This is a genomic window from Bacillus cereus group sp. BceL220, from assembly GCF_051776965.1.
GTDB lineage: Bacteria > Bacillota > Bacilli > Bacillales > Bacillaceae_G > Bacillus_A > Bacillus_A cereus.
Map to the genome: position 1 here is coordinate 346,029 of NZ_JBPWBC010000003.1, position 230,686 is coordinate 576,714.

Consider the following 230,686-nt stretch of genomic DNA (forward strand, 5'->3'; position numbering starts at 1 on the left):
TAGGGTATGTACCAGGTCGTGAAGATGGATACTTTAGTAAAGAGACAGAATCGGCGCTGAAAGCATTCCAAAATGCGAATGAGATGGAAGCGACAGGACAGCTTGATAAAAAGACAGCTGAAGCGATTCAAACTAAAATTATCGAAAAAATCCGTTCTGGAGAAAATGATTTACAATTACAGTCAGCATTAAAGTTAATGGCAAAATAAGAAGAAATACAGGCAGTTTGCTGCCTGTATTTTTTTGTGTTAAACAAACGTTTGTTTAGTTGTGATAATATAAAAAGAAAGAATGATATAAATGGTGGTGAATGAGTTCGTGGAGGCGTGGATTTTTGAAATAATGCGGGCAGTTGGACGTTTTTTCTTACACCCTGCTGTCTATATATTTGTAATAAGTAGTATCTTCGTTGGATACTTACGTATGTTAAGAGAACGAAAAGATTTTTCTTTTAAAGTTTATGATATTTGGTTTGAACTGCGAACCTCTCTATTTGCAGGGATTGGATACGGATTAGTAGTATCTATTATTACGATTGGGCTTGGACTTGTTGTTTCTAAAGCAAGCTTATGGGCCATTTTAATTTGGACATTACTATTTGGATTAACGGCTATGTATCGATATTTATCGGCAGCTTATACATTTAGCATTGCGATTGTATGTGTTCTATTATCTTCTAAGCTACCAGTTTCCTTCTTACAGCTTCGAGAAGGTGAAGAGAGTACCATCGTATCCCTTGCTATTTTACTGGGCGTTATGCTTATTGTAGAAGGCTTATTGATTTCTAAAAACGCAGTAGGATACTCTACACCGAAGATTAGGAAGGGGAAGCGTGGGCTAAAGATTGGTTTACACGAATCAAAGCGTTTATGGATCGTTCCTATTTTTATTCTTGTACCGGGTGATGCGGTAACGCAGTTTATTTCATGGTGGCCTGTCGTTTCAATAGGTTCAAATACATATTCTCTATTCCTCGTTCCATTTTTAATTGGGTTTATGAGAAAGATTAAAAGTTATGAGCCGACGGAAGCTTTATTATTTACAGGAAGACGTGTTTATGGATTAGCAGGACTTGTGCTCGTTTTAGGAATCGCAAGTTACTGGTGGCACGTACTTGCAATTATCGCGATGGGAGTCGCGATGCTTGGGCGTTTCACAATTTCGATGCAAGAGAAAATTGCCGATGAAACAAGACCAGCGTATTTTGCTGCACGCAATGATGGGCTCGTTGTACTAGATACAATTCCAAATACAATTGGAGCAGAGCTAAAATTACTGCCTGGAGAAATTATTACGAAAGTAAATGGAGTCATTCCAAAAAGCGCCGAGGAATTTTATGATGCGCTTCAAACGAAGACGACAGGAGCATTTTGTAAATTAGAAGTATTAGATACAAATGGTGAGCTTCGTCTTGCACAAACTGCATTATATGCTGGTGGACATCACGAATTAGGTATTGTATTCGTTGAACAGGAGCATGAGTGGGATTCGGAAGCGATGTAATAGAAGGAGAGGTATCACCTTGCGGTGATACCTTTTTTGTTTTTTTGGGGGGAAGGGTAGTTAGTAAATGAAATTTATATCGGCGATTTTCCGAATATATCAGCGCAACTTAAAATATATCGGCGATTTTGGAAATATATCAGCGGTTATTCGAATATATCGACTTTCCGGCAAAACACGACAACTATCGCAAAGCTTATTTTCAGTTTCATAGACGGATAACTTGAATAATTATTTGATAATGGTTATCATTTAGGGAGTCTTTTGGATTTTGGAAAATGGAGGGAAGATATGCTACGTAAATTTTTTTCTTACTATAGACCGTATAAAGGTTTATTTATACTCGACTTTTCTTGTGCAGTTATCGCAGGATTACTGGAACTTGGCTTTCCGCTTATCGTAAACCAATTTATTGATAAGTTATTGCCAGGGCAAAACTGGACGCTTATTTTATGGGCGTGTTTCGGTTTATTTGCAGTTTATATGTTAAATGCAGGCCTGCAATATGTTGTTACATATTGGGGACATATGCTTGGGGTTAACATTGAAACAGATATGAGGCAGAAATTATTTGATCATATTCAAAAGCTATCATTCAGATTTTTTGATAATAATAAAACAGGTCATTTAATTTCGCGTCTTACAAACGATTTAATGGAAATTGGGGAAATTGCTCACCATGGACCAGAAGATTTGTTTATCGCTATTATGACTTTAGTTGGGGCATTCTCATTTATGATGATGATTAACTGGAAGTTAGCGCTATTAACGTTCTTCGTCATTCCATTCTTATTATGGTTGGCGCTTTACTTCAATAAAAAAATGACAGGTACGTTCAGACGTTTATTCTCAGATGTTGCTGATTTCAATGCATGTATTGAGAACAACGTTGGTGGTATTCGCGTTGTACAAGCATTCGGAAATGAAAAGTTTGAGAAAGAGCAATTTGCTGTCAACAACGCTCGTTTCCGTACAACGAAATTAATGGCGTATAAAATTATGGCGTTAAATTCGTCGATTAGTTATATGCTCATGCGTCTCGTAACGCTCTTCGTATTAATATGCGGCACATGGTTTGTTCTGCAAGGAGAATTAACGTACGGTGGATTTATCGGATTCGTTCTATTAACGAATATTTTCTTCCGTCCAATTGAAAAAATTAACGCGGTAATCGAAAGCTATCCGAAAGGAATCGCTGGTTTTAAAAGGTATGTAGAGCTTCTTGAAACAGAGCCTGACATTGTAGACTCTAAAGATGCAATGGAAGTTAAGCAGGTACATGGTGATATTCAATATAACAACATTACGTTCGGATATGAAAATAAAGAACCGATTTTAAATGACATTAGTTTGAACATACATGCAGGTGAAACGGTTGCGTTCGTTGGACCATCAGGAGCAGGGAAAACGACGTTATGTAGCCTATTACCACGTTTTTATGAGCAATCATCTGGATCAATTCAAATTGATGGTATTGATACGAAAGATATGACATTATCTTCACTTCGTAAGCAAATTGGAATTGTGCAGCAAGATGTGTTCTTATTCTCAGGAACAATTCGTGAAAATATTGCTTACGGGAACTTAAAGGCGTCAGAAGCTGAAATTTGGCAGGCAGTAAAACGTGCGCAGTTAGAAGACTTAATTTACTCACAACCAGACGGTTTAGATACTGTTATTGGTGAGCGTGGTGTAAAACTTTCTGGTGGACAGAAGCAGCGTCTAGCAATTGCTCGTATGTTCTTGAAAAACCCGCCAATTTTAATACTAGATGAAGCTACTTCCGCACTAGATACTGAGACGGAACTTGCAATTCAAAAATCACTTGCTGAATTAGCAGCTGGTCGTACAACGTTAGTTATTGCTCACAGACTTGCAACGATTAAAAATGCAGATCGAATCGTCGTTGTAAATAAAGACGGTATTGCAGAACAAGGTTCACATGATGAATTAATTGAGCGAGGCGGAGGGTACAGTAGGTTATACGAAGCTCAGTTTAGTTCGTAAATATAATTTGTACTGAATTAGTGCACCATAAGTAGGTGAAAATCTCATATGGGAGGCTATAAAGTATGATTGTAACAACAACGTCTACAATTCAAGGAAAAGAAATTATTGAGTATATCGATATCGTCAATGGAGAAGCGATTATGGGTGCGAATATTGTTCGTGACCTCTTCGCTTCTGTCCGTGACGTTGTCGGCGGTCGTGCGGGTGCTTATGAAAGTAAATTAAAAGAAGCACGCGACATTGCAATGGAAGAGATGAAAACTTTCGCAAGACAAAAAAATGCGAATGCCATTGTTGGTATTGACGTGGACTACGAAGTCGTTCGCGAAGGGATGCTAATGGTTGCTGTGAGCGGGACTGCCGTCCGAATATAAAATAAAAAGCCGTGCTGATGCACGGCTTTTTACTTTATATGTCGAAGTTTCAATATTTCTTGGGAAATGTGTAAGGCCCCGTCGATATATAGGGAAGACATTAGAGCGCTTCTTTACATTTCCGTATTTGAACTAATAATGTTTCGTATTCTCGTTCGAGAGATGTGATGTCATCGTGATGATTTGGTATGGAAATTCGGCCGATGATTTCTGTTAATTTTGTTTGTAATCGTAACAATTCTTGTTCAGTAACGTTGACAGAATCTCCGGTGGTTCTTTTTGTATATTGCTCGTAATTACCGTGGAAGATTCTTGGTTCACTCTCATCTACTTGGAGAATATGGTCTGCAACAGAGCGAATAAAGACACGGTCATGGCTAATAAAAAGTATTGTGCCAGGATATTCTTGTAACATGGTTTCTAATTCTTCTTGCGTTGCTAAGTCTAAATAGTTTGTCAAACTTATTTCTATTTGCTATTTTTGAATTCGATATTATAAATTTGTGCTTTTGCCAGCGCCTCTGCATCGTTTTTGATTTCATCTAATCCATTCGCATCCCCAATGATATATCCTTCAAATGATGAACCAACAAAATCAAAGATATATTGGAATTGAGCAATAAGCGGTAATGCTTTTAGCTTTGGATTGTCTCCGCCAACGATGACAACATACATTTTTTTGCCTTTCATTTTTTCTTTGAAATGAAGAGATGTATCGCGCAAGCTTTGTGACCAGCGATCAACAAAGTTTTTCATATGTCCACTCATTCCGTACCAATATAATGGCGTAGCAAAGATAATCGTGTCGTGCTCTAGCATGCGTTTGATTAACTGCTTATAGTCATCATTTACAGGTTGGAATCCTTCTGCATCATGACGTTGGTCTGTAATAGGATAGACTGTGTAATCACGTAAATAAATTTGTTCTGTTTCAATTCCATCAATCATCATATGTGTTAAAGCTTCCGTATTTCCGTTTTGTCTTGAACTGCCATGTATAACAAACATGTAATCATCCCTTTTCTTTTGCTTGTTTTAGGAGTGAAACGTGTTTTTGCAAATTCGTTTGGATGTTGGAAAGTAATGTGATTTGTTTTGTTACTTCATTGAGTTTATCTTCGTAAAGCGTAAGGATACTGCTGCAAGGATTGTCGTACAGGTGCGGTTCAATTTCAAGGCAGCGCAGCATCCTTGCTGTCTCTTCTAAATTTAAGCCAATTTGTAAGTACATTTGAATAAGCTCCACTTTTTCGACGGCACTTTCATCAAAATCACGGTAGCCATTTGCAAGGCGCTTAGAAGGGAGTAATCCCTTTTCTTCGTAATGTCTTAGTGATCTTTCACTAACGCCAGTTTCTTTTGATAATTCTCCAATTCGCAATGTGTTTCACTCCTTTTACATGTATTGTAAACCTTCACACTAATGTGAAGGTCAATGCTGTTTTTTCGCAAAAGAATTTACATGATTTAAGAACACTTGAATGGCTTTAGATGGAATGAAATATTTGCCGCGCACGATGGAGAACGGACGGATTAGTTGTTCATTTGGAACCTCGACGTGGAATAGTTCTCTTGCTAGTAGCTCTTTCCGTACAGTCCAATCAGAAAGTATAGCGATGCCAAGACCGGCACTAACAGCTTCCTTTACGCTTTGGATACTACTGAATGTAAAGAATCGTTTCATTTTTAAATGGTGTTGATGAATAAAGCGGTCACTATAAGCTCGTGTACCAGAACCACTTTCTCTTAGTACCCATACTTGATCTTGGAGTGTGCTTTCATTTATTTCATTTGTGCGGAGCAATGGATGATTTGGCGGAACGACGAGCTTCATTTCATCTTGCATAAACGTTTCAACGTCAACGTCAGCGTATACGACTTGTCCTTCCACTAAGCCGATATCAATTTGATTAGAGCGAAGGCTTTGCAAAACTTCTTCTGTATTTGAGATAAAGGTATGCACTTCGACGCGTGGATTTTCATTCGCATAGTTAGCGAGTATTTTTGGAAGTAAGTATTCGCCAATTGTAAAACTAGCACCGATGCGAAGTGTTCCTGTTACAACGTTATGTAGTTCATTAATTTCTTGCTTAGCATCTTCGTAAAGAGAGAGCATTTGCTTTGCATGTATATATAATATATTTCCAGCTTCCGTGACTTGGACATGTTTCGGAGATCGCTGAATGAGTGTAGTTCCAAATTCGTTTTCTAAGTTGCGTATATGCATACTTACGCCAGGCTGTGAAAGATTTAATAATTCCGCTGCACGGGAGAAATGTTTCTGTTCAACGACAGTAACAAAAATTTTTAAAATGTCTACGTTCATTTGCAAAGCTCCTTTCGTTTTTCTTTCATCTTATCATAAGTATTTCTGATGATAGAGATTTGGTATTGGTATTAAACTTATTATAGAAACTCTCTTATAATGTAAGTAGAAAGAACATGCATGTTCCAATACGATTATTGGGGTGGTACAAAGTGGAACAAACACTTGTTATACAAAAGAAGAAGGGCTTTGGATTTTCGCAAGGAATTGGGATTACATTATTAATCGCAATTGCCGCGAAATATTTAGCAGAGCTTCCATTTTTAAATATTATGGGACAATTAGTAATTGCTATTCTAATTGGGATGGTTTGGCGCGCTGCAATTGGAGTTCCTCATGATGCGATTGCAGGAACGAACTTTGCGAGTAAGAAGTTACTGCGCTTTGGGATCATCTTACTTGGAATGCGATTAAATCTTGTTGATATTGCGAAGGCGGGACCGAAAGTATTGGTCATCGCGGCGGTTGTTATTACATTTACTATTTTCGTTGTATACGGACTAACGAAAGTATTTAAAGTAGAAAAGAAACTTGGGATTTTAACAGCATGCGGTACGGCAATTTGCGGCGCGGCCGCGGTCGTGGCAATTGCACCGCAAGTGAAAGCAAAAGATGACGAAACAGCAGTTGGAGCGGCGATCATCGCAATTTTAGGTACAATATTTACGCTTATTTGTACGTTATTATATCCAGTGCTTGGCCTATCTCCATACGGATATGGAGTGTTCTCAGGGGCGACACTGCATGAAATTGCTCACGTAATTGCGGCTGCGGCGCCAGGAGGAAGCACGGCTGTAGACATCGCAGTTATCGTGAAGCTAACGCGCGTTGCAATGCTCGTACCAGTAGCAATTTTAATTGGATTATGGTTTGGAAAGAGTGAAGGAAGCAAGGAAAAAAAATCGTGGCGCGACCTTCCAATTCCGTGGTTCATCTTCGGATTTTTAGCAATGAGTGCAGTGCATTCGCTTGGGATTATTCCAGAAGTTGTTGCGGGATACATTGTTGTCATTGCTTATATGCTAATCGCAATGGCGATGGCGGGGCTCGGTTTAAATGTAGAGTTTAAAACGTTCCGTAAATTAGGAAGCAAAGCATTCGTGGCAGGGCTGATTGGCTCGGTTTGCTTATCGGTTCTTGGATACGTTCTTGTATATGCGTTAGGATTTATGTAGTAGAGGAGAAAGCTGTTCCCGAAGGTATTTGGGGACAGCTTTTTCTTATGATTATAGTAGCGCTACGGATGTCAATATATTTGAAAAATCGCTGATATAAATTGAATTACTCTTGTACTTTGTTAGAGTAGATGTTCAATGAAACATTTTTCTAAAATTTGTAAAGATATCTTTACTTATAACTGGAAAATATTTATAATTTAAGTAAAGATATCTTTACTTTTGAAGGTGGATCCTATGGGTGTGAAAAATAAAATAAAAGAGTTAAGAAAGCAAAATCATATAACGCAAGTTGAAATGGCAAGGGCGATGCAAGTGACGCGGCAGACGATAGTGGCGATTGAAAATCATCATTACAATCCGAGTCTAGAGTTATCTTTAAAAATCGCCAAATATTTTGGAGTGAAGGTGGAGGAAATCTTTACGCTGGAGTAAGGAGAAAGAAAATAAATGATAAGCTTGAGAGATTTCAATTAGAGTAAACGTTTAAATATATAAGGATTGGTTTTGATTTATTAATTAGTATCGCATCAACGAGCGTGTTAGCAACAAGGAATAATAGATAGAAAAAGGGGAACTGGGATGGGATTACCGGTGTTATGTGTCGCTACAGCTATATTTGCGCTTCTTTGGGGAATGCAAAATTTTTCTCGTAATCCAGTGCCGAGTATTTGTATTATGATTGGTACTGTAGGCTTATCGTATTATTTATTATTATTAGCCCATTATCATAAAACGGCAACGAGTGTTGTTGTTGGAGCACTTATTTTATTTTGTGGGCGCGCCATACAAAAGGGGTTATTTCCATAAAAGCTGTTTATACACTTTGTATAAACAGCTTTTTGTATTTTTTTTACAAAACGCTTGAAAGTTACGTAACGTCATCTTTTATAATGAAAGGGAAGAGGTGATGGTAGTGATTTCAATACAAGAATTGACGAGAGAAACAGGGGTTACAGTACGTACACTACGTTATTATGATCAAATAGATTTATTAAAGCCGAGCGGAAAAACAGAGGGTGGACATCGGTTATATAGTGAAAATGACGTTATTCGTTTGCAACAAATTTTATTTTTAAAAGAAATGGGATTTTCATTAAAAGAAGTTGCGAATATGTTAGTAAAAGGTGAGCTGGATTTGAAAAAATCACTTGAAAACCAACTTCGATTTGTACAAGAAGAGCAAAAGAAGTTCAATCGAATGGAGCGTGTTTTACAAGCGGTTGTTTATTCGGTAGATGTAGAGGGAGAACTTGATTGGAAAGTTATGTTTGAACTTATTCAGCTTTCAAAACAGTCTCCTCGTATACGTGAAATATTTCAAAATGAAGTATTTTCAAAGGAAGAACAAAAGTTGCTTCATAATTTGCCAAATATGAGTGAAGAAGATCCGAATGTTTTAGAATGGGTAGATTTATTAAAGCAATTACGTATTTTTATGAAAGAGGGTAAAGAAGCCGCTAATGATGAGGTACAAAGGGTAATGAAGAGATTAATGCAGAAGTGTTTAGAAATGGCTAATGGTGACGAAGCGTTTTTAGATAAGTTATGGGAGGTTAGAAAATCAAAGGAAGATTCACAGAAAATGAGCATGTATCCAATTGAAGAAGAGTTTTTATTATATATGGATGAAGCTTTTCGTATTTATGATGAAAGGGAGAAGGATAAATGAGCATACTCGCAGAATATCGTTGGTATTTTTTAATTGGAGCAGAGATTGTATTTTGGTTATCGGCTATCGGTTTCTTTTTACTCCGTTACGGATTCCGTTTGAAGAAGGCGAGCTTTATTATGGGGATTGTACTCCTCGTAAATGAAGTGTTTATTTTAACATTAGGGGCAGTGGACTATTATCAAACAGGAAAGTTCTCTAATTTTCAAATCATTACTGTAATTATTTTATTGTATGCAGTTTTCTACGGGAAAAAGGATTTGAAGAAGCTTGATATATTTGCGCAAAAGCTAGTTGCGAAATGGCGTAATGAACCGGCGCCTATTATTGAAGAACAGGTAGAATTAACAGGTATGGCCTATGCAAAGCAGGAAATAAAAAATTGGGTATTACATCTTGTTTTATTCGTTGGTGTGCACATATTCTTTTTCTTCGCGTATGGATTTATTCCATTTGAACAATGGGGTAATTGGTTAGAATCGGGAATCGTTTTAAATAAAGCTGCAAGTCGCGTGAGCCAAGTGTGGGCAATTATATTTTTAGTTGATACAGCGATTTCATTTTCATATGTGGTTTTTCCGAAGAAGGAGAAAGGAAAAGAAAAGCTACTTTCATAGTTGAAAGTAGCTTTTGGGTATACAAATAATTTTTATAGGAGAGGATGACAATAGAAAAAAGAACCAGCTTTATATGTCTATTTCTCTTTAGTTTAGTAGCATGTGCACCATCTAACACTACAATTGATAAGAAGAACGATGTCATTGTAAAGGGAGCAGGAACTTCCAATCTAGATAAATTCGAACAGTTCGTTATGAACGTTGATCAAGGGAAAGCTGATAAAATAAGAATTGTACAGTATACCGATGAAGGTGACCCGGTTTTTCAAACGTTAGAGCATAGCGGGAAAGATATACTTTATGTGTTAGATAGTAGACAAGACAAGTTTGCTGGTGACCATAAAGGGTTACATAAAGATAGCTGTAAAAGGATTGTTAAAGAGCAGCGTGAATTAGAAAGTACTTATCGGTTAATAGATTGTATGAATGAAGCTGGGCGCAATGGATATGACTTAGTATATGTACCTCAAAAATAGAATTAGTAGAGGAAGGAAGTATTTACTCCTTCCTTTTTCTATGTGTATATTGTCGAAAACTTTACCGAATATCTGTTCGTTTTTTTAGGTTTTTTATAGGCATTCGTGGTAAAATAATAATACAGATTTTTATGAGGAGGTCGGATTATACTTGGAACATCAATTTGAAATTATATCAGCGTATTCCCCGCAAGGTGATCAGCCGGTAGCTATAGAGAAGCTTGTAGAGGGAATTAATAGTGGAAAGAAAAAGCAAGTGTTGCTTGGAGCGACAGGAACGGGTAAGACATTTACGATTTCAAATGTCATTAAAGAAGTGCAAAAGCCAACACTTGTCATGGCTCACAATAAAACATTAGCAGGACAGTTATATAGTGAGCTAAAAGACTTTTTCCCGAATAATGCAGTTGAATATTTTGTTAGTTACTACGATTATTATCAGCCAGAAGCGTATGTACCACAAACAGATACGTTTATTGAAAAGGACGCGCAGATTAATGATGAAATTGATAAATTGCGTCACTCGGCAACGTCTGCATTATTTGAACGGGACGATGTAATTATCGTTGCGAGTGTATCGTGTATATATGGTTTAGGTTCTCCTGAAGAATACCGCGAGTTAGTTGTGTCACTTCGAGTTGGTATGGAGAAGGACCGCAATCAATTGCTTCGTGAACTTGTTGATGTACAGTATGGACGTAATGATATTGATTTCAAGCGTGGTACATTCCGTGTGCGCGGAGATGTAGTTGAAATCTTCCCAGCATCACTTGATGAGCATTGTATTCGGATTGAATTTTTCGGCGATGAAATTGATCGTATTCGTGAAGTAAATGCGTTAACAGGTGAAGTATTAGCAGAACGTGATCATGTAGCAATCTTCCCAGCATCTCACTTCGTTACACGTGAAGAGAAAATGAAGGTCGCTATTGAAAATATCGAAAAAGAATTAGAAGAGCGTTTAAAGGAATTAAATGATAACGGTAAGTTGCTAGAAGCACAGCGTATAGAGCAACGTACACGTTATGATTTAGAAATGATGCGCGAGATGGGCTTTTGTTCAGGGATTGAAAACTATTCCCGTCATTTAACACTTCGTCCAGCGGGTGCAACACCGTATACATTATTGGACTATTTCCCGGAAGATTTCTTAATTGTTATGGATGAGTCGCACGTATCAGTGCCACAAGTAAGAGCGATGTATAACGGGGACCAAGCACGTAAGCAAGTGCTTGTGGATCATGGATTCCGTCTGCCGTCAGCTTTAGATAATAGACCGCTCATGTTTGATGAGTTTGAGGAGAAAACAAATCAAGTTATTTACGTTTCGGCGACTCCAGGACCGTACGAGTTAGAGCAGTCACCAGAAGTAATAGAACAAATTATTCGTCCAACAGGGCTTTTAGATCCACCAATCGATATACGACCTATTGAAGGGCAAATTGACGATTTATTAGGAGAGATTCAAGATCGTATTGCAAAAAATGAACGTGTATTAATTACGACTTTAACGAAGAAAATGTCAGAGGATTTAACGGACTACTTAAAAGATGTAGGAATTAAAGTGAACTATCTTCACTCTGAAATTAAAACGTTAGAACGTATTGAAATTATCCGCGATCTTCGCCTCGGTAAGTTTGATGTACTGGTCGGTATTAACTTATTACGAGAAGGATTAGATATTCCAGAAGTATCACTTGTAGCGATTTTAGATGCTGATAAGGAAGGGTTCTTACGTTCAGAGCGCTCATTAATTCAAACAATTGGTCGTGCCGCGCGTAATGAAAACGGCCGCGTTATTATGTACGCAGATCGTATAACAAGATCCATGGGAATTGCAATTGAAGAAACGCAGCGTCGTCGTACTATACAAGAAGCCTACAATAAAGAGCATGGTATTACGCCGAAAACGATTCAAAAAGGCGTACGTGATGTAATCCGTGCAACGACAACTGCTGAAGAGACAGAAACATACGAAGCAACTCCTGCTAAGAAAATGACGAAAAAAGAGCGTGAAAAGACAATTGCGAAGATGGAAGCAGAGATGAAAGAAGCAGCAAAAGCGTTAGACTTCGAGCGTGCAGCTGAACTAAGAGATTTACTATTAGAATTAAAAGCGGAAGGGTGAAAAGAGTGAGTAAGAGCAAGGATTTTATCGTTGTAAAAGGTGCTAGAGCACATAACTTAAAAAATATTGATGTAACCATTCCGAGAAATCAGCTTGTCGTTGTAACGGGATTGTCTGGTTCGGGGAAATCATCATTAGCATTTGATACGATTTATGCAGAAGGGCAGCGCAGATACGTAGAATCGTTATCTGCGTATGCGCGCCAGTTTTTAGGACAAATGGATAAGCCGGATGTAGATACGATTGAAGGATTGTCACCAGCGATTTCAATCGATCAAAAAACGACGAGTCGTAATCCACGTTCAACTGTCGGAACGGTAACGGAGATTTATGATTATTTACGTTTATTATTTGCGCGAATTGGTACGCCAATTTGTCCAAATCATGGGATTGAAATTACATCACAAACAGTAGAGCAGATGGTAGACCGTGTTCTTGAATATCCTGAACGTACGAAATTACAAGTGTTAGCTCCTATCGTTTCTGGGCGTAAAGGTGCACATGTGAAAGTACTTGAAGATATTAAGAAGCAAGGATATGTTCGTGTACGTGTTGATGGTGAAATGCTTGATGTGTCTGAAGAGATTACGTTAGATAAAAATAAGAAGCATTCTATTGAAGTTGTAATTGACCGGATTGTTGTAAAAGAAGGAATCGCAAGCCGTCTTGCTGATTCACTTGAAAGTGCATTAAAGCTTGGCGGAGGCCGAGTGTTAATCGATGTAATGGGAGAAGAGGAACTTCTATTTAGTGAACATCATGCTTGTCCGCATTGTGGTTTTTCAATCGGAGAATTAGAGCCGCGTATGTTCTCATTCAACAGTCCGTTTGGAGCATGTCCTTCTTGTGATGGACTTGGTTCAAAGCTAGAGGTAGATTTAGAGCTTGTTATCCCGAACTGGGATTTATCATTAAATGAACATGCGATTGCACCTTGGGAGCCGACAAGTTCACAATACTATCCACAACTTTTACAATCTGTATGTAATCACTACGGCGTTGATATGGATATGCCTGTGAAAGATATACCGAAAGATTTATTTGATAAAGTGTTGTACGGAAGCGGGGAAGAGAAGGTTTATTTCCGCTATGTAAATGAATTCGGTCAAGTAAAGGAAAATGAGATTTTATTTGAAGGTGTTATTCCAAACATTGAACGTCGTTATCGTGAAACGAGTTCTGATTACATTCGTGAGCAAATGGAAAAGTATATGGCAGAACAAGCTTGTCCGAAGTGTAAAGGCGGCCGCTTAAAACCTGAAAGCTTAGCTGTTTTTGTTGGTGATAAAACGATTGCTGACGTAACGAAGTATTCAGTTCAAGAAGTACAAGAATTTTTCTCGAATGTAGAGCTAACGGAGAAGCAACAAAAAATAGCTCATTTAATTTTAAGAGAAATTCAGGAGCGCGTTGGATTCTTAGTGAACGTTGGTTTAGATTATTTAACGCTAAGTCGTGCGGCTGGTACGTTATCAGGTGGTGAGGCGCAGCGTATTCGCTTAGCGACGCAAATTGGTTCTCGTCTAACTGGCGTACTTTATATTCTTGATGAGCCTTCAATTGGTTTACACCAGCGCGATAACGATCGTCTTATTCGTACATTGCAAGAAATGCGCGATTTAGGTAATACATTAATCGTTGTTGAGCATGATGAAGATACGATGATGGCTGCTGATTATTTACTTGATATCGGACCAGGTGCAGGTATTCACGGTGGGCAAGTTGTATCGGCAGGGACACCAGCTGAAGTGATGCAAGATGATAATTCGTTAACAGGAAAATATTTAAGCGGTAAAGAGTTTATTCCAGTTCCACTTGAAAGACGTAAAGGTGACGGACGTAAAGTGGAGATTGTCGGCGCAAAAGAGAATAACTTAAAGAATGCAAAAATGTCATTCCCACTCGGTACGTTTGTAGCGGTAACAGGTGTATCTGGATCAGGTAAAAGTACGATGATTAATGAAGTACTATATAAATCGTTAGCGCAAAAGTTATATAAAGCGAAAGCGAAGCCAGGTATTCATAAAGAGATTAAAGGTCTTGAACATTTAGATAAAGTAATTGATATTGATCAATCGCCAATTGGTCGTACACCACGTTCTAATCCAGCGACGTACACAGGTGTATTCGATGATATTCGTGATGTGTTTGCACAAACGAACGAAGCTAAAGTACGCGGATATCAAAAAGGACGTTTCAGCTTTAACGTAAAAGGTGGCCGTTGTGAAGCGTGCCGTGGTGATGGAATTATTAAAATCGAAATGCATTTCTTACCAGATGTGTATGTTCCGTGTGAAGTCTGTCACGGTAAACGATATAATCGTGAAACGTTAGAAGTGAAATATAAAGATAAGAATATTTCTGAAGTGTTAGGGATGACAATTGAAGATGGAGTAGAATTCTTCGCCAATATTCCTAAAATTAAGCGTAAACTTCAAACGCTTGTAGATGTTGGGCTTGGTTATATGAAATTAGGTCAACCAGCAACAACATTATCTGGTGGGGAAGCACAGCGTGTAAAATTAGCTTCTGAATTACACCGTCGTTCTACAGGGCGTACGTTATATATTTTAGATGAGCCAACGACTGGGTTGCATGCGCATGATATTGCACGTCTTCTAGAAGTGCTGCAACGTCTTGTTGAGAGTGGTGAGACGGTACTTGTAATTGAACATAATTTAGATGTGATTAAAACAGCTGATTATATTGTTGACCTTGGACCAGAAGGCGGGGACAAAGGTGGACAAATTGTCGCTTCGGGAACGCCAGAGCAAGTAGTAAAAGAAGAGCGCTCGTATACTGGTAAGTATTTAAAAGAGATTTTAAATCGTGATAAAGCAAGAATGAAAGAGAAAATAAAAGAAGTAGAGTTATCGCAATAAGTTTATTGATGAAAACCGAGTGGAAATGACGCTCGGTTTTTATTTTACGAGGAAAAACTGGTAAGTATGTTAGTAGGTATACAAGCATGAAAGATAGAATAAGTTGATATAAGTGTTTGTATCATACTTGCGTTTATTATCTATTAGCGTATGATGAAATATATATGTTTAAAAGGATGTGTAACGAAATGAGATGGATTGTATCACTTCTTGTAAATAGCGTTGTGTTAATCGCTGTATCGGGGCTTTTAAAAGGGATTGCACCAGATGCATTTTACGTAGCAAATATACAAACTGCAATTATTGCGAGTATTATATTGGCGGTTTTAAATGTGTTCGTAAAGCCGTTTTTAATTTTAATTACGCTACCAATTACTGTTGTAACTTTCGGCTTCTTCTTAATTGTTATTAATGCGATTACGTTAAAAATAGCAGATTCGTTATTAGGAGATGCTTTTAATATATCAGGATTTGGTGTAGCGATTGTTGCGGCAATTTGTATTTCAATTTTTAATATGATTATTGAGAAGGCAATTGTGGAACCTCTATATGAAAAAAAGAGAAAATGACAAAAAGAAAAACATTTCATTATTCGTATGAAATGTTTTTTTCTATTTATTAGAAACCGTATTTCTTGTTTCCAGAAAAAAATGGTACAATATCCGGTAGAATGGAATTTTACATCAAACGAGACTGAACCCGCAGCGGAGTGGAGGTTTATACATATGCCAAAAGTAAGGACAAAAGATTTAATTGAACAATTTCAATTGGAGTTAATAAGTGGTGAGGAAGGAATTCATCGTCCGATTGATACAAGTGATTTATCACGACCTGGAATTGAAATGGCAGGATTCTTTACATATTATCCAGCTGATCGCGTGCAGCTTCTTGGAAAAACGGAGCTTACGTTCTTTGATACGTTAACAACAGAGCAAAAACAAGAGAGAATGAAAGCGCTTTGTACCGAGGAGACGCCATGTATTATTATAACTCGTAATCAAGATGTACCAGATGAGTTATTACAAGCATCACGTGAATCAGGCATGCCTTTATTACGTTCTTCTCAAACGACAACGAGATTATCAAGTCGTTTAACTAATTATTTAGAAGGTAAGCTAGCACCAACAACTGCTGTTCATGGTGTATTAGTAGATATTTACGGTGTTGGTGTTTTAATTACAGGTCAAAGTGGTGTTGGTAAAAGTGAGACAGCTCTTGAACTTGTGAAGCGTGGTCACCGCCTTGTTGCGGATGATAGTGTAGAAATTCGCCAAGAAGATGAAGACACATTAGTAGGAAGCTCACCAGATTTAATTGAGCATTTATTAGAAATTCGTGGTCTAGGTATCATTAACGTTATGACGTTATTCGGTGCAGGGGCAGTGCGAAATTATAAGCGTATTACACTTGTTATTAATCTTGAAATTTGGGATCAAAAGAAAAACTATGATCGCTTAGGTCTTGATGAAGAGAAGATGAAAATTATTGATACAGAACTTACGAAGATTACACTTCCAGTTCGTCCTGGTCGAAACTTGGCTGTTATTATTGAAGTAGCAGCGATGAACTTCCGTTTAAAGCGTATGGGAGTCAATGCAGCACAGCAGTTCTCAGAACGATTAATGAGTGCGATTGAGTTAGGGAATCAGGAGTAAACATTGGAGAGGGAGGTCATACATATGCTGTTAGGTTCTGTACCGCAGCTTGACCGCGTAGCTGTCCAACTTGGGCCGTTTCCTGTTTATTGGTACGGGATTATTATCGGTACAGGGGTGCTATTAGGTCTTTGGCTAGCAACTCGCGAGGGAGAAAGGCTAGGTATTCCAAAAGATACATTTGTTGACCTTGTATTAATTGCAGTACCGATCGCTATTCTATTTGCGAGAATGTACTATGTTATTTTTGAATGGGAATATTACGCGCAAAACCCGAGTCAAATTATTAATATTCGTCAAGGTGGCTTGGCGATTCATGGTGGTTTAATCGGAGCGGTTATTACAGGGATTCTTTTTGCAAAGCGACGCGGGGTTTCATTCTGGAAGTTGGCGGATATTGCTGCACCAAGTATTTTATTAGGACAAGCAATTGGCCGATGGGGAAACTTTATGAACCAAGAGGCGCATGGTGATGAAGTAACGAGACAGTTTTTAGAAGGTCTTCATTTACCAGATTTCATTATTAATCAAATGTATATTGAGGGTGTGTACTATCATCCGACGTTTTTATATGAATCATTATGGAATTTTGCAGGTGTAATTTTACTACTTGCATTAAGAAAAGTGAATTTACGCCGCGGGGAATTATTCTTCACATATTTAATTTGGTATTCAGTAGGACGCTTCTTCGTAGAAGGCTTACGTACAGATAGTTTAATGCTAGGACCACTTCGTATTGCACAAGTAATGTCAATTGGACTTGTTGTTATTTCTATTATTTTCATTATTGTGAGACGAAAAATGGGGCAAGCTGATAAAAGATATTCGGAAAATTAGAGAAAAGTAGCATCTTATTATAAGATGCTGCTTCTTTCATATTCAGGAAGGCGAAAGGACTAAGGCAATGAGAATAAATACAGTGTTATTTGATTTAGATGGAACTTTAATTAATACAAACGAACTTATTATTTCTTCTTTTTTACATACTTTAAATACGTATTATCCAAATCAATATAAGCGTGAAGATGTGTTGCCATTTATCGGTCCATCTTTGCATGATACTTTCAGTAAGATTGATGAAAGTAAGGTTGAAGAGATGATTACAAGTTATCGCGAATTTAACCATGATCATCATGATGAATTAGTAGAAGAATATGAAACTGTATATGAAACAGTTCGAGAGTTGAAGAAGCAAGGTTATAAAGTTGGTATTGTTACAACGAAAGCGAGACAAACCGTTGAGATGGGATTACAGTTGTCAAAGCTTGATGAATTTTTTGATGTTGTCGTGACAATTGATGATGTAGAGCATGTGAAACCACATCCAGAGCCACTTCAAAAAGCGCTTGAATTATTAGATGCAAAACCAGAAGAGGCATTGATGGTTGGAGATAATCATCATGATATTGTCGGTGGTCAAAATGCGGGGACGAAAACAGCTGCGGTTTCATGGACGTTGAAAGGTAGAGCGTATTTAGAAGCTTACAAGCCGGACTTTATGCTAGATAAAATGAGCGATTTGCTACCGATTTTGTCTAATATGAACCGTTCATAAAGGTCCAAGTAAGTTAGTAGAGGAGCGAGCTAAGTGCGACGGACAACGCGCTATCCTGTTTCAGGAGAAAATTCATTATGGAATGTGTATAAAACAGTGTCTTTTTGGAAGGTAATGAAAAACTTTATTATTATCCAAATTGCGCGTTACACGCCAGTTTTATCTGTGAAGAATTGGTTGTACCGCACTTTTTTACGGATGAAAGTAGGAAAGAAAACATCATTTGCGCTTATGGTAATGCCGGATATTATGTTCCCGGAAAAGATAACTGTGGGAGAGAATTCGATTATTGGCTATAACACAACGCTTTTAGCACATGAATATTTAATTCGTGAATATCGACTTGGGGAAATCGTCATTGGAAATGAAGTGATGATTGGAGCGAATGTAACAATATTACCAGGTGTGAAAATTGGAGACGGTGCGATTGTCTCAGCTGGCACACTTGTTCATAGAGATGTACCGAGCGGTGCTTTCGTAGGTGGAAATCCAATGCGTATTATTTATACGAAAGAGCAAATGACCGCAAGAGAAGGTTCATGGTGAAAATGTAACATTTCTCCTCTTTTTTTATGAATAAAAAGGAAATAATTGAGTATAATATACTGTTTTGTTTTTTACGGAATCGTTTATACTTATAGATAGAAGAATGTGTGAGCGAAGAAAACAAAAAACTGGAGGATATATGGGGAAAAATCAAAGGATATATAAGGAGAACGGACAAGTTATCTCTTTTAATCAATTAGCGGACTTCTTTTATAAAAAAGGGATGAGAGCTTACAAAGGGCAAAAATTGCAAGATGCAATTAAATATTTTCGAAGAGCGGCACAAAGTGAGAAGGAGCCGTTTATTTTATGTCAATTAGCAACAGTATTATCTGAGGCTGGTGAATATCAAGAGTCGAACCAAATCTTCTTAAAGTTAGTTAGATCTAATCCAGAACTTGAACAGTGCTATTATTTTATTGCAAATAATTATGCATATATGGGGTTATTTCAACAGGCGAAGAAATATGCAGATCGTTATTTAGAAGTTGCAAAAGAGAAGGAATTCGTAGAAGATACATTAGAACTTCTTGAGATTATGGAAGAAGAAGCAATGGGTGCGGAAGAGATTGAAGATGAAGATGATTTAATTGTTATGCAGGAAGAAGCGAATCGTTATATTCGTAATGGACAATTGGAAGAAGCAATTGCTACATTAGAAATTGTTACGAAAGATTATCCGGAATTTTGGTCAGGTCATAATAATTTAGCCATTGCACATTTTCAATCGGGTAATGTAGACAAAGCACTGAAGTTAACAGAAATGATTTTAGAGAAAAATCCTGGTAATATACATGCGCTTTGTAATACGCTTATTTTTCTATATTCAATTGGAGAGCATAAACAAGTAGAAGCGTTAGCGGGACAGCTAGTTTCGGTATATCCGATTTCATTTGAACATCGTTTGAAACTGGGAACTACACTTGCAACAATTGGTTATTTCGAGCATGCATATAAATGGTTCAAACTATTAAAGCGTCAAGGATACGAAGGAGACGTTAGTTTTTATTATTGGTTTGCATATTCTGCGTATATGGTGAAAGATCAGCAACTAGCTGAAAAAATGTGGCAACATGTCGTGGAATTGCATCCTGATAAAAAGGGAAAAGAACCGTGGAATGCGCTGAATTTAGCAGATGAAGGACAAAACGTGTTATTTGAAGAATTACGAAAATCATTTCAGCAAAGTGCGACGCTAGAAGAACAAATGCTAGCTTTATATTTAATGAATGAATTGTCAACGCCGGAGAAGGTTGGATTCTTCTTTGATATAACGCAAGCGAAGAACGGTGTTCCCATCGTATCGCAACTTGCAAAGTACTTCTTTTTAATTAATAGTCATAAGAGTATTCCAGCTGATTTACAACAATTTGAGCAGTGCGCGAGAATCGCGGATGCCTTATACAATTATACGAAAAAAGATGATGAATTAATTGAAGAGTGTTTACACTTTTGGTTTTGTACGTTCATACGTTTATATACATCTGGAGACATATTTACAAATGTGTACGGCTGGTCAGCTGCGATTGAATACATTGTACGCGGCGAACAAGGAAATAAAATGACGCAGTCGGAGCTTGGAGATGTATATAATGTATCTGTAGCGACTGTCCGAAAGTATGTGCAAGCTGTTAAGCGTACGCACACATAAGATAAGCAAATCATTGGGAAAAAAATGATGCTAACAGTATAATGAGGGTAACTTAATTGTGTAGGAATGGATAGGAGTGAATAGTGTGTCAGAAGAAAAAATTTATGATGTCGTTATTATTGGTGCAGGACCAGCTGGTATGACAGCTGCAGTATATACATCTCGTGCAAATTTAAGCACATTAATGCTTGAGCGTGGTATTCCAGGTGGCCAAATGGCAAACACGGAAGATGTAGAAAACTACCCAGGTTATGAGTCTATTTTAGGACCAGACTTATCAAATAAAATGTTCGAGCATGCGAAGAAATTTGGTGCTGAATATGCATACGGTGATGTGAAAGAAGTCATCGATGGTAAAGAATACAAAACAATTATTGCTGGTAAAAAAGAATATAAAGCACGTGCAATTATCGTTGCAAGCGGTGCAGAGTATAAAAAAATTGGTGTACCGGGTGAAACAGAACTTGGCGGCCGTGGTGTATCATATTGTGCAGTATGTGATGGGGCATTCTTTAAAGGAAAAGAACTTATCGTAATTGGCGGTGGAGATTCTGCTGTTGAAGAGGGTGTGTTCTTAACACGCTTCGCATCAAAAGTAACGATCGTTCACCGTCGTGACACGCTTCGTGCACAGAAAATTTTACAAGACCGTGCTTTCCAAAACGAAAAAGTAGATTTCATTTGGAACCACACTATAAAAGAAATCAACGAAGCAAGTGGTAAAGTAGGAAGTGTAACACTTGTAGACGTAAACAGTGGAGAAGAGAAAGAAGTCAAGACTGACGGCGTATTCGTATACATCGGTATGTTACCATTATCAAAACCATTTGTTGAACTAGGTATTACAAATGAAAATGGTTACCTTGAAACGAACGAACGTATGGAAACGAAAATTCCTGGTATTTTCGCAGCTGGTGATGTTCGTGAAAAAATGCTTCGTCAAATTGTAACTGCAACAGGTGACGGTAGTATTGCAGCACAAAGTGCACAACATTACGTAGAAGAATTATTAGAGGAATTAAAAACTGTATCAGAAAAATAAGGGATAACATACCTTGTGAGAAGAAAGCTACCGACAGGAGCTTTCTTCTTTTTTTGTGTGAAAATGTCAAAGTATTGTCAAAAAATATAAGGATTATAAGCTTTCTTATTGATATACTGGACTTTACGGAAAAAATCACTATAAGAAATGAGGAATTTATTCAGTATGGAATGGCGTAATATATATCGTGGATTTTGTATGGGCGTTAGTGATTTAATTCCTGGTGTGAGCGGCGGTACAATCGCTGTTGTGTTAGGGATTTATGAACAATTGCTTGCGGCAATTAGTGGATTCTTTAGTCGTGAATGGAAAAAACATTTAGGGTTTTTAATTCCACTTGCAGCTGGTGTGGCAGCAGCGTTTTTAACGTTAAGTCATGTTATTAAATATTTACTTGCAAATCATTATGAACCGACTCAATTTTTCTTCCTCGGTTTAATTATTAGTATATTACCGATGTTAATGAGAGAAGCTGATGCAAAGTCGTCGTTTAAAGGTAAGCACATTGTTTTATTAATAGTTGCAGCAATTCTTGTTGCGATCACAGCTTTCTTTAAACCAGATAAGGCAGCAGATCCAATTACGACGTTAACAATTTTAAATGCAATTGGTTTATTTTTCGCAGGATGGATGGCTAGTATGGCTATGCTACTTCCTGGGATTAGTGGATCGTTTATTTTATTAATTATTGGTGTGTATCCAACAGCAATTAACGCTTTAACTACACTTAACTTACCTTTAATCGTGGTTATCGGTGCTGGTGTTATGGTTGGATTTGTTGTAAGTAGTAAAGGCATTAGTTTTTTATTAGATCGTTATAAAAGTATGACATTTGCGGCAATTATTGGACTAGTTATCGGTTCGATTGTAATTGTGTTCCCTGGTATTCCAACCGGCGGATTTTCAATTATAAGTTCAATTATTACCTTTATTTTAGGATTTGCGATTGTTACTTATTTCGGTAAGAAATAAGGGCTTTAATCCCCTTGGCGATAAAAATCGTTAAGGGGATTTTTCATGCTATTCATTAAAAGTCTAGGCATTTACATTGCTTGTTATGGAAAGCTTTTTTAAAATTGTTGAGTAGCGTATGCTTAGCGAAAGAGGACTGGCTCCTTCGTTGTAGCAAACTGTTTTTGATAGTATAATGAAAGAAGTATGCAGTGAGAAATTTTACTGCAAGTAGCTGAGGTGAAGAAACATGCAAAGAGTGACAAACTGTGTGTTAATTAGAGATAATGAAGTACTCTTACTCCAAAAACCTCGCCGAAATTGGTGGGTTGCACCAGGCGGGAAAATGGAGCGTGGTGAGACTGTAAGAGATTCCGTTGTTCGCGAATATCGCGAAGAAACAGGTATTTATTTGAAAAACCCAGCGTTAAAGGGGGTCTTCACCTTTGTCATCCAAGAAGGTGATAAAGTTGTTTCTGAATGGATGATGTTCTCCTTTTTAGCGACAGATTTTGCAGGAGAAAACAAACTAGAGAGCGAAGAAGGCATCATTGGTTGGCATACATTTGATAAAATTGATGATTTAGCAATGGCGCCAGGAGATTATCACATTATTGATTATTTAATTAAAGGAAATGGCATAATCTACGGTACATTTGTATATACCCCAGATTTTGAGTTGCTTTCATATCGATTAGATCCGAGTTAAACCGTCAAGGAGAGGATACGATGACAGAGAATAATGATATAAAAATGGTAATTATTACAGGGATGTCTGGAGCTGGAAAAACAGTAGCTTTACAAAGTTTTGAAGATTTAGGATATTTTTGTGTAGATAATTTACCACCGATGTTATTGCCAAAGTTTATTGAGCTTATGGCGGATTCAAAAGGGAAAATGAATAAAGTGGCACTTGGTATTGATTTACGTGGCCGCGAGTTTTTCGAGCATTTATGGGGAGCACTTGATGATTTATCAGAACGTACATGGATTATTCCTCATATTTTATTTTTAGATGCGAAAGATAGTACGCTTGTAACTCGTTATAAAGAAACGAGACGTTCGCATCCACTTGCACCAACTGGTTTGCCGTTAAAGGGAATCGAAGCAGAGCGCAATTTATTAACAGATATGAAGGCACGAGCAAATATTGTGCTTGATACATCGGATTTAAAACCGAAAGAATTACGTGAAAAAATTGTTCACTTGTTCTCAACAGAAACTGAGCAAGCATTTCGTGTAAATGTTATGTCATTTGGATTTAAGTACGGTATTCCAATTGATGCAGATTTAGTATTTGATGTTCGTTTTTTACCAAATCCATATTACATTCCACATATGAAGCCATTAACAGGACTAGATGAAGAAGTTTCTTCGTATGTACTGAAATTTAATGAGACACATAAGTTTTTAGAGAAGTTGACGGATCTGATTACTTTCATGCTGCCTCATTATAAAAGAGAAGGCAAAAGTCAACTTGTAATTGCAATTGGATGTACAGGTGGACAGCATCGTTCTGTTACGCTTACAGAATACCTTGGGAAACATTTGAAACCAGAGTATAGTGTTCATGTATCTCATCGTGATGTGGAGAAGAGAAAGGGCCATTAAGGGATGAAAAAAGAGAGAAAGCCTAAAATTGTCATCATGGGAGGCGGAACAGGACTCTCTGTTTTATTAAGAGGATTAAAGCAATATCCTGTTGATATTACAGCAGTTGTTACAATCGCTGATGATGGTGGCAGTTCGGGTCGATTACGTGATGAGCTAGAAATTCCACCTCCAGGTGACATCCGTAACGTACTTGTTGCGTTATCGGATGTAGAGCCACTGGTGGAAGCTTTATTTCAGCACCGTTTCACAACAGGAGACGGACTGAAAGGTCATGCGTTAGGAAATCTATTGTTGGCAGGTATGACCTCGATTACAGGAGACTTTTTCCATGCAATTACGGAAACAAGTAAAGTATTAAATGTCAGAGGACGTGTATTACCAGCAGCGAATCAAAGTGCGGTACTTCATGCGGAACTTGAAGATGGGGAAATTGTAACAGGTGAATCAAAGATTCCTTATTACGGAAAGAAGATTAATCGTGTCTTTTTAACTCCAGAAGATGTAGAGCCATTGCATGAAACGTTGGCTGAGATTAAACGAGCTGATTTACTTGTTTTCGGCCCAGGAAGTTTGTATACGAGTATATTACCCAACTTAGTTGTTAACAAAATTGGGGACGCTGTTCTTGCCGCAAAGGCGAAGAAGGTATATGTATGTAACGTTATGACACAAGCGGGTGAAACGATGGGATATACTGCTTTTGATCATGTGCAGGCGTTACACGATCATTTAGGGCAACCATTTATTAATACTGCAATTGTAAATAACCGTGAGATTCCTTGTGAATTACGTAAGTTATATGAGGAAGAAATGTCTACACCAGTTGTAGTGGATGAAGAACGTTTTGCTGAAAATAATATTGATGTTATTCAAGAGGGATTAGCGAAGTATGATGATCGTGTTGTAAGGCATGATACGTTAAAGTTAGCTTCGATTTTATATTCATTGTTATAAATGTGCGTTGCCTCGTTTGAGGTGGCGCTCCTCATTCATATAGGACAAGAATTTTGTTCCATAATAATCGTATAAGGAGGTGTTGACTGTGTCATTTGCATCAGAAACAAAGAAAGAGTTGACGAATCTTGAAGTGAAAGAATGCTGTGAGAAAGCAGAATTATCGGCGTTACTTCGAATGAACGGATCGCTTTCTTTTTCAAACCGTCGCTTATCTATCGATATTCAAACGGAAAATGCGGCAATTGCAAGAAGGATTTATACGCTTTTGAAAAAAGGATATGACGTGACGGTAGAATTACTTGTTCGTAAAAAAATGCGATTGAAGAAAAATAATGTATATATCGTAAGGCTTGTTGAAAAGTCTCGCGAAATATTAGCCGATCTTCATATCGTTCGAGATGACTTTTCATTTATTCGAAATATATCACAAGAATTGATTGAGAAGAAGTGTTGTAAACGATCGTATTTACGCGGTGCATTTTTAGCAGGTGGTTCAGTAAATAACCCAGAAACATCATCTTATCATTTAGAGATCTTTTCGTTATATAAGGAACATAATGATGCTATATGTGAACTGATGAACGGATTTGATTTAAATAGTAAGACGTTGGAAAGAAGAAAAGGGTACATTACGTATTTGAAAGAAGCGGAGAAAATTACGGAATTTTTAAATATTATTGGTGCTCATAATGCACTTTTAAGGTTTGAAGATATTCGAATCGTACGTGATATGCGTAATTCCGTAAATCGTTTAGTGAACTGCGAAACAGCTAATTTAAATAAAACAATTGGTGCAGCGCTAAGGCAGATTGAAAATATCCGCTATATTGATGAGACGGTTGGTCTTGATATATTGCCAGATAAACTACAAGAGATTGCGCAACTACGAAGAGATTATCAAGATGTAACATTGAAAGAGTTAGGTGAGATGGTATCCGGGGGGAAAATTAGTAAATCGGGTATTAATCATCGTTTGCGTAAAATCGATGAAATTGCAGAGAAATTACGCGCGGGGGAAACGGTAGCAAAAAAATAAGAGGGTAAAGGGGAAATGGAGCTGTGGTTCAAAAACGAGTTCAGGTTTCATTAAAAAACGGTTTACAAGCACGTCCGGCTGCGTTGTTTGTACAAGAGGCAAATCGCTTTCATGCAGATATCTTCATTGAGAAAGATGGAAAGACAGTAAATGCAAAGAGCATAATGGGGATTATGAGCTTAGCAATTGGAACTGGAAGCATGATAACAATTACAACAGAAGGTTCAGATGCAGAAGAGGCTTTAGAAGCATTAGCTGCATATGTACAATAAAGAGCTATCGCGTATATGCGATAGTTTTTTTGTTTTGTTGTTTGTGCGGATTAGCGGGGAGGGGTATTTAGCTGGTTTGTCCTTGTCGGAGATTGTCGGTAAATCGATATGTTGTGTCGAACCGTTGATATATTAAAAAAATCGTTGATATAATTTGAGTTTTGTTCGATATAATTGAAAAATCGTTGATATATTTAGAGGGATACTGGATGGGGTATGTGAGCGGGGAACAATATATAAAAGAAGCGCCCAATTATAGGGCGCTTCCACTTTTAGTTATATCTAGCTCCAGCGGCTAGAATCTCCGGTTGTTTCGCCCCTTCATTCGAGGCAAAAAGCGCCTCGGAATCAGGGGCTCCATCGCCCTGCGATTCTAAACGAGCCGCTTTCGCTTTTAAGTATTAACGATTTGTAAAGATCTTATCGATTAAACCGTATTCTAAAGCTTTTTCAGCTGTCATGAAGTTGTCGCGGTCTGTGTCGCGTTGTAGTACTTCAAGTGGTTGACCAGTGCGGTCAGCAAGAATTTGGTTTAGTTTTTCACGTAAGAATAGGATACGTTTTGCAGCGATTTCGATTTCAGTCGCTTGACCTTGTGCTCCACCAAGTGGTTGGTGAATCATTACTTCACTGTTTGGAAGTGCATAACGTTTTCCTTTTTCACCTGCTGCAAGTAAGAATGCACCCATAGATGCAGCCATACCGATACAGATTGTTGATACTTGTGGTTTAATAAACTGCATTGTATCATAGATTGCCATACCCGCTGTGATAGAACCACCAGGGCTGTTGATGTAGATGTGAATATCTTTTTCTGGATCTTGAGATTCCAAGAATAAAAGCTGGGAAACGATTGAGTTAGCTACGTTGTCATCAATTGCACTACCAAGCATAATGATGCGGTCTTTTAGTAGTCGAGAGTAAATATCGTAAGCGCGTTCTCCACGATTTGTTTGTTCAATTACTGTAGGAATTAAATTCATCTGTTATTTCCTCCTTATAAAGCTTTCTTAGTCTTATAATACAATTATGGTCAATAAAGGTCAAACGAAACCACTTTAAATCAAAAAAATATGTAGTTGTACCATGAAATATTCGCTATGTTTTCGAAATTCCCTGCTTATGTATCTTCAACATCATAACCGAATTACATAAATTTAAACGTTACGAAAACTGGAGGAAAAAGAAAAGAACGCCTTTTAACTGAAGCGTTCTTTCGATAATTAGTCTTTTAAAAGATAGGTTACTTTATTTAAAATCTTTTCGATTTGTTTCGCGTTTTTACTATACATTTCGCTTGCTGATTTCGACTTTGTTTCTAGGGAAAATAGTTCAAGATCAGCATGACATTTTTTTAAAGATGCTAATAATAAAGGTTTGTTTTGAGGAGAAGGCATTTGGAGTTTGTCATTGTAAATGTCGATAGTAAGTTGTCCGTATGAATCCACTTGACCGAGAAAGACATTTTCAATAACAACACCGAGTTTTTCTAATTCTGAATGTAGCCAAGCGCGGTTATGTCCGCTTGCTGAAAGAGGTTCATCTAGTACATTTCCATCCATAATAACAGTTTGCGGTTCTTTTTCATTTGGCACTTTTAAACCGAGATCTTTTGCTGTAAGTGGCTGAGAATCTTTCTTTAATAATACATTTAATTCTCCACTCGGTTCTAAGACAGCAAATTCGACTTCAGCTATACTGAATGCACCATTTCCTCTAAGAAGTTCAAGTAACTCATCACTTGTATATTTCTCTTTCTTTAAATTATCCTCAAGTACTTTGCCATCTTTTATTAACACTGTAGACTTCCCTTCAAAAAAATCTCTAGCCGTTTTGTTTTTTAGGGAGAGAATTCCGACAAAGAAGGGTACTGAGGCGAAAATAAGTATGGCAAAGACACCGTGGAAAAACTTTTGATCAAGCCCTGTAGCTATCTGAGCGGCGATATCGCCAATTGTCATTCCTGCTATGTATTCAAAAAAGGAAAGCTGAGAGATTTGCCTTTTTCCTAAGCACTTTGTAATAGTGAATAAAATGATTAATATGAATACAGAGCGAAGGATAACAAGTGTCCATTCCGGCAGGTGAGACATAGTCATTTCCTCCAGTCTACTTAAAACCCTTTATATTGAGGTTCTTCACGTTCTAATAATGAAACCCTATCCTGTAAATCAGCGATGATGCTGTCCATTTCTAACATACATTCATGAAATACGCGTTTTGCTTCATCGTCTGTAGAGTTTAGCGAAAGGGAACTTAAGCTTGCTTGAGCTCCCCTTACACTAGCGAGGCAAGTTTTTACGCTAGCAATAACAGTCATATAAACACCTCTTATCCTTTCGGTTTGAATAACAATGCTCCAATGAAGCCGAAAATAATAGCTGCTGATACACCGGCGCTCGTTACTTTAAACATGCCGGTAATAACGCCAACGATGCCATGTTTTGCAGCTTCTTCCATTGCGCCATGAACGAGGGCATTACCGAAGCTTGTAATAGGTACGGTTGCCCCAGCTCCAGCGAAATCAATTAATGGTTCATACAAATTGAATCCATCTAATATAGCTCCGGCAACGACGAGTGTTGCCATTGTATGAGCTGGTGTTAGTTTGCCGACATCAAACATAAGTTGGCCGATTACACATATGAGTCCGCCGATGACGAAAGCCCAGAAAAAAATCATTGCGTTGCACCTCCAAATTCAATCGAAACGGCGTGAGCGATACACGGAATCGTTTCTTCTTGTTGGAATGTAAGTGGAGATAGTAAAGCGCCTGTCGCAACGACAAGTATTTTTTTGAACTCTCCTCTTTTCATTCGGTTTAATAAATGACCGTATACGACTGTTGCGGAACATCCAGGCCCGCTAGCACCAGCTATGACAGGTTGTCCTTCTCTATAAATGATAATTCCGCAATCTTGAAACTGTTCGCTCGTTACTTTGGTTCCATGCTTATGTAGTAAATCGTAAGCAATTTCGCGACCGACATGGCCAAGATCACCAGTCACGATTAGGTCATAGTAAGAGGCATCGATTTGTCGTTCGCGTAAATGGGCTTCGATTGTATCAACTGCAGCTGGAGCCATCGCGCCCCCCATATTAAAAGGGTCTGTTAATCCCATATCAATAACTCGCCCAATCGTTGCAGAGGTTACTCTTGGACCATGTCCAGTATCGCTTAAAATGGCGGCTCCTGCTCCGGTTACTGTCCACTGTGCAGTAGGTGGCTTTTGTCCGCCGTATTCGGTAGGATAGCGGAATTGTTTTTCTACAGCTGTATTATGACTGGATGCACCAGTTAATAAATATTTTGCGCCTTTTGCATTTACGATACTTGCCCCAAGTGCTAAACCTTCCATAGAAGTAGAACAAGCCCCGAATAATCCGAGATAAGGAGTGCCAAGTGTCCGGCAAGCAAAGCTTGTTGGAGTAATTTGATTGATTAAATCTCCTGCAAGTACAAATTGAATATCATCTTTACGAAGTTCTGCTTTTTCAGTAGCACGACTACAAGCTTCTTCGAATAAAATTTTATGTGCTTTTTCATAGGAATCTTGTCCGAGCCATAAATCTTCATGAAGGATATCGAAGTCTTCTGGGATGTTCCCCTTTGCTTCAAATGGTCCACCGACAACCCCTGTTGAGATAATGACTGGTTTGTTTTCAAATACCCACGTTCGGTGTCCTTGTAACATTTATAGCCCTCCCCATTGAACGAGAATCGTTTTAATAAGTGCGATGACGAAAGCGGAAAATACACCAAATAAAATAACAGAACCAGCTAGTTTAAACATATTGCCGCCAACGCCAAGGACAAATCCTTCCGTTCGATGCTCAATACATGCGGCAATAACAGAGTTACCAAATCCAGTAACAGGTACAGCTGTACCAGCACCAGCAAACTGTCCAAAACGATCGTATATACCAAATCCAGTTAGTAACATAGAAATGAAAATAAGAGTTGCGACTGTCGGATTTCCTGCTGAGCGTTCAGTGAAATCAAAATATGTGATGTAAAAAGTAGAAATGAGTTGTCCGATGAAGCAAATAAAACCACCGACGAAAAAGGCTTTTATACAATTTTTTAAGACAGGTCGTTTCGGTTCGCGTTCTTGTTCGAATTTTTTATACTCCTGTTGTACAGGGGTTAAGTTTTTATCTTTACTAGACATTGCAATCCTTCCTTTTCTTTTAAAAAGCGTTAAGTGTTAGACTCCATTTTTTTACCAATGAATTTTAATTGTTTATTAATTTCATCTTTAGATACTTCTTTTTCCTTAATTTTTCTTTCGAGTTTTTCGAGTAACATAAAGATTTTTTTATCTGTACTGACACGAACATCGAAAGTAGGATGCTCATCACTTAGCTGCTTTTGAAGCTTTTTACGAAGAGGTTTTAATCCAAACCTTTCGTGATGCTCAGGTGTAACTGCTATGTAGAGATCTAAATTTGAATTCACTGCTGTGCTTTTTATAATTTCATCCATAGCGAGAGCTCTTTTCTTCGCTCCTTGTGATATAGATTGATTAAAGGATTCCGTACTCGTCTTTGTTAACTTTGGACCTTTTTCTTTCTCCGTTCGTTTTGCTTCTTCTTTCACTTTTTTATCTAAAGGACTATTATCACATCCGGTAAAAGAGCTAAATAGAAGTGCAAATAATGCGGTTATGAGGCCGAGTTTTCGCATAATTATCATTCCATTTCTATTGCAATATGTAATGTGATAGAAAAAGGATGACTGCATATCATCCTTTTTCTATTTCACAGCAAGACTGATTCGTTATTGCTGTGAGTATTGTGGTTCTTCTTGTTGGACTTCTTCAACGCGTGGGTTTAAAGAATCGATAATCGTTTGTGTTTGCTGCGCAGCTGTTTGGAAAAGTTGCTTAGCTTGTTGGTTATCCGTATCAAGAGCGAATCCCTCTAAGCTAGCTTGTGCACTTTTTAATCCAGAAACAGTTTGCTTTAATTTTGTAATTACAGTCATTGAATGAAGCCCCCTTTGGAATATCAATTCAAAGATTATAATTTGTGAGTTGGGGTGAATTTATGATTGGAAAATTTAGGGGTGGAATAGATTTTATATGCTTTTAGCTAAGATGCATAAGGTATTACGGGGATATTTTTATTGATTTAGATGGATTTTATTGCTATTATTATGAGAAGAAAATGAAGTGTTTTCTATAATCATGCGCCCATAGCTCAGTCGGATAGAGCGGTGGTTTCCGGTACCACGTCTGCCGGGGGTTCGAATCCCTCTGGGCGCGTCAAATACCGTGAAAGCCTTACTGTATCTATATTCCTTTGCGAAACCTTTTGGATAAACGTCATGTATTATACGTAATGATGACACGTTCTAGTCTAAAACGGAAAGGTTTATGATATTAAGTAAGTGTCACTCAATAACGTTAATAACACGTAGAAAAAATAGTAGTAAGATTAGGGAAACCCCTTGTATGTGATTAGAAATAATCGTGTACAGGGGGTTTTTTCGTTATGAAAAGAGTTAAAAGACGTGCGATTGGAAAGCGTCGTGACATCGATACAGATACCGTTCTTTTTAAGCCTTCTATTACGGTTAATAGGGCGTTAGAACGTGTTATGGATATTTATGTGTCAGAAGGATACAGAGAACGTACTATAAGCGATTATAGAATGTTTTGGTCGGAGTTCATTAATGTTATTAATCGTCAACTTATTACCGAAGTTACGAAAGAAGATATAAGGAAATATGTGAATCATTTATTGAAAATTAGAAAGTTATCGCCTGTAACGGTTAATATTCGATTGTCTGCTATTAGGGCGATTTTTAATCGTTTAGAAAAAGAAACGGTTATCGAAAACAATCCCGTGATGGGTGTTAGAAAATTAAAAGTCGATGAACAAAAGATTTATACTTTGACCGACAATCAAATAAAACGTCTATTTGCGATGGTCGATAAGACCTCTTATGCAGGATATAGGGATTATGTAGCCATGTTAGTAATGCTTAAATGTGGTTTACGTATTAACGAAATTAATGCCTTAGAAATCGACGACGTTGATTTTGATAACGGGGTTATTTTATTACCGGGTAGGAAAAACAAGAACCGAAAGAGTCGAGTAATTCCAATGTCTAAAAAAGTTCAAAATGAATTAGCCCAACTAGTAACAGAAACAGGAGAGTATTTTGAAGGACTAGGAACATCTGTATTCGTTAACTCGTTTGGTGACCCTTTGAATCCTGACCATATACGAAAAAGAATGAACTACTATGGGAAAGAAGCAAGTTTAACAAAAGAATGTAGATGTTCACCACATAGTTTACGCCACACGTTTGCAGTTAACTTTTTAAAGAATGGTGGAGACATAAGAACGTTGAGTCTTATTTTAGGTCACAGTGATTTATCGACCACACAAGTATACCTAAGTTATTCGGATACCCACGTAGTTGAACAGTATATGAAGGCTAGTGATAACGATGATTTAGAGGTTTAGCACAAAGGAAAAAGTCACCCACGGCAATGGATGACTCGAAATTGAAAATTACGTTTTAAAACTAAATAGCGGATATTTCGCATACCTAGCACTTGTATTATACCATTTTTTAAAAATGGGTAGCAAGGGGTGTAGTTTCCTATTGTCTTTTTTAGATAATTAGAAGCGTTGGTGTACGGTGATTCCGAACGTGGAATTGCCTGAAACCACGTAAATAAAAACTGATTGGATAGCCCACGTTCGTGCAGAGAGTACAAGTCATACTCTTACAAAGGGGGCAACCCGCAATGGATTCCTATTCATTCGTTGCGGGTAGGTGAGAACTACCTTTAAAGGTTCGGGTGGTAGCCATTAGCATTGCGGTGCTTGGGAACACGTTCAGCTTGTCGCACAGGGGTGGCTTTGTGTAGAGGACAAGCCTTAGGCAAAGGGCGTGTACGGTGAAAGCTGTTAAGTGAATAGGGTCTAAATGCGTACGGAATACTGACAAAGCAAGGCATGGCAAAACATAGACGCTTATCTCTCCTATTCTGTTAGATTACTTTTTGTAGTCTTTCAGCATAGGGGATAAGTCTGCCGTCAGCAGCCGTTTGCCTAACTTCGCTTCGGCATGATAAAAACCGTAAGACCTTAAAGTCAAGAGATTAAACAAAACTAACCACGGATAGTGGAATATATAAGCAACTACCACCAACGGCGATAGAGAAGAACGGGACTTATGCCAAACGTAGAGTAAGAACTATATAGGTGGAGGACGAAAAAAGGACGTTTAGTATTCAATACTAAACGCCAAAAGTGAATAGATAAATTAAGATAAGAACATAGAAGGGAGAGAGATTCCCTTACTTATTATGAGTATATCATAGAATCAGGTTATAAATAATATTAAGAATTAAAAATAAAATGATGGTGGGTTTGTTAATCGTTGGGGGAGGAAAGCCCGTAGGGACAACAAACGATAGTGCGTTAGAAGATGATTAGCAATGTAATGATACGTAAATCAAAAGATAATTGTGTCAGAATGCGTCTCTCGGTGATTCAAATTAGGGAGTTTGGTTAGACTAGGGAAGACAACAATCCCTAGCCGGATTAATGTTTGCGTTTGTAAACTTTGAGTTGAAATATTGAAAAATACTCAACTTTATATGTATAATGAAGATGCGAAATCGATTTTGATTCACTGTTGACGAACGCTTGTTTTCTAAGTAACATAGGTAGGTTCGTCTGATTATTTCTATCGGTTTTCGGATATTACTTAGGTAATATTTTAGATTAGTGTATAAAAAAGCACCTCAAGTGCAGCGAACACTGAGATGCTTTTAATAAAAAATATTTTCCACATGAGTTGATGCGACTTACTAGGATTATTTCTTTAAATTAACAATGCCTAGTACGACAGTAAAAATTGCACACAAAGCCATTACTGTTGGTAAATGCATACACTCACCTACTTTCTAAAAAGCTTTTCGTACGCCAATACGAAAGGCTTTTTTCTTTACTCTATTATTGTAGCGTAAATTACCTAGAGAAAAAAAGAACAATTTCTCAATTATATGAAAACATCCATATAAATTTATGCATCTGTAATAGAGGGTTTTATGTTGTTACTTCTTGATGTCTTCCCCTATTATATTACGTTTCAAAAACAGACCCAAGATATATGTATAAAATCTTTATTTTTTATTTTTACTTTTCGATACGACAGTCGATTTTTTTAATACAATGACTATGAAACAACATTGTAAAACTCATGTCAATAAAGTGCTTTTCAAAAAAGTCGTTAACATATTCCCCCCTATTTTTCTGTCATAAAACAGTAAATGCTGAAGAGATTTTTTTCTCTCTTACTTATCATTGTAGACAAAAAAACTAGCATTTGTACACGTCTATGTTTATTTGTTCCAGATAACTCAAATTTTGATACCTTTATAAGAACTATCTCTCAAGAATGCTGAATTGTGTTCATCCTGATATGAAACACTGTCCTTTGTTCTTGTGTGATTGATAATGTGATTTATACCGCATAGAATCAGTGTTTTATAGGGGAGGGCATCACAAACGGGAGTGTCCTATAATTTGTGATTGATAAGGGATAAAATGGAAGGATGTATTGGGAATGAGGGAATGGGAGAATTTAGGTGAAAATCCCACAAGAACAACGTGATTTTTGGATATAGTTTTAAACGTTGATATAACAACAATGAAAGCGTATGAAAAAATCTTTACAAAAACTTAACATTTATTTTCTTGTAAAGAACGGCTTTGGTTGGGGCTTGTATATAGAGAGAGTTAAACGTTATAAGTAAACGAAAATAAATAAACGTTATTAAAAACAAAATGCTTTAGCATTAAGCTTTAGCTTATAATCTTTTATCTTTAATGAATACGTGTGTCTATCTTACGATAAACCGTTATTAAAGATAAAAGATACAATTCGACCTAAAGGTCTCATTGGGGCTATCGCCCTTGTTTGTTTAAAAGAAAAAGATTAATTATCTATTTCCAACAAACTACAAGATAAATGATAAGAGTTGCCTTCTCTTTGTTGCTGAATTAATATTTCCTCCTTACCTCGTGGTGCATCCATGGGGTTCTTTTTTTATGCCCAAAAATATTTTCACAAATAATATAAAAAGTTTCATTTTTCTCTTGTATTCGGGGGCTTTAGTATGCCTATTAGTTGAGGAAGTCTTACACTACTTCCCAATCAATCATTTCCGATAGAGTTATTACTATTGGTAAAAAATCCTTCCTAAAATGGGCAGACGTAATGTAGGAGTTGCGTCTGTCCTTTTTCCTATTAGTGAAAATCAATTTGCATATAAAAACGGAGGTTACGTTATGGAACAAAAAGAACTGAAAATACCAGTTATGTTGAATCACACTACAATCGGTATTTTACGAAAAATCAAAGGTGTTACGGCTTCTCAACTGGCGGAGAGAATGTTTGTCGGTCATTCGTCTTTAAAGAAAGTAGAAAGCGGATTTACGCCAATTACGGATTTAATGAATGTGCGTTTATGGAAAGGTTTAGCGGGGCTTGGTTATTCCGTTGAAGAGATTTATGTAATAAACGAATTCGTAGACCACAAAGGGGGCGTTGTTAATTGAAGCAACGTAAATTAACACCACAACAATTAGAACTCTTAACGCAAGTATTTGAACGCCAAAGGGCGGGCGAGAGTGTTACGGCTATTGCTAAAGACATGAACCTAGACCGCCGAACCATTTACTATTGGCGTCAACGTCCAGAGTGGGTAGAACTGGAGAAGGAATTGCGAAGACGTCTTATTGAAGATGCAAACGAAGCGGTTATGGAGACACTTGCTAAAAATGCGATGGTGGGGAAGTCACCAAAATGGGTCGAGTTATACCTTAAAGCGACTGGACAACTCAAAGACGTTTCAGAGGTTCAAACACATCAACAAATCAATATCGTACAAGACGGCGTGTCAGACGATTTATTTGCCGAACTTGATGAATTATTGCGGGGGTAACTAAATGTTTAAAAAGACAGTATTAGCAGAAGCAGAACAAGTAGTAACAAAGACAGCAGCGGAACGCAATAAGCTACATATCCGTCTTATTCAATTAAACGGTGAAATAGCTTATTTACAAAGCGAGATTGCATCGGGTAACGCAAGTCTTCAAGATACGTTAAATGAACGGCTAGCGGAGAAAGCCACCGTTGAAACGGAATTGAATCGCCTTAATGGTGCGTTTCTATCTGAATTGAAGTCGATGCGTGACGACCTGTTACGTGAAAGATTAGCGGTTCTGAAATTTGGCAAAGACCGACAGGAAAGCCTTGCAAGTGAGATTAAACGACTGAAAGTGGATTACCTAAAGAAAGTCATGGCATTAAAGGAACAAGCGGACGATACGTTTGCAGATGTGAGTTCTTACGATGAAATTATGAAATTCATTGGTCAAAATCCGGTAGACGTAACGGCAACAATCGTTTATCCGTTCCCAGTAGCAGACGGAGAAGGTCGTTATCAGCCGTACGTTACAAAGCAAGAAATTGGTGCGGCGTATGAAGGGAATTTACCTTACGCTACCAGACAATACGAAATAAATTATATGAAATCGCCATATACGCGATAATTAAACTGGAGGAATTAAACTATGAATACAACACATACTGGAACATTATCGGCATACGAAATGCTATCTGTTGCGTACAATCGAGGACTTACACAATCCGAAAAGATGGAAGCTGTAACACAGCTTGAAGCACGCAAGAAGCAGCAAGCAGGGGAAACGGTACAAGGTATTAATCCATTGATGTTAAGTCAAGCGTACGGCGAATCTACGTCACGTCGCGAAGAGAAGGAACAAGCGGCGGAACTTGAAGCAAAGATGAAGAGACTAGCGGACTTAGAAGCGAAAGCACAGGCGGCCCAAGAAGCACACATACAAAAGCAACAACAGGAAGCAAGGTTAGAACGTTTAGCACACTTGGAACAAGCTGAAAAAGCTGGTTTAATTTAATAGGCGTATGGAAGAAATTCATAACAAATCTAAGCAATAGATACTAGTAGCAGAGAGGATGACATTTACATGTCGTTCTCTCCCTTTTTTTTATAGAAATGGTTCGAATTCTCGACAATAATCCATCCTATAGTTATTAATGTTATAGAAAATAATCTAAGACCCAATCTATACACATAATCTAAATCTTTAAGATAAAAGAAAGATAATATCCCTATAACAGCACCAATTATCCCAATAATCAAACCTTTATATTTTTGTAAAAACATATAGTTACCCCTTTTGTATAAATTTAATATTCCGTATATTTAATGATACATAATTTGGAAGTAAATTAAAAGAAATAATTTCCATAAAACGTACTAAGCACGTAACAGATTTCAATTTGATGTTTGTGCGAAGAAGCCGAGGAATCCGCACCATTACTGGATTTGTAGACAATCGCGAATGGCAGGAATGAAGGGAATTGTGAAAGGAATCGGGAATTATTGCAAGTCATATTTGCATACAATTGAATGACGTATTCAAAATAACTACCTATAACATTGGTTATGTAAACTAAAAGATAGTGAAATGCCCTTTTATCAAGGGATTGGTATTTTGTTGTTAGTTTTTCGTTATGCAATATTTTATACATTGTTGTTAAATCAACGTTTTCAAAGAAGGGATTCCTTAGTTTCTTCGCTACACGATGAATAAACTGAAAATTCTTTCATGGGTTATTTTCGTTCATTTAACCAATATCAATATGCAAGTTTCTTGTTATTAAAATTAAAGGGGCGGTGCATTAACAGGGGCTATGTAAAATGAACGGGTAGTATATTTCAAATGGGGTGATTTATTTAACACGCCGTACATCGTTTGTAACCCGGCATTCCAAGCGGCATGGCATTTGACACGGCAGGAGGGAATCAGGACGACTACACCTATGTATCATTACTTAACTATCACTATCGAATAACATGTAAGCAACGCTATGACGCATTGGTTATCGTATCTCATTATGGATAGCGAATCCCAGTGTCCCCGCAACACAATGATTACTAATGAATGCTATTACTATTACATATGTTTCGTACGTCCTGTGTATGGAACAGCAATGAGAGTTGTCTACTTATCATTCATTGATATTGATTTGATAATGTTTTATTTGGATTGAATCTTCATTCGAACCTTTCAATATCTTCTTTATTCGAATTGATTCATTTGATTATTAACATTCAAAATTTCATTATTTACTTCTCTTTATCTACAAACCTTCATGAAGAAGCCATTTCACAAACAAAATATACGTGTAATGAATCGAAGAATGGCGAAGACCCCCGCAATGGGTGACGCCCCCTCTTAGTTTGCCGTGTAGGGCATATCAACAATACATAATATATTTTTCATCCGAAGGCGGGAAGCCCGTTTGATTATCAGTAAAATTTAAAAATAAATGTCACGAAATCGACCGCCACGGACAAATAGAAAGTGTAAGGACAAAAAAACACTTTCGGAGGAATTTTATTATGACTACAATTATTAAAAACGAAGAAGCATTCATTATTGACGCTAATGTTCGAGAATCACACATGAACCGTGTGGACGTATTGGAAAAAGTGAAAGGTTTATTACTATTACCCAATTTAGAAATGGCGACAACACAACAAGTTGCCGATTTTTACGAAGTCCCTAAACAAGCGATACTCAGTCTTGTACATGACAACAGAAAAGAAGTTGAGGGCGACGGCTATAAGACATTAAAAGGTAAAGAGTTAGTTAATTCCTTAGAGGAATATACTACAATTTTGAAAAGAAAAGGACATTGCTTACTAGAAAGCGGCGATACGATCGCTTACGGAAATAACGGAGTTTTCCCACGCCGTGCAATCTTACGTGTTGGAATGTTGCTTCGCGATTCAGCTATTGCGAAAGAAGTTCGCACCCAACTTTTAAACATTGAAGAGAAAACGACGCAAGAAGTTAAAGTCGCGGACATTAACGAAGAACAAACGTTACAAATGGCGGTAGGGCAAGCGTTTATGTCTGGTGATATCAACGCGTTAGCACAAGCCGCAACCGGCTTAATGGCGTTCAAGAATCGACATATCGCTGAAATCGAAACGAAGTTAGAGGAACAAAAAACGGTTATCAAGGTGTTAGCTAAAGAGGAAGTGTCTTTTAAAACTCCAGAAAAGGTACTTCAAAACTTAACAGCTAGGTATGGCAAAGCAAATGGCGGGAATTATCAGATGGCGTGGAAGGACCTTCAAAATCATCTATGGTACAAAGTGACGCCAGGAATCAATTTAAAATCAAGAAAAACACGGGCTATTAGAAGTGGGAAAAAAGGTGTTACATATCCAAAGGTTATTAAGAGACATGAATTTCCTACGGTTATTTCTGCAATGATAGCTTTATGTGAAAATAAAGGAATTGATGTTGAAGATATTTTACAAGAAGTCGCGGAATAATCGTGGCTTTTATTTAAAAAGGTTTCTTTTTGTGTGTCAAGAAATCGATTGATACAGACAAATAGAAAGCGTGTGGTGCGTATGGCACTTGTAGAAGATACGGATTGTTAAATTATCTATCAGATGAAAATACGATAATGACGAGGAAGCGTGTACTCGTTATTGTAAAAAGGAAAGAAAGCGTTTATAATCGAAATATATTAGCATACATAACGTTGTATGTTCATGTCTAAAAAGATTATTTCTATATTATATATAAGGAAATACCTTGTTTTTACTGATATTTCACGTGAAAATAAACGGGTGGTTTCCGGTACCACGTCTGCCGGGGGTTCGAATCCCTCTGGGCGCGTCAGAAAGTCCTAACTTACGTTTTGTAGGTTAGGACTTTTTTATTTATCTCATTATTTGAGGGTTAAACAAAACAAACTGATGGAAGTTTCATTTTATATGTGTACTTTCAAAATGCCTTGTCTCATTGCTTCTGTTAAAGCTTCGGAGCGTGATCCTACTTTTAATTTTTTGAAGATTTTTGTTAGGTTGTATTCTACAGCTCTTGAACTCATGTACAGTTCATCAGCAATTTGTTTATTACTACTTCCTTTAGAGACGGATTCTAAGATTTCTAATTCTTTTTGTGTAAGAAGAGCGGTTTTATTTTCAAGTTGTTGAGTCGTTATATCGTCTGTACGTAGTTGACGTAATAACGAAATAGGAAGTAAAGTATATCCGTTTACAGCTGCACGAATTGCCATTAATAGCTCTTGCTGAGAAGCTGATTTACTAATAATGCCGCTGATACCAGAGTTTATTAATAAATTGAATTGGGATACGTATTCAAAACCTGTATATAAAATGATTTTTGCATCTGTTTGAATATGTAATATTTTCTGGGCGAGTTCAATACCACTACAATTGGGCATATTCATATCTAAGAGGTATACGTCAAAAGGTGTAGCGTCACTTTTTATAAGTGCTTCCTGTTCATTTAAAATATATTCTGCTTGCATATCTTCTTCTAATTCAATCATGCTCTTTGTTCCTTCGCCTACAATTTGATGATCATCTACGATTAATACTCGAATCATTATTTACCACCTCGGAACTGTAATGTTTATTTGAAGTCCTTTTTTAGCTTCGGATACTATATGTATTTCTCCACCAATTGATTGAAGCCTTCCTTTTATACCGGAAATCCCCATATGCTGCTTAGGAGAGTAGGGAGTGTCTATATCAAAACCTTTGCCGTTGTCTCGGTAGTCTAGGAAAATGCAGTTATTCTCTTCCCATAAAAAAATCGATACGATGGTTGCCTCGGAATGTTTATCTGCGTTTGTTAGTAGTTCTTGAATGATACGATATAAAGATAAAATTTTGTCAAAATCGTAATGATGTTCTTGAATTGATTCATGATCAAATTGAATATGAAACTGCACACGTAATTGTGTTTGGGCTAGCAATTCTCTTAATGCACCAATTAAACCAGCATCTGATAAAAGTGATGGACGCAATTCATTACATGTGTCGCGAATTTGTTGTATTACATCGTGCATACCGAAGTGGATTTTTTTTAGTTCATTTTTTAATTCTAGTGGAACGGATTTGTTTTTTAGTAAAGAGTCTAGTTTGCGGTACCATACGATTTGATCTTGTAATGCAGAGTCGTGTAAATCTGAAGCGAGTCGGCGCCTTTCTTGTTCAGAAATTTGAAAGAGTAGGCGTGATAAGCTTGCAGAATTTGTTTTGGATTCTAAACTCTCCTGCTCTAGAGAATGAATAATTTCATTAATGGTATACAAGTTTTCGTAAATAAGACGGACGTATGTCGTGACAGTGATGAACCATGATTTTTCATGCGTATTATATTTAATATTATTCACTTTTCTTCCAATCCAGATGTAGTGTTTTATATGTTTAGTAGAGTATAAGTAAATGCCAATGCATCCATCATCCTCTAATAAATCATTAATTAGTAATGCTGCCATACTCCATTTTTTCTTTTTAGAAAGTGTGAAATCTTTCGTTTGTCCATATCCGTTACAGAGTGTATATGTGTTGTCTTTCATATTATATTGAACAAATTGAATAAAAGAAGGTTTCAACATCGAAACGATTTCATTAGTGAATTTTTTCTCTAACTCTTCTGTTTTCATAATAGATGATAGCTGTGCGGTAAACTGTTCAATGTTTACGTATAAGTTTGTTTTAGTCCGAAAGAGGTGATTACGGAATGTAAAATCTAATCTTTCTTTTAATATGAGAAATAGAATGTTTAACGGAAAAATAATAATAAAACTTTGCAGTAGTCGAGAGAGAAAATTGTCTTTGTAATAAATGCTCCAGCTCGTAATGATTGCAATTAATAGAGTTGGAATTAGTGACAGAAATGCGTAATACCGTAAACGATCAAATACAAACTCTATATCAAAAATCTGCTTCGTCGCTACTAAATAAAAATAACCGATTGGAAGAGCGATTAGGAACATAGCGCCAATATCTGCTGAGAGAATCGGTGTTCTGAATATTGCATCTGGAAGAGCATAGAGTGTAACGAACGGAAAGAAGGCAATGGAATGAATCGTGAGCATTAATTTTAAAAATGGTTTATGTACTGTACTGTGATATTTGATATAGGCACGGATTAAAAAATATATACAAAAGATAATATTTATTGAAAGGTAAATTAGTTCTAATCCATCGGTATTAACTATTGGAAATGGAATGAACATCGTTAAATTAGAGAGTAATAGTAAAATAATGCCGATTGTAATATCGATTTTTAGAAATCTCATAGAAATAACGTATAGTTGCTTTTTCTTGAATAATTCATTCAACAATAAAATGAGAGACATAGGTGTACCTTGAAATACAATACTTAAAATAATGAGAGCGATAAAATCACCTTTACCAGATTCAACTGCGATTAGAAGACTTGAGGAAGTCATGAATAGAAACGTGATCAAAAAGAATGTTTCCCGGTTCAAAGGCTTCTTTGTATAAAGAAAAATAGATAACCCTAGACAAATAAAAGCGAGTAGGAAGGGAAAGTATACAGAAATAATTTTGTCACGAGAATCAATAAAATGTTGTGTTCCTTTATAAGTTTGGGTGATACCGTCTTTTTTAACTTGTATTTCAGATGCATTTAGTGATTGGTTTTGATATCCAGGAAGTATTCCTAAATGAGGCTTTTCTTTATTTATCGAATAGATTATATCTCCTTCTTTTAAGTCCGTATGAAAAGCCCAACCGGAGGATTTAATTTTTGCTATTGTGTATGTAGTTGAGTCTGTTTTAGAAATAAGAACTCCACTATATGGTTGGTTTATTTTATATAAGATATAGCCTTGTAAACAAAAATACAGGATAGTTACACATAAAATGAAAACGAAGTTACGTTGTATCTGCAACGGTTTAGACACCTCTCTTTGTAGGTATATCGTTTAATTTCTGAATATTTTTATAATAACATTTAAGAAGTTTTCATACAATCAATGTCATCTGTTGAAATTGCGGTGAACCACATAAGAGTGGTTCGCCTTTTTTACGGTAAATACAGTACGGATTGCGGACAATAGCATCAGAAAGAAGTCTATGATAAAGATACAACTTAACAAGTAAATGAAGGAGGCAATAGTGATGAAAAAGTTTTTGTTGATGATAGGCGGGATTGCATTAGGAATGGCGGTTATTTATTTCGTAAAAAGCTAAAAGGGGATGTTATATATGGCATTTGAAATTCAAGGATTAAATAAAACATTTGGTGAATATAAAGCCGTTAATGATTTAAATATACGTGTAGAAGAAGGTGGAATTTTAGGGATGCTGGGCCGAAATGGTGCTGGTAAGACGACAACGATTCGTATGATCTTAGATTTAATCAAACCGGATAGCGGTCAAATTCTATGGAATAATCGCCCTTTTTCAAAGAAAGACCTATCTATTGGCTATTTACCAGAAGAGCGTGGATTATACCCGAAAATGAATGTAGTGGAGCAATTGGTGTATTTCGGCAAGTTAGAAGGAATGCCAGCTAATCTTGCAAAAAGGCATGCGTTACAGTGGCTAGAAAAATTAGAAATGACACCACATTTAAAGAAGAAAACAGAGGAATTGTCAAAGGGAAATCAACAAAAAATTCAATTGATTTCAGCGATATTGCATAATCCGGAATTCATCATACTAGATGAACCATTTAGTGGATTGGATCCTGTAAATGCAGAGATGTTAAAAAATGTTGTGCTCGAGTTAATCGCGCAAAGAAAAACGATTATCTTCTGTAGTCATCAAATGGACAGTGTAGAAACGTTCTGTGAGGAAATTTGTATTATGAAAAATGGTCAACTTGTATTATCGGGTGCCTTGTCAGATATTAAGAAAAGTTATCAATACAAATATATGACGTTGCAAACGGAAGGGGATATTGAACCTATTCTTAAGAAGAAAAATTTCAATTTTGAAAAAGTTAATCGTACGTTCATGATTAAAGTTAATGATGGAGAGGATGCATTTTCGCTGCTTGAAGACATTAAAACTAAACAATATATCCGAGATGTTTCTATTAAAGAACCTTCTTTACATCAAATCTTTGTTGAAAAGGCGGGTGCATAAGTAATGAGGAATTTCTGGATTGTTTTAGGGCAAACGTATTGGGATCGTGTGAGGACGAAAATATTTATTGGGATGACATTGTTATTAATAGGGGGAGGGATATTCTTATTCTCCTTTCCAACTTTAGTACAAAAGTTTTCTGGAGAGAAAGAAAAAACAAAAGTTGTATTTATTTCCGAAGCACCTAATGTTACTTTGGATCAATCTAATCTTAGTAAAGCTCTTCCAGAATGGGATTGGTCTTTAGGTGATAAAACAAAATTAAATCAATATAAGCAAGATTTGTTAGATAAGAAAGTCGAAGCGCTCTTTATATTAAAAGAGGGTGCGGGTGCTGAACCAGTATTAGATTACTTTATGAAGGTGGATAATCCTAAGTTGATTCAAAGTGCGCAGGTATTTGTACAAAATCAGTATTTTCAAAGTGCGGTAGTTAAACAACAGTTATCAGAAGAGGCTGTGAAATCACTGACGATGAACGTGCAAGCGAAAAAGCAAAACTTAAATAACGAAGAAACAAGCTCATTCTTACTGGTGTATTTATTAGTAGCGATTATGTACTTAGCAATTACTTCGTATGGAAATGCGATTGCTACAGCGGTAGCGTCAGAGAAGGCGTCGCGTGTTATGGAAGTGATGGTAACGAAGGTGTCGCCTGTTCACATGGTCTTTGGGAAGATATTAGGAGTCGGTCTTGCTAGTTTGACACAGTTATTTATTTTCTTCCTTAGTATGGCGCTATATATTAAATCTGGAATTTTTAAGGTATCGGATTCGTTTTTTGGAGTGAATATTGATGTAAATATGATTACAGGTGAGCATGCTGCATATTTCTTGTTATATTTTGTTCTCGGTTACTTCGTTTATGCGGCACTTTTCGCAGTGTTTGGTTCTATGGTAAGCAGGCCAGAAGAATTATCCGGAACAACGATGCCGATTACTCTTATATTGATGGGAAGCTTAGTGGTGGAGTTATTAGTAGTACTTGATAACCCTGAAGGACTAGTATCAAGGGTGACATCATATGTTCCGTTTACAGCTCCAATTAGTATGGTAGTTAGGATTATTAATGGATCCGTTGGGAGTTTAGAAATTATTACATCTATGGTTGTATTACTGGCTAGCATTAGCTTAATTGCTATGTTTGCAGCGAAGGTCTATCCGAAAGGTGTATTAAGAAGTGGTAAGAGCCTTAAATTCATTCAATTGTTAAAAAATAATTAATTGCAGGGGGGAATAAATTATGGGATTTTTTTCGAAAAGAAAACAAAAAATGATGGATAGTAATAACGAGAGAAGCGTGAAAAAAATAGTTGAGTTGTCTGTGGAAGAGATGAGAGGAATTCAAGGAGCGTCTAGTGAATCGAACGATTATCTCTATGATTCCTATGTAATTAGGAATCAAAGTTCCTTAGCTTTAAATAAGAGGTTTCTTTCTTAATTAAGAATCGTAAAAGAGTAGTTAGGCATAGTGAAGTGTCACTATACCTAAACTGCTCTTTTTATTTTGGAATTGAACAGAGATAAATTTAATGTTGTTATATATAAAATTAAGGGTTACTATTAGTATGTGGTAACAAAAAATTGAGTTTATTATTTTCTTTCAATATTATTCAAATTTAGGTTGTAAGTTGTAAATCTCATTAATACATATAAATTAATAATATTTTGGAATGGGTGTCTGTGATAGCATTCTCCTTTTACCAAACTTATTGTACAATAGAAACAAGGGGGAGATTAGTTTGAAGGCAAGTCTTTTACAAGAACAAAGCTTACGTTTGGCAATGACACAAGAGTTAAGGCAAGCGATTACAATGCTCCAGTATAATGTACAAGAATTATCGGAGTTTTTGTATGAGCAATCGTTAGAGAATCCCCTTATTGAGTTAGGTGGTTTTGAGAGGGAGAAGAAAAAGAGCTCTAACAACAGTAAAAGTACCAGCAAACAAGTCGAGAATCAGATGGAGATCTACAGTGTGGATTCTACAACGATTCAGCAACATTTATTAAATCAAATACAGTATTATAAAATAGATGAAGAAGAGCGAAAAGTAGCTTCTTTCATTATTATGAACATGGATGGAAATGGATATTTACAAGAAACGAATGAAGAGTTAGCAGAGCTCCTTTCTGCGCATATTCATGTAGTCGACCGCTCTGTAGAGCTTGTCCAATCACTGGAACCAGCAGGGGTAGGGGCGCGTAATATTCAGGAATGTTTAACCTTGCAATTGAAGCGCTTACAAAGACGGAATGGATTAGCAGAAGAGGTTGTAGAAGATCATTTCGCTTATTTTGTGAAGAAAGATTGGCGAAAGCTCGTTCAAGTGTTGAAATGTAGTAATGAGGAATTACAGAGTGCGGTAAATTGTATAACGTCATTACAACCAAAACCAGGTCTTGCGTTTTCTTCAGATAAACCACTTTATATTGTGCCTGATATGGCGGTGAAAAAAGATGGCGATCGCCTCGTTTTACAAATGAATGAGAGAAATATGCCGAGAATTGAAATTCATTCTGAATATAGTGCGCTTCTTAATAATAGTGAAAGTGAAGTAGCATCTTACGTATCAGAAAAGTATCAGCATGTGCAGTGGATTATGCGCAGTTTGAAGCAGAGAAAACAGACGCTGCTGCAAGTGATGAATATTATTATGGAAAAACAACGTGATTTCTTCTGGAAAGGTCCAGAGTATTTAAGACCTCTCGCTTTAAAAGAGGTAGCGGAAGAGTTAAGTGTGCATGAATCAACAATTAGTCGTGCGACGCGAAATAAATATGTGCAAACACCACACGGTTTATTTGAGATGAAATCGTTCTTTAGCAATGCCGTTTCGACGACTGAAGATGAAGCAGTTTCTACAAAACGTGTAAAACAATTTATTCAAACGCTAATTGGGGCAGAGGATAAGAAAAAGCCACTTTCAGATCAAAAGATTTCAAAATTATTAGAAGAAGAGCATGAAATTGTTATTTCTCGAAGAACAGTGGCGAAGTATAGAGAACAAATGCATATCCCAGCTTCGTCATTACGAAAAACGATCGGATAGGTGAAGAAGATGAAAGTTGTACTGTATACTAAAAAAGATTGTGGCCTTTGCGTGAAGGCGAAACAAGTTTTACAGGAAGTACAATGTGAATATTCTTTTCAAATCGAGGAAATAGATATATATGAAGATAATGACCTTTTAGAAAAATATCACTTAATGATTCCGGTTGTAGAAATGGACGGAAAACAAGTAGAATATGGTAACATTCACAAAGGTGTCATAATAAACTATATAAAGAATGCAGTTAAGAGTTGAATAAGTTTCTATCTCCTGTTACAATAATACACGTAGCAGGGATTATTTTTTTAACCTATGTGGGACACAAAATGTCACTACGGGACGTAAAGTGACCACAAAGGAAAATGAACCGATGTAGTGAGGAGAAAAGATATGCGCTCATGGATTCAGAATACAAAAAAATTATTACCTGATCTGCTACCTGTTATGCAAACGAGAATGCAAATTCTTCAATACATTAGGCTCATGCAGCCGATTGGAAGAAGAAACTTATCAGCAAGTCTCGGTATGACAGAACGAGTATTGCGAAGTGAAGTTCAAGTTTTGAAAGAACAAAACTTAGTTCACGTCGCTTCTTCTGGAATGACTTTGACAGAAGAAGGAACAGCTTTAGTTCTTGCTTTGGAAGACTTTATGAAAGAAATTTCCGGGTTAAAGGTTTTAGAAAAGCAACTTAAGGAAACATTAGACTTGGATGAAGTTTTCGTTGTCCCTGGCGATAGTGATGAATCACCTTGGGTCAAACTGGAGATGGGCCGTGCTTGTGTGACTTGTATAAAAGACCGTCTGACAGCGAATAATATCGTTGCTGTGGCTGGAGGAACTACGCTAGCTGCTGCTGCGGACATGATGCAACTTGATTGCAAAGATTTACATATGCTATTTGTCCCAGCACGTGGTGGAATTGGAGAAGGTGTTGAATTAGAAGCCAATACCATTTGTGCCAAGATGGCGCAAAATACGATGAGTAATTATCGCTTATTGTATGTTCCAGACCATGTTAGTAGCGAAGCATATGCGTCTATTGTGACAGAGCCTTCCGTGAAAGAAGTTCTTGAGTTGATTCGATCTTCCAATATCGTCATTCATGGAATAGGTGATGCGTTAACAATGGCACGTCGCAGAAGTACTTCAGAAGCAGATTGGTTAAAGATTCAGGCAAGCGAAGCAGTTGGCGAAGCTTTCGGTTACTACTTTAATGAAGAAGGAAATGTTGTTCATAAAGTAAGAACAGTTGGTATGCAACTAGAGGACTTACAAAATGTATCTCACGTTGTTGCAGTCGCTGGAGGTTCTTCAAAGGCAAAAGCAATACAGGCTGTAATTAAACAAGGGCACACTTCAATTCTAATTACAGATGAAGGTGCAGCAAAACAGTTAACAAAGGGTTTTACCCTTTAATATAATCCCCCAAGGAGGAAATTCAAATGACTAAAATTGGTATTAATGGATTTGGACGTATCGGACGTAACGTATTCCGCGCAGCTCTTAACAACTCTGAGGTAGAAGTAGTAGCAATCAACGACTTAACAGATGCTAAAACATTAGCTCACCTTTTAAAATATGATACAGTTCACGGAACTTTAAATGCAGAAGTATCTGCTAACGAAAACAGCATCGTTGTTAACGGTAAAGAAATTAAAGTTATCGCTGAGCGTGACCCAGCTCAATTACCATGGAGCGACTACGGAGTAGAAGTAGTAGTAGAATCTACTGGCCGTTTCACTAAAAAATCAGACGCTGAAAAACACTTAGGTGGATCAGTTAAGAAAGTTATCATCTCAGCTCCAGCTTCTGACGAAGATATCACTGTAGTTATGGGTGTTAACCATGAACAATACGATGCAGCTAACCACAACGTAGTATCTAACGCTTCTTGTACTACAAACTGTCTAGCTCCATTCGCTAAAGTATTAAACGAAAAATTCGGCGTAAAACGCGGAATGATGACAACAATTCACTCTTACACTAACGACCAACAAATCTTAGACTTACCACACAAAGATTTACGTCGTGCTCGTGCAGCAGCTGAAAACATGATCCCAACATCTACTGGTGCAGCTAAAGCTGTAGCATTAGTATTACCAGAACTTAAAGGTAAATTAAACGGTGGCGCTGTACGTGTTCCAACTGCTAACGTTTCTCTTGTTGACTTAGTTGTTGAACTTGACAAAGAAGTAACAGTTGAAGATGTAAACGCAGCATTCAAAGCAGCAGCTGAAGGCGAATTAAAAGGTATCCTTGGATACAGCGAAGAGCCATTAGTATCTATCGACTATAACGGATGTACAGCTTCTTCTACAATCGATGCATTATCTACAATGGTAATGGAAGGTAACATGGTTAAAGTACTTTCTTGGTACGATAACGAAACTGGTTACTCTAACCGCGTAGTAGACTTAGCAGCTTACATGACTTCAAAAGGTCTTTAATTCTTAATTATATAAGTTATCAATGACAAAACGAGGGAGAGGGTTTGTTCCCTCTCTCTCTTCTTTCGTTTTAAAAGCAAATGTGTTAAGCTTTTGAATGGGTTTTGTCAATCCTAACTAGTAGTCGGAGGGAAATCCAATGAACAAAAAATCAATTCGTGACGTAGATTTAAAAGGTAAGCGTGTATTTTGCCGCGTTGATTTCAACGTACCTATGAAAGAAGGCAAAATTACAGATGAAACTCGTATCCGTGCAGCTCTTCCTACAATTCAATATTTAGTAGAGCAAGGTGCGAAAGTTATTTTAGCAAGCCACTTAGGCCGTCCAAAAGGTCAAGCAGTAGAAGAATTACGTCTTACTCCAGTAGCAGCACGTTTAGGCGAGCTTCTTGGTAAAGATGTTAAAAAAGCGGACGAAGCATTCGGACCAGTTGCACAAGAAATGGTTGCAGCAATGAACGAAGGCGACGTATTAGTTCTTGAAAACGTACGTTTCTATGCGGGCGAAGAAAAGAACGATGCAGAACTTGCGAAAGAATTTGCAGCACTTGCTGACATCTTCGTAAACGATGCATTCGGTGCAGCTCACCGTGCTCATGCTTCTACAGCAGGTATCGCAGACTACCTACCAGCAGTATCTGGTCTATTAATGGAAAAAGAGTTAGATGTACTTGGTAAAGCACTTTCTAACCCAGAACGTCCATTTACAGCTATCATCGGTGGTGCGAAAGTAAAAGATAAAATCGGTGTAATTCGTCATCTATTAGACAAAGTAGATAACTTAATCATCGGTGGCGGACTTGCTTACACATTCGTTAAAGCTTTAGGTCATGAAATTGGTCTATCTCTATGTGAAGACGACAAGATTGAACTAGCTAAAGAATTTATGCAACTTGCAAAAGAAAAAGGCGTAAACTTCTACATGCCAGTTGATGTTGTAATCACTGAGGAATTCTCTGAAACTGCAACAACTAAAATTGTTGGTATCGACTCTATCCCTTCTAACTGGGAAGGCGTGGACATCGGTCCTAAAACACGTGAAATTTATGCAGATGTAATTAAAAATTCTAAGCTTGTTGTATGGAATGGACCAATGGGTGTATTCGAAATGACTCCATTCGCAGAAGGTACAAAAGCAGTAGGACAAGCATTAGCAGATGCAGAAGATACATACTCTGTTATCGGCGGTGGTGACTCTGCAGCAGCTGTTGAAAAATTCGGTATGGCTGATAAAATGAGCCACATTTCTACTGGCGGCGGTGCGTCATTAGAATTCATGGAAGGTAAAGAGCTTCCAGGTGTAGTTTGTCTTAACGACAAATAAGTAGCAGCCAAAGAAAAAGGACGGTGCAAAGCATGCGTAAACCAATTATCGCAGGTAACTGGAAAATGAATAAAACTCTATCTGAAGCAGTTAGCTTCGTAGAGGAAGTTAAAGGTCAAATCCCAGCAGCTTCAGCTGTTGATGCAGTAGTTTGCTCTCCAGCTCTATTCTTAGAGCGCCTTGTAGCAGCAACTGAAGGAACTGACTTACAAGTAGGTGCACAAAACATGCACTTCGAAAAAAATGGTGCATTCACTGGCGAAATTAGCCCAGTAGCACTTAGCGACTTAAAAGTTGGCTATGTAGTACTTGGCCACTCTGAGCGTCGTGAAATGTTTGCTGAAACAGACGAATCAGTAAACAAAAAGACTATCGCAGCATTTGAACATGGTTTAACACCAATCGTATGTTGTGGTGAGACTTTAGAAGAGCGCGAAAGCGGAAAAACATTTGATCTAGTAGCAGGTCAAGTGACAAAAGCACTTGCAGGTTTAACAGAAGAGCAAGTTAAAGCAACTGTTATCGCTTATGAGCCAATCTGGGCTATCGGTACAGGTAAATCTTCTTCTTCTGCAGATGCAAACGAAGTATGTGCGCACATCCGTAAAGTTGTTGCAGAAGCTGTTTCTCCAGAAGCTGCAGAAGCTGTTCGTATCCAATACGGCGGTAGCGTAAAACCAGAAAACATTAAAGAGTATATGGCACAATCTGACATCGACGGCGCTTTAGTTGGCGGTGCTAGCTTAGAGCCTGCTTCGTTCTTAGGTCTTCTGGGGGCGGTAAAATGAGAAAGCCAACAGCTTTAATCATTCTTGACGGTTTCGGACTTCGTGAAGAAACTTACGGGAATGCTGTAGCACAAGCTAAGAAACCTAATTTTGATGGTTACTGGAACAAATTCCCTCATACAACGCTTACAGCTTGTGGTGAGGCGGTAGGTCTTCCAGAAGGTCAAATGGGTAACTCTGAGGTTGGTCACTTAAATATCGGTGCTGGCCGCGTAGTATATCAAAGCTTAACACGCGTTAACGTTGCAATTCGTGAAGGTGAGTTCGATAAGAACGAAACTTTCCAAAATGCAATTAAAAGCGTAAAAGAAAAAGGTACTGCACTTCATTTATTCGGTTTACTTTCTGACGGTGGTGTGCACAGTCACATGAACCATATGTTTGCTCTTCTTCGCTTAGCAGCAAAAGAAGGCGTGGAGAAAGTTTATATCCATGCATTCTTAGACGGCCGCGATGTTGGACCACAAACAGCAAAAGGTTATATCGATGCAACGAATGAAGTAATTAAAGAAACAGGAGTAGGACAATTCGCGACTATCTCTGGTCGTTATTACTCTATGGACCGTGACAAGCGTTGGGATCGCGTAGAAAAATGTTACAGTGCTATGGTGAATGGTGAAGGCCCTACTTATAAATCAGCAGAAGAGTGTGTAGAAGACTCTTATGCGAACGGTATCTATGATGAATTCGTATTGCCGTCTGTAATTGTTAACGAAGATAACACGCCAGTTGCAACAATCAATGATGATGATGCAGTTATCTTCTATAACTTCCGTCCAGACCGTGCAATTCAAATTGCTCGTGTATTTACAAACGAAGACTTCCGTGAGTTCGATCGTGGTGAAAAAGTACCTCACATTCCAGAATTCGTATGTATGACACACTTCAGTGAAACTGTAGATGGTTACGTGGCATTCAAGCCAATGAACCTTGATAACACTTTAGGTGAAGTTGTTGCGCAAGCGGGATTAAAGCAACTTCGCATCGCGGAAACTGAAAAGTATCCGCACGTTACATTCTTCTTTAGCGGTGGTCGTGAGGCTGAATTCCCAGGAGAAGAGCGTATCTTAATTAACTCACCAAAGGTTGCAACGTATGACTTGAAACCTGAAATGAGCATTTACGAAGTAACGGACGCTTTAGTAAATGAAATCGAAAATGATAAACATGATGTTATCATTCTTAACTTTGCGAACTGTGATATGGTTGGCCATTCTGGGATGATGGAACCAACAATTAAAGCAGTAGAAGCAACTGACGAATGTTTAGGAAAAGTTGTAGAAGCGATTCTTGCAAAAGATGGTGTAGCACTTATTACTGCTGACCATGGTAATGCTGATCAGGAGTTAACTGCTGATGGCGGTCCTATGACAGCTCATACAACTAACCCGGTTCCTTTCATCGTTACAAAAAATGATGTAGAGCTTCGTGAAGGTGGTATTTTAGGAGATATCGCTCCAACAATGCTTACACTTTTAAATGTGGAACAACCGAAAGAAATGACAGGTAAAACAATTATTAAATAATTTGCTTATATAAAAAGGAGAGAATTTATTATGTCAACAATTATTGATGTTTATGCTCGCGAAGTCCTTGACTCTCGTGGTAACCCAACTGTAGAAGTAGAAGTTTACACAGAAAGCGGCGCTTTCGGACGCGCTATCGTACCAAGTGGTGCATCTACTGGTGAGCACGAAGCAGTAGAATTACGTGACGGTGACAAATCTCGTTACCTTGGTAAAGGTGTTGTTAACGCAGTAAACAACGTTAACGAAATTATCGCTCCAGAAATCGCTGGTTTCGATGTAACTGACCAAGCTGGTATCGACCGTGCTATGATCGAATTAGATGGCACTCCAAACAAAGGTAAACTAGGCGCTAACGCTATCCTTGGTGTATCTATGGCAGTAGCTCACGCAGCAGCTGACTTCGTAGGTCTTCCATTATACCGTTACCTTGGTGGATTCAATGCAAAACAATTACCAACTCCAATGATGAACATCATCAACGGTGGTTCTCACGCTGATAACAACGTTGACTTCCAAGAGTTCATGATCTTACCAGTTGGTGCTCCAACATTCAAAGAATCAATCCGTATGGGTGCTGAAGTATTCCATGCACTTAAAGCTGTATTACATGACAAAGGTCTTAACACTGCAGTAGGTGACGAAGGTGGATTCGCTCCAAACCTTGGTTCTAACCGTGAAGCTCTAGAAGTAATCATCGAAGCTATCGAAAAAGCTGGTTACAAAGCTGGCGAGAACGTATTCTTAGGAATGGACGTTGCTTCTTCTGAGTTCTACAACAAAGAAACTGGTAAATATGACCTTGCAGGCGAAGGCCGTACTGGCTTAACTTCTGCAGAAATGGTTGATTTCTACGAAGAGCTTTGCAAAGACTTCCCAATCATCTCTATCGAAGATGGTTTAGACGAAAACGACTGGGATGGTCACAAATTATTAACTGAGCGTATCGGTGATAAAGTACAATTAGTTGGTGACGATTTATTCGTAACTAACACTCAAAAACTTGCTGAAGGTATCGAAAAAGGTATCTCTAACTCAATCTTAATTAAAGTTAACCAAATCGGTACTTTAACTGAGACTTTCGAAGCTATCGAAATGGCTAAACGTGCTGGTTACACAGCAGTTGTATCTCACCGTTCTGGTGAAACTGAAGATGCTACAATCGCTGACATCGCAGTTGCAACTAACGCTGGCCAAATCAAAACTGGTTCTATGAGCCGTACTGACCGTATTGCTAAGTACAACCAATTATTACGCATCGAAGACGAACTAGGCGAAATCGCTGTTTACGATGGTATCAAATCTTTCTATAACATCAAACGATAATTGTAGAAAATAAACGACAGACCGTGAGAAATCACGGTCTGTTTTTTTATGTTAAAATTGTTCACCTGTCATAAGTGACATGAAATGTTTGAAGAAGCGGTTATAATCAAAATCAATTGCTATTTGATGACTCGGCCAATCAATAAATGGTTTAGGTTCTCCTAAAGAGCGAAATTCTCCAATGCTTGCCCCCTGTGCATAAGATCCTGTCATGACAACGATAGGTGATTTGTGATAGGTAAACATAGAGTTATCAAGTAAAGCGAGTATTGGCATTGTGTCATGGAAGGGGCTGCCCTTTAAATGTGGTAGGGCTTCTTTATAATATCCGTAGTAATAATGATCGAATAACGGTTTGACAAGTGGGGCTTTTCCTTTTGCCTCAATGTATTCGGCCATTTCTGGTGTAATGACGGAATATTGGGTGACGTTTAATGGGTATATGTACATGTTAGCTGCGGATTGAAGGACTATATTAGCTGCAGTAGGGTCGCCATAAAAGTTTGCTTCGGAAATAGGGGTAACATTACCAGGATGTAAAAAGGCACCGCCCATTACGTAGTAAGATTTAACTTGCTCCATTAATTGTTTACATACGATAAATAAAATTGCTAGGGAGGTAAGTCTTCCTAAGCTCACAATAATTAATTCATCTTTATACTGTTCAATAAGAGGAATAACTTCAAAAAAATTCTCCATTTCTTCGTTAGTTACATTCACCTTTGGAATAATTGGCCCGAGCCCTTGTTTCCCGTGTACATCTGTAAAAAAAGCAGGAGGAGCACCAGTAATTGGACGTTCTGATCCACCAAAGATTTTGATATTTCTACCCTTTACTTCGCTTGTAAGAAAATGAGCATTTTCTACGGCCATTTTTTTGGAACATTGCCATAATCAGCAACGATACCGACGATTTCTATTTCATTGATAAAGAATGCTAAGAGGAGAGCCATCGTATCATCAATCCCAGGATCACAAAAAATGAGAACTTTTTTGGGCATATGTTCACCACCTATCTTGTTTATCCCGTACAAACCCGCTTGGTGAGGAATGATCAATGGGGATGAGGAAACCCTCAATGATTAAAGTTTCACTTTATATATATGTAAGTTTAAGGATAAAAAGATTATTTTATTGAAATAACAGTCTTATAAATTCAGAAAATAAAAACTTTTTATATTAGGTCAAGGTTTTTGACGTAATTTTTGTTTGAAAATGCAGTCATATCAAGGTTGTAAGCGTGTAACATAGGCTGTTTTTGCTGTCAAGTTGATAAATTGCAGCTTTTTACAATTTATACTATGATAAAGATATTAACAGAAGATCGTATAAACATGAGGGATGATGAACATGAAATTTACAAAGATTCTTGTCCAAATTGCTGCTCTTTACGTGTTTTATATGGTTGGAACTTGGGTGCAAGAAATGTTAAACATTCCAATTCCAGGAAGTTTGATAGGGATGTTCCTCTTACTTGTTTTACTTAGCCTAAAAGTTCTTCCAGTGAAATGGTTCGATTTAGGAGCAGAAACACTCGTTGCTATTATGCCGTTTTTATTAATTCCGCCAACGCTTGGCCTAATGAATTACGGTGCTTTTTTTATGAGTAAAGGAATTTCTCTTTTCATTACAGTTGTAGCGAGTACATTTTTAATTATTATTGTCGCAGGACATACAGGACAATATCTTGCGAATAGGAAGGAAAGAGAGTCGCGATGAGCCAAATATTAATCGGAATCGGTTGGGTTCTTTTTACGGTGCTATTATATCAATTATCTAAAAAAATCTATAAATTATTTCCAACACCATTCACCATTCCAATGCTTGTAGCAACAGGATTAATGGCTTTCCTATTTATCGTGCTTGATATACCATATCAACATTATATGGAAAGTGGTGGTGGCTGGATTGCAAAGCTACTTGGACCCGGTGTTGTAGCATTTGCAATTCCTCTTTATAAACAACGTCATGTTCTGCAAAAATATGTTGTACCGATTGCTGGCGGGGTATTAGTAGGTACAACAGTCGCAATTGCTAGTGATTTTGCTATTGCTTCACTTATGGGAACAGATAAAAGCTTAATCTTATCGTCTTTACCAAAATCGGTAACAATGCCAGTTGCGATGAGCGTTTCTGAACAAGTTGGTGGTGTACCTTCCTTAACAGCAGCTTTCGTTGTTATCGCAGGTATTACTGGAACAATTACAGGACCTCTCTTATTAAAATGGAGCCGTGTTACAAACTCAGTTGGTAAAGGTATCGGATTTGGATGTGCTTCTCATATTATGGGTGTTATGAGAGCAATGAAAAATAACGAGCATGAAGGTGTTATTGGATCGGTAACAATGACATTAACAGCAATTTTGACATGTTTGCTTGGACCGTTATTTGCAATGATGTTTATGTAATAGAAGAAAAGCGAGGGCAACTCTATAGCTCTCGCTTTTCTATAGGATTTATGCTACAGTTACAATAACTGAATCTTTGTAGGAGGTACGCCAAGTGCATACGTTATTATCCGTTTTACTTATTACTGTATCGATTTTAATGATTGTTATGGTACTTATGCAGTCTAGTAATAGCTCAGGCCTTTCAGGTGCAATTTCAGGCGGTGCAGAGCAATTATTTGGTAAGCAAAAAGCACGTGGAATTGAAGCAGTATTAAACCGTATTACAATTGTTTTAGCTGTATTGTTCTTTGTATTAACAATTGCTGTTACGTACTTAAACTTATAGAATTGAAAGAAGAAGCGTTAGTAAGATGTACTAATGGTTCTTCTTTTTTGTTTTGCCATTTGAAAGATGTTTCTAATTAGATTATAGAAATGTAAATATGGTACACTAGATATAGAAAGAATACGACTAGATTACAGAAGAGAAAGAGGAGAAGTACATGATGAAATTAGCATCTCCGAAACCATTTACATTTGAGGGTGGAGACCGCGCTGTTTTATTACTACATGGATTCACAGGGAACTCAGCTGATGTACGTATGTTAGGGCGTTTCTTAGAAAAGAAAGGCTATACTTGTCATGCGCCAATTTATAAAGGGCACGGTGTACCACCAGAAGAGCTTGTTCATACAGGCCCTACAGATTGGTGGCAAGATGTAACGGAGGCATATCAGCTTTTAAAAGATAAAGGTTTTGAGAAAATTGCTGTTGTTGGATTGTCACTTGGCGGCGTATTTTCTTTAAAATTAGGTTATACAGTACCGGTTTTAGGTGTAGTACCAATGTGTGCACCGATGTATATTAAGAGCGAAGAAACGATGTACCAAGGTATATTGGCATATGCCCGCGAATATAAAAAACGTGAGCAAAAATCACCAGAACAAATTGAACAAGAAATGTTGGAATTCCAAAAGACACCGATGAATACATTAAAAGCATTACAACAATTAATTGCTGACGTACGTAACAATGTGGATATGATTTATGCACCAACATTTGTTGTACAAGCACGTCATGACGAAATGATTAATACAGATAGTGCTAACATTATTTATAACGGTGTAGAATCTACGTTAAAAGACATTAAATGGTATGAAGACTCTACGCATGTCATTACACTTGATAAACAACGTGACGAGCTACATGAGGATGTATATAACTTCTTGGAGCAACTAGATTGGTAAGATCTAGTTGCCTCTTTTTTTCATAAGGAATTTTTTGTGAAAACTGTAAAAATCATAAGGGGAGTATTGAAGTTTCGCTTTATACATCCCCTATCTTTCGGATACACTAAATAATATAAGGTTTTAAAGGAGGTATTTTTGCTTGGAAGAAATCACACAAGAACATATTGATAAGTTGTTATTATTTATGAGAGAAGAAGCGTATAAACCGCTAACGATACAAGAGTTAGAAGAGGCATTTGGAATTGAAGGTTCTGAGGGCTTTAAAGACTTTGTAAAGGCACTTGTAATGATGGAAGAGAAGGGACTTGTTATTCGCACACGTAGCAACCGTTACGGTCTTCCTGAAAAGATGAATTTAGTAAGAGGTAAGTTAATTGGACATGCACGTGGCTTTGCATTCGTTGTACCAGACGAGAAGAAAACGGGAGACGATGATCTTTTCATCCCTCCTACAGAATTAAACGGTGCACTTCATGGCGATACAGTATTAGCACGACTTAGTTCTCAATCGAGCGGTTCACGTCAAGAAGGTTCAATTGTACGCATTTTAGAGCGTGGAACGAAAGAACTTGTTGGTACATATACAGAATCGAAAAACTTTGGCTTTGTTATACCTGACAATAAGCGCTGGACGAGTGATATCTTTATCTTGAAAAGTGCATCAATGGGTGCTGTAGAAGGTCATAAGGTAGTTGTGAAAATTACGAGCTACCCAGAAAACCGTTTAAGTGCAGAAGGTGAAGTTATTCAAATTCTAGGTCATAAAAATGATCCAGGAGTAGATATTTTATCTGTCATTCATAAACATCATTTACCTTTAGCATTCCCTGAAGAAGTGATGGAGCATGCAAACAGTGTACCAGAAACGATTTCAGAAGAAGATTTAAAAGATCGCCGTGATTTACGTGATCAAATGATCGTAACGATTGATGGTGCAGATGCGAAAGATTTAGATGACGCTGTTACAGTAACGAAGCTTGAGAACGGCAATTACAAGCTAGGCGTTCACATTGCGGATGTAAGTCATTACGTTCAAGAAGGTTCTCCAATTGATGTAGAAGCAGCGGAAAGAGCGACAAGTGTGTATCTTGTTGACCGTGTAATTCCAATGATTCCACATCGTCTATCTAACGGTATTTGCTCATTAAATCCGAAAGTAGACCGTCTGACATTATCTTGTGAAATGGAAATCAACAACTTAGGTGATGTTGTTAAACACGAGATTTTCCAAAGTGTGATTAAAACGACAGAGCGTATGACGTATGCTGACGTAAGAAGCATTTTAGAAGATGAGGACGAAGAGTTAATTAAGCGTTATGAGCCATTAGTACCGATGTTTAAAGAGATGGGGCAATTGGCACAAATTCTACGTGAAAAACGTATGCGCCGTGGTGCAATTGACTTTGACTTTAAAGAAGCGAAAGTATTAGTAGATGAAGAAGGAAAACCGACTGATGTTGTTATGCGCGATCGCTCTGTATCAGAGAAGTTAATTGAAGAATTTATGCTTGTTGCGAATGAAACAGTAGCAGAGCACTTCCACTGGATGAACGTACCGTTTATGTACCGTGTCCATGAAGATCCGAAAGAAGATAAGCTTGAGCGTTTCTTCGAGTTTGTAACGAACTTCGGATATGCGGTAAAAGGACGTGCGAATGAAGTGCATCCTCGTGCGCTGCAACAAATTCTTGAAATGGTTCAAGGACAGCCAGAAGAAGTAGTTATTTCAACAGTTATGCTTCGTTCTATGAAGCAAGCTCGTTACGATGCGGATAGTTTAGGACATTTCGGTTTATCAACTGAGTTCTACACACATTTCACATCACCAATTCGTCGTTACCCAGATACAATTGTTCATAGATTAATTCGTGAATACATTATTAATGGTAAAGTCGACAATGAAACGCAAGCAAAATGGCGTGAAAAATTACCTGAGATTGCAGAGCACTCTTCTAATATGGAACGCCGTGCTGTTGAAGCAGAGCGTGAAACAGATGAGATGAAAAAAGCAGAGTATATGGTTGATAAGATCGGTGAAGAGTATGACGGTATGATTAGCTCTGTAACAAACTTCGGTTTATTCGTAGAGCTTCCAAATACAATTGAAGGTCTTGTACACGTTAGTTATTTAACGGATGATTACTACCGTTATGACGAGCAACATTTCGCTATGATCGGAGAACGTACAGGAAACGTATTCCGCATCGGTGATGAAATTACAATTCGCGTTATTAACGTAAATAAAGACGAGCGTGCAATCGACTTTGAAATCGTTGGCATGAAAGGTACGCCTCGTCGTAAGTTCAAAGATCGTCCAGTCGTTATCGAGCAGCCAAGAACAGGCAGAAAGAAACGCGGTGGACGTAGCGAGCGCAGTAATGAGCGCGGCGGTGAACGTGGCACAGGTAGAAAATTTGACCGTGGTGGCAAAGGAAAAGGAAGAGGATCCGCATCTGCATCCACATCCGCATCCGCAAGTCAGCCAGGGAAAAAAGATGGTAACGGCAAGAAGAAAAAAGGATTTTTCGAAAACGTACCAGGATTCAAGAAGAAAAAGAAAAAGCGTAAGTAAGAAAAGAGTGGCTTCGCTTTGATGAAAAGCGGGGCCGTTTTCTTTTTTCTTCGTGGCTTGAGAGCGAGCCACTTTCGCTTTTTATCGGAATCCAGCTACAGTGGCTAGAATGTTTGGCGGCTTCGCTTCTTCCCCAGAGGCAAAGAGCGCCTCAAGGTCAGAAGCTCCATCCACCTCACATTCTGAACGAGCCACTTTCGCTTTTTATTAACATTTGTTACAATAGTAAAAATAGAGGAGGGACGTTATATGCCAAAAGGTACAGGTAAGGTTATTGCACAAAATAAAAAAGCGTTTCATGATTATTTCATCGAAGAAACATACGAAGCAGGGCTTGTCCTTCAAGGAACGGAAATTAAGTCGATTCGCGCTGGTCGCGTGAACTTGAAAGATGCGTTTGCACGTATACATAATGGTGAAGTATGGGTTCATAATATGCACATTAATACATACGAACAAGGGAATCGTTTCAACCATGATCCACTTCGTACGAGAAAATTACTTCTTCATAAAAAAGAAATTGATAAGCTAGCGGGCGCTGCAAAAGAAACAGGTTACGCATTAGTTCCACTTAGAATCTATTTGAAAAATGGATTTGCAAAAATGGCACTTGGTTTAGCAAAAGGTAAGAAACAATATGATAAACGTCACGATTTAAAAGAGAAAGAAGCGAAACGTGAAATTGCACGCGTGTTCCGTGATCGCCAAAAGATGTAATACAGATATTTACATTTGTAAAACGGCGCGCGTATGATATAATAACTTATGTAAGGTTGTTGCACATTGAAAAACAGCTCTTAGTAGCTATCACGATATTTTCTTCGTATGCTCCATTTTTATCATGGGGACGTTACGGATTCGACAGGGATAGTTCGAGCTTAGGTTGCGAGTCGAGGGGATCGGCCTCGTTAAAACGTCAAAGCCTATAATTGGCAAACAAAACAATCTTTCTTTAGCTGCTTAATTGCACTAAAGGTTCCTCCCTCCATCGTCCATGTGGTAGGGTAAGGGACTCAAACTAAGTGGACTACGCCGGAGTTCGCCGTCTGAGGGCGAAGGAAGAGAACAATCAGACTAGCAACTTGGAAGCCTGTCGATAGGCCGAAGAGTTCGCGAAATGCTAATATATCGACTACACTCGTAGAAGCTTAAGTGCCGATATTTTTGGACGTGGGTTCGACTCCCACCGTCTCCACCAATACATATTTGGTGGTTTTTTATTTTGTATGATATGAACCATAATTTTGCCAGGTTGGCGAGGTTATGGTTCTTTTTGTTTGTGGCAAAGTTATGGTTCTAAAAATAGAATGTATCTAATTTCTTGGTTCTTTCAATTACATCATCAATGCATCTTGTGTGTTATCCCTTAACTATCACAATTTTATCCAGTAAAAGCCTGATTGGTGAGGACTCATAAGCAGTGGGGGATGAACATCTCTATTTAATTAACACTTCGCTTTATTTGAATCTTCATATGTTTTGTGTTTTTATCCATACCTATTGTAAGATTATATAGAGTTCTCCTAATAAACTGTTTTAATGGATTATTTAGGGGTTTTAAATTTATAAATCTTAAATTGTTTTTTGGGGATAATTTTTTATCTAAATAAGTTATATTGAAGTAGAGGTGAACCATCGGTGAAGCAGGTGTTGGTGATTAAAAATGAACGGTCTTCAGCAAAGAAAATCGTAAGCGGTCTAACGCAAGAAGGCTATTTCATTTTAAAACTTCACAATGAAAACGAAGGTTTAAATATAATATATGAACAAGATTGGGATATTATCATATTGGATTGGGATTCATTAAGTATATCCGGACCAGAAATTTGTAGACAAATACGATTAGTTAAAACGACACCGATCATTATTGTGACCGACAATGTTTCTAGCAAGGATTGCGTAGCAGGGTTACAAGCAGGAGCAGATGATTATATCAGAAAACCATTTGCGAAAGAAGAATTAGTAGCAAGGGTTCAAGCAATTTTAAGGAGAAGTGATTGTAACCAGCAAAAGGAGATAAACTTTTTTCAGTTTAAAGATCTCTTTGTTGATGCATCTAGCAATATTGTGAAAAAAGGTGGCGAAAACCTGTCGCTTACTAAGCGAGAGTACGATTTACTTGTATTTTTAATCAAGAATAAAAACACAATATTGAGCCGTGAAATGCTTTTGAATCAAGTATGGGGATATAACGTAGTAGTAAATCCAAATGTAGTAGACTTATATATTGGGTATGTAAGAAAAAAGTTAAAGTGCGAGAAGAAAGACAGATATATTCAAACGATACATGGCAGAGGCTATTCAATGATTGACTGATAAAAATAAGATAATAAAAAATGAGTAAAACTATTTCATTCGGTTTTACTCATTTTTTTTATTAAATGTGATAATTAAATAGTTCCTGAGAAGTATTAAAAGATGAAAAAAGAATATTTCTATCAGGCAATGGATTATGAAAACATTAGCTATTAATGAGCATTTTCTGCAGGGGAAATTATGGTTTATAAGGTGCTCATCTTTTGGGTGGTGTGGAGGGGATGATTCTAACGTGCATTAGTTGAGACCGGATCTAATGAAAGTGTCTACTCGAAAAAAAACGACACGCTCTGAAGAATAAAGGTTAATCAAAACGCCTGACTTCACATATTACTTTTTATGCCTGATTTTATGAATTCACACCATTCACAAGATTTTCACAGAATTAATGACTATACTAATTAACAGGATGTTCAAATGAAAATGATTATCAATAGCGATTCAATTGAATAAAAGTTACCTTCTAATTCAATCTATGGATGTCATCATTTTCGAAATAAATCACACTATAAGGAGTATACATATGAAAAAATCTATGCTTTTAAAATTAGTGAGTATTCTAGCAGTTTTCACTTTAATGTTAGTAGCTTGCTCAGATTCAAGTAAAGAAACTTCGAAGGCTAATAATAAAGATAATGGTAGTGATAAGCCAAAAACGGTTGAAATCACTGATGCTCATGGAACTGTTAAAGTCCCTGTAAACCCAAAGAATGTAGTTGCTTTGGATAACAGAACTTTTGAAACTTTATCTGATTGGGGAATTAAATTAGCGGCTGCTCCAAAGGATATCATGCCTGCTGATTCAGCATATAAAAAGGATGAAAAAGTTCAAAATATTGGGAATCACCGTGAACCAAATCTAGAAATTATTGCAGCGGCAAATCCTGAACTTGTAATTGTTGGTCAAAGATTTGCTGACCATTACGAAGAAATCAAAAAATTAGTACCAAATGCAGCAGTTATTGATCTTAATTTTGATGTTTCTGAGAAAGCTACTAAGCCTGGCGAAAACTTAGTAAAAGGACTTAAAGATTCTACAGTTACTTTAGGAAAAATCTTTAATAAAGATAAAGAAGCTAAACAATTAGTAGCTGATTTTGATAAATCTATTGAAAAAGCAAAATCTGCTTATAACGGAAAAGATAAAGTTATGAGTGTTATCGTTACTGGTGGTAATATTGGTTTTGCTGCTCCACATTCTGGTCGTGTTTGGGGACCAATGTATGACATTTTCGGTTGGACTCCAGCGTTAGAAGTTTCAAATTCTACTGCAGGTCATAAAGGTGATGACGTTTCTGTTGAAGCTATTGCACAAACAAATCCTGATTGGATTTTCGTATTAGATCGTGATGCTGCAACATCTGATGCAGCTAAGTCAACACCTGCTAAGGATGTTATTTCTAAATCACCTGCTCTTCAAAACACAACTGCTGTTTCTAAAAAACAAGTTATTTATGCACCAGAAGATACTTACACAAATGAATCAATTCAAACTTATATAGAGTTATTTGGAAATATGGCAAAAACTTTAGCTAAGTAGTGTAAAGGAGTACGAAACAGTGTCAAAAAATATAATTTCTAGGGTTGAGAATATTTCTCAACCCCAGTTTTATAATCACAATAAATTATGGACAAAACCTTTTATAATAGCGATTATAGTTGTTATAATTTTAGGGATTATATCACTGTTTACTGGAGTTTATGATATACGTGGACAAGAGGACGGGACAGAGATGTTTTTCATAACTCGTGTTCCGAGAACAGCTGCATTAATGCTTACTGGAGCTGCGATGGCGATGGCAGGGCTCGTAATGCAACTCATTACACAGAATCGCTTTGTTGAACCTACTACAACGGGGACTATTGAATGGTCAGGCTTAGGCCTGCTTTTTGTGTATTTATTATTTCCTGCCCCGACTTTAGTTCAAAGAATGACTGGTGCAATCATTTTTTCTTTTATAGGAACTATGATTTTCTTTCTATTTTTAAGAAGAGTTAAGCTTCGTTCGTCTTTAATTGTTCCGATTATTGGATTGATGCTTGGAGCAGTAATTTCTGCAGTGTCTACTTTTTTAGGACTCCTTTTTCAAAAGACGCAAAGTATTGAAACTTGGTTTGTAGGTTCATTTGCTAACATTCAGGTGGGAAGATATGAATATTTATGGCTGATTGTTATCATTACTTTTCTTATTTTTATGTATGCTAATAGATTGACTTTAGCTGGACTAGGAGAAGATGTCGCAACAAGTCTTGGAGTTAATTACAATAGAATTGTTCTTTTTGGGACTGCTCTTATCTCTGTTGCAGTTGGAATTGTTGCAGCTGTTATTGGACACTTACCTTTCTTAGGATTAATTGTGCCAAATATCGTTTCAATGTTTAGAGGTGATGATCTTAGGAGTAATTTACCTTGGGTTTGTGTGATCGGAATGGGATCAATAACTGCCTGTGACATCATTTCTCGAACAATTATACAGCCTTTTGAATTACCTGTTTCTTTAATACTTGCAACAGTGGGAGCAGTCGTGTTTATTACTATTTTATTGAGACAAAGAAAACCAAGGAGGCTACGATGATCACATTAGAATATAGAAAAAAAGAAAATGTCGAAATCGATTCTAGCCTTCATAATGAAAGTAGATCAGCTAGCGCTTTTCGGTCTAAGAAGGAAGCAAGACGTTATTGGATTTTACTGATAACATTGATTGCTTTAGGTCTTCTTTCTTCATATGGACTTTTAGTTTATAACAATCCAGTTCCGATAGATTCACCTTCTTTTATCCCAGTCGTTAAGAGAAGGATAGTAGCTATTGTTGCAATGATTATTGCTGCGGTTTGCCATAGCTTGTCGACAGTTGCTTTCCAATCTATTACGAATAATAAAATTATTACTCCTTCACTTTTAGGTTTCGAATCACTTTATTCAGCAATTCAAACGAGTACAGTATTCTTCTTTGGTGCTAGTGCGTTAATAAATTTTAATGGAATTGGATCATTTTTATTCCAAGTTGTTGTTATGGTCTTCATGAGTTTGATACTTTATGGATGGTTACTTTCCGGTAAATACGGGAATTTACAACTTATGCTTTTAGTTGGAATTATTATTGGTACCGGGCTAAATTCTGTGTCAACTTTCATGAGAAAACTACTTGCGCCTTCAGAATTTGATATCTTACAAGCAAGATTATTTGGTTCTGTTAATCATGCAGATCCTGCATATTTTCCTATTGTAATTCCTATGATCATAATTGTAGCGGTATTAATTTTTGCTCATTCTAAGAATTTGAATGTTTTGTCACTAGGAAAAGATGTTGCTACTTCTTTTGGAGTTAAATACCAACCTAGTGTAATTTATACGCTTGTATTAGTAGCTATTTTAATGTCCATTTCAACAGCTCTAATTGGGCCACTTACTTTCTACGGCTTTTTAGTGGCAACTTTGAGTTATCAGGCAGCGTCAACTTATGATCATAGATATATTTTTCCGATGGCTTTTGCTATAGGATTTTTAATAATGACGAGCGCATACTTTTTAATGTATCATGTATTCCATGCTCAAGGTGTAGTTTCAGTTATTATTGAATTATTTGGTGGAATCATATTCTTAACTATAGTTTTAAGGAAGAGGGCTTTATGATAAAAATTGATAATGTTAAAAAGTTCTATACTGATAAGGTAAAAATAGGACCTTTGGATATTGAAATACCAAAAGCAGGATTTACTTCTTTAATTGGACCAAATGGTGCTGGAAAGTCAACAACACTTTTGATGATTGGCAGACTTTTAGATATGGATGAAGGCCAAATTCAGGTAGCAAATATGGATGTTTCTGAATCCAAATCAAAAGACTTAGCAAAAGTTTTGACTATATTGCGACAAGAAAATCATTTTGTAACTAGGCTTACTGTGAGACAATTAGTTGGATTTGGGCGCTTTCCTTATTCAAAGGGAAGATTGACTAAAGAAGATGAGGCTATCATCTCTAAATATATCGATTTCTTAGATTTAACTAGTTTAGAGAATAGATATTTAGATGAGCTTTCTGGTGGTCAAAGACAAAGGGCATATGTAGCGATGGTATTGTGCCAAGAGACGGAATATGTACTTTTGGACGAACCTCTGAACAACCTTGATGTTGCTCGTTCTGTTCAAATGATGGAGCATTTAAGACGTGCAGCTAATGAATTTGGAAGAACAATTTTGACTGTTATGCATGACATAAATTTTGCAGCTAAATACTCGGATAAAATTTGTGCTATGAAAGATGGACAAATTGCTGCTTTCGGAACAGTAGAAGAGGTTATGGACTCAACACTTTTGACAGATATTTTTGAAACAAAAATAGAAATTATTAATGGTCCTTATGGGCCGATCGCAGTTTATTAGTTATAAAATGCCTTGCGTAGATTATGCAAGACACTCTAGTTGAAGTTGCTGTCTGTATTTTATAGGCAGCAGCTTTTTTTATGTGATTACTCATAAAATGCAAAAGAATGCTTCACCTTTTCAAGTATGTACCAAGTGGAAAAAATATCTCTGTATAATTTTTCAAAAGAATTCAGCTTATTTTTTTATATGTAATATTGCATATCAGAGTGTATTGATAAAAGTGTAAGGGGTCACTATAATGAGGGCATAAAGATAAATCATATTTTCGTAGCAATAAAAAGGAGGAAATAATATGGAAATCGCAATGGCAGTTTTAAAATTTGTAGGTGGCGTAATCCCGTTAATTCAAGAACTTTTAAAAGCATTTATGTAAATTTATTAGTTAGCTATCATTTATCAATTATTATCATATTTTACTAAAAAAAGAACGGGGTGATTTTTCTGAATATTAAGAAAAACACTAAAAGAAGAAAGTTCCTTGCATGTTTATTAGTTAGTCTATGCACTATTAATTATTCATCTATTTCCTTCGCAGAAACACAAGCAAGTAATATAACTGATGTAACCAAAAATGCTAGTGGCATTGATACTGGTATAGCAAATCTTAAATATAATAATCAAGAGGTTTTAGCTGTAAATGGTGATAAGGTAGAGAGTTTTGTTCCGAAAGAAAGTATCAATTCAAATGGTAAATTTGTAGTAGTGGAACGCGAGAAAAAATCACTTACAACGTCACCAGTCGATATTTCAATTATTGATTCTGTAGTGAATCGTACGTATCCAGGAGCTGTACAACTTGCAAATAAAGCTTTTGCAGACAATCAACCGAGTTTATTAGTGGCTAAGAGAAAGCCTTTGAATATTAGTATAGACTTACCGGGCATGAGAAAAGAAAATACAATCACTGTCCAAAATCCGACATATGGTAATGTAGCTGGAGCAGTAGACGATTTAGTATCTACTTGGAATGAAAAGTATTCTACAACACATACGTTACCTGCAAGAATGCAGTATACGGAATCTATGGTTTATAGTAAATCACAAATTGCAAGTGCTCTTAATGTTAACGCTAAATATCTTGATAACAGTCTAAATATTGATTTTAATGCGGTTGCAAATGGAGAGAAAAAAGTGATGGTTGCCGCATATAAGCAAATATTTTATACGGTAAGTGCTGAACTACCTAACAATCCATCCGACCTTTTTGATAATAGTGTTACTTTTGATGAGTTAACTCGAAAAGGCGTAAGTAATTCGGCTCCACCTGTTATGGTTTCAAATGTAGCTTATGGTAGAACGATTTATGTAAAATTAGAAACAACATCTAAGAGCAAAGATGTACAAGCTGCTTTTAAAGCCTTACTTAAGAATAACAGCGTTGAAACAAGTGGACAGTATAAAGATATTTTTGAAGAAAGTACCTTTACTGCTGTAGTATTAGGCGGAGATGCGAAAGAGCATAACAAGGTTGTTACTAAAGATTTCAATGAAATCCGAAATATCATTAAAGATAATGCTGAATTAAGTCTTAAAAATCCAGCATACCCAATTTCATATACAAGCACTTTCTTAAAAGATAATGCAACTGCTGCTGTTCATAACAATACAGATTATATTGAGACGACAACTACAGAATATTCAAGTGCTAAAATGACACTTGATCATTACGGTGCTTACGTTGCTCAATTTGATGTATCTTGGGATGAATTCACATTTGACCAAAAGGGTAACGAAGTACTAACACATAAAACGTGGGATGGTAGCGGAAAAGACAAAACGGCTCATTACTCTACAGTTATCCCTCTTCCACCGAACTCAAAAAATATAAAAATTGTAGCAAGAGAATGTACTGGTCTTGCATGGGAATGGTGGAGAACAATTATTAATGAACAAAATGTTCCATTAACAAATGAAATAAAAGTTTCAATTGGAGGAACAACATTATACCCAACAGCTAGTATTAGTCATTAGTTATAAAAAAAGCGCCCTATAAGTAGGGCGCTTTTTACTCTTTCCAAAATTGTTCTAATAGAATGACAAGCATGGTACCCACAAGTAAGCCATTACTTAAAACATATTGTAAGGAAGAAGGAATTCCGCTAAATGCACTTTCTGGAAGAAACAATATTCCTAAACTGATTAATAATGAAATTCCTAATATAGTTAATCGGCGTTGATTTACTGCTTCACGTAAAATGGATTGAAATGAAATGCCTATTACTTGGACAAATGTTGCTAAAAGTGTAGCATTAGCAATAGGTCCTGGTAGCAAGGATATAAAGTTTACAATTGAGGGAATAAAAGAAATTCCTGCTAATATAAGACTTGCTATAAGGAACGACTTCACTTTTCTTTGTCCTGTTAGTTGGATAAATCCTGCTGATGCAGGTAATGGTACAATTCCAATTGTAGAGAACAACGACGAGATAATATGTGATATACCTCCGACCCATACACCACGGTTCAGTGTTTGCTTTTCATTTTCTTTAGATAATGGAGCCACTTGTTTTACAGCCGAAATAGCAGCGATTGTATTTGCAACTAAAAGAAATGTAAATAAAGTTGCAGTTAGAGTCATTCCAATATCGAATCTAGGTGTGCCCCAAGCAAATATCTCTGGTAACTTAACTAGCGTTGTGTGCGAAGGGATATGAGATGATTTTCCTAATACTGCATACAAAAGCCAACCGCATGAGATTCCAAGTAATACAGCGTAACTTTTCATCCATCCTTTCCCTTTAATTGATAAGAAAGTAATAAGGGCAAAAACAAAGAGAGCAATAGTAGCTGTTGTATAGTCAGGATGGGTTGCAGATCCTTGTAATCCTATCATTCCTTTTAGTAACACACCACTAAGCTGAAGTGCTAAGATTAAAAGAAAAGTTCCTGTAACTAAAGGGGTAAATAAACGTAAGATTCGATGAACAAGTCCTGTTATACCAAGGATGAAGAGTAATATACCTGCAATAATTAACCCGCCTTCTAAAAGTTGCAACACGTCTTTTGCACTTTGTCCCTGATGCATAGCGATTTGTCCCAATATGACAAATATACTTACCCATGAACCGGCTGGCCCGTCCGCAATGGGGTAACGATGCCCAAACCACGCTTGTAGAAACGAACTTACTCCCACGACTAAAAAAGTCCGCTGCATTAATGTTGAGACATCCTCTATTGGTAAATGGAATATGCCACCAATAATTATAGGTAATGCAATTGCATTTGCTAATAGAAACACAAACCATTGTAGAATATTAAAGCTCGTATCAAAGCATTTTTTATTCATATTATTCTCCTTTGCCGAAAAAGAATCTCATATTAAAAATCCATCCTTTCTACACAGTTAGATTAAAAAGGATGGATTTTGTAAATCTATAAAATCAATTTAATTGTATAGGTAGATTTTTAATTAATTACCATGCACGGAATGGTAAGAATTTACCGTTAAGTGTAATCACGATACGAGGATCGCCACCTTTTGGATCTTCTTGTGTATCCACACCCAAGTTGAAGTTAATTGCACTCATTACACCTTCGCCGGCTTTTTCTAAGATTAATTCTCTAATAGTTGGTGCATATTGTAACATCATTTCATATAAACGATATGCAATCGGGTCCGCAGGAGGCATTTCCATTACTTGGCCGCGAAGTGGAACTACTGTTAATGCTTGAACTACTTCTTCATCTAATTCTAATAGTTTACCAATTTTTTCTGCTTCTGGACGTGTCATTGTAGCTTGTCCTAATAACGCTGTTACAACCCAAGTCTCAGAGTGTTCACTTACTTTTGCAATTTCTTCCCAAGTTAACCCTTTTTTAATTTTTGCCGCTAAAATTTTTTGCGTAGCTTCTTGTCTATTCATATCTAATACTTGTTTTTTCATATCTCATAACTTCCCTTCATATACGTGATAATTATTATTTTGTTTTACTATTTAACGCTTTATATCCATCAACCACTACATCTAATTTACCTGTGTGAGGGTCAATAACTAAACCATGTACAGGAACATCTTTTGGGATAAGTGGATGATTTCTTACTAAATCAACATTAGCTTGCGTTGAGTCGCAAACATCATCGAATCCGAATAACCATTTTTCAAGGTCAATACCAGCATATTCAATCGCTGATAAAATTTCTGATGAAGCTACTCCGCGATCTAATATTTTTTGAAGTGTTCCTTTTGGATTCGTTTGGCTCGCGCCACATCTATGGTGTCCAATAAGGAAGATTTCATCTGCATTTAAATCGTATACTGACGCTACAACACTTTGCATAACACTATCGAAAGCAGAAGCAATTTTACCACCTGCATTTCTGATAACTTTTGCATCACCATCGTGTATATCTAAAGCTTTTGGAAGTAGCTCAATTAAACGAGCATCCATGCAAGAAACAACAACCATACGTTTTTTAGGCATTTTTGTCGCTTCACGAGGAGCGTATTCCTTATTTTCTACAAAATGTTCATTGAACGATAGAATTTCTTGTAATAACATATTTGTAACCTCCTTTAAATCTAGATGTATTTTTTTGTTGTGTCCTCTGTGTTACAAGTAAATATAGCTGATAAATAATGTGATGTAAGAGGATAAACTAAGTATAGTGAATTGTATCGATAAGCAGAATAAGTTGGCGAAACACTTTCGGGCTTTCTACTTTCACGGTGAAAGGATTGGTTTATATCATTGATCAAACAGATTTTGAGATACTGAAATTATTAGGAGAAAACTCAAGAATACAATGGAAAGAACTTGGCCAAAAAATACATATGACGGGGCAAGCTGTAGGAAATCGAATTCGAAGATTAGAGGATTTAGGGATTATTGAACAGTATACAATTGCAATAAACCGAATCAAATTAGGACAAGTAGTGACTGCATTTGTTACTTTGTTCGTAACAACAGCTAATCACCAAGAGTTTATGAATTTCTTTCAAGGAGAAGAAGGGATTTCTGAAGTACACCGTATAAGTGGTGAGGGGTGTTATTTATTAAAAACACATTTTGCTTCCAACGAAGACTTAGATAACTTTCTAGGACGACTATTAAAATATGGGAACTATCGTGTTAACTTATCAATAGGAAAGTTGAAATAAGGTTTCTTTTCTTTGGAGGAGATAGTAACATTATTTGCTAAACTTTATTTGTATAGAGATAATGAAGTCGTTTAATGTTTATCTTAAATAGTCAGAGCCTTACTACAATTTATGTGTAGTAAGGCTTTTTAAAGTTGTTATATTCAACAATTAAGCTGAAGAGTTGTGGGTGGATATGAGAAGATTTCTTTCAAGAGAATCATAAATGATTTTGTCTTAAGAAAGATCCTGCAACTCAGTACAGGATCTTTAATCAAACGTTTTTAAAAACTAAATTGTGGTTTCATATCACCTTTATAAGGTTCATGTTCAACGAATATAGTTATATCCTTACCAGTTTGGTCTTTACCAGTTCTTTTATACGTAAATTTATTCTTATTTAGTTCAGTAAGCTCAAGAGCAGCACCGTATTTATTATTTCCAATTGAAACATGGGCTCTTATTTTATTTTCGTGTACAACATCGAAGTAGCCATAATCACCGCGGCTTTGACCTGTTTCGCTATTGAAGAACTCATATTTATTAGATTTGTCATCAAATTTTGCTAAACTTATAAAATTCGAATTAAACTGTGTTACATCGTTACCAGCTTCGTCTAATACCTTTGTTCCGTGCCAAAGGGTACCGCCCAAAATTTTATCTCCATCAACGTTTTTAACAATATCTCCTGTAGTCGTGTTCAGCTGCTTGTCCGGATCAGTGAAAGAAAGTTCTTTTTCTTTATATGGGACATGTTCAACGAAAACTTCTACATCTTTACCGTTAGCGTCTTTCCCCATTCGTTTATAAGTAAATACATTTTTGTTTAGTTTTGTCATGTCAACGACAGCTTGATACTTCATTGATTCTGAAATTAATATTCTCTTCTTCCCATCATTTGTGACAAAGAAGGTTCCTTTATCGCCACGACTTGCACCTGTTTTAGCATCAAAAAATTCATATCTGCCTGACTTCGCATCATATTTTGCAAGACCAATGAAGTTTGCATTCTCTTTTGTTAAGTCATTCTTATCTTTGTCATACACTCGTGTACCTTGCCAATTTGTCTCGCTAAGAATATTAGCCATTTTTTGCCCTTTAGTTAATTTATTTTCCTTTTTTGTTTCTTTAGCAACTTGTTCTTGTTTTTGTTTCCCATGATTTTCTTCAGCTTTAGTACCAGCACACCCTGTTAATGCTAATGTGAATCCGAGCAATACGGATGATAGTGCTTTTGCTTTTTTGTTCATGTTTTATCGTCTCCTTATTTTATGATTTCAAGTAGTACGGTTAGCGATTATAGTAGCAGTGCGTCATATATGAACTTAGTTGCTACGTTTCTTATGTTAATACCCGACTATAAACTGCCTCTAAATAAAACATTAAAAAAAGATAAACTAATTCCTAAAATTTGTTCATATTTATAAAAAATTGCTAGCTTGCTGTAGTACCTACGAGTAATCCAAAAAATACATTGTAAAGAAGAAGGAAAGCCACTAACAATAATGTAATTGCTAATAGAGCTAATCGATTGTAGTGCAAAACTTTTGAGAAAAACTGTAGGAGAAATGAAGATTTTATAGAATTCGTTTCGTATAGGAAGGGGATGCCCATGTTTGATTCAACAGATTTTAAGATTATACAATTACTACAAGGAAACGCTAGAATGAACTGGAAGGAAATTGGGGAGATAGTACATTTGACTGGTCAGGCTGTTGGGAAGCGAATTAATAAATTAGAAGAGGCAGGTGTCATTCAAAAATATACGATAAATATTGACAGGGCTAAGCTAGAAGGATCTATTATGACCTTTGTTACACTATTTTTGCATGCACCGCATTATCATAATCAAATTCAAAATTTTTTTGAAAAAACGGACGTAATTACTGAAATGTATCGTATAAGCGGCGATGGTTGCTATGTCATGACTCTTCACACATCTTCGCATCAGCAATTAGAAGAGACTCTTGCAGATGTTTTACATTATGGTGATTATCGTATAAATACTGTCATTAAGACGATGGAAAAAAAGAAAGAATAAGATACTTATCCTTTCTTTTTTCATATGGAACTGTAATTCTTTATTTGCTTTTGGTTATAAAACAGTTTGCTGACATGACTGTTGCATAAATATCACCAAACTCTAATGCACTCATGAACGATTGATGAGCGTGTACTGCGGGGATTAGATTTCTTTGGAATTCTAAATCTTTTGTTGTACAAGCATCTTCAATTACAATACATTGAAATCCGAAGTCACTGGCAGCGCGTACTGTTGCATCAATACATACATGAGTCATCATACCGCAAATGACTAGTTGGTCTATTTTTTCTGTCTTTAATGTTTCTAATAAATTTGTTCTTAAAAAACTGTTGGGGTGATGTTTTTGTAGGACTCTTTCGTTAACAATCGGTTGTACATCATCATGAATTTGAACACCTACTGTATCAGGTAAGAAGAAAGTAGCTCCTTCATTGTTCGCGATATGTTGTACGTGAATAACTGTTTTCTGTTTTTCGCGAAATACTTTCAAAACTTCTTTCGCTTTTTGTGCGGCTTTTTCAGGTTGATGTAATTCCATATTGCCGCCTTCAAAGTAATCATTTTGTATGTCTACTAATAGTAACGCTTCGTTCATCGTTATTCCCCCATACTTAGTGATTCAGCACGTTATTTGTACTGTACCGTTATTATATAAATTGTAGCTATGCGGAAGTAATAACGGTATGAAACGATTTTAACGGATATAGTTTCAGTGTGAAAAAAGTGAAAGTTGGTATAAGTACAAATGGATTTTGTGGAATTCACAGCAAGGTTATAGATAGAGTGGCATCGCAGGGTTAAAAATCATACCTTTGCTGGAGGAGCGGGTTATGTTTTTTTATGAGGAAATGCGATTTTAAGTTTTTGCTGAAGATGTTTTTCTAGGATATGCTGTGAGTGATTGGAGTGAGGTAGTGTCAGATATTGTCGACCAATCGATATATTGGAAAAATCGTTGATATATTGTGAGTTGTGATAGATATATTGAAAAAATCGTTGATATATTTGTAAAGGGGTGTTTGAGGTGATTGTGAAAGAGAGAAAAATGCCGATTTATATAAGACAGTTAGAAGCACTTCTTAGAAGGTTACCTGTACATCATCCGAAACGAAATTTAATTGGAGAAAACTTGGCAAAACACATGGCGGGGTATAAAGGAGAGCAAGCGATTGATTATCCGCTTAGTTTTATTTCTGAGAAAGAGTATAGTGTTTTACATGATGTTCGCTTATGTAATTATGATAAATACTTTCAAATTGATACTATTATCCTTTCCACAAAGTTTCTTCTTTTTCTTGAGATAAAAAATATAGCAGGTACATTAATGTTTGATGCAAAGTTTAATCAACTTATCCGAATAACAGAAGGAAATTCAGAGGGATTTCCAGATCCGGTTTTACAAATAAAAAGGCAAGAAATACAACTAAAGAAATGGTTAAACTCACATGGATTTTCCTCTAGTCTTCCAATTGAGTCCCTCGTTGTTATTAGCTCGCCTCGTACCATTATAAAATCTTCAGATGACAATCTTCTTCATACAATTATTCATAGTGCCAATTTACCTCATAAAATAAAGTGGTTTGAAAGTAAATATAAGAGAAAAGTTATAGATAATGTAGATAGGCTCATTCATCAAATAATAGCGGAGCATTCTCCACTTCAACAAAATATACTTGAGCAATATAAAATAGAAAAAGAGGAGTTGCTAAATGGAGTACAATGTGAGAAATGCTTAGTTATTCCAATGGTTAAAGTTAAGAAGGGTTGGCGTTGTACAAGTTGTAAAGATTTTTCAAAAGTGGCACATGTGGATGCTATACGAGATTATGCATTGCTCATTAGTAAGACATGTACGAATGGTAATTTGAAAGAGTTTCTCAATGTTTCGTCGGGTATGGTTGTAAACAGAATTCTCCACACACTAAATCTTCCCTACACTGGAAACAACAAAGGACGAATATATGATTTAACTTCTTTCCAATCGTAATTTTGCTATAATAAATAAGTACTTATACGAAGGGGAGTCTAAAGAGAAAATGAAGTCATTTAATATCGATCATGTTATAGCTAGTGTTTTGCAATGGATATTAAATATAGCTTTAATTATATTATCCATTGTGTTATCAATTTTCTTAGTGAATGAGACGATCACGTTTGTGCAGTATATTTTTTCGTCAAAAGAGTATACGTCTTATAAATTGGTTGAAAGTATCATCGTCTATTTCTTATACTTCGAGTTCATTGCATTAATTATTAAGTATTTTAAATCGAATTATCATTTCCCGTTACGTTATTTTATTTATATCGGAATTACGGCTTTAATTCGATTAATTATTGTGTCTCATGAGGAACCGATGGAGACGTTATTATACGCAGGAGCAATTCTTGTTTTAGTTATTGCTTTATACATATCGAATATGAGAGATTTGAGAAAAGAGTAGTAGTGCAGACGTAAGTTTGCACTACTTTTTTCATCTTGACCTTCAAGTTGCTTGAAAGTTTACAATGAAATTAGGGCGTTTGAAATCGAAAAAAATTGAGAAATTAAGTGAAGAGGTTTCTTTTACTTGGAGGTTATAGGAATGAATCAGGAATTGAAGTTACGTCCATTAGAGCGAGAAGATTTAAAGTTTGTACACGAACTTAATAATAATGCACATATTATGTCTTATTGGTTTGAAGAGCCTTATGAGGCATTTGTGGAGCTGCAAGACTTATATGATAAACATATACATGATCAAAGTGAACGCCGATTTATCGTTGAGAAAGACAATGAAATGGTTGGATTAGTTGAGTTAGTAGAAATCGATTATATTCACCGTAGAACAGAATTCCAAATTATTATTGATCCGAATTATCAAGGATATGGTTATGCAGTGGATGCGACGCGTTTAGCAATGGATTACGCTTTTTCCGTACTAAATATGCATAAGATTTATTTAGTTGTAGATAAGGAAAATGAAAAAGCAGTACATGTTTATAAAAAAGTTGGGTTTATGATAGAAGGTGAGCTTATCGATGAGTTTTTCGTTGATGGTAACTATCATAATGCAATAAGAATGTGTATGTTCCAAAAGGCATACTTTGGCACAAAATAACCGATTGGAAGAGCTATAGATAAAATATTATCTGTAGCTTTTTTGTGATGTGAAAAACATTTTTTATTGTAAAACGATAAATAATTGTTGATTTTTAATAATTTCAGGCGTATTATGATGGTAATAAGATCAGTGAGAATTAAAGGAGAGCATATGATGAAAAATAAATACGTAGTAGCTATTTCTTTAATGATTTTAGCGATTATTTCTTTAACTATACATGCTTCAAACAGTAAAGTAGGAGCGGATGGATTCCTTGAAGAACCTTTCTTTTTCCTAGTACCGATAAGTTATATATTGTTCCTTAGTGGTATAGGTGTATTATTATTTGGATTTATTACTTCCAAGCTAAAAAAGGGCAATAGATAGGGGCAACCCATAGGGACAAAACACTTACTATGAAATAGAAACATACCATATGGAAGAAAAAGAATAAGTGAGATGAATCATGATGAATCATCATTTTTATAATGGAAGACAAGTAGGAGCAGCTATTACACTGGCTGGGGCACAGGGGACAATTCATGCTATGAATCAAGCTATTCAAATGCAACAACAAGCATATTTTGCACAAATGATGCAAAGTCAGTATATGCCGTATTCACAGTTTCCGATGCAAATTGTACATTACGATGTACATCCAGCTGGTTTATTTTCCATTCCATATGGCGGGACATATTTCTTATGAAAGAAAGCGACTGGTTAGAGTCGCTTTCTTTTTTTATCCCGCTATGGGCGGCCTGATTAAAGTTTCATTTTATATTCCACCTAGCTTCATCCCAAGGAATGCGAAGAGGATACCAATTATGTAAGTAGCACTTAAATATAAAAGGAAGATGTATAGTTTTTTACGATTGAGAAGCTGAACAGATTCTAATTTAAACGTAGAAAATGTAGTGAATGCGCCCATAAATCCAGTACCTAATAATAGTTGCCAGCCTGTAGTGACTCCGTTGCCAATTATATATCCAAGTAAAAACGCCCCTGTTATATTAATAAGGAATGTAGCAATTGGAAATTGTATTTTATTTCTTTTCTTAAACCAATTGCTAATTGCAAATCGTGTAATCGCACCGAAAAATCCTCCTGTTGCGACTAATAAAGCTTCTATCATGAGTAATCACCTTCCGTAAGAGATTTCTTAATTAAGAAATCTCCAAGTGTATAGCCAAGGCCAGACATAATGAGGCCACCAAGTATGCTGCATGATACATATAAGAAGGCTATGCTCCACTCAGAATGATTGATCAATTGCACAGTTTCTACACTAAATGTTGAAAAAGTCGTAAAGGAACCGATGAATCCAGTTCCGATGCCTGTGATAACCTCTGAAGGTAAGATGTTTAGCCGAGCGATATAAGTAGTTAGCCACGCTAAGAAAAAGCAACCGATTAAGTTAATGAGTAATGTTGCCAATGGAAATGAATGATGCCAAAATGTGTTGATATTAAGACCTAAATAATAACGAGAAAGAGCTCCTAATATACCAGCAATGCCAACGATAATATAAATCAATTTTCTCACCTCTTTAAATAGCTTGCTCAAAAAAATAGACTCCTACCAGTATCCATACTGGTAGGAGTCATTAGCTAAGCAGCGTTTATGGCGAACTCCATCGCCTATGATTATTACATATAGTGTACTAAATATACCGTTTAATTTCCAGTGAGGAGAAGGGTGTAACGTTTCTTTTTTTGATGTCTGAAGGCTTTTTAAGTAATTAAAATGGGATAGATTACTTATCAACTAAATATAGTGATATAAGGTTTTAATTATGATAAAATGTTTCTTATGTGTGTCGTTTTATTTCATTTGACTGAAAATAAAGAAAAATAAATTCACGTGAAAAGGAGTCATTTATTTGAAGAAATTTTTAAAAATCATATTTATATGTGTTTTAGTAGTAGCAGGCATTGTAGGAGGATTTCTAGCGTATATGACACTTACTAAAGAACAGCCTGCTGATGTTACAAGCTTGAAGGTGGAGAATAATAAGGAGCGCGTATTAGCGACTGGAAATGAATTTAAAGTTACAACATTTAATATTGGATATGCTGGGTTAGATAAGGATCAAGATTTCTTTATGGATGGTGGAAAGGGATCTGGTTCAAGTAGTAAAGAGCAAACGGAAACTAATTTAAAGAATATGCTTTCGTTTTTACAAAATGAGAATAGTGATTTTGCACTATTACAAGAAGTTGATATAAAGTCACTTCGTTCATTTGATGTAAATGAACATGAATTTTTGAAAAAAGGATTACCTGATTATGTTTCATCATTTGGCAAGAACTACGATACGAAATGGGTTCCAGTGCCAATAACAAATCCAATGGGCTATGCGGAGGCTGGATTAAGTACGTTTTCTAAATACACTGTTCAAGAAGCGAAGAGGTTCCAGCTTCCTGGAATGGAGCCTTGGCCAAAGCGTTTGTTTGATTTAGATCGAGCAATTGTGGAATATAAAATTCCTGTTAATAATGGGAAACATGTTAGACTCGTAAATTTACATTTGTCTGCTTATGATGAAGGCGGGAAAATTAGAAAACAGCAAGTAGAGTATTTAAAAGAATATATGAACAAGCATTATGAAAATGGTGATTACGTAATAATGGGCGGAGATTGGAATCAATTAGTTTCGAACGCTCAATTAAGTGATCCGAAGTTCGTGAAAGAGCGCCCTGAGTGGTTAGTAGAGTTACCGAAGGACTTTACGGATGGTGGCTTTAAGTGGGCTGTAGATCCGTCTGTTATGACTGTGAGAGATGATGTAAAGAAATATGTAGAAGGTGAAAATTTCGTCACTATTATTGATGGCTTTATCGTTTCACCGAATGTAGAGATTGTAAATGTACAAGGGAAAGATTTAAAGTTTGAAAATAGCGATCATAACCCAGTGAGTGCAGTATTTAAACTGAAGTAATTGATATGTATAAGTAGAAGGTGGGGCTTCATATGGAGTGGTTAAAGAGGACTTGTTTTTCTAACCTTGAGAAAGAATCACAGAAAAATCATTTATTACTGTTTATAACGATTTGTAGTTTCTTCCTTGGGATAATCGCGATTGGGTATTATGGATATATTTTTACAGAGAGAGCAATAGCGTTTTGGATTTGTGGTATTTCTGTCGTTGTATTTGGAACGCTTTTTACTTTTATAAAAAGTATGGAATCAGCGTATAAATATATCATGACATTTATGTTGCTTACAATGTCTTACATTATGGTACAAGCTTTTAATGAAAGCCCGGCTGTATTTCAAATGGTCTATTTTACATTAGCTGTTTCACTTATTTACTTAAGTGAGCGCCTCATTTTAATTCTTGGCGGGGTAGCTGTTGTGATCACATTTATCCTTTGTAGCTATTGGCCGGAGCAATTTTTTGCTTATACAGCCTCATCTGAAGCTGCTAATTTCGCAAGTTTGTTAGCGATTGTAACAATCGCTATGTGGGGCGTCACGAAAATCGGTTCTAATCTGCTCCTTCGTTTAAGTGATGAGAAGCAAGAAGTAATGAGAAAAGCTCAGGAGTTAGAAGAGACGCAAAGACTTATTGAAGAAACAGTTGTGAAACTAGATAGTAATTTCAATCATTTAAGACAAAATATGAACACGTCGATGGAATCGATGAGTGAAATTAATTTTGCCTTTGAAGAGGTAGCAGTTGGTACGCAATCACAATCAGAAATGATGTATCGTTCGGTAGAAGTATTGAATGATATGGAGGGAAATATTGAACAAATCATCTCTCAAGTAAGAACTGCATCGGCTCGTGTGGATGAAAGTTTAGAAATTTCAAAGGGTAGCGTACATACTTTAAGAAATTTTGAAGCTAACATGAGAAGTTTAAATGATGTTGTTTCACAGTCTGGAATTATATTTAGAGATTTAATGATGCAATCGAAACAAATTAATGAAATTGTAGATGTAATAACGAATATTTCAAGTCAGACGAGTTTGCTAGCTTTAAATGCAAATATTGAAGCTGCGAGGGCAGGCGAGCATGGAAAAGGTTTTGCTATTGTAGCGAGTGAAGTGTTAAAGCTTGCTGAAGAATCAAATCGTTCTGCGGGAAGAATTCAAGGGATTTTGAAGGAGTTTAGTAATCAAGCAAGTAAGGTAGAAGTGCAGGTAGAGAAGTCAGAAAGAGTACAAGAAGAATGTAACGAGATGTTAGCAAGCGTTTTAACAAACGTAACTGATTTAGGGAAGTTTATTGATACGATTAATGAAGTAATGCGAGAGGTTGTTGTTCATCAAGAAAGTTTCCACGTTAAAACGACGAATATCGTAAAGGATGTTACGCATGCTTCTAACGTAATTCAGCAAACTTCTACAGCTACAGAAGAAGTGCTAGCGAGTGTGGAAGAAGAAAAACATCGAAATGATACGTCAGTGAAGACGTTACAAACTGTTAGCGAGCAAGTGAAGTTGTTAGAAGATATTTTAGAAAAGTAATATTGCTTGGAAAGAGCACAAATGATGTGCTCTTTTTTCATTGAAATGAATACTTGATAGGAATTTAATTGCTTTTCTGCGCGTTTTCTGCCAAGCTTAAGGAGATAAAGTGAGACTAGTACATACTGATTATTAGCCCTCACTAATCAAGCTATCCGCAAATAGCGGAATAAAATACTTCAAAGAAAGAATTATATAGGTGACGCATATGATCGAAGTTAAGACTTCTGAACTTAGTGATGGAGAATTTAATAGAGGTGTATTTGCAACTCGTGATATTAAAAAGGGTGAGTTGATACACGCAGCACCAGTTATCTCTTATCCAAATGAACAGCATGAACATATTGAGAAAACGTTACTTGCTGACTACGCATTTGAGTATGGGATCAATCATACGGCAATCCTTTTAGGATACGGTATGTTATTTAATCATTCATATAAACCGAATGCAACGTATGATATTGTCTTCGAGAACCATACGTTTAACTTCTTTGCTTATAAGGATATAAAAGCAGGAGAAGAAATTTTAATCAATTATAATGGTGAAGTTGATAACGATGAGCTGTTATGGTTTGATAAAGAAAAAGAAGAGAACGAAAAGTAATATAAAGAGTATAGAAAGAGCACATTCTGTCGGATGTGCTTTTTTTATTGATGTAAATAAAGTAAAAAGTACAAAAAAATACCACTTTCTTTTTGTATGGTATAGTAAGATACTGAGGGATAGTGTTTTGAAAAAGTCACATATTTTACAAATTGTTGTCTTTCTGATGACATGTCAAGTTTAGTAGTCCATTTGGGTTGCTTTATTATGCAATATATATTTTAATATGAGTGGCACCTCTTATAAATTAAGAGGTTTATAGGTGTCTCGAATTGATTTTGGGTACACTGTATCCACCACTTTAGGTTCTTTCATGTACGTGGGGATATTATGGGCCCGTATAACGGGATAAAATGAATATAGAAATAGAGGAATCGTAAAATGAATATGCAAGAGGTTTATAAATATTTAAGTACGGTATTGCCTGAAGGACATGTTAAACAAGATGAAATGTTAAAGAATCATACGCATATTAAAGTTGGTGGAAAAGCAGATGTTTTTGTTGCGCCTACAAATTATGATGAAATTCAAGAAGTTATCAAATATGCGAACGAATATAATATTCCAGTTACGTTTTTAGGAAATGGATCGAATGTCATTATTAAAGATGGTGGAATTCGCGGGATTACAGTAAGTTTAATTCATATTACAGGTGTTACTGTAACAGGAACGACGATTGTAGCACAGTGTGGTGCAGCAATTATTGACGTATCACGTATTGCTTTAGACCATAACTTAACGGGTCTTGAGTTTGCTTGTGGTATTCCAGGTTCAGTTGGCGGAGCGTTATATATGAATGCAGGTGCATACGGCGGTGAAATTTCGTTTGTATTAACAGAAGCTGTCGTAATGACAGGTGATGGAGAGCTACGTACTTTGACGAAAGAAGCATTTGAATTTGGATATCGTAAGAGTGTATTTGCGAACAACCATTACATTATTCTTGAAGCGAGATTTGAACTTGAAGAAGGTGTACATGAAGAAATTAAAGCTAAAATGGATGATTTAACGTTTAAACGTGAGTCAAAACAGCCTCTAGAATATCCTTCATGTGGTAGCGTATTTAAGCGTCCACCAAATAACTTTGCTGGTAAGTTAATTCAAGACTCAGGACTACAAGGTAAGCGAATTGGTGGAGTGGAAGTTTCTTTAAAACACGCTGGATTTATGGTGAATGTTGATAACGGAACAGCACAAGATTACATCGATTTAATTCACTTCGTACAAAAGACAGTTGAAGAGAAATTTGGCGTGAAGTTAGAGCGAGAAGTAAGGATTATTGGAGAAGATAAGGAATAACGAAATACGTATGAAGATATGAATTATTTTAAAATAATATTTGGATATTGTTGACAATTTGTTTTCAATTCAATATAATGCTAATAATTTAACAAATAACATACGTTGAAAGAGCCCAGTAGCAGTTTGTCACTGTTAACGAGAGAGCTAGGGGTTGCTGGAACCTAGCACAAACAAACTTGCGAATTACACTCTGGAGTATCTTAGGTAATGCTAAGCGGACTAGCAATCGATATTATTGCTAAGAGTGGTATGAGTAGCTATGCTATTTATGCAAACTGGGTGGTAACACGGTGAATAATCGTCCCTATGTCTATCGTAGACATAGGGGCTTTTTTGTTTTTAAAAAATAAAGGGGATGACAAAAGATGAATATTATTGATGAATTAGAATGGCGCGGCGCCGTTAATCAGCAGACTGACGAAGAAGGCTTACGTAAGCTAGTAGAAGAGAAAAAGATTTCACTATACTGCGGAGTTGATCCGACTGGTGATAGTATGCATATCGGACATTTGATTCCGTTTATGATGATGAAGAGATTCCAATTAGCTGGTCATCATCCTGTTATTTTAATTGGCGGGGCAACAGGAACAATTGGTGATCCGAGTGGACGACAATCAGAGCGTCAACTTCAAACGTTAGAAGTGGTTCAACATAATGTAGATGCGTTAACAGCACAAATGAAAAAGCTATTTGATTTTGGTGGAAATAGCGAAGTGAAGATGGTAAATAACTATGATTGGACACATGAAATAAATATTATTGAGTTTTTACGTGATTACGGGAAAAACTTTAGCATCAATAGCATGTTAGCGAAGGATATTGTAGCAAGCCGTTTGGATACAGGTATTTCTTTCACGGAATTCACGTACCAAATTTTGCAAGCAATGGATTTCCATCATTTATACACGAAAGAGGATGTTCAACTTCAAATTGGTGGTAGTGACCAATGGGGAAATATTACGAGTGGTTTAGATTTAATTCGTAAGTTAGAAGGTCATGAGGCGAAAGTATTCGGATTAACGATTCCGTTATTATTAAAATCGGACGGTACGAAGTTTGGTAAATCAGCGGGTGGTGCGGTTTGGCTTGATCCTGAAAAAACGACACCGTTTGAATTTTACCAGTTCTGGGTAAATACAGATGACCGTGACGTAATTAAATACTTGAAATACTTTACGTTCTTAACGAAAGAGCGTATTGATGAATTAGCAGCGAAGGTAGAAACAGAGCCTCATAAACGTGAAGCGCAAAAAGTATTAGCAGAAGAAATGACGAAATTCGTTCATGGAGAAGAGGCGTTATTACAAGCTGAGAAAATTACAGCAGCGTTATTTAGCGGAGATATTAAATCGTTAACAGCTGATGAAATTGAACAAGGCTTTAAAGAGATGCCGACATTCCAGTCTTCAAAAGAGACGAAAAATATTGTAGAGTGGCTAGTTGATTTAGGAATTGAACCATCTAGACGACAAGCGCGTGAGGATATTAATAATAGAGCTATATCTATGAATGGCGAGAAAGTAACAGATGTGGGTATAGATGTTACTGTAGAAAACTCGTTTGATGGAAGATTTATTATTATCCGTAAAGGAAAGAAGAACTATAGCTTAGTGAAATTGGGATAATAGTTTTTGTGGAAGAGTGGAAGGAAAGAAGATGCTTTCACTCTTTTCATATACACAATTTAGACATAAAATAATCAGTAAATTTAGATAATTAAAAGGGTTATATTATTCTTTTGCCGAATAAATAAATTAGAGAAAATTACGGATAAAAAATAGCCCGAACCATGCAGGGAATGATTCGGGCTTATATTCAGATTAGTAAGCTAAGCTGAATAGACCTTTAATGTGTGATAAGTAACGAACGTTACTTGCTTCTTTCATTAATGATGCTGGTAGACCTTTAAGTGGAGTATTGCTTGCTCCGATTGTAGCAACAGCATCTTTACGTCCTAGACTAGCAAGTGTTCCAGAGTTTACAGGTGCGAACTCTTCGAATGCTTTGCCTTCTAGTGCTGCGTATAAGTTGTATCCAATTAACTCACCCATTTGCCAAGCGATTTGTGCAGTTGGTGGGTATGGACGACCGTCTGGAGAGAAGACAACAGCGCTGTCTCCAGCAACGAATACGTCTTTGTGAGAAGTAGATTGTAGGTATGCATCAACTGTTGCACGTCCACGGTTAACTTCAAGACCTGATTCACCGATTAATGGGTTACCTTGAACGCCACCTGTCCAAACGAATGTGTTAGCAACAAGTTTTTGACCGTCTTTTAAGTCGATTTCATTGCCAGCAACGTTTGTTACAGGAAGACCAGTTAAGAATGTAACGCCGCGTGCTTCTAGGCTAGTAGTTGCACGTTCGATTAAGTGGTCTGGTAATACTGGAAGGATTTTTGGACCTGCTTCAACAAGAAGAAGTTTAACTTCTTTTGGATTTACGCCGTGGCTTTTTGCAAGTTTAGGCATAATGTCAGCAAGCTCACCAACTAGCTCAACGCCAGTTAATCCGCCACCACCGATTACGATTGTAGCATCAGCTTCGTTTTTCGTTTTCGCGTATTCACGAATACGGTCTTCAACGTGTTTGTAGATTTTGTTTGCATCAGCAGCAGATTTTAATACCATGCTGTTTTCTTCTAGTCCTGGAATACCGAAGTAAGCAGTTTTACTTCCTAAAGCAACTACAAGCGCATCGTAAGATAAAGTAGTGCCGCCAGCTAGTTTGATTTCTTTGCTATCAACTGAGAATGACTCAACTGTTGCAATTTTAAGATCGATATCTTTACCTTTGAAAAGCTTTGTAAGTGGCATTGCAATTGCTTGCTCAGACACGTTACCAGCTGCAAGGCGGTGTAATTCAGTGATGATTTGGTGTGTTGGGTATTGGTTAATCACTGTAACTTGTGCTTCTGATTTGCTGTAATATTTACGTACGTTTAAAGCGGCAAGAAGACCGCCATAACCAGCGCCTAAGATGACAATTTGTTTTGACATAGTATGATATCCCCCGTCTTTACTAATTGTTGTTATAAGTTAAATTATTTATTGTTACGTTCTGCACTAATTTGAAGATATGCGTTCACAAAGCGGAACATTTTTTGTGCTTGTGGATCTTTTAGTAATTTTAACAGACCGAATAGGCCGATAACTTCGTTGCTTTCGTCAGCACGATCTTTCGCTTCGATTGCAGTTGCAGCCATGCTTTTCACTGTATCTTTTACAGGTTCTACAAGCTCTGTAATTGCACCAACAGTGTCGCTTTTTAATACTTCATCAGTAGCAACAGTTTGAGCGAAGTCATAAGACTTAGTTAAAATGTTAACAAGCTCAGTTAATTTTGGAAGCTGTTCTACTAGTGTTGTTAATGATTCTTGTACCTCAGGTTTTAACAATTGATCAAGTACATCAAGTTGTCCTTGGCTAGCAGAAATTTGTACAGTTTCTTGTTCTGGCTTTGTTTGAGTCATAGTTTCTGGCATCTCCAATTCTCCTTTACGATAGCAATACTCTTATTTTTTTATAAGTAAGATAGTAAACGTTTACGAAACTTTATGCAAAGTTTCACAAAACACAATAAAATGCCTTTAAATTTATGACAGCAAGTAAGCTGCAAACATAAATCTAAAACCATAACGTCTTACTTATTATTTATGAACTGTCCGATATATGGCTTGTCCGCATAATGGAAAAGCTCCGTTACCGGAAAGTGTATATAATATATATCCTATATTATATACTATATACACCTATGTTAACATAAAAATGATTCCTAATTATTTGATATTGAGTGTATAACGTAGTGCTGACAAGGTATGAAAGCGTATAAAATATTTTGTTTCAGTTAGAAATGTACATATATATATAGAAAAAAAGGAAAAAACGAACAAATTCATGTTCGTTTTTTCCTTTTTCCTATTATTCACCTTCCGCAATTAGCATCGATGTGTTACCTTCTTTTTCAAGATGGCATTCACCCCAAGAACAAAGAGAATCAAGAATGGATTCTAAAGACCAACCGTAGTCGGTAAGAGAATATTCTACTTTCGGTGGGACTTGGTTGTATACTTTTCTTTGAATAACACCGTCGTCTTCTAATTCACGTAATTGCTGCGTTAACATTTTTTGTGTAATACCAGGCATTGAGCGTTTTAATTCACTCGTTCTCTTTGTACCTTTCGTTAAGTGACAAAGAATAACAACTTTCCATTTGCCGCCGATAACTTCTAAAGTCGCCTCTACAGGAATATTGTATTTCTTCATATGAAACCCTCCCTTTTTGAGTAAAGTAAGTTTAATAATACAAATGTTACTTTTTAGTACCTATAGCACTTTAAAGTACGTACTTTTTATTATGTTAAATATGTTTCATAATAGCACATGTAAGAGGCAAATGAGTAGTACGGTACCGAAAAGTGACTATGTTACTTTTTAGTGCCTATCGTACTTTAAAGTGCGTTCTTCAAAAAAGGAATGAAACCATTCATAATAGCATTTGTAAGTATGAAATATATTTTTTAGAAGATAAAAGGGCCTTTTTATCACACTATTATGATTGGATTTCTTGTAATAAGGAGGAATTCAATTGAGTTCATATACAGTACCATCTTCGGAAGCTCAGACGAGTCGAAGAAGTATGTTTGCTTTATTAGCACTAGCAATTAGTGCATTTGGGATTGGTACGACCGAGTTTATTAGTGTCGGTTTACTACCATCTATTTCAAAAGATTTAAATGTGTCGGTTACAACAGCTGGTTTAACGGTTTCCTTATATGCGTTAGGAGCGGCAGTAGGAGCTCCTGTTTTAACAGCGTTAACGGCTAGTATGTCGCGAAAGACATTATTAATGTGGATTATGGTTATTTTCATTATTGGTAATGGCATTGCGGCTGTTGCAACAAGCTTCACTGTATTAATTATCGCAAGGATTGTAGCTGCATTTGCACACGGTGTGTTTATGTCGATAGGATCTACAATTGCGGCTGCAATCGTACCAGAAAATAAACGTGCTAGCGCAATTGCGATTATGTTTACTGGATTAACAGTTGCGACTATTACTGGTGTGCCAATTGGAACATTTATCGGTCAAGAGTTTGGCTGGAGAGCGTCATTTATGGCGATTGTTGTAATTGGAATTATTGCTTTCATCGCAAACAGTATATTGGTCCCATCTAATTTAAAAAATGGTGTACCTGTATCGTTTCGTGATCAATTTAAACTAATTAAAAATGGAAGACTGTTACTTGTTTTCATTATTACTGCACTTGGATACGGTGGTACATTCGTAACATTTACTTATTTATCACCCCTATTACAAGAAGTAACAGGATTTGAAGCAAGTACCGTTACCATCATTTTATTAGTGTATGGAATTGCCATTGCGATAGGGAATATGGTCGGCGGAAAATTATCGAATCATAATCCGATCCGAGCGCTATTTTACATGTTCCTTATTCAAGCGATTATATTATTTGTTTTAACATTTACAGCGCCATTTAAAGTAGCTGGATTAATCACAATTATTTTCATGGGACTATTCGCATTTATGAATGTTCCGGGGCTACAAGTATATGTAGTTATATTGGCAGAGCGCTTTGTTCCAAGTGCGGTTGATGTTGCTTCAGCAATTAATATTGCCGCATTTAACGGAGGAATCGCTTTAGGTTCTTATATAGGTGGCCTTGTAACGAATTCGTTAGGATTAATCCATACTGCTTGGGTAGGCGGTCTTATGGTAGTAGGTGCTGTGATTTTAACAGCATGGAGCATGACATTAGAAAAAAGAGATCAAGTAAAATAAAAGGAGAGAAAATAAAATGAAAAACTTACAAAGTAAAACAGTATTAAATAATGGTGTAGAAATGCCTTGGTTCGGTTTAGGTGTATTTAAAGTAGAAGAAGGACCAGAACTTGTAGAAGCTGTAAAATCAGCGATTAAAGCAGGATACCGTAGCATCGATACAGCTGCAATTTACGGAAATGAAAAAGCTGTAGGTGAAGGAATCCGTGCAGGTATTGAAGCGACTGGTATTTCAAGAGAAGAATTATTCATCACTTCAAAAGTATGGAACGCAGATCAAGGATATGAAACAACAATCGCTGCATACGAAGAGAGTCTAAAAAAATTAGGACTAGATTATTTAGATTTATATCTTGTTCACTGGCCTTCAGAAGGAAAATATAAAGATACATGGAGAGCGCTAGAAACACTTTATAAAGAAAAGCGCGTACGTGCAATTGGTGTAAGTAACTTCCAAATCCATCACTTACAAGATGTAATGAAAGATGCAGAAATTAAACCAATGATTAACCAAGTAGAATACCACCCTCGTTTAACACAAAAAGAACTACAAGCTTTCTGTAAAGAACAAGGTATTCAAATGGAAGCATGGTCACCACTAATGCAAGGTCAATTATTAGATAACGAAACATTACAAGAGATTGCTGAGAAACACGGTAAAACAACAGCTCAAGTTATTTTACGTTGGGATCTTCAAAACGGAGTAATTACAATTCCAAAATCAACGAAAGAACACCGTATTATTGCAAATGCTGATGTATTTAACTTTGAATTAACAAAAGAAGACATGGAAAAAATCGATGCGTTAAACCAAAATCACCGCGTTGGTCCAGATCCTGATAACTTCGATTTCTAAGATTAAAGTAAGAAAGAAAAAAGAGTGCTTTTATGCGCTCTTTTTTTTGCATAAAAATATTTTCTAATTAAATACTACTTAGTATTAAGTTTGTTATTAAGGGGCTGTAAACATGAATATAAAGCAATCGTTCAAACTTTTAGCTATGTTTTTAAGTGTCTTATTTGTATTATTCCCACTTCAAAAAGCATTCGCAGAAGTTATGGATCATACAAAGTATGAAATGAATTGGAGTTATAGTAAGTCAAAGAAGAAACCAATTCGAACAGAACTTATTAAAACGGCAGATGGAAAAATTGCATTTTGCTTAAATGTAGATTTAAAATCTCCGAGTGGTCAAGATTTACCAGAAATGGGTAAAGTGGATATTAATGTGTACCGTGTACTGTTGAATGGATATCCACAAAAGAGCCCACAAGAATTAGGAGTATCTGATTGGAGAGAGGCGCATTATGCAACGCAGCTTGCAGTATGGAATGCGTTAAAACAAATTGATGTTAATGATTTAGATTTCCGAAATAAAAATGTAGAGAAAGTAACAAAAGATATCGTTGCAAAAGCAAACGCTAGCGAAGAGCTACAAGAAATTACGATGAGTGTAACTCCTACAGAAGAACAAGAAGCAGTATTAAAAAATGATTTCTTTGAAACAGGTTTATATACGGTAGAAACAAATGCAAAAAGCGGAACGTATAAAGTGCAAGCAACAGGTGCACCAGCGGGCGTGAAATTTGCAAATGAAAAAGGCGAAACAAAAACAGAATTTAATGTAGGAGAGAAGTTCCGCATTTTAATTCCGAAACAAACGCCAGCTGGTGGATTTAGCTTTAAAGTATCAGGAAATTTAACGAAACTACAAGGAATTGCGCATAAAGGTACACCGACTATTCAAAATGCAGTAGTATTACTTGAGCGTAGTGAAGAAAAAACAAGTCCAGAGTTAGCGGTAAGTTGGAAGAAACCAGAAGGGCCACAGACGCCAAATAAACCGTATACTCCAAATGAGCCACATAAACCGAATCAAAAAAGATAATGAAAAAGCATTGGCGTGTGCCAATGCTTTTTCATTATGGATTCTTTAAAGATATACCAAGATAATAATTAATCAAGTGAAACACTATTTCAACGTTTTAAAAAGTATTTTAAAATAATAAAATATAACAAAATCTAAACGTTACAATTAACGGATTTTATTCACAAAATTGTAACATTATTCTAATTGGAGAGGCTATCAAACAAAGTGTAAAGCGTGTACAATTCAGTTGGAAAAACTACCTATAGATGGTCATATATGAAGAAAATGTAAGATTCTATTACTATTTTTACTTTTAGATGTATAGATGACAATACTAAAGTGTATCTTTTACTATTCTCTTTTTATGTACGAAGAGAACTCATCACAAATAGAGAGAAGTGAGGAGGGCATATTACATAAAAATTTTACAATGTAAGAAAGCGAATACATAGGGAGGAATGCGGTAGTAATTGATACAGGTGCGCGAGGTGTTAGTCTATTCATTAAATGTTTTTATAAAAATAATAGGATTTCTTATTAAATGGATATATAGGATAGTTTCTCTAAATAAAGGAACAGGGGACACAGATTATGTCGAAGAAAAAGACGAGTAGGGTATTAGTAGCTGGTGTTTGTTTAGCTACGTTATTAACGCCATATGGACTTGAATTACCTAAGGTGTATGCAGAGATGACGATTGAAGATAAAGAGAAACAGCAAGAAGAGCGAGTGTATCAATTACTGCCAAAAGGTGATGTAGAAGGGATGCGTGAGTTGCATCAGCGTCGAATGAGTTTTTCTCCTTATGAGCCAACGGGCATTTATGTAAAGCCAGGTGAAGAAGTAGTTATTCAAGTAGAAGGGACTCAACAGATTAAAGCTTATATTGGTACATATTCTTATGAAAAAGAAGAACCTAAACAATTCAATTTAAATCCTGGTGAGAATAAAATTTCTTCTTCAAATGGGGGACTATTATACTTTTACAATTATCACAACACAGCAGAAGTAGTCGCTAAAGTGAAAAAAGGTGGTACACCAAACCCTTTATTTATTTTAGGAAAGCATACGACAAAAGATTGGAAGCGTATGTTGGCAGAAAACCCTGATCCATATGCAATAGAAATGAAGGGAGAAAATAGTTTATTAACTATGCATCCTGAAACTGTGGCGGAACATTTGAAGCAAGAAGATCCAGCTGCGCTATTAAAGAAGCACGATGAAATAATTAATATAGAACATAAGATATCAGGTTTATCAAAAGATGGTGCGGGTGTTGCGAATCAAGGTAAACATTCCATTCATTTTGTTGAAGACTGGTATACAGACGATTATATGTATGCGACTTATTATCGAACAGCTTATAGTAAAGGCAATTTAGAGTCAGTACTAAATCTAGAAGAGTTAACCAATGATGGATGGGGGCCTTGGCATGAAGTTGGACATCAACATCAACAAGACACTTGGTTATGGGATGGACTTGGAGAAGTAACCGTTAATATTTATTCTTTGGCAGTTCAAACTACATTCGGGCATAAAACAAGGTTAGAGCAAGAGGGGCGCTATGAAGCTGCATTTGCTTATTTAGGTAAACCGGATGCACAAGAAAAGATGAATGAATTTGAGAAATTAGTTATGTTTTGGCAGTTGCATTTAGCCTATGGGGATCAATTCTATCCAAATTTACATCAAATGTATCGTTTGTTACATGATACAGAACTGCCTAAATCTGATGAAGAGAAAAAGCAGATGTTTATTTATATGACGTCAAAAGTGGCAGGACAAAATTTAATTCCTTTCTTTGATAAATGGGGATTAATTGCAAATGATGCTACAAGAGAAAAGATTGAAAAATTAAATTTACCAAAATTAGAAAAAGAAATATGGTTATCTACAGATAGCAATCCAATTCGTGAAAAACAAACTGAGTTATATGAAGTTCCATATGGCGAGCCAAATAATGAAAAAATACAAAATGTGGTAATCGGTACTACATATGATGAGGAAAAAGCAAAGGAACTTGTACAGAATTTAGGAGAAGGTGTAAAGACAACAGGTGTGATTATGCAAGATAAGCCTGAAGTTGGAGAAAAAACTGTAAAAGTAGAAATTATAGATGAAAAAGGTAATAAGAATTTAATTCCTGTTGTGGTGAATGTCGGTTATGAAAATGGTATAGTCTTCCAAGGTGATGGGAATAAGATACGTTCTATCGTAACGGCTAATTATAATACGAAAAAGCTACAGGCAACATTTACGGACTCTAAAGTTCATTATCGTTTTGAAAACGAAAAATATATGGGAATAACGATATATGATCGAAGTGGAAATGTAAAGAAAAGCATTTCAGTAGAAGGGCAAGAGAGTTCGAAAAACTTTGCAAATCAATTAAATGGCTTAGATTTCGCATATGGTGATGTTGTCGAAGTATATCATGCGGAATCAGATCGATTAAACTGGTATCAAAATAACGAATTTGTAGGCAAGGGGAAAGGGAAAGCGGAACAAAAGTTTTACTTTAAAATAACGGAGCAAGGTTTCGAGAGAGTCGAAGCTCAGCAACAAGTAACAGCAGTACCGCAAAAGGTAGTAATTGGAATAGACACTGAAAAATTAAATGCAAAAGACTTTGTTCAAGTAAAAGATGGAGAAGTAATCGGATTTGTAGAAAAACCAAATACAACAAAAATCGGTGAACAAAAAGTAAAAGTAGAAACGAAAGATCGTTTTGGAAATAAGCAAGTAACAGAAGTGCCAGTAGAAGTGGTTTATGGAGATAGTATTGCATATGCAGGATATGGCGATGATATTGCTTCAATCGTAACTTTAAAGCACGAAGAGAAGAGATTCCATGCAACTGATATGGATAGCGAAATTCATGAGTATTTTAATAAAGAGCTATACATGGGAATCACGTTATATGATGGAGCAGGAAAAGAGAAGAAACATGTAACAGCAGAGGGACAAGAAACATCAGAGAACTTTGCGAAGCAAGTGAATGGTATGCAGTTCGAGTATGGAGATGTAGTGAAAGTATTCCACGCAGAACCGGTTCGTTTGAAATGGTATCAAAATAATACACTTACTGGTCAAGGTGAGAAAAAAGGGGCAAAAGAACTATTCTTCAAAGTGACAGAAAAAGGCTTTGAGAGAATGGATATGTTGCAAGAAGTAACAGTGAAGCCTCAACAAGTAATAGTTGGAACGGATGTAGAAAAGTTAGATGCGAAAAACTTTGTTGAAATAAAAGACGGAGAAGTAGTAGGTTTTGTAGAAAAGCCAAATACAACAAAAATTGGTGAACAAAAAGTAAAAGTAGAAACGAAAGATCGCTTTGGAAATAAAACGGTGACGGAAGTTCCGGTGGAAGTGATTTACGGAGATAGTATTATGTTCTTTGGTACAAGTTATGGAGGAACAAATATTAAATCAGTTGTAACGTTAAATCATGAAGAAAAGAAATTCAGTACAACGGGTGCAGAAGGTGCAGCGCATACGTCATTTAAAGACGAAAAGTATATGGGAATGACTGTATACGATAAAGATGGAAAAGAAAAGAAAGAAGCATCAGTAAAAGGATCTGAAAATACAAAAGGGTTCGCAGAACAATTTAATGGCATGGCCTTTGAATATGGGGATATGGTAAAGATATACCAAAAAGAGTTTGATAGATTTAAAGTATATAAAAAGAATGAACTAGTGGATACGGAATACGGTGTTCATGAAGTGATGTTTAAAGTTACAGAAAAAGGCTTTGAGAAAATGGAAGCTCAGCAAGAAGTAACACTGGTACCGCAAAAAGTAGTAATTGGAACAGACGCTGAAAAATTAGAAGCAAAAAACTTTGTTCAAGTGAAAGACGGAGAAGTAGTAGGGTTTGTAGAAAAGCCAAATACAACAAAAATCGGTGAACAAAAAGTAAAAGTGGAAACGAAAGATCGCTTTGGTAATAAAAAGGTGACAGAAGTTCCATTAGAAGTGATTTACGGTGATAGTATTATGTTCTTCGGTACAAGTTATGGAGGAACAAATATTAAATCGGTTGTCACGTTAAATCATGAAGAAAAGAAATTCAGTACAACAGATTCAGAAGGTCCAATGCATACTTCATTTGCAGATGAGAAGTATATGGCGATGACTGTATACGATAAAGATGGAAAAGAGAAGAAAACTCTATCAGTAAAAGCATCTGAAAATACAAAAGGATTTGCGGAACAATTCAACGAAATGACGTTTGAATATGGAGATATAGTAAAAGTATATCAAAAAGAGTTTGATAGATTTAAAGTATATAAAAAGAATGAACTAGTGGATACACAGTATGGTGTTCATGAAGTGATCTTTAAAGTGACAGAGCAAGGTTTCGAGAGAATGGAAGCTCAACAAGAAGTAACGGTAGTACCGCAAAAAGTAGTAATTGGGACAGAAGTTGAAAAATTAAATGCAAAAGATTTTGTTCAAGTAAAAGATGGAGAAGTAATTGGATTTGTAGAAAAACCAATTACGACAAAAATCGGTGAACAAAAAGTAAAAGTGGAAACGAAAGATCGCTTTGGAAATAAGCAAGTGACGGAAGTTCTCCTGGAAGTAACATATGGAGATAGCTTACTTGTATATGGGTTAAGCTATGGTGGTGACGATATGAAATCAATTGTAACGTTACATCATGATGCGAAAAAAATGAGTGCGACGGATACGAGTAATTTGATTCATGATTATTTTGGAGATGAGAAGTATTTTGCATTCACTCTGTACAACAGAGAGGGAAAAGAGAAGAAAAATATAGAGGTAAAAGGGCTGGAGAGTACAGAAGCTTTTGCTAAGGAAATAAACGGACTAGCGTTTGAATATGGAGATGTGGTGAAAGTGTATCATGCTGAATCTTCACGCTTACACTGGTACAAAAAAGATGTATATGCGGGAGAAGGAAAGAATAAAGAGATAAAGGAACTAGTCTTCAAAATTACTGAAAACGGCTTTGAAAGAATGGAAGCTAAGCAAGAAGTAACAACTGTACCGCAAAAAGTAGTAATCGGAACAAACGCTGATAAATTAGATGCCAAAAACTTTGTTCAAGTAAAAGACGGAGAAGTAATTGGTTTTGTAGAAAAACCGAATACAACAAAAATTGGTGAACAAAAAGTAAAAGTAGAAACGAAAGATCGCTTTGGAAATAAGAAAGTGACGGAAGTTTCATTAGAAGTAACATATGGAGATAGTATAGTATATCAAGGTGTAGCTAATGTAACACGTTCAATCGTTACGTTAAATAATGAAGAAAAGAAATTACATGCGACATTTACCGATGATGAAATACATTATCGTTTTGTAAATGAACAGTATATAGGACTTACGATTTATGATAAAAATGGAAAAGAGAAGAAGCATGTAACGGCAGAAGGACAAGAGACTTCAAAGAATTTTGCTGGGCAAGTAAATGGAACGGCATTTGAGTATGGAGATGTACTGAAAGTATACCATGCGGAACCGAGTCGTTTGAATTGGTACAAAAAGAATGAGTTAGTTAAAAAAGAGGATGCGATGAAGGGGCAAGAAATATCCTTTAAGATTACTCAAAATGGATTAGAGCAAGTGCAATAATAAGAAAAAGCTCGTAAAACATAATGTTTTACGAGCTTTTTTTATTATTCAGCTTCAGAAACTACTGTGAAGCGTTCATTTACGTGTTTTGGGTTTTCTATTTCATCAAGTGCTGCAACTGCGAAGTCTTCGTAACTTACGTAGCTATCACCTTTTGAGTTAACAAGGAGATTGTCTTTGCCAGCTTTGTAAGAACCAGTGCGTTTTCCTAATGCGAATAGTGCAGAAGGGCTGATGAATGTCCAAGTGATATCATTTGTTTGTTGTAAGATTTCTAGGTTTTTACCTTGGTTTTGAGCTGTTGCAAGGTATTCGCCTGGGAAACCTGATGTCTCAAATACACGTGTTGTTTTCTCTTCGTCTACAAATAAGCTTCCAGCGCCACCAACTACAAGTAATTTTGTATTAGGTGCACCTTTCATAGCTTCAATTAGTACGTTTCCTGCATCTACGTGAAGGTGTTCTTGTCCTGCTGGAGCGCCAAATGCATTTACAACTACGTCGAATGCTTGTAGGTCGTTAGATGTAAGAGAAAATACGTCTTTTTCTAAAACTTTTACGTTTTCTTCTGTAATTTTTGCAGCGTTTCTTACGATTGCAGTTACTTCATGTCCACGATCTAATGCTTCTTTTAAAATACGACTTCCTGCTTTACCAGTTGCTCCGATAATTCCGATTTTCATAATAAATCCCTCCAAAGTGTTTTGTTAAATTGTATATCTGAAAGTGAATGAATATATTGTAATTAAGTTTGTTACAACCTGTTGTAATCATTATAGTTACAGGTTGGTGTTTTTGTCAATGGGGTAGTTTGTAGATTTATTTTTTGTTTTAGTATGCACAGTTAGAGGGAGGAGAGTCATAAAGATATTGTTACTTCGCGCTTGGCTAATATTTGGAAATTGCAAATTGTCGAAAAATGTTGATTTTTGAATGTTTTTTAAATATAATTCGTTTTATGGAGAAAAGGAGGGGTTAATTGTATGAATATTTTGGAACAATTCGTTTCGTCAACGAATACGATTCTTTGGTCATATATTCTTATTGCAATGTTAATTGGTTTAGGGCTTTATTTTTCTATTAAATTAAAATTCGTACAACTTACTCATTTAGGGGAAATGATTCGTTTAATGAGTGATGGACTAACTGGCAAGACACGTAAAAAGGGCAGCGTATCATCGTTCCAAGCATTTTGTATGAGTTCTGCAGCTCGTATTGGTATCGGGAACTTAGCTGGTGTAGCGTTAGCTATTTCTATGGGAGGACCTGGGGCTGTATTTTGGATGTGGGTTATTGCGATTATCGGTGCGTCTTCAAGTTTCGTAGAAAGTACGCTTGCGCAAATTTATAAAATAAAAGATGGCAGTGGCTTCCGTGGTGGTCCTGCTTATTATATGGAAAAAGGTTTAAATAAACGTTGGATGGGGATTTGGTTCTCTATTCTGATTACAATTAGTTACGGTTTAATTTTCAACTCAGTACAAGCAAATACAGTAACATTAGCGTTTGAAAATGCATTTGGCTTAGAGCGTTATATTGTTGGTATTGTATTAGCTGCATTAGTTGGGGTTATTATTTTTGGTGGTGTAAAAAGTATTGCACGTATGTCGGAAATGATTGTTCCGCCAATGGCACTTATTTATATTGCAGTAGCTATTTTTGTTGTCATTAAAAACTTCTATTTAATACCAGATGTGTTTACGGAAATCTTTAAAGGTGCATTCGGTTTAGATTCAGCTGTAGGTGGTGGTATCGGTGCTGCGATGAAATATGGTATCCAGCGCGGATTATTTGCGAACGAAGCAGGTATGGGTAGTGCGCCGAACGCGGCAGCAACAGCTGATGTAACGCATCCAGCAAAACAAGGTTTTATTCAAACGATTGGAGTATTAGTAGATACATTCTTAGTGTGTACATCAACAGCATTTATCGTACTATGTTCTGGTGCGTATAAAGCAACGAATTTAGAAGGTATTGAATTAACACAAAATGCATTAAGTTCACAAATTGGCCCATGGGCGAGCAGTTTCTTAGCGATTATTATTTTCTTATTTGCATTTAGTTCACTTCTAGGAAACTACTATTATGGTGAAACAAATATTGAATTCATTAAGCAAAGCAAAACGTGGTTAACAATTTACCGTATTGCGGTAGTTGGAATGGTATTATTCGGTTCTGTTGCGACGCTTCAAGTTGTGTGGAATATGGCAGACTTATTTATGGGTCTAATGGTAATCACGAACTTAATTGCGATTACACTTCTTGGCCGATTTGCGTATGCAGCATTAGCAGACTATGTAAGGCAAAAGAAACAAGGGAAAGATCCAGTCTTCAGTGCAGATTCTATTCCTGGTTTAACGAATACAGAGTGTTGGGATAAGTCAGCGGTAACAGATAAAGAAAAAGCAGTGTAAATGAAAAGGCGAGCATCGAGGTGAATTCGATGCTCGCCTTTTTTGTTGTAGTAAATGATGAAAAGGGTGAGAGGTAGTTATTAATATAACTTTTTTTATTTGTTCCTCTCGTTATTTTTGGGGAACGTGCTGTTTTAAAAGTATGACTGGTTGAAGAGGATAAGTGATTGAGTATTGGATAAATGCATGTAATAGCTATATTTTTATGAAAAAAAACACGTATGTTAAGATAGTTAACATACTAATGTCATAAAACCTTACATAAAGTTCTTGATTACTTAAAGTTTTTAGAATATAATTTTCTTATTGTTAGGAAGAGGGGGCAATACAAATATGGATTTTTTAGCTAGGGTAATTGGGGATGTAAATAATATCCTTTGGTCATATGTCATTATTGCGATGTTAATTGGGTTAGGGCTCTATTTTTCATTTCGTGTGAAATTTGTCCAAGTTCGTTACTTCGGTGAAATGATTCGTTTGCTTGGGGATGGAGCAAGCTCGAAAACGAGAAAAGCGCAAAAAGAGAAGAGCGGCGTATCATCATTCCAAGCGTTTTGTATGAGTACAGCTTCTCGTGTAGGTACTGGTAACTTAGCAGGTGTAGCTATTGCGATCTCAGCAGGTGGTCCAGGAGCAGTATTTTGGATGTGGTTAATTGCGGTAATTGGGGGTGCTTCTGCATTTGTAGAGAGCACATTAGCGCAAATTTATAAAGTAAAAGATGGGAATGCATTCCGTGGGGGCCCAGCGTATTATATGGAAAAGGGTTTAAAGAAACGCTGGTTAGGTGTTGTGTTCTCTGTTCTAATAACAGTAAGTTTCGGATTGATTTTTAACGCTGTACAGTCTAATACTGTAGCAGCTGCCTTTGATGGTGCATTTAAAACAGATAGCAGATTAGTAGGTCTTGTTATGGCTGGTTTACTTGCAGTTATTATTTTCGGCGGAGTAAAACGAATTGCTCGCGCGGTTGAAATGATTGTTCCAGTAATGGCAATTATTTATGTAGCAGTAGCATTATTCGTTGTTGTAACAAACATTACGGCAATTCCATATGTATTTAAAGAAATTTTCTTACATGCTTTCGGAATTAAAGAAGTAGTAGGCGGAGGATTAGGAGCTGCGATTTTATTAGGGGTAAAACGTGGATTATTCTCAAATGAAGCAGGTATGGGTAGTGCGCCAAACGCAGCAGCGACTGCAAACGTAACGCACCCAGTTAAACAAGGTTTCATTCAAACTTTAGGGGTATTTACAGATACATTATTAATTTGTAGTTGTACAGCATTTATCATTCTTTTATCAGACGTGCATAATGCAGCTGATTTAAATGGAATTCAATTAACGCAGCAGGCGTTAAGTCAACATATCGGTCCATGGGCTTCTATATTTGTAGCAGTTGCAATCTTCTTGTTTGCATTCAGTTCATTAGTAGGTAACTACTACTATGGTGAAACAAATATTGAATTCTTAAATGGAAGTAAAGTGCTATTAAATGCATACCGCATTGCTGTACTTGGTATGGTTATGCTAGGATCTGTAGCGACAATTCAAATCGTTTGGGATTTAGCAGATTTATTTATGGGAATTATGGCTGTTATTAACTTAGTAGCAATTGTATTCCTTTCTAAGTACGCTTTCGCAGCGTTATCAGATTATATTAAGCAAAAGAAACAAGGGAAAGATCCAGTCTTTTATGCGGAGTCTATTCCAGGTTTGAACAATACAGAGTGTTGGGATAAGCCAGCGGTAGCTGATAAAGAAAAAGCAGTATAATGAGGTGAGCATCAAGTGAAACTTGATGCTCATTTTTTGTTGGTTCAGCTATTTGTGTGAAGTGAAACTCCTGATCATTAAAGTTTCGCTTTATAATGAAAAAGACGAACATTCATGAATGTTTCATAATAAAATGTATTTTTTTAAGAAAAGTGCGGATATGAGTTGTGATTTATGTTAGAATGGAAAATGCCTTTGAAATAAGAGGTTTTATGATCTTTCCTATCCGATTGAAGATTTTGGAGGAGAAATGGAAAGTTCGGATTATTTCTTGTTTTGAATGGTCAGACGTTCAACGTTAATGAAGAGTTAAATGGAGGATTTTATTAATGAAGTTTGTTATGTTCCTTGTAGGATTACTCGTTGTATTTGTACTCGGTTTTCTTATAAGTGCCGATCGAAAGAAGATTAAGTATAAACCAATCGCAATTATGCTTATTATTCAGCTAGCATTATCTTATTTCTTATTAAATACGCAAGTTGGTTATATTTTAGTAAAAGGAATTTCAGATGGATTTGGCGCACTTCTTGGATATGCGGAAGCTGGAATCGTTTTCGTATTTGGTGGTCTTGTTAATAAAGGAGAGGTTTCATTCTTCTTAACAGCGTTATTACCAATCGTATTCTTTGCGGTTTTAATCGGAATTCTGCAACACTTTAAAATTTTACCGATATTTATTCGTGCTATTGGTACGTTGTTAAGTAAAGTGAATGGTCTAGGAAAACTAGAATCATATAACGCAGTAGCAGCTGCCATTGTTGGACAAGCAGAAGTATTTATTACAGTAAAAGATCAATTAAGTAAAATCCCAAAACATCGTTTATATACATTATGTGCATCTTCTATGTCGACAGTGTCGATGTCAATCGTTGGTTCTTATATGAAAATGATCGAACCGAAATATGTAGTAACAGCACTTGTATTAAATTTATTTAGTGGTTTCATTATCATTCATATTATTAACCCGTACGATATTACAGAAGAAGAAGATACACTGAAATTAGAAAATAAGAAAAAACAATCATTCTTTGAAATGCTGAGCGAGTACATTATGCTTGGTTTCACGATTGCGATTACAGTAGCAGCTATGTTACTCGGTTTCGTAGCATTAATTACAGCAATCAATAGCTTGTTTGATACAATGTTCGGTATTACATTCCAAGCTATTTTAGGATATATTTTCTCACCATTAGCATTCGTAATGGGCATCCCGCAAGCAGAAATGGTAACAGCGGGACAAATTATGGCAACAAAATTAGTATCAAACGAGTTTGTTGCGATGCTTGACCTTGGAAAAGTAGCTGGTGATTTATCGGCTCGTACGGTTGGTATTCTTTCTGTATTCCTTGTATCATTTGCGAACTTCTCATCTATCGGAATTATCGCAGGTGCAACGAAAGGTATCGATGAAAATCAATCAAATGTTGTATCATCATTCGGTTTACGCCTTGTGTACGGTGCGACGTTAGTAAGTATTCTATCAGCGATTATCGTTGGTGTTATGTTATAAAAAAAGGATGGCTCTAGCTCATAGCTAGGGCTATTTTTTTTATGGTAAATTTGCATGAAAAAACCAATTAATTAGGAATATATTAACATATAAAAATCTTTTAAAATTTATATTGCATTTCACCTAGATAACGCTTACAATTTGATTTGTAGGTGGTATCAATTTCAGGCTTTCAAGTATGGTAGGAGAGAAGAAGCTACCTTTTATAAATTGCAATTTATGTAAACGCTTACTGATTTTAGATGACAGTTGAATAGTTTTAGGGGTTTTAAATTTTTTTAACAACAATGGTCAGACGTCATTCGTTATACGTTATACGACCAATAACTCGTGGGAGAAGTGGAGGATTCACATATGAAGTTCGTAATGTTTCTAGTCGGTTTACTTGTAGTGTTTGTACTAGGTTTCCTTATCAGTTCAGATCGTAAGAAGATTAAATATAAACCAATTGCACTTATGCTCGTCATTCAATTGGTACTTGCGTATTTCTTACTAAATACAAAGGTCGGATTTGTATTAGTAAAAGGGATCGCAGATGGATTTGGTTCTATTTTAAAATTTGCGGAAGCTGGGGTTAATTTCGTATTTGGTGGTCTAGCAAACGATGGACAAGCACCATTCTTCTTAACAGTATTATTACCGATTATTTTCTTAGCAGTATTAATCGGGATCCTGCAACATATTAAAGTTTTACCGATTATCATTCGTGCAGTCGGTTTCCTATTAAGTAAAGTTAACGGTTTAGGAAAACTAGAATCATATAATGCGGTAGCAGCTGCAATCGTTGGTCAAGGGGAAGTATTCATTACAGTAAAAGATCAACTAAGCAAATTACCGAAAAATCGTTTATACACACTTTGTGCATCTTCAATGTCTACAGTATCGATGTCAATTGTCGGTTCTTATATGAAAATGATTGATCCAAAATATGTAGTAACAGCACTTGTATTAAACTTATTCAGTGGATTCATTATCGTTCATATCATTAATCCATATGAAGTAAAAGAAGAAGACGATATTTTAGAATTACAAGAAGACAAGAAACAAACATTCTTTGAAATGTTAGGCGAATATATTATGCTTGGTTTCTCAATCGCTGTAACAGTAGCGGCGATGTTAATCGGTTTCGTGGCATTAATTACAGCAATTAATGGTGTATTCGATTCAATTTTCGGAATCACATTCCAAAGCATTTTAGGATATATCTTCTCACCATTAGCATTCGTAATGGGTATTCCAACATCAGAGATGTTACAAGCAGGACAAATTATGGCAACAAAATTAGTAACGAACGAATTCGTTGCAATGCTTGACCTTGGAAAAGTAGCGGGCGATTTATCAGCTCGTACAGTAGGTATTCTATCTATCTTCCTTGTATCATTTGCGAACTTCTCATCTATCGGAATTATCGCAGGTGCAACGAAGAGTATCGATGGCAAACAAGCAAACGTTGTATCATCATTCGGTTTAAAACTTGTATACGGTGCAACGTTAGTAAGTATATTATCAGCGATTATCGTTGGGGTTATGCTTTAATAAATTAAGAAAAGCAATGAGCGTAGGCTCATTGCTTTTTTTTTTAACTTGCTTTATCCAAGTCTCTTTTAAAATGTGGTTTCTCTAAATAAGTTCCCAGTCTCCAGACATATTCCACTAGCCCCATTCGGTATTTCTGGAGCCAATAGGTGCTAACGAATAATTGAATCGTATAAATTCCGATGGTTAAAAGAATACCGAAGAAATAGCCGATTTTCCCGTATAAGCCAAATCCATATGCGTAAAAAATGGTTGTTGCGATAATAGATTGCGCTAAGTAATTACTAACGGACATTTTCCCCATGTTCGCCATGTATGTTAGTAGACGGGTTGCTTTTTTGTAATGGAATAATAAAATGATTGTGCTTCCGTAAAAGAAGGTCATAGTTACTGGTGTAAGGCCATCTTGTAACATAATTAAAACCGGGTGTTTTATGAACATAGCTAAGATTTTAATTGTAAAAGAGAAGAGACCGGTGGCAAACCATATTTTTTTGACAGCAGGTATATGTTTACTGACCTCAAATAGCCAGCCTTTTTTCCCTACATACATTCCGAGTAGGAACAGTGGAGACATAAAAATTATTGCGAAAACTGATATGAAAAATAATCCGAATGCACCGTCAATTCCCATGTAATCAAAAGGATTTTCAGTCAATCTAAAGTTGACGTGATCCATATAGCTTCCAGTTTGATGGACTTTATGTTCTTTTTCAGTATAAGGTGCGAAATCATTTATATTTGTAGATGGATCAGTTTGATAAGACATAAGTGTAATAAGTGCGAGTAGAATAATCGCCCAAATAAGCAAAGTTTTCGGTTTTCGATTGATGAATATCATTAAAAAAATCCCGATTATTCCGTATGCAAATAAAATATCTCCCTCCCAAACAAAAGTGCCATGAATGTAGCCGAGTAGTAAAAGAATGATAATACGTCTTATGTATGTGGGGAAGAATTTTTTTCCTTTTGCGATAATACTTTTTTGTAACAAAATAATGCTAAGCCCAAATAGAAAAGAAAATAGGGATATAAAGTTATGTGTGCCGAAAAATTGAATAAACCAATTAGCACCTTTATCAAGATCGCCAAATAGATAAGTTGGTTTTTCACTGGTGAAGAACCCAAATTGAATTAATGTCATATTGACTAGTAAAATGCCAAACAAAGCGAAACCACGAATTGCATCAACAGCTTCTACACGTTGATTCATTTTTCCTCTCCTCGTATATTCGTTTTTATATTGAAAATAATACCATTTTATATCTGGCACTATGTCAAATATGAGGAAATTTAAGGTGATTTTAAGATAGAGAGCAAACAAAAAAATCACCTTAATACATGTATTAAGGTGATTGAAATATTACTCAGCTGGAGGCGTAAATGTACGTTTCTCTAATTCAGCATCTAGCATAAACAGTGCGTTTGAATCGCTTGTAATACGTTTTAGTTTTTGGATGATGCTATCGAATGAAGCTTCTTCTTCAACTTGTTCGTCAACGAACCATTTTAAGAATGTAATTGTTGCATGTTCACGCTCATCCCAAGCGATATCAGATAAGTTGTAAATACGTTTCGTTACTTCACGCTCGTGCTCAAGTGCGACTTCAAAAGCGTTTAATACAGATTCGTATTCGTTATTCGGATTATCAAATCCAGTAATAATAGCGCGCTCTCCGCGGTCATTAATATAGTTGTAAAGCTTCATTGCGTGGAAACGTTCTTCTTCAGCTTGTACAAGGAAAAAGTTAGCGAATCCATCATAGCTCTCAGCTGTACAGTAAGCAGCCATTGCCATATAAGCATGGGCAGAGTAAAATTCAAAGTTCATTTGTTCATTTAATGCGTCGTGCAATTTTTTTGATAACATAAAATCCCCCTTAGTATTGTGACAAGAATATTATACCATAATTGATAATATTCTCATTTAGATACTTCGAACCTTTTCGAAAGCTTTGTGACGTGTGCGTCCATAATGTCTTGTAAGTCTAAATCATATTTTTGCGAAAGAATAATAAGGTTAGATAGTACATCGCCAAGTTCTTCTTTTAGTTCTTGTTTTAGCTCTTCTTCTGTTTTCGCATCTTCATCAGGGCGATCGCGGCCGATTTCAATAGCACGAACGACTCGTGAAACTTCCCCAACTTCCTCGGTTAAGAAATTTAAGCGAATAAAGGCATTATACTGTGACCAGCTTCGTTTTTCGTAAAATTCCTCAACCCATCTTTGAAATGCAACGATATCCATTTCTTCCTCATCTCCTCAATATGTTGTACAATGTCAATTGTATCATAACAATATATAGTTTCGGGGTGTAGGAATGAGAAAGATTTGTGTGTTTGCAGGTTCTAATTTAGGGGAGAGACCAGAATTCAAAGAGCAGGCAATTCAGTTAGGTAAAATGTTTGTTGAGAACGAGTATGAGCTCGTATACGGTGGTTCATGCGTTGGATTAATGGGAGAAGTAGCAAACGAAGTTCTTCGTTTAGGTGGACGTGTAACAGGTGTTATGCCACGCGGTCTATTCCGAGGAGAAATTGTGCATACAGGATTAACAGAATTAATTGAAGTAGAGACGATGCATGAACGTAAAGCGAAAATGGCAGAGCTTGCAGATGCTTTTATTGCGCTTCCAGGCGGATACGGAACGTTTGAAGAACTATTTGAAGTTGTATGTTGGTCACAAATTGGTATACATAATAAGCCGGTTGGTTTATTAAACATAAAATGTTTTTACGGGCCAATTCTGCAAATGGTTGAACGTGCAGCAGAAGAAGGATTTATGAATCCATCAAATAAAGAATTGATCGTTTCAGCTGAGACGGCAGATAAACTAATTCATGCAATCCAAAATTATGAGCGTCCTGTTTTGGGAACGAAGTGGAAGCAACTATCATAGCAAATACGGAAACACATGTCGTTTTAATTTAAGATGGCATGTGTTTTTAATTTGGTTAAATATGTTAATGTTGAGATATGATGTTTTTTGGAAAAGGAGAAATTGATGGAGGAGTTTGTGTATTTACGTCCTGTTTTTAAAAGTATTTTAGCAGCGTCTATTCTTGTTATGCTAATCGTTTCAACACAGAAGAAAGAGCTAATTAATGAATTTTCGCTTTGGTTTATTTCGATATTGTGTATCGGTGTTTCGGCGATAACACTCTTTATGATTGGCTTTATTGTTGATGAGTATAATTTGGCTGGAGATCCACAATCGTTTTGTATGTTTATTGCGATTGGTTGTATTAGTGGTCTGAATTTCATTATTTATTACAGAAGGCAATAAAAGAGGCATTCCATATTACTTTGGAATGCCTTTATCATTTTGATTGCTTTGTTTTTTATAGATGTCTTTGGAAACACATGAAAGTTTATTTTAAAAAAGCATGTGTTTTTAATTTGGTTCAATATATTGATAGTGAGATGTGGAAGCGTTTGAAGAGGGGAAGTAGATGGAGGGATGTTTTGATGAATTAAAAAAGAACATCTGAATAAAGGGTGAGTAAGGAATTATTGAGTGACATATAATTGTTCCGTTAAAGGGTCAGATTGTGGAAGATACCGAATGTTTTTATGAAGTTAGTAGAGGTTTTTTTAATCGAAATGAGAATAAATTTTATAGATGTAATCCTTTGGAAATTTTTAATCAGCTATGTATCATAATCTAATCATTAAAATGAAAATTGGAGGAGAGATGAGCATGGGGCGTTCTGTATTAAAAATGTATAACTACCACTTATGGGCAAATGAAGTTATTTTAAATCGCTTAAAAGAACTACCGCAAGACATTTTCCATAAGGAAGTTAAGAGTGGTTTTTCTTCGGTGGCAAAAGTAATGTCTCACATATACCTCACAGATTTAGCCTGGTTTGAGATTATTTCTGGTAAAAGCATGAGTGATGCAATGGTACACACAGACCAATTGAAAGAGCAGCTGGAAACAAAAAATATTGAGGAAATGAAAACTAGTTTTTATGAATTATCTAAACGATATAAAGTACTTTTAAGTAGTCAACAAGATTATGAAAAAGTGGTTGAGGTTGATAATCCATATGCTGGGCACCTAGATACGACGGTTTCTGAAACAATACTACACGTCGTCACCCACGGAGCATATCACCGTGGGAATATAGCCACAATGTTGCGGCAAATGGGTTATACCTCTGTTATGCAAGATTTTGGACTGTTTCTATATTCAAAATGAATTCTTTTTATTTACCATAGAATATGGGTTTTTATGATATTTTTTGGGGACTGCTTTTATTATTGGTTTAAGTTTAATTATGTAATATAGAATAAAGGCATTCCATATTATTTCGGAATGCCTTTATTGTTATTTTTATTTTGTTTTTTATACAGGTACCAGCCACCCCAGCCGCCACCAATTGCTACGACAACGAGGAAAGCATAGTCCTTAACCTCGACACGTATATTGAAAATATTAGCTATAAGTAAGAGAATCCCAACTGTTATTAACGCAAAAAATGCTCTAATTAAGTAGTCTTTCAACTGAACCACTCCCGTCATTTAAGTAGTAAATGATGAATTTGGAAAAGCTAAAGGGTGTTTCCTATATTTTAACATAGATGAGATTGTAATATATTGATAAAAGTAGGGGGAGAGGGGCGCTGATATTGTCGTGATTTGTCGGCAAATTGATATCCTTTGTCAAATCGTTGATATATTGCGGGTAATGATCGATATAATGAAAAAATCGTTGATATATTGCGAGTTATGATCGATATATTTGAAAAATCGTTGATATAATTTCGTGTACCGTTAAGTGCGACCATTACATAAAAAAGCGACTCTAAACGAGCCGCTTCCGCTTTTAAGTATTATTGATTCAAGAACGCACGTAGCATCCAAGCGTGTTTTTCTAGTTCTGTGTAGATGCCTAGTAGTAGGTCAGATGTCATTTCATCGTCAGAGTCTTGAGCAATTTCCATGCCTTTTTTCAGTTCGACTAGCATCATTTGGTAGTCTTTCATGATTGCTTCGACCATCCCTTCTGCAGTTTCTCCGTAAGCTGCTTCTTGAATAGAAGATATTTCTAGGTATTCTTTCATTGTTGCTACTGGTTTACCACCAATTGCTAAAATACGTTCTGCAATTTCGTCGATGTGAGTAGCTGATTCTGTGTAAAGTTCTTCGAATTTCTCGTGTAATGTGAAGAATTGAGGTCCTTTTACGTACCAATGGAAGTTGTGAAGTTTTGTGAATAAAACGCTCCAGTCTGCTACTTGTTTGTTTAATACTTCGATTACTTGTTTGTTCATTATGATCAATCTCCTTTTGAGTTGTTATGTGATATCAATTACTAATTTATAATTATTATAATCTAGTAATCTCTATAAATCAACCCTTTTGCTGGAATTAATTTGAACAAATTATGAACTGTTGTAAATAAAAGGCCCTATTACGATGAAGTAATAGGGCCTTTGTTTGAGATATGGCTCTTGTTCTAAACGAGCCGCTTGTGCTTTTAGTGATATCCAGCTCCGGTGACTAGACCAGTCGGTCATTTCGCGCCTTCCTGTGAGGCAAAGAACGCCTCTTCGTCAGGAGCTCCAATGCCCTCCTGTTCTGAGCAAGTCACCTCCGCTTTTATTTGTTAAACAGCCTTTTGTTTTTCTTCTACATCCTGTCCATCCCAGCACTCTGTATTCTTTAAGCCAGGGATAGAGTTTGCAACGAAGACAGGATCTTTGCCTTGTTTCTTTTGCTTCAAATAGTCTACTAATGCAGCGTAAGCAAATTTGCTAAGGAATGAGATGGCAATTAAGTTTGTGAATACCATTAGTCCCATGAATAAATCAGCTAAACTCCAAACTGTTTTAAGAGCAGCGATTGATCCGAAGAATACCATTCCGACAACTGCAACACGATAAATCATTAACCATGTTTTGCTTTCTTTAATGAATGCGATATTTGTTTCACCATAATAGTAGTTTCCTAGAAGTGAACTGAAAGCGAATAGGAAAATAATAATCGCTAAGAAAGTGCTTGCCCACGGTCCAATTTGTGAACTTAATGCGTTTTGTGTTAATTCGATGCCTTCTAAATTTGATCCTTTGTAAAGTCCAGAACATAATACGATAAATGCTGTTGATGTACATACTAAGAATGTATCTACGAAAACGCCTAATGCTTGAACAAGCCCTTGTTTTACAGGGTGAGATACATCAGATGTTGCGGCTGCATTAGGAGAACTACCCATTCCTGCTTCTGTAGCGAATAAACCGCGCTGAATACCGAACTTGATTGCTGCTCCAATACCACCAGCGATGGCTTGGTCTAAACCGAATGCACCGTTAAAGATTTCCATGAAAATGCTTGGTAACATACTGAAGTTGTTAATAACGACAAAAATAGCCACGCCGATATAAACGATTGCCATTGGCGGAACAATCATTTCTGTAATACGTGAAATGCTCTTAATACCACCAAAAATAATAACTGCAACTAATAAGGCTAATAGAGCTCCTACGATCGTTCGCTCTAGTCCAAAAGCATTTTCAAACGCTATTGTTACTGTATTCGCTTGAACTGAATTGAAAATTAATCCGTACGCAACTGTAATAAGAAGTGAAAACCAGACGCCCATCCAGCGTTTGTTTAACCCTTTTTCCATGTAATATGCTGGTCCACCACGGAACCTACTTCCATCTTTTACTTTATAAATTTGCGCAAGTGTACATTCTACGAAACTAGTAGCTGCTCCGATAATCGCGATAAACCACATCCAAAATATTGCGCCAGGTCCACCCATTGAAATTGCTAATGCTACGCCAGCTAAGTTCCCAATACCGATACGTGCTGCTGCACTTAAGCAAAATGCTTGGAATGGGGAGATGCTATCTTTCTTTTTTTCTTTTCGATTAAACCCTTTACTAATTAAGCTGACCATCTCACTGAAATGAGTAATTTGGACAAATTTTAATTTAAAAGAGAAGTAAAGACCGAAGCCGATTAGCATTGCAATAAGAATATATGACCATAAAATATTATTCGTTACCTCAAGGAATCTGCTAAAGATATCAACCATATAATACACTTCCTTTTTTTCGTAATAAGAAAATTATATGCAAAAAATATACGAGAATCAATTTTTCTAAAAAATTATGTTACTTAAATCATTTTTGTGTTATGATTATGTTACATCGTAATATTTTTAGAATTATTTACATTTTAAAAAACTAAATTTAAAGTGAGAAGGTGGGGATAATTTGAAAGAAGATTCTTTATGGAAAGTAAGCCTTGAGAGTTTGAAAATGAGAAGTAATATATTTTTTATCATTACATCTTTAAGTATCTTTTTAGGGTCCACTTATTATTACAATAAAAGATTTCCAAATCACAAATATCCTGAGTGGTTAGAATTTCTAAAGCTGATTGGATGAATAAAAGACAGAAAAACAGAAAATTAAAATAAATAAGTTATGGAGGAGCTAAAAATGAATATTAGAGAAAGTGAACTTCCGGGTATTGGTTATAAGTTTCAAATCGTTACAAAAGGTAATGAAAAGATGGTAATTGTCATTCATGATGATGGTCGTAGAGAAATGTATCATTTTGATTCAGACCATGAAGAAAGCATCTCAAGTATTTCACTACGTGACTCAGAGGCAAGACAAATCGCGGCAATATTAGGTGGAATGGTATATAAGCCTAGGGCGTTAGAAAATGTTGAGATGGTTTTTGAAGGTTTAGCGATTGAGTGGTTCAAAGTGGAGAATACAGCTCCAGCAATCGGAAAAACAATTGGCGATCTTGAAATAAGAAAAACATATAGCGTAACGATAATCGCAGTTATGAAGAAGAACATGAAGAAGCTATTTAATCCAGGACCAGAAACAGTAATTGAAGAAGGAGATATGCTTGTAGTTTCAGGTGAGAGAGAAGAAATTAAAAAAATCATTAATGAATTACTTTCAAATAGGGGGGACTGATTAGATGGATACGTTAATTTTTGAAGTTGGTACAGCTTTAGTTTTAGTGGCAATTGCAGCAGTAATTGCTGGAAAATTTAAATTCTCAGTAATTCCTTTTCTAATCGTTCTTGGAATGTTAGTAGGACCGCATGCACCGACAATAGGTGTTATCGATCTCAAATTTATTGAAAGTGCAAGTGTAATTTCCTTCCTTGGACGAATTGGGGTTCTATTCCTTCTATTCTATCTAGGATTAGAATTTTCAATGAAAAAACTAATTAAATCTGGACGCTCTATTGCGATTGGTGGAACGATTTATATTTTAATTAACTTTTCACTTGGTTTGTTATACGGATTTATAATGGGATTCCCATTACTAGAAATCTTAATTATTGCGGGTATTATTACGATTTCTTCTAGCGCTATCGTTGCTAAAGTGTTAGTGGACTTAAGAAGAACTGGTAATAATGAAACCGAATTAATTTTAGGAATTATTATGTTTGAAGATATATTCCTTGCTGTATATCTATCAGTTGTTTCTGGTTTAGTACTTGGAGATCACGCTTCCTTCTTAGGTGCCCTTACTTCAATTGGAATTGCTTTAGGATATATGCTTCTATTCTTTATAGTAGCTAGAAAGGCTACGCCGTTATTAAATAAATTGCTCAACATTAGCTCAGATGAAATCTTTATTATTGTAGTATTTGCTTCGTTATTCTTCATTGCTGGTTTTTCAGAAACAATTCACGTTGCAGAAGCAATTGGAGCACTTCTTCTAGGATTAGTTTTCTCTGAGACAGAGCATAGTGATCGAATTGAACATCTTGTTGTTCCATTTAGAGACTTTTTCGGAGCTATTTTCTTCTTCAGCTTCGGGTTAAGTATTGATCCGTTCTCATTAGGCGGAGCAATATGGTTAACGTTAGGCGCTGTCCTTCTTACGATAATCGGTAACTTTGTAGCAGGAATGATCGCAGGAAGACAAGCTGGATTATCTCATAAAGCATCAACAAATATCGGATTAACAATCGTTTCAAGAGGAGAGTTCTCCATCATTATGGCTAATATCGGTATCGCCGGTGGTTTAATGTCAGTACTGAAACCATTCTCAGCACTATACGTGCTTATACTATCCATTTTAGGCCCACTTTTGACAAAAGAGTCGAAGAATGTATATAAATTCTTAAATAAAATCTTTAAGTGGGATACGAAGACTAACTAAATTAAAAAAATCAAAGTACAAGATATTTCCTGCTTGTACTTTGATTTTTGTAATGAAAACAGTAAAGAGAGGTAAATGATGTTAGGAGAGTTGATTCATTCGGTTTTAGTTTTTTTAGAAGGACTTGGTTATTGGGGAATTATGCTTGGATTAATGCTAGAGGTTATTCCAAGTGAAATCGTATTGTCTTATGCAGGTTATTTAGTATCAACAGGAAGCATTACATTTTGGGGCGCTGTCGCGTTCGGTACAATTGGTGGTGTAATTGCACAACTATTCATTTATTGGATTGGTCGATATGGAGGAAGACCTGTTCTTGAGCGATATGGAAAATATATTTTAATTCAGAAGAAACATATTGATTATGCTGAAGATTGGTTTAATCGTTATGGAACTGGCGTTATCTTTACCGCACGTTTTATTCCGGTTGTGCGTCATGCTATTTCGATACCAGCAGGTATTGCAAAAATGTCACATGCTAAGTTTATTACGCTAACTACATTAGCTGTTATTCCGTGGTCAATTGTGTTTGTATATTTAGGTTTTAAATTAGGAACAGAGTGGGAAAGTATTAATAAAGTTGCGGGGCCATATGTGAAATACTTTGCACTTGCTGCTATTGTTTGTGCAATTGGTTATTTTGTATTAAAAAAAATGATGAAAAAAAAGTGATTACAGAAAAGGAATCTATGTCGACGTAGATTCTTTTTTATTGGCATTTTTTCAAGGATGAAAGAATACGTTTAATATTTACCATATTGTGGCATACATATAGAAAAAGGGTGCTTGGAAAGGGGAATAAAGAGAAATGGAACTCCAGTTTCAAAATGTATATCAACAGGTAGAGAATTGGTATGTGTTGGATTCGGAGCTTCCTTGGGATGTCAAAAAGTTGAGAGAGGATTTGTTTTCTCTTATTGAAGTATGTAAAACGCCCGTTATTTTTTGTGATACGTGTGATGCAAACGATGTGCTTCTATCATTAGGAGAAGAGGAAGAAGAGTTCCTATTCCCAGTAGGTGGTTTTTATCATAAAGAAAAGCAATTAATTTTCGTTTGTATATGGGAAGAGTATGAGCAAGTTCTCAAAACGCTACTGCATGAATTCCGCCATGCGATGCAGCATAAGAGAGATATATTGTATGTGGGAAGTGAACGGTACGAAGAGCGGTGGATTGAAAAAGATGCGAGGAAGTTCGCGGAGAGGAAATTGGATGAATATAAGAGTAGAAGGTTAATGTAAAGCATAGTGGAGAAATAGCGCTGTGCTTTCTTTGTACTTATTAAAAATAAGTATTTGACTTTTATAAAGTTTAGTTCTAAACTAATGATATGAAACGAGCGAGGTGATGAAATGAAAACAGAAGATAGACTAGGGTTACTATTATGGTTTCGTTTATCACGTTTTTATAATAAGAGTATTCGTGAGACGAATCAGCATTTGAAAAAATGGAATGTATCTGCCGCCCAGTTTGATGTGTTAGCTCAAGTTGGAGGACATAATCGTTTAACGCAGCAAGAACTTGGAAATAAGCTATTTGTTACGAAAGGAAATGTAACGCAGCTTTTAAATAAAATGGAGCAGCTTGAGTGGATTTCGCGTGAACAAGAGGGTACTACGAAATATATTTCTTTAACAGAAAAGGGAAGAGCTTTATATGAGGAAATCGTCCCACCTCAAGAAACGTTCCAAGCAGAGAAGTTTCATAATTTAAATATAGAGGAACAAAAGCAATTATTAACACTACTAAAAAAGTTACAGTAAGAAAAAATTTTAAAATAAATCTCGAATTCGAGATAGTATGAGGTGAAGGATATGTTTAGAAAAGTTGATCATAAAAATATGGGCAGAGCAAATCATGGCTGGTTAAATACACATTTTCATTTTTCTTTTGCTAATTACTATAACCCAAATAACATGAACTTCGGAGCGTTACGTGTTATTAATGATGATCTAGTAGCGGCACAAACTGGTTTTGATATGCATCCGCACCGTGATATGGAGATTATTTCTTACGTTGTAGATGGTGCTTTAACACACGAAGACAGCATGGGAAATCGCGGAACGATTGAGCGTGGACATGTTCAATATATGAGTGCTGGCACGGGTGTATTTCATAGCGAGCATAATTTAGGCAATGAAACGCTGCGGTTATTACAAATTTGGATTTTACCAGACCGTGCGGATCATAAACCAAACTATGGTGAGTTTAAATTTGATTGGAGCAAGCGCGAAAATGAATGGTTTCATATGGTATCTTCAGTAGAAGGAAATGCACCAATTCAAATTCACCAAGATGCGAATTTATACTCCTTATCATTAGAGGCTGGAAAAGAAATTCATTTTCCAGTGAAAGAAGGCCGTCAATTGTACCTTGTACAAATTGAAGGAAGCAGTGTAATCAATGGTGAAAATCTTGTTATGCGTGATGCAGCAGAAGCGGTAGAAGAAGATATTCACATTCAAGCGAAAGAGCAATCACACTATTTAGCAATTGAATTGAAAAAACAATAAAATGCGTAAAAAAAAGAGGACATCCGATAGGATGTCCTCTTTTTTTGATTGGAATTGTCTGAAAAATGTTTCTCAAATTTTGGGTAGAGGTATCAGCTGTAAAAATCAGAATTGTATAAAAGTGTCAAAAATCTTTATGGGAATGGGGAATGTTATAGTGAAAAAGCAAGTCATTTCATCAGCATTAGCGTTAACTGTTATCGCCGGGGGATTTGGAGCGTTTGGGGCAACGACAACGAAAGCGGAAGAACAAAAAATTCAATATCATCAAGAATTTAAAACACCTGCATACATAGGTGAAGAATGGAAAGCACCGGAAGGGCTAGATAAAAAAGAGACGGTCTTTCAATACTTAGAGAGTAAGAAAGATATGTTTAAATTAGCAGGAAATATTGAAAAGCATTTTAATATCGTTGGGGAAGAAAAAGACGCTGAATCTGATACGACACATGTGAAGCTAGTTGAGAAACATAATAACATTCCTGTGTACGGTTCTGATCAAACTGTTACACTTGATAAAGAGAATAATGTAAAAGCATTCTTCGGACAAGTTATTCCGAATTTAGATGATAAAAATATTCCTGCAGCTGCAAGCATTACTGCGGAACAAGCAGAAACAATTGCAAAGGCAGATATTGAGAAAGAAATTGGTAAAGTAAAGAGTTATGACGGTGTGAAAAAAGATTTATTTGTATATGAAAAGGACGGTAATTACTACCTTGCATACTTAGTTAAGGCATCGATTTCAAAACCAGCTCCAGGATATTGGCATTATTTTGTTGATGCAACGAATGGAAATGTTATTGAGAAATATAACGCTGTAGATAACATTACTGGATTTGGTTACGGAGTATTAGGTGCTAGACAATCATTTGAAATTGCTCAAGATACGAAAACAGGACAATTCAACTTATTTGATGGTAAACGAGGACAAGGTGTTCATACATTTGATGCAGAAAATATGGACGAGAACTGGTTTAATTTATTCTCACAATGGCTTGGATATACAGGAGAAGAAGTTGAAAGTAAATCTAAGTTCTTCGAAGATAAAGCTGCAGTTGATGCGCATGTAAATGCAGGAAAAGTATATGATTACTACAAAAAGACATTTAATCGTAACTCTTTCGATGATAAAGGTGCGAAGCTTATTTCTACTGTTCACGTAGGTACAGCTTGGAATAACGCGGCTTGGAATGGTGTGCAAATGATGTATGGTGATGGCGATGGAAAAACATTCATTCCATTATCTGCTGGACTTGATGTTATCGGTCACGAATTAACGCATGCTGTAACTGAACATACAGCAAACCTTGTTTACAAAAATGAGTCAGGGGCGTTAAATGAATCGTTATCTGACATTATGGGTGTTATGGTTGAGAAGAAGAGCTGGGATTTAGGTGCTGACATTTATACACCTGATAAACCAGGCGATGCACTTCGTTCACTAAAAGATCCAGCATCTATTCCAAACCCATTAAAACCAAGTGAAGGTTACCCAGATCACTATAGTAAACGTTATACTGGAACAGCTGATAATGGCGGCGTTCATATTAACAGTAGTATTAATAATAAAGCTGCTTATTTAGTATCTGAAGGCGGAGATCACTACGGCGTGAAAGTAACTGGAGTGGGCCGTGAAGCGACAGAAAAAATTTACTACCGTGCGCTTACGAAATATTTAACTGCAAACTCTGACTTCAAAATGATGCGTCAAGCTGCACTTCAGTCAGCTGAAGATTTATATGGTAAAAACTCTAAAGCTGTACAAGCTGTAACGAAAGCTTATGATGCAGTAGGCGTAAAATAATAAGAGAAAAAAACCTGACTAGAGTGTCAGGTTTTTTTTCTTTATCCCGCTAGTCGCGAATGCCTAATGCGATTTTCGCCATACGTGACATACGTTCTTTCGACCACGGTGGATTCCAAACGACATTTACTTCTATTTCATTAACTTCAGGTACGTTCGTTGATAATACTTTTTTAACGTCTGATACGATTTGCCCAGCCATTGGACAACCGATAGAAGTCATCGTCATCGTAATGACAGCATTATTATTTTCATCTGCTGTAACATCATACACTAATCCAAGATTAACGATATCAACACCTAGTTCAGGGTCAATAACAGCTTCTAAATTGGCAAATAATTTATTTTCAAATGCTTCTTGTGACATAAGCAGCCCCTCCTACAATTTAATGATATCGATTCTCATTATAACGGAAATGAGCATAATGTGCAGGAAATGAGCTCAAAAAAATATCCCTCTTTAAAAGAGGGATATTTTTTTGAAAATCTATTCTGTTTTAAAATGAGATACGAGTTGATCTAACTCTTCAACTGTTTGTTTCATTTTTCCAGCAGTTACTGCCATTTCATTCATAACGATAACTTTTTTTTCAGCAGATTGTGCCGTTGCGGCAGTTTCGCTGGATACTTCAGTCGAGATAGAAGCGATGTTATTAAGTGAAGCGTTCATTTCTTCAGCACTTGCAGCCATCTCTTCAGCAGTTGCTGATATATCTTGCATTTGAGTAGATACTTTATTTACTTGTTCTACAATTGTTGAGAAAGAAGTACCAGCTTCACGAATAACATTAATGCCTTCAAATGCTTCAGAACGGCCTTGAGACATCATAGAGCTAGCAGTCTCTGTATCATTTTGAATTTGATGTAGTAATTGATTAATGTCTGTTGCAGCTGTTTTAGATTGTTCAGCAAGTTTTCGAACTTCGTCAGCTACGACAGCAAATCCTTTTCCTTGCTCGCCAGCACGAGCTGCCTCAATAGAAGCATTTAAAGCAAGTAAGTTTGTTTGCTCAGCAATATTAGAAATAGATTGTACAGCAGTATCAATATATTTCGTATGAGTGATTAGACGTTCAACCACTTCTGACGTAGCATTTACAGCTTCGTGTATCGTTGTCATTTGTGAAACAGATTTTTGGATAACGGTACTTCCATCGCTAGCATGTTCAGATGTGGCAACAGCAAGTTCCGCTACAGATGAAGCAGATTCAGCAATACGCTGAACACTTACTGCCATATCGTCCATTGCAGTTGAACTTTCTTCCATACTAGAAGTTTGTGATTGAATACTTGCATTTAAGTTAGACATCGAGCTTTGGACTCTTACTGTCGCCTCACGTGATGTATTCGTTTTTTCTAGCATATTTTCAGAAGCAGTTTGTACTTCCACTGATGTTTTTTGAACACGATTAATGATATGTTGTAGGTTTTCTAACATTTTATTAAATGATGTTGCGATAGCACCGATTTCATCGTTGCTATTTACTTGTAGACGTGCCGTTAAGTCACCTTCTTGAGAGGCTAATTCTTTTAGCTTCGTGTCAATTTGTTGAATTGGTTTCACAAGTTTACCAGAGAACCACCATGCAAGAATAATTGCAGCGACAATACAAATAACGAGTGATAAGAAAATAACATATTCGATTAAGAGTGCAGATTGGTCAATTTTTTCAATAGATTGTTCACGTAATTTAGCTTGTTCATTACTGTAATTTGTGAAGTCACCAATTACTTTATAGACAGTTCCGTTCTCTGAAGAAGCTACTTGTAAAGCTTCTTCCCATTTTTGTTCTTTTGCAAGAGTGAATACTTTTTCCTCAACGAACTTTCTCCAAGTAGACCCTAATTCCATTGTGCTTTTTACGGACGAAGAAGCATTTGGATTAGAAAGAAGTTTATCTTTTGAATCCTCAAGACGTTTACTCATCTCATTAAACTTGTCTAATTCGACTTGATCATGTTGTAGTAAATAACCTCTTAGAGCAGAGAGCTGTACTTGATAAGCGTCTCCACGCTCTTTTAATTCTGTTGCCAGTGGAGAAATTTCTTTTTGTAATGTTTCAGCTTTACGAGATTGGTCAATAGCAAAAAATAAAATAAATGCTAAGGCGATACCGAATAAAGCGCAAATCGTTCCCATCATGAACATAAGTTTTTTTCTGATACTTACAAAATTCATATGATAAAAAGCCTCCTTTGTGAAATCTTAGTATTAGAATTAATAAATGTAAAAAAATTGAAAGAAAGCTTTACTCCAGTTGGAATAAAGCTTTCTTATTTCCTTTAGGAATTATAGCAGACGGAATGAGAGATAGAAAGAGATATTTTAAAGTGAAAAAAGAGAGACTGTAAAACTTGCTTTCCTATACCTTTGAGTTCGTGTCATTTTCACTTTAAGCGTTTGTTTTGAAATGAGAAACGAGAACTTCAAGTTCTTGTACAATTGTTTTCATTTCAGATGATTTGTTAGCCACGATACTCATTTTGTTTACTTGATCACCAGCCGAATGTGCTGTTTGTGATGTTTCTGCAGCAACTTCGTTTGAAATAGAAGCGATATTATTTAAAGCTGCATTCATTTCTTCAGAGCTTGCAGCCATCTCTTCAGCAGTTGCAGACATTTCTTGCATTTGCGTAGAGACTTTGTTAATGTGGTTAACAATTTCTGAGAATGAAGATCCGGCGGTACGAATAACCGTAATTCCTTCAGAAGCCTCTGCTTGACCTTGTGTCATCATGTCATTTGCTATTTTTGTATCGGTTTGAATTTGATGCAGTAAATGGTTAATATCAGTTGCGGCTAGTTGAGATTGTTCAGCAAGTTTTCTAACTTCATCGGCAACAACAGCGAATCCTTTGCCGTGTTCACCAGCACGAGCTGCTTCAATAGAAGCATTTAAAGCAAGTAAATTTGTTTGCTCGGCGATATTCGAAATAGATTGAAGTGCAGTATCGATATGATTTGTATGTGTAATGAGTCGCTCAACTACTTGTGATGTGGCGTTAACAGCTTCGTTAATTGTATGCATTTGTGTAATAGATTTCTCAATGACTTTATTCCCATCATCTGCTTTTTCTGCAGTTGTGACAGCTAAACTAGTAACAGAAGAGGCGGACTCAGCGATACGCTGAACACTCGTTGCCATGTCATCCATTGCGGTTGAACTTTCTTCAATGCTAGAAACTTGTGAACGAATATTGTGTTCAAGAGCATTCATAGTTTCTTGGGTCCTTGCGGTATTTTCCATAGAAGCGGTTGTTTCGATAAATACATTTTCGGAAGCTTCTTTTACACTTGTTGATGTTTGTTGAACTTGTTTTATTATATGCTGTAAGTTAGTGAGCATTTGATTAAAGGAATTTGCAATGTCACCAATTTCATCTTTACTCGTTACGTGTAATCTAGCCGTTAAATCTCCATCTTGAGAAGCTAATTCTTTTAACTTCTCATCAATTTGTCGAATTGGTTTAACGAGTTTACCAGAGAACCACCATGCTAATAAAATAGACGTTAATGTACATGTAATGAGTGAGAAGAAAATAATATATTGAATAAGTGATGAAGAAGACTCGACATCAGCAATTAATGCGTCACGTTTCTCATTTTCTTCATTTGTATATTTATTAAAACGACCTAAAAGATCATTTACATAATCTGTTTGTGCTAAAGCAATTCTAGATGCTTCGTCCCATTTTCCTTCACGCGCAAGAGGGAGTACCTCATTATCTATGACGCTACGCCATTTTCCTCCCATTAAAATGGCTTCTTTCATTCCTTCTGGGAGCTTTTTGTCACTTGTTACTTTCTCTCTAGTATCAGCTAATTTTTTCCCTTCTCGGTTGAACTTATCTAATCCTTTTTGATCATGTGATAGCAAATATTCTTGTAAACCAGCAACTTGTCCTTGGAACCAATCGCCACGTTCTTTTAAAATCGTCGCTCTTTTCGATACATCATTTTTTAACGTTTCGATTTCACTTGCTTGATTCATGGCGAATGAAAGAATAACAATAAGAGCAATGCTAAATAAAGAAGAAATGCTTAAGAGTGTGAACAGTAGTTTTTTTCGAATACTAACATATTTCATCGTTACCCCTACCCTCATTTAAACTGTTTATTATGATTTATAGATATTTAGAACGAAATTAATAAAAACATTATTATGAAGTTATTAATCTGTTCAATAAAAATTATAGCAGATAATGGAAGGAGTCAGATTGGTATTAGAAAAAGTTCTTAAAATGTATACATTTGCATATCATAAAATTCATAAATAAATATTAGAAATGCTATTGAAATTTGAAATGACATCATGTATACTTCTAATTAGTTGATAACGATTATCAGTATCAACTAAAAACATTACTCTTCGTTATGTTGGTCATACCCCTTTTTGACGACGTAAGTCAGAGACGAAATGTTGAAATATCTTGTGTCCTATTCTACAGAATTATGGTAATCTCCAACCTCAACTTATATGCGTGAGCATGCAAAAAGGATCCTATCCGTGAAGGGATCCTTTTTTGCATGCTGTCGCAATTATTGTATATAGACCAGGGATACGTTCTTCGATTCCTTCTGGTGCAGTAGAAGGGAAGACCCATCTTTGATGAGATCCATGTTCTTCAACTAGTTTTTCAATTTTAAAACGTTCTTCCGCAAGTGTTGTAATGATTTCTCCTAGCGTCCAGCGACGGATGGTTGTTTTAGGTAGCGATTCTTTCTGTGCTTCTGTAAGAAGGATGCTATAAGCAACATCATCTTCAATTAATTCTTCATCGAAATAATTTCCATTGGCCTGAAATGATGGGTGGTCGACTCCTAATAATTTCGTGTAAACAGGATGATAGTCACGAAGGATAAGCATTCCATCTTGCTTAAGTAAAGTAGCAATTTTTTGAAAGAGTGGTTTTAAATCTAGAAAGTAATGGAGTACACCAAGCTCCAGTAATACGATATCAAATGATTTTGAGAGATTTACATTTAGTACATCAGAAACGATGTAATGAATAGAAACGCCTGCGGCATATGCAAGTTCATTTGCATATTTTGCATTACTCGCTGAAATATCAACAACTGTTACATCAGAGCCTAAAAGGGCGAGAGCAACAGCTTTATTTCCTTTTGAGCCGAGTAAATTAATAATACATTTTCCTTTTGGAGATTGTATGTAAGGTAAATAATGTGCTACTTCGCGTGTGGGATCTTCCATGATTTTTTTCGCATAATCAGCTGGTGCCCCGTGGCGATTCGTCCAAGCTTCATAAGCAGCTGTATTCCAGCTTTTTTCATTTATAGTGCTTAGTTGTTTTTGGTTCAATGTTATCACTCCTTTTGTGAACGTATAGGTATTCGGCGGGAGGATGGGATTTCCTTTTCGTTCTGGATAAAAGTTTGATTTTTCTGTGATTAAGTCGTAAAATACTTGTTATACGTAAAAGCGTTGAAAAGGAAAAGTAGGATGAACACATTCTTTCCAGAGAGCTTCGGTAGCTGAGAAGAAGCAAGAATATTCATTTGAACAATGGCCTTTGAGCTTCGTCCTGAACTTATCAAATGATAATAGTAGGCGGCGACGAGAGTTGGTACTCGTTATCAAAACCACAGTATAAGAGCATAGAGCTCCGTACTTGTTAAGGCTAATTATGTGAGTGATTGGCGAAATAAGGTGGTACCGCGACTGTTTATACAGCCCCGCCCTTATCTTTTTTAAGATAGGGGCGGGGCTTTTTATATTTTAAAGGAGGAATATAAGATGAGTATTTTTATTGGAGGCGCTTGGCCGTATGCAAATGGTTCGTTACACCTTGGCCATATTGCGAGTTTATTACCTGGAGATATTTTAGCGCGTTATTACAGGACAAAAGGTGAGAATGTGCTGTATGTTTCAGGGAGTGACTGCAATGGAACACCGATTGCAATTAGAGCAAAACAAGAAGGTGTGACAGCAAAAGAAATTGCTAATAAGTATCATGAAGAATTTCAGCGATGTTTTCGTGATCTCGGTTTTACGTATGATTGCTATACACGTACCGATAGCGAGCATCATCATGAAACTGTTCAAAAAGTTTTTTTACGTTTATTAGAAGAAGGCTATATTTATAAAAAAACAGTGGAACAAGCGTATTGTGAAACGTGTACGCAGTTTTTACCGGATCGTTATGTTGAAGGAATATGTCCATATTGCCATGAAGCAGCAAGAGGAGATCAATGCGATGCTTGTTCTGCTATTTTAGATCCTCTTGATTTGTTAGAAAAGAAATGTAAGTTATGTGGTAGTACGCCATCTGTAGAGGAAACAGAGCATTTCTATTTTGCATTGCATACATTTCAGGAGCAAATTAAAAAAGTTGTAGAAATCGCAAAAGAAAAAGGAACATGGCGTGATAATGCAATTCAATTAACGGAAAGATACGTAAAGGAAGGGTTACAAGATAGGGCTGTATCAAGAGATTTACCAATCGGGGTATCAATTCCAGTGAAAGGGTATGAAGATAAAAAAATTTACGTATGGATTGAAGCAGTGGCAGGATATTATTCAGCGAGTAAACATTGGGCTGAAGAAACAGGAAAAGATGATCAAGAGTTTTGGAATAGCGATGCGCAAACATATTATGTACACGGCAAGGATAATATTCCATTTCACTCCGTCATTTGGCCAGCGGTATTACTTGGAATAGGGGAAGAAGCAATCCCGCGTCATATCGTTTCGAATGAATATTTAACAGTTGAAAAAAGAAAATTATCTACAAGTAAAAACTGGGCAGTATGGGTACCTGACATATTAGAACGCTATGATCCAGATTCTATCCGTTACTTCTTAACAGTAAATGCACCAGAAAATCGTGACACTGATTTTTCATGGCGTGAATTTATTTACAGTCATAATAGTGAATTGTTAGGAGCATATGGAAACTTCGTGAACCGCACATTAAAGTTTATTGAAAAATATTATGATGGCACTGTACCAAAGGGGACTATTGATATAGAGCTGAAAGATAAAGTAGAAGGATTATATAAAAATGTAGGAGAGGAGATTGAGCAAACTAAATTTAAGGTGGCGTTAGAGACAATATTTGATGCAGTACGTTTTGCAAATAAATATTTTGATGAAAAGCAGCCTTGGAAACAAAGAGAAGATGATCCAGTTTCGTGTGAAGAAACGATTTATAACTGTGTGTATCTTATCGCTAATTTTGCAAATCTCCTTGAACCGTTTTTACCATTTTCAAGTGAAAGAGTTAGAAGCACATTGTCGATTATTAAACGAAATTGGGAACCGCAAAATACGTTGCCAAGTAGAATTTATAGCGTGCAGCCACTATTTGAGCGAATCGATGTAAAACAAATTGAGCATGAGGTAGGGAAGCTATATGGAGCGGTAAAGTGAAATATAGAAAAAGACCTTTCAAGTAAATGAAAGGTCTTTTGTTATGCAGTATGATTCTCTTTCTTATCTTTCAAAAAGAAAAGTACGGCAAGGATTACAAGAATAATAGCTGCGATATCATACGTTATTTTAAATGTAGTATTAAAGTTTAAGTATTCTACGAAAGGAGTTTTCACTGCTCCTGCATATATACAAACGGGAATGAGAAGTAAATCGTAAAATTTCTTTTCTTTCATATATCTTATTAGGAAGAAGATACACATAATAGCAAAAAATACGATGCTTAAAATAGTCATTTATACCTCCAGATAAATTTACTTATTTTAATTGCAGTTATATCTTTTATATAAATTCTGTATTTTTTCAAGCGCTATGCACGCGATTGTGTTTCCTTTCTTTCCTAGCTGTAAGCAGCTGAGGAGTGAAAATCCCAACCAATATAAAAATAATACCAATCCACTGCATGAATGTTACGACTTCATGTACAAGTGTAATAGAAGCGATAATAGCAGTTGGTAATTCAGCTGCACCTAGTATTGTACCAAGTCCGGTTCCTACTTTCGGTACGCCAATTGAAAAACAAATGACAGGTACAACAACGCCGAATAATCCGAGGAAGAAAGCATATTTCCATAGACCGGCTTGGAGGGCACCATCTGTTAAAAAGGTTGGTGGGAAGAATAGACATACGATAAGAGTCGCACTTGTTGTCATGAGAAAGCTTTTCGTATAAGGGGGAACATCTGTAGCAACGCGTCCGCTTGCAAAAACATAGAATGAAAAAGAGACTGCAGCTAATAGTCCAAAGATAATCCCTTTCGTAGAAAAACTTTGTCCGAGGCCTTCAAATACACCACCTGCAAACAATGTACCAGCAAATAAAATAAGGATAGATATGATCTTATCGCGGCTTGGAAAGGTTCGATTTGCAATCGCTTCGATAATGACACCAATCCAAGTGAACTGAAAGAGTAGGACGACAGCGATAGATGCGGGTAGTTCTTCTACAGAAATAGCGTAGAAAATCCCAGTCATACTCATTGTTGTTCCGACGGTTAGTAATGAAAAGAATTGTTTTTTTGTTACCTTATGACGTGAAAAGAAAAGAACGAGTAGAAATAGTCCAATCCATCCGAAGACATATTGTCCCCCTAATAGTTGATGTGCTGAAAATCCATTTATGAATCCGAGTTTGAAAATAGTTGAAAGTATGCCGTAGCTGCAAGCACCGAATAAAACGAGCAATGAATATTTAAACTTATCCATAAAAAATCCTCCTTTTAAGTAATAAAAAACGCCCGCTATCCAAATAAGGATAACGGGCGAACGAAACAGAGTAAGACACTCTACAAAATTCCGCCACTCACACATGAAGTATGAGTTTGGGGTATGTAATTATAGTGAATGTTACATTGCTTTTGGGAATACAATGGAGCATTTTACACCTTGAGCTGTGTTTTGTATCCCGTAAGGAAACTGATGTTTATCTAATATTTGTTTCACGATATATAATCCAAGACCACTACCTTGTACTAAACCGTGTTTATCAGGGTTTGCGCGATAGAAAGGCTCAAATAAATGAGCAAGTTTATCTTCATCAATTTGTGAACCTGTATTCAATACTTCTAATGCGTAACCGTTTGGTTTTTCATAAAGCTTTATATATACGTGCTGATGGTCAATTGTATAATGAATTGCATTTGAAATAATGTTAAAAATAGCAGTTTGAATAAATTTAGGATCAGCTAAAATTTGTACGTCGTGTTTAATATTAGATTGTACATTTAATTGTTTTACAGATACAAAGTAATCTACTTTCTTCATAACATCCTCAATAATATTAGATAAAGAAATGACTTCTAAATTCGGTTTAAATTGAGGGTTTTGTATTTTGGATAATTCCGACATTTTTTCCGTTAATATGTTAATGTCTTGCATCATCTCGTAGGAACGTTTCAAATACTTATCTCTATCTTTATAAGCTCCAATTCCGTGAATCATGCCATCTAGTTGTCCCATGACGGCTGCGATTGGTGTTTTTAATTCATGGGATACCATAGACATAAATTCTTTACGAGATTGTTCTAATTGTTGTTCTTTCTTGAGCTCATTTCTTAAATCTTGATTGCTTTCATGTAAATTCTTCACAATATTTGGTACTTGTGAAGCAGCTACTGACAAATTAAAATCTGTTTGATCTGTATTTTTGTTAAGTAGCTTTTTATCTGAGAAATCAAGATTCATAATATCTTTTAAAGCATCGCTCATATATTGAAAAGGTTTAGCAATTAGTTTTGCGTACATTAAAGATCCGAGTAGAGATAATGCAAGCATTGTCGCGCCAACCTGTGGAGCTAACTGCTGCAACGCATCTGCTAACTTTGGATTATCATTTGTATCATTTGTTTTACTTGCTGCATTTTGTGTATGTAAGGCATCATTATTAGCGGCTTTCTTTTCTGCTTCTGTAAGCTGATTAGAAGTGCTATTTTCCCCCGAAAGGTTTTGTGTATGTTCTTTTGCCTTTGCAGTTTGGCTAGGCTGCAAAAGGTGATTGATAGCTGTAGAAAGAGATTTATAATCTACAATAGAAGATTGGAAATTAGAAATGTTTCCCTCTGACACAGCTTTATTTTGATTCGTTTTACTTTGATCGTTTTGCTTATCTAAATCCGCCTGTTCTGTAGTCGGCGTTCCATTTTCTTTCACAAAACGTTCTTTATCGTAGTTTGAAGCTAGAAAGTAAATGATTTGATAAAGACAAAGTGATAAAAGAATACAAAATAATAAGGTTTTGATGAAAATATTTTTGGTGATGTTGTCTTTGCTACGATTCGATTTTGTAGCCAATGCCTTTCACCGTTTTAATATAAGGAATTCCTAATTTTTTTCTTAAGTTTTTAATATGTGTATCTATAACTCTTACATCACCATAATGTTCATAGCCCCATACCTTATTCAACAAATCACTTCTTGATAATACTTTTCCTCGATTTTGCAGTAAAGTATAAATAATTTCAAATTCTTTTGTTGTCAATTCAATTTGATTACCATGAACATAAGCTGCATATGCTGTAGAATTTAACATCAATTCATGGAATTGTAGTATAGTTGCAGCTTCTGCTTCCTTTGTTGCTGCCCTTCTTAATACAGCCTCTACACGCTTAATAAATACGGTGTAATGGAACGGTTTCGTAATATAGTCATCAATACCTAACTCAAATCCTTTAATTTCACTTTCTTCATTATGTAAGCCAGTTAACATAATGATTGGTACATCAGATTGTCCTCGCATAATTTTACAAATACTATAGCCATCTATATCTGGTAACATTACATCGAGGAGGACAAGATCGTATGAATTTTTTTGGAAAAGAAGAATACCTTCTGTTCCAGCACCAACTACATCAACAGTAAAGTTTTGTGCCATTAGAAATTCACGAATAAGTTCTTGTATATCTGGGTTGTCTTCAATCACCAGTATATGCGTCATAGTAACACCTCCTAAATAACGCTTTTTACTGCAATATTCGAATTCATCATTTTTCGAGTGACTCAGATTGTTTATACATATAATAAGCCCCCGCTATAAAATAATAATAAAAGTAGCAAGGGGAATAGTTTAGTGTTACTGATTAGTTCAGAATTACAGTAGTTCTATTATAGTATGTATTATAAAATTTATAAAACATTATAACTGTATAATTTTAATATCTACGTTTATCAATGTTTGGATATTAGCTAATCAAATCTATTCCTATTATATATGTAAATACAGTTGTTTTGCTACTGTAAATGAATAAATAAAATAAGCCAAGACATAAAATTCTTGGCTACACATAAATCTTGTTTTTAGGCTATTTTACAGTGACAGTAGCTTGCTGCTGAACGCGCTCAAATAACCAGTGTATATCATTATTATACATACGAATACAACCAAGTGTTGTCCATTTGCCGATTGCTTGATTATTGTTAGTTCCGTGAATCGCATAAGTTGTTCCGTAAGTTCCTGCCATATTTAATCCAAGCCAACGGTCACCAAGTGGATTACGTGGATCGCCGCCTTTAATTTTGCCTGTATAATAAGGGCGGTTTTTAATTTTATTTACGATTTGAAAAGTACCTTTAGGTGTAGGCGTTGCAGCTTTTCCAGTAGCGACAGTAAAACTTTTTATAAATTTTCCATCCTGATAATAATCCATTTTATTTAACTGAGTGTCTATGATTAATTGATCTTTCGTTGTAGCGGCCTCTGCGCTAGCGAATGGAAGAGTTAAAAATCCTAATGATAATAGTGCGCTTAATAATAATTTTTTCATTGTTATTCTCCTTTTACGATCGTAATAGTCTTACATACAATGAAGTTGTAATCCTCGTAATGCTTTATTTACATTTTCATCTAATGTTTCAAAGAATGTAGTGATTTTGCTGTTGTGTTTGTTGTTTTTATCAATAAGTAATCTTTCGTTTAATAAAAGCTCGCCACGTAGTCCAAAACTTTGAACTTGAATATTTAGCTCATCTTCATTTTCAGAAATAATTGGTAAGAAATAGTGAAAAGCTTTCGTTGGAATGATGTAGCTTTTGCCAATCATGCTTTCTTGGTTTGAGTTAGTCCATTTTTTCGTGACAATTTTAATATTCTTTTTTGAAACGATAAAAGATAGTGTTGTAGATTTTGTTAAACTTACGTCAAATTCACTTGTTTCACATATGTGTAAATTAAAAACGGTTTCATTTTGATGAGATTCAACATTTGTATTAATAAAATCGTGCATTTTATATGCTTCCATTTCGTATTCACCCTTTTTTCAATTTCGAAAAACGACTTATATTTATTCAAATTAATGCTTAGTCATATATTAGTTAAATTTTTCAACAAATTCCGATATAATCTTACAATACGTATATGAAGCTAATATGAAGTTAGCATGAGTTTGTGGTGGTTTTTTATTGAGAACAAAATAAGAAAGGTTTTTCAGTGTTAAAAAATGGATAAAATTTGCATATTATTAATGCGTCTTTTTGTTATTTCGACTTAAAAAATGCTTTTAGCTACTTAATAAAGAACGGAAATCATTAGTGTGACCCTTACAAAAATGTAATAAAAATGTAAGCTATTGTGATAGTTATTTCGACAATTTTTTTATACAATAATAGTAAGAAGTTGTACGTGATTGAAAGGAGAGATGACATGGAATGGATTCATGAATTATTTCAGCAATACGGGTACTATGTTGTACTTGTAGGTTTGCTATTAGAATATATTGCACTTCCGTTTCCGGGAGAGCCAACGTTAGCATATGCGGGATTTTTAGCACATAAGGGTGATTTAAGTTTACCGATTTTAATTATTCTATCCTTTATTGGGACAAGTGTAGGAATGACGATTCAATACTTTTTAGGAAATAAATTAGGTATGCCTTTCATTCAAAAGTATGGGAAATACGTATTTTTAACACAAAGAAAAATTGACTTAACGAGAATGTGGTTTGATAAGTATGGGTACTTCCTAATTTTTATTGGTTTCTTTATTCCTGGTGTACGTCATTTCACAGGATACTTTGCAGGAATTATTAATTTACCATTCCGTCGTTTTGCCATTACAATTTATTCAGGCGCTCTATTTTGGGTATCATTCTTCTTAATCGGTGGTTACTGGTTAGGTGGAAACTTACATGATATCTTTGGAGTGCTAGAAGGTCATATCGGTAAAATCATTTTTGGAGTTATTGTGATTGTAGCGGTTACGTTAGGTATTCGTTTCCGTAAGCAGTTAAAACGAGTATTACTACAAAACGCAAGCTAATATGAAATCCATTCTATGTCAGAATTTAGGAAGGCAGTGCAAAAGCACTGCCTTTTTTATTTTATTGTTAAGACTATGTTTAATGTACATTTTACATTCTTTATAGGAATTTGATACAGGATAAGAAATAAGTATCTTGTCAATTATTATAGTCGTAATGACAATTATAATTGACAAAAATAAGGATATTATTTACAATTTTAATTAAATAAATGAAAAAGAGGGAAGACATGAAGCTTCAAAATCGAGTGAGGGAATTGCGAGCAAAGCATCGTTTATCACAAGGGGATTTAGGAAAAGTGATTGGATCATCACGGCAAACGATTAGTTTAATTGAACGTGGGGATTATGCACCATCTATTGTATTGTCGTTAAAAATCGCACAAATTTTCAATGTACCAGTGGAGGAAATATTTACGTTAGTAGAGGAGGAAGAGGACGATGAAGAGTAAGCGAAAAAAACAATTTGATTCTGTGGGGAAAATAGCAGTAAGTATGATGGGTGGCTTTTTAACGTCTTATATAGCTTTAAATTTACTCTCGGATGAACCGAGAAAATTATCATCTAATACATTTATAGGTATATGTACTATTTTTGGAATCTTAATGATGTACTATACTTGGAAGAATACACGTATGTTAGCAGAGGCACGCGATGAAGAAGAGAGCGTACAAGGTAGGAAATTAGGCATTATAAGTATATATTTACGTGTAGGTGATATAGTTACGCAGGCATGGTTTGTATATGCAGTTATTACATGTAGACGTGCATTGTTGCAGGATACAAATGTTTCATTTGCGGTGTGGAATTTAGTAGTTTCTATTCTTTGTTTAACTACTGTAGTAATTATCGGACTCATAACAAAAAATCGTTATAACAAGCTATATCCTGAACAAGGTGTAACGTATATGGAATCTATGAAAATGTGGACGAAAAATGCAGATGAAGGATTAAAGCACATTGTGCATGAGGCTGGATATAAAGCGTATGAATTTACGAATACAATATTGGCATATGTATGGTGGGCTGCCGTTATATATACAGCTGCTAGTGATATTGATTTTGTGTTAATTGGTTTAATCTCATTTATTTGGATATTGCATCTCGGGAAGTTCATGTACGAAATGCAGAGAAAAATGATTTATTAAGGGGAGAAAAAGGTGGATATTTTAAGAAGGCCAGCTGGCTCAATGACAGTGGCGCTAATTCTGTCCATTTTATACGGAGTAATCCGAACTGGGAAATTAGAAGTAATTTTGAACCTATGGGCAATAGTTGGAATTTCATTGTTAGTGTTAGCCATTCATGAGCTAGGACATGTAGTATTTGGTGTAATAGGTGGTTTAACATTTAAATTTATGACAGTAGGACCCATTACTATTCAAAAAGAAAAGGGAAAATTACGTATTCGAGAAAATAAATTATGGGCGTACTTTGGAGGCGTTGCAACACTAGTACCACCTTCTATAGAGACACCGAATCTTTCGAAAAAGTGGGCGTGGCTCACTTTAGGTGGACCGATTACGAGTTTACTATTTGGTATTACTTCCGGTTACATATACATGGTGAGTTATTATCAATATCTTTTATATTTTTCCTTTTTCCATTTTGCAATCTTTGCGGTTACAATTGTGCCAATAAAAGGAATGCTTATGAGTGATGGGATGCAATTTCTTATTTTAATTAAAGATGATGAAAGAGCTAGAAATCACTTATATGAGATTCAAATATCGAGTGAGTTATTTAGTTATAAAAGACCGAAAGATTGGGATGAAAGATTAGTAGAATTGAGTGAGGAGAAAATAAAAGAGAATAAAGGGATAAGAGAGATAATGAGTAGACTTATGCTCGTCTTTTTTGCTCGTGCAGATCAAGAGGGAATGGAAAGAGCGATACCGTATATAGAACGAATTGTTCAACTACCTGTAACGAAAGAAAATAAGTTTTTCGTTAGTAGTTTTCATAGTTGGTACCTTTTATATAAAGCTCTTTATCAGATGGATAGTCTTTCGTTGCAAGAAGCAAAGGAACATGCAAAGGCTATTACAAAAATGGACCTAAGTGGATATTACCGTACACAAGGAATTATTAAATATGTAGAGGGCAATATGGAAGCGTCCCGTACTTATATGAAGAAAGCTGATCAAGAATTAAAGAGCGCCGAGAAGAGTGAAATGGGATATTTACAATTAGAAAGAGAATGGTTTAAGCAGCTGAAAGAGAGGGTATCTTACGATGGGTGAGGTATCCTCTTTTTTATATGTCATCTTATGCCGTTCCATAAACAGCCTAGGGCGAGTAAAATGAGATAAGAAGAGCAAAGCTTGGAGGAAGTAAATATGGAAATTTTATCAATTATTTTAATAGTCTTGCTCATTTATGTTGTTTTTAAAGTAGCATATGTAGCATTAAAGATACTCGCGATCCTATTAATTATCTTTTTAATCGTAGAGTTCGGCAGTAAGTTGCTTGGGGGATAGGGTATGTTGTGCGTTTTGAGTGTCGAAGGTTGTCGGTAAATCGATATCCTACGTCGAATCGTTGATATAAGTGGAGAAACGATCGATATATTTGAAAAATCGTTGATATATTTTAGTGAATACGAAGTGGGGTATGTGGAAAAGAAGTTGCCGTGAGGGTAACTTCTTTTTATCGTGATGCGGGGATATGCAAACCAACATAAAAAAGCTGGAAGAGTATCTTCCAGCTTAAGAGTTACTTTCAATTTGGCGGCCGCTATCTTCTTCATTGTCTTGTAATAGGTTGAATACGTCTGCTAGGCAGAATGCAATGAACCAAGTCCATAGACCGTGGAAGAAAGCTGAGCTTAATTGAAGTGGTAATGTATAGTTTGTCATTGAGTAGGAAATACATCCACCAACGATTCCGATCATTGTTAATAACATTGTTTTTTGAGCATTTTCTTCTGGATTAAAGAGGAAGTAAATGTATCCGCCTAAAATTGAAGCGCTTACAAGTGTTTCGATTCCATTAAAAATGATATTCTCTCCAAGCTGTGTGTTTGTCCAGAAGCAGATTGTTCCGCCGATAATAGCAAACAGGACAGCTATTGTATATCGTATATATTGATTCATATGTTCATCTCCTTATGTAATAAGATGATTTGGAAGTCAAAAAGGTAGGTATAGTATATTGAAGTGAGTTTTAATTGTACGTATCTTTTTATAAAAAGATCATTGAAGAGTAACTAAGATGATCGGTTGTTTAAACCGTTACGTGTATGGTGTCTGAAATATACCCGACTGCTCGTTTCTTTTTGCTTGTAAAATAAGAGAAACTTCCAAGTCTATATACTCTTTTTTTGTGAGTCTGCTTTCATTATAACACATTTAGAGACATAATAATAGAATTATCTGATTTTGTAATAAGTGTAAAAAATAAAAAGCGCAAGGAAATACCATTAACGGTGCAGTTTAGTGGAAGAAGGATTTTAATTTATTATGATGAAATATGTAATCAAGGTGAGATCTAAGAAGGAGGCTTAAATACTATAAAAAATGTTTTATAGTATGAATGTAAGGGAGGAGAGCTAACTTGGAGTTCACAACAGAAAGATTAATAATTAGACCTTTTAAGAGTACTGATTTACAGGATGTATTTGTTATTTATAATAGTGATGATACATGTAAGTTCCTATTACATAATAAGTGGACTCATGAAGACATGCAGAAAAGATTTAATAAGAAGTTAGCAAATAATGTACTTACTAAAGAATCAATATTAAGTTTGGCAGTTATATACAAAACTAAAGTAGTTGGTGATTTATCCGTATGGTACACAAATATGAAAGACACTGTTGAGATTGGTTATAGTTTTTCAAATGAAGTAGCTGGGATAGGTTTGGCGACAGAAGCAGTAAGTAGTTTGGTATTGAAATTATTTAATGAATTTAATGTACATCGTATACAGGCTAATCTTGATGCACGTAATACAGCTTCACAAAAATTGTGTGAACGAATAGGCATGAGAAAGGAAGCCCATTTCATACAAGATTTTTGGAATAAAGATGAATGGACAGATAGTATTGTATATGGGATGCTATCCTCCGATTTGTAGTAATAAACTTAGTGATTTTATTATGCTAAAAGGTACGTGAGTTGAATAACAAAGGGCATAACATATTATATATGACTAATATGTTATGCCCTTTAATTTATTAACCTTTTTTATATGCGTTTGAAACGGCCGACAATTTCAACTGTTTCAGTAATGTTCATAAATGCTTTGTTATCCACTTGACGGATAATACGTTTCATTTCGCCTAACTCATAGCGAGTCACGACAGTGTAAATCATTTTTTTCTTATGGTTTGTATAGCCGCCGACAGCGTCTACCATTGTCACCCCGCGTATGCCGTGATGTAGTAGTGCGCTTTTTATTTCCTCACCTTTTTCTGTAACTGTCATTATCGTTAATTTAATATGTTTCGTATGCACAGCATCGATAACTTTGCTGACTACAAACCGGCTAATTAACGTATAAAGTGTAATATCCCATCCGAAAATAAAACCTGCTGCAACAAGTAAGACTAAGTTGAATACAAAGATGATTGCTCCAATTGAAATATCTCGATGTTTCGCTACAATCAATCCAACAACATCAAAGCCACCTGTTGAAGAAGCAAATCGGAATATGATTCCGGAAGCTGCTCCGCAGATTACACCACCGAATACAGAAGATAGTAAAATATCGTCTGAAACCTGGTGTACAGGGATAATGTTCATCGCTAACGATGATACAGCTACAAAGTAAGCTGTTAAAAAGGTTGTCTTCTTGCCTAAGTAAAAGTGACTTAAAATAAGAAGAGGAATGTTTAGTAAAAAGATAAGTGCACCGATATTGTAGTGCATTAAATAACCGATAATCATCCCTACACCAGCGAATCCACCGCTAATCATGTTATGCGGGATAAAAAACATATTCATAGAAATTGCATACAAAATAGAAGCTATAAAAATAACAACCAACTGTATCATAAATTCTAAGTGAAATGTTTTAGCTGCTGGGAAGGATAAAAAGGCGGTGTCGGGAACGTAATCGGCGTCTCCTAGTTGACCCATAGTATGTTTCATCTCCATATTCATTTTTGATTACAAGAAGAGAATAAAGGTTTTTTCAAAAACTGGCAATAGTTTTATTATAATGCAAAAATTTTATAAATTTCTAATAAATCAAGCCTATTCATTGAGGTGCGTGAATATACTAAAGAAAGCGAATACAACGTTTCTTAATTATTATTTTCTTGAGAAAATATGCAAAATACTTTTTTTGAAAATAAAAGGAAATAGAGAATGTTTGCCTAATGTGCTAAAATGACCTTATTAAGGATGTGAAGCGATGGAATTTTTATTGCAGGATGCAATTCTATATATATCGTTTGTAACGACGGCACTTTGTTTATTAGAAGTTTTCTTCCTTGCTAATGTTTCTCGCTTTGTGCGTCAACAAGCATCAAGCGGTAGACAAAGAGCTTTTGCGCTAGTTGATACATGTGAAGATAGTGCGGGAAATGTACCGCTATTTTCTATTTTTTATAAATATGGAATGATTCGTTCTGTACGCAGACAAGAATCAAGTGAAGAGAATGACGAGGTCGGTCCGTATACACCAATGTTTCGCTAAATAATTACGAAACATTGGAGGAATGAACATGTTAAAATCATACCGAGCTGTGCTCGTTAGTTTATCATTATTATTTGTTTTTGTTTTATCTGGTTGCAGTAATGCAGCCCCAATTGATGCACATAGTACTGGGATTTGGGATCATTATTTTGTATATCCAATCTCGTTTATGATTCAATTTGTCGCTCATCATATACCTGGAGCTAGCTTTGGGATTGCTATCATTATTATGACGCTCGTTATTCGTTCAGCAATGATTCCATTAGCTGTTTCGCAATATCGCAGCCAAGCGAAAATGAAGAAAATGCAACCTGAATTGCAGAAGTTAAAGAAAAAGTACGGTGATGTAAGCAAAGACCTTGAAAAACAAAAGCAGTATCAAAAAGAAATGTCAGAACTAATGAAATCAGGCGGTTGGAATCCACTTGCTGGTTGCTGGCCATTATTAATACAAATGCCGATTTTCTCTGCTTTGTATTATGCGATTAGCAGAACGGAAGAGATTCGCACATCTTCGTTTTTATGGGTGAACCTAGGACATGCAGATCCATATCATATATTACCGATTATTGCAGCGTTAACGACATTTATTCAGATGAAAGTTTTCCAATCGAATATTACACCTGGAGAACAAGTACAGATGCTAAAGATGCAGCAAATTATGATGCCGGCAATGATTCTATTTATGGGGTTTGCGGCGCCATCAGGACTTGTGTTGTACTGGATAACAGGTAACTTATTTACAATGACACAAACAATTGTATTAAGAAAAATAATGGAACGTGAAGAGTTACAATTACAAAAAGCATAGAGAAACACCGCTCATTACGAGCGGTGTTTTTTTGTTAAGTCGTTAAGGAAATGTTAAGAAACCGACATTACTATAGGCATTGTATACGAAAGTGTACATGCATTAGAAATATGAAGGAGGAAATTTCCTATGAAGAAGAAAACAGTTGGGTATTTAGCGATTGCAGGTGCGTTATCATTCGGAATCATTGGAGGAGTCGGCATTCCGGCATTCGCGGCAACGAATACTCCAGCAGTGGATCAGCCTGCAAAAACGGCGAAAAAGGATTTGGATGACGCTACAAAACAAAAAGTAAAAACAATTATGGACGATACAAAGAAACAGTTAGAGAAACTAGGTGTAAAGCTTCCAGAGAAAGAGAAGCGTAAAGACATGTTTGCAGGATTAGATGAACAGGCGAAAGAAAAAGCGAAGTCCATTTTAGAGCAAGAGAAATCCGGAAAACTAACACGTGAACAAGCAAAAGAGGAATTAACAAAGCTAGGCGTGAAAATGCCGGAGAAAGGTAAGCATGGAGACATGTTTGCTAACTTAGATGAACAGGCGAAGGAGAAAGCGAAGTCGATTTTAGAGCAAAAGAAATCTGGAAAATTAACGCATGAGCAAGCAAAAGAGGAATTAACAAAGCTAGGCGTGAAAATGCCGGAGAAAGATAAACATGGAGACATGTTTGCTAACTTAGATGAACAGGCAAAAGAGAAAGCAAAGTCAATTTTAGAGCAAAAGAAATCTGGAAAATTAACGCATGAGCAAGCAAAAGAAGAATTAACAAAATTAGGTGTGAAACTTCCAGAGAAAGAGAAGCGTGAAGATATCTTTGCGGGATTAGATGAAGCAACAAAAGAAAAAGCAAAAGCGATTTTAGACAATGAAAAGAAACAATTAGAGGCATTGAATGTTGATTTACCGCACCATAAGTTTTTTATGAAAAAAGAAGATAAATAATTGAATGAAGTCGTATCTTTCGTGTGGGCAACCGGAAGGTACGTGCAAGGGCCGATTTCTATAAGTAGAAATCGGTCCCTTTTAATGAGGCATTGAAATTCTTTTTATTGTTAGTATGTATCCGAAGACGCAGTAGAAGATTGCAAAACCGATAAACACTTCCGTATATTGATATTTACCCAATACGTAGAAGGAAACAGCTGGTATAATAGCTACCGCTAAAATGCTATAACCAGGATACTTGTTTCGATACATGATAGCGAATAGAACAGAGAGAAACGTAGCGATGATACAAAAGACAGCGATCATTATTGGTACACCTCCTAAATGAATTATACCATTTTTAGGGAATTAGAGAAGTTTTGTATCTTCTGTTATAATATAAGAAGAGAAATATTTCCTATGTTATATAAAAAAATATTGATTTTTTCTAACAATTCAATATAATGAACAATAACTACAAAATTCGACATCAAGAAGTGATGATGAGGACACGATCAATTTTTTACGATTCTCAGAGAGGGAAGCCTTTGGCTGTGAGCTTCCTAATACGGAAAAATGGATTACCACCTCTGAACTGCAGCAGTGAACGAACACCTAGTAATTGCTTGCCGGCAAAAACCGTTATTTAGACTTGAGAAATTGGTGAAGTATGTTACTTTACGAATTGAAACAAGGGTGGAACCACGAATACAACACTCGTCCCTTTTTTAGGGAGGAGTGTTTTTTTATTTCATTTTTGCATCACACTAGGATTGGAAGGAGGATACGCAGCATGCATCATGATGAGAAGAACAAAATTGGTTTAACAGTAGCACTTTCTATCGTAGTAGGAACGATTATTGGATCTGGTGTGTTTATGAAACCAGGGAGCGTATTAGATTACTCGGGGAGTTCTAATATGGCCATTCTTGCTTGGGTAATTGGTGGTCTGTTGACGTTAGCGAGTGGTTTAACAGTAGCTGAAATTGGAGCGCAAATCCCGAAAAATGGTGGGTTGTATACGTATTTAGAGGAGATTTACGGAAGTTTTTGGGGATATTTATCAGGCTGGATGCAAACAATTGTTTATGGACCAGCTATTATCGGAACATTAGGTTTATACTTTAGTTCTTTAATGATTAATTTTTTCTATTTAGATAAAGTATGGAACTTACCAATCGCAATCGGAACAGTTGTGTTCCTTGGCTTTGTAAATAGTATGGGAACAAAATACGGAGGTATCGTTCAAACAATCACGACAATTGGGAAAATGATTCCGATTGTATTAATTGTCGTGTTAGGTTTCTGGAAAGGGAATAGCGATATCTTTAACGTAGTTGTGCCGATATCAGAAAATCAAAGTATCGGTATGGCAATTTTAGCAACGTTATTTGCTTATGACGGATGGATTTTACTTGCTTCGATTGGCGGAGAAATGAAGAATCCAACAAAGTTATTACCGAAAGCAATGACAGTTGGGATTTTAATTGTAACAGCTGCATACGTATTAATTAACTTGGCGTTATTAAATGTATTACCAGCAGCGAAAATTGTAGACCTTGGAGAAAATGCGACAGCGACAGCTGCGGGTATGTTACTTGGAGAATATGGCGGGAAAATTATTAGTATCGGTATTATCGTTTCTATTTTCGGCTGTTTAAATGGAAAGATTTTAACATTCCCACGTATTCCAATGTCTATGGCGGAACGTGGACAACTTCCATTTTCTAAGTTTATTGCAAAGGAAAGTCCGAGATTTAAAACACCAGCAAATGCGATTACTGTTGAAATCATTTTAGGGATTATTTTAATGATTATTAGTGATCCAAATAAGCTATCTGAGATTTCCGTATTCATTATTTATATTTTCTATGTAATGACGTTTATTGGTGTCTTCATTTTAAGAAAACGTAATAAGAATAAAGAGCGTGCATATAGTGTGCCGTTATTCCCAATCGTACCAATCATAGCGATTTTAGGTTCGCTCTTTGTAATTGGTAGTGCAATTATCAATGATCCGGTAAGTTGTTTCTTATCAATTGGAATTGTCTTTACGGGACTTCCGGTGTATTGGTATTTAAATAAGAAGAAAGAAACAGAATGATGGAAGGGTAGGCGTATAATACGCCTACCTTTTTTACTGTAAAAAAATTATACTTGCGTCCACTTTCTATTTTGGTTACTATAGTCGTAGTAACCAAAATAGAAAGCGTGGGGAAAGACTTGAATTTTCGTGTTTATATTTTAGCTATCGCGGCTTTCGTAGTCGGAACGGTTGAGTTAATTATAGGAGGAACGCTCGATTTAGTTGCCAATGATTTAGGAGTATCTATTAGCGCAGCTGGTCAGCTTATAACAATATTTTCGGTAGTATTTGCTTTGTCAGGTCCAGTTTTATTAGCTGTGACAGGGAAGTTTGAAAGAAAAACATTGTATGTTGGAGCACTATCGATTTTCTTAATCGGAAATATTATTTCCGCATTTAGTGTGAATTATGGAATGCTAATGTTCTCAAGGGTTATTTGTGCGGCGAGTGGTTCATTAATTATTGCACTATCGGTAACACTTGCGTCTAGTGTAGTAGAACCGCATTTTCGTGCGCGTGCAATTGGAATCATTTTTATGGGAATTAGTGGATCACTTGTACTTGGAGTACCGCTTGGTCTTGTACTCGGAAATGCATACGGATGGCGTGCACCATTTGTATTGATTTCTGTATTAACAGTTATGGCAATAGCTTGTATTTCATTGTTCTTAACGAAAGTACCACCGACATCGGTATTATCAATAAAAGAACAACTTGCTACTTTAAAAGATAAAAAAATTGTAAGTGCACAGTTAACATCATTTTTGTTTTTAACGGGGCATTTAACATTGTATGCATATTTAACACCGTTTTTAAAAGATGTCATGCATGTTGAAGCAAACTGGATTAGTGTGTTTTACTTTATTTTCGGAATCGCAGCAGTAATCGGCGGCGGATTCGGTGGATGGCTTGCTGATAAATGGGGATCGAAGAAAAGTATTATCTCGATTATTATCGTATTTGCATGTGCAATCTTCATGTTGCCATTAATGACATTCTCATTCCCGCTCTTCATCATTATGATGGGACTTTGGAGTATGCTGAGCTGGGCGATTTCACCAGCACAGCAAAATTATTTAATTGAAATTGCACCGGAATCAGCTGGTATTCAGCAAGGTTTAAATAACTCTGCGCTTCATTTAGGAATTGCACTCGGTTCAACAGTAGGCGGAGTTGTTATTGAAAAATCATCTGTTATATATAATGCTTGGGTAGGCGGTGGCTTTATTATATTAGCACTGCTTTGCGCGATTTTCTCGATTACGAGAGGACGCTCTACTCAGTTCGTGAAAGAAGAATCTATCGTTTGATAGGTTCTTTTTTATTTGTAAAAAATTGCAGGTTTTAGTAGGTAAATGGAGAAAAGGGTATATAGCGAGGTGAGGTATATGTATACGAATTTTTCAATTATTGGTCTTCTAATTTCAATGCTCCCTTTGTTTCTTATTATTCTTGCACTTAGATGGGTCCGTTTCATCTATAAAAATTCTGAGAAACAGGTAGAGCAAAATGAGAAAATCATTGAGCTGTTGATGGAGATAAAGGAACAAAATAAAAAGGAGTCTAAGTGAAAAACTAGACTCCTTTTTATTATTTAATTAGTATCTTAATTTCATTAACAAACTCTTAATTTCCTCATCTTCCATAAAGAGATCGTGGTGCTTCTGGGTGATCTTTGCAAGTGCAACGTCGTGATAGAAAAATTCTGTAAAGAACTTTACGAAAGGTTGTGACATTGTTTTCATCGCTTGCCATGACTCTTGTTCTACGCCAGCAAATAAAATTTCACGATCGTCAACGATGAGTAGCAAGTAGCGCTCTAATGCATTAGGTTCTTCAGCTGGGATTAGAAAATGCATGTTTTCTAAGTCTGTTTCTACTTCTCCAACAATAAGGGCTTCAATTTGAACACCTTGTTTTGCTTTTTGTTCTAGTAAAGGGAGATATTCTAAAAGAGTATCATTCCAAGCTGAAATACGGATTGATTCTTGTGCACTTTCAATGAGTTCTTTACTTTGAACTCGAATAGAAGATTGCATTTTTAAGCTCCACACACGGTCATCTGTAAATGATTTTTTTGATATATTTGTTTCCAGTTCTTTAATATTTGATTGGAATTCTGTCGTTAATTTTTCAATTGCTAGCTTTAGTGGTAATGCTGTATACAATTTTTTCTTTTCTGAAACAGAATCCATTACCATTCCTTTATCGATTAGGCGTGCTAGTACTTCATATATTTTTGCTTTTGGAACACCTGAATGCTTCACAATTGTTGTAGCATCTAATGGTTCATTGCTTGATACGACAACTTCATAAGCTTGGCTTTCATATTGTGAGAAACCGAATTTTTGTAACATAGTTCCCTCCGAACGAATGAGATTATATTTTAAGGATAATGAACTATTTGTTTTTGCACAAGTGGTAGTCCGTTTTCTAATTGTATTAAGGTGAGAATTAATTTCAATTTTTTAATTTTATCTATTATACTTAATATAATGATTAATAAGATTTTAATTTAATACGAAGGGGATGCTTGGGGGAAAATGTTAAGAAGTTTACGTTTAAAAATTGCGGTAGTGTTTTCGGTACTTATTTCTATGATGTTCGTAATATTGGGTACAGCTGTGTATCAATTACAGAAAGAAAAGGAAGTGCGTTCCTTAGACGAGTATTCTCAAAATGCGATGGATCTTGTGACAGAGCAACTTACGACATTTGTTCAAAGAACGGATGAAGATATGGGGTATTACGCGAACAGTGAGATGATTCGTAATATGCTTCAAGGTGGGGTTACTCCGGAAGAGGAAGCGTTTTTAACGAAAGAGTTTGCGGAGTATAAAAAGAATCATCCTGGTATTTTAGATTTATATATTGGTACGAAAGATAAAAAAACATTAAGTGCCAATCTTGCTGAAGGTGGGCAAGTGCCAGAAGGATACGATCCAACGACAAGACCATGGTATAAAGGTTCAGAGGCTGATGTAAAAAAGGTCCATTGGGGACAACCTTCTTATGAAATTGCAACAGGCAAGTTAAGTGTAGGTGTTTCTAAAGCAATTACAGCTCAAGATGGGTCTGTATTAGGCGTTGTTGCGATGGATGTATCGCTTGGGACGATTCAGAAGTTGCTTCACAATATTCAATACAATAATGACGGAGAAATGTTTATTATAAATGATAAAAATATGGCTCTTGTTTATCCAGAAAAGATAGGGAAAGATGTTTCTAAAGAGCCGCTTATAAAGAGTTTAAATAAAGAGGTAACAAAATATGCGGTCACTACAATAAAAGGTGAAGATGTAGTTGTTTATAGTCAATCATTTGATACGATGAAATGGACGATAGGAATCTTTTATCCGAAAGAAACGATCGATGGGCTATTAAATAGTACGAGAAATACAGTTATTATAATGGCATGTATTAGTTTATTAGTTGGAATCGTAGCTTCCTACTTATTCTCAAGAAGATTAGCAAGACCACTGCAACTATTAAAGAATCACGTTCAAAAAGTAGCAGAAGGCGATTTAACGCTGCGAATGAAAGTGACAAGTAAAGATGAAGTTGGAGAGTTGACGAAGCACTTTAATGATATGGTTGAACAAATGAATGAAATGGTAAGTAAAATTAAAAACAGCGTATCAACGGTGCAACAATCAACGAATAGTTTACATTATTTAACGAACGAAACAGTGGCGGCTAGTAGAGAAGTTTCAGGAGCAATGGATGATGTGAGCGGAGGAGCTTCTACTCTTGCGAATAGTGTGGATGAAGTTTCTGCTCAGCTCGAAAATATGGCGGAGTCAGTGGAACAAATGAATAGCTCTGTTGATGAAATAAAAGGAGTGGCTGGCAAAGCGGAAGAGGCATCTAAGCAAGGATTAAATACAATGAGGAATTTAATCCGTACGAGGGGACAATCATCTTCGATTGTTGTTCATACAGAAGAAGCATCGGATAAGTTAGAACAAAGAGTTGGATCGATTCAAAATGTTGTTGAGCTTATAAAAGGCATTTCGGATCAAACAAATTTACTTGCTTTAAATGCTTCGATTGAAGCTGCCCGTGCAGGTGAGCAAGGTAAGGGATTTGCGGTTGTTGCTGAAGAGGTTCGGAAATTAGCGGAACAATCAAAAGAGGCTACCGGAGAAATCACAACGATGATTGGTGATGTGCAAGTAGAAGTAAAAAGAGTTGTAGAAGTTGTAAGTAAATTGAAAGACATTGCAGATGTGCAAAATAAAGTGACGACAGAGGCAGAAATGGAGTTCCGCACAATTATGTCAGTTGTAAATACGATTAGTACTTCAGTTGAAAAAATTGTAGAAGAGGTACATAACATAGGTTACGAGCAAGGAGAAATTACAGCGGTAATGCACACAATTGCTGGTACGAGTCAAGAAAGTGCAGCTGTTTCCGAAGAGGTACATGCTGCAACGGAATCACAGGTGAATCATTTAGAAAAGGTAGCTCACACGATGGAAAGTTTGACAGAACATATGAGAGATTTAGAAAGATTAGTTGAGCAGTTTAAAGTGGAAGAGTAACATATTAGTAAAATGATGAGGATTTCGGTAAAATAGACAATGGATATATAAGAAGCGATTATAGGAGGAAGACTACTATGGCAATTGTTGATGTATCGATTATTCCGGTAGGAACAGGTAATCCAAGTGTTAGTGAATATGTAGCAGAAGTACAAAAGGTGCTAGAGAAAAATGCGGATCGCGTGAAGTATCAATTAACGCCGATGAATACAATTATTGAAGGAGATCTTCCTGTCATTCTAGAAGTAATTCAACAAATGCATGAAGTTCCGTATACGAAAGGTGCACAGCGTGTTGCAACAACAATTCGTATTGATGATCGTCGTGATAAAGTAAGCACAATGGAGAAAAAATTAAACTCTGTTCGATCAAAATTATAAGAAAAAGCAGCGATTTTCGCTGCTTTTTTCATATAGGAGGTAAATAAGATGAGTGAAAAGTTTAATGAACAATTTGACGGGTTGTTAGAGAAATACACGGAATTATTACTTGGAGAGAGCAATGAAGAGAGAAAAGAGCAGGTGCAGAAGTGGGCACTTTATTCTTACATAGCGAAGACGATGCCAGCTTTAGTGAAGCATTGGAATGAGACATATCCAGATGCGAAAGAAGAGATGGTGCAGTTAATTACGGATATTAAAAGGCTGAATGAAGAGAAGCGAAATGAGCAGTGAGAAAACTTGAGGTGAATGCTACCTCAAGTTTTCTTTATTAATATCCTTATATAATTTACATGGAATATTAAGGGTTTTATAGGCATGTCGAATATTTTCGGTATGCCTATTTTTGCCCTAGTAAACCCGTTTTTTCTAAATGTCGAAAAATATTCCCTTCATATTTACATGCGAGAATATAGGTTTTTAAATGTTTTTATAGTATTTTGTAAATTATCTAAATAATTATTTGTATCCAATAATTTTAAACAATGATATAATTTTGAAGAGGGGTAAAAAACAGATAAATTACAGTCATAGGGGTGAATTACATGGAACAATTAATGCGAAATTCGTTTCTTTTCTTATCTAAAAATAAAGCGCTAACAAAACTGGCTAAAAAGTACGGTTTACGCTTTGGTGCAGGTCGCTTCGTCGCAGGGGAGACGATTGAATTAGCGACAGCTGCCATTCAGGCATTAAATAAGCAAGGACTTTGTGTAACAATCGATTATTTAGGTGAATTCGTTGATAATGAAGCGGAAGCAAATGAAATGGCTAACCAATCGATTGAAGCGATCCGTGCAATTGGAAGAGAAGGTCTTGATTCGCAGCTTTCTTTAAAGATGACTTCTATGGGATTAGATATCTCTGATGAAATCGTAATGAACAATATGCGCCGTATTTTAGAAGCTGCAAAAGAAAATGGTGTGTTCGTTACAATTGATATGGAAGACTATACACGCTGCGGGAAAACAATTGATATCTTTAAACAATTAAAATCTGAATACGATAATATTGGTACTGTTATTCAAGCTTACCTATATCGTACAGAAAAAGATATTGAAGACTTAAACGCTTATAATCCTAATTTACGTCTTGTAAAAGGGGCTTATAAAGAACCTGAAGAAGTGGCGTTCCCGGACAAGAAAGATGTAGATGACAATTATAAAAAAATTATTAAAATGCACTTATTAAATGGGAATTATACTGCAATTGCTTCACATGACGAAGCGATTATTGAATATACAAAAAAACTTGCCGAAGAACACAACATTCCAAGGGATCAATTTGAATTCCAAATGCTATATGGTATTCGTAATGAGCGTCAACTTGAGCTAGTAAAAGAAGGTTACAAAATGCGTGTTTACGTACCTTATGGAAACGACTGGTATGGCTACTTCATGCGTCGTCTAGCAGAGCGTCCAGCAAACGTTGCGTTCGTATTAAAAGGTATGGTTAAAAAATAACCAAGGAGAAAATACTCCTTGGTTATTTTAATTGCTGAAATGCGTAATGCGCCATTTTTTTCGTATCAGGATATAGTTGCGCGCGAGTAGAAGATAATACGACGTTAATGACGCGTTTACCGTCTTTTTCATCCACTGTTACGACTGTATATTTGCCGAGTGCTGATAGACCGCTTTTACTTCCAATCGCATATGGATCGTCATATAGTTCTTCTCGTCCATAGTTTGCGATGTTTGGAGAGCGTTCTGAAGTATGTAGAGTTGTACGTGTTGAATTCATATATTCTAAAACAACTGGATACTTTAATGCTTCTTTCGTAATAATAGCAATGTCATATGGTGATACTTTATTCCCAATTGCATCAGCACCACTTGCGTTCTTGAAAGTTGCATGCTTTGTACCAAGTTCCTTTGCTCTAGCATTCATCATTTTCACAAATTCATTTTTTGATCCTGCGATATGTTCTGCAATTGATTCAGCTATTGGATCTGCACTAATGATAAGCATAAGTTTTAATGCCTCATCACGCTTTAATTTTTCTCCAGCACGAAGTTTAATTTTCTTGCTTTGACTTTCTGTTTTAATTGCATTTTCTGTAACCGTAATTTCTTCATCTTCTTTTACATTCTCTAGTAAAAGAAGGGTTGTCATCATTTTGGCTATACTAGCCGGGTAAGAACGTTCGTCTTCGCGTTTCCCATACAAAATTTCACCTGTTTTTGCATCGATTGTAACTCCATATTGCCCAGTAATATTAGGTTGATCAGCTCTTACAGCTTGTTGCCTTTGTGCATAAGAGAAGAAAATCATTCCTGTAAATAGTGTAGCAATCATTACAATCATAACTATTGTTCGTTTCATCATCGTTCCCTCTTTTGTTTTCCATATGTACAAATAAATTGGGCAGAAAAAGCAGCCATTAATCATTATGCCACGTTCTCTGCCCAAAAATATAGCGTTATTTTTCGCCCATATTATGCTTCTTATATTGTTGGTTATTACCTTGGCGTCCTTTTTCAACACCTTGATTATGTGGACCTGCGTTTCCAGTTACACTAGCTGCACTAATTCCAGCCTTTGAAGGGTTCTTCTTAAGTTTTGCCATATATATTCCTCCAGTTTCGTCAGATTATAAAAAGGAAAAGTGCATTTAAACAAAGAAAATACACATGTATAGCATAACCAAATGAAAGAAAAATATTTATTTCAGAAAATTTTATCAATAAATATATTGCGAAAATTTAAACAGTATCATATATTTATTAGTAGAGGCTCACTCATTGATTGCGACTTATGTCGAAAAATTGAATGAGCATTCATTCAAGAATAGGGGGAGAATTGGATGTTCCAAATTAAAAAGGCTGCTGTTCTAGGTTCAGGCGTAATGGGTTCGGGAATTGCGGCACACTTAGCTAATATTGGTATTCCGACATTATTGCTTGATATTGTACCACCTGCGCTTACGAAAGAAGAGGAAGCGAAGGGACTTACATTAGAACATAAAAGTGTGAGAAATCGTTTTAGTAATACGGCTGTACAGAAACTATTGAAGCAAAAACCAGCTCCTCTGACAGTGAAAGGAAATCTAGCACTGATTGAAGCGGGTAACTTAGAAGATGATCTTGAGCTTCTTGCTGATGTAGATTGGATTATTGAAGTAGTAGTTGAAAACTTAGATATTAAAAAGAAATTATTTGAAAAAGTAGACGCTGTTCGTAAACCAGGTTCTATTGTAAGCTCGAATACGTCAGGTATTTCAGTTGAAAAAATGGCAGAAGGTCGTTCAGACGACTTCCAGAAACACTTCTTAGGCACACACTTTTTTAACCCACCACGATATTTAAAACTTCTAGAGGTAATACCGACGAAAGAAACAGATCCACAAGTATTAAGCTTCATGAAACTATTTGGCGAAGACGTTCTTGGAAAAGGCGTTGTTATCGCAAAAGACACACCAAACTTTATTGGAAACCGCATCGGTACGTACGGTTTATTAGTAACTCTTCAAGAGATGATAAAACGCGGCTACAGCATTGGGGAAGTTGATTCTGTAACAGGTCCATTAATTGGTCGTCCGAAGAGTGCAACGTTCCGTACATTAGATGTTGTCGGTTTAGATACATTCGTACACGTTGCAAATAACGTATATGAAAACGTACAAGAAGAAGAGCGTGATGTATTTAAAGTACCAGCTTTCATGCATGACATGCTTGATAAAAAATGGCTTGGAAGCAAAACAGGTCAAGGCTTCTTCTTAAAACAAGGAAAAGAAATTTTAGAACTAAATCCTGAAACGATGGAATATGAAGCGCGTAAAAAATTAAAAGCTGCATCCGTAGAGTTAAGTAAACAAGAAAAAGGATTAGCGAATAAATTGAAAGCGCTTGTATACGCAAAAGACCGCGCAGGAGAGTTATTATGGAACATCATTACACCAACTCTTTTATACTCTGCAAAACTTCATAAAGAAATTGCTGACGATATCGTTGCAATTGACCAAGCGATGAAGTGGGGCTTCGGCTGGGAGCAAGGACCGTTTGAAGTTTGGGACGCAATCGGCGTTGAAAAATCTGTTCAAAAGATGGAAGAAAACGGCGTAGTCGTTCCTACTTGGGTGAAAGAAATGTTAGAGAAAGGTTTCACTACTTTCTATAAACATGATAACGGCGATAGCTACTATTACGATAATGGCGAATATAAGCTAATCGAGCGTAATAAAAAAGCAATTTCTCTTAAGCAATTAAAAGCGAAAAATGGTGTATTAAAGAAAAATAGCGGAGCGAGCTTAATTGATTTAGGCGACGGCATCCTTTGCTTAGAGTTCCATTCGAAGAGCAATGCAATCGGTATGGATATTACGCAAATGATTAACTACGCTGTTGATGAAGTAGAAAAGAATTATAAAGGTCTTGTTATCGGTAACCAATCGAAGAACTTCTGCGTTGGTGCGAATCTAGCAATGATCTTAATGGAAGCACAAGACGACAATTACTTTGAAATTGAGTTGGTTGTGAAAAACTTCCAAGATGCAATGACGAAAATTAAGTACTCTTCTAAGCCAGTTGTAGCAGCACCATACGGTATGACGCTTGGCGGAGGTACAGAAGTTTGCTTACCAGCAGCTAGCATTCAAGCTTCTAGTGAAACGTATATGGGCTTAGTAGAAGTTGGTGTTGGCTTAATCCCTGGCGGAGGCGGTAATAAAGAGCTATACATTAAACACTTAAATAAAATGCCAAACGGTGTAGAGTTTGATCTGCAAAAAGTTGCGAATAAAGTGTTCGAATCTGTAGCGATGGCGAAAGTTTCTACATCAGCACAAGAAGCTGTATCGAACAACTTCTTAGGCGATAAAGACGGTATTAGTGTGAATGGTGATCACTTACTATATGATGCGAAACAGAAAGCACTTGCTTTATATGAAGCTGGCTATAAAGCACCGATTCGTAAAAAGATACCAGTTGTTGGTGAAACAGGATATGCAACTCTTGTACTTGGTGCAGAAGCAATGCATTTATCAGGTTACATTTCTGAACATGATCTTCACATTGCGAAGAAACTTGCATATGTCATTGCGGGCGGAAAAGTGCCGTACGGAACAGAAGTTGATGAGCAGTATTTATTAGATGTAGAACGTGAAGCATTTATTAGCTTAGTAAGTGAGATGAAATCACAAGCAAGAATGCAGCACATGCTTGTAAAAGGAAAGCCATTACGTAACTAATAACGAGGGGAGATATCGTTCATGAGAGAAGCTGTCATTGTTGCGGGAGCAAGAACACCAATTGGAAAAGCAAAGAGGGGTTCATTAAAAACAGTTCGTCCTGACGATCTAGGGGCGTTAGTAGTAAAGGAAACGTTAAAGCGTGCAAATTATGAAGGACCAATCGATGATTTAATTTTCGGTTGTGCGATGCCAGAAGCAGAACAAGGTTTAAATATGGCTCGTAATATCGGCGGATTAGCAGGACTTTCTTACGATGTTCCAGCTATTACAATTAACCGTTACTGTTCTTCTGGTTTACAAAGTATCGCTTACGGAGCAGAGCGCATTATGCTTGGTCACTCTGAAGCTGTATTATCAGGCGGAGCGGAATCAATGAGTTTAGTTCCAATGATGGGACACGTTGTTCGTCCGAATAGTCGCCTTGTAGAAGCGGCTCCGGAATATTATATGGGTATGGGACATACAGCAGAGCAAGTTGCTGTGAAATATGGAATTTCTCGTGAAGAGCAAGATGCATTTGCAGTAAGAAGTCATCAACGTGCTGCCAAAGCATTAGCGGCAGGAAACTTTGCTGATGAAACAGTATCTGTAGATGTGACGTTACGCTCGGTTGGCTCAAACAATAAACTGCAAGAAGAAACAATCATTTTCGCACAAGATGAAGGTGTAAGAGCAGAGACGACGCTAGACATTTTAGGTAAATTACGCCCAGCATTTAACGTTCGCGGTTCTGTAACAGCTGGTAACTCTTCACAAATGAGTGACGGTGCAGCATCTGTACTATTAATGGATCGTGAAAAAGCAGTGAGCGATGGCATGAAGCCACTTGCGAAATTCCGTTCATTTGCAGTAGCTGGCGTACCACCAGAAGTAATGGGAATCGGCCCAATCGCTGCAATTCCAAAAGCGTTAAAACTAGCTGGCTTAGAGCTATCTGATATTGGCTTATTCGAACTAAACGAAGCATTTGCTTCTCAATCGATCCAAGTTATTCGTGAACTTGGTTTAGATGAAGAAAAAGTAAACGTAAACGGTGGTGCAATCGCACTTGGACATCCACTTGGCTGTACAGGAGCAAAACTAACACTATCTCTTATTCACGAAATGAAACGCCGCAACGAACAATTCGGTATCGTAACAATGTGTATTGGCGGCGGAATGGGAGCAGCGGGAGTATTTGAATTACTATAAAAAAGTGGAAGCGGCTTGTTCAGAACGAGACGACGCTAAAGCAAAGAATGGAAGCAACAAAGGTTTATAAAAAATAAACGGGAGAGCCAGCTTCTTTCAAAAAGAGAGAAGCTGCTCATGAAAATATGAAGGAGGAAATTTTCATGGAAAAAACAGTAGGAAATGCGGTTAAAGGCGGTAGCTTTTTAGTTGATGAGATTACGATTGATCAAGTGTTTACGCCAGAAGATTTTTCATCTGAGCATAAAATGATTGCAAAAACGACAGAGGACTTTATCGTAAATGAAGTTCTTCCAGAGCTTGAATATTTAGAGCAACATGAATTTGATCGTTCAGTTCGTCTTTTAAAAGAAGCTGGGGAGCTTGGTTTATTAGGCGCTGACGTACCAGAAGAGTACGGTGGGATTGGTCTTGATAAAGTAAGCTCAGCGTTAATCGCAGAGAAATTCTCTCGCGCTGGCGGCTTTGCAATCACTCACGGTGCTCACGTAGGTATCGGATCTTTACCAATCGTATTATTCGGTAACGAAGAGCAAAAGAAAAAGTATTTACCATTACTTGCAACTGGTGAAAAATTAGCTGCATACGCATTAACTGAGCCAGGTTCAGGATCTGACGCATTAGGCGCAAAAACAACTGCACGTTTAAATGCAGAAGGTACACATTATGTATTAAACGGTGAAAAACAGTGGATTACAAACTCTGCATTCGCTGACGTATTTGTTGTATATGCAAAAATTGATGGAGAGCATTTCTCAGCATTTATCGTAGAGAAAGAATACGCTGGTGTATCTACAAGCCCTGAAGAGAAGAAAATGGGTATTAAATGTTCTTCAACTCGTACGTTAATTTTAGAAGATGCGTTAGTGCCGAAAGAAAACTTACTTGGTGAAATCGGTAAAGGTCATATTATCGCATTCAACATTTTAAATATCGGTCGTTATAAACTAGGTGTTGGTACAGTTGGATCTGCAAAACGTGCAGTAGAAATTTCAGCACAATATGCAAACCAACGTCAACAGTTCAAGCAACCAATCGCTCGCTTCCCATTAATTCAAGAGAAACTTGCGAATATGGCAGCAAAAACATATGCAGCTGAAAGTTCTGTATATCGTACAGTAGGTTTATTCGAAAGCCGCATGAGCACATTATCTGAAGAAGAAGTAAAAGACGGTAAAGCAGTAGCAGCTTCTATCGCTGAATATGCAATCGAGTGCTCTTTAAACAAAGTATTCGGTTCTGAAGTATTAGACTATACAGTAGATGAAGGTGTTCAAATTCACGGTGGTTACGGATTCATGGCAGAATACGAGATTGAAAGAATGTACCGCGATTCTCGTATTAACCGTATTTTCGAAGGAACGAACGAAATTAACCGCCTAATCGTACCAGGTACGTTCTTACGTAAAGCGATGAAAGGTGAATTACCACTTCTTCAAAAAGCACAAAAATTACAAGAAGAGTTAATGATGATGATGCCAGAAGAAGTAGGCGATGAGCCATTAGCACTTCAAAAGTATTTAGTAACTAATGCGAAGAAAATCGGCTTAATGGTAGCTGGATTAGCGGCTCAAAAATACGGTAAAGCATTAGATAAAGAGCAAGAAATTCTTGTAAATATCGCTGACATCGTAAGCAACCTATACGCAATGGAGTCAGCTGTTCTTCGTACAGAAAAAGCAATTAAAACAACTGGTCTTGAAAAGAATAAACAAAAAGTGTTATACACTGAAGTATTCTGCCAAGAAGCATTCAACGAAATCGAAGCAGACGCGAAAGAAACACTTATCGCAGTTGAAAACGGCGACATGCTGCGCATGATGTTATCATCATTACGTAAATTAACTCGCCACACACCACTTAACGTAATTCCGAAGAAACGTGAAATCGCTGCGAAAATTTTAGAAGATGAGCGTTACACAGTTTAATATCTTTAAAGAACAGTAGTCGTTTATACGGCTACTGTTCTTTTTTTTTGAAAAAAAGAAATTTTTAGTGACATAAAACTAATACCATTAGTATAATAAAACTAATGGTATTAGTTTTTGTGAAAAGGGAGATGGGACTATGAGGATGATACATGAAAAAACGTTATATCAATTGTCATTTTTGCCAAGAGCGTTTCCTGTAAATTGTTACTTTGTAGAGGAAGATGATGGTTTAACTTTAATTGACGCGGCTTTGCCATATAGCGCAAAAGGTATTTTACAGGCGGCTGAGAAAATAGGAAAACCAATTACTAAGATTGTATTAACACATGCGCATGATGATCACATCGGTGCATTAGATGCATTAAAGGAAGTACTTCCTCATGTTCCAGTCCATATTTCTAAGCGGGATGCAAAGCTGTTAGAAGGAGATACGATGTTACAAAAGGATGAACCGAATATACCGATAAAAGGCGGTGTACCTAAAAAAGTAAAAACGGTACCTGATGTTTTATTAGAAGATGGCGACCGAGTTGGATCGCTTCTTGCAATTATGACACCGGGACATACACCAGGATCCATGTCGTTTCTTGATGTACGAAATAAAGCTCTTATTGTTGGGGATGCATTTCAAACAAGAGGAGGTATGGCTGTTTCGGGACAAATGAAATTTTGGTTTCCGTTTCCAGCGATGGCAACGTGGAGCAAAGAAATATCATTACAAAGTGCACAGAAGCTAAGCGAATATGAACCTTCCTTGCTTGCGGCAGGGCACGGAAAAATGATAAAGAATCCAGGGGCCGTCATAGAGCTTTCTATTAAGGAAGCGAAGCGGAATATAGAAAGTAAGAAAGAGGGGTAATTTATGTCACCGAGAATCGGACTTACATTACAGAAAATTGTAGAAACAGCTGCAGAAATTGCAGATACAAATGGAATACACGAAGTAACATTAGCTTCATTAGCGCAAAGGTTAGGGATACGTTCGCCCTCACTATATAATCATGTAAAAGGGTTACAAGATGTAAGGAAAAATCTTGGTATTTACGGAATAAAACAGCTGCATAACAAACTGGAAGAAGCGGCCGAGGATAAACGTATGGATGAAGCAATTCATGCATTAGGAGAAGCGTATGTAGCATTTGTCCGAAAACATCCTGGACTATATGAAGCAACTTTTTTACGAGATGAAGAAGTAAGAAAAGCAGGTGACGAAATTGTAAAGCTTTGTCTTCGAGTTTTACAACAGTATAGCTTAGAAGGAGAGAATGCACTTCATGCGACACGCGGATTCAGAAGTATTTGTCATGGATTTGCTTCGATTGAACAGCAAGGCGGATTTGGTTTGCCGTTAGATCTGGATATAAGTTTACATGTATTATTGGAAACGTTTATTAAAGGATTACGTGAATAAGAAGCGAGGCAAACAAAAACCTTAGAAGTGATTCTAAGGTTTTTTAGTGCATATGATTCAAAAAGAACGGTAGGCTTTTTCTCATTACATGATATTATTTAGCAGGTTTGAAAAATGTGTATATAGCTACGGAAAGGCAAACGAAAATAAAAGCAATAGGATCTTGATATGGACTAGGCTCAGAGCCCTTCTGGATTCCTGTAAGGAAGTCATGTGTTTTCATGTTCATTGCTCCTTTAACTAATAAAATTTATATGATGCGAGGGTTATGGTGGATAGATAAGAAATTTTTGGAATTTCATCTAATAATTATTCTATAGTAATCTAATTCCAAAAACTATATAATACAAAGCTTTCATGATATGTAAAATTGCATATTATTCTTTTTGAAAAATTTGTTATATTATCTATATATTTGTATTAAAGGGTTTTTGTTAAGGTAATGAAAACAAATGGAGGAATAGTATGAGAAAAACAGTATTAGACGCGTATAATGCAGAAAGAGAAGTAGATAACATAACATATAAAAATCTAGTTGTAACGATTGCAAGCATTCTAGGGTTCTCACTCTTAGGGGGATTATTCCTTGCTTTAGCCCTTGGAATTTTTGGAGAAGAGGTATTACGTGCTAATTTAGAGGGATATTATTTACTTCTATTTGATGCAGCTGTTGTTACTATTGTTTTATTTGCGTATAAACCAGTGCTTCATTTTATTAAGAACATATGGGATGTATCTATTTTAAAAAATGGGAAAACCTACTTGTATTTATTAATAGGTTTTATCATCATTGCATTAACTCAGTATGTAATGTTAGAGTTGTTTAGCTTTGAAAGTGCAGAGCAGCAACGAGATCAATTAGGGAGCTTAGGACTTCAAAATAGTCTACAAAGTATTATATATGTGTTAAGTGTTGCTATAATTACACCAATTAAAGAAGAAATTTTATATAGAGGTATTTTGTATCGATTTTTTGAAAAGAAATATAGTTTTCTAGTTGGTATCATTATTTCTTCCTTTATCTTTGGGATTCTTCATGGTGGTTTTCCGGTTACGGCAATGATTATGGGGATTGTATTTGCTATGTTATATAAGAAAACACAATCTATTTTACCTAGCATCATTTTACATATTGTATGGAACCTACTTGTGAGTATAAGTATGATTGTTTCTTTATAAAATTGAATGAATATTTAGCATAAAAGATGAATGGCCTAGCTATTCATCTTTTATTTTGTTTATATGTGGGAAAAGTTGATGAATACAATCCAAAAAGAACCAAATACTAATGATGAATGAACAAAGAAAGGCGGGTATGTTATATGCAAAACTTAACAGAGCTTGAAGTAGAAAATTTACGTCATTTGATTGGTGGACACGCTACCATTATTAACAAGTTGGAGCAGTATGCACAGACGTGTACAGATCCACAACTGAAACAAATGCTACAAAAAGATGCGCAAGATGCACGAAATACGAAACAGCAATTAATGACTTTCCTAGGATAGGAGGAAGAGAAAGATGAATGAAAAAGATATGGTAAATGATTATTTAGCAGGATTGAATGCAAGTTTAACAAGCTATGCAAATTATATTGCTCAGTCTGATAATGAACAGTTACATCAAACGTTAATCCAAATTCGTAATCAAGATGAGGCGCGCCAACGTAATATGTATGAGTACGCAAAGCAAAAGAGTTATTACAAACCGGCAGCACCTGCTAATCCGATGATCGTGCAGCAATTAAAAAGTCAGTTAAGTGCAGAATAATTGGATGAAAAAACGGGCGAAAATAGATTCGCTCGTTTTATTTTTTTGTATGTCAATAAATACATAATAAATATTTTTCCAGTTGTAACAAATATGACGAAAATGGAATATAACAATTCACAAAAAGGACAAACACTTTGTTCAATATTTCACAAAGTATCCATGGTTTCTATCGTGAGAACCTCTATAATTAAGAGTGTAAAGAACAAAAGAAATAGATTATATGATCACTTAGGAGAGATTGCTATGAAAAGACATACAAGAAAAATTGCAATTATCGGTACTGGATTAGTTGGATCAAGTTGTGCGTATTCCATTGTAAATCAAGGGATTTGCGAAGAGCTATTATTAATTGATATAAATCATGAACGTGCAGTTGGGGAAGCAATGGATTTATCACATTGCATTAACTTTACAAATACAAGAACAAAAGTATATGCAGGAAGCTATGAAGACTGCAAAGATATGGACATCGTTATTATTACAGCAGGTCCAGCACCAAAACCAGGGCAAAGTCGCTTAGATACTTTAGGAGCGAGTGCGAAGATTATGGAAAGTGTTGTTGGTGGCGTAATGGAAAGTGGATTTGATGGTATTTTCTTACTTGCATCGAACCCAGTTGATATTATTACATATCAAGTTTGGAAATTATCTGGATTACCTAGAAATCGCGTAATCGGTACTGGTACATCACTAGATTCTTCTCGCTTAAGAACAATTTTATCTGAAATGCTACATGTAGACCCTCGTAGTATTCATGGGTATTCATTAGGAGAACATGGTGATTCTCAAATGGTTGCTTGGTCTCATGTAACTGTTGGTGGAAAGCCAATTCTGCAAATTTTAGAAGAACAAAAAGAACGATTTGGTGAAATAGATTTAGATGAAATCGTTGAGAAGACTGCAAAAGCCGGATGGGAAATTTATAAACGTAAAGGAACTACTTATTACGGAATCGGAAATTCTCTAGCATATATTGCAAGCTCAATCTTTAATGATGATCATCGTGTCATTGCTGTATCAGCCATTTTAGATGGTGAGTACGGTGAATACGATATTTGTACAGGAGTACCAGCTATTATTACTAGAGACGGTATAAGAGAAGTTGTAGAACTCAATTTAACAGAGGATGAAGAATCTCGATTCGCAAAATCAAACGATATTTTACGTGATTATATGAAAACAATTGGTTACTAACTTATAGAAGAAGGTGAAACAAATGAAGGAATATATAATGTCTCGTGTATTTAAAGCATCTGCTGGAATCGCACAAGGTATTTTCGTATCCCTCGGAATTGGTTTACTAATCGAAAATATAGGAAGAATTGTTGATATTCCGTTGCTTATTACAATCGGAGTTGTTGCAAAATCACTTATGGCACCGGCCATTGGTGCTGGAATTGCTTTTATGCTCGGTGCAAATGGTCTTGTAATCTTCTCGGCTATGGTAGCTGGAGCGATTGGTGCCGGATCCATTTCAATTACTGAAGCTGGTCTAATTATTAAAACAGGTGAGCCAATCGGTGCGTTATTAACAGCAACTTTAGCTGTATATATTGGTAAACGTTTAAGCGGAAAAACTGCTTTAGATATGATGCTCGTTCCATTTGCGGCCATATTAGGTTCTGGTTTAGTTGGTATTTGGTTATCTCATAATATTACTCCTGTTTTAAATGCAGTTGGAGCGTTTATTAAAGATAGCTCAGCTGGTAGCCCGTTTATCGCTTCTATCGTCATTGCAGTAGTTTGGGGACTATTACTTATCTCTCCAGCTTCATCAGCTGCGTTAGCGATCGCACTTAGCTTAGACGGTGTTGCAGGTGGTGCAGCTCTTGCCGGATGCGTCGCTCAGTTTATCGGATTCTCTGTCATCTCAGCAAAAGAAAACAATTTAGGTGGCATATTAGCTCAAGCTCTTTGTACTCCGAAAGTACAGTTGCCAAATATCACTAAAAATCCAATGATTCTCGTCCCAACTGTCGTCGCCAGTGCTATAGTCGGTCCGGTATCCGCATTAATTTTCCAACTGGAAGCAGGAAAAGAAATTGCAGGTCTTGGATTAAGTTCTCTTATCGCACCAATTAATTTAATTTCCAGCGAAGGATGGGAAGTTCTCCCGGCGATGGTAATTACTTATATCGTCATTCCAGTAGCTGTTTCTTATATACTTTACATTGTTCTTAAAAAAGCAGGTCGTATTCATTCTGGTGATATGACTGTACCACAATCTTAAATTGAAAATCTCCTTAATAATAGATAAAAGCAGACTGAGAAGCCACAGTCTGCTTTTTTGTCATGTTACATTCTATGATTTTGTTTTACTGGAACTCTTATTGGTTCTTTGGCCAATAAGAGTTGAACGCCGAAGTATAGTATGCTTGCGAGTGTCATTCCAGAAACGGCATCTACAAAGGCATGTTGCTTCGTAAATAGCGTTGATAAAATAATAAGTGTACCGAAGAAAGTAAGGATGTAATATTCAAAAGCATGTTGCTCTCTACGCTTAAAGGCAGCTAACATAATTACAAATGTAGTAAGAACGTGAATGCTAGGGAAACAGTTTACCGGTTGATCGATACTATAAATATAGCGAACTAGTTCAGAAAATACATCTGTTCCAACGACAGTCGGACGCGGTACAGTTGTTTGCCAAAAATAATAAATAGAAAAACAAGCAAGCTTTCCAAAAATAACACTACTTAAAGTGACATAATATTGCTTTCGGTCAGCGAAGCAGTAATAAATAAGTGCGCCGTATAAGTATGGAAACCAAAGTAAATAAGGAATAATAAATGCTTTTACAAATGGAATCCAATCATCTACTACAGTTGTAACGTCTACTGCGTGAACAGTCGATTTATTTAATACGTCGTAAAGGGGACTTACGAGTACGAGTAGAAGTATATAACTTAACGGAAGAAAAGATGAAAGTTTAAATTTCTTCATGTTGATCTCCTATGTTTAGTAATGTAAGTAAATTCAATTGATTATAATATAGAAACGTGAATTGGGCTATCGATTTTACTTACATTTTCTTGAATTAACCTTACGTTTTTGTCACTTGACTAAAAAGAAGGGGGAGGGTGCTAAATGAAGCGTTTATCATATTTTTTAGTTTTTATATTGTTATGCCTAGTAGGTGCTGGGTGTGCAAAGAATAACGAAGGAGAAAAATTAGAATATAACGGAAGAGCACTCGTAATTGGAGTTGTTGGAGAAAAGCCGAAAGATACGTTTAGGAATGTAAAGTTTGAAAGTATAAAGTTAGAAGAAATGCAGGAGAAATCAGCAAAAGTTGATGGTTTTTTCGTTATGAAAGAATACTTTAAAGAGGCATCAAAGGAGCAGTATACGGACTTATTTTTATCGTTAAAGAAGCCGGTATTTTTTATTGGTTTGCAAGATAGACCGTATTTAATTTTTACTAACAAGGATTTAGATTATGATAATACCCCAAAGGATAAAACGATGACGTATACGCAAGGGTTTGTAAATATGGGGAACCCTGAAGGTCAATATTGGGGTATGGGATTATATAATGATACTGTTTCCGATCGAAATATTCATAATATGTATATAGTAGTATTTCAAACCATTTCGGATTACTTAAGTCGATGATGAAGGAGCCTGTAAACGAGGCTTCTTATTTTTTTATGTAGAAGCTAGTTTAAGTATGGGGAATACAGAAGTTGCTGATAAAATAGATAAAAATGGTTTTGAACTTGGGGAGGAGGCCTCTTTAGCAAAATATGAAGTGGGTATAGATATACCTATACCATTTACAAATCATGATTTACATATCGGGGTTCACCCTCACTTGGACAAACGGGTGGTTCTTTTAAGGTAAGTTCAAGTGGATTTAAAGTAAATTTCCCTTGGGGGCCTGGAGCTAGTCCTGTGGGTACAGGTGTTGAAGTAAAGATAAAATAAAAAGGATTATTTTTTATGACTTTAGAAAGTTTGAAAAAAATTTTAATAATTCTTTTTGTTATTTGTTTTTTTGGTACTATTATTTTTACAATGTTTGATGTTACATATAATTTAAAAGAAAAATAATCTTTTCATTGATATATTTAATTACAGTTCCTATTAGTTTTTTAATTTTATATAAAATAGGTAAATTTTTCATTAAATAAAGAGGTGAATTAAAATGGAGAAAGTAGAGAAAGATACATTACTTCCGATTGGTTCAGCTGTGAAATTTAAAACATGGGAACAACCATTGATGATATATGATAGAAAACAAGAAGATTCAAAAACTAAGAAAACTTGGGATTATGTAGCTTGTTATTATCCTATCGGAAATATTTCAACCGAATATAATATGTTTTTTAATCATGAACATATATCAGAGGTGATTTTTACTGGATATGTAAATGGAGTTGCGTGAAGAGTTAAAATAATATTATAGATGCTATAGTTTTTTTGAATGGAAATAGGGGGTATTTATTGTGAGAATAAGGGGGAATGATGTTGAAAACTATTAAAAATACATTATTATTTGTTCTATGTTTGGTGGTTCTTAGTGGTTGTTTTACAAGAGAGGGAACGATTGTTGGTGGTAAGGTTCATGGAGGTTCAAATAGTATAGATGGAAAGTATAAAAGTTTCACAGGTTTTGCAACTCAAGATATGGATGTAAAAAAAGGTGAAAGTTGGATATTTACTTTTGATGATAAAACTAAGCAAGGAACCATAAAGGCTTATGTTTTAGATTCAGATGATAATACAATACTGGAAGTTAATAGTGGAAAAGGCGAAAATAATATTAAAGTGTCTAAAGATGATACATATAAAGTTAAAATTATAACAGAAGAACATGGTGGAGAATTTGAAATATCATGGAAAAAAGAAAAGTAGTTAAGTTAATGAGTATTGGGCTATTATTATGTTCTTAGGATTCGAATACCTTCCAAAGAGATGGGGAAAAAGGAAAGTTTCAGAAAAGTTTCTGCAAGCAAAATTTGCTGATGAAGGAAAAGGGATTTTGATTATTACTTATGCAATAGATTTATATGTAATATCTATTCCTTTAAAAGTAAAGAAATATAATTCACTTTAATTTGTATTGAATATAGAAGTGATTATGCTATGAAAGTCATGTTTATTCATGGCTTTTCTTTGTAGTAATTTCTTAATCATCATGGAATTCTCTCACTATTACGGCCAAAATCGTTAGTTCCTTTTATCTGTACGCCTTTGTCATGTGAATTGTTTCCAGGTTTTGTGACTATAGGAAGAAACCGATGCAGCCCAAGGGTTAGTAAAGAAAAATAGGGAGTTAATCAAACGTTTGTTTAAGCTGTATGTTCGGTAGGAAGAAACCGATGCAGCTCAAAGGTTAACAAAGAAAAATGGAGAATTAATCAAACGTTTGTTTAAGCTGTATGTTCGGTAGAAAGAAACTCATGTAGTTCAAAGGTCAACAAAGAAAAATGAAGAATTAATCAAACGCTTGTTTAAGATATATGTTTGGTGCAGAATTTAAAAAATTTTATATATTTATTTTTTTCTTAACAAATGGCGGAAAAATAAGAAAAATTCGCAGGATTATTAAAAATTATCACGAAATAAGTAAAAGTTTAGCGAATAATGGTTTGAAATAATAAAACGTTTTCTATATGATAAAGGTAAAGGTTAGTAAAAAAGTAGGTGAATTTATGACAGTAACATTTTATTCATATCCAAAGTGTGGCACATGTCAAAAGGCAAAGAAATGGTTTGAGGCAAACGATGTAGCATATGAGATGATTCATATTGTTGAAAATCCACCATCAAAAGAAGATTTACGTAATTTACATGAAAAAAGTGAATTACCATTAAAAAAATTCTTTAATACAAGTGGAATGCGTTACCGTGAACTTGGTCTAAAAGATAAGTTGAAAGATGCAAGCGAAGACGAAATGTATGAGCTTTTAGCATCTGATGGCATGTTGATCAAACGTCCAATTGTAACAGATGGAACGAATGTAACACTTGGTTTTAACGAAGAGCAGTTTGAAAGTGTGTGGAAAAAGTACCAATAAGGTATTTTTACATAATTAATACATTCACTGGAGGTACAGTCATGAGCATTCCAAATAATTTACGTTACTCTGAAGAACACGAATGGGTAAAAACTGAAGGTAATGAAGTTGTTATCGGTATCACTCACTTTGCACAAGGTGAGCTAGGCGATATCGTATTCGTTGAACTTCCTGAAGTAGGTGCAACAATCGAAGCTGACGAGCCATTCGGAAGCGTAGAATCTGTTAAAACAGTTTCTGAGTTATACGCACCTGTAAGCGGTAAAGTTGTAGCAGTAAACGAAGAATTAAGTGACCAACCAGAACTTGTTAACGAATCTCCATACGAGGGTGCATGGATGGTTAAAGTTGAACTTTCTGATGCAAGCCAAGTTGAGAAGTTATTAACTGCAGAAAAATACGCAGAAATGACAAACCAAGACTAATTATAGTCGACTAAAGGACAGCCTTTGTGCTGTCCTTTTTTATTTTGTGTAAAATAATGAATGTAGAATCATATACTAATTATCGTGTAGGAGAACGTTTTTTGAAAAAAACTTTTTCGTTTAATCTTTATGCAGGTCTAGCCGCTTTTGCTTTTCGTTGTCTAGCTTTTCACGTCTAAGAATCTTCTGCACAAGAAGACAAAAAAGCGTTTTCTGTGCGAAATAACTTTAGCCAAAAGGAATAAAAAGTTGGGCATTTCACTCCTTCACTTGAGGCGAAAAGAGCCTTGAGTGAAGGAGTTCGGGTGCATTCCTGTTCTAAACGAGCCGCTTCCGCTTTTCTTTTGCAAAAATAAACAGGAAACAACATGAAAATAACGAATATACTATATACTAAGTTCAAGGTTGTATAGTATATGGTGATCGGGTGATGACATATGATTTATGTGGAAAAAGTCATTATTGTAGAAGGTACATCAGATAGAAGAAAGATTGAATCTATTATTCGTGAACCAGTGGAAATTGTTTGTACAAATGGTACAATTGGTTTGTCGAAAATGGATGAGCTCGTTGATCAGTTTTTTGATAAGGAAGTGTATGTGCTAGTAGATGCTGATGATGCTGGAGAAAAGTTAAGGAAACAATTTCGAAAAGAATTTCCGCAAGCCGAGCATATCTATATTGATCGCTCGTACCGAGAAGTGGCAACTGCGCCATCTACACACTTAGCAAATGTATTATGGGGAGCCGACATTGACGTTTATACAGAATATTTACGGTAAGGAATGATAGAAGTGATCGATTGGACAGGAGCCGAAGCTACAGCCCTAATAGAGAATGAAGAAAAAACAGTGTTATATGTATATACTCCAATGTGTGGAACATGCCAATTAGCAAAAAAGATGTTAACAGTCGTTGAGATGACAATTGAAGGCCTCAAAATTGGGATGTTAGATTTAAATTATGCTCCGCATTTAGCGAAAGAGTATGGGATTGAAAGTGTACCTTGTTTACTTGTTTTTGAAAATGGGACACTGATGAAGAAGATATATGCATTTCATTCGGTTGAATATTTATATACGGAATTAAAGTAGGCGGCAAAATTTTTGCCGCCTCGACATATTTCTTGGGAAATATGTCGAGATGCAGGATGGATACAGTATTTGTCGAGCGAAAATAACAGGATTGCTCTTTATTGAGAGGGAATGGTATGTAATAGAAAGTGATATGAAGGATGTGATTTAGGGTGAAATTATATTCTTTGCTTCAATCATTTGTAAATTACGCTAATGGTCAATATCATTTAGAGCCGCTTTTAAGACGAGAGGAGAAAACTGTTAATTTCCGCTTTAGAGATGAAAGTTGTTCGTTACAAATTTCAAGAGATTATATAGAGCTGCTACAAGAGGAAAGAGGAACGGAACAAATCATTTGCTTAGATGAAAAAGATATAGAGCAATTGGTGAATGGAAATGTACGATTGCAAATGTTAATGAACGATGGGCGTGTACAATATTCGGGAACGTACCAAACGATGTTATTAGTTGAATCAATGTTTCATATATGTAAACCGATGTCAGTAGGTGCTTAAAATTCTGAAGTTTCATTTTTTGCGAAAATTTCTGTTGACATGGTAAGTGTATATTGATACAATTCAAGTCATAAAATATAGACAATTTCATAAATTTCAAATCAGACGAAAATTGAATCTGATTTCTCTTATCAAGAGAGGTGGAGGGACTGTGCCCTGTGAAGCCCGGCAACCGTCAACTTATGTTGAAATGGTGCCAATTCCTGCAAAGCGAATGCTTTGAGAGATGAGAGAGAGGGATAATGTTGTTATATACGCATATAAACCTTTCTGCTTCTCTAAAGCAGAAAGGTTTTTTTATTGTTTGAATGTGGAGGACATTCAAATAATAAAAGTAATGATAACAGTGGACTACACGCATTAAAAATAAAAAATTGCGGAGTCGACCTAAACAAAAAAGGGGTGAACATCATGATTCTATTAGAGAATGTAAGGAAAATATATAAGGCGAAAAGCGGTGATGTCACTGCTGTAGATAACGCCAATTTAAAAATAGAAAAAGGCGAAATATTTGGTGTTATCGGATATAGCGGCGCTGGGAAAAGTTCTTTAATCAGATTGTTTAATCAGTTAGAGAAACCGACTTCTGGCCAAATTACAATTGCGAATCGTGTTATATCAGCAATTACAGGAAGTGAACTTCGTAAGGCAAGGCAAGAAATCGGAATGATTTTTCAGCACTTCAACTTACTTTGGTCACGAACTGTACGTGAAAATATAGAGTTTCCACTTGAAATTGCAGGTGTTGATAAAACGAAGAGAAGAAAACGTGTTGATGAATTAATTCATCTTGTTGGATTAGAAGGAAGAGGAGACGCGTACCCATCTCAGCTGAGCGGGGGACAAAAACAACGCGTTGGGATTGCAAGAGCATTAGCTAACAACCCACAAGTACTTTTATGTGATGAAGCAACGTCAGCTCTTGATCCAGAAACGACAGATCAAATTTTGGATTTACTATTAGACATTAATAAGCGCCTTGGTTTAACAATTGTACTCATTACACATGAGATGCACGTAATTCGAAAGATTTGTAATCGAGTGGCGGTAATGGAGAGAGGAAAGATTGTAGAAACGGGTCCAGTACTTGATGTATTCCGTAATCCGAAGCAAGATATTACGAAACGATTTGTACAGCAGTTAACAGATTCTGAAGATACAAATGAAACGATTGAAAGTTTAATTGAAAAATATCCAGATGGAAAAGTGATTCGTTTGCAGTTTATCGGTGAGGCTGTAGAAAGACCAGTGCTTCAACGATTGATGCAACGCAGTGATATAGAAGTTAGCATTTTGCAAGGAAATATCGCACAAACGAATAACGGTTCTTACGGTAGTTTAGTTGTTCATTTAAATGGTGAGGAAACAGCGATCCAGCAAGCAATAGAAGGAATTCATCAAGATCAAGTAGAGCTGGAGGTGATTGCACATGGATAAGTTACTCGCAAATGTTGATTGGAATCAAATGTTAGAAGCAACTGGTGAAACGTTATATATGACGGCAATCGCAGCTCTTGCGACATTTGTTTTAGGACTAATTTTAGGATTGTTACTCTTCATGACAGCGAAAGATAATTTATGGGAAAATAAATCAATTAATACGGTGATTGGAGCATTCGTAAATATATTCCGTTCTATACCGTTCATCATTTTAATTATTTTATTAATCCCATTCACAAAGATTCTTCTTGGAACAATTCTTGGAGCAAGTGCAGCACTACCGGCTTTAATTATTGGAGCGGCACCATTCTACGCGAGAATGGTTGAAATCGCACTTCGCGAAATTGATAAAGGTGTAATTGAAGCTTCAAAAGCAATGGGAGCAAAAACAAGCACAATTATTTTAAAAGTATTGATTCCAGAATCGTTACCAGCATTAGTATCTGGTATTACGGTTACGACAATTGCTTTAGTAGGCTATACAGCAATGGCGGGAGTTGTTGGTGCTGGTGGTCTTGGAACACTTGCTTACTTAGAAGGATTCCAGAGAGGGAATAACGATGTAACAATCGTTGCGACAATTTGTGTATTACTAGTTGTATTTTTAATTCAGTGGATTGGTGATAGTTTAACGACTCGAATAGATAAACGATAATAAAAAACGGGAGGATGTTTCAAATGAAAAAATTATTACTTACGGCACTTATTTCAACTTCAATTTTTGGTTTAGCTGCTTGTGGCGGGAAAGATAAAGATGAAAAGAAACTTGTTGTTGGTGCTTCTAACGTACCGCACGCTGAAATTTTAGAAAAGGCAAAACCGTTACTTGAGAAAAAAGGAATCGAGTTAGAAATTAAAAAATTCCAAGACTACGTATTACCAAATAAATCGTTAGCGGATAAGGATTTAGATGCAAACTACTTCCAGCACATTCCGTATTTAGAAAAAGAAATTAAAGATAAAAAGTATGACTTTGAAGTAGCAGGAAAAATTCATTTAGAGCCAATTGGTGTATATTCTCAAAAATATAAGAGCTTAAAAGAACTTCCGGACGGAGCAACAATCATTATGAGTAATTCTGTGGCTGACCATGGACGTGGTTTAGCAATTTTACAAAAAGAAGGCATTTTAAAAATTAAAGATGGGGTAGATCCAGTTAAAGCAACTCCAAAAGATATTGCAGATAATCCGAAAAATCTAAAATTCAAAACGGATATCGAGCCTGGTTTATTGCCACAAGTGTATAACAATAAAGAAGGCGATGCTGTTTTAATTAACTCTAACTATGCAATTGATGCAAAGTTAAATCCAGAAAAAGATGCCATTGCAATTGAAGGAAATGATTCACCGTACGCAAACATAGTAGCTGTTCGTAAAGGCGATAAAGATAAGAAAGAGATTAAAGCTCTTGTAGAAGTATTACATTCTAAAGAAATTGAAGACTTCATTAATAAAGAATATAAAGGGGCAGTTGTTCCTGTAAAAGAATAATTGCTGAAAAGGGCTGGTCTGATGCCAGCTCTTTTTCATAACTACATAACTATTGGGGAGAAGGGGACATCATATGAAAAAGATTCTATTGTCAGTTGTTACAGCGCTGTCTGTATTTACATTAGCTGCTTGCGGAGGGAAAGATGAGAATAAGCTTGTTGTTGGAGCTTCTAACGTGCCACACGCTGTTATTTTAGAAAAGGCACAGCCGATATTAGAGAAAAAGGGTATTAAATTAGAAATTAAAAAATTCCAAGATTATGTGTTGCCAAATAAAGCGTTAGCGGATAAGGAAATTGATGCGAACTACTTCCAACACATTCCTTACTTAGATAAAGAAATCCAAGAAAAAGGATATAAAATTGTAAACGCAGGAAAAATCCATTTAGAGCCAATGGGCATTTATTCTAAGAAATATAAAAGCTTAAAAGACTTACCAGATGGCGGGACAGTGATTATGAGTAATAACGTAGCGGAGCGTGGCCGTATGTTAGCATTGTTACAAAAAGGCGGCGTGATTAAGCTTAAAGATGGTGTAGATGTGGTTAAGGCGACAGTAAAAGATGTAGTCGAAAATCCGAAAAACTTAAAATTTAAAACAGATGTTGAACCTGGACTTTCACCGAAGTTGTATGAAAATAATGAGGGAGATGCTTTATTCATTAATTCGAACTATGCAATTGATGCAAAATTAAATCCAACGAAGGATGCAATTGCGATTGAAGGAGCAGACTCTCCGTATGCAAACATCATTGCAGTTCGTAAAGGTGATGAGAAGAAAAAAGAAATTAAAGAGCTAGTAGAAGTGTTACATTCAAAAGAAATTCAAGATTTTATTAATAAAGAATATAAAGGTGCTGTACTTCCGGTAAGTGAATAAATATAAGGAAAGGACTGGGAAATTACCAGTCCTTTTTTCTTTATATAAATAAGAAGAAAGGTGTATCATAGAAAGATGTAAAGGAAATACTTATATACATTTGTGAAAAAACGGTTACTTTTTTTCGTCGTTTGCGATATCATTTTATTTGATATAAAATTAGAATGAGAATAAAATGAGAATATGAACGTTTTAGGAATTTTTAAAATGTATATATAGGATTAATGGAGGTATTGAGATGGCTGGTTCTACATTAACGGTTAAAGACTTACACGTATCAATTGACGGCAAAGAAATTTTAAAGGGTGTAAACCTTGAAGTAAAAGGTGGAGAAATCCACGCAATTATGGGACCTAACGGAACAGGTAAATCAACTTTATCTTCTGCAATTATGGGTCACCCAAAGTATGAAGTAACAGAAGGTAGCATCATCATTGACGGTGAAGATGTATTAGAAATGGAAGTAGACGAGCGCGCACAAGCGGGTCTATTCCTAGCAATGCAATATCCAAGTGAAATTAGCGGAGTAACAAACGCTGACTTCTTACGTTCTGCAATTAACGCACGTCGTGAAGAAGGCGATGAAATTTCTCTTATGAAATTTATCCGTACATTAGATAAAAACATGGAATTCCTAGAAATGGATCCAGAAATGGCACAACGTTACTTAAACGAAGGTTTCTCTGGTGGAGAGAAAAAGCGTAACGAAATTCTTCAATTAATGATGATTGAGCCAAAAATCGCAATCTTAGATGAAATCGACTCAGGTCTTGATATCGATGCATTAAAAGTTGTATCTAAAGGTATTAACCAAATGCGCGGCGAAGAGTTCGGTTGCCTAATGATTACGCATTACCAACGCTTATTAAACTACATCACTCCAGACTTCGTTCACGTTATGATGAACGGTCGTATCGTTAAATCTGGTGGCCCTGAGCTTGCACAACGTCTAGAAGCTGAAGGTTACGACTGGATTAAAAAAGAATTAGGTATTGAAGACGAAACAACAGAGCAAGAAGCGTAAGAGAGGAGCATAAACATGACAATCGGTACATTACCTTTCGATCAAGAAACAATCCGTCAACGCGCAAGCGAAGTAAACGAAGCTGCTTGGTTGACTGAGTTCCGCTTACAAGCTCTTGCACAAGCAACAGAACTTCCAATGCCAACGCCTGATAAAACGAAAATTGAAAAATGGGACTTTATCGGAAAAGGCGACGCTGCTAAGCAAGAGCCTGTAAGTTCTTTAACAGAGCTTCCAGAAGCAGTGAAAAACTTAATCGATGAAAATAACAGCGTATTAGTGCAACGTACTGGTACAACTGCGTTCGTTTCTTTAGCAGACGAAGCAAAAGACAAAGGTGTTATTTTCACAGATATCGTAACAGCTGCAACAGAGCATGCTGAATTACTACAAAAGTATTTAATGAAAGACGGAGTGAAAGTAGACGAGCATCGTCTAACTGCACTTCATGCTGCATTAATCAACGGCGGTGCATTCGTATATGTTCCGAAAAACGTTGTTCTTGAAACTCCACTTCAAGCTGTATTCTTAGTAGACGGCGAAGAAGCTAACGTATATAACCACGTATTATTCGTAGCTGATGCGAACAGTACTGCAACTTATGTAGAAAACTATGTTGCAAATGAAAATGCTAAAGGTATTGCAAATATCGTAGCAGAAGTAATTGTGGAACAAGGCGCACAAGTGAAATTCGGTGCGGTTGATCTATTAGCAAAAGACGTAACAACTTACGTTAACCGCCGCGGTGTTGTTGGACGCGACGGCCGCATTGATTGGGCTCTAGGCCTTATGAATGATGGAAACACAATTTCAGAGAACGTTACGAACTTAATGGGCGACGGTTCATATGCTGATACGAAAACAGTAACAATTGGCCGTGGTAACCAAACACAAAACTTTACAACTAAAGTTGTTCACTTCGGTAAACACTCTGAAGGTTGGATTTTAAAACACGGTGTACAAAAAGATAGTGCAACATCTATCTTTAATGGAATTGGTAAGATTGAACACGGTGCATCTAAATCAAATGCACAACAATCTTCTCGCGTTCTTATGCTAGACGAAAAAGCTCGCGGTGATGCGAACCCAATTCTTTTAATTGATGAAGATGATGTTATGGCAGGTCACGCAGCTTCAGTAGGCCGCGTAGATCCGTACCAATTATACTACTTGATGAGCCGTGGTATTCCAAAACGCGAAGCAGAACGTTTAGTCATCCATGGATTCTTAGCACCTGTAGTAAATGAGCTTCCAATTGAAGGAGTAAAAGCACAGCTTGTTGAGGTAATTGAAAGGAAAGTTCGCTAATGAATATTCATGAAATACGCAAACAGTTTCCAATTCTTGATCAAAAAGTGAACGGCAAACAACTTGTTTATTTCGATAGTGCAGCAACTTCTCAAAAACCAATTCAAGTCATTGAAACGTTAGAACGTTACTATAAAGAATATAATTCTAACGTGCATCGCGGTGTTCATACGCTCGGTACGAAAGCTACCGACGCGTATGAAGGTGCACGTGAGAAAGTTCGCAAGTTTATTAACGCGAAATCAATGGAAGAGATTATTTTCACGCGCGGAACGACAACTGCATTAAATACAGTAGCGGCTAGCTATGGCCTTGAAAATGTAAAAGAAGGCGATGAAATCGTTATTTCTTACATGGAACACCATAGTAACATCATTCCGTGGCAACAAGTTGCGAAGAAAACTGGCGCAACTTTGAAATACCTTCCGCTTCAACCAGACGGTACAATTTCTTTAGAAGATGTTCGTCAAACTGTTACACCGAATACAAAAATCGTTTCTATTATGCAAGTATCAAACGTACTTGGAACGATTAACCCTGTAAAAGAAATCGGAGCAATCGCACACGAAAACGGAGCAATTATGGTCGTTGATGGTGCACAAAGTACACCTCACATGAAAGTGGATGTACAAGATTTAAACTGTGATTTCTACGCATTATCTGCTCATAAGATGTGCGGACCTACAGGTATCGGCGTATTATATGGTAAGAAAGAATTGCTAAACAATATGGAGCCAATTGAATTTGGTGGTGAAATGATTGATTTCGTAGATTTACAAGAATCTACTTGGAAAGAGCTTCCGTGGAAGTTTGAAGCGGGTACACCGATTATCGGTAATGCAATCGGACTTGGTGCGGCAATTGATTTCCTAGAAGAAATCGGTCTTGATAATATTGAAAAGCATGAGCATGAATTAGCGCAATACGCTTTAGAAAGACTATCAGAAGTAGATGGCGTTACAATTTATGGTCCAAAGCATCGCGCTGGTCTTGTTACATTTAATATTGAAGACGTACATCCTCACGATGTAGCGACTGTATTAGATGTAGAAGGCATTGCAGTTCGCGCAGGACATCACTGTGCACAACCGCTTATGAAGTGGCTAAAAGCTTCTTCAACAGCACGTGCGAGCTTCTATTTATATAATACAAAAGAAGAAATTGATACATTTGTTGAATCGCTAATCAAGACAAAGGAGTATTTCACAAATGTCATTTAATAATTTAGATACGTTATATCGTCAAGTTATTATGGATCATTACAAAAATCCTCGTAACCATGGCGTGTTAGAAGATAGTGTTACCGTTAACTTGAACAATCCAACTTGCGGCGATCGTATTCAACTTACGATGAAAGTAGAAGAAGGTATTGTGCAAGAGGCGAAGTTTGAAGGCGAAGGATGTTCAATCTCAATGTCTTCAGCTTCAATGATGACACAAGCAGTAAAAGGTAAGAAAATTGAAGAAGCACTTCAGCTTTCGAAAATTTTCTCTGACATGATGCTAGGAAAAGAGTACGATGACAGCATCGATTTAGGAGATATTGAAGCATTACAAGGCGTATGCAAGTTCCCTGCACGTATTAAATGTGCAACATTAGCGTGGAAAGCGTTAGAAAAGGGCTTAAACGAAGATAAGTAATGTTAAAGGTTCCTAAAAATGAGGTTATCTAAGGAGGGACACACCAACATGGCGAAGCAACTGCCAGATATCGGCGATTACAAATATGGTTTCAAAGACAAAGACGTTTCGATTTTCCGTGCTGGACGCGGTTTAACAAAAGAGATCGTTGAAGAGATTTCACGTATGAAAGAAGAACCACAGTGGATGTTAGACTTCCGTTTAAAATCACTGGATAAGTTCTATGAAATGCCAATGCCACAATGGGGCGGCGACTTAAACGACTTAGATTTCGATGAAATTACGTACTACGTAAAACCATCTGAGAAATCTGAGAAGTCTTGGGATGAAGTACCTGATGAAATTAAAGCAACATTTGATAAATTAGGTATTCCAGAAGCTGAGCAAAAATATTTAGCTGGTGTATCTGCACAGTACGAATCTGAAGTTGTATACCACAACATGAAAGAAGACCTAGAAGCTCTAGGAATCGTCTTCAAAGATACAGATAGCGCATTAAAAGAGAACGAAGATATTTTCCGTGAGCATTTCGGAAAAGTAATTCCACCAACAGACAACAAATTCTCTGCATTAAACTCTGCAGTTTGGTCTGGTGGATCATTCATCTACGTTCCAAAAGGTATTAAAGTTGATACACCACTTCAAGCGTATTTCCGTATTAACTCTGAAAATATGGGACAATTCGAGCGTACGCTTATCATCGTAGACGAAGGCGCACACGTACACTACGTAGAAGGTTGTACAGCACCTGTTTACACTACTAACTCACTTCACAGTGCGGTAGTAGAAATCATCATTAAAAAAGATGCGTATTGCCGTTATACAACAATCCAAAACTGGGCGAACAACGTATACAACCTAGTTACAAAACGTGCGGTTTGTGAAGAAAACGCAACGATGGAATGGATTGATGGTAACATCGGTTCTAAATTAACGATGAAATACCCAGCAGTTATCTTAAAAGGCGAAGGCGCTCGTGGTTTAACATTATCAATCGCGATTGCTGGTAAAGGCCAACACCAAGATGCTGGTGCGAAAATGATTCACTTAGCACCAAACACGTCTTCAACAATCGTTTCTAAATCGATTGCGAAGCATGGTGGTAAAGTAACTTACCGTGGTATCGTACACTTCGGACCAAAAGCGAAAAACTCTCGCTCTAACATCGAGTGTGACACGTTAATCATGGATAACCAATCTACATCTGATACAATTCCTTACAACGAAATCAAAAACGATTACGTTTCACTTGAGCACGAAGCGAAAGTATCGAAAGTATCAGAAGAACAATTATTCTACCTAATGAGCCGCGGTATTTCTGAGCAAGAAGCTACAGAAATGATCGTAATGGGCTTCATCGAGCCATTCACTCGCGAACTTCCAATGGAATACGCAGTTGAAATGAACCGTCTAATCAAGTTTGAGATGGAAGGTTCTATTGGTTAATAGATAAAGTAGAAGCGCCCTGCTGTGCAGGGCGCTTTTTTGTTTTGCGGATTTGTCTTGGCTTGGGAGAGGATACCCGGGTGGGTGTTCAGCTAAATATATCAACGATTTTTCAAATATATCGATCATAAATGGGAATATATCAACGTTTCGACAAGGAATATCGATTTGTCGACAAGATAAGACAAAAGAAAATCCTCACATACCCCAAACATTTTATAAGAACAGAGAACGACTAGGTTTAAGACAAAGATACTGACAAATCCACTTGAACAACCACTCACTGAATTCTCTATTAAACTTTTTGACAAATCCCCCCCTCCCTCCACTATCTGGAATTCTTTCCTGCATTAGCAAAAGTTTCTCATATGAAAAGGACAATCTTTTGCTTTTTCTCACAATGCGAGTACAATGTAAAATAGCAAGAAAAGACGAAAAGTATTTACAGGATTATTGTGTGCGCATAGCGTAAATGGCAGTAAGGAACTGAGAGGAGGTTTTTTCTCTGAATACAAATAAAGAAACAATCATCCACCTTTATCATACAAACGATATACATAGTCATTTTGAAAATTGGCCGCAAATTTCTCGGTTTGTTCTAGGGGAGAAAAAGCGAAGACAGGAAGCGGGAGAGACTGTTTTGACGGTTGATATCGGTGATCATGTAGATCGTTTTCATAGTATTTCGGAAGCGACAAATGGCCTTGGGAATACGAAGCTTTTAAATGAGGCGTTATATGATTATGTAACGATCGGAAATAATGAAGGCATTACGTTAGCGAAGGAGCATTTGAATCGTCTATATGATGATGCTGGATTTGAAGTGCTTGTCGCAAATTTATTTGAAAAAGAAGGGGTACGTCCAGCGTGGGCGAAGCCTTATAAATTACATACGACGACAGATGGGATTATCATTGCTTTTATCGGATTAACGGTAGCTTATCCAGAGTTTTATCATATGCTCGATTGGCATATTGAAGATCCGCTTATCCATTTAGAGTCTATTTTAGAAGAAGTGAAAGATGAGGCGCATATTACCGTTGTCCTATCTCACCTTGGAAAAAGTATGGATGAGTATATGGCAGAGCATTATGATATAGATGTTATTTTAGGTGCACATACGCATCATTTATTTGAGCGTGGTGTTCTACTGAACAATACTTTACTTTGCTGTTGTGAAAAGTGGGGACGTTACGTTGGCCACGTTCAGCTTACTGTGGATAAAGAGACGAAGAAGCTGTTGAAAAAAGACGGTAGAGCGATTAAGACGGAACGGTTAGGTGCTTATAGCGAGCCGTTATCCACAATTGAAATACTGCAGGAAGAAAGTAAGCATATAATGGCAGAGCCTGTCGTTCATTTAAAAGAGTCATTACCGGTTGATTGGTTTCAGGAGACGCCGTTTTCTCATATGTTAGCAAGTGCGCTGAAAACATGGTGCGATGCAGAGATTGGCATGGTGAACGCCGGTGTACTTCTTGAAGGGCTAGAAGAGGGTGTTGTAACGCGCGGAGATATTCACAGAATTTGTCCACATCCAATTAATCCGTGTGCTTTGAAAGTTCCAGGAAAGATATTAAGAGAAGTTATTTTGAAAGCAAGTAAACCGAACATGGAGAATCTTGAGGTGAAAGGATTCGGATTTCGGGGGAAAGTGATGGGGAAAATGATTTATGCTGGTGTAGAAGTCATTCCAGATACGATTCCTGGCAATAAAATTTTATTAGAAGATGTATTGATTAACGGCGAATCGCTGGAGTTAGACCGTATATATACGGTAGGAACAATCGATATGTTTACGTTTGGATACTTATACCCAGAGCTATCCACACTTTCTAGCAAACAATATTATATGCCAGAACTACTTAGAGATGTGTTAACGGATATGTTAATAACTCATACAACTTCCGTTAAACTATAGGCTAGTTAACTTGTAACACTCATTTTTCTCTTGTCATACAGATAAGAAAGAGAGGAGTGTGAACTATGGTTAATGTGGAGCCAATTATAATTGATAATTATACGTTTATTGCGGTTAGCGTGAAACTTCCAAAGACGAATTTGCTAGCTGTAATGAGCGATAAAGGATATATTATGTGTGGTGCATTAGATGTAGGTCTTTTAAATGAGAAATTAGGTGATCGAGGAATTATTGCTGGCCGTGCGGTTGGTGTAAGAACGATTGAACAACTTCTTGAAGCGCCACTAGAATCGGTAACGACTGGAGCTGAAGCGTTAGGCATTCCAGTAGGAACGATTGGAAAAGAAGCATTATTAAAAATGAGATAAGCATATATCGTCCCTCCTTCTTGCATAGAAATGATATAAGAAGGAGGTTTTTTTATGAGTATATTTCGCTCGAAAAACTCGCGGTTTCGAAGGGGACCTATTGCCTTTCGGTATATACTGCTTATGTCGTTTATTCTTTTTGTTATATTACTTACGCAAGGGTTGTGGATTGTGAATAATAGTATTCAGCCGACCTTAATTAAATATGGGGAAGTAGAGACACATAAAATGGCGACAGCAATTATGACGAAGGCGGTAAAGGATAGAATTAATGAAGGATTCGATGTCGATTCATTAATGAAAGTACAGAATGATAAAAACGGAAAAGTATCCACAATTAATTTAAATACGAAGCAAGTAAATGAAATCGTAACGTCAACGACCACGTACATAGAAAAATATTTGCAACAAGTAGAACAAGGGAAGTTGAAGGAGCTAGGTATTTCTGAAAAAAATGGGGCGACTATGGCAGTTCCTTTTGGACGTGTAACTGATAATGCACTTCTTGGTAATATAGGACCAGATATTCCGATTCATTTCACGCCAATTGGGCATGTGAATACAGATATTAAACAAAAAATTGAGCCGCATGGAATTAATACTACAGCGATTCAAATTGTTATGGAAATGGAAGTAACATTGCAAGTAATTATTCCATTTCATACGAAAGAGATAACTGTGAAACAAAATGTTCCGATTGCGACGCGTATCGTTCAAGGGGAAGTGCCTACGTATTATGGAAGCGGAAGTGTTGCTGTACCTGATAAAAAGAAAACAGATAGTTAGTTGCATATAAAGTGAAACTCGGCTGAGCCGGGCTGTTACTGGATAAAAAATAACCGTAGCAATGCAGCTACGGTTATCTTTTTGTATTTGCTCGTTCTTTGCGTTCCCAAAGGCTTAAATGCATGTATGGATCGAAGGCCCATTCTGTATAGCCATTGTCTTTATATATGCCAAAATGTAAGTGGGGTGGGAATTTTCCGGCTGTACCAGGAGGTCCATAACCAGTGCTACCAACAAATCCAATTACTTTTCCTGGCTCAACAATGTGTCCAAGCTGTATTTCTTTTGAGAACCCGCCTAAATGAGCGTAATAATGGTAATTGTTATGAAGGTCACGAATACCAATGCGCCATCCACCAAGGCGGTTCCAGCCTTTTGTTTCAATAATGCCATAGCAAGTCGATCTTACTGGCACGCCATATCCGGCGAAAATATCGGTTCCTTCATGAATTCGTCTTCCGCCAAAACTTCTTCCAGCGCCGAAAGTACTACGGTAGCTATGGTCACTACGAATCGGAAGAGGAAAAGCATTTCCTTCTAAATTAATACGTCCATAATGTTTATAAATTTGGGCGTACTCGCTAATTAAATCAACTGTTTTTGCACGTCTATAATATTCCCAAAGCATAATTTTAATACGGTCTTCTGACGTTCCTTGTTTCCTTAAAATAGTCGCTGCAGTATGCAGAAGATCACGGTCGCTATTTGCATTTGCAAATCCATCTTTGTCACCATCTAAACCTATTCCGCCAAATAGAGAAATTGTATGGGGGAGAGTATCGTTACTATTAACAGGTCCAGCCCATATTTCTGGTTTGAAATAAAGGGAAATGATGGCATCTGGTTTTTTTGGAATATCTTTTCTTACGCTCCGTATATTTCTTTCATATTGATCCATTGCAGCTAAGTAATACCATGGAATGCCTGAAGATTGCTCGGTTTCTTTATATAGTGCCATGCGCTTTTCGTATATGCTTTGCTGATTATCTTCACCGTAAGCGATGTTTTGGTGGAGAAGAAAACAAATAGAAAGCAAAAGAGAAATTTTTCGAAGCATGAAATAGACTCCTTTCACAACATCACTCTTTTTAGTGTGGGATATACGGAGTATTTCATTATAGGGAACGATTGGAAAAAATCTTAGAATCTTCATTTGAGCAAATCGCTTTCATACGTTAGAATAGATATGTTACATTGAAAGAAGCGAACACGGTAAACTATTTCATATTGTGCGGAGTTGATAACCATGACAAAACAAACAGAATATAAGCGCAAGCCCGAATGGTTGAAAATTAAGTTAAACACGAATGAAAACTATACAGGCTTAAAGAAAATGATGCGTTCTAAGAATCTTCATACCGTTTGTGAAGAGGCAAAATGTCCGAATATTCATGAATGCTGGGCTGTAAGAAAAACAGCAACATTTATGATTTTAGGTGCGGTTTGTACACGTGCTTGTCGTTTTTGTGCGGTTAAAACAGGCTTACCAACTGAGCTTGATTTACAAGAACCAGAACGCGTAGCAGATTCAGTAGTACAAATGGGCTTAAAGCACGTTGTTATAACAGCGGTTGCACGTGATGATTTAAAGGACGGCGGAGCAGCTGTTTTTGCTGAAACAGTACGAGCAGTACGTCGTAAAAACCCATTCACGTCTATCGAAGTATTACCATCTGATATGGCTGGGGTAGAAGAAAACTTAAAAATGTTAATGGATGCAAAACCAGATATTTTAAACCATAACATTGAAACAGTACGTCGATTATCTAACCGAGTTCGCGCTAGAGCAAAGTATGACCGTTCATTAGAGTTTTTACGTCGAGCAAAAGAAATGCAGCCTGATATTCCAACTAAATCGAGCATTATGGTCGGCTTAGGTGAAACAAGAGAAGATTTAATTGAAGCAATGGATGACTTACGTGCAAACAATGTGGATATTTTAACTCTTGGACAATATTTACAACCATCTAAGAAGCATTTACCAGTTATTAAATATTATCCACCAGCAGAATTTGCAGAGCTTAAAGAAATTGCACTTAGCAAAGGATTTAGCCACTGTGAAGCTGGCCCACTTGTGCGTTCTTCTTACCATGCGGACGAGCAAGTACGTTCTGCAAAAGAAAAAACAGCAGAAGCTAAATAATGAAAAAAGAGAGCTAACGATCAGCTCTCTTTTTGTTTGTACTCTAAAACGGTATTTGTACATGTTAATAAAATCTTTTTTAATTCTTCTGTGGATAATTCAATTGTAAATTCAGGTACACCAGGTGTAATTAAAATTTTATCGTACGTATAAATAGCGTTATCCACAATAATTGTTACATCGTGTGAATATCCGAAAGGAGCCACACATCCCGGCGTACAACCAGTTTTGTCTCGCAGTTCATCAGGAGAACAGAGAGATAAGCGTTCTCCTGTTAGTTCTTTCATCTCTCCCCGGTTGAGCCTTGTGCCCTCTAACGTAAAAAATACGTAATAATCTCCAGACTTTGATTTTAAAAATAAGCTTTTACTTGGAGTGCCTTGTAAGCCAAGTCTCTCGCGTACGATCCGATCCGTCTCATAATCGAGTACTGGTTCGTGTTCGAATTTTTCATAAGAAACATTTGTTTTATGTAGTAAAGCAAGTACGTCTTCGTACATATGAAATGATACCCCTTTCTATTGTTAGAACAGTCTCTTCTCGTGGCGTCAACTGAATGTTTTGGAAAGGGATATTACTTGGACGATGCTTCCCATAAGCGTGTTATGATACATTGTTCGTCGATTGTAATTTCGTAAATATCAGGATTCGTTAAAGTTCTCCATTCATTAAAGCCAATCGTATGATCAAAATGCTTTAAAATGAGCGTAAGTAAATTGCCATGTGTAACAAGTAGTGTTGTCGTATGGTTTAATTGTAAAACGTCTTGAATAAGCGATATGGCACGGTCTGTTGCTTGTTTTGTTGACTCTCCGCCTGAAAAGGCAATATCTATATTCGTAAAAGTGGATTCTAGTTTTTGCATCCAATCATCCATTGGAACGTTGCTCAATATGCGTTCAGTTAATCGTTCATCTTCTTGGATAGATAAGTTAGCTTGGAGTGCATAGGGCCGAATGGAATCGATAGCTCGGACAAATGGGCTTGAAATAATATGATCGATTTGTAGAGTATTTTCTAAGAGGAATGTAGCAAGGGTATTTGCTTGGTCTTTTCCATCGGTCGTTAATTCAGCATCACATTCTTGCCCAGTTGCTGAACAATGTCGTATTAAAATAATTTTCTTCATAATTCATCCCCATCTTTCAAGTTGACGCTATATACTTCGACAAATGTGGAAATAATTCCTTTTTATTGGAAACAGCATATGGATTTAAATATGTGGAAAAGTAATGTGGATAATAAAAAATTGAGGTGCAATGATGAAAAAAATGATATGTATCGTATTCATTATTTGTTTTCTTGCGCAATTGTCCACAACATATGCAGAATCCAACCGAAAACTAAATTATCCAAGCAATCAAAATAAGTCATTTGTGAGTGGGGATGTTTTTTATAAACAGTTAGATAAGAAAATTTATAAAGAGTACAAAAATGCAGCATATAGTGTTCGTAAAAAAATTTCATTTAAAGAAGTGGCTGATGAGGAATTTTCTTTCCTGCAAAAAACAGCTGTCGGTTGTCGAAGTAGAGTGGTGCTTCAAGATTTTTTTGTTCACCCTGATCGCCAAGTTTATTTTTTCGCTTCTTTTACTCAAAATGAAGTAGAAGCGTTTCATAAGTACATCGTTATAGATGCAGAAACAAAGAGGGAGCTGCAAGAGGGCAAAAGTTATCATCCATATAAAAAATAAACCACCAATTTTGGTGGTTTATTTTTTACTCCGGTACACTCATTAATTTCTCTTTCATTTTGCGAATAAGAACGACAGCGCCAATTGTACACAGAAGTGTAATTCCTTCGGCAACGAAGATGTTGATTGTTTTTGTTTGGTAAAGTGCCGCGAAAAAGTCTACAAATGCGTGGAATAGTATAGCGTATACTAGGAAGATGTATTTCTTCTGTTTTACTGCGTATAAAACAAGCATTGTAAAGGCGATTTGAAGCACGAGTGCCATAATTCTTTCTAAGCTACCAAGGAAGTATAAGTAGGCAGGTTGCTGAATTAACATGTCCTGTAAAATACTGAGCTCGGGTTTTTGTTCAATCAGTCGAGAGAAGCTACCATCGTTAATAGAATTAGCAAAAATTAATGCTTGTAATGCAGAAAAACCGCCAATTAAAATAGATTCAATTCCGCCGTGACCAATTCCATAAGCGAAGCCATCTTTATATTCTAGATATTTTTTTAGTAAGAAGAAGAAGGCAACGAAGCGTCCTAATTCTTCAAAAATACCAGCAGTCAATCCGCCATAAATTGCGAAGACAAACGGATTTTCTAAAAATGGAGCGATTGTTGGATTACCGCGCATAAATAGGTGGAATGGTGTTTCAAGAATTTGGGTGAATCCGATAAAGATAAGAACACCAACGCCGACTACTTTCCAATTAATATTATATTTTTTACGGAAATAAACGAGTACGATAATTGGGACCAGAATCGAGACAATGAGTTGAAAAATGATGCTGGCAATTACAGTATTTGAAACCATACTTTCACCGCTTTCTAATATATGTACATATCTATTATGCATGAAATAGGGGAGAGATGAAACTTTTAGAAAGAAAATGAATTTACTTATTGACTCTAACGTTGCGTCATACTTTATCGTATGTACTAAGGGGGAGATACAAATGACAATGAGAGTAAAAGAAGTAGCTGATTTAGTTGGAATTAGTGTGCGCACACTGCATCATTACGATGAAATTGGGTTGTTAACCCCAGACGAGACGACAGAGTCTGGATATCGTCTGTATTCCAATGAGAATTTAGAGACATTGCAGCAAATTTTGTTTTTTAAAGAGCTTGGCTTCCCTTTGAAGAAAATTAAAGAGATTATCATGAGTCCATCATTTGATCGCGAAGAGGCACTACAGCTTCATAAGAAGATGCTTCTTGAAAAGCGTGCCAGATTAGATAAGGTGATTGCGACGATTGATAAAACAATTCAGCATACAAAAGGAGAGATTGAAATGACGAATAAAGAGAAATTTGAAGGATTCGATTTCAGCCATAACCCATATGAAGAAGAAGCACGTGAAAAATGGGGAGATGCAGCTGTAGATAAAGCGAACGAATATGCAAAAGGTATGTCAAAAGAGAACCAAGAGGAGTTTAATGCTATTTATAGAAATTTAGCAACGCTTAGACACGATGCACCAGATTCTAAAGAGGCGCAGGCAGCTATCAAAGTATGGTACGATTACTTGCAAAACTTTAGTCACTATTCATTAGACGCTTTTAAGGGACTCGGTCAAATGTACGTCGCTGATGAGCGCTTCACGAAAAATATCGATAAGTTTGGCGAGGGGTTAGCGCAGTTTATGTGTGATGCGATGGAGATTTATGCGGATCGTAATAAAAAATAAAAAGTAAAACAGGTGGAGGTTCTCTCCACCTGTTTTACTTTTTAATCATATTATTTAAAGTCTGATCCCCCGTATTGTTCAAATGAGGATTTTTACTCATTTCACGTTTTAGCATATCGAGGCTTTGCGTATATTCTGTATCATTTAATGCGCCAGATTGAAGACCTTGAATTTGGGAAATCAACTTTTGGTCTGTTGATACATATGCTTTATAATAGCGAGGGACGATGGACAAAGCAGCTCTATATACTTGATCCGCTACGAGTTTTGGATCCGTTGTGTTTGCACGATATACAACGAACACTTCATCATCGGTAACGAGTGTAGCAGCGTTTGTAACGTCAGGAAGTTTGACTGTCATGCTTGTAATCATTTCAGCGACTTTCTCGCGATTAATGGCCCCTACTTGTTTGTTAGATACTTCATGCTTTTGTTTAGAAGAATAACCGACTCTTGTGAGTCTTGTATTTGTATTTTCCGTATGATACATGTCGTTTTTATTGGAAACAAGAACACGGCTTCCTTCTTCACGTTCCATTTCAGCTTTGTTCGCTGATTGGCAGCCTGCAAATAAGGAAAGAGTGAGAAGGGAAAGTAAAATTTGTTTTTTCACGATGTATCACCTCCTTCTCCATAGCATGTACTAATTTGCAATTTTTTGTATTTGAAATTGTTGGTTGTTATGCTTTGTGATACGATAAAAAGAAGAATGCTTAGAGAGGAAGTTAATGATGGAGCAAAAGCAAGAGCAAGAGATTCATGCTACGGTGAGCATTAATAATGTTCAGTACGAAGTAATTAAAAACTTTCGTGACGGTTTTAGTGAAGAAGCATTTAAAGAGCGCTATGCAGAAATTTTAAATAAATATGATTATATCGTTGGAGACTGGGGATATGAGCAACTTAGACTGCGAGGATTCTTTGATGATAGTAACCAACGTGCGACATATGATACGAAAATTAGTACGTTAACGGAGTATTTATACGAGTACTGTAACTTCGGTTGTGCACACTTCGTATTACGAAAAGTGAAGAAATAAAAAAATCCTCTTACAATTGTAAGAGGATTTTTTCATAGCAGTTATACCAATTGTGAGGAGGCTGTTTACTTGAAAAGTAAACAGCACCTCGGCAAATATAATGATTCTTTTCATACAAACGTAATGAAACAGGATTGCCAGTGAAAGCATCTAATCGTATGCCGGTATAGTTTTTTCGTTTCGCTTCACTTTCCAAAAAGGATAAAAGTACTTTGCTATATCCTTTTCCTTGGGCGAAAGGATGGATGACGAAAGAGTGGACGATAAGAAAACATCCATCTGTTTCTGACCAATCAATAAGCGCGTATTCGGGAGATTGCCATTCGTTCAATACAACAGCACCAACAAGCGAATCATGCTCAAATAGGCAATAGAGTTCACCTTGTTCTAAGTGATAGGAAATATGTTCTCGAGTCGGATATGAATCATCCCATTGATAAATTTTCTTTTGTAAGAGTGCTTTTTTACATTCTGTATACATTGCATCTAATTCGTCTAATAAATTCATCGTACCTTTTCTCACATTTAGCATGAAACTCCCCCTTATAAACAAATTGAAATAGAATCGCCTTCAGAAAGTATTGCATTTGGTTTCATTTGTTGTCCATTTAATTGAATATCCCCATTTTTAATTTTATCCACAATGCGTGTACGGCTCCAGTCGGAAATATATGTGGATAAGGCTTTATCAATGCGGTGGGAACCGAAAATGAGGTCTAATACGATCGTGATTTCAGCTACTCCACTTTCTTTATGTTGCGTAATAGAAATAGTAGTACTTGTTTCCGTTTGATCTTGCTGAGTCATATCGATCGTTTCAACGTGATCAGTAAATGATTTATAAATACGCAGTTTTTGATTCCACGTATGATCTTTCGGACATTTATAAATGGCAAAGCGGTATATATTTTTTCCATTGGCGTTATGCCTACGAATATTCGTATCAGTAAATAGGGTAGTACGTCCGCAATTTTTACAATATTTTTCGATTGTGTGTTGCTGATTTTCATATAAACTCCAAGAAAGTTGTACTTTCTGCATTTTCCTTCACCTCTTATAGTAGTGGCAAAGAAACGTAATACAGCTATTTGGATGTCTTGTAGTATGAAGACATGAGAAAAAGACAAAAATAAAAGGAGGTTCCCCAAAGAGGAACCTCCGTAAACATCATACTACAGATGCAATACGTTCCTTTGTAATGGGAATGGGCAGACTACTCCCTTGAAAAAGCGTGGTGCTTTTTTGAGAGTAATGCTATCCAATTGCTGGTCCATTACAAAGTAAATGTTGGCATACGTAGATAACGTCCTTTCTATCCAAATAGATTTATTCTTCATTATAACATATAATACTGAAAATTCAAAATAATAAAGGCGAAAAAACACCAGCTAAAATAGCTGGTGCATACGATAAATTATATAAGTTCAAATAAAAATGAGCGTAATTCTTCTGCAATTTCTTCAGTCATAGAAAATGCGTGCTCTAAGTAGCCTGGTTCGTTTAAATCGTCAGCACCGATAATTGCAAATTTATTACTTTGCATATCAAGTACAATTGTTTTACCGTAATGACGATCGGAGTATAAAAGCGCTAAATCATGACGCTCATTTTCTCCCATAAAGCTAACGAAACGAGTTTTTGTAGCGACAGTGTCGTCGTACAGAAAGAAACGTTCTTCCATACACATGGCTCCTTTATTAAATATCTAAGTTTAAGTGTGGTTTATGATCTAAATGGTGATGCGTTTTAATGAATCGTACTGTTCTTGTTTTGTAACGCATTACGATAGAGTATGTTTCAGCTAAATCGCCGCCAAGGAATTTAACACCGTCTAATAACTCACCAGCAGATACACCAGTTGCTGAGAAGATTGCATCATCCCCAGATACTAAGTCATCTAACATAAGAAGTTGACGAGGGTCTTCTAATCCCATTTCACGACAACGAGCTTCTTCTTCTTCGTTCATTGGAACTAAGCGAGCTTGCATTTCACCTTCAAGGCACTTTAATGCTGCTGCAGAAATAACACCTTCTGGAGCTCCGCCAATACCTACGAATAAGTCGATACCCGTTCCAGGTAGTGCTGTTGCGATTGACGCACCAACATCACCGTCACCAAATAATTTTACGCGTGCACCTTTTGCACGAACACGGTCAATAATATCTTGATGACGTTCACGTTCTTGAACGATAACCGTTAGGTCACGAATCTTTTTATTGTTAGCTTCTGCTACAATTTCAATTGTTTTTTCAATTGGATCATCTAAGCTAATTTTACCAGCTGCTTTTGGACCAACCGCGATTTTTTCCATGTACATATCAGGAGCATGAAGAAGGTTCCCTTTGTCTGCGATTGCAATAACTGCCATTGCATTTGCAAGACCTTTTGCAACGATGTTTGTACCTTCTAATGGATCAACGGCGATGTCTACTTCCGGACCGTTACCTGTTCCTAGTTCTTCACCAATATACAACATCGGTGCTTCATCAAGTTCTCCTTCACCAATTACAACTGTACCTGCCATGTTTACTGAATCGAACATATCACGCATTGCTGTAGTTGCTGCATCATCTGCTTCATTTTTCTTTCCGCGGCCCATCCACTGTGCGGATGCTAAGGCTGCTGCTTCTGTTACACGGACAATTTCTAGTGCGAGTTCACGTTCCAAGATTCCATTCCTCCAATTTCAAAAATCATACAAATATAACTATAACAAATAACGGAGAAAAGGTGAATTCGAAAAATTGTCGATTTTTTCAGAAGAAAGCGTTACAATTAAAATGTAAATGCTTTAATTTCCAGGTAGGTGACATTCATGTATTTTGTAGACAGAAAGAAAATAGAACAAATGCTAGTATGTTTAGAACGAGCAACAAGTACATTTCAAGAGAAAAAGATATATGAAACCGAGTTTGAATTTTACGCATTAGAGCGCATAGCCCATCTTATTATTGATACTGTATTAGATGTAGGAAATGCGATGATCGATGGATTTATTATGCGCGATCCAGGAAGCTATGAAGATATTATTGATATTTTAATGGACGAGCGAGTGATAAGTGAAGAAGATGGCCAAGGGATGAAAGAAATTATCCTTCTTCGAAAAATGCTTACGCAAGATTATATTCAAATGAATCATGATGAATTATATAAGACGATTCAAAAACATATTGCAGTGGTGGAAAAGTACCCAGCAAATATTCGCAGTTATTTAGAAAAGGAATTAGGACCTGTATCTGCATTTGTACCAGAATAATTATGCTTATAAGATCCCCAGAGAATACCTTTTGGGGATCTTATATTGTATGTGAGAAAGAAAAGGGAGAAGGGTGAAGTATGGGGGAAGCACGTACTACGAAAGACGAGATTGTACAATTGTTGAAAGTAAAGGGAGAGCACACAGTAGCTGAACTAGCTGACGTTTTAGAGATTACAGAAATGGCAATCAGAAGACATTTAAGTAATCTTGAGAAAGACGGACTCATTTATTCTAAGATGGTAAGGCAACATGTCGGAAGACCAACTTATTTGTATGGATTAAGTGAAAAGGGAGAAGATACATTCCCGAAAGAGTATAAGCAATTTGCGATTGATATGCTAGAAGATTTAGCTCGAATGGGCGATGAAAAAATACTTCGTTACGTTTTAAAAGAGAGAACGAAGCGAATGGAAGAACAGTTGCAAAAGAGAGTAAGTAATCAAAAGAATTTAGCATATAAAGTGCAAGAGATAGCAGCTATGCAAGAGAAAAATGGTTATATGGTTCAAATAAAGAGAGATGGAGAGAACTCTTTCGTAATTGAAAAACAAAACTGTCCGTTAAAAGAAATTGCAGAGAGATTCCCACAAGTATGTGAAGATGAAAAAGAGATGTATAAGCGTTTATTTACGAACGCAGATGTGAAAACGCTAGCAAACATGTGCGAGGGCGATTGTAGTTGTTCTTACCAAATAAAAGAGAAAAAATGAACGTTATGGGGCGCTTTAAGGTAAAGCGTTTTTTTCTTTGGAAAAAGCGGGTAATATAAGAGTGGTATGATAGGTGAGAACGTTAGCATAGAAGGAGAGACATAATGATGTATAAAGGTTACTTAATTGACTTAGACGGTACGATGTATCGCGGAGAAGAACAAATTGAAGAAGCGAGCGACTTCGTAAAAGTTTTAGGAGAGCGCGGCATTCCTTATTTATTCGTTACGAATAACTCAACGCGTAAACCAGAACAAGTGGCAGAAAAACTTGTTCGTTTCGATATTCCAGCGAAAGCAGAGCAAGTATTCACAACGAGTATGGCGACTGCGAACTTCATTTATGAACGTAAACAAGATGCAACTGTATATATGATTGGTGAAGAAGGCTTACACGATGCACTTGTGGAAAAAGGATTTGAACTTGTGGATGAAAATCCTGATTTCGTTGTTGTTGGTTTAGATCGTGACATCACATATGAAAAGTTAGCAAAAGCGTGTCTTGCTGTGCGTAACGGTGCAACGTTTATTTCCACAAATGGGGACATTGCCATCCCAACTGAGCGCGGGTTATTACCAGGTAACGGTTCATTAACATCGGTTGTAGCAGTATCGACAGGTGTGGATCCAATCTTTATCGGAAAACCAGAATCAATCATTATGGAACAAGCTTTAAAAGTTCTTGGTATAGGAAAAGATGAAGCATTAATGGTTGGGGATAACTATGATACAGACATTTTAGCAGGAGTAAATGCTGGTATGCATACGCTTCTTGTCCACACTGGAGTCACAACTGTGGAGAAGTTAACAGAATACGAAGTTCAACCGACGCAAGTTGTGCATAACTTGACGGAGTGGATTGAGAAGATGTAATGAAAAAAGCTGTTCCAAACTTTGGAACAGCTTTTTTTATTTCGTTGTGACTAGTGTCGATTTTTGTCGGTAAGTCGATATATTTGAAAAATCGCCGATATAATCTGAGTTACGCCGATATATTTAGAAAATCGCTGATATAATCTGAGTTGCGCTGATATATTAAAAAAATCGCTGATATAATTTTATTAGAATGCACGATTCACAACGTCTTTTACTTCTTCAAGATATTGTTTACGCACATCATTATCCACAGAAGGGACACTTGTATAGAATGTATGCTCAAGTGTTTCAATACCTGTGAATTCAAAAATACCAACATCCGCTGTTTTCTTCATTGCATCAAACATGCCGCCTGCTGTGTATGCCTCTTTCGTATTGCCCATTGTAGATAATAACAATCCTTTTTTACCGCTTAATAACTTTTCAATGCCGTTTTCAACGTAAGCATAAGCAAATCCATGGCTAAACACACGGTCAACGTATCCTTTTAAAATAGCAGGAAGTCCCGCCCACCACACTGGATAAATGAATGTAATGCTATCAGCCCAAGAGATATGCTCTTGTTCTTCTTTAATATCTTCGGGTGTGTTTCCTTGAGAAAATGAGATGAAATCGGAAGCGCCTAATACTGGATTGAAGTTTAATTCGTATAGATCGCGAACGCGTACTTCATGACCTTTTTCTTCTAATTCACGTTTTACCGTTTCTAAAATCGCATGGTTGAAGCTTTCTGTATTTGGGTGTGCATAAACGATTACATGTTTCATTGTTCTTCCTCCTATTTGTGGATATGTGAATAGCTATTTGTATATCTGTAACTATTATGGTTACTGCTTTTATAGAAGTCAAGTAATACATATGTATGTATAAAAAGACGCTCGAAAATCGCCTTTTTATACCCCGCTCATACAAAGTACAAAGAAGACGAATAAAATGATAACAATACCAATGCCAAAGTTAAATACGAGAGTACTATCCATATATGTAGCCTCCTTGTTTGAAAGTAAAAAGCACTCTAGTTAAGAGTGCTTTTTTTATTTTGAATCTACTTTATAACTTTTAGAAAGTGATTCATGCGTGTAATGATTTACATTATTTTATGTATTTATACTTTGAAATGAGTAAGTCCTTGTTGGATATAGAAAAAAAGACACTCGTTCGAGTGTCTTTTAAGATGACAAAATGTGCCAATTGCTTGAGGTTGATAAGACGCTAATTTCCGTGTTAACGCCTTTTCTTTAATCAAGAAGTGTAGCAACAGCGATTCAAATAAATTGTACCATCTGTTTAATCGCGGTGCGTATGCAATTGTGCATATTATGATCATGAGGTAGGTAATGAACTGTGAATAATTTGAAGTGATTTATTTACGATTTCTTCTGCGGCATATATGCCGATTGCGTCTGTTTTTAAAATATGGGGTTGTAAGTTATCATGCATTGCCCCTAACTCACCATGAAGTGGTGCGAAGGCATGGTTCGCCTTTTCAAGCATGCATAAATCAAGTAAAGAATCCCCAGCTGTAATAATCGTATCTATTTGCAAAATTTCTTTTATATATTGCACGGCGTCCCATTTATTAATTGGTTTTGGTACAAAGTATAGCTTTCTACCTTGAAGTGAATGATTCCAGCCTTGTTTGTCTAACCAGGAAGTGAAGGATGATAATTCATCATAAGGAATGTTCTCCCGTTTAATAATGCAATAATGGAATAGATCATCAGCTGTTTTTTGTGATATAACCCAATCTTTATGAGCTATTTGTCCAAATTCCTTTAGTATGTCGTTTCTCTCTATACATTCAACCGATAGTCTTTCTTTTACTGTCCTGTTCCAAGTACCATCTTGTTTACCGTTATGAAGGATATTGCCGCCGTTACTTGTAATGGCGTATTCGGGAATGATTTCGTTTTGGAATAAAGCAATACGCTGAAACTGCTCAATAGTTCTTGTTGTAACTGGGATGAAATGTGAGTGCAGTTGTAATTTTTTTAGTAGTGAAATGGTTTTATGTGATATGAAAGAAATTTCTTTTCCATCTAAAGTTTCAATGAGTTGAATTGATTCATCTTCTATAGGGGCACGAAACGATTTCCGGGAATAAATAAGCGTTTGATCAAGATCACTGGCGAAAATCATATTGTTTCCTTCCTAAGAAGCTTAATGAGCCCGCAACATGAATAAGCCATATTCTCATAGGTTTCAATTGGGACATTCTTTTCTTTAGCAAGAAGTAAAATATGCTTTAAATCGGGATTATTTTGCTTACGTATTAAAATTTTCCACGGTATTCTCCGGAGTAATACACGAGTTGTTTCACCGACTCCTGGCTTAATTAAGTTAATATCGTCAATTTTAAAGTGATTTTGGATAGACTGTATATCTTTTAATCCTTGCCAAGATGGATCAGTGTAAGTTGAAGTAATATAACGTAATTGATTATCTATATGAGAATGAACAGAAGGGAATAAATCTGTTACCTCATCAACGAAGAAATTTGATAAGTCTTCTTGTTCTAGCTCTTTATAATATTTAACACCATGAAAATCATTTGGACCGATATAGGTGTCATTTAGTACAGTGCGGCTAATTAGTCCAGAGACTGTTGCATTTAAGCAAGCGCTAGGAATAAGAAAATCTTCACGTGTACCGTAAATTGAAGTACAGTAACCGGGATCAGCAAGCACAGCCATACAATGAGAAATGTGTGTATTATTTCGTTCGTTAAATGTGTGTACTGCATATTCTAATTCTTTTTTTATTGCACCTTTCCCAGTCCATCCATCAATGAATTGAATTGTTTCTTTAGGGTGATGTTCTAAAATATAATGGAGTGCATTTTCATCAATACCGCGTCCGCGAACAATTGAAATACAATAGTGAGGTACATCAAGGTTGTATTGATAGCGTATGTAGCGTTTGATAAGAATGCCAATAGGTGTACCAGCACGAGCTAATGAAACGAGGACAAGGTTAGTTCCTTTAGTTTGTATAATCTGTTCGGCGACAACTCCAACAGCGATGGCTAGTTTGTGTTTGTATTGTTGCAGGGAAGAAAAGAATAAATCCATATACGCTTTAGATGGTTTATATTCCATTGGTAACATTTCGGAATAATGTGTGCCAGCTTGAATTGCTTGTTCTCTAGTTTCCGTGGAACTTTCTTTCATTAAATCACTAATATCTTTTAATAGAAAAATAGCATCATTTGGATTGTAACTACTAATATGAGAATTTACTTTTACCATAATTATCAACCTTCCTTTTCTATACTATTTGAAAATGAGACGATATGAATAAAGGGAATAACTGTTTGTAACTGCTGTAGAAGAGGAAACAGGGCTTTTTCTCCTAAATCACGCTCAATAAAAACAAATACTTCATCGTAATCATGAGGTGAAATATTATAAAAGTAATTTGTAATAGTAGAATCTTCAGGACTTGGATATGAGAAATGATTATGAATGGCATAGTTCACATCATTTGAAACAGGATGGATAGGGCTTCTTGTTGTAGATTGATATAAAATATTTTCACCCATTTCAGCAGCAATTTTCATTGGGATATACATAAATTCACCCGTTCCGAGACAGAGTGTTCGTTTTCCAACTCTTTCTCTTTTTAAAGCTTTTCCTGCTTCTTGAGCGAAAGAATGAATGTGCTTTTGTTCATATGCTGAAATGCTAAATCGCCCAGTATATTTTATATAATTTGATGTATAGGGTGATTTTGGGCAGGTAAGGGTATGTTTTTTGAAATCAGGTTTTGTTTCTTTAATTTGAATATCTGTTTTTGCAATATTTAATGGTTGGCCAGTTGTATGAATACTGCCTTCTAATAAAGAAATAACATGAATCTTAATTTGAAGTTCTTCTTCTAATTGTTTAAATTGTTTTCTATCAGTATGAGAACGCCAGTCTAATAAAGAAGCAATTATATATTCTTCTCGTGGGAATTTATTTTGAATAGATCTAATAATATTTAATGCTGTTTTTCCTGTTGTCATCTCATCATCTACGAGAACAATTGGATTGTTGTTTTGAAAAAAGCTTTCATCTACATAACAACGGTGCGATGTTGCATGAGAATGTTCTTCCTCAAATGTAATGACAGATTCTAGGTGGGGTATCGATTCCCTAGTTGTATGCACATACTTTGCATTTTGAAAGCATTGAAACATAGAATGACCAAGTGCTGTCGCTGTTTCAGCGAATCCGATGAACAAAACTTCTTCTTGCAGAGGATATTGATAACGAAATACTTCCTCTGGGATTTCATCAATTTCTAATGAAATGAGATTTAAAATTTCTTTTTGAAATGGATGAGAAATATTATGTAGTATTTCCATATATCTTGCAGCGAGAGCAACTCCACTTGATAGGGAGACTGCAGGTTTAATAGGAAGATGCTTTCCAAGGATTGTACTCACAAATAAAAAACTACGTTTCTTATTTATTCTCGCAGCCATTTGAAAAAGCTTGTCTAGCGCTAAATTATATGGATTATCACGTACTTCTACATGGACTTGTATATTATTTAAAACGTTATACGTGTTGCTTTGCGTTTGTAATAAGGAGATCGGTGAATTGTTTGTTTTCATGTAGCACCCCGTAAATATTAGATTTTAAAATGGTTTTGCGAGCCCAGCCATAATGAGGTTTTACTTCATTCATTTTGTTAGAAAAACTGCTTTTTAGCACTCCATTATACGTATCTGCATTTTGTAAAATTGATCTCGCATCTAAATAATCTTCCATTGTGACAATGTGCATTGCCTGTACAACTTTAATATGAGATGGGTGAATAACTGTCTTTCCGATTAATCCATTTGCATGGTCGAGTGATACCTCTTGGATGAGCCCTTCTTCATAATCATTAGAAAAATATTCCCATACACATCCTGAAATAATATATTCATTTGTTGCCCTTGAGAAAACGTTAATAATGTCCGAAATACAATCACGAACAACAGTAATATGATAGATAGGTGTGTATTTATTACGCCGAATACTAAATATACTTGAAAAGTCAGTAGCACCAATACGTACATTTAAGATGTGATCACGATAGGAATCTAGTAAATCCTTTATTTGTAATAATGATTCTATCCGTGTTTCTTTATACATAATTTCTGGTGATTCTAAAATCGGCATGCCATATAGCGATAATGAGTATACCTCGTTTATATATGCAAGCTGATTGATATAAGCCTTTCCATTAATCGGTGTGAATTTTGGAAAGACAAAACCACATAAACAATGAACAGCACTACCTAATTCAGTAACAATTGTCTTCATTTGACTTGGCTGTCGAACTCTAATAAAAAGAAGTGGGATGTCTGCTTGATTTAGTATGTTGGCACTGACTAAGTTAGCGATTTGCTGTATTTGAACGACGATGTTTTGCTCTGCAAGTTTTACTTCTTCATCGCTGATAGCGTCCTCTAGACAAAGAATAATTGAGGTAGCATCCACATGTTTCTTTCTAATTATATCTTCCGCAATCGTTTCTTTCGTGCCAGGAGTATATAGTGTAGCGCCTAGTGCGTAAGCTAGTTGTTCTTTCCCTATATTTTTTGAAAAACTAAGAGGTTCTTTATAGAAAAAATTTTGCCGTTCTTCTAAGGAGAGGTAAGAAAAGTAATTCACATTGTCACCACCTTATTCGTAATGATTCTGTTTAATCGTAACATAATAAGAAAAATCTTCCATTAAAATGAAGCGATAAATAAAAAAAACATATTGAGAAAGATGAATTATAAGATGAATATCGAATATTGTTAATAGAAATATAATAGGGGGAAAGAGAAAGTGGATATACATAAGTTAACAGAGGAAGAAGCAAATGAGATAAATACGTGGACGTACGAGGAACCATATAGTTTATATAGTTTTTCAGGCGAGAAAGAAGTAATAGAAGAGCTATTAGATGGAACGTATTATGGCTGTTGTGATGATCAAGGAGAGTTCATCGGCTATTTTTGTTTTGGAGAAAATGCACAAGTACCAGGTGGCAGAGATGCTAATGTATATGGTGGAGAAGAAGCGATTGATATCGGACTTGGTATGAAGCCGGCGTTAACTGGGAAAGGAATGGGGAAAGAATTTTTCCAAGCTGGAATAGCGTTTGCCACGAAAGAGTTTAACGCAAACATGTTTCGATTAAGTGTAGCAACATTTAATACAAGAGCGATTACGTTATATAAAAATATCGGATTTAAGCAAGGGCTTATTTTTTTGAGCCGCGGAAGAGAATTTATGCTTATGGAATACGAAAGACCGTCAGCATGAAACTGACGGCCTAGAAAACATTATTATTCTGAGTGCTCAGCTCGGTGCGCTAAACGACTTGATGCAGCGGCAGCGATTCCGCCAACGATATCATCAAGGAACGTGTGCACCTTTCCAGTTGATTTATCATTTAAGTATTCTAAAATACCAGGTTTTAATTTATCAATATATCCAAAGTTTGTGAAACCGATAGAGCCGTACACGTTCACGATAGAAAGTGCGATAACTTCATCAATTCCGTATAAGCCTTCATCACGTTTTACAATATCTTGTAACGGTTCACTTAGCATTCCCTTTTCAGCAAGGACATCAAGTTCGATACCTGTAATCAGTGCGTTTTGTACTTCACGTTTTGATAGTACACGTTCTACATTGTAACGGCATTCTGACATCTCTAAATTTGGATGGTATTTTTTTTGAAGAAAATGAACAAGTTCAGCAATATCGTCAATTGTTACACCGCGTTCTTGTAATAGTTGTAATGCTCTTTCTTGTAGTTGATTTGATTCTTTCATGTTTATCACCTTTTTTTCTTTTTAGTATTTGTATACGTTTCGTTGCTTTATCATGTGCATAGGAATGAAAGGCGAGCACAAGCTCATATATATAAAGAAAAACCATAGGTGGCGACTGCGATGATTCAGCATATTTATGAGCATTATCACATGCATGTTAAAGAATTAATCCCCCTTGGCCCCTATAAAAGCTTTTGGATTCGCAACAAAATTTATGTACTTGTTCCAATTGGAGAAATGGAGGAAGAAGTACTTGTAGAGATGAAAAAGCTCAGTGATTATATGAACCAGCAAGGGGATATAACTGTAGCGACTTTCGTTCCGACTATACACGGCTACTATGTAAGTGAGATAGAAGAACAAAATTATTGCTTATTAAAAGGTATGCGCACGTTAGAACGACATGCTATGTCATTAGGAAATGAACTTTCTATATTCCATAAACGAGGTGCATTCTTTCCAGAAGAAATCGAGCAATTAAGCCGCATTGGTGAATGGAAAGCGTTATGGGAAAAGAGACTCGATCAGTTAGAAAAGTTTTGGCAATCGCAAGTGATGAACCACCCTACAGACGTATTCGATCAATTGTTTATTGAATCCTTCCCGTATTACTTAGGAGTTGCAGAAAATGCCATTCAATATGTTGTTGATACAGAAATGGATGATACGCCGCAACTAACGGATGCAGCGACAATTTGCCAAGAACGATTCACACCTTTATTATGGCATCAAACGAAGCGTCTCAAACTCCCTTTTGATTGGGTGTATGATCACCCAACTCGAGATATAGCAGAATGGATTCGCTATATGATGATTGAAAAAAAGAAAGACTGGGATCAAACAATCGTTCAATTTGTTACAGATTATGAACGAAATTACTCGCTGTCCTCATTTGGTTGGCGCTTATTATTTGCAAGGCTCCTGTTCCCGCTTCACTATTTTGAAACGGTCGAACGATATTACCAAACTGGAAACGAAGAACAAAAAAGCATATATAGAGATCGCTTAGAAGCCATTTTACACGATGTGAACCGCTCAGAGCAATTTATGAAGCATTTTTATGGCTCACTTCGTTTACCAGTAGATAAGCTCGGGATTAGAAAATTAGATTGGCTATCTTAAAAATATAAAAAAGAGACCGAGTGAGGTCTCTTTTTTATATACCACAATTTTATGTAATACATTATGCCCCTACCTGCTGATCTGTACATATATTTAAAACGAATTGATGCCTTTCGAGCTTTTCATTTACTTTACCTAATAATTCTTGCTGGATTTCTTTAAATAAAAATTGATAGCTTGTATTCCATGTTGGTATAACGGATGAAAGGCCTAATAAATACTCTTTTTTCTTTTCTAGTTCTTGAATTGTTACAAAAGTGTTCCCCATTTTTGGCATTTGTCGTCCCCCTATGTTTTTTTACTGTATATGTGTGAACGATTCACTATATAGTATTAATTATCGCATTTTTTGAGAGGGATTTCCAATTTTGTTTTATGATGTTAACGGATAAATGTGATTTGAATAAAAAAAGGAGACCAAATTTGGTCTCCTTTTAGAAGGCGATTCTGAACGAGCCGCTTCCGCTTTTAGATTAATATCTAGCTCCAGCGGCTAGAACAGTCGGCCATTTCGCGCCTTCCTGTGAGGCAAAAAGCGCCTCTTCGTCAGGAGCTCCAATGACCTCCTGTTCTGAACGAGCCGCTTCCGCTTTTAATTAAAATACTTGTTCTACTTCGATAACGCCTGGTACTTCTTCAAGTAACGCGCGCTCGATACCAGCTTTTAGTGTGATTGTAGAACTTGGGCAGCTTCCGCATGCACCCATAAGGCGTAGTTTTACGATACCTTCTTCAATGTCTACTAATTCAACGTCTCCGCCATCGCGAAGTAAGAATGGACGTAATTTATCTAATACTTCTAATACTTGTTCTTGCATATGTGGGTTTTCCATTTTTATCGACTCCTTTCATCAGTTTTATTATAATCAAGATAGAGGGGAAAATCTATTTTTTCTCTTCTTGTTTTATTGTCGAAATATTGTATCGTGTTTTTTCAGTATAGGGGTATGGGATAAGATTGTAAAATGATGTGCTTATGTAATAAGACATCTGAATATACTGTTGGAACAAGAAGTGGGGGAGAAGAAATGGTTAATGTTCAAGTGTATGGGACGAAAGTAATTTGTGCGAGCTGCGTCGGAATGCCATCTTCAACAGAAACGTTTGAATGGTTACAAGCGGCAATTGGTCGTAAATATGAAGGACAAGAAAATAAATTTAATTTCGAGTATATTGATTTCCAAGAAGAACAAGAAGATGCAGATAAAAAAGCATTCGCAGAGCGCGTAGTGGAAGAAGATTTATTTTATCCGGTCGTTCTTGTAAATGGAGAAATTGTTGGAGAAGGAAATCCTCGTTTGAAGGATGTTTATGAAGAAATCGAGAAATATTTATAAAACAAGAAGTCTTTGCGAATTTGCAAAGGCTTTTTTTATTGGAGGGATAGATATGAAAAATGGAGTGAAGCATGCGTTACCAACGGAAGTACAACAGTTAATGGAGCGGTACACAGTAGAATTAAAAGAAATTTTTTTAGATGAAAAAATAGTAGGGGTATATATTTACGGCTCCATCGCACTTGGTGCATTTTATGCAGAAACGAGCGATGTTGATTTTGTTACAGTGATAAGTGATTCCGTGAATGAAGCCGAAAAACAGCAGCTTGTGGAACTACATAAGAAACTTAGTGATAATACGCTAGGTAAAAGAATGGACGGTATGTATATTCCGCTTGCTGACTTAGGGAAATACAATGATGAAATGAACGAGTACGTGTATTGTGCAGATGGTAAAGCTAATGTTGGTCATTGGGACATTAATGCGGTCACATGGTGGACGTTGAAAAATCAAGGCATTACAGTTACAGGAAAAGAAGCAGAAGATCTTCCGCTGCAAATACAATGGAATGATGTAGTAAATACGATGAAATACAACGTAGAACAGTACTGGAGTGAAAAGGTGAAGAAGCCATATTTATTTTTTATAGAAGAGTGGGTAGAATCAGCTGTCGTTACGATGGGACGCATTTTATATACACTAGATTATAAAACAATCGTTTCAAAAGATAGAGGATTGCAATACTTGTCAGAACGTTCAGCGGAAGAATGGGAGCTCTTATTAAAAGAAGTAGCGAGAATACGGCACAATCCAAAAGAAAAGCGAATGCTCTCAAGGTGGAGAAGAGCAGATATGACGAAGAGGTACTTACTGTATTTAATTGAGACGTGTAGAGAGAAATGGTAGGGAAGAAAATGGACAATACAGTGGGGTGTATTGTCTTTTTTTATGTTGAATTTGGTATATAATGGTTTAAAAGGTTTAATTATACTGGAGGGGATAGGATGAATATAGAATTAGCTACATATGAAGAAAAGAATGAACAAATGAGTATGCGCCAAGTAATTAGCATTCTAGTAATTATTTTTGGGGTCATGCATGGAATTGGTTTTTTGAACCTTTTATATGATTCTTCCTTATATCCATGGTATGTAGATCATCTTATTCCACCTTTCACGTTTTGTATGATTATCGTAATGTATGCACCGGCAAGAAATTGCTGCTTACATTTAATAAAATCATTACAATTCAATAATTTTAAACACTATGTAATGATAGTAATGACAGCGATTGTAATGCTTATATATCTTGCAATATTAAATTTAGTTTTACCACATGGGATTGGTGTGGACGAGTCTAGTATAGTAATAAAGCCTACTAAAAGTGAAATCATTTTATACGTAGTTGTGCTCACCATTTTTGCACCGATTTGGGAAGAACTTTTATTTCGGGGGATGTTTTTTACGAAATTATCCCAGCGCTTTTCTGCACTTACTAGTGCCGTTATAAGTGCTTTCATATTTACTTTTGGCCATCCCCTTACAGTAGGTAGTATTTTATATATTTTTGGTATGGGTATATGTTTAGCATACACATATAAGAAAACGAAGAATTTACTCGTTCCAATTGGGATTCATTTATTAAATAATTCGTTTTATTTATTATTGAATTTTCAACTATAAAAAGACGCCTTTTTGAAAAGGGCGTCTTTCGTATTTTGTAGTAAGTAGAAAGGGCTTTACACTCATTGTGTAGAGGCAAGGTAATACAAAATATAAATAGTTTCATGTGAAACATTTTTATTATCAAATATACAAAATGATTAACTTAGTGTATTAAACGTATCATTCATAAGTATTCTAATATATTTAAAAGTAAAATGAAATAAGAAACGGATAATTGTCGGAATATATTCGATTTCCGTTCATTTTTATGAAATATGTGTACTTTTTGTTAGATTCCTTTATTTTGTGCATATACAATAAATGTATATAGAAATAAGAAAAGGATGATGTACGTGAAGGACACTGTTTTACAAGAAACGATTTCTCCACAAGAATTACATAAAGTTGTTCAAAAGAATACAGCTTATTATGATTTTAAGTGGGGTAAAGTAGAAAACCCTGCGCAAGGGAATACGTGGAATTGGGTAGCCTTTTTCTTCCCAACCTTTTGGTTAGCTTATCGTAAAATGTATAAGTTATTTATTATATTTGCGTTATTGGCTATACCTAGTATAGTTATAACCCCTTTTATAGATATTCCAGAGGGGATTTATGTAACATTTAGTTTAGCTCTTCAATTAGGAATGATGATATTTACTGGATGGCAAGGAAACCGTTTATATTATAAGCATGCTGTTCGTGTTTTTCGTAAGGGAGAAGATGCGTCTGATCATGAGAAGGCGTATTTCTTACAATCAAAGGGCGGCGTTAGTGTAGCTGGTATGATTGGTTTACAAGTTATAGTCGGGATTGTGTTTGGCGGAGCTATGCTCGGACTTTCTCTTTTACCAACTGAGCCGAATATTAAAAACGTTGTTCGTTCAACTGGTGAAGGGGTTACTTTAGAGATTATGACTGATAATCCAACCTGGAAGTTTGTGAAGAAAGAAAAAGATTATGATGTAGTAGAGTTTACTGGTTATGATTATACAGAGAAGAAAAACGTGAAAATTAAATTTGCTGTTTATTTCGATGAAGATTATTTCGAGTGGCAAGAGGTATATGAAAATAATAAGAAGTTAAGTGAAGAAGAAGTAGAAGAATATCAAATTTACATTGAAGAAAATAATTGGGGTTTCTAGAGGGAACTCGTTCATTTTGAAAAGAAGAATCTTGTGAAGGTTCTTCTTTTATTTATTAGGGGAAGAGAAATAATTTCAGCATTAATAGAAGCTCTAATAGGATCTATTAGTTTAAGTACGGGTTTACACACGAAAAAGATTGATGCTAACATACTTTACTTGCAGCAGTATGAATGGTTTCGAATCATATATGAAGACGAAAAGTATCGAAATTTATTTATTACGAACTACAAAGTTCGCTCATATTTACAAAGTAAGTTAAGAGTTCGATTGCTCGTAAAAAGTAAAAATGCACAACGAAGATTTTTAAAATTAGTAGAAGAACAAATAGAAAAAAGGCATACGAATTGAAATTTTGTAAAATACAATAAAAAATGAGAATTTGAGGTAGGCTTGTCAATAACGTGAGACTATGGCACTATAAAGAAATGCTATACAAATTTTATTTATCGAGATGTAAACATCAATTTTGATTTTTACGTATAAATAATGAACGGAGGAAATGAATTTATGGCTACTTTACCAAATTGTCCAAAATGTAATTCAGAATATACGTATGAGGATGGCGTTCTTTTCGTATGTCCAGAATGTGCTCATGAGTGGGGCCAAGACGCAGAAGCTGAAAATAATGATGGTGCAAAAGTTGTAAAAGATGCGAACGGAAACGTTCTTCAAGATGGCGATGCAGTTACTGTTATTAAAGACTTAAAAGTAAAAGGAACTTCTTCAGTTGTGAAGATCGGTACGAAAGTAAAAAGTATCCGTCTAGTTGATGGCGATCACGATATCGATTGCAAAATCGACGGTTTCGGAGCTATGAAGTTAAAATCACAGTTCGTTAAGAAGGCGTAAGACAATAAAAAGAGGGGGCGAATAGCCTCCTCTTTTTATTATGTCACTTTTTGTCGGTAAATCGATATTTCGTACAAAATCGTTGATATATTCTGAGTTATGATAGATATATTTGAAAAATCGTTGATATATTGCAAGTTATGATAGATATATTGAAAAAATCGTTAATATAATTTCATTCATCGTGAACTACGCACGATTCACCGTGCACCATAGTCAATTTCTTTCAACTGACATCGCTTATTAAAGAATGTTTTATATCCAAGCTGTAAAAAGATAATGACAGCAAAGGCAGTACTTCCAGAAATACCGAGTATGATGGCGATTTGATATTGAATGGCTGTGAATGGTGATACACCGGATAATATTTGACCAGTCATCATGCCTGGTAAGCTTATAATTCCCATTCCGACCATAGAATTAATTGTTGGTAAAATAGCAGAGTCAAAAGCGTCTCGAATGAGCGGAGAAGCAGCTTCTTTCGGTGTTGCGCCGAGCATAAGTGCACCTTCAATTTGACCTCTTTGCGACTTCATATTGTTTAAGAACGTATTTGCGCCGAGAGAAACACCAGTCATGGCATTCCCAACTAACATTCCTGTAATAGGGACGATATATTGCGGAGCATACCAAGGGTCATGACCGATAATAACGAAGATGAATAGAAGAAGTGGCCCAATTGATCCGGCGACCATGGAAAGGGCGGCTACTCGTTTTAATTCTTTAGACATCGGGATGTTAACTCGTTTATAAATATTAAAAATTGCAAAGGTAGTAATAGAAGTAATGAGAGCAATTGTATAAAATGGATTACTGTTTTCAAATACGTATGTAAGGACATATGCAACAAGTACGAGCTGAATGGTCATACGGAATGTTGCGAGCGCGATTTGTTTTTCGCGAGGTATTCCTTTTAATTTTACAAGTCCAATTAAAATAAGAATAAAAATATAGGCAGCTGCAAGTTGCCAAATTTGGAGTTCAATAACGCCCTTCAACAGAGAGCACTTCCTTTCTAGTTGCACCGTTTGCTTTACTAATCTCAATAATGTCGTCTGCAATTTCTTCTGGAAGTTGTTGTGAGTGTGTGATGAAGATAATTGTTTTTTTCTTTTTTCGTGCTAGTTCAGTAAATTGTTTCATAACGCGGCGTTCTGTATCACTGTCTAATGCTGAAGTTGGTTCATCTAATAAATAGACAGGCGGATCCATAAGTACGATACGTGCAAAGGCAAGTCTTTGTTTTTCACCGCCGGATAATGAGGAGGCGATATCTTTTAATTGCTTGTCTAAGCTAACGGTTTGTAGTGCGCTCCGCAGGGCATCATCATTTGGAAATGGTTTTTCAGAAAGACGAAGTCCCATTAATAGATTTTCTTTAACGGTTCCATCAAAAAGAGGTGGAGTTTGCCCAAGCATAACTACGTCACGACGTAATTGAATAGGCGGATAATCAGAAATTAACTTTCCGTTATATTCAATTGTGCCAGATGTTGGAGATTGTAAATCGTTTAACATGCGAAGCAATGTGCTTTTTCCGCTTCCGCTTTCACCGATAATGCAAGTGATCTTTTCTTTTTGAATCTGTAAATAAGGAATGTGTAGTATATCTTTATATATAACCTCTTTTAATATAAACATAAATCGCTCCTTTCTGATTCTAGTTATATCGTATCAAAAAAAGAGGGAGAAATGGTTATAACGAACAACGTTTTTTCTTCGTCTTGAGTTTTATTAATAAGTTAAGTAAACGATCTAATTCTTGGCTGAAAGAAATCACTTTATCATGAGTGAATCCGTATCGTTCAACGAGATAGATTAACTCTTTCTTTTTCGCTTCTATTCGATTGTTTAGTTTCGATAAGTTCATAAGTGGAATGTAATGCCTCCTACAAAAGTATTTATAACATAAAAAATAAGACCGAACGAATTCGGTCTTCAAGGAAATAATAAAACAACTTACAAATAGCATACACTGTTTATCAATAGTTTTTAATATAAAAATGAAAAATAAATCATTATACATATTGAGAAAGATGTGTCTGATAATTTTTAAAAACTGATGCAAAGAAGCTGCCTACATAGTAGACAGCCTGTAAAGTATTAACCTTTATGATATTTGTACATCCAAAGAAGGCCGGATTTTAATAATCTTGGTACACGTCCCATTAACGGTTGATTTGCGAGTAAACCGAATCCATGCTTCTTACCAAGAGATCCTAGAACACCTTTTAATTTAATAACAGGTAGTTCATCAGGGAGTGGTTCATTATTCCAACGTTTTAATAATATTTGGACAATTTGTTCTCCTTGACCTTCAGCAAGTTGGGCAGATGGTGCATGTGGAAGTGCTGCGCAATCTCCTACAACGTAAACGTGCTCGTTGTTTGGAATATTGTGATATTTCGTTAAGACAACCCGTCCGCTACCATCTTGTTCAACTGGAAGGTTTCGAACAACTTCATTTGCTTGAATACCAGCTGTCCAGACGATTGCATCACATTCAAGTGGTTCATCGTGGTTATACACAATATTTGGTTCCACTTTTGTAATGTTAGAGTTTCTTATAATATTAACTTTATGTTTTACGAACCATTCTTCTACATATCTACTTAATTTCTCTGGATACGGGAATAAAATTCTATCTTTTCGATCAAATAAATAGATTTTTAAATCAGAACGGCTTTCGCGAAGTTCACTTGCAACTTCTACACCACTTAAGCCAGCACCAACGACAGCTACTGTTGCATTTGGTTCTAGACTATTTAATTGTTCATATGTTTTACGTGTTTGTTCAATTGATTGTAGACTATGTGTATATTCCTTCGCCCCAGGAACGTTATGATATTTATCTTCACAGCCAAGTCCGATAATTAAATCATCATATTGGATTGCTTCGCCGCCATCGAGATGAACCGCTTTTTCTTCGAGATCAATATTTGTTATTGTGCCGTATTGAATATTGAGGCGTGGGTGCTCAGGAAATGGTATACGAATATGCGTTTCTGAAATAGTACCCGCAACTAATGCATAATATTCAGTTTTGAAGCAATGATATGGTACTTTGTCGATTAATGTCACTTGTACATCATCTGGAAGTTGGTTGCTTGGAAGTAGCCTTTGTAGAATTCTCATTCCACCGTAGCCGCCACCTAGTATTACGAGGTGTTTCATGATGGATTACCCCTTTTCTGTTGAAATATCCCCTAATCATAAAATTTTATATTAATAAAATATTTTGACTTTACTCAATCAAATTATATCGAATTTGTGAACAAATAACAATGCATGAATGAATACTCTGTTGTACAATAAGAAGAAAAGTAAAGTAAACTGTTTTGCCTTTTTAGTTACTATTTCATTGCAAGTAGCATGTTATATAAAATAAAATCATCTACTTTGAAGTGAAATAGTGAAGTAACTAAATAGTTTAGGATATATAACGAAAATAACAAGAGACAGCTTAGTTTTCTTCTTATAGATGAAGTCAGAAGGTAATTTGTTTTGTAGTACAGGGGGGAGAATTTTGATTAAACCATTAATTGAATTTTGTGTAGGTAACCTTGCAAGTGGTTCACAAGCAGCTCTAGAAAAGTTAGAAAAAGATCCAAATTTAGATGTAATGGAGTATGGTTGTTTAGGATATTGTGGTATTTGTTTTGAAGGACCGTTTGCACTTGTAAATGGTGAAGTTGTACAAGGTGCAACAGTAGAAGAGCTTGTTAATAATGTATATGAGTATTTGGATGAAAATCCAATGTTTTAAGGTGTTGCGAATGAGCAACGCCTTTTTCATTTTATTTTAGATAAAACGTTATTTTGGAGGGTAGTTTAATACTATAGATAAATAAAAAAAGGCCCTTTTTAGAAGGGCTTTTTTCTTACACAATTTGTGTAAGAGTGGCTCATCGCCAAACGTTGTTAAATATGAGAAACGGGGGACATTCATATTGTGTTCTAAAAGCATGCATTCTATACTTAAAATAACAAATTATTTTTGGAGTGAATACAAATGAGCCAATTTTCTTTTACAAAAATGCATGGTCTTGGCAATAGTTATATATATGTAAATATGTTTGAAGAGCAAATTCCTGAAGAAGATTTAGCTCTTGTGGCGGAAAAGGTTTCAAATATTAATACTGGTATTGGAGCAGACGGAATGATTTTAATTTGTCCGTCTGATGTAGCTCCGGTGAAAATGCGTATGTTTAATAATGACGGATCAGAAGGAAAGAGCTGTGGTAATGGTTTGCGCTGCGTAGCGAAATATGCGTATGAGCATAAACTAGTAGAAGAAACAGTTTTCACAATTGAAACGTTAGCTGGTATTGTAACGGCTGAAGTAACAGTAGAAGATGGTTTCGTGACATTAGCGAAAATTGATATGGGAGCACCGCGTCTAACACGTGCAGAAATACCGATGCTCGGTGAAGGTGAAACACCATTTATTCGTGAAAACTTCTTATATAATAATCATCGTTATGCATTTACGGCTGTTTCAATGGGGAACCCGCACGCGGTTATTTTTGTTGAGGATGTAGAGAAGGCACCTCTTACAACACTTGGTCCAGTTCTTGAGACACATGAAATGTTCCCAGAGCGAGTGAATGTTGAATTTATCGAGATTTTAAACGATGAAGAAATGAATTTCCGCGTTTGGGAACGTGGTTCAGGTGTAACGCAAGCTTGCGGAACAGGGGCATGCGCTGCCGTTGTAGCTGCTATTTTGAATGGGAAGATGGAACGTGGTAAAGAAATTACCGTTCATTTAGCTGGCGGCGATTTAATGATTGCGTGGACAGAAGAAGGAAACGTGTTAATGAAAGGACCTGCGGAAGTAATTTGCCGCGGAGTGTATGAGTACAAGATAGAAGCGTAAAGATGTATAATAGAATGAGAACAGAAAGGATGGTGTATTTCATGATTGAAGTAACAGAACAAGCAGCTTTTCAAATTAAAGATATGTTAAAAGATGCTGAAGATGGAGAGAAGTACGTGCGCCTTGCTGTACATGGCGGCGGATGTACTGGCCTTTCTTACGGCTTAGGATTTGAAGTAGAACCAAAAGAAGACGACACAGTTCTTGAGTTTTTCGGTGTTGAATTTGTTATCGATACAGAAAGTGCTCCAATTGTTAAAGGAGTAAAAATTGATTATAAACAATCTATGCTTGGTGGCGGATTCACAATCGACAATCCAAACGCAATCGCATCATGCGGATGTGGATCATCTTTCCGTACAGCGACGAATGCTGGTAAGCCAGAAGAGTGCTAAGTTTTTAGCCGAAATAGAAAAAGACCTTTTTAGCGATGGAATAAAATCGTTAAGGAGGTCTTTTCTTTTGCCGTAAAAGCCCGATTACCAAGGCTAATCAATATTTCACTTTATTTTTGCATAGATGCAAGTATCAGTTAGTTGTTTGCCGTCAGCTGAAAAATCTTCATTACGTAATATCCCTTCAAGTTCAAAGCCTAGTTTTTCAGGGAGTGCACGACTTTTCGTGTTATTACATTCACATCGTATTTCAATCCTTCTAAATTTGAATAACTGAAATCCAAGGTTTGTTAACGCACTTACTGTTTCTGTCATATATCCACTGCCACTAAATTGCGTGTTAATCCAGTATCCAATTTCACATTTAGAAACCTTCCAATCAATTCGATGAAGGCTAGCTGTTCCAACAAAATCATTCGTCTCTTTATGATAGATAAGATAGCGAAAGCTTTCTCTTTTCAAAAAATCTATATGTGCATTTCTCAGAAGAATTTCCGTTTCTTCAACAGTAGGAATGGACTGAAATAAAGACAACCATTGCTTTAATTCATTAATGGAATCTTTAATAGCTTGTTGTACTATATCCCCTTCACCAGCTTGAAGTGGTGCTCGAAGAATGAGTCTGTCTGTTTCTATTTGTAACGGAACATCTAATAAAATAGAGTTCATATCATTTCTCCTCTCGAAAACTTTAAATTAGGACAGAATGAAACTTATATCATAAAAAACTTTCACCCAAAAGAAATAATTCTGGAGGACGAGAGTTGCAATTTATAATAAATGAATTGAAAAATACTTTATCTCACTAATAGAAAATCACGTCACAGCATCACTATTAGTTATTATAGAACTGTGCGAAGTACAGGAATATAGTAAGGCTTATCTCTCATAAAGGAACCTCTCAAAAACGAGTAAACAATAAATATATATTCAATTCATCATTTAGAAATCCCTTTTCACATATTGAAAACTAAACTATCATTTGGTACAGCAGCATTAGGCTGTTAAACTAATGCATATGTTAATTGAATAAGGAATTATTATTTTTTAACCTGCTTTAAATTGAACGCATAATTCACGATTGATTATTTAAACGCAATCGCATCATGCAGATTTGGATCATTTTTCCGTACAGCGACGAATGCTGGTAAGCCAGAAGAGTACTAAGTTTTTAGCCAAAATAGGAAAGACCTTTTTAACGATAGAATAAAATCGTTAGAAAGGTCTTTTCTTTTGGCGTTAAAACAGAAAATACATGCAAAGTGACTTTTAAATTAATTTTTAATATTATAATATATGTAATTAATGATAAGTATTGTTAATTCGAGTTTAATATTGTTCGTTTCGGACAATATTATGCAACAAAAATGTAAATGAATAGAAGAAATATACTATTTATTAGTTATATTTAATGTTAATATTTGTAACGAAGATAATTGGTGAGGGCTGATTAAAGTTTCACTTTATATAAAAAAGGTGCATGAGAGAGAAGGCTATAGCAAATTGTATAGAACTGAATAGTTCCGTATTAATTAAAATACGTTGATTACTAGATATTAAAAAATACCGGGGGGGATTAGAGTGAAGTCATTTAAGAGAGTACTTATAGTAGGGATGGCGTTGACTACAGTATCGATTTTGGGAGCTTGTTCTAGCGATACAGACGTATTAACAAAAGTAGGAGCAAAGCAACCAGCGAAGGCGGAAGGTGACGTACTAAAAGATCAGAAGAAAACACCTATGACTACGAGTAAACGTGAAAGTATTAAAAATGAGGACGCTTCATCATCACAGAAGCGTTATATTTCTCATGATGAATCTCAAAAAATTGAGGAAGGTATGACGTATACGGATATTCTTAATACGATTGACTACGGTGGTGAGAACATAAAATATTATAATAACAATGAAAAACGCGTATTTTATACTGAAAAAGATACGGATGGTACATATGAAATTATGGTTGAATTAAATACATATGGTTACGTTGTTAATATTGAACGTACTGCTATAAAGGATACAGATAAAGATAAAGGTAAGGAGAATCGGGTATCTACGAAACGTATTGAAGAGCCTGTAAAGGAATATGAAGAAAAAAACGATCGTGTACCGTGGTATAAAGATGTAAATAACAATTCGGCAGCAGTAAGTTACAATCAATATTTGAAAATAAAAAAAGGTATGCCCGCGAATCAGGTAAAAGCTACAATTGGACAGCCACATGTGATTGAGAAATATAAATCTTATTCGGTATATGACTATACTGGTTATGGTGGAGAAGGATCATTACGTGTAATCTTTGAACGGAATGGAACTGTTACGGATGTAGTGGAAGACGGTTTACCACGATAATAAATTAGTTACGGGAAGAGTTGTAGTAAAGTTGTCTTTGATTTTATAAAGTTTTTGGGAGCACCCCCAAATATAGATGAAAAAATAATTCTCTTAGCCATGTTATAGTATTAGTATTTACCGAAGTTTCTTCCAAATTCAATAGCGTTATTGTGGATGTTGTTGTCGTATTATTTTTGTTGATATATACCGCAGTAGGGCAGCAATTGTAATTGGACGTAAAAGGACGCGGAGGAGTAGCAGTTTCCTTTTTGAAAAAAGGAGGGAAATATGGTGGAGGATATTCTTGAATTCATAAGGAGATACGTAATTAAACCTATTATTAATTTAGTAAGATATCTTGTAATAGAGATTATAATTGAGGGCATAATAGAAGGCGTAATAAACGGTATAAGGAAATTACGTGATAAGTGGCGAAATTGGCGTGAAAGACGTTATTGGCGGTAGTGTAGCTGATGAGAGTGTGAAACAAAAACGTTATACAGAAGTTATGAAGAAGTTTAATGAAATGATAGCAAACCACCCGCATTTAGAATCTGTACTCGTTCCAATTGGTGATGGAATGACAATTTCTAAAGTGAAGAAATAATTATTATCTTACAAAAGTGTAATGTTCATGTCATGTTTTTGAATTTCTTCTTTAAGCTCTGGGCTTTAAGATAAGAATATAAGAAAAAACATATGAGGTGAAGGAAATGAAAAGATACATTGCACTATTTAGTATTTTAGTTGTATTCGCAAGCTTGTTAGTTGGTTGTGATTTAAACCGTATGGGTAAAGATGAGTACTACGTTCAAATTACAGTAGATGGAAAAGAAGTTCATAGTAAAGCTGATAATGGTCAAAAATTTAAAGATTATGAATATAAGTTGACTGGCTTTGATAAAGACGGTAAAGAGAAAGAATTAGAATTTACAGCTCAAAAAAATCTTCGTAAAGAAGCATTCCTACGCGTATATCACTCAGATAAAAAAGGTGTATCAGCTTGGGAAGAAGTAAAGAAAGACGAGCTTCCAGCGAAAGTGAAAGAAAAATTAGGCGTGAAATAAGACAGATAGAAAAGGAATTGACGAACAGGGTCAATTCCTTTTTTTGCTTTCAAATTCTTCTTCTGAAATGACTTTAAATCCGTGTCTTTTAAATAAAGCAGTAGTTACCCCGTAACCAGTTTGCTTATTGCCATTAAATTCACCAGTGTAAATCGTAGAACTGCCACAAGATGGACTACGTTCCTTTAAAATAATATATTCTGGGTGTAAATTTTTAATTTGTTCTAATGCTTTATAAGCACCATTTACGAAAGCTTCTGTGACATCTTCACCATCTTTTGTCATCACTTTCGCTTTTCCGTCCAAAACGTCGTCGCCATTCCCGCCAATAATTTCAGCAGAAGGACGAGGTGTTGGCAGTCCTCCTAATACTTCAGGACAAATGAGGACTGTATCTTCTTTTTGTAGTAGCTCCTCTATTTTTGAAACGAGATTGTCATTTCCGTCATATCGACAAGCTATACCACCTAAACAAGCGCTAATTACGATCATATTTTCATCTCCATTAAAAAAATATTAAATTCCACGCCAAATTCTCTTCCTGCCTCTTACTTATAAATGAGGTGATATAAATGGGAAGCTTATATAATTTAATGAAACCATACAGTGAATTTCGAAGTAAAGAAGAGTTTAATACATATCAAAAACAAGTTTTGAAGTGCTATCGATTTCAATTGAATAAAACGGATGCTACCATTATTCATTTTTTAGGAAAGTATGCGGTGAATGAGAAACAAAAAACAGTAGGAGTCGCCTGTCCGTTAATGGAGACGATTGCGAAGAATGTTGGAAAGAGTATTCGTACAGTACGCCGTTCAATTGCAAAGTTAGAGGAACTAGGAATTATAAAGCGTGTTGCAACAAAAGAAAGACATAAGCGCGGCGGGTATAGTGCGAACTTATATATTTTTCTTATATCTGCAATTGACCGCATGGATGACCGTATGAAAATGTCCGCATGTGAAAGTGAGGATTATACAGCTGGCTGTAGCGGAAAGGAGCAAAAAAGCGAAAGGGAAACAATTCTTTCTAAAAACATTCCACAAATAAAAGAGAAAAGAAAAATAACGTACGAGCTTGATGAGACATATTGCCGTCATGATATACCGAAGCCTTTTATATACGCACTGGTACCGATGACGAGTAATCCGCAGAAAATTAATATATTTTGGAGTAAGGTCGAGCTTGCGTATAAAAAGAGCGGGTTACTAGAACAAGGTGTTTTACTAGAGCAAATATTAGCTGATGAAGAAGTGTATGGAAATTTCATTTGGCGAGTGAAGAGTGTTGTGAGAGCTTATAAATATGGGGAAATCCGTAAAAATGTGAAGGCACTTTTATATAGTACAGTGCGAGATCTATTTTTAGAGGTTGGATTAGAGTGGGGAGCTGCATTAAGGAGAAGTAAGGGGATAGTGCTGTTTGACCCATTTAAAAAAGAGCCATGCGTATAATACATGACTCCAAGTAGCTAGTCGAACTTTCTTACAACTGGAACACGAATCGCTACAAATAGTACGAAGACGATAACAGCAATTGCACCGCTTTTCATAACGGTTACGATTGGAATTCCCATTGCAAGTGCGATTGATGTGAATGCATAAGAGAGCGGGATAAAGCCCATTGATGATAGCATAAGTAAGCTCATTACGCGTCCCATCATTTCCTCTTTTACTGTCGATTGAATCATCGCCATAAGCGGAACGATAGCCATTGCGATTGTAATACCGTAAAACATGCCGGCTAATAATGCTTGCCAAAGTACGGTGCTAAAGTTGATGGATAAGAAGAATACACCAGACAGTAGCATCATGATAATGCAAAATAGTCCGCGTCTACGATTAATATTTTTTAAACCGACAATGACAGCGCCTATTGCCATTCCGCCGCCTACAGATGCTTCTAAGTAACTGAAATGGAGCGAGTCACCGTGCAGAACATTTTTAACGAAAAGCGGGAAACCGACTTGCATCGGACCAATTAAAAATAAATTTAAAAAGGCGCTACAAAGAAGGAAAGTTGAAAGGAATGGCGATTCCTTTACATATAAGATTCCTTCTTTAATGGAAGTGAACATACCTTTATCTGTATCTTTTAGTTCTGGCATCGTAAATTGTATTTTTTGAACGAGTATGGCTGCGACAATCAGTAATAAAATTGTAATAGAAAATATTGTCTCGTAGTTTGTAAATTTGATCAGAATTCCGCCAAGTACAGGGCCTAAGATGACCGATGCTTGGTTCGTCATTTGTGTAAGTGAATTCGCTTGTGTTAACCGGCTTTTTTCTACCAATTCAGGTAAGATAGATCCATCTGCTGACCAGAAGAAAGCATCAGCAAGTCCAAAGAATAAAGCGAATAAAGCAAATGTATATAGTGTTACATCACCAACGATAAACCATGTGAGAATGGTTGCGACAAGAATCGCTCGAATAATATTGGAGTAAAACATAATGTTTTTTTTCGGGAATTTATCAGCTACAGCGCCGCCGATAATCATAAAAATAAGCCTTGGAACACTAAGGGCTACGAAAACAACACCGAGTGAAGCTTCAAGGTTTAATGTTTTTGCTATGTACCACGTTTGTGAAAAAGTAAAAAAGGCTAAAGCAAAACTTGAAAAAAGAGTAGCTGCCCAAAGAAAAAGGAAATTCGCATTTTTTAATAACGGTTTTCCGCTTCCTTCTAAAGCAGATTTATTTTGTTGTAGTTCCTCCATATTGCTTCCTTTCTATGTAAAAAATTTAAACTGAAAAACCTGTTAACAATCGTTTTATCCCGCGTTCACGGGCAGTAAAACTCCTACCTCAAAATTTGGCTCGGGCAAAGAAGTTAGGTGGGAGACCAACTGCCCGTAAATCCCCACTGAGTATAGTTTCACTTTATACAGTTTCTAATATTTCTATACTGCACTTTCTCATTGTAGACAATAATAATGAATTTGCCCAGTAGCTATTTAACGACAAAAAAAGATGCCGAACGGGCATCTTTTTTTAGGCTAACGCAATATAAATATCCAATTGTGCATGATTTGGGTCTAACGCTCTTTCGTCGTAAAGCTCAAAGTCTGTTGTGAAGGCACGTTTATTTTCTTTCGACCATTGCCAAATATATTCCCAAGCTTCACAAACGACTTCAGCAACTGGTCCCTTTCTCGTTGTAAATACCGCATATGTAGCGGCAGGTATTGTTAAAATTGTCATATTTTCAGGAACGTCTTTTAATGAAGAAACGGACATACCGATCGTAAATGTATATGCACCAGTTTCATCTGACTCGTAGTTGGAATAGAAAGCGAATGTTTCTTTCGTTTGTTGATTTGGGATGTGATGCATTATTTGTTCTTGGAAGTAGTGGTTCCAAAGTTGTGGAATGTTCCCTTCAGTAGATGCCTCTCTTTCATTAGTCGTCGTAACCGAAACGCCAATAGCTTGGAAAGTTTCTTTTTTTACGATGATTGGTTCTTTCATTAAAAAATCCTCCTTTATCAAACAGAAACGTATGTTCTTATTTATTGTAACATATTTTGGAAGTGGGGAGTGTTTTTTCTTACAGAAGGTAGTTGTGAAGAAAGAGAGGTAATTTGCATTAGAACACTTTATAACAAAAGAACTCCTTTCATGTAAAAGGAGTTCTTTTCGTTTTTATATTAAAACATACTTGAGCTATGCATCGGTTGAAGTTTTGCATTTGGATCGAAGTAAGCTTTTGCATTGTTTACTGCTGTCGGTGCTTCGCCAAATCCACAAGCGATAAGTTTTACTTTTCCTTCATATGTACAAATGTCACCAGCAGCGTAAATGCCAGGAATATTTGTTTCCATTTTTGAATTCACAAGGATGCTATTTTTTTGTATATCTAAGCCCCAGTTTTTAATTGGGCCAAGAGAGGAAACGAAGCCGTAGTTTACAATTACATCATCAACATCGATGATAACTTTTTCTTCAGTTTTTACGTGCTGAAGAACGACTTGTTCAATTTTGTCATCACCAACGAGTTCAACTGGAACATACGGTGTACTTACTTCTGCACGAGAATTCATTAAGTTTTCAACGCTATGTTCATGTGCACGGAATTTATCACGGCGATGAACGATTGTAACTTTGTCAGCGATTGGTTCTAACATCATCGTCCAGTCTACTGCTGAGTCGCCACCGCCAAATACTACGACGCGCTTGCCAGCAAATTTATTCATATCATCAACGAAATAATGTAAGTTTTTCTTTTCGTATTTTGCTGTACCTTCTAATTCTAAGCGGCGTGGTTGGAAAGCACCATTGCCGGCAGTAATAATGACTGATTTAGAATAGTGAGTTTGTTTATTCGTAACAAGTTTAAATATACCATCAGCTTGTCTTTCAAGCGTATCAACCGCTTCTTCTAAGCAAACGGTTGGATCAAATTTCTTCATTTGCTCTTTTAAGTTATCAACTAACTCTTGTGCACGCACTTTCGGGAAACCAGCTACATCATAAATGTATTTTTCAGGGTAGAGTGCTGATAATTGTCCTCCAAGTTGAGGTAGGCTTTCAATGATTTTTACACTTGCTTGTCTCATACCACCATAAAATGCTGTGAACAGTCCCGTTGGACCACCACCAATAATTGTTATGTCGTAAACTTTTTGATTTTCTGCCACTTTCATTCCCCCTATAGATGGAATTTTGATATTGATTTCATATATTGTTCATATGTACACGAAAATCCTGCAAATGATGACACTTTCAAAATAAATGATAGCATATTTGGGTTCATAATACTCCTGAAAACGACTGAATTGTGTGTAAGTTTTCGCATAGGTGCTTTTTATATTGTATAAAATATACAGAAAGGAAAATACATGAAAAAAAGGCTGAAAAACCCTTGAAAACGCTATGTTATTTTAAAATATTGATAATTCGCCAGATGCTTGAATTCTGGAATAAAACCGACTAATATAGGGAAGTATTATGTTAAATTTCTATGACAAAATTCGTACGATTTTTTGACTGCGTTTTGTTATGATATAGAATGTGATAAATTCCACATTCTTGACAAATAGAGTTTTTAGTACTTGGTATTATTTTTCATTACTATTATATAAAGAAAAGGGTTGTGATTTGGTGAAGACTCCAAAAATCGTAGTTTTAGGTGCAGGTTATGGCGGGATGATTACGACTGTTCGTCTGCAAAAAGCATTATCTGTAAATGAAGCTGAAATTACGTTAGTAAACAACAACAGCTATCACTACCAAGCGACTTGGTTACACGAGAGCGCAGCTGGTACATTACAAGATGAAAAAATCTGTCTAGATATTCAAGACGTTATTGATACAAATAAAGTGAACTTTGTACAAGACACAGTAGTAGAAATTAAAGCTGCTGAAAAACGTATTATCTTAAAAGACGGCGAGTTAGAGTATGACTACTTAGTAATCGGTCTTGGTTTCGAATCAGAAACATTCGGAATTACAGGATTAAAAGAGCATGCATTCTCAATCGCTAACATTAATGCAACTCGTGAAATTCGTGAGCATATGGAAGCTAGTTTCGCTAAATATGCAGATGAAAAACGCGATGAGTTAGTAACAATCGTTGTTGGTGGTGCTGGATTTACTGGTATCGAGTACGTAGGTGAGCTTGCAAACCGTGTTCCTGAACTTTGCAAACAGTACAATGTACCACGTGAAAAAGCACGTATCATCTGTGTAGAAGCTGCTCCAACAGCACTTCCAGGTTTCGATCCAGCATTAGTAGAATATGCTGTAAAACAACTTGAGAAAAAAGGCGTAGAATTCCGCATCGGTACAGCAATTAAAGAAGCAACTGAAGAAGGTATTATTGTTGCAAATGGTGATGATACTGAATTAATTAAGTCTGAAACAGTAGTTTGGGCTGCAGGTGTTCGTGGTAATGGTATTGTGGAAGAGTCTGGCTTTGAAGCAATGCGCGGACGTGTAAAAGTTGATGAGTACATGCACGCTCCAGGATACGAAGAGGTATTCATGGTTGGTGATGCAGCGTTAATCATTAACGAAGAAATTAACCGTCCTTACCCACCAACAGCACAAATTGCAATTCAACAAGGTTACAATATTGCACACAACTTAACTGTATTAGTTCGTGGCAAGGGCGAAATGAAAAAATTCGCATTCGATAATAAAGGATCTGTATGTTCTTTAGGTCATGACGATGCAATGGGCGTTGTTATGGGTAAAAAGTTAACAGGTTGGAAAGCTTCCTTCATGAAGAAAGTAATCGATAACCGCTACTTATTCTTATTAGGTGGACCTTTATTAGTTCTTAAAAAAGGTAAATTAAAGTTCTTTTAATATATAGTAGAAAAAGCAGAAACGGCTAAGCGCCGTTTCTGCTTTTTTTTCATATAATACATGTTTTCGATATAACAATAGAAAGATGGGAGAAATGTTTTATTTTCTTCATAATTACATTTCTGCATCTTGATATTTTTTTGTTAACAGTATATCGACAAAATGGGTTTTTTCACTTTTTGAAAAAAGGAAATTTCACAGCGAATTAAAAAGTATAGTATAATATATAGAAAAGAAAGAATATTCTGTCCGTTCGGATGGAGGAGGATGCATCATGGGGAAGCGCGGGAAAGTATGGTTAGCTGTTAGTGGCTTAGTAGCTACAAAAGATGGCAGGTGGCTATTCGTTAAGAAGAAATACAGTGGATTAAAAGGGAAATGGTCTTTACCGGCTGGTTTTGTAAATGAAGGTGAGACAGTTGATGAAGCTGTGAAACGCGAAGTGTTAGAAGAGACAGGCATTGTCGCTCATGTGAAGGGGATCATTGGTGTTCGATCGGGTGTTATTCGTGATGAAATTAGTGATAATATGATTATTTTCCTTTTGGAGCCTGAAGGAGAAAATATTATTGTACAGGAGAAAGAATTGTCTGAAGTGGCGTTCTTACATCCAGATAAGATTGCGGACGATCCGAATACGTCTGTACTTATTAAATATTTGTTAGAAGGAAGATCAGAACTACATCTTGAAGTGGACAAAACATTAAATCCAGGAGAACCATTTGGTTATACAGCCTATCACGTATTTACGGCACGTGCGAAGGAGAGGGAGAAAGAGTGAGTATACCGGTACTACTTATTTCAATGATGTTATTTTTTATTTTGTTCTTTGGAATTGGATTTTTACTCAACATGATTTTGCGAGCTACTTGGGTAATGGTTATTGTGTATCCGATTGTTTGTATGCTTATTATTAATAAAGCGAGTATGTGGGATTATTTTTCAAAACCGAAAGAAACATTTTCTTCATTTGGGACAAGTGTATCGCACTTAGGACAAGCAGACGTGTTTATTCTATCTACTGGATTAGTAGGGGCTGCTTTAGCAGGAGTCGTAATCAAGAAACTTCGGAAAAGCGGATATCAAATGTTTTAATCTCCAACTAAGTTGGAGATTATTTTTTGCATATTCCTTCATCGTATAGGGAATGATTAACGATGAAGGAGTGTGGAATATAAAAATGTTAAAACGATATTGTATTCGCATTATGATGACTTGTTTACTTGCATTTGCATTATGCGTAACATGGAAGGCTTTCACTGGAGTTTCTTTATTAGAGATTGTAAAGACATATGAAGGAATGAGTGCAAAAGAAGTACATGCAGCAGAAGTTAAGAGAAATGTTGCTCCGAGTAAAGAAGTGATAAATGCTTTAGAGCAGGCAAACGACTGGTCTAAATATCGTTCAATTGAAATGACTGCAACAGGTTATACATCGGGGATTGAGTCAACAGGTAAGAGGCCAGGGCATCCAGAGTATGGTATTACATATTCAGGTGTTAAAGTGAAAAGGGATTTATATTCCACAATTGCTGCGGACTTACGCGTATTCCCGATTGGAACGATTCTCTTCGTGCCAGGTTACGGGTATGGTGTAGTAGCTGATAAGGGCGGAGCAATAAAAGGAAACCGTCTTGATTTATATTATGATACGGTGAAAGATGTTTATAGCCAATGGGGTAAGAAAAAAGTAAATGTGTATGTAGTAAAAGTAGGAAAAGGTAAGTTTACAGAAGAAGAGTTAACGATGTTAAATCAAGACGAAACGATGCAAGTGTTTCGTGGTCAATATTTAAAGCAAAGATAGTCTAGTCGTAATTACGCTAGACTTTTTTTCTTGGCTTATTTCATAATAGAGGAGATTTTACACGTCATATAACTGTAGTTAGAATTGTCGCATTTTATCGAAAATAAAGTTATAATGGTGGTAGAGAAATTTAGGGGGTCTGAACATGTTTCAAGTACAAAAAGAATTAGCAGGTCACGAAGCAGTAATTGTCGCTTTATTTGAAGAAGAGAAAATGAGTAGTTTTGTACAAGAACTGGACAAAGCGTTTGAAGGACAATTACAAGTTTTACTAGAAGAGAAAGAATTATCTACGAAGAAAAAGGCCATTTCGAAAGTACATAGCTTAGGAAAAACAAATGTGAAACGGTATTACTTTGTTGGTTTAGGCAAGAAAGAGTCTTATACGACAGAAACGTTACGTGTGGCTCTTGGAAAAACGTTTAAAACACTACAAGCAGCAAAAGTACAAGATGCAGCAATCTTACTTGATTCTTTCGTAACAGAGAAATTAGACGCGATTGATGTCGCTCATATTGCAGCAGAGGTACAAGGCCTTGGTACATATGAATTAAAAACGTATAAATCAGATAAAAAGGATCGTGTAGAGTTAGAGAAGTTCACGGCTATTACAGCGGAAGATGCACAAGAAATTGAAGCCGCATTAACAGTTGGCTACGTACATGGACGTGCAACAAATTCAGCTCGTACACTTGTAAATATGCCGCCAAACGTATTAACAGCGACAAAGCTTGCTGAGTATGCTGTTGAGTTAGCGGAGAAGTATGATATGGACTATAAAGTTCTTGAAAAAGAAGAGATGGAAGATCTTGGTATGGGTGCGTTACTTGCAGTAAACCAAGGTAGTACAGAGCCACCCAAAATGATTGCTCTTATTTATAAAGGAAAAGAAGAGTGGACAGATGTCATTGGATTCGTTGGAAAAGGTATTACATACGATACAGGTGGTTATTCTTTAAAACCACGTGAAGGCATGGTTGGTATGAAAGGTGATATGGGCGGTGCAGCTGCTGTATTAGGTGCGATGGAAATTATCGGAGAACTGCGCCCAGAACAAAATGTGATCGCTGTTATTCCTTCAACTGATAACGTTGTAAGTGGTACGGCATTTAAGCCAGACGATGTAATCACATCTATGAGTGGAAAAACAATTGAAGTATTAAATACGGATGCAGAAGGTCGTCTAGCTTTAGCTGATGGTATTACGTATGCGAAAAAACTTGGCGCAAACTACCTTGTTGATGTTGCAACATTAACAGGCGGTGTAATTGTTGCACTTGGAAACCATACGACAGGCGCAATGACAAATAATGAAGAGTTGTTTGAGCAAGTACTAGAGGCCTCTATGGAAACAGATGAACCAATTTGGCAACTACCGATTTTTGATCGTGATAAAGAACGTGTGAGAAACAGTAAGTTTGCTGATTTAAATAACTCACCAGGCCGTGAAGGACATGCGGTTATGGCAGGTACATTCCTAGGCGAATTCGCTGAAGATACACCGTGGGTACACTTAGATATCGCTGGAACATCAGAAACAAAAGGCGCGCACGACTTAGGTCCAGCTGGAGCAACTGGTGCAATGGTACGTACACTTGCAACACTTGTGGAGCGTTTTGGAGAAGAATAATTTTTTGAAGAAAAGGCTGTCTCAAATTTTTGAGGCAGCCTTTTTTATTGGTATTTAATAGTTGATTTTCAATGTTATACTTATGTGATATAATCTTTCCTGTATTAGAAGTAAATAACAATTGAATAGGGAGGGAAAGAAGAGAGTGACAAAAATAGAAGCACTCTTATTATTATGAGGGAAGGAACTTTATCTCAACAAAATATAGTTGTATTGTTTTTTAAACAGTTACGCCCGAAACAGTGGACTAAAAACTTGCTTGTATTTGCAGCGTTAGTCTTTTCAATAAAACAAGTATCTTTAACTATGGTGGCACAAGCTGCAATTTGTTTTGCGCTATTTTGTGCAATATCTGGCTGTGTCTATATTTTAAATGATTTTATGGATATTGAGGCAGATCGACAACACCCTGTTAAGCGATATCGACCGATGGCATCGGGGGCATTAAATCCGTACTTTGCTATTACGGCAGGTTGTGTTATTTTAGTAGCGTCTTTAGTAGTTTCATATATATTAAATCCGTTGTTGTGCTTAGTATTAGCAGTCTATTTTATTTTAAATGTAGCGTATTCAATTCGTTTAAAACACGTTGTAATCATTGATATTTTAATTATTGCAGCTGGATTTGTTTTACGAGCATTGGCCGGTGGATTAGTTATTCAAGTGCCATTTACACCGTGGTTTTTATTATGTACATTATTACTGTCACTATTCTTGGCTATTAATAAAAGAAGACATGAATTAGTATTGTTACAGAATAATAAAGGTTCTCATAGAAAAGTATTAGAAAGTTATTCTCCTGCTTTGTTAGACCAATTAAGTACAATTGTTACATCGGCAACTATTGTAACTTATGCTATCTTTACTTTTAATGCAGGGAAAAGTATCTATTTAATGTGGACAATCCCATTTGTAATTTACGGGATTTTTCGTTATTTATATTTAGTTCACATGGAAGATAAAGGTGGAGAACCAGATAAAGTTTTATTAGAGGATCAGCATATTTTAATAACAGTGTTGTTATATGCGATAACAGTTATTATTATACTATTGAACTTTTAATTACTCTATTCGGGTTTGTTAAAACGTTTAAGAGGAGTGTCTTAAACGTTTTTTATTTGGAATAAAACATTTTTTGAATATAAACAGTTAAGGAGTATAGAGATGCAACAATTTTTAATGATTATTTTATCAGTTGGTATGGGAGTTGTAGGGCAAATTTTATTAAAATTTGGTGCAATGAAATCACAAAGTTCAGCGGCTGTAGGTATTATGAATTTCATTAACGTACCGAACTTTTTCGGACTAGCTTTTTACGGTTTAAGTGCATTATTATGGATGATTGTGCTGAGAAAGGTTGATTTAAGTTATGCATACCCAATGGTGAGTTTCGGATATGTATTTGTTATTATTGCGTCAGCATTATTATTTGGTGAAACAATCAATTTCATGAAAATTGCTGGAATGGTATGTATAGTAGCTGGCATCTTATTTATTGCAAAATCATAGGAGGTAAAGCAATGGGAACATATTTATATTGTATACTTCCATTTATAGCTTGGGTAGCTTCGGGAGTATTGAAATTTTTAGTGAATTATCTTCGTTCTGGAAAAGATGCTTTTCGTTTAGTTGGAAATGGTGGATTTCCTAGTACGCATACAACGATTTTATCAAGTATGGTCATGACAATAGGGTTTCATGAAGGGTTTAATACACCGATGTTTGGAATCGGGATGGCAATTTTAACAATTGTTATCATTGATGCCACAGGACTTCGCCGTACAGTTGGTAAACATGCAAGAATGTTGAATAAACATATAAGTTCGGAAGAAGAAAAATTAAGAGAGCGTCAAGGACATCATTGGCATGAGATTTTTGGTGGACTTGTGTTAGGAACAGTTATTGGGTACGTGGCACATCTAATTATGTTATTTCTACCGTAGAGAGGAGAAGAAGTATTGAATATTTGGAATGGTTATAAAGGAAAGGGGATATTAGCCCTTGTCCTTTTCATTTTTTATTGGTCATTTTATTTTTTTATCGGTTGGAAAATGGATACTCACTCTAAGCTTCTTAATGAAGCGTGGGTGGTTGATACCTATTTTTCTTTTGATCAAGGGTATTATATCATCTCCTTTTTTCTTGAAAAAGTAGATATAGCAGCGGCGACCTGGTTCCGACATCCATTCCTTTATTATTTTATTCAACAATTCATGTGGATGCTGGAGACAGTAAAAGTAGGGAATATTGTACATGGTATTATATTCATTCAAACGTTTTTAAGTGCGCTCAGTGTAGTGATGATTTATACATTATGCTGTAAAATTTGTAAGAATACGATTGTTTCTTTTTTACTAGCGGTCATGTATGGATTTTCAGCTACTATGTTAGTTATTACGTGGACACCAGAATCTTTTAGCTATGCAAATTTCACATTGGTACTTATGTGCTTTGTATGCTATCCATTTATTACAGGGGAAAAAGAAGCGAAAATAGGATTTAGTATTGCGAATGTATTGTTGGCAATAGGAATAACAGGGGTTACATTAACCAATTCGTTTATGTGGTTTTTAGGTAGTGTGATGAGTTATAAGAAACTACGGAAAAAAATTATTTGGACTGGTATTTCGATTGTTATTGTCGTGGTCCTGTTTGTATTAGTAATGAACGCAAATAATGTAGTTCTTATCGAAGGATTAAAGGGTAGTATGGACTTTGCTGCGCAAGGACAGAATTTTTCACCAGAATACGTTAAGCCATCAGGTATATTAGTATTTCATCTATTATTAGGATCTTCATTCATCTTTGGACCATTCTCGGAAGTTACTTTAAGACAAGGTGAGCAATTCGCACAATTAAATATGCTTCCATCGCATACTATGATCGGGTGGATTGTGATTGTATCTGTGTATGCTTTTATAATAGTAGCTGTATGGAAAAACTTTAGAACAGAGCCTTTCGTAAGGTTTTTAAGTTTCTGTTTACTATTTAATATTGTTTTACATGGAATTGTTGGTTTTGGGGCATCTGAAGCATTTATTTATGGCGCACATATGCTGTTTACAATACCGTTATTATTGGCATATGGTTTTAAAGTGATGAGACGTGTAAAAGTAGTTGCTTTATGTTTAATATTAATATTAATAATTATAAATAACTTTGAAAGTATGCTATATTTTTATCATTTTGCAGTCTCCAATTATTCTTTATAATAAAATAGATTTTTAATAAAAGGGTACTTTAGATAGGATTTCTAAAGTACCCTTTTTTACTATTTCTTAAAAATAGATAAAAAATAATAGCTGGAAGTGAAGCATTTTAGAAAAAATATAGTTGCTATGAAAGAGGTCTAAACATGTTTTGAGTACAACAAGAGTAGCAAACCATGAAGAGATAATTATTGTACTTAGACATCCCTGTGAGCGCATAATTTAAGGTCAGCTCGAGCAATGGTGTAGGTAATTCGTATACTTTTCGAGCATTTTGTAGAAGAATAATTTTTTGAAGAAAAAGCTGTCTCAAATTTTGGAGACAGCCTTTTTTATTGATGTGGTAGGTGTATTTGTTGGTAATTCGATATAACTTCATTTACTACCGCGCTGTTCAAAAAAGTGCTAAAAAGTGTTTATAAAGAAATCGTATACAAAATCCCATTTAAAGCAAAAGAAGTACGGCCCGTTTCTTCAGAGACAACTAATATAAGTGCATCACTCTTTTCTGATAAGCCTATTGCAGCTCTGTGACGTGTTCCTAGCTCAGGATCAACTTCTGTACTTTTCGTTAAAGGAAGAATATTAGCAGCTGAGACTATATGATTATTTTTTACGAGAACGGCACCGTCATGAAGAGGGTTACCTGGGTAAAATATTGATTCGAGTAATGGCGCAGTTAAATGAGCGTTTAATGTCGTTCCAGTTTGAATGAAAGCTTCAAGCGTCTCATTTCGTTCCACAACGATAAGAGCACCATGTTTTCTAGCGCTTAAATGTTGGATAGCTGTCGTAATAAAAGATGAACTTTCCGTATAAGGTGATAAATATGCCTGAATATAGTATGTAGCTGCCAATGTTTGTACATTTGCTAACATATGATGAATATCTTCCATTTTGCATAAAATACATTCGTCTTCTTTATCGATTGCGTTTCTCATAATCGATAGTTCTTTTTCAGCAATTTCAATCATTTGCTTTGTTTGTATTTTGAGCTCTTCTGACAAGCCCCATTCGTGCATAATCCTCATTCCCTTTAGTGGAGTATTTAACCATAGTGTATACAAATATTCCTAGTAAAATCCTGCTAGATTTTATAAAATATTGAGATACAGCATGTTTTTTTCATATAATAAAGGTATGACGAGCGAGAGGAGAGAGAAGAATGAATTGGAAACAAGAATTTAGTCGCTGGCTTTCTTACGCACAATTAGATGCAGAATTAAAAGAACAGCTAGAAAATATGAAGCAAGATGAGAAGAAAATCGAGGATAGCTTTTATAAAAATCTAGAGTTTGGCACAGGTGGTATGCGTGGTGAACTTGGTGCTGGTACGAACCGTTTAAACGTATATACAGTTCGTAAAGCAACAAAAGGATTAGCAAGCTTTATTGAAAAATTAGGTGAGGAAGCGAAAAAACGCGGTGTTGTTGTAGCCTATGATTCTCGTCATAAATCACCTGAGTTCGCAATGGAAGTTGCTGCTACACTTGGGGCACGCGGTATTACAACATATGTGTTTGAAAGCTTACGTCCAACGCCAGTACTTTCTTTCGCAGTTCGTCATTTATATACAGTAAGTGGAATCGTTCTTACGGCAAGCCATAATCCACCTGAATATAACGGATACAAAGTATACGGTGAAGATGGTGGACAGTTACCTCCAAAAGAAGCAGATGAGTTAATTAGCTACGTAAATGCAGTAGAAGATGAATTAACAGTTGAAGTCGCTGATGTAGAGCAATTAAAAGCTGACGGTTTATTACATATTATTGGACAAGAAGTAGATGATGCATATGCTGCAGAATTGAACAATGTCATCATTAATAAAGAAATGGTGCAAAAGGTCGGCAAAGACTTAAAAATCGTCTTTACACCATTACACGGAACATCAAATATTTCTGTACGCCGTGGTTTAAAAGAAGTTGGGTTTACAGATGTGACAGTTGTAAAAGAGCAAGAGTTACCAGATCCCAACTTCTCTACAGTAAAATCACCGAACCCAGAAGAGCACGCAGCGTTTGAGTATGCCATTCGTGATGGTGAAAAGGTAGGCGCAGATGTATTAATCGCAACTGATCCTGACGCAGATCGTCTAGGTGTAGCAGTGCGTAATCATAATGGTGAGTTCCAAGTATTAACAGGAAACCAAACAGGTGCATTAATGCTTGATTACTTACTATCTCAAAAGAAAGAAAACGGAACGCTTCCGGAGAACGGTGTCGTATTAAAAACAATCGTAACGTCTGAGATTGGTCGTACAATTGCGAAAGCATACGGTTTAGATACAGTTGATACGTTAACTGGATTTAAATTTATCGGTGAGAAAATTAGGCAGTATGAAGAAAGCGGACAATATGAATTCCAATTCGGTTATGAGGAAAGCTATGGTTATTTAATCCGCCCATTCTGCCGTGATAAAGATGCAGTACAATCTGTCCTATTTGCATGTGAAGTAGCTGCATACTACAAATCACAAGGGAAAACGTTATATGACGGTCTATTAGAAGTATTTGAGAAGTACGGTTTCTTCCGTGAAGACCTTGTATCGTTAACGTTAAAAGGAAAAGATGGAGCTGAAAAAATCCAAGAGATGATGGCAACGTTCCGTGAGAATCCTCCGAAAGAAGTAGCGGGCTTAACAGTCGTAGCAGTGGAAGACTATAAAGCAAGCATCGTTACATCTTTACAAGATGGACATAAAGAAGAGATTCACTTACCGAAATCAAATGTGTTAAAATATCAATTAGAGGATGGTTCATGGTTCTGCCTACGTCCATCTGGAACTGAGCCGAAGATTAAGTTTTACTTTGGTGTAAAAGATAGTTCTTTACAAAATAGTGAACAAAAGTTACTTACTATTAAAGAAGACATTATGAATCGTTTATAATACAAAGTAATTTTAAGTAGTAAGGAACAAAAGGGAGCGAAATCTCCCTTTTGTTTTATGTAGGAAATAATTGCTATTGATTCCGACAGGAGAGAGGGTATTTTGTGATGAAAAAAGTAAGAAAAGCGATAATCCCAGCAGCTGGATTAGGAACACGTTTTTTACCAGCAACGAAAGCAATGCCGAAAGAAATGTTACCAATAGTAGATAAACCAACGATCCAATACATTGTAGAAGAAGCAGTGAAATCGGGTATCGAAGATATTATTATCGTTACTGGTAAAACAAAGCGTTCTATTGAAGATCATTTTGATAATGCATTTGAACTAGAACAAAACTTATTAGAGAAGAAAAAATATGAGTTGCTTGAAAAAGTACAAGCCTCTTCAAAAATGGTAGATATTCATTATATCCGTCAAAAAGAGCCGAAGGGACTAGGACATGCTGTTTGGTGTGCGCGTAAATTCATTGGTGATGAGCCGTTTGCAGTGTTACTAGGTGATGATATTGTCCAAGCTGAGAAACCGTGTTTACGTCAATTAATGGATGAGTATGAAAAAACACTTTCTTCTGTTATTGGTGTACAAACTGTTCCAGAGTCGGAAACACATCGCTATGGAATTATCGATCCATTAGAACAAGAAGGTCGTCGTTACCAAGTTCGCAATTTCGTTGAGAAACCAGCACAAGGTACAGCTCCTTCAAACTTAGCAATTATGGGCCGTTACATTTTAACGCCTGAAATCTTTATGTTCTTAGAACAGCAACATGTCGGTGCTGGTGGTGAAATTCAATTAACAGATGCAATCCAAAGCTTAAATGAAATCCAACGTGTATTTGCTTACGATTTCGAAGGAAAGCGCTACGACGTAGGTGAAAAGCTAGGATTCGTTCAAACGACAATTGAAATGGCCCTGCAACACCCAGAATTACGTGATGACATGGTTGTAATGATGAAGAAAATTTTAGAAGAACAAGTGAATCAAGAGTCTTAATTTATAGGTAAAGTCCCTTTTGGATGTACAGTAGAGATATGTAATTTACTGTGCAATCTAAAGGGGACTTTTTATGAAAAAAAGACACTCTAGAGAGAGTGTCTTTAATTAGAACTTAAGTTTTTATCGGTCGGCTTCAATTCATTAGCTTTTGATTTAATTTCATTAGAAATAGCGATATTAATATTTCCGGCAGATTTTTTGTATTCTTGAATTAATGTATTAACATTTTGATTAAATGTAATTAAACTACCGCTTGGAGATTGAGATTGTTCATTAAGTGCAGTCACAATACCATACATTTTTTTATATTCTTCATAGGTTTCTTTGTACTTACTTGGCTGTTCTTTTGCAGCCTCAGAGACCAACCTTAAATCTCTTCCCATGCCGTTATAAAATACATCTACAGCTACAACCATATGATCAATTTCTTTTTTCTTAGATCTAAGAGCAGTATTGAAATCACTTCGGTTATTTATTGCGTTTGACCATGTAGTTGAATACTCGGACAATACATATGATGCAGAGTATTCGAAAGTTTCTATGGTGTTATAAAAAGATGCTGCAGCCTTTAAGTAATCAGCTTCTTTTTTCTTTTGAACTTGAATAGCCTGATATTCTTCCTCTATATTCGTTACTTTTGATATAGTGAAGAGGAAAATAAGGATTGATATAACTGATGTAAGAAATAGTATTATAGATGTTATAAAAACTTTTTTTGCTGCTACTTTTCGTATTTTCTTAATTAATCCGATGATAATAAAGATTACAGCCGCGCATAAACTAATTATAGTAAGAAATAGCAAGAAGAATGCTATACCGTTTCCAAGCATATAGTTCATTCCTAACTCGCCGTTTCCATATAATGTATAACTTCTGTATATACATAGCATGAAAAGTAAAGATAGTACGCCTACACCTATTTTAATAAGTGTGTTTTTTGATAGTTTCACTGACTTTCCTCCAGAACATTGTTTTAATTAAATGTACAAAATATAAGATTTTCTGGACTATCATAACAAAATTTATTTTTAATATGTGTCGTATATTGTCGAAAATAAAAAATGAGTTATTTCAGTATACTGAAATAACTCATTTTTTTTATTATGAAATCGTCGAATGAGAATGCTGATAAGCAGAACGACGCACAGCATAGTATATGCGAGGGGCGATAATAGCACCGATAATTGTAAATGCAATATCTTTTACTGCAAACCACATCATAATCATCCAAGCAGCTTTATAGCTCATATTACCGCCCATAAAGAGATTGACTGCCCCGTACATGTAAGTAGTACCGATTATATAAGTTAAAATAATTCCTGTGAAAGAGGCAATCGCAAATGTAATGAATGTTGGTCTTTCTTTTTGTTCTACTAATTTTCCTGATACGTAAGCAACGATAATAAATGCGATAATAAAACCACCAGTAGGATCTAAAAGTGCTCCAAATCCAGCTTTGAAGTTAGCGAAAATTGGTGCGCCGGCTAAGCCAACGAGCATATATACAGTCATGGATAAGGCACCAAGTCTACTTCCAAGAAGAAGACCTGCTAAAATTGCGAAAAATGGTTGCATAGATAATGGGATGCCTGCTACTTGTAAGAAAGGTGCCCAAGATACAATATTTGCACCGATGGCCATAAGAGCAACGAACATGGCAGCTAATGCTAAATCTAAAACATGTAATCTTCTCATAATGTTAACCTCCTGTTGTTTTTAGGTTAACATTATCGTAGCTAAAATATTTACTTGTTGTCAATCAAAATATTTTGATAAGAAGGCTTTAAATAGTCTCTTAACAACGTATATGGAATACGAAATTGCGGAATTCCACTTGAATACGGAGCAATCTCATATAAAGGGAAATAAATGACGAGATTGTCTGGCTCTAAAAAGAAGTGAAACTTTTTCATACTCATTACCTTTTCAGTTGCATCAGGAAAATAAATACTTTCATTTTGTTTAATTTGTCTTACAATCTCTGCACGGATTACATCTTTATATTTATCTTTTTGTTGAAATAAATCGTCTAAGTGCAGTAGCTTTTTTTCTTTTAAATCAAATGTATTTGCCTTCCACGTATAAAGACCGTGTGCTCCGCCAGTATATTGATAGTAATTCACATATAGGCTAAGAAAAGGTGGTTTGTTTAAAGAGACTTTATAATCAACATTTGCTACGTACGGATGAAATGGTGTACTAGATCCTTCTGTCTCTTTATAGTATTTTTTTGCTTCTTTTTCTAATTTGTTTTTAAATTTGTCAGTGGATTTTTTGTAGTATAAATTGAGCTTATTTTGAAATGTAGAGTCAGAAAAGTTGTGAAAAGAAGGCCTATTTATTTGATATTCTATATAAGGTTTCTTACCTTTTTGCGTTACAGTCTTAACATCGATTGTCAGGTTAGATGCTTTGGCTGTTATTGCACAATTTGGTACAATAGTCAGCAAGGAGAACATAAGCAGTAATATACAAAATTTCTGTTTCATTTAGGTGAAGCCTCCTTATATAAGTGTTATAAGTAGTTTGAAAATAAATAGGTAAAATTATACATTTAATTAAAGCAAGAGAAGGAGGAAGCGATATGGCAAAAACTTTAATGGATTCACTTGGAATTGAGTTGTTAGAGATGACAGAAGATAAGGTGGTTGCTACGATGCCTGTTGATGAGCGTACGCATCAGCCATTTGGATTTTTACATGGCGGTGCATCGGTTGCATTAGCAGAAACAGTGGCAAGTGTTGGTTCATACAATTTAATTGATCAAGAAAAATGTATTTGTTTCGGATTAGAAATTAATGCAAACCACATTCGCTCAAAGAAAGATGGAATTGTAACAGCGATCGGAACACCGATACATAGAGGACAATCGACAATGGTTTGGGATGTTCGTATTATTGATGAAAATGATGATTTACTATGTATATCAAGATGTACAGTAGCAATTAAAGAAAAACGTGAAAAGTAAAAAAGAGGCGCTC

The 230,686-nt window shown here is 36.1% G+C and carries 244 protein-coding genes, 1 tRNA gene, 1 other RNA gene, 4 pseudogenes, 2 riboswitches and 3 other annotated features (1 of these 255 running past the window's edge); of the genes and pseudogenes, 170 read left to right on the forward strand and 80 right to left on the reverse strand.

Annotated elements, in window-relative coordinates; translation table 11 throughout:
• The 4 genes from ACS2FK_RS10740 to ACS2FK_RS10755 form a co-directional block, all read left to right on the forward strand.
• Positions 1 to 209: the end of a S41 family peptidase gene (locus tag ACS2FK_RS10740; RefSeq protein WP_000830318.1), read on the forward strand. Its footprint begins 1,228 nt before the window's first position; the window shows 209 of its 1,437 coding nt (coding positions 1,229-1,437); its start codon lies off the left edge, out of view; it ends in the stop codon at positions 207 to 209.
• A 91-nt stretch (positions 210 to 300) separates the two neighbouring features.
• A complete protein-coding gene (locus tag ACS2FK_RS10745; protein ID WP_063549043.1) occupies positions 301 to 1,503 on the forward strand; it encodes a PDZ domain-containing protein in 1,203 nt (400 codons plus the stop codon).
• Positions 1,504 to 1,794: 291 nt separating this feature from the next.
• Positions 1,795 to 3,510, forward strand: coding sequence for an ABC transporter ATP-binding protein (locus ACS2FK_RS10750; protein WP_063549041.1), 1,716 nt, complete (start codon positions 1,795 to 1,797; stop codon positions 3,508 to 3,510).
• Positions 3,511 to 3,575: 65 nt separating this feature from the next.
• Positions 3,576 to 3,887, forward strand: coding sequence for a heavy metal-binding domain-containing protein (locus tag ACS2FK_RS10755; RefSeq protein WP_000637523.1), 312 nt, complete (start codon positions 3,576 to 3,578; stop codon positions 3,885 to 3,887).
• 100 nt (positions 3,888 to 3,987) lie between these two features.
• Here ACS2FK_RS10755 and ACS2FK_RS10760 read toward each other — a convergent pair whose 3' ends face one another.
• The 4 genes from ACS2FK_RS10760 to ACS2FK_RS10775 are packed head-to-tail and all read right to left on the reverse strand — an operon-like array spanning position 3,988 to position 6,213.
• Complete coding sequence (locus ACS2FK_RS10760; RefSeq protein WP_063549039.1) at positions 3,988 to 4,347, reverse strand: hypothetical protein; 360 nt, start codon at positions 4,345 to 4,347, stop codon at positions 3,988 to 3,990.
• A gap of 8 nt (positions 4,348 to 4,355) precedes the next feature.
• Positions 4,356 to 4,895, reverse strand: coding sequence for a flavodoxin family protein (locus tag ACS2FK_RS10765; RefSeq protein WP_063549037.1), 540 nt, complete (start codon positions 4,893 to 4,895; stop codon positions 4,356 to 4,358).
• Positions 4,896 to 4,899: 4 nt separating this feature from the next.
• On the reverse strand, positions 4,900 to 5,268 hold the full coding sequence (locus ACS2FK_RS10770; RefSeq protein ID WP_001219212.1) for a MerR family transcriptional regulator: 369 nt from the start codon (positions 5,266 to 5,268) through the stop codon (positions 4,900 to 4,902).
• A gap of 51 nt (positions 5,269 to 5,319) precedes the next feature.
• Positions 5,320 to 6,213 (reverse strand): LysR family transcriptional regulator, encoded by an 894-nt coding sequence (locus ACS2FK_RS10775; RefSeq protein ID WP_063549035.1) that lies wholly within the window; start codon positions 6,211 to 6,213, stop codon positions 5,320 to 5,322.
• Positions 6,214 to 6,365: 152 nt separating this feature from the next.
• On the opposite strand from ACS2FK_RS10775, the gene ACS2FK_RS10780 reads away from it, so the two are divergent.
• The 21 genes from ACS2FK_RS10780 (at position 6,366) to ACS2FK_RS10880 (ending at position 26,442) form a co-directional block, all read left to right on the forward strand.
• Positions 6,366 to 7,388 (forward strand): YeiH family protein, encoded by a 1,023-nt coding sequence (locus ACS2FK_RS10780; RefSeq protein WP_063549033.1) that lies wholly within the window; start codon positions 6,366 to 6,368, stop codon positions 7,386 to 7,388.
• 237 nt (positions 7,389 to 7,625) lie between these two features.
• A complete protein-coding gene (locus ACS2FK_RS10785; protein WP_063549031.1) occupies positions 7,626 to 7,823 on the forward strand; it encodes a helix-turn-helix transcriptional regulator in 198 nt (65 codons plus the stop codon).
• Positions 7,824 to 7,970: 147 nt separating this feature from the next.
• The gene (locus ACS2FK_RS10790; protein WP_000524131.1) at positions 7,971 to 8,198 is read left to right on the forward strand and encodes a hypothetical protein; all 228 of its coding nucleotides are present in this window, start codon (positions 7,971 to 7,973) and stop codon (positions 8,196 to 8,198) included.
• Between the two features lie 100 nt (positions 8,199 to 8,298).
• A complete protein-coding gene (locus ACS2FK_RS10795) occupies positions 8,299 to 9,060 on the forward strand; it encodes a MerR family transcriptional regulator (RefSeq protein WP_063549029.1) in 762 nt (253 codons plus the stop codon).
• The gene (locus ACS2FK_RS10800; RefSeq protein WP_000025200.1) at positions 9,057 to 9,677 is read left to right on the forward strand and encodes a hypothetical protein; all 621 of its coding nucleotides are present in this window, start codon (positions 9,057 to 9,059) and stop codon (positions 9,675 to 9,677) included. Before ACS2FK_RS10795 ends, ACS2FK_RS10800 begins: the two co-directional genes overlap by 4 nt.
• A 44-nt stretch (positions 9,678 to 9,721) precedes the next feature.
• Positions 9,722 to 10,153 carry a DUF4362 domain-containing protein gene (locus tag ACS2FK_RS10805; RefSeq protein ID WP_063549027.1) on the forward strand — a complete coding sequence of 144 codons (432 nt, stop codon included), beginning with the start codon at positions 9,722 to 9,724 and terminating at the stop codon, positions 10,151 to 10,153.
• A gap of 151 nt (positions 10,154 to 10,304) precedes the next feature.
• Positions 10,305 to 12,281: an excinuclease ABC subunit B gene (uvrB, locus tag ACS2FK_RS10810; RefSeq protein ID WP_000400989.1), complete on the forward strand. Its 1,977-nt coding sequence runs from the start codon at positions 10,305 to 10,307 to the stop codon at positions 12,279 to 12,281.
• Positions 12,282 to 12,286: 5 nt separating this feature from the next.
• Positions 12,287 to 15,163 (forward strand): excinuclease ABC subunit UvrA, encoded by a 2,877-nt coding sequence (gene uvrA, locus ACS2FK_RS10815; protein ID WP_063549025.1) that lies wholly within the window; start codon positions 12,287 to 12,289, stop codon positions 15,161 to 15,163.
• 188 nt (positions 15,164 to 15,351) lie between these two features.
• Entirely contained in the window at positions 15,352 to 15,732 is a 381-nt protein-coding gene (locus tag ACS2FK_RS10820; RefSeq protein WP_001267308.1) for a phage holin family protein, read from the forward strand.
• Positions 15,733 to 15,888: 156 nt separating this feature from the next.
• Entirely contained in the window at positions 15,889 to 16,818 is a 930-nt protein-coding gene (gene hprK / locus ACS2FK_RS10825; protein ID WP_001127251.1) for an HPr(Ser) kinase/phosphatase, read from the forward strand.
• Between the two features lie 24 nt (positions 16,819 to 16,842).
• Entirely contained in the window at positions 16,843 to 17,655 is an 813-nt protein-coding gene (gene lgt, locus ACS2FK_RS10830) for a prolipoprotein diacylglyceryl transferase (protein ID WP_000924240.1), read from the forward strand.
• A 67-nt stretch (positions 17,656 to 17,722) separates the two neighbouring features.
• Positions 17,723 to 18,373 (forward strand): pyrophosphatase PpaX, encoded by a 651-nt coding sequence (gene ppaX / locus ACS2FK_RS10835; protein WP_001222403.1) that lies wholly within the window; start codon positions 17,723 to 17,725, stop codon positions 18,371 to 18,373.
• 33 nt (positions 18,374 to 18,406) lie between these two features.
• Positions 18,407 to 18,919 carry an acyltransferase gene (locus ACS2FK_RS10840; RefSeq protein WP_001255077.1) on the forward strand — a complete coding sequence of 171 codons (513 nt, stop codon included), beginning with the start codon at positions 18,407 to 18,409 and terminating at the stop codon, positions 18,917 to 18,919.
• Between the two features lie 139 nt (positions 18,920 to 19,058).
• Entirely contained in the window at positions 19,059 to 20,570 is a 1,512-nt protein-coding gene (locus ACS2FK_RS10845; RefSeq protein WP_063549023.1) for a tetratricopeptide repeat protein, read from the forward strand.
• 85 nt (positions 20,571 to 20,655) lie between these two features.
• Entirely contained in the window at positions 20,656 to 21,612 is a 957-nt protein-coding gene (gene trxB / locus ACS2FK_RS10850; protein WP_001288078.1) for a thioredoxin-disulfide reductase, read from the forward strand.
• A gap of 165 nt (positions 21,613 to 21,777) precedes the next feature.
• Entirely contained in the window at positions 21,778 to 22,584 is an 807-nt protein-coding gene (locus ACS2FK_RS10855) for a DUF368 domain-containing protein (RefSeq protein ID WP_000455196.1), read from the forward strand.
• 229 nt (positions 22,585 to 22,813) lie between these two features.
• Positions 22,814 to 23,272, forward strand: coding sequence for an NUDIX hydrolase (locus ACS2FK_RS10860; protein WP_001190080.1), 459 nt, complete (start codon positions 22,814 to 22,816; stop codon positions 23,270 to 23,272).
• A gap of 20 nt (positions 23,273 to 23,292) precedes the next feature.
• A complete protein-coding gene (rapZ, locus tag ACS2FK_RS10865; RefSeq protein WP_000138459.1) occupies positions 23,293 to 24,174 on the forward strand; it encodes an RNase adapter RapZ in 882 nt (293 codons plus the stop codon).
• A 3-nt stretch (positions 24,175 to 24,177) separates the two neighbouring features.
• Entirely contained in the window at positions 24,178 to 25,131 is a 954-nt protein-coding gene (locus ACS2FK_RS10870) for a gluconeogenesis factor YvcK family protein (protein ID WP_000712187.1), read from the forward strand.
• Between the two features lie 88 nt (positions 25,132 to 25,219).
• Positions 25,220 to 26,170: a DNA-binding protein WhiA gene (gene whiA, locus ACS2FK_RS10875; protein ID WP_000006566.1), complete on the forward strand. Its 951-nt coding sequence runs from the start codon at positions 25,220 to 25,222 to the stop codon at positions 26,168 to 26,170.
• Between the two features lie 23 nt (positions 26,171 to 26,193).
• Entirely contained in the window at positions 26,194 to 26,442 is a 249-nt protein-coding gene (locus tag ACS2FK_RS10880) for an HPr family phosphocarrier protein (protein WP_000250307.1), read from the forward strand.
• A gap of 401 nt (positions 26,443 to 26,843) precedes the next feature.
• Here the strand turns inward: ACS2FK_RS10880 and clpP are convergent, their stop codons facing one another.
• From clpP to ACS2FK_RS10920, 8 genes are all read right to left on the reverse strand, one after another.
• On the reverse strand, positions 26,844 to 27,425 hold the full coding sequence (gene clpP / locus ACS2FK_RS10885) for an ATP-dependent Clp endopeptidase proteolytic subunit ClpP (RefSeq protein WP_001049162.1): 582 nt from the start codon (positions 27,423 to 27,425) through the stop codon (positions 26,844 to 26,846).
• 240 nt (positions 27,426 to 27,665) lie between these two features.
• The gene (locus ACS2FK_RS10890) at positions 27,666 to 28,535 is read right to left on the reverse strand and encodes a DUF421 domain-containing protein (protein ID WP_063549021.1); all 870 of its coding nucleotides are present in this window, start codon (positions 28,533 to 28,535) and stop codon (positions 27,666 to 27,668) included.
• Positions 28,536 to 28,555: 20 nt separating this feature from the next.
• Entirely contained in the window at positions 28,556 to 28,762 is a 207-nt protein-coding gene (locus tag ACS2FK_RS10895; protein ID WP_000215913.1) for a DUF1657 domain-containing protein, read from the reverse strand.
• 11 nt (positions 28,763 to 28,773) lie between these two features.
• The gene (gene spoVAE, locus ACS2FK_RS10900; protein ID WP_000575919.1) at positions 28,774 to 29,124 is read right to left on the reverse strand and encodes a stage V sporulation protein AE; all 351 of its coding nucleotides are present in this window, start codon (positions 29,122 to 29,124) and stop codon (positions 28,774 to 28,776) included.
• Positions 29,121 to 30,137, reverse strand: coding sequence for a stage V sporulation protein AD (spoVAD, locus tag ACS2FK_RS10905; RefSeq protein WP_000938970.1), 1,017 nt, complete (start codon positions 30,135 to 30,137; stop codon positions 29,121 to 29,123). The genes spoVAE and spoVAD overlap by 4 nt, the downstream gene beginning before the upstream one ends.
• On the reverse strand, positions 30,138 to 30,614 hold the full coding sequence (gene spoVAC, locus ACS2FK_RS10910) for a stage V sporulation protein AC (RefSeq protein ID WP_000095399.1): 477 nt from the start codon (positions 30,612 to 30,614) through the stop codon (positions 30,138 to 30,140).
• 29 nt (positions 30,615 to 30,643) lie between these two features.
• A complete protein-coding gene (locus ACS2FK_RS10915) occupies positions 30,644 to 31,129 on the reverse strand; it encodes a YhcN/YlaJ family sporulation lipoprotein (RefSeq protein WP_001228545.1) in 486 nt (161 codons plus the stop codon).
• A gap of 93 nt (positions 31,130 to 31,222) precedes the next feature.
• The gene (locus tag ACS2FK_RS10920) at positions 31,223 to 31,429 is read right to left on the reverse strand and encodes a DUF1657 domain-containing protein (RefSeq protein WP_000216166.1); all 207 of its coding nucleotides are present in this window, start codon (positions 31,427 to 31,429) and stop codon (positions 31,223 to 31,225) included.
• 204 nt (positions 31,430 to 31,633) lie between these two features.
• Between ACS2FK_RS10920 and ACS2FK_RS10925 the strand changes: the two genes are divergently transcribed.
• The 6 genes from ACS2FK_RS10925 (at position 31,634) to ACS2FK_RS10950 (ending at position 37,413) form a co-directional block, all read left to right on the forward strand.
• Positions 31,634 to 31,709 (forward strand) — tRNA-Arg (locus ACS2FK_RS10925).
• A gap of 229 nt (positions 31,710 to 31,938) precedes the next feature.
• Positions 31,939 to 32,919 (forward strand): tyrosine-type recombinase/integrase, encoded by a 981-nt coding sequence (locus ACS2FK_RS10930; protein ID WP_063549019.1) that lies wholly within the window; start codon positions 31,939 to 31,941, stop codon positions 32,917 to 32,919.
• A gap of 2,841 nt (positions 32,920 to 35,760) precedes the next feature.
• Complete coding sequence (locus ACS2FK_RS10935; RefSeq protein WP_063549017.1) at positions 35,761 to 36,030, forward strand: helix-turn-helix domain-containing protein; 270 nt, start codon at positions 35,761 to 35,763, stop codon at positions 36,028 to 36,030.
• Complete coding sequence (locus ACS2FK_RS10940; protein WP_063549015.1) at positions 36,027 to 36,416, forward strand: phBC6A51 family helix-turn-helix protein; 390 nt, start codon at positions 36,027 to 36,029, stop codon at positions 36,414 to 36,416. The genes ACS2FK_RS10935 and ACS2FK_RS10940 overlap by 4 nt, the downstream gene beginning before the upstream one ends.
• Before the next feature lie 4 nt (positions 36,417 to 36,420).
• Positions 36,421 to 37,026 carry a hypothetical protein gene (locus ACS2FK_RS10945; protein WP_063549013.1) on the forward strand — a complete coding sequence of 202 codons (606 nt, stop codon included), beginning with the start codon at positions 36,421 to 36,423 and terminating at the stop codon, positions 37,024 to 37,026.
• Between the two features lie 21 nt (positions 37,027 to 37,047).
• Positions 37,048 to 37,413 (forward strand): hypothetical protein, encoded by a 366-nt coding sequence (locus tag ACS2FK_RS10950; protein WP_063549011.1) that lies wholly within the window; start codon positions 37,048 to 37,050, stop codon positions 37,411 to 37,413.
• A 65-nt stretch (positions 37,414 to 37,478) separates the two neighbouring features.
• Here ACS2FK_RS10950 and ACS2FK_RS10955 read toward each other — a convergent pair whose 3' ends face one another.
• Entirely contained in the window at positions 37,479 to 37,682 is a 204-nt protein-coding gene (locus ACS2FK_RS10955) for a hypothetical protein (RefSeq protein WP_063549009.1), read from the reverse strand.
• A gap of 1,242 nt (positions 37,683 to 38,924) precedes the next feature.
• Between ACS2FK_RS10955 and ACS2FK_RS10960 the strand changes: the two genes are divergently transcribed.
• Positions 38,925 to 39,869: a hypothetical protein gene (locus ACS2FK_RS10960; RefSeq protein ID WP_063549007.1), complete on the forward strand. Its 945-nt coding sequence runs from the start codon at positions 38,925 to 38,927 to the stop codon at positions 39,867 to 39,869.
• A 446-nt stretch (positions 39,870 to 40,315) separates the two neighbouring features.
• Here ACS2FK_RS10960 and ACS2FK_RS10965 read toward each other — a convergent pair whose 3' ends face one another.
• Positions 40,316 to 40,957, reverse strand: coding sequence for a response regulator (locus ACS2FK_RS10965; RefSeq protein ID WP_000621765.1), 642 nt, complete (start codon positions 40,955 to 40,957; stop codon positions 40,316 to 40,318).
• A 3-nt stretch (positions 40,958 to 40,960) separates the two neighbouring features.
• Positions 40,961 to 43,279 carry a sensor histidine kinase gene (locus ACS2FK_RS10970; protein WP_063549005.1) on the reverse strand — a complete coding sequence of 773 codons (2,319 nt, stop codon included), beginning with the start codon at positions 43,277 to 43,279 and terminating at the stop codon, positions 40,961 to 40,963.
• 316 nt (positions 43,280 to 43,595) lie between these two features.
• Between ACS2FK_RS10970 and ACS2FK_RS10975 the strand changes: the two genes are divergently transcribed.
• The 11 genes from ACS2FK_RS10975 (at position 43,596) to eno (ending at position 54,944) form a co-directional block, all read left to right on the forward strand.
• The gene (locus tag ACS2FK_RS10975; RefSeq protein ID WP_000863493.1) at positions 43,596 to 44,480 is read left to right on the forward strand and encodes an ABC transporter ATP-binding protein; all 885 of its coding nucleotides are present in this window, start codon (positions 43,596 to 43,598) and stop codon (positions 44,478 to 44,480) included.
• Between the two features lie 3 nt (positions 44,481 to 44,483).
• Positions 44,484 to 45,704, forward strand: coding sequence for an ABC transporter permease (locus tag ACS2FK_RS10980; RefSeq protein WP_063549003.1), 1,221 nt, complete (start codon positions 44,484 to 44,486; stop codon positions 45,702 to 45,704).
• Between the two features lie 19 nt (positions 45,705 to 45,723).
• Positions 45,724 to 45,921: a hypothetical protein gene (locus tag ACS2FK_RS10985; RefSeq protein WP_000505575.1), complete on the forward strand. Its 198-nt coding sequence runs from the start codon at positions 45,724 to 45,726 to the stop codon at positions 45,919 to 45,921.
• A gap of 301 nt (positions 45,922 to 46,222) precedes the next feature.
• Complete coding sequence (gene rpoN, locus ACS2FK_RS10990; RefSeq protein WP_000647953.1) at positions 46,223 to 47,530, forward strand: RNA polymerase factor sigma-54; 1,308 nt, start codon at positions 46,223 to 46,225, stop codon at positions 47,528 to 47,530.
• A gap of 9 nt (positions 47,531 to 47,539) precedes the next feature.
• Complete coding sequence (locus tag ACS2FK_RS10995) at positions 47,540 to 47,785, forward strand: glutaredoxin family protein (protein WP_000869730.1); 246 nt, start codon at positions 47,540 to 47,542, stop codon at positions 47,783 to 47,785.
• Between the two features lie 135 nt (positions 47,786 to 47,920).
• Positions 47,921 to 48,949, forward strand: a complete 1,029-nt coding sequence (gene cggR, locus ACS2FK_RS11000; protein ID WP_001258185.1) for a gapA transcriptional regulator CggR — start codon at positions 47,921 to 47,923, stop codon at positions 48,947 to 48,949.
• A 26-nt stretch (positions 48,950 to 48,975) separates the two neighbouring features.
• On the forward strand, positions 48,976 to 49,980 hold the full coding sequence (gene gap / locus ACS2FK_RS11005; protein ID WP_000161234.1) for a type I glyceraldehyde-3-phosphate dehydrogenase: 1,005 nt from the start codon (positions 48,976 to 48,978) through the stop codon (positions 49,978 to 49,980).
• 139 nt (positions 49,981 to 50,119) lie between these two features.
• Entirely contained in the window at positions 50,120 to 51,304 is a 1,185-nt protein-coding gene (locus tag ACS2FK_RS11010) for a phosphoglycerate kinase (protein WP_001036331.1), read from the forward strand.
• A gap of 32 nt (positions 51,305 to 51,336) precedes the next feature.
• Entirely contained in the window at positions 51,337 to 52,092 is a 756-nt protein-coding gene (tpiA, locus tag ACS2FK_RS11015; protein WP_001231038.1) for a triose-phosphate isomerase, read from the forward strand.
• Positions 52,089 to 53,618: a 2,3-bisphosphoglycerate-independent phosphoglycerate mutase gene (gpmI, locus tag ACS2FK_RS11020; protein WP_001231158.1), complete on the forward strand. Its 1,530-nt coding sequence runs from the start codon at positions 52,089 to 52,091 to the stop codon at positions 53,616 to 53,618. Before tpiA ends, gpmI begins: the two co-directional genes overlap by 4 nt.
• Before the next feature lie 30 nt (positions 53,619 to 53,648).
• Positions 53,649 to 54,944 (forward strand): phosphopyruvate hydratase, encoded by a 1,296-nt coding sequence (gene eno / locus ACS2FK_RS11025; protein WP_000103951.1) that lies wholly within the window; start codon positions 53,649 to 53,651, stop codon positions 54,942 to 54,944.
• A gap of 51 nt (positions 54,945 to 54,995) precedes the next feature.
• Here the strand turns inward: eno and ACS2FK_RS11030 are convergent.
• Positions 54,996 to 55,945: pseudogene (locus ACS2FK_RS11030) on the reverse strand (nucleoside hydrolase).
• Between the two features lie 349 nt (positions 55,946 to 56,294).
• On the opposite strand from ACS2FK_RS11030, the gene ACS2FK_RS11035 reads away from it, so the two are divergent.
• From ACS2FK_RS11035 to alo, 13 genes are all read left to right on the forward strand, one after another.
• Positions 56,295 to 56,663, forward strand: a complete 369-nt coding sequence (locus ACS2FK_RS11035; protein WP_000673222.1) for a CidA/LrgA family holin-like protein — start codon at positions 56,295 to 56,297, stop codon at positions 56,661 to 56,663.
• Positions 56,660 to 57,352 carry an LrgB family protein gene (locus ACS2FK_RS11040; protein ID WP_000078304.1) on the forward strand — a complete coding sequence of 231 codons (693 nt, stop codon included), beginning with the start codon at positions 56,660 to 56,662 and terminating at the stop codon, positions 57,350 to 57,352. The genes ACS2FK_RS11035 and ACS2FK_RS11040 overlap by 4 nt, the downstream gene beginning before the upstream one ends.
• A 94-nt stretch (positions 57,353 to 57,446) precedes the next feature.
• Entirely contained in the window at positions 57,447 to 57,680 is a 234-nt protein-coding gene (secG, locus tag ACS2FK_RS11045; protein WP_000557266.1) for a preprotein translocase subunit SecG, read from the forward strand.
• Positions 57,681 to 57,840: 160 nt separating this feature from the next.
• Positions 57,841 to 58,581 carry a carboxylesterase gene (gene estA / locus ACS2FK_RS11050; protein ID WP_000761986.1) on the forward strand — a complete coding sequence of 247 codons (741 nt, stop codon included), beginning with the start codon at positions 57,841 to 57,843 and terminating at the stop codon, positions 58,579 to 58,581.
• Positions 58,582 to 58,723: 142 nt separating this feature from the next.
• Positions 58,724 to 61,156, forward strand: coding sequence for a ribonuclease R (gene rnr, locus ACS2FK_RS11055; protein WP_063538040.1), 2,433 nt, complete (start codon positions 58,724 to 58,726; stop codon positions 61,154 to 61,156).
• A 249-nt stretch (positions 61,157 to 61,405) separates the two neighbouring features.
• On the forward strand, positions 61,406 to 61,873 hold the full coding sequence (gene smpB / locus ACS2FK_RS11060) for an SsrA-binding protein (RefSeq protein ID WP_001123917.1): 468 nt from the start codon (positions 61,406 to 61,408) through the stop codon (positions 61,871 to 61,873).
• Between the two features lie 126 nt (positions 61,874 to 61,999).
• Positions 62,000 to 62,354: a transfer-messenger RNA gene (gene ssrA, locus ACS2FK_RS11065) on the forward strand.
• A 440-nt stretch (positions 62,355 to 62,794) separates the two neighbouring features.
• Positions 62,795 to 63,472: a response regulator transcription factor gene (locus tag ACS2FK_RS11070; RefSeq protein ID WP_063548999.1), complete on the forward strand. Its 678-nt coding sequence runs from the start codon at positions 62,795 to 62,797 to the stop codon at positions 63,470 to 63,472.
• 523 nt (positions 63,473 to 63,995) lie between these two features.
• Positions 63,996 to 65,012, forward strand: coding sequence for a siderophore ABC transporter substrate-binding protein (locus ACS2FK_RS11075; protein WP_063548997.1), 1,017 nt, complete (start codon positions 63,996 to 63,998; stop codon positions 65,010 to 65,012).
• A gap of 19 nt (positions 65,013 to 65,031) precedes the next feature.
• On the forward strand, positions 65,032 to 66,048 hold the full coding sequence (locus tag ACS2FK_RS11080) for an ABC transporter permease (protein WP_000041820.1): 1,017 nt from the start codon (positions 65,032 to 65,034) through the stop codon (positions 66,046 to 66,048).
• On the forward strand, positions 66,045 to 67,109 hold the full coding sequence (locus ACS2FK_RS11085; protein WP_000631245.1) for an iron chelate uptake ABC transporter family permease subunit: 1,065 nt from the start codon (positions 66,045 to 66,047) through the stop codon (positions 67,107 to 67,109). Before ACS2FK_RS11080 ends, ACS2FK_RS11085 begins: the two co-directional genes overlap by 4 nt.
• The gene (locus tag ACS2FK_RS11090; protein WP_063548995.1) at positions 67,106 to 67,858 is read left to right on the forward strand and encodes an iron ABC transporter ATP-binding protein; all 753 of its coding nucleotides are present in this window, start codon (positions 67,106 to 67,108) and stop codon (positions 67,856 to 67,858) included. Before ACS2FK_RS11085 ends, ACS2FK_RS11090 begins: the two co-directional genes overlap by 4 nt.
• A gap of 435 nt (positions 67,859 to 68,293) precedes the next feature.
• Complete coding sequence (gene alo / locus ACS2FK_RS11095; protein WP_063548993.1) at positions 68,294 to 69,832, forward strand: anthrolysin O/cereolysin O family cholesterol-dependent cytolysin Alo; 1,539 nt, start codon at positions 68,294 to 68,296, stop codon at positions 69,830 to 69,832.
• Positions 69,833 to 69,866: 34 nt separating this feature from the next.
• Here the strand turns inward: alo and ACS2FK_RS11100 are convergent, their stop codons facing one another.
• From ACS2FK_RS11100 to ACS2FK_RS11110, 3 genes are all read right to left on the reverse strand, one after another.
• On the reverse strand, positions 69,867 to 71,147 hold the full coding sequence (locus ACS2FK_RS11100; protein ID WP_063548991.1) for a purine/pyrimidine permease: 1,281 nt from the start codon (positions 71,145 to 71,147) through the stop codon (positions 69,867 to 69,869).
• Between the two features lie 127 nt (positions 71,148 to 71,274).
• Entirely contained in the window at positions 71,275 to 71,724 is a 450-nt protein-coding gene (cynS, locus tag ACS2FK_RS11105) for a cyanase (protein WP_063549382.1), read from the reverse strand.
• Between the two features lie 55 nt (positions 71,725 to 71,779).
• Positions 71,780 to 72,361, reverse strand: coding sequence for a beta-class carbonic anhydrase (locus ACS2FK_RS11110; protein ID WP_000926482.1), 582 nt, complete (start codon positions 72,359 to 72,361; stop codon positions 71,780 to 71,782).
• Positions 72,362 to 72,528: 167 nt separating this feature from the next.
• Here ACS2FK_RS11110 and ACS2FK_RS11115 point away from each other — a divergent pair, with 167 nt between their 5' ends.
• The gene (locus ACS2FK_RS11115; protein ID WP_002008929.1) at positions 72,529 to 72,960 is read left to right on the forward strand and encodes an Lrp/AsnC family transcriptional regulator; all 432 of its coding nucleotides are present in this window, start codon (positions 72,529 to 72,531) and stop codon (positions 72,958 to 72,960) included.
• A gap of 263 nt (positions 72,961 to 73,223) precedes the next feature.
• Here ACS2FK_RS11115 and ACS2FK_RS11120 read toward each other — a convergent pair whose 3' ends face one another.
• Positions 73,224 to 74,189, reverse strand: a complete 966-nt coding sequence (locus ACS2FK_RS11120) for a DUF4822 domain-containing protein (RefSeq protein ID WP_001034144.1) — start codon at positions 74,187 to 74,189, stop codon at positions 73,224 to 73,226.
• A gap of 362 nt (positions 74,190 to 74,551) precedes the next feature.
• Between ACS2FK_RS11120 and ACS2FK_RS11125 the strand changes: the two genes are divergently transcribed.
• The gene (locus ACS2FK_RS11125) at positions 74,552 to 74,980 is read left to right on the forward strand and encodes an Lrp/AsnC family transcriptional regulator (protein WP_000460485.1); all 429 of its coding nucleotides are present in this window, start codon (positions 74,552 to 74,554) and stop codon (positions 74,978 to 74,980) included.
• Positions 74,981 to 75,020: 40 nt separating this feature from the next.
• On the opposite strand, the gene ACS2FK_RS11130 is transcribed toward ACS2FK_RS11125, so the two are convergent.
• Complete coding sequence (locus ACS2FK_RS11130; protein WP_001001091.1) at positions 75,021 to 75,578, reverse strand: cysteine hydrolase family protein; 558 nt, start codon at positions 75,576 to 75,578, stop codon at positions 75,021 to 75,023.
• Positions 75,579 to 76,013: 435 nt separating this feature from the next.
• Between ACS2FK_RS11130 and ACS2FK_RS11135 the strand changes: the two genes are divergently transcribed.
• The 5 genes from ACS2FK_RS11135 to ACS2FK_RS11155 all read left to right on the forward strand — a co-directional run bounded on the left by ACS2FK_RS11135 (position 76,014) and on the right by ACS2FK_RS11155 (position 78,769).
• Entirely contained in the window at positions 76,014 to 76,970 is a 957-nt protein-coding gene (locus ACS2FK_RS11135) for a nuclease-related domain-containing protein (protein WP_016079776.1), read from the forward strand.
• A gap of 49 nt (positions 76,971 to 77,019) precedes the next feature.
• On the forward strand, positions 77,020 to 77,424 hold the full coding sequence (gene psiE, locus ACS2FK_RS11140) for a phosphate-starvation-inducible protein PsiE (RefSeq protein WP_000834709.1): 405 nt from the start codon (positions 77,020 to 77,022) through the stop codon (positions 77,422 to 77,424).
• A 141-nt stretch (positions 77,425 to 77,565) separates the two neighbouring features.
• On the forward strand, positions 77,566 to 78,081 hold the full coding sequence (gene speG, locus ACS2FK_RS11145; protein ID WP_001071090.1) for a spermidine N1-acetyltransferase: 516 nt from the start codon (positions 77,566 to 77,568) through the stop codon (positions 78,079 to 78,081).
• Between the two features lie 153 nt (positions 78,082 to 78,234).
• Positions 78,235 to 78,450, forward strand: coding sequence for a DUF3955 domain-containing protein (locus ACS2FK_RS11150; protein WP_223617937.1), 216 nt, complete (start codon positions 78,235 to 78,237; stop codon positions 78,448 to 78,450).
• Between the two features lie 79 nt (positions 78,451 to 78,529).
• Positions 78,530 to 78,769, forward strand: a complete 240-nt coding sequence (locus tag ACS2FK_RS11155; protein WP_023523378.1) for a DUF3947 family protein — start codon at positions 78,530 to 78,532, stop codon at positions 78,767 to 78,769.
• 69 nt (positions 78,770 to 78,838) lie between these two features.
• On the opposite strand, the gene crcB (ACS2FK_RS11160) is transcribed toward ACS2FK_RS11155, so the two are convergent.
• Complete coding sequence (gene crcB, locus ACS2FK_RS11160) at positions 78,839 to 79,195, reverse strand: fluoride efflux transporter CrcB (RefSeq protein ID WP_063548989.1); 357 nt, start codon at positions 79,193 to 79,195, stop codon at positions 78,839 to 78,841.
• Positions 79,192 to 79,596: a fluoride efflux transporter CrcB gene (gene crcB, locus ACS2FK_RS11165; protein ID WP_000639312.1), complete on the reverse strand. Its 405-nt coding sequence runs from the start codon at positions 79,594 to 79,596 to the stop codon at positions 79,192 to 79,194. Before crcB (ACS2FK_RS11165) ends, crcB (ACS2FK_RS11160) begins: the two co-directional genes overlap by 4 nt.
• A 54-nt stretch (positions 79,597 to 79,650) precedes the next feature.
• A riboswitch (Fluoride riboswitch) is annotated at positions 79,651 to 79,710 on the reverse strand.
• 232 nt (positions 79,711 to 79,942) lie between these two features.
• On the opposite strand from crcB (ACS2FK_RS11165), the gene ACS2FK_RS11170 reads away from it, so the two are divergent.
• From ACS2FK_RS11170 to tyrS, 5 genes are all read left to right on the forward strand, one after another.
• Positions 79,943 to 81,001: an endonuclease/exonuclease/phosphatase family protein gene (locus ACS2FK_RS11170; RefSeq protein ID WP_063548987.1), complete on the forward strand. Its 1,059-nt coding sequence runs from the start codon at positions 79,943 to 79,945 to the stop codon at positions 80,999 to 81,001.
• A 32-nt stretch (positions 81,002 to 81,033) separates the two neighbouring features.
• Complete coding sequence (locus ACS2FK_RS11175) at positions 81,034 to 82,536, forward strand: DUF4077 domain-containing protein (RefSeq protein ID WP_063548985.1); 1,503 nt, start codon at positions 81,034 to 81,036, stop codon at positions 82,534 to 82,536.
• 208 nt (positions 82,537 to 82,744) lie between these two features.
• Positions 82,745 to 83,140 carry an SET domain-containing protein gene (locus tag ACS2FK_RS11180; RefSeq protein ID WP_000573647.1) on the forward strand — a complete coding sequence of 132 codons (396 nt, stop codon included), beginning with the start codon at positions 82,745 to 82,747 and terminating at the stop codon, positions 83,138 to 83,140.
• 381 nt (positions 83,141 to 83,521) lie between these two features.
• Positions 83,522 to 84,439 carry a UDP-N-acetylmuramate dehydrogenase gene (gene murB / locus ACS2FK_RS11185; RefSeq protein ID WP_001057102.1) on the forward strand — a complete coding sequence of 306 codons (918 nt, stop codon included), beginning with the start codon at positions 83,522 to 83,524 and terminating at the stop codon, positions 84,437 to 84,439.
• A 96-nt stretch (positions 84,440 to 84,535) separates the two neighbouring features.
• Positions 84,536 to 84,751 (forward strand) — a binding site (T-box leader).
• 56 nt (positions 84,752 to 84,807) lie between these two features.
• Positions 84,808 to 86,067 carry a tyrosine--tRNA ligase gene (gene tyrS / locus ACS2FK_RS11190; protein WP_063548983.1) on the forward strand — a complete coding sequence of 420 codons (1,260 nt, stop codon included), beginning with the start codon at positions 84,808 to 84,810 and terminating at the stop codon, positions 86,065 to 86,067.
• A gap of 195 nt (positions 86,068 to 86,262) precedes the next feature.
• On the opposite strand, the gene ACS2FK_RS11195 is transcribed toward tyrS, so the two are convergent.
• The 3 genes from ACS2FK_RS11195 to ACS2FK_RS11205 all read right to left on the reverse strand — a co-directional run bounded on the left by ACS2FK_RS11195 (position 86,263) and on the right by ACS2FK_RS11205 (position 88,707).
• Positions 86,263 to 87,441 (reverse strand): NAD(P)/FAD-dependent oxidoreductase, encoded by a 1,179-nt coding sequence (locus ACS2FK_RS11195; protein WP_000043199.1) that lies wholly within the window; start codon positions 87,439 to 87,441, stop codon positions 86,263 to 86,265.
• Positions 87,442 to 87,485: 44 nt separating this feature from the next.
• Positions 87,486 to 87,926: a DUF1641 domain-containing protein gene (locus ACS2FK_RS11200; RefSeq protein WP_001115309.1), complete on the reverse strand. Its 441-nt coding sequence runs from the start codon at positions 87,924 to 87,926 to the stop codon at positions 87,486 to 87,488.
• A gap of 436 nt (positions 87,927 to 88,362) precedes the next feature.
• The gene (locus tag ACS2FK_RS11205) at positions 88,363 to 88,707 is read right to left on the reverse strand and encodes a winged helix-turn-helix transcriptional regulator (protein ID WP_000760481.1); all 345 of its coding nucleotides are present in this window, start codon (positions 88,705 to 88,707) and stop codon (positions 88,363 to 88,365) included.
• 373 nt (positions 88,708 to 89,080) lie between these two features.
• On the opposite strand from ACS2FK_RS11205, the gene ACS2FK_RS11210 reads away from it, so the two are divergent.
• The 4 genes from ACS2FK_RS11210 to ACS2FK_RS11225 all read left to right on the forward strand — a co-directional run bounded on the left by ACS2FK_RS11210 (position 89,081) and on the right by ACS2FK_RS11225 (position 97,716).
• Positions 89,081 to 90,244 (forward strand): MFS transporter, encoded by a 1,164-nt coding sequence (locus ACS2FK_RS11210; protein ID WP_003272282.1) that lies wholly within the window; start codon positions 89,081 to 89,083, stop codon positions 90,242 to 90,244.
• 16 nt (positions 90,245 to 90,260) lie between these two features.
• Positions 90,261 to 91,100 carry an aldo/keto reductase gene (locus ACS2FK_RS11215; protein ID WP_000793561.1) on the forward strand — a complete coding sequence of 280 codons (840 nt, stop codon included), beginning with the start codon at positions 90,261 to 90,263 and terminating at the stop codon, positions 91,098 to 91,100.
• Positions 91,101 to 91,212: 112 nt separating this feature from the next.
• Positions 91,213 to 92,133, forward strand: coding sequence for a thioester domain-containing protein (locus tag ACS2FK_RS11220; protein ID WP_001022535.1), 921 nt, complete (start codon positions 91,213 to 91,215; stop codon positions 92,131 to 92,133).
• A gap of 573 nt (positions 92,134 to 92,706) precedes the next feature.
• Positions 92,707 to 97,716 (forward strand): putative mucin/carbohydrate-binding domain-containing protein, encoded by a 5,010-nt coding sequence (locus ACS2FK_RS11225; protein ID WP_063548981.1) that lies wholly within the window; start codon positions 92,707 to 92,709, stop codon positions 97,714 to 97,716.
• A gap of 44 nt (positions 97,717 to 97,760) precedes the next feature.
• Here the strand turns inward: ACS2FK_RS11225 and ACS2FK_RS11230 are convergent, their stop codons facing one another.
• A complete protein-coding gene (locus ACS2FK_RS11230) occupies positions 97,761 to 98,399 on the reverse strand; it encodes an NAD(P)-dependent oxidoreductase (protein ID WP_049107568.1) in 639 nt (212 codons plus the stop codon).
• Between the two features lie 300 nt (positions 98,400 to 98,699).
• Between ACS2FK_RS11230 and ACS2FK_RS11235 the strand changes: the two genes are divergently transcribed.
• From ACS2FK_RS11235 to ACS2FK_RS11250, 4 genes are all read left to right on the forward strand, one after another.
• Complete coding sequence (locus ACS2FK_RS11235) at positions 98,700 to 100,130, forward strand: alanine/glycine:cation symporter family protein (RefSeq protein WP_016079792.1); 1,431 nt, start codon at positions 98,700 to 98,702, stop codon at positions 100,128 to 100,130.
• Between the two features lie 333 nt (positions 100,131 to 100,463).
• Positions 100,464 to 101,906, forward strand: coding sequence for an alanine/glycine:cation symporter family protein (locus ACS2FK_RS11240; RefSeq protein ID WP_000346409.1), 1,443 nt, complete (start codon positions 100,464 to 100,466; stop codon positions 101,904 to 101,906).
• A gap of 329 nt (positions 101,907 to 102,235) precedes the next feature.
• Positions 102,236 to 103,417 (forward strand): NupC/NupG family nucleoside CNT transporter, encoded by a 1,182-nt coding sequence (locus ACS2FK_RS11245; protein WP_000673841.1) that lies wholly within the window; start codon positions 102,236 to 102,238, stop codon positions 103,415 to 103,417.
• 354 nt (positions 103,418 to 103,771) lie between these two features.
• On the forward strand, positions 103,772 to 104,953 hold the full coding sequence (locus tag ACS2FK_RS11250) for a NupC/NupG family nucleoside CNT transporter (protein ID WP_053563400.1): 1,182 nt from the start codon (positions 103,772 to 103,774) through the stop codon (positions 104,951 to 104,953).
• 43 nt (positions 104,954 to 104,996) lie between these two features.
• Here the strand turns inward: ACS2FK_RS11250 and ACS2FK_RS11255 are convergent, their stop codons facing one another.
• The 3 genes from ACS2FK_RS11255 to ACS2FK_RS11265 form a co-directional block, all read right to left on the reverse strand.
• A complete protein-coding gene (locus ACS2FK_RS11255; RefSeq protein WP_063548979.1) occupies positions 104,997 to 106,166 on the reverse strand; it encodes a DUF418 domain-containing protein in 1,170 nt (389 codons plus the stop codon).
• 150 nt (positions 106,167 to 106,316) lie between these two features.
• Positions 106,317 to 106,823 carry a ferritin gene (locus ACS2FK_RS11260; protein WP_000949403.1) on the reverse strand — a complete coding sequence of 169 codons (507 nt, stop codon included), beginning with the start codon at positions 106,821 to 106,823 and terminating at the stop codon, positions 106,317 to 106,319.
• Positions 106,824 to 106,876: 53 nt separating this feature from the next.
• A complete protein-coding gene (locus ACS2FK_RS11265) occupies positions 106,877 to 107,200 on the reverse strand; it encodes a MazG nucleotide pyrophosphohydrolase domain-containing protein (protein WP_000355749.1) in 324 nt (107 codons plus the stop codon).
• 88 nt (positions 107,201 to 107,288) lie between these two features.
• Between ACS2FK_RS11265 and ACS2FK_RS11270 the strand changes: the two genes are divergently transcribed.
• From ACS2FK_RS11270 to ACS2FK_RS11280, 3 genes are all read left to right on the forward strand, one after another.
• Entirely contained in the window at positions 107,289 to 107,852 is a 564-nt protein-coding gene (locus ACS2FK_RS11270) for a TIGR00730 family Rossman fold protein (RefSeq protein WP_176328707.1), read from the forward strand.
• 105 nt (positions 107,853 to 107,957) lie between these two features.
• A complete protein-coding gene (locus tag ACS2FK_RS11275; protein WP_000390916.1) occupies positions 107,958 to 108,239 on the forward strand; it encodes a hypothetical protein in 282 nt (93 codons plus the stop codon).
• A 414-nt stretch (positions 108,240 to 108,653) separates the two neighbouring features.
• On the forward strand, positions 108,654 to 109,157 hold the full coding sequence (locus ACS2FK_RS11280) for a DinB family protein (RefSeq protein WP_000533785.1): 504 nt from the start codon (positions 108,654 to 108,656) through the stop codon (positions 109,155 to 109,157).
• A 107-nt stretch (positions 109,158 to 109,264) separates the two neighbouring features.
• Here ACS2FK_RS11280 and ACS2FK_RS11285 read toward each other — a convergent pair whose 3' ends face one another.
• From ACS2FK_RS11285 to ACS2FK_RS11295, 3 genes are all read right to left on the reverse strand, one after another.
• The gene (locus ACS2FK_RS11285; RefSeq protein WP_000656311.1) at positions 109,265 to 109,462 is read right to left on the reverse strand and encodes a hypothetical protein; all 198 of its coding nucleotides are present in this window, start codon (positions 109,460 to 109,462) and stop codon (positions 109,265 to 109,267) included.
• 329 nt (positions 109,463 to 109,791) lie between these two features.
• Positions 109,792 to 110,232, reverse strand: a complete 441-nt coding sequence (locus ACS2FK_RS11290) for a Dps family protein (protein WP_001041891.1) — start codon at positions 110,230 to 110,232, stop codon at positions 109,792 to 109,794.
• A gap of 335 nt (positions 110,233 to 110,567) precedes the next feature.
• Entirely contained in the window at positions 110,568 to 112,001 is a 1,434-nt protein-coding gene (locus ACS2FK_RS11295) for an alanine/glycine:cation symporter family protein (protein ID WP_000227591.1), read from the reverse strand.
• A gap of 409 nt (positions 112,002 to 112,410) precedes the next feature.
• Between ACS2FK_RS11295 and ACS2FK_RS11300 the strand changes: the two genes are divergently transcribed.
• The 7 genes from ACS2FK_RS11300 (at position 112,411) to ACS2FK_RS11330 (ending at position 118,431) form a co-directional block, all read left to right on the forward strand.
• Positions 112,411 to 112,905, forward strand: coding sequence for a cation:proton antiporter regulatory subunit (locus ACS2FK_RS11300; RefSeq protein WP_001026075.1), 495 nt, complete (start codon positions 112,411 to 112,413; stop codon positions 112,903 to 112,905).
• Between the two features lie 4 nt (positions 112,906 to 112,909).
• Positions 112,910 to 114,109, forward strand: a complete 1,200-nt coding sequence (locus ACS2FK_RS11305; protein WP_000380223.1) for a cation:proton antiporter — start codon at positions 112,910 to 112,912, stop codon at positions 114,107 to 114,109.
• A 78-nt stretch (positions 114,110 to 114,187) separates the two neighbouring features.
• Positions 114,188 to 114,781: a DedA family protein gene (locus ACS2FK_RS11310; protein WP_000900214.1), complete on the forward strand. Its 594-nt coding sequence runs from the start codon at positions 114,188 to 114,190 to the stop codon at positions 114,779 to 114,781.
• 136 nt (positions 114,782 to 114,917) lie between these two features.
• A complete protein-coding gene (locus tag ACS2FK_RS11315) occupies positions 114,918 to 115,352 on the forward strand; it encodes a DUF3920 family protein (protein WP_063548975.1) in 435 nt (144 codons plus the stop codon).
• A gap of 111 nt (positions 115,353 to 115,463) precedes the next feature.
• The gene (locus ACS2FK_RS11320; RefSeq protein WP_063548973.1) at positions 115,464 to 115,874 is read left to right on the forward strand and encodes a MarR family winged helix-turn-helix transcriptional regulator; all 411 of its coding nucleotides are present in this window, start codon (positions 115,464 to 115,466) and stop codon (positions 115,872 to 115,874) included.
• Between the two features lie 51 nt (positions 115,875 to 115,925).
• Entirely contained in the window at positions 115,926 to 116,624 is a 699-nt protein-coding gene (locus ACS2FK_RS11325) for a pirin family protein (RefSeq protein WP_063548971.1), read from the forward strand.
• 157 nt (positions 116,625 to 116,781) lie between these two features.
• Positions 116,782 to 118,431 (forward strand): M4 family metallopeptidase, encoded by a 1,650-nt coding sequence (locus ACS2FK_RS11330; RefSeq protein ID WP_033685825.1) that lies wholly within the window; start codon positions 116,782 to 116,784, stop codon positions 118,429 to 118,431.
• A gap of 49 nt (positions 118,432 to 118,480) precedes the next feature.
• Here ACS2FK_RS11330 and ACS2FK_RS11335 read toward each other — a convergent pair whose 3' ends face one another.
• The 4 genes from ACS2FK_RS11335 to ACS2FK_RS11350 all read right to left on the reverse strand — a co-directional run bounded on the left by ACS2FK_RS11335 (position 118,481) and on the right by ACS2FK_RS11350 (position 123,752).
• Complete coding sequence (locus ACS2FK_RS11335; RefSeq protein ID WP_000076418.1) at positions 118,481 to 118,798, reverse strand: metal-sulfur cluster assembly factor; 318 nt, start codon at positions 118,796 to 118,798, stop codon at positions 118,481 to 118,483.
• A gap of 120 nt (positions 118,799 to 118,918) precedes the next feature.
• Complete coding sequence (locus ACS2FK_RS11340; protein WP_001012193.1) at positions 118,919 to 120,610, reverse strand: methyl-accepting chemotaxis protein; 1,692 nt, start codon at positions 120,608 to 120,610, stop codon at positions 118,919 to 118,921.
• 214 nt (positions 120,611 to 120,824) lie between these two features.
• Positions 120,825 to 122,519, reverse strand: coding sequence for a methyl-accepting chemotaxis protein (locus ACS2FK_RS11345; protein ID WP_063548969.1), 1,695 nt, complete (start codon positions 122,517 to 122,519; stop codon positions 120,825 to 120,827).
• 414 nt (positions 122,520 to 122,933) lie between these two features.
• Entirely contained in the window at positions 122,934 to 123,752 is an 819-nt protein-coding gene (locus tag ACS2FK_RS11350; protein ID WP_063548967.1) for a class I SAM-dependent methyltransferase, read from the reverse strand.
• 114 nt (positions 123,753 to 123,866) lie between these two features.
• Positions 123,867 to 124,137: a binding site (T-box leader), on the forward strand.
• Between the two features lie 50 nt (positions 124,138 to 124,187).
• On the opposite strand from ACS2FK_RS11350, the gene metG reads away from it, so the two are divergent.
• Positions 124,188 to 125,822, forward strand: a complete 1,635-nt coding sequence (gene metG, locus ACS2FK_RS11355) for a methionine--tRNA ligase (RefSeq protein ID WP_063548965.1) — start codon at positions 124,188 to 124,190, stop codon at positions 125,820 to 125,822.
• A 41-nt stretch (positions 125,823 to 125,863) separates the two neighbouring features.
• Here metG and ACS2FK_RS11360 read toward each other — a convergent pair whose 3' ends face one another.
• The 6 genes from ACS2FK_RS11360 to ACS2FK_RS11385 form a co-directional block, all read right to left on the reverse strand.
• On the reverse strand, positions 125,864 to 126,118 hold the full coding sequence (locus ACS2FK_RS11360; RefSeq protein ID WP_000154129.1) for a hypothetical protein: 255 nt from the start codon (positions 126,116 to 126,118) through the stop codon (positions 125,864 to 125,866).
• 67 nt (positions 126,119 to 126,185) lie between these two features.
• The gene (locus ACS2FK_RS11365) at positions 126,186 to 127,088 is read right to left on the reverse strand and encodes an EamA family transporter (protein WP_000357148.1); all 903 of its coding nucleotides are present in this window, start codon (positions 127,086 to 127,088) and stop codon (positions 126,186 to 126,188) included.
• Positions 127,089 to 127,229: 141 nt separating this feature from the next.
• A complete protein-coding gene (locus tag ACS2FK_RS11370) occupies positions 127,230 to 128,672 on the reverse strand; it encodes a sensor histidine kinase (protein WP_023523365.1) in 1,443 nt (480 codons plus the stop codon).
• Positions 128,650 to 129,315, reverse strand: a complete 666-nt coding sequence (locus ACS2FK_RS11375) for a response regulator transcription factor (RefSeq protein ID WP_000148833.1) — start codon at positions 129,313 to 129,315, stop codon at positions 128,650 to 128,652. Before ACS2FK_RS11375 ends, ACS2FK_RS11370 begins: the two co-directional genes overlap by 23 nt.
• A gap of 364 nt (positions 129,316 to 129,679) precedes the next feature.
• Positions 129,680 to 130,141, reverse strand: a complete 462-nt coding sequence (locus tag ACS2FK_RS11380) for a L,D-transpeptidase (protein ID WP_063548963.1) — start codon at positions 130,139 to 130,141, stop codon at positions 129,680 to 129,682.
• Positions 130,142 to 130,171: 30 nt separating this feature from the next.
• Positions 130,172 to 130,615 carry a DUF3978 family protein gene (locus ACS2FK_RS11385; protein WP_000388762.1) on the reverse strand — a complete coding sequence of 148 codons (444 nt, stop codon included), beginning with the start codon at positions 130,613 to 130,615 and terminating at the stop codon, positions 130,172 to 130,174.
• Positions 130,616 to 131,016: 401 nt separating this feature from the next.
• Between ACS2FK_RS11385 and ACS2FK_RS11390 the strand changes: the two genes are divergently transcribed.
• The 5 genes from ACS2FK_RS11390 (at position 131,017) to ACS2FK_RS11410 (ending at position 134,112) form a co-directional block, all read left to right on the forward strand.
• Complete coding sequence (locus ACS2FK_RS11390) at positions 131,017 to 131,631, forward strand: DedA family protein (protein ID WP_000454754.1); 615 nt, start codon at positions 131,017 to 131,019, stop codon at positions 131,629 to 131,631.
• A gap of 230 nt (positions 131,632 to 131,861) precedes the next feature.
• Complete coding sequence (locus tag ACS2FK_RS11395; RefSeq protein WP_000776172.1) at positions 131,862 to 132,083, forward strand: helix-turn-helix transcriptional regulator; 222 nt, start codon at positions 131,862 to 131,864, stop codon at positions 132,081 to 132,083.
• Complete coding sequence (locus tag ACS2FK_RS11400; RefSeq protein WP_000837722.1) at positions 132,073 to 132,780, forward strand: DUF3169 family protein; 708 nt, start codon at positions 132,073 to 132,075, stop codon at positions 132,778 to 132,780. The genes ACS2FK_RS11395 and ACS2FK_RS11400 overlap by 11 nt, the downstream gene beginning before the upstream one ends.
• 42 nt (positions 132,781 to 132,822) lie before the next feature.
• A complete protein-coding gene (locus ACS2FK_RS11405) occupies positions 132,823 to 133,875 on the forward strand; it encodes a hypothetical protein (protein WP_002083694.1) in 1,053 nt (350 codons plus the stop codon).
• A 96-nt stretch (positions 133,876 to 133,971) separates the two neighbouring features.
• Entirely contained in the window at positions 133,972 to 134,112 is a 141-nt protein-coding gene (locus tag ACS2FK_RS11410) for a DUF3985 family protein (protein ID WP_000404758.1), read from the forward strand.
• 228 nt (positions 134,113 to 134,340) lie between these two features.
• Here ACS2FK_RS11410 and ACS2FK_RS11415 read toward each other — a convergent pair whose 3' ends face one another.
• On the reverse strand, positions 134,341 to 134,727 hold the full coding sequence (locus ACS2FK_RS11415) for a DUF3938 domain-containing protein (RefSeq protein WP_001077773.1): 387 nt from the start codon (positions 134,725 to 134,727) through the stop codon (positions 134,341 to 134,343).
• A 460-nt stretch (positions 134,728 to 135,187) separates the two neighbouring features.
• On the opposite strand from ACS2FK_RS11415, the gene ACS2FK_RS11420 reads away from it, so the two are divergent.
• Complete coding sequence (locus ACS2FK_RS11420; protein WP_063548961.1) at positions 135,188 to 135,709, forward strand: GNAT family N-acetyltransferase; 522 nt, start codon at positions 135,188 to 135,190, stop codon at positions 135,707 to 135,709.
• A gap of 110 nt (positions 135,710 to 135,819) precedes the next feature.
• Here the strand turns inward: ACS2FK_RS11420 and ACS2FK_RS11425 are convergent, their stop codons facing one another.
• A complete protein-coding gene (locus ACS2FK_RS11425; RefSeq protein ID WP_000530043.1) occupies positions 135,820 to 136,713 on the reverse strand; it encodes a YitT family protein in 894 nt (297 codons plus the stop codon).
• Between the two features lie 277 nt (positions 136,714 to 136,990).
• On the opposite strand from ACS2FK_RS11425, the gene ACS2FK_RS11430 reads away from it, so the two are divergent.
• The 3 genes from ACS2FK_RS11430 to ACS2FK_RS11440 all read left to right on the forward strand — a co-directional run bounded on the left by ACS2FK_RS11430 (position 136,991) and on the right by ACS2FK_RS11440 (position 139,031).
• The gene (locus ACS2FK_RS11430; RefSeq protein WP_000394930.1) at positions 136,991 to 137,275 is read left to right on the forward strand and encodes a hypothetical protein; all 285 of its coding nucleotides are present in this window, start codon (positions 136,991 to 136,993) and stop codon (positions 137,273 to 137,275) included.
• Positions 137,276 to 137,303: 28 nt separating this feature from the next.
• Complete coding sequence (gene yidC, locus ACS2FK_RS11435; RefSeq protein ID WP_000920524.1) at positions 137,304 to 138,086, forward strand: membrane protein insertase YidC; 783 nt, start codon at positions 137,304 to 137,306, stop codon at positions 138,084 to 138,086.
• A gap of 129 nt (positions 138,087 to 138,215) precedes the next feature.
• A complete protein-coding gene (locus ACS2FK_RS11440) occupies positions 138,216 to 139,031 on the forward strand; it encodes a hypothetical protein (protein ID WP_063548959.1) in 816 nt (271 codons plus the stop codon).
• An 81-nt stretch (positions 139,032 to 139,112) separates the two neighbouring features.
• Here ACS2FK_RS11440 and ACS2FK_RS11445 read toward each other — a convergent pair whose 3' ends face one another.
• On the reverse strand, positions 139,113 to 139,340 hold the full coding sequence (locus tag ACS2FK_RS11445; protein ID WP_053563416.1) for a hypothetical protein: 228 nt from the start codon (positions 139,338 to 139,340) through the stop codon (positions 139,113 to 139,115).
• A gap of 164 nt (positions 139,341 to 139,504) precedes the next feature.
• Positions 139,505 to 139,741 (forward strand) — a binding site (T-box leader).
• Between the two features lie 65 nt (positions 139,742 to 139,806).
• On the opposite strand from ACS2FK_RS11445, the gene ACS2FK_RS11450 reads away from it, so the two are divergent.
• From ACS2FK_RS11450 to ACS2FK_RS11460, 3 genes are all read left to right on the forward strand, one after another.
• Positions 139,807 to 141,117 (forward strand): APC family permease, encoded by a 1,311-nt coding sequence (locus ACS2FK_RS11450; RefSeq protein WP_000546307.1) that lies wholly within the window; start codon positions 139,807 to 139,809, stop codon positions 141,115 to 141,117.
• Positions 141,118 to 141,170: 53 nt separating this feature from the next.
• Positions 141,171 to 142,409: an MFS transporter gene (locus tag ACS2FK_RS11455; protein WP_105559664.1), complete on the forward strand. Its 1,239-nt coding sequence runs from the start codon at positions 141,171 to 141,173 to the stop codon at positions 142,407 to 142,409.
• Between the two features lie 78 nt (positions 142,410 to 142,487).
• Positions 142,488 to 142,670, forward strand: coding sequence for a hypothetical protein (locus tag ACS2FK_RS11460; RefSeq protein WP_000288474.1), 183 nt, complete (start codon positions 142,488 to 142,490; stop codon positions 142,668 to 142,670).
• A 27-nt stretch (positions 142,671 to 142,697) separates the two neighbouring features.
• On the opposite strand, the gene ACS2FK_RS11465 is transcribed toward ACS2FK_RS11460, so the two are convergent.
• Positions 142,698 to 143,456, reverse strand: coding sequence for a TrmB family transcriptional regulator (locus ACS2FK_RS11465; RefSeq protein WP_063548957.1), 759 nt, complete (start codon positions 143,454 to 143,456; stop codon positions 142,698 to 142,700).
• A gap of 186 nt (positions 143,457 to 143,642) precedes the next feature.
• Here ACS2FK_RS11465 and ACS2FK_RS11470 point away from each other — a divergent pair, with 186 nt between their 5' ends.
• The 4 genes from ACS2FK_RS11470 (at position 143,643) to ACS2FK_RS11485 (ending at position 147,546) form a co-directional block, all read left to right on the forward strand.
• Positions 143,643 to 145,643 (forward strand): methyl-accepting chemotaxis protein, encoded by a 2,001-nt coding sequence (locus tag ACS2FK_RS11470; protein WP_063548955.1) that lies wholly within the window; start codon positions 143,643 to 143,645, stop codon positions 145,641 to 145,643.
• A 77-nt stretch (positions 145,644 to 145,720) separates the two neighbouring features.
• Positions 145,721 to 146,023, forward strand: a complete 303-nt coding sequence (locus tag ACS2FK_RS11475) for an MTH1187 family thiamine-binding protein (protein ID WP_001018860.1) — start codon at positions 145,721 to 145,723, stop codon at positions 146,021 to 146,023.
• 48 nt (positions 146,024 to 146,071) lie between these two features.
• A complete protein-coding gene (locus tag ACS2FK_RS11480; RefSeq protein WP_001290594.1) occupies positions 146,072 to 146,317 on the forward strand; it encodes a YusU family protein in 246 nt (81 codons plus the stop codon).
• Between the two features lie 311 nt (positions 146,318 to 146,628).
• Complete coding sequence (locus ACS2FK_RS11485) at positions 146,629 to 147,546, forward strand: proline dehydrogenase family protein (RefSeq protein WP_000436780.1); 918 nt, start codon at positions 146,629 to 146,631, stop codon at positions 147,544 to 147,546.
• Positions 147,547 to 147,568: 22 nt separating this feature from the next.
• Here ACS2FK_RS11485 and ACS2FK_RS11490 read toward each other — a convergent pair whose 3' ends face one another.
• Both ACS2FK_RS11490 and ACS2FK_RS11495 read right to left on the reverse strand, forming a co-directional pair.
• Positions 147,569 to 148,408, reverse strand: a complete 840-nt coding sequence (locus ACS2FK_RS11490; RefSeq protein WP_000831465.1) for a D-alanyl-D-alanine carboxypeptidase family protein — start codon at positions 148,406 to 148,408, stop codon at positions 147,569 to 147,571.
• A 97-nt stretch (positions 148,409 to 148,505) separates the two neighbouring features.
• Complete coding sequence (locus tag ACS2FK_RS11495) at positions 148,506 to 148,652, reverse strand: YuzL family protein (RefSeq protein WP_001096346.1); 147 nt, start codon at positions 148,650 to 148,652, stop codon at positions 148,506 to 148,508.
• Positions 148,653 to 148,889: 237 nt separating this feature from the next.
• Between ACS2FK_RS11495 and ACS2FK_RS11500 the strand changes: the two genes are divergently transcribed.
• The 10 genes from ACS2FK_RS11500 (at position 148,890) to ACS2FK_RS11545 (ending at position 159,810) form a co-directional block, all read left to right on the forward strand.
• Positions 148,890 to 151,271, forward strand: a complete 2,382-nt coding sequence (locus tag ACS2FK_RS11500) for a 3-hydroxyacyl-CoA dehydrogenase/enoyl-CoA hydratase family protein (RefSeq protein ID WP_000486359.1) — start codon at positions 148,890 to 148,892, stop codon at positions 151,269 to 151,271.
• A 21-nt stretch (positions 151,272 to 151,292) separates the two neighbouring features.
• A complete protein-coding gene (locus ACS2FK_RS11505; RefSeq protein ID WP_001206331.1) occupies positions 151,293 to 152,465 on the forward strand; it encodes an acetyl-CoA C-acetyltransferase in 1,173 nt (390 codons plus the stop codon).
• A 143-nt stretch (positions 152,466 to 152,608) separates the two neighbouring features.
• A complete protein-coding gene (locus ACS2FK_RS11510) occupies positions 152,609 to 154,393 on the forward strand; it encodes an acyl-CoA dehydrogenase family protein (RefSeq protein WP_000416293.1) in 1,785 nt (594 codons plus the stop codon).
• Positions 154,394 to 154,532: 139 nt separating this feature from the next.
• Positions 154,533 to 155,255, forward strand: a complete 723-nt coding sequence (locus ACS2FK_RS11515) for an MBL fold metallo-hydrolase (RefSeq protein WP_063548953.1) — start codon at positions 154,533 to 154,535, stop codon at positions 155,253 to 155,255.
• Positions 155,256 to 155,258: 3 nt separating this feature from the next.
• Complete coding sequence (locus tag ACS2FK_RS11520) at positions 155,259 to 155,807, forward strand: TetR/AcrR family transcriptional regulator (RefSeq protein ID WP_063548951.1); 549 nt, start codon at positions 155,259 to 155,261, stop codon at positions 155,805 to 155,807.
• Positions 155,808 to 156,272: 465 nt separating this feature from the next.
• Positions 156,273 to 156,986 carry a CPBP family intramembrane glutamic endopeptidase gene (locus ACS2FK_RS11525; RefSeq protein ID WP_001232991.1) on the forward strand — a complete coding sequence of 238 codons (714 nt, stop codon included), beginning with the start codon at positions 156,273 to 156,275 and terminating at the stop codon, positions 156,984 to 156,986.
• Positions 156,987 to 157,129: 143 nt separating this feature from the next.
• Entirely contained in the window at positions 157,130 to 157,315 is a 186-nt protein-coding gene (locus ACS2FK_RS11530; protein ID WP_001180555.1) for a hypothetical protein, read from the forward strand.
• A 13-nt stretch (positions 157,316 to 157,328) separates the two neighbouring features.
• Entirely contained in the window at positions 157,329 to 157,577 is a 249-nt protein-coding gene (locus ACS2FK_RS11535; protein ID WP_001002981.1) for a spore coat protein, read from the forward strand.
• A 246-nt stretch (positions 157,578 to 157,823) separates the two neighbouring features.
• Entirely contained in the window at positions 157,824 to 158,774 is a 951-nt protein-coding gene (locus ACS2FK_RS11540) for an L-lactate dehydrogenase (protein WP_000820660.1), read from the forward strand.
• A 22-nt stretch (positions 158,775 to 158,796) separates the two neighbouring features.
• On the forward strand, positions 158,797 to 159,810 hold the full coding sequence (locus ACS2FK_RS11545; RefSeq protein ID WP_063548949.1) for a PTS transporter subunit IIC: 1,014 nt from the start codon (positions 158,797 to 158,799) through the stop codon (positions 159,808 to 159,810).
• Positions 159,811 to 159,875: 65 nt separating this feature from the next.
• Here ACS2FK_RS11545 and ACS2FK_RS11550 read toward each other — a convergent pair whose 3' ends face one another.
• Positions 159,876 to 160,523, reverse strand: coding sequence for a phosphatase PAP2 family protein (locus tag ACS2FK_RS11550; protein ID WP_000713772.1), 648 nt, complete (start codon positions 160,521 to 160,523; stop codon positions 159,876 to 159,878).
• A 144-nt stretch (positions 160,524 to 160,667) separates the two neighbouring features.
• Here ACS2FK_RS11550 and ACS2FK_RS11555 point away from each other — a divergent pair, with 144 nt between their 5' ends.
• The 22 genes and pseudogenes from ACS2FK_RS11555 to yunB all read left to right on the forward strand — a co-directional run bounded on the left by ACS2FK_RS11555 (position 160,668) and on the right by yunB (position 177,924).
• The gene (locus ACS2FK_RS11555) at positions 160,668 to 161,195 is read left to right on the forward strand and encodes a hypothetical protein (RefSeq protein WP_000826910.1); all 528 of its coding nucleotides are present in this window, start codon (positions 160,668 to 160,670) and stop codon (positions 161,193 to 161,195) included.
• Positions 161,196 to 161,250: 55 nt separating this feature from the next.
• Positions 161,251 to 161,507 (forward strand): annotated as a pseudogene (locus ACS2FK_RS11560) (hypothetical protein).
• Between the two features lie 15 nt (positions 161,508 to 161,522).
• Positions 161,523 to 161,713: pseudogene (locus ACS2FK_RS11565) on the forward strand (hypothetical protein).
• Positions 161,714 to 161,727: 14 nt separating this feature from the next.
• On the forward strand, positions 161,728 to 161,967 hold the full coding sequence (locus ACS2FK_RS11570; RefSeq protein WP_003272334.1) for a DUF4176 domain-containing protein: 240 nt from the start codon (positions 161,728 to 161,730) through the stop codon (positions 161,965 to 161,967).
• An 80-nt stretch (positions 161,968 to 162,047) separates the two neighbouring features.
• A complete protein-coding gene (locus ACS2FK_RS11575) occupies positions 162,048 to 162,437 on the forward strand; it encodes a hypothetical protein (RefSeq protein WP_000920743.1) in 390 nt (129 codons plus the stop codon).
• Positions 162,438 to 163,237: 800 nt separating this feature from the next.
• A complete protein-coding gene (locus ACS2FK_RS11580) occupies positions 163,238 to 163,603 on the forward strand; it encodes an arsenate reductase family protein (protein WP_000218968.1) in 366 nt (121 codons plus the stop codon).
• A gap of 41 nt (positions 163,604 to 163,644) precedes the next feature.
• Positions 163,645 to 164,028: a glycine cleavage system protein GcvH gene (gene gcvH, locus ACS2FK_RS11585; RefSeq protein ID WP_000026896.1), complete on the forward strand. Its 384-nt coding sequence runs from the start codon at positions 163,645 to 163,647 to the stop codon at positions 164,026 to 164,028.
• Between the two features lie 437 nt (positions 164,029 to 164,465).
• Positions 164,466 to 164,810 (forward strand): toprim domain-containing protein, encoded by a 345-nt coding sequence (locus ACS2FK_RS11590; protein ID WP_000640870.1) that lies wholly within the window; start codon positions 164,466 to 164,468, stop codon positions 164,808 to 164,810.
• Positions 164,811 to 164,813: 3 nt separating this feature from the next.
• Positions 164,814 to 165,122 carry a thioredoxin family protein gene (locus ACS2FK_RS11595; RefSeq protein ID WP_002025020.1) on the forward strand — a complete coding sequence of 103 codons (309 nt, stop codon included), beginning with the start codon at positions 164,814 to 164,816 and terminating at the stop codon, positions 165,120 to 165,122.
• A gap of 152 nt (positions 165,123 to 165,274) precedes the next feature.
• Complete coding sequence (locus tag ACS2FK_RS11600; RefSeq protein WP_000781229.1) at positions 165,275 to 165,619, forward strand: hypothetical protein; 345 nt, start codon at positions 165,275 to 165,277, stop codon at positions 165,617 to 165,619.
• 125 nt (positions 165,620 to 165,744) lie between these two features.
• A riboswitch (SAM riboswitch) is annotated at positions 165,745 to 165,852 on the forward strand.
• A 178-nt stretch (positions 165,853 to 166,030) separates the two neighbouring features.
• Complete coding sequence (locus ACS2FK_RS11605; protein ID WP_000601791.1) at positions 166,031 to 167,056, forward strand: methionine ABC transporter ATP-binding protein; 1,026 nt, start codon at positions 166,031 to 166,033, stop codon at positions 167,054 to 167,056.
• Positions 167,049 to 167,714: a methionine ABC transporter permease gene (locus tag ACS2FK_RS11610; RefSeq protein ID WP_000359401.1), complete on the forward strand. Its 666-nt coding sequence runs from the start codon at positions 167,049 to 167,051 to the stop codon at positions 167,712 to 167,714. Before ACS2FK_RS11605 ends, ACS2FK_RS11610 begins: the two co-directional genes overlap by 8 nt.
• A gap of 23 nt (positions 167,715 to 167,737) precedes the next feature.
• Positions 167,738 to 168,550: a methionine ABC transporter substrate-binding lipoprotein MetQ gene (metQ, locus tag ACS2FK_RS11615; protein ID WP_000735081.1), complete on the forward strand. Its 813-nt coding sequence runs from the start codon at positions 167,738 to 167,740 to the stop codon at positions 168,548 to 168,550.
• Positions 168,551 to 168,623: 73 nt separating this feature from the next.
• The gene (metQ, locus tag ACS2FK_RS11620; protein ID WP_000722397.1) at positions 168,624 to 169,430 is read left to right on the forward strand and encodes a methionine ABC transporter substrate-binding lipoprotein MetQ; all 807 of its coding nucleotides are present in this window, start codon (positions 168,624 to 168,626) and stop codon (positions 169,428 to 169,430) included.
• A gap of 238 nt (positions 169,431 to 169,668) precedes the next feature.
• The gene (gene sufC, locus ACS2FK_RS11625; protein ID WP_000929163.1) at positions 169,669 to 170,454 is read left to right on the forward strand and encodes a Fe-S cluster assembly ATPase SufC; all 786 of its coding nucleotides are present in this window, start codon (positions 169,669 to 169,671) and stop codon (positions 170,452 to 170,454) included.
• Between the two features lie 15 nt (positions 170,455 to 170,469).
• Positions 170,470 to 171,762, forward strand: a complete 1,293-nt coding sequence (sufD, locus tag ACS2FK_RS11630; RefSeq protein ID WP_000152173.1) for a Fe-S cluster assembly protein SufD — start codon at positions 170,470 to 170,472, stop codon at positions 171,760 to 171,762.
• A complete protein-coding gene (gene sufS / locus ACS2FK_RS11635) occupies positions 171,762 to 172,982 on the forward strand; it encodes a cysteine desulfurase SufS (protein WP_001020767.1) in 1,221 nt (406 codons plus the stop codon). Before sufD ends, sufS begins: the two co-directional genes overlap by 1 nt.
• A complete protein-coding gene (gene sufU / locus ACS2FK_RS11640; protein WP_000009523.1) occupies positions 172,972 to 173,403 on the forward strand; it encodes a Fe-S cluster assembly sulfur transfer protein SufU in 432 nt (143 codons plus the stop codon). The genes sufS and sufU overlap by 11 nt, the downstream gene beginning before the upstream one ends.
• A gap of 48 nt (positions 173,404 to 173,451) precedes the next feature.
• A complete protein-coding gene (sufB, locus tag ACS2FK_RS11645; protein WP_001118824.1) occupies positions 173,452 to 174,849 on the forward strand; it encodes a Fe-S cluster assembly protein SufB in 1,398 nt (465 codons plus the stop codon).
• A gap of 529 nt (positions 174,850 to 175,378) precedes the next feature.
• Positions 175,379 to 176,770 carry a bifunctional metallophosphatase/5'-nucleotidase gene (locus ACS2FK_RS11650; RefSeq protein ID WP_080469891.1) on the forward strand — a complete coding sequence of 464 codons (1,392 nt, stop codon included), beginning with the start codon at positions 175,379 to 175,381 and terminating at the stop codon, positions 176,768 to 176,770.
• Positions 176,771 to 176,835: 65 nt separating this feature from the next.
• Positions 176,836 to 177,138 carry a YunC family protein gene (locus ACS2FK_RS11655; RefSeq protein ID WP_000248467.1) on the forward strand — a complete coding sequence of 101 codons (303 nt, stop codon included), beginning with the start codon at positions 176,836 to 176,838 and terminating at the stop codon, positions 177,136 to 177,138.
• A gap of 54 nt (positions 177,139 to 177,192) precedes the next feature.
• Positions 177,193 to 177,924: a sporulation protein YunB gene (gene yunB, locus ACS2FK_RS11660; RefSeq protein ID WP_000021807.1), complete on the forward strand. Its 732-nt coding sequence runs from the start codon at positions 177,193 to 177,195 to the stop codon at positions 177,922 to 177,924.
• A gap of 73 nt (positions 177,925 to 177,997) precedes the next feature.
• On the opposite strand, the gene ACS2FK_RS11665 is transcribed toward yunB, so the two are convergent.
• Positions 177,998 to 178,981, reverse strand: coding sequence for a M23 family metallopeptidase (locus ACS2FK_RS11665; RefSeq protein ID WP_063548945.1), 984 nt, complete (start codon positions 178,979 to 178,981; stop codon positions 177,998 to 178,000).
• 189 nt (positions 178,982 to 179,170) lie between these two features.
• Between ACS2FK_RS11665 and lipA the strand changes: the two genes are divergently transcribed.
• A complete protein-coding gene (gene lipA, locus ACS2FK_RS11670) occupies positions 179,171 to 180,067 on the forward strand; it encodes a lipoyl synthase (protein ID WP_000166367.1) in 897 nt (298 codons plus the stop codon).
• 20 nt (positions 180,068 to 180,087) lie between these two features.
• On the opposite strand, the gene ACS2FK_RS11675 is transcribed toward lipA, so the two are convergent.
• Both ACS2FK_RS11675 and ACS2FK_RS11680 read right to left on the reverse strand, forming a co-directional pair.
• The gene (locus tag ACS2FK_RS11675; RefSeq protein ID WP_000272748.1) at positions 180,088 to 180,567 is read right to left on the reverse strand and encodes a YbaK/EbsC family protein; all 480 of its coding nucleotides are present in this window, start codon (positions 180,565 to 180,567) and stop codon (positions 180,088 to 180,090) included.
• Between the two features lie 74 nt (positions 180,568 to 180,641).
• The gene (locus tag ACS2FK_RS11680) at positions 180,642 to 181,196 is read right to left on the reverse strand and encodes a histidine phosphatase family protein (RefSeq protein ID WP_000720575.1); all 555 of its coding nucleotides are present in this window, start codon (positions 181,194 to 181,196) and stop codon (positions 180,642 to 180,644) included.
• A 133-nt stretch (positions 181,197 to 181,329) separates the two neighbouring features.
• Between ACS2FK_RS11680 and ACS2FK_RS11685 the strand changes: the two genes are divergently transcribed.
• Positions 181,330 to 181,761, forward strand: coding sequence for a hypothetical protein (locus tag ACS2FK_RS11685; RefSeq protein WP_000738182.1), 432 nt, complete (start codon positions 181,330 to 181,332; stop codon positions 181,759 to 181,761).
• 25 nt (positions 181,762 to 181,786) lie between these two features.
• Here the strand turns inward: ACS2FK_RS11685 and ACS2FK_RS11690 are convergent, their stop codons facing one another.
• On the reverse strand, positions 181,787 to 182,602 hold the full coding sequence (locus ACS2FK_RS11690; RefSeq protein ID WP_002094186.1) for a YhfC family intramembrane metalloprotease: 816 nt from the start codon (positions 182,600 to 182,602) through the stop codon (positions 181,787 to 181,789).
• Between the two features lie 100 nt (positions 182,603 to 182,702).
• Here ACS2FK_RS11690 and ACS2FK_RS11695 point away from each other — a divergent pair, with 100 nt between their 5' ends.
• A complete protein-coding gene (locus ACS2FK_RS11695; protein WP_000178777.1) occupies positions 182,703 to 183,437 on the forward strand; it encodes a MerR family transcriptional regulator in 735 nt (244 codons plus the stop codon).
• Between the two features lie 34 nt (positions 183,438 to 183,471).
• Here the strand turns inward: ACS2FK_RS11695 and ACS2FK_RS11700 are convergent, their stop codons facing one another.
• The gene (locus tag ACS2FK_RS11700; RefSeq protein WP_000744133.1) at positions 183,472 to 184,050 is read right to left on the reverse strand and encodes a YhcN/YlaJ family sporulation lipoprotein; all 579 of its coding nucleotides are present in this window, start codon (positions 184,048 to 184,050) and stop codon (positions 183,472 to 183,474) included.
• Positions 184,051 to 184,165: 115 nt separating this feature from the next.
• Between ACS2FK_RS11700 and ACS2FK_RS11705 the strand changes: the two genes are divergently transcribed.
• Positions 184,166 to 184,477 carry a YutD family protein gene (locus ACS2FK_RS11705; protein WP_000970508.1) on the forward strand — a complete coding sequence of 104 codons (312 nt, stop codon included), beginning with the start codon at positions 184,166 to 184,168 and terminating at the stop codon, positions 184,475 to 184,477.
• A 10-nt stretch (positions 184,478 to 184,487) separates the two neighbouring features.
• On the opposite strand, the gene ACS2FK_RS11710 is transcribed toward ACS2FK_RS11705, so the two are convergent.
• The 4 genes from ACS2FK_RS11710 to glpX form a co-directional block, all read right to left on the reverse strand.
• On the reverse strand, positions 184,488 to 185,009 hold the full coding sequence (locus ACS2FK_RS11710) for a GNAT family N-acetyltransferase (protein ID WP_063548943.1): 522 nt from the start codon (positions 185,007 to 185,009) through the stop codon (positions 184,488 to 184,490).
• Between the two features lie 11 nt (positions 185,010 to 185,020).
• The gene (locus tag ACS2FK_RS11715; protein WP_023523341.1) at positions 185,021 to 185,518 is read right to left on the reverse strand and encodes a hypothetical protein; all 498 of its coding nucleotides are present in this window, start codon (positions 185,516 to 185,518) and stop codon (positions 185,021 to 185,023) included.
• A gap of 373 nt (positions 185,519 to 185,891) precedes the next feature.
• The gene (locus ACS2FK_RS11720; RefSeq protein WP_000392611.1) at positions 185,892 to 186,158 is read right to left on the reverse strand and encodes a DUF3055 domain-containing protein; all 267 of its coding nucleotides are present in this window, start codon (positions 186,156 to 186,158) and stop codon (positions 185,892 to 185,894) included.
• Positions 186,159 to 186,174: 16 nt separating this feature from the next.
• Complete coding sequence (gene glpX / locus ACS2FK_RS11725) at positions 186,175 to 187,146, reverse strand: class II fructose-bisphosphatase (RefSeq protein WP_000439090.1); 972 nt, start codon at positions 187,144 to 187,146, stop codon at positions 186,175 to 186,177.
• A gap of 147 nt (positions 187,147 to 187,293) precedes the next feature.
• On the opposite strand from glpX, the gene ACS2FK_RS11730 reads away from it, so the two are divergent.
• From ACS2FK_RS11730 to ACS2FK_RS11740, 3 genes are all read left to right on the forward strand, one after another.
• On the forward strand, positions 187,294 to 187,734 hold the full coding sequence (locus ACS2FK_RS11730; RefSeq protein ID WP_000274010.1) for a DUF86 domain-containing protein: 441 nt from the start codon (positions 187,294 to 187,296) through the stop codon (positions 187,732 to 187,734).
• Between the two features lie 80 nt (positions 187,735 to 187,814).
• The gene (locus ACS2FK_RS11735; protein WP_000503347.1) at positions 187,815 to 188,447 is read left to right on the forward strand and encodes a helix-turn-helix transcriptional regulator; all 633 of its coding nucleotides are present in this window, start codon (positions 187,815 to 187,817) and stop codon (positions 188,445 to 188,447) included.
• Positions 188,448 to 188,554: 107 nt separating this feature from the next.
• Positions 188,555 to 189,319 carry a TIGR01457 family HAD-type hydrolase gene (locus ACS2FK_RS11740; RefSeq protein WP_063549380.1) on the forward strand — a complete coding sequence of 255 codons (765 nt, stop codon included), beginning with the start codon at positions 188,555 to 188,557 and terminating at the stop codon, positions 189,317 to 189,319.
• A 188-nt stretch (positions 189,320 to 189,507) separates the two neighbouring features.
• Here the strand turns inward: ACS2FK_RS11740 and ACS2FK_RS11745 are convergent, their stop codons facing one another.
• From ACS2FK_RS11745 to ACS2FK_RS11765, 5 genes are all read right to left on the reverse strand, one after another.
• Entirely contained in the window at positions 189,508 to 190,089 is a 582-nt protein-coding gene (locus ACS2FK_RS11745) for an NAD(P)H-dependent oxidoreductase (RefSeq protein WP_023523340.1), read from the reverse strand.
• A 556-nt stretch (positions 190,090 to 190,645) separates the two neighbouring features.
• Positions 190,646 to 191,461, reverse strand: coding sequence for an HAD family hydrolase (locus ACS2FK_RS11750; protein WP_000575380.1), 816 nt, complete (start codon positions 191,459 to 191,461; stop codon positions 190,646 to 190,648).
• A complete protein-coding gene (locus tag ACS2FK_RS11755; protein WP_063548941.1) occupies positions 191,458 to 192,570 on the reverse strand; it encodes a cysteine protease StiP family protein in 1,113 nt (370 codons plus the stop codon). The genes ACS2FK_RS11750 and ACS2FK_RS11755 overlap by 4 nt, the downstream gene beginning before the upstream one ends.
• 5 nt (positions 192,571 to 192,575) lie before the next feature.
• Positions 192,576 to 193,922 (reverse strand): phosphoribosyltransferase family protein, encoded by a 1,347-nt coding sequence (locus ACS2FK_RS11760; protein WP_023523339.1) that lies wholly within the window; start codon positions 193,920 to 193,922, stop codon positions 192,576 to 192,578.
• Complete coding sequence (locus ACS2FK_RS11765) at positions 193,867 to 194,970, reverse strand: HpcH/HpaI aldolase/citrate lyase family protein (protein ID WP_063548939.1); 1,104 nt, start codon at positions 194,968 to 194,970, stop codon at positions 193,867 to 193,869. The genes ACS2FK_RS11760 and ACS2FK_RS11765 overlap by 56 nt, the downstream gene beginning before the upstream one ends.
• 162 nt (positions 194,971 to 195,132) lie before the next feature.
• Between ACS2FK_RS11765 and ACS2FK_RS11770 the strand changes: the two genes are divergently transcribed.
• On the forward strand, positions 195,133 to 195,612 hold the full coding sequence (locus ACS2FK_RS11770) for a GNAT family N-acetyltransferase (RefSeq protein ID WP_063548937.1): 480 nt from the start codon (positions 195,133 to 195,135) through the stop codon (positions 195,610 to 195,612).
• Between the two features lie 23 nt (positions 195,613 to 195,635).
• On the opposite strand, the gene ACS2FK_RS11775 is transcribed toward ACS2FK_RS11770, so the two are convergent.
• Positions 195,636 to 196,127, reverse strand: coding sequence for a phosphatidylglycerophosphatase A family protein (locus ACS2FK_RS11775; protein ID WP_000665103.1), 492 nt, complete (start codon positions 196,125 to 196,127; stop codon positions 195,636 to 195,638).
• Positions 196,128 to 196,247: 120 nt separating this feature from the next.
• On the opposite strand from ACS2FK_RS11775, the gene yutH reads away from it, so the two are divergent.
• Positions 196,248 to 197,249, forward strand: coding sequence for a spore coat putative kinase YutH (gene yutH, locus ACS2FK_RS11780; protein WP_000614216.1), 1,002 nt, complete (start codon positions 196,248 to 196,250; stop codon positions 197,247 to 197,249).
• A gap of 61 nt (positions 197,250 to 197,310) precedes the next feature.
• Here yutH and ACS2FK_RS11785 read toward each other — a convergent pair whose 3' ends face one another.
• Together ACS2FK_RS11785 and ACS2FK_RS11790 are read right to left on the reverse strand one after the other, a co-directional pair.
• Positions 197,311 to 197,526 (reverse strand): hypothetical protein, encoded by a 216-nt coding sequence (locus ACS2FK_RS11785; protein WP_001125507.1) that lies wholly within the window; start codon positions 197,524 to 197,526, stop codon positions 197,311 to 197,313.
• Positions 197,527 to 197,845: 319 nt separating this feature from the next.
• The gene (locus ACS2FK_RS11790) at positions 197,846 to 198,082 is read right to left on the reverse strand and encodes a NifU family protein (RefSeq protein WP_000431159.1); all 237 of its coding nucleotides are present in this window, start codon (positions 198,080 to 198,082) and stop codon (positions 197,846 to 197,848) included.
• Between the two features lie 195 nt (positions 198,083 to 198,277).
• Between ACS2FK_RS11790 and ACS2FK_RS11795 the strand changes: the two genes are divergently transcribed.
• From ACS2FK_RS11795 to phnA, 6 genes are all read left to right on the forward strand, one after another.
• Entirely contained in the window at positions 198,278 to 198,586 is a 309-nt protein-coding gene (locus tag ACS2FK_RS11795; RefSeq protein ID WP_000248588.1) for a YuzD family protein, read from the forward strand.
• Between the two features lie 52 nt (positions 198,587 to 198,638).
• Positions 198,639 to 199,433, forward strand: a complete 795-nt coding sequence (locus ACS2FK_RS11800) for a nucleotidyltransferase domain-containing protein (RefSeq protein ID WP_063549378.1) — start codon at positions 198,639 to 198,641, stop codon at positions 199,431 to 199,433.
• Between the two features lie 98 nt (positions 199,434 to 199,531).
• The gene (locus ACS2FK_RS11805) at positions 199,532 to 200,209 is read left to right on the forward strand and encodes a CPBP family intramembrane glutamic endopeptidase (protein WP_001019404.1); all 678 of its coding nucleotides are present in this window, start codon (positions 199,532 to 199,534) and stop codon (positions 200,207 to 200,209) included.
• A gap of 326 nt (positions 200,210 to 200,535) precedes the next feature.
• On the forward strand, positions 200,536 to 201,333 hold the full coding sequence (locus ACS2FK_RS11810) for a DUF2628 domain-containing protein (protein ID WP_003272364.1): 798 nt from the start codon (positions 200,536 to 200,538) through the stop codon (positions 201,331 to 201,333).
• A 69-nt stretch (positions 201,334 to 201,402) separates the two neighbouring features.
• Positions 201,403 to 201,684, forward strand: coding sequence for a hypothetical protein (locus ACS2FK_RS11815; RefSeq protein WP_024927875.1), 282 nt, complete (start codon positions 201,403 to 201,405; stop codon positions 201,682 to 201,684).
• A 159-nt stretch (positions 201,685 to 201,843) separates the two neighbouring features.
• Positions 201,844 to 202,185 (forward strand): alkylphosphonate utilization operon protein PhnA, encoded by a 342-nt coding sequence (gene phnA / locus ACS2FK_RS11820; RefSeq protein ID WP_000212735.1) that lies wholly within the window; start codon positions 201,844 to 201,846, stop codon positions 202,183 to 202,185.
• Positions 202,186 to 202,385: 200 nt separating this feature from the next.
• On the opposite strand, the gene ACS2FK_RS11825 is transcribed toward phnA, so the two are convergent.
• The 4 genes from ACS2FK_RS11825 to ACS2FK_RS11840 all read right to left on the reverse strand — a co-directional run bounded on the left by ACS2FK_RS11825 (position 202,386) and on the right by ACS2FK_RS11840 (position 205,359).
• Positions 202,386 to 203,183: an ABC transporter permease gene (locus tag ACS2FK_RS11825; protein ID WP_063548935.1), complete on the reverse strand. Its 798-nt coding sequence runs from the start codon at positions 203,181 to 203,183 to the stop codon at positions 202,386 to 202,388.
• Positions 203,167 to 203,826 carry an ABC transporter ATP-binding protein gene (locus ACS2FK_RS11830; protein WP_063548933.1) on the reverse strand — a complete coding sequence of 220 codons (660 nt, stop codon included), beginning with the start codon at positions 203,824 to 203,826 and terminating at the stop codon, positions 203,167 to 203,169. Before ACS2FK_RS11830 ends, ACS2FK_RS11825 begins: the two co-directional genes overlap by 17 nt.
• Positions 203,827 to 203,881: 55 nt before the next feature.
• A complete protein-coding gene (locus ACS2FK_RS11835; RefSeq protein ID WP_001054089.1) occupies positions 203,882 to 204,055 on the reverse strand; it encodes an aspartyl-phosphate phosphatase Spo0E family protein in 174 nt (57 codons plus the stop codon).
• 233 nt (positions 204,056 to 204,288) lie between these two features.
• Positions 204,289 to 205,359 carry an NAD(P)/FAD-dependent oxidoreductase gene (locus tag ACS2FK_RS11840; RefSeq protein WP_000682065.1) on the reverse strand — a complete coding sequence of 357 codons (1,071 nt, stop codon included), beginning with the start codon at positions 205,357 to 205,359 and terminating at the stop codon, positions 204,289 to 204,291.
• A 352-nt stretch (positions 205,360 to 205,711) separates the two neighbouring features.
• Between ACS2FK_RS11840 and ACS2FK_RS11845 the strand changes: the two genes are divergently transcribed.
• From ACS2FK_RS11845 to ACS2FK_RS11855, 3 genes are all read left to right on the forward strand, one after another.
• Entirely contained in the window at positions 205,712 to 205,951 is a 240-nt protein-coding gene (locus ACS2FK_RS11845) for a YuzB family protein (RefSeq protein WP_000595026.1), read from the forward strand.
• Positions 205,952 to 206,197: 246 nt separating this feature from the next.
• The gene (dapF, locus tag ACS2FK_RS11850) at positions 206,198 to 207,064 is read left to right on the forward strand and encodes a diaminopimelate epimerase (protein ID WP_000077392.1); all 867 of its coding nucleotides are present in this window, start codon (positions 206,198 to 206,200) and stop codon (positions 207,062 to 207,064) included.
• Positions 207,065 to 207,105: 41 nt separating this feature from the next.
• Complete coding sequence (locus tag ACS2FK_RS11855) at positions 207,106 to 207,459, forward strand: HesB/IscA family protein (RefSeq protein WP_000573830.1); 354 nt, start codon at positions 207,106 to 207,108, stop codon at positions 207,457 to 207,459.
• 105 nt (positions 207,460 to 207,564) lie between these two features.
• On the opposite strand, the gene ACS2FK_RS11860 is transcribed toward ACS2FK_RS11855, so the two are convergent.
• Positions 207,565 to 208,128: a GNAT family N-acetyltransferase gene (locus ACS2FK_RS11860; RefSeq protein ID WP_001084691.1), complete on the reverse strand. Its 564-nt coding sequence runs from the start codon at positions 208,126 to 208,128 to the stop codon at positions 207,565 to 207,567.
• Between the two features lie 405 nt (positions 208,129 to 208,533).
• Here ACS2FK_RS11860 and ACS2FK_RS11865 point away from each other — a divergent pair.
• The 4 genes and pseudogenes from ACS2FK_RS11865 to ACS2FK_RS11880 all read left to right on the forward strand — a co-directional run.
• A pseudogene (locus ACS2FK_RS11865) lies at positions 208,534 to 208,626 on the forward strand (iron-sulfur cluster assembly accessory protein); the annotation flags it as partial.
• Positions 208,627 to 209,040: 414 nt separating this feature from the next.
• Positions 209,041 to 209,811, forward strand: a complete 771-nt coding sequence (locus tag ACS2FK_RS11870; RefSeq protein ID WP_063548931.1) for a hypothetical protein — start codon at positions 209,041 to 209,043, stop codon at positions 209,809 to 209,811.
• A 403-nt stretch (positions 209,812 to 210,214) separates the two neighbouring features.
• On the forward strand, positions 210,215 to 210,400 hold the full coding sequence (locus ACS2FK_RS11875; protein WP_003272374.1) for a methyltransferase: 186 nt from the start codon (positions 210,215 to 210,217) through the stop codon (positions 210,398 to 210,400).
• A 106-nt stretch (positions 210,401 to 210,506) separates the two neighbouring features.
• On the forward strand, positions 210,507 to 210,860 hold the full coding sequence (locus tag ACS2FK_RS11880; RefSeq protein WP_000833148.1) for a YxeA family protein: 354 nt from the start codon (positions 210,507 to 210,509) through the stop codon (positions 210,858 to 210,860).
• A gap of 30 nt (positions 210,861 to 210,890) precedes the next feature.
• On the opposite strand, the gene ACS2FK_RS11885 is transcribed toward ACS2FK_RS11880, so the two are convergent.
• Positions 210,891 to 211,352, reverse strand: coding sequence for a DUF523 domain-containing protein (locus tag ACS2FK_RS11885; RefSeq protein ID WP_000635489.1), 462 nt, complete (start codon positions 211,350 to 211,352; stop codon positions 210,891 to 210,893).
• 80 nt (positions 211,353 to 211,432) lie between these two features.
• Between ACS2FK_RS11885 and ACS2FK_RS11890 the strand changes: the two genes are divergently transcribed.
• Positions 211,433 to 212,314, forward strand: coding sequence for a helix-turn-helix domain-containing protein (locus ACS2FK_RS11890; protein WP_000535246.1), 882 nt, complete (start codon positions 211,433 to 211,435; stop codon positions 212,312 to 212,314).
• Between the two features lie 17 nt (positions 212,315 to 212,331).
• On the opposite strand, the gene ACS2FK_RS11895 is transcribed toward ACS2FK_RS11890, so the two are convergent.
• The 3 genes from ACS2FK_RS11895 to ACS2FK_RS11905 all read right to left on the reverse strand — a co-directional run bounded on the left by ACS2FK_RS11895 (position 212,332) and on the right by ACS2FK_RS11905 (position 215,499).
• Positions 212,332 to 213,579 (reverse strand): MFS transporter, encoded by a 1,248-nt coding sequence (locus ACS2FK_RS11895; protein ID WP_063548929.1) that lies wholly within the window; start codon positions 213,577 to 213,579, stop codon positions 212,332 to 212,334.
• Positions 213,580 to 213,853: 274 nt separating this feature from the next.
• Positions 213,854 to 214,330, reverse strand: coding sequence for a GyrI-like domain-containing protein (locus tag ACS2FK_RS11900; protein ID WP_063548927.1), 477 nt, complete (start codon positions 214,328 to 214,330; stop codon positions 213,854 to 213,856).
• Positions 214,331 to 214,509: 179 nt separating this feature from the next.
• Positions 214,510 to 215,499, reverse strand: coding sequence for an NAD(P)/FAD-dependent oxidoreductase (locus tag ACS2FK_RS11905; RefSeq protein ID WP_000829790.1), 990 nt, complete (start codon positions 215,497 to 215,499; stop codon positions 214,510 to 214,512).
• Between the two features lie 463 nt (positions 215,500 to 215,962).
• Here ACS2FK_RS11905 and ACS2FK_RS11910 point away from each other — a divergent pair, with 463 nt between their 5' ends.
• The 9 genes from ACS2FK_RS11910 (at position 215,963) to ACS2FK_RS11950 (ending at position 223,820) form a co-directional block, all read left to right on the forward strand.
• Entirely contained in the window at positions 215,963 to 217,171 is a 1,209-nt protein-coding gene (locus ACS2FK_RS11910) for an NAD(P)/FAD-dependent oxidoreductase (RefSeq protein WP_000856602.1), read from the forward strand.
• Between the two features lie 274 nt (positions 217,172 to 217,445).
• A complete protein-coding gene (locus ACS2FK_RS11915; protein ID WP_000517993.1) occupies positions 217,446 to 217,952 on the forward strand; it encodes an NUDIX hydrolase in 507 nt (168 codons plus the stop codon).
• Positions 217,949 to 218,266 carry a YuiB family protein gene (locus tag ACS2FK_RS11920; RefSeq protein WP_000027016.1) on the forward strand — a complete coding sequence of 106 codons (318 nt, stop codon included), beginning with the start codon at positions 217,949 to 217,951 and terminating at the stop codon, positions 218,264 to 218,266. The genes ACS2FK_RS11915 and ACS2FK_RS11920 overlap by 4 nt, the downstream gene beginning before the upstream one ends.
• An 85-nt stretch (positions 218,267 to 218,351) precedes the next feature.
• A complete protein-coding gene (locus tag ACS2FK_RS11925) occupies positions 218,352 to 218,978 on the forward strand; it encodes a 3D domain-containing protein (protein ID WP_002094181.1) in 627 nt (208 codons plus the stop codon).
• Between the two features lie 145 nt (positions 218,979 to 219,123).
• A complete protein-coding gene (gene pepA / locus ACS2FK_RS11930; RefSeq protein WP_063548925.1) occupies positions 219,124 to 220,608 on the forward strand; it encodes a cytosol aminopeptidase in 1,485 nt (494 codons plus the stop codon).
• 174 nt (positions 220,609 to 220,782) lie between these two features.
• On the forward strand, positions 220,783 to 221,670 hold the full coding sequence (locus ACS2FK_RS11935; RefSeq protein ID WP_001206693.1) for a decaprenyl-phosphate phosphoribosyltransferase: 888 nt from the start codon (positions 220,783 to 220,785) through the stop codon (positions 221,668 to 221,670).
• A 102-nt stretch (positions 221,671 to 221,772) separates the two neighbouring features.
• Positions 221,773 to 222,117 (forward strand): EamA family transporter, encoded by a 345-nt coding sequence (locus ACS2FK_RS11940; protein ID WP_001183889.1) that lies wholly within the window; start codon positions 221,773 to 221,775, stop codon positions 222,115 to 222,117.
• A gap of 11 nt (positions 222,118 to 222,128) precedes the next feature.
• Positions 222,129 to 222,551, forward strand: a complete 423-nt coding sequence (locus ACS2FK_RS11945) for a divergent PAP2 family protein (protein WP_000537660.1) — start codon at positions 222,129 to 222,131, stop codon at positions 222,549 to 222,551.
• 15 nt (positions 222,552 to 222,566) lie between these two features.
• Positions 222,567 to 223,820, forward strand: coding sequence for a DUF6080 domain-containing protein (locus ACS2FK_RS11950; protein WP_001028674.1), 1,254 nt, complete (start codon positions 222,567 to 222,569; stop codon positions 223,818 to 223,820).
• Between the two features lie 413 nt (positions 223,821 to 224,233).
• On the opposite strand, the gene cdaS is transcribed toward ACS2FK_RS11950, so the two are convergent.
• On the reverse strand, positions 224,234 to 224,839 hold the full coding sequence (cdaS, locus tag ACS2FK_RS11955; protein WP_000545250.1) for a sporulation-specific diadenylate cyclase CdaS: 606 nt from the start codon (positions 224,837 to 224,839) through the stop codon (positions 224,234 to 224,236).
• 143 nt (positions 224,840 to 224,982) lie between these two features.
• Here cdaS and ACS2FK_RS11960 point away from each other — a divergent pair, with 143 nt between their 5' ends.
• Positions 224,983 to 226,707, forward strand: coding sequence for a phospho-sugar mutase (locus ACS2FK_RS11960; protein ID WP_001104228.1), 1,725 nt, complete (start codon positions 224,983 to 224,985; stop codon positions 226,705 to 226,707).
• Positions 226,708 to 226,814: 107 nt separating this feature from the next.
• Complete coding sequence (gene galU, locus ACS2FK_RS11965) at positions 226,815 to 227,702, forward strand: UTP--glucose-1-phosphate uridylyltransferase GalU (RefSeq protein WP_000757822.1); 888 nt, start codon at positions 226,815 to 226,817, stop codon at positions 227,700 to 227,702.
• A gap of 104 nt (positions 227,703 to 227,806) precedes the next feature.
• Here the strand turns inward: galU and ACS2FK_RS11970 are convergent, their stop codons facing one another.
• From ACS2FK_RS11970 to ACS2FK_RS11980, 3 genes are all read right to left on the reverse strand, one after another.
• Positions 227,807 to 228,655 (reverse strand): hypothetical protein, encoded by an 849-nt coding sequence (locus tag ACS2FK_RS11970; protein ID WP_048538404.1) that lies wholly within the window; start codon positions 228,653 to 228,655, stop codon positions 227,807 to 227,809.
• 151 nt (positions 228,656 to 228,806) lie between these two features.
• Entirely contained in the window at positions 228,807 to 229,400 is a 594-nt protein-coding gene (locus tag ACS2FK_RS11975; RefSeq protein WP_001253379.1) for a biotin transporter BioY, read from the reverse strand.
• Positions 229,401 to 229,450: 50 nt separating this feature from the next.
• Positions 229,451 to 230,194, reverse strand: a complete 744-nt coding sequence (locus ACS2FK_RS11980; protein WP_000810334.1) for a DUF3298 and DUF4163 domain-containing protein — start codon at positions 230,192 to 230,194, stop codon at positions 229,451 to 229,453.
• Positions 230,195 to 230,289: 95 nt separating this feature from the next.
• Between ACS2FK_RS11980 and ACS2FK_RS11985 the strand changes: the two genes are divergently transcribed.
• Positions 230,290 to 230,673, forward strand: a complete 384-nt coding sequence (locus ACS2FK_RS11985; RefSeq protein ID WP_001140612.1) for a hotdog fold thioesterase — start codon at positions 230,290 to 230,292, stop codon at positions 230,671 to 230,673.
• The last annotated feature ends 13 nt before the right edge of the window (positions 230,674 to 230,686 follow it).

Bases quoted from the DNA above. Each gene is read 5' to 3' on its own strand.
- ACS2FK_RS10745 (WP_063549043.1), top strand. From the start codon at position 301: ATGGTGGTGAATGAGTTCGTGGAGGCGTGGATTTTTGAAATAATGCGG.
- ACS2FK_RS10750 (WP_063549041.1), top strand. From the start codon at position 1,795: ATGCTACGTAAATTTTTTTCTTACTATAGACCGTATAAAGGTTTATTT.
- ACS2FK_RS10755 (WP_000637523.1), top strand. From the start codon at position 3,576: ATGATTGTAACAACAACGTCTACAATTCAAGGAAAAGAAATTATTGAG.
- ACS2FK_RS10765 (WP_063549037.1), bottom strand. From the start codon at position 4,895: ATGTTTGTTATACATGGCAGTTCAAGACAAAACGGAAATACGGAAGCT.
- ACS2FK_RS10775 (WP_063549035.1), bottom strand. From the start codon at position 6,213: ATGAACGTAGACATTTTAAAAATTTTTGTTACTGTCGTTGAACAGAAA.
- ACS2FK_RS10785 (WP_063549031.1), top strand. From the start codon at position 7,626: ATGGGTGTGAAAAATAAAATAAAAGAGTTAAGAAAGCAAAATCATATA.
- ACS2FK_RS10790 (WP_000524131.1), top strand. From the start codon at position 7,971: ATGGGATTACCGGTGTTATGTGTCGCTACAGCTATATTTGCGCTTCTT.
- ACS2FK_RS10795 (WP_063549029.1), top strand. From the start codon at position 8,299: ATGGTAGTGATTTCAATACAAGAATTGACGAGAGAAACAGGGGTTACA.
- ACS2FK_RS10800 (WP_000025200.1), top strand. From the start codon at position 9,057: ATGAGCATACTCGCAGAATATCGTTGGTATTTTTTAATTGGAGCAGAG.
- ACS2FK_RS10805 (WP_063549027.1), top strand. From the start codon at position 9,722: ATGACAATAGAAAAAAGAACCAGCTTTATATGTCTATTTCTCTTTAGT.
- ACS2FK_RS10820 (WP_001267308.1), top strand. From the start codon at position 15,352: ATGAGATGGATTGTATCACTTCTTGTAAATAGCGTTGTGTTAATCGCT.
- hprK (WP_001127251.1), top strand. From the start codon at position 15,889: ATGCCAAAAGTAAGGACAAAAGATTTAATTGAACAATTTCAATTGGAG.
- lgt (WP_000924240.1), top strand. From the start codon at position 16,843: ATGCTGTTAGGTTCTGTACCGCAGCTTGACCGCGTAGCTGTCCAACTT.
- ppaX (WP_001222403.1), top strand. From the start codon at position 17,723: ATGAGAATAAATACAGTGTTATTTGATTTAGATGGAACTTTAATTAAT.
- ACS2FK_RS10845 (WP_063549023.1), top strand. From the start codon at position 19,059: ATGGGGAAAAATCAAAGGATATATAAGGAGAACGGACAAGTTATCTCT.
- ACS2FK_RS10855 (WP_000455196.1), top strand. From the start codon at position 21,778: ATGGAATGGCGTAATATATATCGTGGATTTTGTATGGGCGTTAGTGAT.
- ACS2FK_RS10860 (WP_001190080.1), top strand. From the start codon at position 22,814: ATGCAAAGAGTGACAAACTGTGTGTTAATTAGAGATAATGAAGTACTC.
- rapZ (WP_000138459.1), top strand. From the start codon at position 23,293: ATGACAGAGAATAATGATATAAAAATGGTAATTATTACAGGGATGTCT.
- ACS2FK_RS10870 (WP_000712187.1), top strand. From the start codon at position 24,178: ATGAAAAAAGAGAGAAAGCCTAAAATTGTCATCATGGGAGGCGGAACA.
- clpP (WP_001049162.1), bottom strand. From the start codon at position 27,425: ATGAATTTAATTCCTACAGTAATTGAACAAACAAATCGTGGAGAACGC.
- ACS2FK_RS10890 (WP_063549021.1), bottom strand. From the start codon at position 28,535: ATGTCTCACCTGCCGGAATGGACACTTGTTATCCTTCGCTCTGTATTC.
- ACS2FK_RS10895 (WP_000215913.1), bottom strand. From the start codon at position 28,762: ATGACTGTTATTGCTAGCGTAAAAACTTGCCTCGCTAGTGTAAGGGGA.
- spoVAE (WP_000575919.1), bottom strand. From the start codon at position 29,124: ATGATTTTTTTCTGGGCTTTCGTCATCGGCGGACTCATATGTGTAATC.
- spoVAD (WP_000938970.1), bottom strand. From the start codon at position 30,137: ATGTTACAAGGACACCGAACGTGGGTATTTGAAAACAAACCAGTCATT.
- spoVAC (WP_000095399.1), bottom strand. From the start codon at position 30,614: ATGTCTAGTAAAGATAAAAACTTAACCCCTGTACAACAGGAGTATAAA.
- ACS2FK_RS10915 (WP_001228545.1), bottom strand. From the start codon at position 31,129: ATGCGAAAACTCGGCCTCATAACCGCATTATTTGCACTTCTATTTAGC.
- ACS2FK_RS10920 (WP_000216166.1), bottom strand. From the start codon at position 31,429: ATGACTGTAATTACAAAATTAAAGCAAACTGTTTCTGGATTAAAAAGT.
- ACS2FK_RS10930 (WP_063549019.1), top strand. From the start codon at position 31,939: ATGAAAAGAGTTAAAAGACGTGCGATTGGAAAGCGTCGTGACATCGAT.
- ACS2FK_RS10935 (WP_063549017.1), top strand. From the start codon at position 35,761: ATGGAACAAAAAGAACTGAAAATACCAGTTATGTTGAATCACACTACA.
- ACS2FK_RS10945 (WP_063549013.1), top strand. From the start codon at position 36,421: ATGTTTAAAAAGACAGTATTAGCAGAAGCAGAACAAGTAGTAACAAAG.
- ACS2FK_RS10950 (WP_063549011.1), top strand. From the start codon at position 37,048: ATGAATACAACACATACTGGAACATTATCGGCATACGAAATGCTATCT.
- ACS2FK_RS10955 (WP_063549009.1), bottom strand. From the start codon at position 37,682: ATGTTTTTACAAAAATATAAAGGTTTGATTATTGGGATAATTGGTGCT.
- ACS2FK_RS10960 (WP_063549007.1), top strand. From the start codon at position 38,925: ATGACTACAATTATTAAAAACGAAGAAGCATTCATTATTGACGCTAAT.
- ACS2FK_RS10965 (WP_000621765.1), bottom strand. From the start codon at position 40,957: ATGATTCGAGTATTAATCGTAGATGATCATCAAATTGTAGGCGAAGGA.
- ACS2FK_RS10975 (WP_000863493.1), top strand. From the start codon at position 43,596: ATGGCATTTGAAATTCAAGGATTAAATAAAACATTTGGTGAATATAAA.
- ACS2FK_RS10980 (WP_063549003.1), top strand. From the start codon at position 44,484: ATGAGGAATTTCTGGATTGTTTTAGGGCAAACGTATTGGGATCGTGTG.
- ACS2FK_RS10985 (WP_000505575.1), top strand. From the start codon at position 45,724: ATGGGATTTTTTTCGAAAAGAAAACAAAAAATGATGGATAGTAATAAC.
- ACS2FK_RS10995 (WP_000869730.1), top strand. From the start codon at position 47,540: ATGAAAGTTGTACTGTATACTAAAAAAGATTGTGGCCTTTGCGTGAAG.
- cggR (WP_001258185.1), top strand. From the start codon at position 47,921: ATGCGCTCATGGATTCAGAATACAAAAAAATTATTACCTGATCTGCTA.
- gap (WP_000161234.1), top strand. From the start codon at position 48,976: ATGACTAAAATTGGTATTAATGGATTTGGACGTATCGGACGTAACGTA.
- ACS2FK_RS11010 (WP_001036331.1), top strand. From the start codon at position 50,120: ATGAACAAAAAATCAATTCGTGACGTAGATTTAAAAGGTAAGCGTGTA.
- tpiA (WP_001231038.1), top strand. From the start codon at position 51,337: ATGCGTAAACCAATTATCGCAGGTAACTGGAAAATGAATAAAACTCTA.
- gpmI (WP_001231158.1), top strand. From the start codon at position 52,089: ATGAGAAAGCCAACAGCTTTAATCATTCTTGACGGTTTCGGACTTCGT.
- eno (WP_000103951.1), top strand. From the start codon at position 53,649: ATGTCAACAATTATTGATGTTTATGCTCGCGAAGTCCTTGACTCTCGT.
- ACS2FK_RS11035 (WP_000673222.1), top strand. From the start codon at position 56,295: ATGAAATTTACAAAGATTCTTGTCCAAATTGCTGCTCTTTACGTGTTT.
- ACS2FK_RS11040 (WP_000078304.1), top strand. From the start codon at position 56,660: ATGAGCCAAATATTAATCGGAATCGGTTGGGTTCTTTTTACGGTGCTA.
- estA (WP_000761986.1), top strand. From the start codon at position 57,841: ATGAAATTAGCATCTCCGAAACCATTTACATTTGAGGGTGGAGACCGC.
- smpB (WP_001123917.1), top strand. From the start codon at position 61,406: ATGCCAAAAGGTACAGGTAAGGTTATTGCACAAAATAAAAAAGCGTTT.
- ACS2FK_RS11075 (WP_063548997.1), top strand. From the start codon at position 63,996: ATGAAAAAATCTATGCTTTTAAAATTAGTGAGTATTCTAGCAGTTTTC.
- ACS2FK_RS11085 (WP_000631245.1), top strand. From the start codon at position 66,045: ATGATCACATTAGAATATAGAAAAAAAGAAAATGTCGAAATCGATTCT.
- ACS2FK_RS11090 (WP_063548995.1), top strand. From the start codon at position 67,106: ATGATAAAAATTGATAATGTTAAAAAGTTCTATACTGATAAGGTAAAA.
- ACS2FK_RS11100 (WP_063548991.1), bottom strand. From the start codon at position 71,147: ATGAATAAAAAATGCTTTGATACGAGCTTTAATATTCTACAATGGTTT.
- cynS (WP_063549382.1), bottom strand. From the start codon at position 71,724: ATGAATAGACAAGAAGCTACGCAAAAAATTTTAGCGGCAAAAATTAAA.
- ACS2FK_RS11110 (WP_000926482.1), bottom strand. From the start codon at position 72,361: ATGTTATTACAAGAAATTCTATCGTTCAATGAACATTTTGTAGAAAAT.
- ACS2FK_RS11120 (WP_001034144.1), bottom strand. From the start codon at position 74,189: ATGAACAAAAAAGCAAAAGCACTATCATCCGTATTGCTCGGATTCACA.
- ACS2FK_RS11125 (WP_000460485.1), top strand. From the start codon at position 74,552: ATGTTTGATTCAACAGATTTTAAGATTATACAATTACTACAAGGAAAC.
- ACS2FK_RS11130 (WP_001001091.1), bottom strand. From the start codon at position 75,578: ATGAACGAAGCGTTACTATTAGTAGACATACAAAATGATTACTTTGAA.
- psiE (WP_000834709.1), top strand. From the start codon at position 77,020: ATGAAGTCATTTAATATCGATCATGTTATAGCTAGTGTTTTGCAATGG.
- speG (WP_001071090.1), top strand. From the start codon at position 77,566: ATGAATCAGGAATTGAAGTTACGTCCATTAGAGCGAGAAGATTTAAAG.
- ACS2FK_RS11150 (WP_223617937.1), top strand. From the start codon at position 78,235: ATGATGAAAAATAAATACGTAGTAGCTATTTCTTTAATGATTTTAGCG.
- ACS2FK_RS11155 (WP_023523378.1), top strand. From the start codon at position 78,530: ATGATGAATCATCATTTTTATAATGGAAGACAAGTAGGAGCAGCTATT.
- crcB (WP_063548989.1), bottom strand. From the start codon at position 79,195: ATGATAGAAGCTTTATTAGTCGCAACAGGAGGATTTTTCGGTGCGATT.
- ACS2FK_RS11175 (WP_063548985.1), top strand. From the start codon at position 81,034: ATGGAGTGGTTAAAGAGGACTTGTTTTTCTAACCTTGAGAAAGAATCA.
- ACS2FK_RS11180 (WP_000573647.1), top strand. From the start codon at position 82,745: ATGATCGAAGTTAAGACTTCTGAACTTAGTGATGGAGAATTTAATAGA.
- murB (WP_001057102.1), top strand. From the start codon at position 83,522: ATGAATATGCAAGAGGTTTATAAATATTTAAGTACGGTATTGCCTGAA.
- tyrS (WP_063548983.1), top strand. From the start codon at position 84,808: ATGAATATTATTGATGAATTAGAATGGCGCGGCGCCGTTAATCAGCAG.
- ACS2FK_RS11195 (WP_000043199.1), bottom strand. From the start codon at position 87,441: ATGTCAAAACAAATTGTCATCTTAGGCGCTGGTTATGGCGGTCTTCTT.
- ACS2FK_RS11200 (WP_001115309.1), bottom strand. From the start codon at position 87,926: ATGCCAGAAACTATGACTCAAACAAAGCCAGAACAAGAAACTGTACAA.
- ACS2FK_RS11205 (WP_000760481.1), bottom strand. From the start codon at position 88,707: ATGAAGAAATACAATATTCCTGTAGAGGCGACTTTAGAAGTTATCGGC.
- ACS2FK_RS11210 (WP_003272282.1), top strand. From the start codon at position 89,081: ATGTTTGCTTTATTAGCACTAGCAATTAGTGCATTTGGGATTGGTACG.
- ACS2FK_RS11215 (WP_000793561.1), top strand. From the start codon at position 90,261: ATGAAAAACTTACAAAGTAAAACAGTATTAAATAATGGTGTAGAAATG.
- ACS2FK_RS11220 (WP_001022535.1), top strand. From the start codon at position 91,213: ATGAATATAAAGCAATCGTTCAAACTTTTAGCTATGTTTTTAAGTGTC.
- ACS2FK_RS11225 (WP_063548981.1), top strand. From the start codon at position 92,707: ATGTCGAAGAAAAAGACGAGTAGGGTATTAGTAGCTGGTGTTTGTTTA.
- ACS2FK_RS11230 (WP_049107568.1), bottom strand. From the start codon at position 98,399: ATGAAAATCGGAATTATCGGAGCAACTGGTAAAGCAGGAAGTCGTATT.
- ACS2FK_RS11235 (WP_016079792.1), top strand. From the start codon at position 98,700: ATGAATATTTTGGAACAATTCGTTTCGTCAACGAATACGATTCTTTGG.
- ACS2FK_RS11240 (WP_000346409.1), top strand. From the start codon at position 100,464: ATGGATTTTTTAGCTAGGGTAATTGGGGATGTAAATAATATCCTTTGG.
- ACS2FK_RS11245 (WP_000673841.1), top strand. From the start codon at position 102,236: ATGAAGTTTGTTATGTTCCTTGTAGGATTACTCGTTGTATTTGTACTC.
- ACS2FK_RS11250 (WP_053563400.1), top strand. From the start codon at position 103,772: ATGAAGTTCGTAATGTTTCTAGTCGGTTTACTTGTAGTGTTTGTACTA.
- ACS2FK_RS11255 (WP_063548979.1), bottom strand. From the start codon at position 106,166: ATGAATCAACGTGTAGAAGCTGTTGATGCAATTCGTGGTTTCGCTTTG.
- ACS2FK_RS11260 (WP_000949403.1), bottom strand. From the start codon at position 106,823: ATGTTATCAAAAAAATTGCACGACGCATTAAATGAACAAATGAACTTT.
- ACS2FK_RS11265 (WP_000355749.1), bottom strand. From the start codon at position 107,200: ATGGATATCGTTGCATTTCAAAGATGGGTTGAGGAATTTTACGAAAAA.
- ACS2FK_RS11275 (WP_000390916.1), top strand. From the start codon at position 107,958: ATGGAGGAGTTTGTGTATTTACGTCCTGTTTTTAAAAGTATTTTAGCA.
- ACS2FK_RS11280 (WP_000533785.1), top strand. From the start codon at position 108,654: ATGGGGCGTTCTGTATTAAAAATGTATAACTACCACTTATGGGCAAAT.
- ACS2FK_RS11290 (WP_001041891.1), bottom strand. From the start codon at position 110,232: ATGAACAAACAAGTAATCGAAGTATTAAACAAACAAGTAGCAGACTGG.
- ACS2FK_RS11295 (WP_000227591.1), bottom strand. From the start codon at position 112,001: ATGGTTGATATCTTTAGCAGATTCCTTGAGGTAACGAATAATATTTTA.
- ACS2FK_RS11300 (WP_001026075.1), top strand. From the start codon at position 112,411: ATGAATATTAGAGAAAGTGAACTTCCGGGTATTGGTTATAAGTTTCAA.
- ACS2FK_RS11305 (WP_000380223.1), top strand. From the start codon at position 112,910: ATGGATACGTTAATTTTTGAAGTTGGTACAGCTTTAGTTTTAGTGGCA.
- ACS2FK_RS11310 (WP_000900214.1), top strand. From the start codon at position 114,188: ATGTTAGGAGAGTTGATTCATTCGGTTTTAGTTTTTTTAGAAGGACTT.
- ACS2FK_RS11315 (WP_063548975.1), top strand. From the start codon at position 114,918: ATGGAACTCCAGTTTCAAAATGTATATCAACAGGTAGAGAATTGGTAT.
- ACS2FK_RS11320 (WP_063548973.1), top strand. From the start codon at position 115,464: ATGAAAACAGAAGATAGACTAGGGTTACTATTATGGTTTCGTTTATCA.
- ACS2FK_RS11325 (WP_063548971.1), top strand. From the start codon at position 115,926: ATGTTTAGAAAAGTTGATCATAAAAATATGGGCAGAGCAAATCATGGC.
- ACS2FK_RS11335 (WP_000076418.1), bottom strand. From the start codon at position 118,798: ATGTCACAAGAAGCATTTGAAAATAAATTATTTGCCAATTTAGAAGCT.
- ACS2FK_RS11340 (WP_001012193.1), bottom strand. From the start codon at position 120,610: ATGAATTTTGTAAGTATCAGAAAAAAACTTATGTTCATGATGGGAACG.
- ACS2FK_RS11345 (WP_063548969.1), bottom strand. From the start codon at position 122,519: ATGAAATATGTTAGTATTCGAAAAAAACTACTGTTCACACTCTTAAGC.
- metG (WP_063548965.1), top strand. From the start codon at position 124,188: ATGAGTATTTTTATTGGAGGCGCTTGGCCGTATGCAAATGGTTCGTTA.
- ACS2FK_RS11360 (WP_000154129.1), bottom strand. From the start codon at position 126,118: ATGACTATTTTAAGCATCGTATTTTTTGCTATTATGTGTATCTTCTTC.
- ACS2FK_RS11365 (WP_000357148.1), bottom strand. From the start codon at position 127,088: ATGGATAAGTTTAAATATTCATTGCTCGTTTTATTCGGTGCTTGCAGC.
- ACS2FK_RS11375 (WP_000148833.1), bottom strand. From the start codon at position 129,315: ATGACGCATATACTGGTGATTGAAGACAACCCAGATATACAAGAACTT.
- ACS2FK_RS11380 (WP_063548963.1), bottom strand. From the start codon at position 130,141: ATGAAAAAATTATTATTAAGCGCACTATTATCATTAGGATTTTTAACT.
- ACS2FK_RS11385 (WP_000388762.1), bottom strand. From the start codon at position 130,615: ATGGAAGCATATAAAATGCACGATTTTATTAATACAAATGTTGAATCT.
- ACS2FK_RS11390 (WP_000454754.1), top strand. From the start codon at position 131,017: ATGGAATGGATTCATGAATTATTTCAGCAATACGGGTACTATGTTGTA.
- ACS2FK_RS11395 (WP_000776172.1), top strand. From the start codon at position 131,862: ATGAAGCTTCAAAATCGAGTGAGGGAATTGCGAGCAAAGCATCGTTTA.
- ACS2FK_RS11400 (WP_000837722.1), top strand. From the start codon at position 132,073: ATGAAGAGTAAGCGAAAAAAACAATTTGATTCTGTGGGGAAAATAGCA.
- ACS2FK_RS11405 (WP_002083694.1), top strand. From the start codon at position 132,823: ATGACAGTGGCGCTAATTCTGTCCATTTTATACGGAGTAATCCGAACT.
- ACS2FK_RS11410 (WP_000404758.1), top strand. From the start codon at position 133,972: ATGGAAATTTTATCAATTATTTTAATAGTCTTGCTCATTTATGTTGTT.
- ACS2FK_RS11415 (WP_001077773.1), bottom strand. From the start codon at position 134,727: ATGAATCAATATATACGATATACAATAGCTGTCCTGTTTGCTATTATC.
- ACS2FK_RS11425 (WP_000530043.1), bottom strand. From the start codon at position 136,713: ATGGGTCAACTAGGAGACGCCGATTACGTTCCCGACACCGCCTTTTTA.
- ACS2FK_RS11430 (WP_000394930.1), top strand. From the start codon at position 136,991: ATGGAATTTTTATTGCAGGATGCAATTCTATATATATCGTTTGTAACG.
- yidC (WP_000920524.1), top strand. From the start codon at position 137,304: ATGTTAAAATCATACCGAGCTGTGCTCGTTAGTTTATCATTATTATTT.
- ACS2FK_RS11440 (WP_063548959.1), top strand. From the start codon at position 138,216: ATGAAGAAGAAAACAGTTGGGTATTTAGCGATTGCAGGTGCGTTATCA.
- ACS2FK_RS11445 (WP_053563416.1), bottom strand. From the start codon at position 139,340: ATGATCGCTGTCTTTTGTATCATCGCTACGTTTCTCTCTGTTCTATTC.
- ACS2FK_RS11450 (WP_000546307.1), top strand. From the start codon at position 139,807: ATGCATCATGATGAGAAGAACAAAATTGGTTTAACAGTAGCACTTTCT.
- ACS2FK_RS11460 (WP_000288474.1), top strand. From the start codon at position 142,488: ATGTATACGAATTTTTCAATTATTGGTCTTCTAATTTCAATGCTCCCT.
- ACS2FK_RS11465 (WP_063548957.1), bottom strand. From the start codon at position 143,456: ATGTTACAAAAATTCGGTTTCTCACAATATGAAAGCCAAGCTTATGAA.
- ACS2FK_RS11470 (WP_063548955.1), top strand. From the start codon at position 143,643: ATGTTAAGAAGTTTACGTTTAAAAATTGCGGTAGTGTTTTCGGTACTT.
- ACS2FK_RS11475 (WP_001018860.1), top strand. From the start codon at position 145,721: ATGGCAATTGTTGATGTATCGATTATTCCGGTAGGAACAGGTAATCCA.
- ACS2FK_RS11480 (WP_001290594.1), top strand. From the start codon at position 146,072: ATGAGTGAAAAGTTTAATGAACAATTTGACGGGTTGTTAGAGAAATAC.
- ACS2FK_RS11485 (WP_000436780.1), top strand. From the start codon at position 146,629: ATGGAACAATTAATGCGAAATTCGTTTCTTTTCTTATCTAAAAATAAA.
- ACS2FK_RS11490 (WP_000831465.1), bottom strand. From the start codon at position 148,408: ATGAAACGAACAATAGTTATGATTGTAATGATTGCTACACTATTTACA.
- ACS2FK_RS11495 (WP_001096346.1), bottom strand. From the start codon at position 148,652: ATGGCAAAACTTAAGAAGAACCCTTCAAAGGCTGGAATTAGTGCAGCT.
- ACS2FK_RS11500 (WP_000486359.1), top strand. From the start codon at position 148,890: ATGTTCCAAATTAAAAAGGCTGCTGTTCTAGGTTCAGGCGTAATGGGT.
- ACS2FK_RS11505 (WP_001206331.1), top strand. From the start codon at position 151,293: ATGAGAGAAGCTGTCATTGTTGCGGGAGCAAGAACACCAATTGGAAAA.
- ACS2FK_RS11510 (WP_000416293.1), top strand. From the start codon at position 152,609: ATGGAAAAAACAGTAGGAAATGCGGTTAAAGGCGGTAGCTTTTTAGTT.
- ACS2FK_RS11515 (WP_063548953.1), top strand. From the start codon at position 154,533: ATGAGGATGATACATGAAAAAACGTTATATCAATTGTCATTTTTGCCA.
- ACS2FK_RS11520 (WP_063548951.1), top strand. From the start codon at position 155,259: ATGTCACCGAGAATCGGACTTACATTACAGAAAATTGTAGAAACAGCT.
- ACS2FK_RS11525 (WP_001232991.1), top strand. From the start codon at position 156,273: ATGAGAAAAACAGTATTAGACGCGTATAATGCAGAAAGAGAAGTAGAT.
- ACS2FK_RS11530 (WP_001180555.1), top strand. From the start codon at position 157,130: ATGCAAAACTTAACAGAGCTTGAAGTAGAAAATTTACGTCATTTGATT.
- ACS2FK_RS11535 (WP_001002981.1), top strand. From the start codon at position 157,329: ATGAATGAAAAAGATATGGTAAATGATTATTTAGCAGGATTGAATGCA.
- ACS2FK_RS11540 (WP_000820660.1), top strand. From the start codon at position 157,824: ATGAAAAGACATACAAGAAAAATTGCAATTATCGGTACTGGATTAGTT.
- ACS2FK_RS11545 (WP_063548949.1), top strand. From the start codon at position 158,797: ATGAAGGAATATATAATGTCTCGTGTATTTAAAGCATCTGCTGGAATC.
- ACS2FK_RS11550 (WP_000713772.1), bottom strand. From the start codon at position 160,523: ATGAAGAAATTTAAACTTTCATCTTTTCTTCCGTTAAGTTATATACTT.
- ACS2FK_RS11555 (WP_000826910.1), top strand. From the start codon at position 160,668: ATGAAGCGTTTATCATATTTTTTAGTTTTTATATTGTTATGCCTAGTA.
- ACS2FK_RS11570 (WP_003272334.1), top strand. From the start codon at position 161,728: ATGGAGAAAGTAGAGAAAGATACATTACTTCCGATTGGTTCAGCTGTG.
- ACS2FK_RS11575 (WP_000920743.1), top strand. From the start codon at position 162,048: ATGTTGAAAACTATTAAAAATACATTATTATTTGTTCTATGTTTGGTG.
- ACS2FK_RS11580 (WP_000218968.1), top strand. From the start codon at position 163,238: ATGACAGTAACATTTTATTCATATCCAAAGTGTGGCACATGTCAAAAG.
- gcvH (WP_000026896.1), top strand. From the start codon at position 163,645: ATGAGCATTCCAAATAATTTACGTTACTCTGAAGAACACGAATGGGTA.
- ACS2FK_RS11590 (WP_000640870.1), top strand. From the start codon at position 164,466: ATGATTTATGTGGAAAAAGTCATTATTGTAGAAGGTACATCAGATAGA.
- ACS2FK_RS11595 (WP_002025020.1), top strand. From the start codon at position 164,814: ATGATAGAAGTGATCGATTGGACAGGAGCCGAAGCTACAGCCCTAATA.
- ACS2FK_RS11605 (WP_000601791.1), top strand. From the start codon at position 166,031: ATGATTCTATTAGAGAATGTAAGGAAAATATATAAGGCGAAAAGCGGT.
- ACS2FK_RS11610 (WP_000359401.1), top strand. From the start codon at position 167,049: ATGGATAAGTTACTCGCAAATGTTGATTGGAATCAAATGTTAGAAGCA.
- metQ (WP_000735081.1), top strand. From the start codon at position 167,738: ATGAAAAAATTATTACTTACGGCACTTATTTCAACTTCAATTTTTGGT.
- metQ (WP_000722397.1), top strand. From the start codon at position 168,624: ATGAAAAAGATTCTATTGTCAGTTGTTACAGCGCTGTCTGTATTTACA.
- sufC (WP_000929163.1), top strand. From the start codon at position 169,669: ATGGCTGGTTCTACATTAACGGTTAAAGACTTACACGTATCAATTGAC.
- sufD (WP_000152173.1), top strand. From the start codon at position 170,470: ATGACAATCGGTACATTACCTTTCGATCAAGAAACAATCCGTCAACGC.
- sufS (WP_001020767.1), top strand. From the start codon at position 171,762: ATGAATATTCATGAAATACGCAAACAGTTTCCAATTCTTGATCAAAAA.
- sufU (WP_000009523.1), top strand. From the start codon at position 172,972: ATGTCATTTAATAATTTAGATACGTTATATCGTCAAGTTATTATGGAT.
- sufB (WP_001118824.1), top strand. From the start codon at position 173,452: ATGGCGAAGCAACTGCCAGATATCGGCGATTACAAATATGGTTTCAAA.
- ACS2FK_RS11655 (WP_000248467.1), top strand. From the start codon at position 176,836: ATGGTTAATGTGGAGCCAATTATAATTGATAATTATACGTTTATTGCG.
- yunB (WP_000021807.1), top strand. From the start codon at position 177,193: ATGAGTATATTTCGCTCGAAAAACTCGCGGTTTCGAAGGGGACCTATT.
- ACS2FK_RS11665 (WP_063548945.1), bottom strand. From the start codon at position 178,981: ATGCTTCGAAAAATTTCTCTTTTGCTTTCTATTTGTTTTCTTCTCCAC.
- lipA (WP_000166367.1), top strand. From the start codon at position 179,171: ATGACAAAACAAACAGAATATAAGCGCAAGCCCGAATGGTTGAAAATT.
- ACS2FK_RS11675 (WP_000272748.1), bottom strand. From the start codon at position 180,567: ATGTACGAAGACGTACTTGCTTTACTACATAAAACAAATGTTTCTTAT.
- ACS2FK_RS11680 (WP_000720575.1), bottom strand. From the start codon at position 181,196: ATGAAGAAAATTATTTTAATACGACATTGTTCAGCAACTGGGCAAGAA.
- ACS2FK_RS11685 (WP_000738182.1), top strand. From the start codon at position 181,330: ATGAAAAAAATGATATGTATCGTATTCATTATTTGTTTTCTTGCGCAA.
- ACS2FK_RS11690 (WP_002094186.1), bottom strand. From the start codon at position 182,602: ATGCATAATAGATATGTACATATATTAGAAAGCGGTGAAAGTATGGTT.
- ACS2FK_RS11695 (WP_000178777.1), top strand. From the start codon at position 182,703: ATGACAATGAGAGTAAAAGAAGTAGCTGATTTAGTTGGAATTAGTGTG.
- ACS2FK_RS11705 (WP_000970508.1), top strand. From the start codon at position 184,166: ATGATGGAGCAAAAGCAAGAGCAAGAGATTCATGCTACGGTGAGCATT.
- ACS2FK_RS11710 (WP_063548943.1), bottom strand. From the start codon at position 185,009: ATGCTAAATGTGAGAAAAGGTACGATGAATTTATTAGACGAATTAGAT.
- ACS2FK_RS11715 (WP_023523341.1), bottom strand. From the start codon at position 185,518: ATGCAGAAAGTACAACTTTCTTGGAGTTTATATGAAAATCAGCAACAC.
- ACS2FK_RS11720 (WP_000392611.1), bottom strand. From the start codon at position 186,158: ATGGAAGAACGTTTCTTTCTGTACGACGACACTGTCGCTACAAAAACT.
- ACS2FK_RS11730 (WP_000274010.1), top strand. From the start codon at position 187,294: ATGTATTTTGTAGACAGAAAGAAAATAGAACAAATGCTAGTATGTTTA.
- ACS2FK_RS11735 (WP_000503347.1), top strand. From the start codon at position 187,815: ATGGGGGAAGCACGTACTACGAAAGACGAGATTGTACAATTGTTGAAA.
- ACS2FK_RS11740 (WP_063549380.1), top strand. From the start codon at position 188,555: ATGTATAAAGGTTACTTAATTGACTTAGACGGTACGATGTATCGCGGA.
- ACS2FK_RS11745 (WP_023523340.1), bottom strand. From the start codon at position 190,089: ATGAAACATGTAATCGTTTATGCACACCCAAATACAGAAAGCTTCAAC.
- ACS2FK_RS11750 (WP_000575380.1), bottom strand. From the start codon at position 191,461: ATGATTTTCGCCAGTGATCTTGATCAAACGCTTATTTATTCCCGGAAA.
- ACS2FK_RS11755 (WP_063548941.1), bottom strand. From the start codon at position 192,570: ATGGTAAAAGTAAATTCTCATATTAGTAGTTACAATCCAAATGATGCT.
- ACS2FK_RS11760 (WP_023523339.1), bottom strand. From the start codon at position 193,922: ATGAAAACAAACAATTCACCGATCTCCTTATTACAAACGCAAAGCAAC.
- ACS2FK_RS11775 (WP_000665103.1), bottom strand. From the start codon at position 196,127: ATGAAAGAATCAAATCAACTACAAGAAAGAGCATTACAACTATTACAA.
- yutH (WP_000614216.1), top strand. From the start codon at position 196,248: ATGATTCAGCATATTTATGAGCATTATCACATGCATGTTAAAGAATTA.
- ACS2FK_RS11785 (WP_001125507.1), bottom strand. From the start codon at position 197,526: ATGCCAAAAATGGGGAACACTTTTGTAACAATTCAAGAACTAGAAAAG.
- ACS2FK_RS11790 (WP_000431159.1), bottom strand. From the start codon at position 198,082: ATGGAAAACCCACATATGCAAGAACAAGTATTAGAAGTATTAGATAAA.
- ACS2FK_RS11795 (WP_000248588.1), top strand. From the start codon at position 198,278: ATGGTTAATGTTCAAGTGTATGGGACGAAAGTAATTTGTGCGAGCTGC.
- ACS2FK_RS11800 (WP_063549378.1), top strand. From the start codon at position 198,639: ATGAAAAATGGAGTGAAGCATGCGTTACCAACGGAAGTACAACAGTTA.
- ACS2FK_RS11805 (WP_001019404.1), top strand. From the start codon at position 199,532: ATGAATATAGAATTAGCTACATATGAAGAAAAGAATGAACAAATGAGT.
- ACS2FK_RS11810 (WP_003272364.1), top strand. From the start codon at position 200,536: ATGATGTACGTGAAGGACACTGTTTTACAAGAAACGATTTCTCCACAA.
- phnA (WP_000212735.1), top strand. From the start codon at position 201,844: ATGGCTACTTTACCAAATTGTCCAAAATGTAATTCAGAATATACGTAT.
- ACS2FK_RS11830 (WP_063548933.1), bottom strand. From the start codon at position 203,826: ATGTTTATATTAAAAGAGGTTATATATAAAGATATACTACACATTCCT.
- ACS2FK_RS11835 (WP_001054089.1), bottom strand. From the start codon at position 204,055: ATGAACTTATCGAAACTAAACAATCGAATAGAAGCGAAAAAGAAAGAG.
- ACS2FK_RS11840 (WP_000682065.1), bottom strand. From the start codon at position 205,359: ATGAAACACCTCGTAATACTAGGTGGCGGCTACGGTGGAATGAGAATT.
- dapF (WP_000077392.1), top strand. From the start codon at position 206,198: ATGAGCCAATTTTCTTTTACAAAAATGCATGGTCTTGGCAATAGTTAT.
- ACS2FK_RS11855 (WP_000573830.1), top strand. From the start codon at position 207,106: ATGATTGAAGTAACAGAACAAGCAGCTTTTCAAATTAAAGATATGTTA.
- ACS2FK_RS11860 (WP_001084691.1), bottom strand. From the start codon at position 208,128: ATGAACTCTATTTTATTAGATGTTCCGTTACAAATAGAAACAGACAGA.
- ACS2FK_RS11880 (WP_000833148.1), top strand. From the start codon at position 210,507: ATGAAAAGATACATTGCACTATTTAGTATTTTAGTTGTATTCGCAAGC.
- ACS2FK_RS11885 (WP_000635489.1), bottom strand. From the start codon at position 211,352: ATGATCGTAATTAGCGCTTGTTTAGGTGGTATAGCTTGTCGATATGAC.
- ACS2FK_RS11890 (WP_000535246.1), top strand. From the start codon at position 211,433: ATGGGAAGCTTATATAATTTAATGAAACCATACAGTGAATTTCGAAGT.
- ACS2FK_RS11895 (WP_063548929.1), bottom strand. From the start codon at position 213,579: ATGGAGGAACTACAACAAAATAAATCTGCTTTAGAAGGAAGCGGAAAA.
- ACS2FK_RS11900 (WP_063548927.1), bottom strand. From the start codon at position 214,330: ATGAAAGAACCAATCATCGTAAAAAAAGAAACTTTCCAAGCTATTGGC.
- ACS2FK_RS11915 (WP_000517993.1), top strand. From the start codon at position 217,446: ATGGGGAAGCGCGGGAAAGTATGGTTAGCTGTTAGTGGCTTAGTAGCT.
- ACS2FK_RS11925 (WP_002094181.1), top strand. From the start codon at position 218,352: ATGTTAAAACGATATTGTATTCGCATTATGATGACTTGTTTACTTGCA.
- pepA (WP_063548925.1), top strand. From the start codon at position 219,124: ATGTTTCAAGTACAAAAAGAATTAGCAGGTCACGAAGCAGTAATTGTC.
- ACS2FK_RS11935 (WP_001206693.1), top strand. From the start codon at position 220,783: ATGAGGGAAGGAACTTTATCTCAACAAAATATAGTTGTATTGTTTTTT.
- ACS2FK_RS11940 (WP_001183889.1), top strand. From the start codon at position 221,773: ATGCAACAATTTTTAATGATTATTTTATCAGTTGGTATGGGAGTTGTA.
- ACS2FK_RS11945 (WP_000537660.1), top strand. From the start codon at position 222,129: ATGGGAACATATTTATATTGTATACTTCCATTTATAGCTTGGGTAGCT.
- cdaS (WP_000545250.1), bottom strand. From the start codon at position 224,839: ATGCACGAATGGGGCTTGTCAGAAGAGCTCAAAATACAAACAAAGCAA.
- ACS2FK_RS11960 (WP_001104228.1), top strand. From the start codon at position 224,983: ATGAATTGGAAACAAGAATTTAGTCGCTGGCTTTCTTACGCACAATTA.
- galU (WP_000757822.1), top strand. From the start codon at position 226,815: ATGAAAAAAGTAAGAAAAGCGATAATCCCAGCAGCTGGATTAGGAACA.
- ACS2FK_RS11975 (WP_001253379.1), bottom strand. From the start codon at position 229,400: ATGAGAAGATTACATGTTTTAGATTTAGCATTAGCTGCCATGTTCGTT.
- ACS2FK_RS11980 (WP_000810334.1), bottom strand. From the start codon at position 230,194: ATGAAACAGAAATTTTGTATATTACTGCTTATGTTCTCCTTGCTGACT.
- ACS2FK_RS11985 (WP_001140612.1), top strand. From the start codon at position 230,290: ATGGCAAAAACTTTAATGGATTCACTTGGAATTGAGTTGTTAGAGATG.